We start from the raw sequence: 172,727 nt of genomic DNA on the forward strand, positions 1-172,727 counted from the left end.
GCGCAAAGAACTCGTGGACCGGAGATTGGTTCCGGATTGCTCGTTCACAATCAGAGCACGGCCGTGAGCAGGTGCGGTTTTCAGGTGGGGTTGAGCGCTTTCTCGCGCGTCGATTGTCAGTGTGAGGGTAGGCACGGGCCCAACATTAACTGTCCGAAAGCAGGAGACTGATGGTTGTGTAGACTCTATGGTGCACTCAGCAGACAAAACGCGGTGACTAAGGAGGGAATTGCTGATGGCTGACGAGAGTAGCACGGGACCAAGTGCTGCGGCTGTAGCGACTTCGACGCCTTTACTCCTGCCCATCGAGGAAGAACCGCACCATTTGGGAAGAGGCGTCCGGACCATGCGGGTCCGTATACGAACCAGCGGAATGGCCGCCGGACCAGGCATGGCCGGCACCCTCCACCAGCCAATATTCGACCGCCGGCCGTCCCGCGGCATCCACGACAGTGGTTCTTTGATAGGTCCGCCCGCCGGCGGATCGGCCGGATTCTTTCCGGACGGCCCATCCGGAGCCTGTTGGCGTGGCTGCCGCGACGATCCGATCGGCGTTGGAGGGATGCACGGTCCGATCCGCACTCCCTTGGAAGACAATCGTCCGGAGCCGGTGTCCATTGGCGAGCCGCTTCGGACGGGATGCAAGCCCGCCATTGCCGCGCATCGCGGAGAAAGCTGAGACGACGTCGTTGGCCGACCCGTAGGTTAGGCCGGAATGGATCCCCGCGGCGGAATAGAGATCGGGATAGGTCTCGCCCATAACCGCCGCCATTGCTCCACCTGCCGAAAGGCCTGCCACGAAGATGCGGCTGCGATCGAGGTCGAATTCGGCCATGATCTCCTTGGTGATGCCGGCAATGATCGAGGGTTCGCCCTCGTCGCGCATCTGGTCGGCGGGCCGGAACCAGTTCCAGCAGAACGATGCGTTGTCAGCCCCGCTTTGGCGGGGATAGGCGACCATCAGGCCGTGCGTCTCGGCGACCGCATTCATGCCGGTTCCTGCAGCAAAGTCTTCGGGATCCTGTTTGCAGCCATGAAGCATGATGACAAGGCCGCGCGGCCGATCGGATGCGGATGCGGGAATGTAGAGCCTGTAGCTTCGCGAGCCCGCGGGGCAGGTGAAGGATCGCGCCAGGAACTGTGCCCCGTCCGGCACAATTGCCGGAGGCCCCCGTTTTGCCAATCCCGGCAGGCTCACGTCATGTAGCGATCCGAAAACGCCGGACGCCAACCGCCCCTCGCGCAATATCCGTACCGTTTCTCCCAAGGATTTCCGCAACCTTCGCGACGCGGTGCCATCGCCAGCGCTTTTGGCGGACTCTTCCACCGCAGGCTTTGCCGATGGCTCGATGACCTCCGCATCCGGATCGATCGGAAAGGGGGTGGAACGCCGATTTGGCGGCGGTGGTGTGATGTCCGGTGTCGAGGCGCGAGTATCTAAGGCCGATTGACCGGCCAGCGCATTCTGGATCACGCGTGTCGCCTCGGCGAGCTTCAGGGCGCGCGTGGACCGTACCGCACGGAGCATGGCCGTGGCAAAATCTTCATTCATCGAGGTGTCCTTGTTGGTCACGCCGCTGCTCTATCGGATGCGATCGGCCAGCGCTGATTTGAGCTCGGTGCTGGCCTGCAGTGCGCCGAGCACGGTGATGGATTCAATTGTTGCCAAAGCAAGTTCCGGCGTGACGTCGGGTGCGAAGCGGGCAAGTCCGACGACCTTGATGTGAAGCCTTTCGCCGGCCGCCTTGAGCGCTTCCAGATCGGCTCTGCTGTAGTCGCGCAGCCCCAGCTCGAGCGTGTGCCGAACGATCGACTGCTTGACCGCCTCGGCTTCGGCCGCGAGCTGGTTGCGGATCGCTGTTCGGATGAAGTCGGTGCGATTGGAATAGAATCCTTCCTGCACGAGAAGGTCGATGCGGCCGAGATCGACGTAACCGAGATTGATGGTGATCTTCTCCGATTCGCCGCCCTTGTCGCGCAACTTGTGTACATTGTCTTTCATGGAATCCTCCACCATCCACCTGGATGGTATATGGATGTTTCATTGACGGGTTGCAAGAGCCATGTCTTTGTTAGCGATGTAATTGCACGTCGATCAGCCTCGAAGACTCCTCACGCTCCCATTCGGCCTTCGCCGCTCCAGGACACTTGCGAGCGACTTGCCGCGCGTTGAAATGAACTCGCCGGCTGAACAACCCGGCAAACTACGATCGCCAATCCACGCCGCCTGGAGGTCCCATCAGGCGTGGTGCACGGGGCCTCCAAATCACACCCTGAATCCGGGCAGCTCTGGAGTTTCGTTCGCACGGAACGCCGCAGTCATGGAAGGTACGTCGATGATCAGAGTTGACCCTCTGCTGATCTTGTGGATCACGGCATCGCTGGCGTTTGCCTCCCCCTGCTGACGCGGCGGCGATGAGGTACAGCATCCTGTGCTTTGTTCGGACGGGGGGTGTCGGGCGGGGTTTTCGACGATGCCCTGGCCAGTCGTGCATAAGCGCGCGAGCGGCCGAACCGCGCCTCTTCCGGTCGGCTAAACCTCGTCGCGCGGGATATTCCCGTACATGGAGATCCTCCACCCGAGCGTGATATACCATCCCGGCCGGATGCCGAGGCGTGCCTCTGCTGTCGAAGGGTGCGGTTAAATCTAGCGTGGGGCAGCACGATCATGGCTGCGGTATATGTGGCGAGTATCTGGCGCGATGACGAGCGACGGGCAAGAGCTGTTGTCCGACGAACTCTCCAAGTTCCTGCCGGCGCTTGCCCAACTTCCCGAAGGCTGATGTCGATGGACGTTTGGACCGCCGCCCTGGCGCGCCACCGTGAAGCGGTCGGACGCCGCGATACGAACTGACTATACGGGGAGGAAGTGGGCGCGACGCATATCGTCAGTTTTAATATCCCTATGCTCTCAGGAGCCAGACGCGCCTTGAAGCCCTACGATGTCGTCGTCGAAAGTCATCGATTGCGTGCTCGTCTTCGAGCGTCCTTTGGATCGTCTTGCACCTGGCGCCGAGAGCGCCAGAAACAGGCGACGTTGCTGATCGTCTACTTCGGGCGAGAAGAGTTGCAGATCAAACTGATCTGACATTTTCGGCTTTCGACTTCCCGGTCTTGCGGTCTTGGCCCAGTTCGTAGCTGACCTTCTCTCCGTCTCGAAGTGGTCCGGAGCCCTGCACCGCCGACACATGGACGAATACATCTGCCCCGCCATTGTCGGGCGTGATGAAGCCAAAACCCTTGTCCTGGTTGAAAAACTTAACGGTACCAGTCGCCATCTTTATCCTCGTCAACGAAGCGGCTTACGTGCTGCCGGCGAAGCTTATTCATCGCTGCGCTCGCATGCAACCTTTCCTCCGTGTGATAGCGCACCAGACAGAAGCCTGGGCTTGGCTGCTCGAATGACTCTCCAGTCTTTGTGACAATGGTCGAAGGTGAAGACTAGCTACATGCATGCGAACGTTTGAATGCCCATTTCCAACGGCCTAATCGGCCGCAAACGCCGGCGTCCATCGCGATCGTCCTTGCTCTCTGCAACAACATCCGCATCAACGCGCTGGCGCCTGCGCTCGTTGAAGTCCCCGTCTCCCGCCGCCGTCGCTTCGATCCCTTCAAGGCGAGCACTTGAAACTCGTCTGTTTTGATGCGCTCGAAGACTCCTCAGGCCATCTCGAGGTGCGAGTCTTTCGCCCCTTGCACGATTAACGGCGCGGGAGACTCCTTTTGCAGGTGGGAAGCGTTAAGTCGGCGCGCCACGATATCGTGGTTGAGCCACCGGACAGGACCGGCGGGATCTGAAGATGCACCAAAAATAAGCTGCCCCGTCGCCTCCACCACGAGGGCACTCAGGAGGTCGCTGATCATCGCCTTGCTGTCCCGATGCATCTGTGTGATCTCGTTGGACGTGCCGATGGTCAGATCGGACTGTGCTTGGCTGTTCGCCATTGGCCACGCCGAGAAGTCGTAAAACGGACGCATGACCTCGTTGGCCTGCATATCGGTAATCTTCTGGAAAACATCCTTCATCGTGAAGCCGTCTGCCAGAAGCTGCTGGCATGCCTGCCATTGGTCCTCTGCCCACTGGCCACCGTTCTCTTTCCTCAAGGCGAGCAGCAGCGGTATCAGGGGAAGCTCGATACCCGTAAATACGTCTGACGAATTGGTCCGTATTTCGGGACAGTTATAGACGGTTGCCTTGACGCCCGCTGCCCAGGCATCCTCCGCGATGCATTCGAGCCGCATCTTGGCGTAACCTTGCGTGTAGTTGGTGTAGGTCTGCCAACGGTAGCTGCCGTCTATCAGGATTGCCGTTCCATGATACCCGTAGGCCGTATAGCGGACCTGACCGCCCGATGCCTCTACGCGCTCCCGGATCGCCGTGCTGAAGTCGATAAGATGTCGAAAGGTGATTGCGGAGACTTCGTCGAAATTCTGCAGGATGAGCTTGCCCATGTCGCTGTCGAGGAGGGCTTGCGATGACATGTGGCGGGGACCAACACCCTTGTAGATTCGATTGGCAACGACCAGGAATACCTTCGCTTTCGGGATACCTCCGGCCATTGTATGGGCGAAAAAAACATTGCGGCCGTCGGCAATCATTCCATCGAGAACGGCCATGACCTGTGAAAGCGAATTCGTGAACCGCGAGGTGGCGATGTCTCGACACAGCTCAATGTAGTCCCAGTCGAGCCTGTCATGCTGCCAGCTCTCCAGCGTCATCGTCGCGAGGAGATCCGTCGGAGTGGGGCCGCCTGCCGGAGCGTCGAGATCGAAGCCAGCCATTAGAGGTATGTTGATAATCCTGCCGCCCAATCGGCCTTCGGCGGCAGAAAGTTCCTCGGCGTTTAGAGGCCGCAGTGCGTTGTTCTCGTCGCGCCGCCCAACCGTAATTCCTACGATCTCCATTCCAGCCCGCCGAGCTTCGTTGACCAAGCCAGTCGCGTATCCGCGACCGAAGAGTTCGCCGAAGAGGACGAAAACATCACCTTTACGGAAGACGCTGTTTTCGGCAATGCCATTCAAGGCGATCGGGTTTTCCATGCTGTCAGCTCTTTGGTCCGTTGGTCGTCGAGCGATGGCTCAGACGAGCTTCAACAGTTACATGACCGCGCTGACCCGTAATAGGAAGTCATTTTAAGTGACCGTTCATTTCAAAACGTGAAGTCCAGTAAGGACTACTCGTCATTCGAACTATAAAAAGAAGGTAAATGTCGGGGCTGGTGGCGCGAACTGTCCTTGGCGAAGTCGCTTATCGGCGCAAAGCTGCCTCAATCGAACAGCCGAAATGTGCGGATGAGGGCGCGGGCGATGGCGATGGCCACATGCGACTTGCCCGTTGCCGGGCCGCCGACGAGGACCATGTTGTGCTGTTCGGCCAGGAAGTTGCCGGTGGCGAGTTCGCGGATCAGCTCTTCGTTGACCGGCGCGCCGTCGAAGTCGAAGTCATCGTTCTCTTTGGCGAGCGGCAGCTTGGCGATGGTGAGCTGGTAGCGGATGGAGCGCGCCTGCGAAGGTGTTTGCTTCCGCCAGCCTTCCAATGCCGTCGACGCAACGGCCAGAGCTGGATCGGGAAACTTGGACAGGGGTTATAAGTGGAATTTCTGCCTGAACACGGCATAGAAGTCGGGAACAGGAGTCTTCTAACTGACGCGATTATTCTTCGATCAGACGCTTCTCTCCCGGGGGGAGCCCCTGCTCGATCAACCTGTCGAGGTAGTCGCAGTAAGGACTGCCTTCATAGAATGGGTGGGCCGCCTCTCGGACGTATTCCGCATTCAGGTTTGGAAACTTCTTCAAAGGATCAGAGATCCAGATCCTCACTTCATCGGTATTGCCCGCCCTGAGGCCGAGCAACGCTGCTCCGATGAATGGATAATAGGTTGTGCGTTCGAAGGACGCGCCTTCCCGTAGATGCACCCGGGCCGTTGAGAGGTCATCGGGCTCGCCTCTCAGCATCAAGCCAATCCGAGCAGTGTCTTGAACGCAAATATAGACGGATCGTGAGGACTAATAACGGCTCGAATCGTCGTATCGGCGTTCCTGAGCCGCACGGCCGCCATTCCATGTGCGAAGTGAAGAAATGCGTAGTCGGGATTTAACGCAAGGCCCTGTTCAGCGACAGGCATGGCCTCAGCCGCTCGCCCGTATGTGGCCAAGCCCCCTGCTTAAAGCGATATCTCAGTGTCTCGCGGACACGCCGCATCTCCAATCTCTCCGCTGGCATCCCGTTCCTTCGCTCATGACAGCCGAAGGACGAAACTTCACACCAGCAGGGGACCCACTTCAGAGCCCTCCAATTGGGAGCGCATCATCTCGGAATCAGGGGGCGACTATTATTCGGAATGAGAGGCCGGAATGATTTCGGAATCAGGGGGCGGATTGCCTCGGAATTTGCACAGAAAGAGATGTCGTAGGAAGACATCGTCAGGCCACGTCATGTGTGGTAATGATCTTTCTTATATTTGCTCTGGCCACCTGGCGGACGAATTTTGTGCGCCAAAGTTGCTGACAGTCTGTCGGGAAACGCCAACTTGTCGACCGAGTCCGGCGGTTGAACCCATCCTCTCGGTTCGGCGCTGATGGAGAGCACCTTGAAGGTCCTGTGGGAGGATGGCGAACGCGTGCTGTGCCGCGGACGGCGTCGGGGTGCCGGCGGCCAGTGGGACGCTGTGCTGACCGTATTTCCCGCCAGCGAGCACCCGACGCCCTCAAGTCTCGATCGCCTCGCCCACGAATATGAACTGAAGGAAGAACTGGAAGGTACATGGGCCGTGCGGCCCCTGGAGTTCGTGCGCGAAGGCGGCCGGACCATGCTGGTCCTCGAGGATCCCGGCGGCGAGCCGCTCGCGCGTCTGCTCGACGGCCCGATGAAGGTCGGAGATTTCTTACGAATCGCCATCGCCATCGCCTCGACCCTATGCAAGGTCCACCAGCGCGGTCTCGTCCACAAGGACGTCAACCCGGCCAACATTCTAGTGAGTGGCGGGAGTGAAGAGGTGCGGCTGATCGGCTTTGGCATTGCCTCGCGCCTCTCTTGCGAACGGCAGACACCCGACCCGCCCGAGACCATCACCGGGACGCTCGCCTACATGGCACCGGAACAGACCGGCCGCATGAACCAATCGGTCGACTCTCGTAGCGATCTCTACGCGCTCGGGATCACCTTTTACCAAATGCTCACGGGCGTACTGCCGTTTGCGGCGGCCGATCCGATGGAGTGGGTGCACTGCCACCTCGCCAGGAAGCCTTTGCCACCCACAGAGCGACTGAAGGGCGTGCCCGGCGTCATCTCAGCGATCATCATGAAGCTGCTCGCGAAGACGGCCGAGCAGCGCTACCAGACTGCCGCCGGTCTGGGCCGCGACTTGCGGCGCTGCCTCACTGCGTGGGAGGTTCTGGGCCGCATCGATGCCTTCCCGCTCGGCGAAGACGACACGCCGGACCGGCTCCTGATCCCGGAGAAGCTGTATGGACGCGAGCGCGAAATCAAAGCCCTGGTCGCGGCCTTCGACCGCATCGTCCAGGGTGGCGGCCCGGAGCTGGTGCTGGTGTCCGGCTACTCCGGTATCGGCAAGTCCACCGTCGTCGGCGAGCTGCGGAAGGTGCTAGTGCCGTCGCGCGGGCTGTTCGCCTCGGGCAAGTTCGACCAATACAACCGCGACATCCCATATGCCAGCTTGGCGCAGGCCTTGCAGGGGCTGATCCGCCCGCTGCTTGGCAAGAGTGAGGCCGAGCTGGCGCCCTGGCGCGAAGCCTTTGGCGAGGCGCTTGGCCGAAACGGCCAGCTCATGGTGACACTCATCCCTGAGCTCGAACTCCTCACTGGCCCGCAGCCGCCGCTACCGGAGCTGCCGCCGCAGGACGCGCAGCGCCGCTTCCAGATGGTGTTCCGCCGCCTGCTCGGCGTGTTCGCGCAGCCGGAGCATCCGCTGGCGCTGTTCCTCGATGACCTGCAGTGGCTTGATGCTGCGACGCTCGACCTGCTTGAGCACTTGGTGACCCAGCCGGAGCTGCGCCACTTGCTGCTTATCGGCGCTTACCGGGACAACGAGGTCACGCCAGCGCACCCGCTGATGCGGCGGCTGGCGACGATCCGCAGCTTGGGCGTGCCGGCGCAGGAGATTGTGCTGGCGCCGCTGCGGCTTGAGGATCTCGACCGGCTCATTGCCGATGCGCTGCACTGCGCGCCAGCCTGTGCCGCGCCTCTGGCCCGGCTGGTGTTCGAAAAAACCATCGGCAATCCCTTCTTTGTCATCCAGTTCCTCACAGCACTCGCCGAGGAAGGACTAGTCGCTTTCGACCATGGACAGGCATGCTGGTCCTGGGATCTCGAGCGCATTCACGCCAGGGGTTACACAGACAATGTAGTGGACCTTTTGCTGAGCAAGTTGCGCCGCCTCCCCGAAACGACCCAGGATGCCCTGCAGCAGTTGGCCTGTCTGGGCAACGTTGGCGAGATCGCCACCCTCAGACTGGTCCAGCGGGAGAGCGAGGCTGCGCTGGACGCAGCACTATCGGAGGCGGAGCGAGCCGGGTTGGTATGCCGGAGGGATGGGGCCTATTACTTCCTGCACGACCGCGTCGAGGAGGCAGCTTATACGCTTATCCCTGAAGGCGAGCGGGCCGCTGCACACCTCACCATCGGCCAGCGGCTGGTCGCGCACACGCCGCCGGAGGAGGTCGAGGAGAGTGTCTTCGACATCGTCGGCCAACTCAACCGGGGCATCGCGCTGATCGCCTCGGGCGAGGAGCGGGAGTGGGTTGCCGAACTGAACTTGATCGCTGGCCGGCGCGCCAAAGCCTCGACTGCCTACGCTTCGGCGCTGACCTATCTCACTGCCGGCCGGTCCCTATTGCCGGAGGACTGCTGGGAGCGCCGGTACGAGCTCGCTTTCGCGCTGGAGCTGCACATGGCCGAGTGCGAGTTCCTCACCGGCGCGCTGGGGGAAGCGGAGGCGCGCCTCGCCGAACTGGCAAGCCGCGCCGTCAGCCTGCCCGACTTGGCCACCGTAACCCGGCTGCGGGTGGACCTCTTCATGACTCTCGGCCGAAGCGACCGCGCCATCATTGTCGGCCTCGACTACCTGCGCCGCGTCGGCGTCGCTTGGTCGGCGCATCCGACGAAGCACGACGTCCGGCAGGAATACGCGCGGATGTGGCGGCAGCTCGGCGACCGTCCGATCGACGCACTGCTCGACCTGCCCCGGATGACCGATCCGGTCGCGTGCGCGACAATGGACGTGCTTACCTCGCTCGTGTCCCCGGCCTTGTTCACCGACGAGAACCTGCGGTGCCTCGTCATCGGCCGCATGGGAAATCTCAGCCTTGAGCATGGTAACAGCGACGCTTCGTGTTACGCCTACACCGCGGTGGGCAACGTACTGGGACTGTTTTTCGGCGACTACAAGGCGGGGTTCCGCTTAGGCGAGCTGGGGCTTGATATGGTGGAGCAAAATGGCGCGGACCGCCTCAAGGCCCGCGTTTACCTGGCCTTCGGGAACCTCGCGAAGCCTCCGATGCGGCACTTTCCAAGGGGCCGTCCAATCGCACGGCACGCCTTCGACACGGCGCTCCAGGCCGGTGACCTGACCTACGCGGCCTTTAGCTGCAACAACGTGCTCACCCAACTTCTCGCCAGCGGCAATCCGCTCGCCGAAGTGCAGCGCGAGGCCGAAGCCGGGCTCGACTTTGCGCGGCAAGCGAAGTTCGGTCTCGTCGTCGATCTCATCACCGCGCAGGTCGGGCTTGTCCGGGCTCTCCGCGGCCAAACCGCTATCTTCGGCTCCTTCAACAATACCGGGTTCGATGAGACCCGGTTCGAACAACATCTGGAGGAGGATCCGCGCCTGTCGATCGCAGCCTGCTTGTACTGGATCCGCAAGCTGCAGGCCCGTGTCTTCGCCCACGACCACGCCGCAGCGGTCGCGGCGGCGGCGAAAGCAGAACGCCTTCTTTGGATCTCGCCAGCCATCTTCGAGCGGGCGGAATACCATCTCTACGCTGCGCTGGCACGGGCCGCGTTCTGCGACGCGGCCCCCGCTGCGGAGCGAGCCCGCCACCTCAAGGCCTTGGCAGCCCACCACCGCCGGCTCCAGGAGTGGGCCGAGAACTGCCCGGACAACTTCGCGAGCCGCGCCGCGCTGCTCGGCGCGGAGATCGCCCGCCTCAAAGGGCAGTGGCTCGAGGCCGAGCGTCTCTACGAGCAGGCCATCCGATCTGCCCGCGACAACGGCTTGATCCATAATGAGGCGCTCGCCTCCGAACTGGCAGCGCGCTTCTACGCGGCGCGCGGCTTCGAAACCAATACCCATGCCCATCTGCGAAACGCGCGGCACTGCTACCTGCGTTGGGGAGCTGATGGCAAGGTGCAGCAACTCGATGCATTGTATCCCTACCTGCGAGAGGATGAGCCAGCACCCGGGCCGAAGAGGACGATCGGAGTGCCGATCGAACAACTTGACCTCGCCACGGTGATTAAAGTGTCGCAAGCCATCTCGGGCGAGATAGTCGTTGAAAAGCTGATGGACACGGTCTTGCGCACCGCCATCGAGCAGGCGGGGGCCGAGCGCGGCCTATTGATTGTATCGCGTGGCGGTGAGTCACGGATCACGGCGGAAGCCACGACCGGCGGCGACACGGTCGTGGTACAGCTGCGCGACGAGTTCGTGACCGCGATGATGCTGCCGGAATCGGTCCTTCATTATGTCTTGCGCACAAACGAGAGCGTGGTTCTTGGCGACGCAACAGCTCAAAACCCATTTTCCGCCGACCCCTACATTTGTCAGCACCATGCTCGTTCCATTCTCTGCCTGCCGTTGCTTAATCAGGGTGAGCTGACCGGAGTGCTTTATCTTGAGAATAACCTCGCCCCTCGGGTCTTCGCGCCAGCGCGAATCGCAGTGCTTAAGCTGCTCGCCTCTCAGGCAGCGATCTCATTGCAGAATACCCGGTTGTACCGCGATCTCGCAGAACGCGAAGCCAAGATCCGCCGCCTCGTCAAGGCCAATATCATCGGGATCGTCATCTGGGATATGGAAGCTCGCATTCTGGAGGCAAACGATGCGTTTCTCCGCATGGTCGGATACGACCAAGAGGATCTTGCCTCTGGTCAGCTATGCTTGACGGACCTGACCCCGGGCGAATGGCGCGACCGCGACGCACGGACCGCTGAAGAGCTGAAGGCGACCGGGGCAGTTCACCCGTTCGAGAAGGAGTACTTTCGCAAAGATGGCAGCCGTTTGCCCGTGCTGGTCGGCAGTGCGCTGTTCGAAGACAGCAGGAAAGAAGGTGTCTCTTTTGTCCTCGATTTGACCGAGCGCCGGTGGGCGGCAGAGGCGTTACGCGAAAGCGAGGGGGCCTTGCGAGAGGCACAAGGGCAACTGTCCCACGCAAACCGGGTCGCCACCATGGGGCAGCTCACAGCCTCCATCGCCCATGAAGTCAACCAGCCGATCGCAGCGTCGGTCACCAACGCCCAGGCGGCTTTGCGCTGGCTGGGTACCAATCCGCCAAATTTGGAGGAAGTGCGTGAGGCGCTCGACCGGATCGTCGATAACGCCAAACGAGCGGGCGACGTCATTGGCCGGATCCGGGGTTTGGTTAAAAAGGAACCGCCTCGCAAGGAGCAGTTCGACCTCAATGAAGCCATTCGCCACGTGATTGCCTTGACCCGCAGCGAAGTGCTCCGGCAAGGCGTCTCGCTGCAGACCGAATTTGCGACGAGCCTTCCGTCCGTGGAAGGAGATCGCGTCCAGCTGCAACAGGTGATCCTCAATCTGATCATGAACGCCATCGAGGCGATGAGCGGCATTAGTGAGGGGGAGCGCGAGTTGCTGATCAGCACCGAGACAGAGGCCTCAGGAGGCGTGGATGTCAGGGTACAGGACTCGGGCCCGGGACTGGACCCGCAGAGTATAGACCGCCTCTTCGAGGCCTTCTACACAACCAAACCCAGCGGCATGGGCATGGGCCTGGCGATCTGCCGTTCGATCGTCGAGGCTCACGGCGGCCGGCTGTGGGTCTCCGCGAATGAACCTCGCGGGGCGGTGTTTCAGTTCACTCTGCCTCCCGAACGGGACGAAACCGCTCGCGCAGAGCATACCGACCAAATGGCAGTGTTGGGAAACTGATGGGACGAACGGCTGGCTGAAACTCGCGCAGCCAGTGCAAGTCTTGCGAAAGAGTGAAGGCCGTCGGCCCCTCTCCACCGCGAGACGACCGAGGCGTGGCCGGGTTGAATTCCCCTCCATGACCCGGTCATCGGGGCCAAAGGGGGCTGGATCAAGATAGCCAAGAGGAGGAGACCATGGATATCCGCAAAGTCGCCGTGCTCGGTGCTCTCGCGCTTGCTACCGTCTCGTGTTTCTATGTTCCGGCCAAGGCCGAGGACGTGACGATCTCCGTCTGGTCGCACGATAACGATCGGCCGGCGTCGAACCTGATCTCCGACTACAACAAGCTTAATACGGGCATCAAGATCGAGTACCGGGAGGTCCCGTTTGACGATCTGGTGAGCGAGGCCTTACGCGCCTATGCCACGGGCCAGGCTCCGGATATTATCGCGGTCGATAATCCTGAACATGTCCTGTTCGCGTCGCGCGGCGCCTTTTTGGATCTGACCGACATGATCGCGAAATCGACGGTAATCAAGCCGGAAAACTACTTCCCAGGCCCGCTCGCCTCCACGATGTGGGAAGGCAGGCATTACGGCGTTCCAAAGGCGACGAACACGATCGCGCTATATTACAATAAGGACATGTTCAAGGCGAAGGGCCTTGATCCTGACAAGCCGCCGCAAACCTGGGCTGAATTGGTGGACGCGGCACGAAAGCTGACCGACCTGGCAGCCAACGTGTACGGCATAACTTTTTCGGCCAAGGCGAGCGAGGAGGGCACCTTCCAATTCCTGCCGTGGGCACAGATGGCCGGTGCCAGTTACGAAATCATCAACACCGATGGCGCGGTCAGGGCGCTCGATACCTGGAAAACGATCCTCGACGAGAGGCTTGCTTCTCCGGATACGCTGACGCGCAGCCAGTGGGATTCGACCGGGACGTTCAATTCCGGAAACGCGGCCATGGCGATTTCCGGTCCCTGGGAGCTCGACCGAATGGTTGCCGAAGCGAAGTTCGATTGGGGCGTGACGTTGCTGCCGGTACCGGAAGACGGTGCCGAACGCTCCTCCTCCATGGGGGACTTCAATTGGGCGATCTTCGCCAGCACGAAGCACCCTGAAGAGGCCTTCGGGGTGCTTGAGTATTTGATCTCCCAGGATGACCGCATGTTCAGAGACTTCGGCCTGCTCCCGGCCCGCACCGATATCGCAATTCGCGAGACCGGCCAGCCGCGCAAGGATGCCGCGCTCAAGGTTTTTCTCGAACAGCTCAAGTACGCCAAGCCTCGGGGCCCGCACCCTGAATGGCCGAAGATCTCCAAGGCAATCCAAGATGCGATCCAGGCGGCGCTAACCGGACAGATGTCTTCCAGGGAAGCGCTCGACCAAGCGGCCAAAAAGATAAAGGCCGTGCTCGGCTGAAAGGAGGGGCGCCTATCGGATGTGGAGGCGCTCATGAAGAAAATCCTGTCCAGCATCATCGATGGTAAGGGCTTCGACATTGCGCTCGTTGCACTGCCGCTCACTTTCCTGCTCACCCTTTCCGGCATACCGCTCGTCTACAACGTTCTGATGAGTTTCCAACAGTGGATCTGTTCAGCCTTGGAACCTTCGGACGACCCTTTGTCGGCTTCACACGGAGCTCTTCGCGCAGCTGGAAACCAGCCCAATTCTCCTTAACACGGCACTCTTCGTCAGCGCCTCGATTGCCGGCCAATTCGTCATAGGCTTCGGGCTGGCACTTTTCTTTTGGATGAATTTTCCGGGCGCGTCCTGGCTTCGCGGTCTCTTTCTCGTCTCCTGGGTGATGCCCGGCCTAGTGGTTGGTGCGATCTGCAGCTGGATTCTCTCGGGCGATTTTGGAGTCCTCAACTTCTTCTTGAGGGAAATCGGTGTGACCGACGGCAATATCTTCTGGCGCTCCGATCCGCACGGTTCGCTCTGGGCGGTGATTATCGCCAATATCTGGCTTGGTACCTCGTTCAACATGATCCTGCTTTCGGTCGGGCTTTCGGGCATACCGAAGGATCTCTATGAGGCGGCGGAGCTCGATGGAGCCAACGCGCTGCAACGCTTCTGGACGATTACCTTGCCGATGATGCGCACGACGATCGGCGCTGTCATCGCGCTCGGCCTGATCTTCACGCTGCAGCAGTTCGATCGTTTCGCCGCGATCACCTCCGGTGGACCGAACAATTCGTCCAATGTCACGCAATACTGTGCCTGGGAGTTGTCGTTCCGACAGTACGATTTCGCCAAGGGAGCGACGATCTCTGTGATCATGATCGTCTTCGTGATGTTCGCCTCAATCGTCTACGTCCGCTCCACACGTCACGAGGTGCGGGGGTGACCGATACCTTCCGCGAAAAGTTGATGCTGGCCGTGGCGCTGGTGCTCGCCGCCATCTATCTATTCCCGCTCTACTGGATGTACATTACGGCGCTAAAGTCCGGCTCGGCGATGTTTGCCAACCCTCCGGATTTTTGGCCGACCGACCCACAGTGGCAGATCTACGGCCAAGTCTGGCACAGCCGCAACATGGGGCGTTACATCTGGAACTCGCTGGTCATCGCTTTCGGTGCCGTAGCCGTTATCTTAGTTCTCGGTGTCGGCTGCGCCTATGTGCTGGCACGCTACCGCAATGTCTGGGTGGATGTCGGGCTCTTCCTCATCCTCATGCTGCAGGTCCTGCCGTCATCACTGATGATCACACCAATCTTTGTTGGCTTTTCACAGATCGGGCTGCTCGACTACCCACGCCTGGCGGTCATCCTCGCGATCGCCGCCAAGAGTATGCCCTTCTTCATAGTGCTGGTGCGCGCAACATTCATGAGCGTTCCGCAGGAGTTGGAGGAAGCGGCCCTCGTCGATGGCAGTTCCCGCGTCGGCGCCTTTTTTCGAATCGTCCTGCCGCTCGCTCGCAACGGCATCCTCGTCGGCGCCATCCTGATCTTCATGCAGGCTTTCGGCGAGTTCGTCTATTCGAAGTCGATGATCCAGAGAATTGAGCTGCAACCGGCCAGCGTCGGGCTCAATAGCTTCATGGGGCCGAACACCAACGAATGGAACAGCATTATGGCCTATGCGGCCATCTATGTGACTCCCATGCTCGCTGCCTTCGTTCTCTTGCAGCGTGGCATCGTCTCCGGCCTCACCGCGGGGGCCCTGAAATGATCCACGCCACCTCAGTCCACCGTGGCGAGCTTGACTTGCACTCCGGCAGATCCAAGCCGGACCGACATAGGCGCTGGTGCGTAGGGTGTTGAACACAAGCCCAAGGATGCGATTGCGTCTATGCGTGGGCAGAACTGGTTGCCAGCTAACCCTCCCAAGCGTCACACCAGCGCAGAGCTCAACCCCTCAAGCAGGTCTTCGGCCCTATGCCCGCGACACGGACATACGTCGATTAGCCGTAGTCGAGAAGTGTCCAAATCGGCCAACCAGCGAAAAACCCAACGGAAAACGCCTCTCCGCCGTCGGTGATCCGGATGCCATGGGCATTCCCATGCAGGGCGGCACCGATGCGCGTTTCACATGCGCTCCGCCTCGCCCGTGACGCGCCAGATCACATCGCCGACATCGTCCGCCACCAACAAGGAGCCGTCGGGGCCGATGGTAACTCCAACCGGCCGCCCATAGGACGACCGCTCGTCAGGCGAAAGGAAACCGGTCAGAATGTCGCGCGGCGGCCCGGCTGGACGTCCATTCACGAACGGCACGAAGACAACCTTGTAGCCGCGCAATGTGCTGCGGTTCCAGGAACCATGCTGCCCGATGACCATGCCGTCCGGGAAGCCGGGCAGAGTGCCTGCGGGAAGCCAGCAAAGGCCAAGTGATGCAGTGTGTCCGCCCAAGGCATAGTCCGGTGTTATAGCGGTTGCGACCATCGCCGGGTCCTGCGGCACCCGGTCGTCCAAGTTCTGCCCCCAGTAGCAATAGGGCCATCCATAGAAGCCGCCGTCGCGCACTGATGTCAGATAGTCGGGCGGCGTCTCGTCGCCCAGGCCATCGCGCTCATTAACCACCGTCCAGAGCGCACCCGTCGTTGGTTCCCACGCCATACCCACCGGGTTGCGCAGACCGGAGGCAAAAATGCGGTGCTGACCACTCTCGAGGTCAAGCGCGTGGATAGCGGCCCGTCCTTCTTCTGCCGCCATGCCGCGCTCGCCGATGTTGCTGAGCGAACCGACGCCGATGAAAAGCTTTCGTCCATCGCGACTCGCAAGCAGGCTTCGCGTCCAATGCCCCCCGGCCTTGAAGGACGTAACCTTTTGGCCTGTCGCGCTGATACGTGTGTCGCCCGTTTCATACGGGAACGCAACCACCCCGTCTGTGTTGCCGACATACAACGTATCGCCCAGAAACGCCATGCCGAACGGCTGATTGAGTCCGTCGAGAAATTCGGTGCGGATTTCGGCCACGCCGTCGCCATCCGCATCCCGCAACAGCGTGATGCGGTTCGGACTTGCGCCCACTGCGGCGGCGCGCTTCATTGTGCTCAACATGGCGTAGTCGAAGGCGGATTTAATGCCCCCCGGCTCGCTCAGTGCCTCAGCAACCAGTACGTCGCCATTCGGCAACACGTAAATCCAACGGGGATGTTTGAGCCCGGCCGCGAATGCGTTCACGTTGAGCCCGGCCGCCGCAGTCGGCATTTGCTCCGCGGGCCATCCCTTGGCTGTCGGCATCTTCAGGGTCGGAATGCCCTGCGGCTTGGCTCTCGGGATTGTCGGGGCGCTGCCATAGGCCGGTTCCAGAGAATCGCCGTCCTGGCGCCGCAAAAGGATGGCCACAGCGCCGATCAGTGCGACCAATCGACCGAGAATATCTGACAGGCCCATGTGCCCTCCTAACCTTGATGCGCAGCCTACCCGAAGCTCCTGCGGGTTGGTATCCTCAAACCGCATTGTTTGTGGGCCACTGACGCAAAAGCCGGCCTCGACCCAGTGCATAAATTGCAAGCCATCATCGAGTTCGACATGACCGGCAAAATTCTGGCGGGCAACGCCAAACTTCTGCCGCGACCTTGGACACTATGCATGGGGGATTCTTGGCAAGCATCGCCGAATGTTTTCTCGATCCGGCGGAAGGCTCGTCCTCCGATTTTCGGGAGTTCTGGTGAGATCTGGATAGAAGTCTCCGATGTGCGAACGATGCGGTTGGAATGGAGTCTAGATGCGTGTTGAGCTGGATCGTCCCTGACGCTTCTGACTTCTCAATCCATTCGATGGTGTGCGGCCGAACGCCGATGCGCGCGGTGTGGGAGTTCGAGAAGGGCGGGCGCGAACTCATGTCCGCGTCGACGGCCCGCTCATCATCAACGACGAACGTCTGACGATCAGAGCCGCGATGGCTGGCTCGGCCTAGTGATGGAGGACTTGGTCCAAGGCGCCGTCGCGAATGGCTATGTCGATGGTGGGCGGGTCAGCGGCTTCATCGCCATCCAAGCCCCGTCCCCGCATCCCGCAACGCGCTGGAGAAGGCCGACTGGGCGGTCGACGACGTGGAACTGGTGGAGGCGAACGGAGGCGTTCGCGCCCAGGCCTGCGCCGTCAACAAGGACCTCGGTTGGGATCCCCTATCGTCAACGTCAATGGCGGCGCGATCGCGATCGGCCATCCGATCGGCGCTTCTGGCGCCCGCGTCCTCAACACGTTGCTCTTCGTGATGAAGCGGCGGGGCGTTTTCCGGGCCTCGCGTCGGCGGCGGCATGGGCGTCGCCATGTGCGTCGAGCGCCTTTAGCAGTTCCGCGTTGCTCCCACAGAGGCGAGCGCACAGCGGAGCAGCGATGCACATTGCTCGCTGCTGCGCAAGCGAGCATATCATCGGCATTGCAGTCGACGGGCCAGACGCTTTGTTCGTCGGCAGCGTTTCGGCGGCTCGCCTATCAACTCTCGCCAATGTCCGCCGTCGGACATCCAATCGAGCCATAAGATCAAGCTTGACGCGACGGTCGCTTAGGACTCAATCGCGGCTTCCGTCACGTTCCCCGCCTACGGCCCCTGTGGGCCGGGAGCGAAAGCTGGCTTTGATCGAGCTAGACGCCCCGCGAAAAGGTGAGGACGGTGAGCCCATGCGGGCCGACATCTTCTTCCAGGCGACGCCAGCCGAATGCCTCATAGAATGAGCGCTTTTCCGGCAAAGCGCATAGATAGGCAACATCATGGCCCAGGTCGAACGTCGCTTCTGCTGCGCGGCGGACAAGGGCCCTGCCAATACCCCGACGCCGGTGGTCGGCATCGACCCATACGGCCGCCACCCATGGAGCGTATTGCGGACGCTCCTCCAGGTCGCAGGAGATGATTAGGGCCGATCCGAGATATGTCGCGCCCTCGTGGGCAACAAGCCCGAAAGGCAGTGCTCCTTCGTCCAGCAATTCCTGCATGTGGTCGGCTACATGTTCGAGCGGATGGCCGGCGCCTTGCCACCAAGCCCGCCAGATACGATCTGCAATCGTAGGGCAGAAGCCCGGCTGATCACGCAAGTCCGAGATTGCGTAAGGCTGCGACTGTGATTGGGGCATGCGTCCTCGTGAGCTTCGGTTGCTGGAATGGGTCGAGCGCGGATAAAATTTTGAGTTGCAGCTCACTTCATGGCTGATGTACTTAAACGGGTAGTGATCGTAAGGCGCTGCAATTTCTCGTGGCCCTCCACAGTGCGTTGCTCCTCGGCTGCCGAGATCGAAACGCGGCCAGCGCCCGACCCTTCGGAACCAATCCCATCGGCGATGGTTCGACACCTCTCTGTGCAGCGGAAGGAGGCATGGAAATGGCCCAGCAAGTACCGCTCGATCCACATGGTCGCGCCGAGAACCCGCCGAGCAACACGGCAAATGACGACGGCACTCTGCAGCTGTGCTCCGACGTCGCTTACCGGCGCCTTGGCATTGTCAATGTCGTGTTCTTCGGAAGCCCGGGTGCCGGCGACCGCAAGTGGGTTCTGATCGACGCCGGAGTGATGGGGACGACCGGCCTCATTACCCGGGCCGCCGAGGAACGTTTCGGTGCAAAATCACGGCCGGAATTGTGATGACGCATGGACACTTCGACCACGTCGGCGCTCTCGAAGAGATTTCCGACCTGGAGGGGACGTGGCATTCCGACTGGCCATCCGCTCGACGTGTGCTGGAAAACCTCGGATGGTTCGGTAAGCGTTTCAGGCCGGATATGCGCGAATGCACTGTTGTTTCGCATGGGACGGCGGCGGCTCATCGCCATCGATCCGGCGAGAATACCAGTTCGCCTGGCGCTTCGTTTCCAAAACATCGGCAGCACGGGCGCCGCGAGACACCTGTTTTCGTGCCTTAAGCGCGGACTTCGGGCGAAGGGCCCTGTGGCTTCGCTGACGACCATGCCGTTCTACGGCGTGGTGAGTGCCGCCATGATCTATGACGACCAGCCCATCGTCGACTACTTTCGCCGGATCGATGAGCAAAGGATCATGGGGGCGATGACGGTCAGCGGTGACGACCGGATCTACTTCTTCGAACTCGAGCGGGTGGATGAGCCTTTACAGCGCCACGCATCCAATTAGACGCGCAAAGGTCACGGTAGCACTTTGAATTACTGCCAGCTGAATAGCTGCCCGTGGCAGTAATCACCTATCGCCGAGCATCCGTTTTCGAGGACGGCTTTTTCGTGCGCGGTCGCCCGGCTGCGGCAGGGCGTTCGCCAAGCTCGGCCTCGGCTGCATCCCTCTCCAACCTGAGTTGTCTCAGTCGGGCCGTTTTCTTCTCTCTCGCCAGCGCTTCCTGTTCCATGATTGCCCGACAGGCGAGAGTTGCCTGATCGACAGCGTGGTTCGAGGCGACTTTCTTGCTCGGCTTGAACGGATCACTTCGGCCAACATCTTTCATTGCCTTCTCCTTCGTGAGGTCAGGAACGCTGAAGCCCAGGTCATCACGACGGGCGACATCAAAGTGCGCGAAGGTTGTCCGCAGAACTCTTGCCCGACCTGCGGTCCTGAGTGATTTCGAAACTTACCTTTTGGCCGTCTTTGAGAGTGGAGAGGCCGGCACGCTCTACCGCCGAGATATGCACGAAGACATCCTGACCGCCGTCATCAGGCTGGATGAAGCCAAAGCCCTTGGTGCTGTTGAACCACTTTACCGTTCCAGAAGCCATGTAGCGTCCTTTTCAAGTCAGAGGGTCGCCCTAGGCGATCCGAGAAAGCTAATCTTTTCATGAAGTCGCGATCGAGCGCAACGGCATAAGATGTAGTGTCACTCGTCAATTGCTTAGTACCAGCGTCCCCGGCCGTACCAGCCGCCACCCAATAGGATAAGAACAAGGATGATGATTAAGAGCGTCGTGATATCCATCTCGGTCTCCTGAAGTACCTGGTCGACTTCACCGCGCTTGACGATGGGTACTTCGATTGACGGAAACGTCCAAGCAAGAAGGTTTGTTCCACGCTCGGGAGCGGAGGCTTGGCCGAACGGCTGGAACCATGAGCTCTTGGGCCGGTCCAATATGTCGAGACCGTTCCATTTTCATTTATCGCCGTTTCCGGCGGCAACGGGGTCAAACACGCGCTGGCGCGGCTCCAGGTCTTCTCAATGTGACCGGAAGTGCCCGGCCAGCTGTCTGCGGTCGCAAGGCTTCATTGAATTTACACTCTTGAGCAGGGAAAGGCCCTGCCCCGGGGCAGGGCCTTTCATTTGAAGCACTCAAAATATCCAGTATTAACTAGCGAGGCAAGAAAATATTCTTGCGCGAAAAAGTATACTTCGTAAAATTTCCTAAAAAATGCCCGAAATATCCGCCCTCGCAGACAGGAGATTACACAATAACAGGGGTATATCAATAAAAAATTAGGGGTTTATATTAAGTCATATTAATGGAGGCGAGAGCGCACGCTACCCGAGGAGGGTTGATGGTAGTCCCCGGTCGCGCAATCTGCTGTAGAGCGAGCAAGTGATCTAAGAAGCTTTTTCGCAGAGCGACCGCGCGTTCAGGAGGCCCCAGCCGAAGACTGGATCCTTGCCCGGATCGCCGAGGTCTTCCACGTTGCCGGCGAGCCTCTCGCGGATCAGCGCAGGGCCGAGTTTCGGCTCCGACGCCTTCATCAACGCCACCGCGGCGGTGACGAACGGTGCGGCGAAGGAGGTGCCGGTTTTCGGACGAGCTCCGGTGATCGACGCCGCCGTCCAGACGGCCACACCGGGAGCAGCAAAGTCGATGTGGTCGCCGCGTCCGGCGCGCCTGTAGGGTTGCTTGCTCTTGTCCGTCGCTGTCACGGCGATGACCTCTTCGTAAGCGGCGGGGTAAACCGGCTCCGCTCTCGGGCCGCCATTGCCGGCCGCGGCCACCAGGATGATGCCGCGTTCGCCCGCCTTCTTCACCACCTGTTCGAGCAGCCGATTGGGCGGCCCGGCGAGGCTGAGATTGATGAGCTGCACTTCGCGCGCGGCAAGGAGGTCGAGAGCACGCACCAGATCGAACGCGCCGGAGCGGTCGTCTTGCCTCGTGGCCCGGTGAAAAGCATCCACGGCGATCAGGTCACCGCCCGGAATGAGACCGGGCGTGCGGCTCGTCGTGGACCCGACGAGCAGAGCCGCGATCGCGGTACCGTGCTGCTTCCCCGACTGAGGCAAGCTTTCATCGGCAAGGCGGATGATTTCGATATCGCTTCCTTCGAAGGCGTCGTGCTCGGGGTTGATGGCAGTATCCACGAGGCCGATCGTAACTGTGCCGCTGCAAGCGCTCGGTCGATCGTAAGCCGAGGGCCAGCCGATGACGCTGCGCGCCAGGCAGTCCCCCCGCGCGCAATGCTCTGCGCCCCGTTCCGGGCGGAAGTAATGGTTGAAGTCGATGCTGGCCTCTGGCGCAAGGGTCTGCGCCCGCGCTCTCGCAGCGTCCAGGGTCATCCTCGCGGGGATGCGAAACTTGACGATTTCGCTATCGAGCATCGTCACCGTGCCGCGGTCGACGACCTCGAAGCCCGCTTCGGCCAGTTGCGTGAGTTGAGCCGCGCTGAAACCGAAACCGACGATCTCATCCGGTGCTCGTGCCGGCACGGCGGGTGCGGGAGCAGGCGCGCGCCGGGCGATGTGTCGGCGTGGGAAGAGGCCGCGGAACGGGAGCAGGCTCCTGCCGCCGTTCCACCCTGCACCGGACCGGTAGGATCCGGAGCGCCCAGATCTGCTGCCTCCCTCATCGTCGTCATCGTCATCGTCGGCCAGGGCCGCTTTGGCTCCGAGGATTTCCAACGTCGTTTCGCTGCCGGAAACCATGGCGTCGCCCGCGACGAGGGCGATTGCCGTAAGGGACATGACCAGAATGTTTCTCAGCGGGGTCGCCATCTCAGAACCTCGATCTTGCTTGAAGCACGAGAGTGCATTTCTTGGACAGACGGGCGGGTGCCTGTAGATTGAATGGGAACGGCTGAGTCGTCGATCTATTCCCATTTCTCGTCCAAATTGCGGAGTTTCGGGGTCATGAGCGTTGCGGTGAAGGATGTCGGTGAACGCCTCATAGCGTTTCTGCCCAATCTGCGCCGCTTCGCCGTATCGCTCTGCCGCTCGCGTGATGTCGCCGACGACCTCGTTCAGGCGGCTTGTGAACGGGCGCTGGCAAGCGCCGACCGCTTCGAGCCGGGCACACGCTTCGACGCATGGATGTTTCGCATCCTCCGCAATTTGTGGATCGACCAGGTGCGCAGGCAGAAAACCGCGGGCATTCAGGACGATATCTCCGAACGCCAGGACATTGCCGGCTCGTCCGGGGAGGGCGAAGCCGAGGCGCGCCTGACGCTCAACACCGTGGCGGAAGCGATCGGAGAGTTGCCGGAGGAGCAGCGGGAGGTGCTCATCCTCGTCTGCGTCGAGGAGCTTTCCTATCGCGAGACGGCCGGTGTCCTCGACATCCCAATAGGAACGGTAATGAGCCGGCTGGCGAGGGCCCGCAAGAGTCTCGCCGAGACTGCGGGAATAACGACAAAGAGCGCCCGTTCTCACGTGATGAAGGACGTAGAGGAATGACCAGGACGGATTTCTCCGATGAGACACTGATGCGCTTCGCCGACGGCGAGCTTGATGCCGAGACCTCCGCTGAGGTCGAGCGGGCAATGGAAACCGACGACGAACTTGTCGCGCGGGTGGGCCTATTCATCGAAACGCGTCAGGCGGCGAAGACCGCCATGAAACCGCTACTCGAAGAACCCTTGCCGGCCGAACTCAAGTCCGCCGTCGAGAGGATGGTCGCGGAAAAGGCTTTGGCGCAGAATGCATCGGCCCCCAGGGTGCTGTCTTTCCCGCATCGGGCCGCAAACGATCGGCCGATAAGCAGCTGGGCCGCACCCATCGCCGCCTCGGTTGTGGCCCTCATCGCCGGGTTCGGTGGATATTGGCTGGGCCGCGGTGGCGAAGCGGCGCCATCCAATGTGCTGCCACTCGCGGCCCTGAGCAAACCGGCGCTCGACGAGGCGCTCGTAACGGTCGCCTCCGGTGCCGAAACGCAATTGCCCGGTTCCGACCAGCGCTTTCGTGCCATTGCGACATTCCGCGACAATTCACAGGCGCTCTGCCGCGAATTCGAAGTGGATTCGGCCGACCGCTCGACGGTGGTTTCCGTTGCCTGTCTTGCCGGCACCGAATGGCGCGTGACTTTCGCCGTCGCCGCACAAGGCGGCAGCGATGGCTATGCGCCGGCATCATCCCTCGAAACCCTCGACTCCTATCTGACGGCGGTTGGCGCCGGGCAGCCACTCGAGGCAGCGGAAGAAGCCAAGGTACTTGGCGATCTCCGTCAAAAAAGCGAAGCGAACTAAAAAATGCCGCCGTGGAATAGAGGCAAGCATCGCCCGTTACTCCACCGGACCGAAGAAACCGGTCCGGTCTAAATGAGGAGTAATTGGCATGATCAAGAATTGGGCAAATACCGCGCTCGCCGCCGGATTGGCGGCATTCGTGGGCTCTGCCGCCGAGGCGAGCCAGCACCCGCAGATCCTTCCTGACGGCGCGAGCTCGCAGAGACAGAGCAGTCATGCGACCGGCCGCACGGACGGCGAGATCATCGTTGCCGGCAACAGTTCATCCAACTCGAGTTCCAATTCATCGAGCAATTCCAGTTCCAACTCGTCTTCGAACAGTTCGTCGAATTCGAGCTCGAACTCCTCTTCGAACAGCTCCTCGAACTCGAGCTCGAACTCGTCCTCGAACAGTTCGTCCAACTCGAGCTCGAACAGCTCCGGTCGGGACTATCGTCCCGGCAAGCTGTGGCGGGTGCGCTGAATACGCACGGCAAAGGAAGCGGGGCCGGATGGATGCCGGCCCCGCTCATTATGTGTAACGCTTCAACGACCAGCGCGGGCCGCCTTTCGATACCATCCCTGCCCGGCGATTGTGTTCCGATAGATAGTCTCGCGCTCGACGGCCTCCCGTCGGGTTTCGGCGCGAATTTCCGCCGTCACGGCTGCGTCCACTCGGCGAAACGGTATCACCTGAACGAGCGGCGTTCCCTTCTCGATGACATAGAGGCCGTCCGGCGCCGTGGCAAAGAAGGGGAAATGGATGTTGGCGGCGTAGCTATCGGTGTCGACGATGCCCGCCACGCATTCGAATGGCTGCCCCGGACGGTTGAGCGGCGGCAGGAAAAGGCAGCTCCAGCCAGGCGGCGTTCGTATTGACCAGTAGTTGTGAAACTTGCAAGGGGGAGAGGGCTCACGTGGGTTTCCCGCCACCTGATGGGCCCCGTGATTGCTGACCATGACGCGGTCGAACTCCCATCCTGCTTCGACACTGCGGCCGCCGTCCTTGATCTCCAGCCTGACGGTGGCGGCGATCGGCAGAATCCACCCGGCGGCCATCGCATCAAGAAAAGGCATGCAGCGCTTGGCGGTTAGGCCATTGTTGTTGGTCGACAAGTGGTCTTTATCAATCGCCGGCAGCTTTCGGAACCAATCCGGCAGGGCCGACTTGGCCGGCACAGGCGGCGCGATGACGCCTTGGTCTTCCGGCCGGCAGAGAAAGCGCATGACCCGCGGTTCCTTTTGCAAAATATTCAACATTCCGATTTCTCCAGTTCGAGTGGCTCGGGAGAAACGGTGCGACGCGACTTCTATTCCCTCGGGTAAATTCTACGCATCAGTCGACTTTCCGACCGCGGAGGCCCGAATGGCATGGCGTTCCCTGCCGGTGCCGTCGATCGGCTGCAGCATCCTGCGAAATTCATCCCGTTTCTCGTGGATCGATGCAATCACGAGGCCCATCGGAATGCCGATGTCGACGAGCACGGCTTGCGAGAGCTGCAGGCTTGCCTCGATGTTCTCCGGCACGGCATCCGTGACTTTCAGCTCGTACAATTCCGTCGCGTGCACCGCATCGCGCGCGCGGGCGACAATGGTCAGATCCGGCCGTTCGGATCGCGCAGCACGGACGATCGACTCGACCGCGTCGGGATTGTCAATCGTTACGACGAGTGCGCGGGCGCTTTGAATTCCGCAACGCCGAAGCAGCTCGATGCGGGTGGCATCGCCATAAAAGATCGTATCTCCGCGCGCTCGCTGTCTGGCGACCAGCACGGGATCGGCATCGATCGCCAGGAATTTCAATTCATGCCGTGAGAGCATCTCGGCGACCAATTGCCCGACGCGGCCGTAACCGACGACGATCACGCGCTCGGGGTCGTCGTCATGTTGTGGCGTCAGCCCTGCGAACTGAGCTTCATCCATCCTGGCATAGGCAGCACCTCGGCCCACGATGCGGATCAGCATCGGAATTGCTATCATCGTCAAGATCGCCGCGACCGTTGCCGTGGCGCTGGCTTCAGCAGGGACGGCATTGCCGGCAACGGCGGCACCGATAAGGATCAGCGCGAACTCGCCGCCGGGACCAAGGATGATTGCCAACTCGCCGGCGCCCCGGTTTGACAGGCCCATCAGGCGCGCGATCGGGAACAGGATGGCCGCCTTGATGGCGAAGAAGCCGATCGCGACACCAAGTGTAGGGATCGGGTTCGCAATGATTTCCGATAGGTCGAGACGGGCTCCGACAGAGACGAAGAAAAGGCCGAGCAGAAGCCCCTGGAAGGGCTGGATCGTCACCTCGATCTGCCGGCGATACTCGGTTTCGGCCAACAGCAGCCCGGCGATGAAGGCGCCCAGGGCCATGGACTGGCCGCTAAGCGCCGTGACAAGGCCGGAGCCGATCACGACCAGGAGGCATGCAGCGACGAACAGTTCGCCGCTTTTTGTCGCCGCAACCAGCTTGAACAGGGGGCGAAGAACCAGACGACCCAGCCCGGCCATCGCGATCAGCGCCAGTGCGGCAGGCGTCAGCGCGTACAGCAAGCCGGCGCCGAGCCCACTTCCCCCGCGTGCACCCAGCATCATCACCATGAACAGGAGCGGCGCCACGGCGAGGTCCTGAAAGAGCAGCACGGCGAAGCCGGCGCGTCCAACCGCGGTGTTCAGCAGTTTGCGCTCGACAAGCGACGGCAGAATGATCGCTGTCGAAGACATCGCCAGCGCGCTGCCGAGCACGACCGCTGAAGCTGGCGTTTGACCCAGAAGGCCCGCAACGCCTGCCAGGATCGCTGTCGTGGCGAAAAGCTGCAATCCCCCCAGCCAGAAGACCAGCCTGCGCATCAGCAGCAAGCGGTTCCACGACAGCTCGAGCGCGATCATGAAGAGAAGAAACGCAACACCGAATTCGGCCAGATGGGTGATCTGCCCGACTTCCGTTATGGATATTGCCGAGAGCCACGGTACGTCTCTGGCAAGTGCTCCGAGACCGAAAGGGCCAAGCACGATGCCGGCGGCCAAAAATCCGAAGACCGGGCTCAACTTCAACCGCCCGAACAAAGGCACGATGACGCCGGCCGTCGCTAGAAACAGCAGAAGCTCCTTGTAGTTTTCAGTTTCCGGCGTCATCGACAGCTCTTAAGTTCCGCGCCAGGCCGCACTTACTCCTTGCAAGGATAGTACTCTCATTTCAGGGGATAGTGTCGCCGCAGCCATGCTGAATGCCAACGCCGTAACCATGCTCGTGGCAAACTGGCCTGCCGTTGGTTTTCAGCAATAGGAACAAACTCTGCATGGTGGTTTCGTCGAGCCGTTGCAAGGCTGGTTAGTTGGGCCAGTGAGGTGGAGGAGGACGCTTAAGGGTCAGTGTATCCACGGGCGAAAAGGCGCAGGTCATAGGCCTTGGGATCACGTTGGAAGATCACGGCACCCTTCCGCTCGGACTGCTGTGGAACATAGTCGAGCACGGCGCTGCTCTCCTCGACGACCTCGTCGCCCTTGCGAAGCTCACCTTGAATCTCAACCGCAGCAACGGACCTTCCCGCACGATTTTCGGCGGCGAACTCGACCACGTAACTGCCATTCGCGGACGTGACCTCGACCGGCAGCACGACGAGCTGGGCCGTCCCCTTGGGCTCGCTCAGGCCTTCCGTGACCAGATATGCGAGCACCACAAGCAACGCCAAGCTACTCACTCCGGCCACGATCCACTCGGTAGTGGAAGTTCCCGGTTTTCGCGTGATCGTCTCGTCGTCGCGCTGCGCCTTCTGCTGCCTGTCGCCTTTTGTGGAGTTTTTTGTCACAGGATGAGCCTCGCCACCGCCGCCCCCAATGCGCCTGGAAACGAAAGAACCACGACCGCGCTCAGCGTTTCCGAAAGCCCGGCCCCATCGGTTCTGCCGAAAGTCCATAGGATGTAGGCGTTGACCAGCATCACCAGCGCATAACCGACGATCGCATATCGGAAGAAGATGCTGAAGAAGCCGGCGCCCGGTTCCGGATTGTGCGTGCCCCGGAATTCGAGCTCATAGACGAAGGCGTGCATGAGGCCGAGCGTTCCGACGACCAGCGCGACCTCCTGCCAGGGATTCATCTTGTAGGCAATCAGGACGACCTCTTCGGTCGGTGCGATGTTCACCGACAGGAACAGTGCTCCGACGACCATCAGAAACAGTTCTCCGGCGTAACCGGGCTCCGGAATCTCGTTGTCCTCCAATGGACTTGGACCCAACTGGGCCCGCGCTAGCGATGCACCCAAGCTGCCGGGCACAACCTGAACGGCAATCTTTCCGACCACCTCCCGGAGCGGCATTTCCGCGTTCACGATGCCGAAGATCAAAAGAACCGCTGTCGCCGCGAATGCGGCAACCAGCAGCGCCACCAATGCATCCGCTATACGATCGCGAAGCATCACCGTCTCGCGAAAACCTCCATATTTGTGCAACAGCACCAGCATCGGGACGGTGACCGCCAGCAATAGCGCAAGCCGCAAAGGGTGAAGATGAAAACCCAGAGCCCAGGCCTCCATCGTCATCAGCACTGGTACGGCGAAGATCAATGCTCCGGCGAAGGCGCGACCGAGACCAATCCAGAACTCGCGCAGCGTTGGGCCGACGATGACTTCAGTTGCCGCCAATCCGTTCCCCTTTCACGACGTTGGCCGATTTTGCACGCGTATCGGCTCGTGCAAGCCGGTGGGAAAACAATGCTTGCTGCGCATTCCTGTTCCGGAACACTGCAGAATTCTCTTGGTGTCTCCGGCCCTTCGTTCATGAAGCTGGGACATAGTCGCCGATCGGGTTGTTCGACTGCCGATTTGTCGACGGAACAGACCGGCATGCTGGGGCGTTTAGCCAATCGTTCTTCAGGGCGGCAGTTGTTTGCGCTTTTCGCGCGACGTTCTGAGATGCCGAAGGAGGCGGGAACTTCGCCCCTCGTCGAAAAGCCACCTTCCTGACCGGATTAGAACCTCGAGGTGAGATCGGCTCACCACCGATATGCTGTGCTGGCACCTGATTGGAGGGAGGACCGATATGCTGTCTTGTCCTGCGGGAGCTCTCGCTGCAGCGACCATGCTCGCTGGCTTGCCGGCGTTCGCTGGCGACACCGTCCGGATATCCGGTTGGGGCGGGTCCGAGGTCGCCATCGTCAACGGCCTGTTGACCGACGTTCTTGCCGAAAAGCTCGCGAAAGAGGGCATCACGGTAAAATACGAGCCCGTGGATGGCGAGTTTTCGCAGTTCATTGTCAACGGCCTGTCGGCGGGTACCGCTCCGGACCTTTTCTACGTCGACATTTTCTGGGCGCGCTCCGTGTTCAGCGCCGGTCAGGCCTTGCCGGTAACGCAGGACGTATCCGGCTTCGCAGCCAATCTCGTCGAGGCGTTCACATATGAAGGGAAGCTTTACGCGATCCCGAAGGACTTCAACACGCTGGCGGTCCATTTCAACAAGGACATCTTCGATGATGCCGGCGTTGCTTATCCGAGCGACGGCGATACATGGAAGACGCTGCAGGAGAAACTGGTCGCCGTGCACAAGGCTCTTCCGGAGGTCGATGGCCTCTGTCTCGTTCCGGAATATGCCCGTTTCGGCGCCTTTGCATTGTCAACAGGCTGGACCCCCTTCGACAGCTGGGGAAAAACGATGCTCGATCAGCGCTTCCGTCGGGCTTTCGATTTCTACACCGGCCTCGTGAAGTCCGGGGCTGCCGTCCTGGCCGCCGACGCGGGGCAAAGCTGGGCCGGCGGGTGCCTGGCGTCCGAGCGGGCTGCCATAGCGATCGAGGGCGCCTGGATCATCAGCGCCCTGCGCGACAGTGCCCCGAACATGAACCTCGGGACTGTCCGAATGCCGAAGGACCCCGAAAGCGGCAAACGAGGCAATATCGTCTTTACCGTCGGTTGGACCGTCAACGCGGCCTCCAAGGTCAGCAAGGCTGCTATAAAGGTGGCCGGGCTGCTGACCTCAGAGGAGGCCCAGCAATGGGTTCTGGAGCAAGGACTGGCCCTGCCGAGCCGGACCGGCCTGGCTGACAACCCGTGGCTGCGGGGGGACCGGCCCGAACAGATGACAAGCCGAGTGATTTTCGAAGGACTGTCGGACGATCACGTCACGCCGTATTTCTTCGGAAAGGTCGGAGGGAGTTGGATGCAGCCGATCAATGCGGCGCTCAATTCTGTCATCCTCGGGGAGGCGGACGCCGACACAGCCTTAGCATCGGCACAAAGCGCCCTCGATCGAATGCTCGCGAATTAGGCGTTGCTCTCGAGCAAAGAGGAGACGGCTGGTTCGGCAGGGCACGCTCAGGAGGAGCATGCATGGCGCGAGCAAGGTCGGAAGAGAGGAGCGGCTGGCTCTTCATCTTGCCCTTTACGGTCTCGATGGCGCTGTTCTTCGTCTACGCGATCGTCCGGACAGCCTATTACAGCTTCACCGATTTCGACCTGTTCAAGACTCCGAGCTTCGTCGGGCTGTCCAATTACGCTGCGCTTGTCTCCGATGAGCTTTTCCTGACCGCCCTGCGCAACACGATCGGCTTCTCGCTCATCGTCACAACGGTTCAGACCGCGCTTGCGCTTGCTCTGGCAGTTCTCGTGAACCACGCCGTCCGAGCGAGGGGACTTGTCAGGACCGCGTTTTACCTGCCATCCATCATGTCCAGTGCGGCCATGACGCTTATCTTTCTTTGGCTCTTTCAAAGAGATGGCTTCATGACCGCGATCGTCAGCATCGTGCTTGCCTATCTCCGGCATATCCTTCTGTTCCTCGTGGGCGTCGCTGCGGTGCAGGGTGCGCTCGTTCTCAACGCGCGGCGCCGCTATGAAGGCGTTTCGATTTTCGACCCCTTCTTTCTGCTCGTCGCCGCTGCGAGCGCGCTGGCACTTGTCGTCGCCTGTGCCCTCGCGGGATTGCTGCCTGTCTTCGATAACGATCTGCGTATTTCCTGGCTGAATACCCAGCAGCGTTTCCTCTTCATGCCGGTCACGCTGTGGTCGGTGGCGTTGATGAACGTCTTTACGACGGTCCCGACGCTGATGCTGTTGTTTCTGGCGGGGCTACAATCGATTCCGAACGCCTTGTACGACGCGGCCGAGATCGACGGGGCCAACGCCTTCCAGCGATTTCGCCATATAACCGTGCCGGCGCTTAGGCCGGTGACCTTTGCCGTCGTCACGATGGGCATCATCGGCACCCTGCAGATGTTCGACCAGGTCGCGGTTCTGGGAGATGCGGCGCCGCTGGCAAGTCGCGCGACGCTTGCATATTACGTCTATGAGAACGCGTTTCCGGCGGGCGCCTCTTCGAGGATCGGCATGGCAAGTGCGGCGGCGCTGGTCCTCGGCATTCTGACAATCGCAGTCGTCTACGTTCAAAAGTCGGTCGGCGTGAAGGAACGGGCCGAATGATGGTGAGGAAAGTTGCTTCGGATGCCCCGCCCTCACGCCGCCCTCTGCCGTCTGGGGCGCTTCGCCGGCGGCAGCTTGCGCTCAGCGCCTGGTTGTATCTGACCCTTCTTGCCGTCGCGACGATAATGATGGGGACATTTGTTCTCGCGTTCATGGCGAGCCTGAAGGCCGACCCGCTGGAGAGACCGTTCCGTGTCTATTTCGATCAGCTGAATCCGGCCGCGTGGATTGCCGCCGCCCGTTTGGGGCAAGAGGGTGCGGGTGACGCTTTGTGGGGAGGACTGTCTCCCGGCGCCGAAGTGGACTTCAGTGTCACTTACGCAGCGCCCGCCGGGACCAAGATCGTCGAACCGAAGGCCGAGATTCCGCGCCGCCGCCCGGGGTCGGGCATCGCCGCTGCACTCATGCGGCATTACGCGGCGGACTACGCGTCAATCGCGCTGAAAAATTCCAGTTCGGCAATGATGCAGGTTCGTGATGAGGAGGGAGGATTGCAAGCGCGGCAGACGCGGACATTCGTCTATGAGATCACCTACCGCACCGACCGCGAGGATCGGCCGCGGATCGAACGCACGCCCCTCAATCTGACCGCTCCGCCCTCTCAAACGCTTGTCGAAAGTCCGATTTCGCCATCGCGGTCCGAGCGTCGCGGACGTCTCCTGAGTTGGGACAACATCACGCCAGGCGTTCTCGGGCTGATCTTCAACAACTACCGGCGGGTGATAAACGAGACGGCTGACCTGGAGACGGGGAAAAGCCTGTTCGGGAGCTGGCTGGTCAATAGCTTCGCCATCGCCGCCGGACGCCTGGTCCTGACGCTCGTCGTCGCCAGCCTTGGCGGTTATGCACTTGCGCGGCTCGAATTCAGGGGCAGCCGTTTCATCTTCGCTGCATTGCTCTTCTCGATGACGATTCCGGCGCAGGTGACTTTCGTTTCGAATTATCTGATCTTCAGGGACCTGTCGCTTCTAAACACTCCCTGGAGCGTGATCGTCGTTTTCGTCGCCTCGGCCAATGTCCTGTTGATGAAGCAGTTTTTTGAAGGGTTCCCAAGAGAGATAGAGGAGGCAGCAATCGTGGACGGCGCCAGCCGTTTTCAAGTGTTCTGGAAGATCGTGCTGCCAAACGCAAGGCCGGCTTTGTTGGTCAACGCGATTCTCGCCTTCCAAGGTGCCTGGAACGACTTCTTTTGGCCCCTCGTCCTCATCACCAGCCCGCCCGAAGCGCTGACGGTTCAGGTCGGGCTTCTCAGCCTTCGTCGCTCGTTCGGGGGCGCGCAGGGCGATTGGGGACTCGTTCTGGCCGGCGCGTTCATCTCGATCGTGCCGGTGCTTATCCTTTTCGTCCTCTTCCAGCGGCACATCGTCTCGACTGAGCTCACCAGGGGCACCGCCTAAGGCGCGCCGCGTTCAAACGCATTCACGCGGCGCGCTTTAGGTCTTTGTCTTTGTGCATGTCGTCATCCCACAACCGCTGCACACTTTTGGGCGACATGCATTAGCACTGCCAAGCTATCCTTTGTTGGTGACCTCGAGGCCTCATACTCTCAAGGGGCTTCCAGCACTGAAGCAATCCACCTCTCGCTTATCATTTCACGACGGTTTTTATCTTGGCGATCGATTCGAGCGTGCGATGGACGGGGCACTTGCCGGCAATTTCCTCGATCCTGCTGCGAAGCTCCTCGGAGATCCCGCCGTCGATGGAAATGACGCGCTCGAATTGATCGATCCTGCCGCCGCCGATTTCCTTCTCGGTGCACTCCTCGCAGTCCTCCGCATGAATCTTGGCATGCGAGACGTCAACGCCAATTCGCCCGAGGGAAAGCTTCTTGTGGTCGGAATAGAGACGCAATGTCATCGATGTGCAGGCGCCAAGTGCAATCGACAGGAAGTCATAGGGTGATGGCCCGGAATCGAGCCCGCCCACTCTTTTGGGCTCATCGGCGAACAGCCGATGGCCGCCAGCCTGAACCGCGTTTTGAAACTTGCCTTCGCCCGTTTCCGTCACACGCGCATGTCCAATCGGCTCCTCGCCCTGCGGCACGTCAGCGGAGACATAACGGGTCAGCCATCCCGATATGATCCGGCCGACGAAGGCTGCGTCCTCCGGATCGGTGAGCAGATGATCGGCCTTATCCAGCGACACAAAGCTTTTCGGATGTCTGGCCGCATGGAAGATTTCGGTAGCATTCTCGATTCCGACGGTCTCGTCGAGGGGAGCGTGAAGGATGAGGAGCGGTTTTTTCAGGCTTGCAACAGCATCCTTGATACGCTGCTCACGTGCATCTTCGACAAACTGCTTTCGAACGAGGAATGTACGCCCCGCGAGATCGACTTCGGCCGCACCGCTCTTTTCGATCTCCTCGAGGCTCGTTCCGAAGTTCTTCAGCACGTGACCCACATCGGCCGGTGCACCGATTGTCGCCACGGCGCGCACCTCGGGAATCTCCTTGGCAACGGCCAGGACCGCAGCACCCCCGAGCGAGTGGCCGATCAGCAACGAAGGTGCCTGATAGCGTTGACGGAGATAGTCGGCGGCGGAAACCAGGTCGGCGACATTGGAGGAGAAATTCGTCGAGGCGAATTCGCCTTCGCTCGATCCCAGGCCGGTGAAATCGAAGCGCAGGACAGCGATACCTTCGCGCGCAAGCTCCGCGGCAATGCGGCGCGCGGCCGCCAGATCCTTGGAACAGGTGAAGCAATGCGCAAAGAGTGCGTAAGCGCGCAATTTCCCGTTGGGCAGATCGAGGCGGGCGGCCAGTGTTGCCCCGGAATGGCCGGCAAATTGGTGCCGTTGCGTGTTGAAAGGCATGGTAACGCTCCTTGGCTCCGCGGAAAGGAGCATTCTACACCTGCAACGACGACAGACTACCTACAGCGCCGCGCGTCTTATCAGACGCGCAAAGGTCGCTGCAGCACTTTGAATTGCTGCATGTCTTTGTCCTTAAATCGAGGTCGACTTAAGGAGACATGCAGTAGCTGTTCATTTCGGCCAGAGTTTCGACGCGTCGGGTCGACGCGCCGACGTCGCCTTTGATCTGCTCGGCTATGCGCTTCTGCTCGTCGTTCACAAGATGGATCAGTAACCGAGCGCGGCGCTCAAGGGCCGGAAGCAGCTTCCGGCCAGCCTGGCTTTCAGGTCCTCGCAGTAGGATCGCAGTCAGCCCTGCGTCGGCCGCCAGTCGGGCGACGGAATGACGTTGATCATCCACGGGACGCCGAACCTGTCGATCAGGGAACCGAAACCGGGCGACCAGAAGGTCTCGCCAAAGGGCATGACTGGCTTGCCCCCTTCGGACAGCTGATCGAACCAGCGTTGGGCTTCGGCCTTGTCCTGCGTGTGCAGAGTGACATCGAAGCCGTTCTTGGGCTTGTCGATGTTCCGAGCCCATTCGACGTCCATGTCGGCGCCCATCAGCGCCTGGTCGCCGACCTCCAGCCAGCAGTGCATCAGCCAATCCTTGTATTTGGGATCGTTGATCGGCATGTCCGGTGGGGCTTCACCGTAGGAGTGGGCGGCGGTGATCTTGCCGCCGAGCACCTTGGCGTAGAACTCGAACGCCTCGCGGCATTGCCCTTGGAAACTCAGGCTGGTGACGATCTTCATGATTGCGTCCTTCTCGTCGTTGTGATTTCGGATTTGGAACGGAAACGGCAGGCCTGCAGCGACTTACCAGACGCGCAAAGGTCGCTGCAGCGCTTGAATTGCTGCATGTCTGGGTCCTTAAACCGAGTTTGATTTAAGGAGACATGCAGTGAGCAATCCCGGGCATCTTTCGGCACCTGCGAGTTCATAGCCGTGGTGGCGGCGGATCCGCCCAGTGATCTCACACTAACGTTGATATCAACGTAAATCCGCTCGGCTGTCAACCGGGAGCTACGTTTTCCCTAGACCGAACCGTCGGGACACCGATTCGGTGGACTGCCGGCGACGTCAGTCTCGCGGAAACAAAGTGCGACGATCTCCATTCCGCGTTATAATCGACATGCGGCGGTTTAGATGGAAAGGCGCAGCCGATGAAGAGGCTAGCAATCGTTGCCTTGTCGCTCGCGACGACGTTGACAAGCGTCCCGCCGGCCATGGCATTTCCAATCGTTGTCGCGCCGAAGGTCGAGGCAGCGCAGGCGCAGCCGGTCCAGTACAGGCGCTATCGCGGTGGCTATCGGGGCGGGTACCACGGGCATCACCATAACGGTGGTGGTGGCGATGACTGGGCCTGGGCGCTTGGCGGGCTCGCAGCCGGCGCGCTCATCGGCGGGCTGTTGACGCAGCCGAGGTATTATGGGCCCGGCTACTACGATCAGTATTACGATCAGGGCTATTACGGACCGACCTATTATCGGCCGCGCTACTACGCGCCGCGTTATTACCGTCAGACCTATTATGGCGGCAATGCGCATGCACGCTGGTGCTATGCGCGTTATCGGTCCTACAGGGCTTACGACAACACGTTCCAACCCTATTACGGTCCGCGACAGGCGTGCGTCTCGCCTTACTATTGATAACACGGCGCCACGGAGCCTGATGCCACGCACGTGATACGAGGCAGGCGCCGCCGATGACCGCCTTCGAGAATCCGGCGCCCCCTGGCGTTCACCACTCCAGCTCCGGACAAATTGCAACGGCCCCGCTTCGGGTGAGGCGGGGCCGTTAGCTCGATCAAATCAGGCTTGGACTAGATGGCCTGGTATGCCGCGATGATCGCTTCCACCTGCGAGTCGTCCAGTGCATCCACCTGAGCCGTGGTGACGGCCAGCAACTGGTCGCTGGAGAGGCTCAGGATATCGTCGCTGGACAGGCCGGCGAGTGCGCTCGTGCTGATCGCGGCGATGTCGGCGGTCGAGAAGGTCGCGAGGTCATCCATGGAGAGTGCTGCGATATCGGCCGAGTCCAGCGCTGCGACCTGGGCCGAGGTCAGCGCCTCGACCTGATCGGTGCTCATCGCGTCGATCTGGTCGGAGCTCAGAGCGCCGATGACCTTCGTGCTCAGGGCCGCGACCTGGTCGGTGGTGAGCGCCGCGACGTTATCCGTCGAGAGCGCGGTCAGCTGCGTCGAGGTGAGCGCCGCGATCTGGGCCGAGGTGAGCGCTGCCACCTGGTCCGAGGTGAGCGCCCCGATCTGCGCGGTGGACAGTGCTGCGACCTGGGTGGTCTTCAGCGCCGCAGCCTGGTCGGTCGAAAGGGCCGCCAGATTGTCGGTGGAAAGACCCGTCAGAGCAGTCACCGAGATTGCCGCGATGTCGGCAGTCGAGAAGGTCCCGAGATCCTCCGATGCGAAGGCTGCAAGCTGCGCCGAGCCGAGCGCGGCCACCTGTGCCGTCGTCAGAGCCTCAGCCTGAGCGGAGCTCATGGCGTCGATCTGGGTGGAGCTCAGAGCGGCGACCGTCTTCGAGTTCAGCGCCGCGACCTGGTCGGTGGAGAGCGCCGCGACGTTGTCGGTGGAGAGCACCGCAATCTGCGTGGAGCTCAGGGTGCCGACCTGGGACGTGGTGAGCGCAGCCACCTGATCCGAGGTGAGGGCGGCGATCTGGGCGCTCTTCAGCGCTGCGATCTGGCTGGTCTTCAGCGCTGCCGCCTGGTCCGTCGACAGTGCCGCGACATTGTCGGTCGTCAATCCGGCGAGGGCAGTCGCGGTGATCGCAGCGATCTCGGCGGTCGAGAAGGTTGCGATGTCCTCGGAAGCCAGAGCCGCAATGTCGGCCGAGTCGAGCGCCGCGATCTGGGCGGAGGTCAAGGCTTCAGCCTGATCGGACGTCAGCGCGCCGATCTGTGCCGAGCTCAGCGCTGCGACCGTCTTCGAGTTCAACGCTGCCACCTGATCGGTCGAGAGCGCGGCGACATTGTCGGTGGAGAGCGCCGAAATCTGCGTCGAGGTCAGGGCTGCCACCTGCGACGAGGTGAGGGCAACGACCTGGTCCGATGTCAGGGCGGCGATCTGGCCCGTCTTCAGCGCCACGACCTGGGTGGTCTTCAGTGCTGCGGTCTGATCGGTGGAGAGAGCTGCGACATTGTCGGTGGAAAGACCGCCCAGCGCCGTGACCGTGATCGCTGCAATATCGGCGGTCGAGAAGCCGGCGATATCCTCGGAGGCGAAAGCCGCAAGCTGCGTCGAGGTGAGCGCCGCCACCTGCGCCGTGGTCAGTGCCTCGGCCTGATCGGAGGTCAGTGCTTCGATCTGCGCCGAAGTGAGCGCTGCGACACTCTTCGAGTTGAGCGCTGCGACCTGATCGGTCGAGAGCGCCGCGACATTGTCGGTCGTCAGTGCCTTCACCTGCGTCGAGGTCAGGGCTCCGACCTGCGACGAGGTGAGCGCCACGACCTGATCCGAGGTAAGCGCGCCGACCTGGGCGGTCGAGAGCGCTGCGACCTGGCCGGTCTTCAGTGCCGCAGCCTGATCGGTCGAAAGGGCCGCGAGATTGTCGGTGGAAAGACCCGTCAGCGCGGTGACCGAGATTGCCGCGATATCGGTGGTGGAGAAGGTCGCCAGATCTTCGGAAGCGAAGGCGGCGAGCTGCGTCGAGCCGAGCGCGGCCACCTGCGCCGTCGTCAGAGCCTCAGCCTGATCGGAGCTCAGGGCGTCGATCTGGGTCGAGGTGAGCGCCGCGACCGTCTTCGAGTTCAGCGCCGCGACCTGATCGGTGGAGAGCGCGGCGACATTGTCGGTGGAAAGCACCGAAACCTGCGTCGAGCTCAGGGCTCCGACCTGGGACGTGGTGAGCGCGACGATCTGGTCCGAGGTGAGCGCCGCGATCTGGGCGGTTTTCAGCGCCGCGATCTGGGTGGTCTTCAACGCAGCGGCCTGGTCGGTGGACAGTGCCGCGACATTGTCGGTCGAGAGGCCTGCAAGGGCGGCGACGGTGATGGCCGCAATGTCTGCCGTCGAGAAGGTCGCGATATCTTCCGAGGCCAGGGCGCCAAGCTGGGCCATGGTCAAGGCGGCGACCTGCGCCGAGGTCAGCGCTTCGAGCTGATCGGAGCTCATCGCATCGATCTGCACCGTCGAAAGCGACGCCAGCGTCTTGGTGTTGAGCGCCGCGACCTGATCGGTGGTCAGTGCCGAGAGGCTGTCGGTGGTGATCGCGGAGGCCTGCGTCGAGGTCAGGGCACCGATCTGAGTGGTGCTCAGGGCGGCGATCTGGTCCGAGGTGAGGGCGGCGATCTGGGTGCTCTTCAGCGCTGCGACCTGGGTGGTCTTCAGTGCTGCGGCCTGATCGGTCGACAGGGCCGCGACATTGTCGGTGGAGAGGCCGGCGAGCGCTGCGACCGAGATCGCCGCGATGTCGGCGGTCGAGAAGGCTGCGATATCTTCCGAAGCGAGCGCAGAAAGTTGTGTCGAGCTGAGCGCGCCGACAAGAACCGAGGTCAGCGCCTCCACCTGAGTGGAGCTGAGCGCGCCGATCTGTGCCGTGCTCAAGGCCGCGACAGTCTTCGAGTTCAGCGCTGCCACCTGATCGGTGGAGAGTGCCGCGATATTGTCGGTGCTGATGGCGGACACCTGCGACGAGGTCAGCGCTGCGACCTGGGAGGAACTCAGGGCCACGATCTGGTCCGAAGTCAGGGCGGCGATCTGGGCGGTCTTCAGCGCCGCGACCTGGGTGGTCTTCAGCGCTGCGGCCTGATCGGTGGAGAGTGCCGCGACATTGTCGGTGGAAAGACCGGTCAGGGCAGTGACCGAGATTGCCGCAACGTCGGCGGTCGAGAACCCGCCGATGTCCTCCGAGGCGAAGGCCGCAATCTGGGTCGAGCTGAGCGATGCCACTTGAGCCGTGGTGAGAGCTTCGGCCTGGTCGGAAGTCAGGGCCTCTACCTGTGTGGAGCTCAGCGCTGCGACCGTCTTCGAGTTCAAGGCGGCGACCTGGTCGGTGGAGAGCGCGGCGACATTGTCGGTGGAGAGCGCCTTGACCTGCGTCGAGGTCAGGGCTCCGACCTGCGACGAGGTGAGCGCCACGACCTGATCCGAGGTGAGGGCGGCAATCTGCGTCGACTTCAGCGCCGCGACCTGGGTGGTCTTCAGCGCAGCCGCCTGGTCGGTGGAGAGTGCCGCGACGTTATCGGTGGAAAGACCTGCCAGCGCCGTGACGGTGATCGCCGCAATGTCGGCGGTCGAGAAGGCGGCGATATCCTCCGAGGCGAAGGCCGCGATCTGCGTCGAGGTGAGCGCGGCCACCTGGGCCGTGGTCAGAGCCTCGGCCTGGTCGGAAGTGAGGGCGCCGATCTGTGCGGATGTCAGAGCCGCGACCGCTTTCGAGTTGAGCGCTGCGACCTGGTCGGTGGAGAGTGCGGCAACATTATCTGTGGAGAGCGCCGCCACCTGTGTGGAGCTCAGCGCTCCGACCTGGGACGAGGTCAGCGCCACGACCTGATCCGAGGTGAGGGCGGCGATCTGGGTGGTTTTCAGTGCTGCGAGCTGGCTGGTTTTCAGCGCTGCGGTCTGATCGGTGGACAGAGCGGCGACATTATCCGTAGAGAGACCCGACAGGGCGGTCGCGGTGATTGCCGCAATCTCCGAGGTCGAGAAAGTTCCGATATCCTCGGAAGCCAGCGCGGCAATATCGGCCGAATCGAAGGCGGCAATCTGAACGGCGGACAGAGCGTCGACCTGATCGGAGGTCAGCGCGCCGATCTGGGCCGAGCTCAGAGCTGCGACGGTCTTGGAGTTGAGCGCTGCGACCTGATCGGTGGAGAGCGCTGCGACGTTGTCGGTGGAGAGTGCAGAAATCTGCGTCGAACTCAGGACGCCGACCTGCGACGAGGTGAGCGCCACGACCTGATCGGAGGTGAGGGCGGCGATCTGGGCGGTCTTCAGTGCCGCGACCTGGGTGGTCTTCAGCGCTGCGGCCTGATCGGTGGAGAGAGCTGCGACATTGTCGGTGGAAAGACCGGCCAGCGCCGTGACCGTGATCGCTGCAATATCGCCGGTCGAGAAGCCGGCGATATCCTCGGAGGCGAAAGCCGCAAGCTGAGTCGAGGTGAGCGCCGCCACCTGCGCCGTGGTCAGTGCCTCGGCCTGATCGGAAGTCAGCGCTTCGATCTGTGCCGAAGTCAGCGCCGCGACGGTCTTCGAGTTGAGCGCTGCGACCTGATCGGTGGACAGGGCGGCGATGTTGTCAGTTGAGAGTGCCTTTACCTGTGTCGAGCTCAGGACGGCGACCTGCGAAGTGCTGAGCGCGCCGATCTGGTCCGACGTGAGGGCGGCGATCTGCGTGGTCTTCAGCGCTGCAACCTGGGTGGTCTTCAGGGCAGCGGCCTGGTCGGTCGACAGTGCCGCGAGATTGTCGGTGGAGAGACCTGCGAGCGCGGTGGCGGAAATCGCTGCAACCTCGGCGGTCGAGAAGGTGGTGATATCTTCCGAGGCCAAAGCGGCAATCTGCGTCGAGGTGAGCGCGGCCACTTGCGACGTGGTCAGCGCCTCGGCCTGGTCGGACGTCAGGCCGCCGATCTGTGCCGAGCTAAGCGCCGCCACCTGCGACGTCGCCAGGCTTGCGATCTTCGCCGCATCGATGGCTGCCAGTTGGTCGAGGCTGATGCCGGCGACCGAGGTTGCGGCAATGGCGCTCAGTTGCGAGGTGGAGAAGATCGCGACATCTTCCGTATCGAGCGCCGCGATCTGGGTCGAGGAGAGCGCCTTGACCTGAGCCGTGGTCATAGCCGCGACGTCTTCCGTAGTCAGGGAGGCAACTGCGGAGGTCGAGAGATTTTTGATCTGGGTGACGCTCAGAGAAGAGATGATGGAAGTCATGGACGCGAGCCTTCAAAGTTAATCGCTTGTGGAGTTAACCCGTTGGCGCCGACCGTGCGACAAGCGCTGGGAACCCACGAGGGTCCAAGCGCGTGATGCGTGCGACCACATGCGACGCCCGTCCACCCGGACGCGAAGACCAGCTTCGGCTGTCGAACCGTCCTGATGGGCGAAGTATCGGGTTGAGGGACATGGCTCGCGTGAGCCCTAGCGTTCGGAAAGCTTCATGCAGACAGGACGATCGCGTCCTATTTCCTACGCCAAATGAATGAAACCTTCCCTGCGCGAGATCGGTTTCGTCATCTTCGCCGCAGCCTCATCCGGCGGTTGCTGGCTGCGGTACTCGGTTACTACGACTAGCTACGAAAGTTAAAGTTTTAGTTAACGGGCCAGGTCAAACAAACGCCGCAATGCTCGACCGCACGCCCGCCGCAGACGCGACGATTCGGGAACAGGCGCACGTCCATATGCGACGCTACACATCGAATCGGCCCTTCGCAATATTCAGCGGAACTTAAAATGTCTGGAGGGTCAATCCACTCGGGCGGCGCTCACGTGCCAAGCCGAGGAACCGGGTAGAGGTTGGAGCAAACCCGCCCCCGCGAGTCGCAAGGAGGCGCAAGCCCAAGGCAAGCTAGTCGGGTTAATGGCCTAAAACAGCATTCGAAGATGTTCTCAGAGTCGGCCGCCAACTCGCCTGTCAGTGGGATTTCCATGACCATCTACACTCATCTCGCCTCGGATCCTGCTTCGCCACTTGCTGGCTTCCTGGAAAGGGCGCGGCAGCAGCGGCTCCCGCTCACGGAATTGTTTCAGTTTGCAGAAAGCTTCAATGCCGCCGGGCAGAGAGCACAGGCCGCCGAACTCTATAAATACTGGATCGCCTACAACGATTCCAATCCGCTGCTGCATCTCGTCTACTTCAACTACTCCGTCACGCTCCGGCAGCTGGGCGATCTCGCCGGCTCCATTCATGCGTTGCGCGCTTGCCTGAAGCTCGAACCGCGCTTCGGCCAGGGCCACATCAATCTCGGCCGCGCGCTGGAGGATGCCGGCCTGACGGGACAGGCGATCCAACAATGGCAGGTCTATTCCGAGGCGACCTCCGAGATCACGCCCGAGCGCGCTGCGCATCGGCTGATGGTTCTCCAGCATATGGGCCGTGTGCTCGAGAATGCCGGCCTCATGGAAGAGGCGGAAAACACCCTGTTGAAGGCGATCGAGCTCAGACCCGACAAGACGGAGGCCGGTCAGCATTGGACTTCGCTGCGGCAACGGCAATGCAAATGGCCGACATTGGTCCCCTCCGAGCATGTTTCGCATCGGCAACTGCTCGATGCGCTCTCGCCCTTGACCCTCGCCTGCTATGCCGACGATCCGGTCTTCCAGCTCGCCAAGGCCTATCGCTACTGCAAGTCGCTTGTCGGCCGCCCCGATTTGAGCGGCTTCCCGAAGCCTCAGCCTCGGCACAAATCCGGCACCAGGCAGACATTGCGCGTCGGCTATGTGTCCTCGGACCTGCGCGATCACGCGGTCGGCTTCGCCCTCAGCGAAGTCTTCGAGACGCACGACAAGGATAGCGTCGAGATCTATGCCTATTACTGCGGCGAAGCACGGACGGGCGACGCAACGCAGACGCGGATGATGGACGCCATCGACTGCTGGCGCGACATTTCCGCAGTCAGCGACAGCGACGCTGCAAAGCAGATCGTCGCCGACGAAATCGACATCCTGGTCGACGTCAACGGCTACACGAAGCATGCCCGCACCAGGATCTTCGCGTATCGGCCGGCCCCGGTGATCGTCAGCTTCTGCGGTTACCCAGGCACCATGGGCAGCCCCTTCCACCAATATGTCATTGCCGACGAGCAGATCATCCCGCCCGAAAACGAGATCTACTATTCGGAAAAGGTGCTGAGGATCCCGTGCAACCAGCCCGTCGACCGCAAGCGGCAGATCGCGCCGCGGCCGAGCCGGGCCGAAGCGGGGCTGCCCGAGGATGCGTTCATCTTCGCCTGCTTCAACGGCATGCAGAAGATCACCGCCGCTTGCTTCGACCGCTGGATGGCGATCCTTGCCGCGACCCCCGGCAGCTACCTCTGGCTGCTCGGTGGCGGCGACGATGTCGATCAGCGCCTCATGCAGGCGGCCGAGCAGCGCGGCGTGTCCTCCGAGCGGCTGATCTTCGCTTCGAAGGCTCCCAATCCCAAGCATCTGGCCCGCATCGGATTGGCCGATCTTTTCCTCGACACCTTCCCCTATGGGGCGCATTCCACCGCCGGCGACGCGCTGACCATGGGATTGCCGGTGCTGACATTCCCCGGCAACGGCTTCGCATCGCGGTTCTGCTCGAGCATCGTTGCCGCGGCCGGCGTGCCGGAGCTCATTTGCGACGGACCCGACAACTTCGTCCAGAAGGCGATCGCGTTTGCGCGGGACCGTCAGGGCCTCGCCACGGTCCGGCAGGCGCTGGAGAGCCGGCGCGACGCCAGCGTATTGCGCGACATCCCGGCGCTGGTCCGGCGCCTCGAGGAACTGTTCTGGCAAATGCAGGGCGAGTGCGAGCGCGGCGAAACCCCTGTGCCCGATCTCGGCAATCTCGACATCTACTACGAGGTCGGAGCGGAGATCATGAAGGAGAACGTGGAGTTCGTCGACAGTGCCGCCTATCGGCAGCGTTATGTCGAGAAACTGGCCGAGTGGCACGCCTTTGCGCCGATCCCGTTCGACTCCCGCCTGTGGACAGCGTCGGCGGCCGGCGCGCGCTGAGCGGCACCAATTCCAGACAGTGAGGATGATATGGCTCCGGTTATACTTGTCACATTCGCAGGCCGACAGAAAAGGATGGAAATCCTCACCCGGTACATCCATTCCGCTTTGGATGCCGGGATCATAGACGAGTGGCATGTCTGGGATTTCACCCGCTCGCAGCAGGATCATGAGTGGGTCACGCGCGAATTCGGGCCCGTCCGCTACATGGGCTCTGCCGCCCCCTACCAGTCCAACGGATCGGTAGCGCCCAACCAGCCGCTGCGCCTCAGCGCGACGATCACCAACGACCTTCACATTGCCATCGTTCCGAATCGCGGCGGCGAAGACTATTTCGAACTGGTCGTCGGCGGCTGGAGCAATTCGCACTCGGTCCTGCGGAAACTGCCGCTGGGCCAGCTCAGGAGTTTCGACCGCAACGACGTACCAGCGTTGTGGAGCAGGCCCACGCCGGGCATCCTGTCGCCAGGCACCGCCAACCAGATCGTCCTCAGCGTCGATGCGGACGGCGTTCCGTCGCTCCATGTCAACAACGTCGCGATCGGCCGCTGGACCGAGCTCGATCTGTCGGCCGGCGCGTCCATACTGGTCAGAGGCGGCTGGGGCGCAGATCTGGAGCTCGGCAACGTCCGCTCACGCATCCATCGTTTCGTCGGCAATCCGAACGAGCAGATGCCCTACTGGCAGGCCTATGACTACTACGCCAAGCGGCTGAAGACCTTTTCCGATTCGATATTCCTGAAATGCGATGACGACATCGTCTACATGGATCTCGCAAAGCTCAGCGACTTCATCGAATTCCGGCGAACCAATCCGAAATATCTCGTCGTGTCCGCCAATGTGGTGAACAACGGCGTCTGCGCGCACTGGCAGCAGGTAGCGGGCTCCATTCCGGCAGGGGTTGGCCACTTCGAACGGCCGCCGGGCGGGTTCGGAGGAAGCCTCTGGCAGAGCGCCGAACGGGCCAACGAGCTGCACGACTATTTCCTGCAGACCAACAGCAAGCACCTGCCTTTGCCCAGCAAGGTGGTCGAATGGACCGAACGCCAATCGATCAACTTCATCGCCTGGCTAGGCAAGGACCTCGTGCACATGGCCCTGCCGAAGGGAGACGACGAGCGCGCGCTCACCGTCGACCTGCCGATGCTGCTCGAGCGGCCGACGGCGATCTATTCGGATTTCACCGTCAGCCATTTGAGCTTCGGCCCCCAGGAGCAGGGCCTGGCGCTCGATCGCCTGATCGATGCCTATGACGAGTTGATGCGCAGCGCGCTCGCCGCGTAGCACCTTCGACTAATTCAATACGGGACTGGAGCGTCTTCGAATGCGCGCAAGCGGAACAATCGGCATCGTTGGGGCGGGGTTGTCGGGTGCGGTCATCGGCCGGGAGCTGGCCGAGGCGGGCCATCAGGTCGAGATCTTCGATGCGCGCGACCATATCGCCGGGAACTGCCATACGGAGCGCGACGAAGACACCGGAGTCATGATCCATGTCTACGGTCCGCATATCTTCCACACCGACGACCGGGAGGTGTGGGACTATGTCAACGGCTTCCAGACCTTCATGCCTTACAAGAACCGCGTGAAGACGACCTCGGGGGACCAGGTCTATTCGCTGCCGGTTAATCTCCACACGATCAATCAGTTCTTCGGCAAGACCTTCAGGCCGGACGAGGCCCGCGCCTTCATCGAAGCGCAGGCGGACACCTCGATCAAGGACCCGAAAACCTTTGAAGAGCAAGCGCTTCGCTTCGTCGGCAAGGACCTCTACGAGGCCTTCTTCCAGGGGTATACGCAAAAGCAGTGGGGCTGCTCGCCGACCGAGTTGCCGGCATCCATCCTGAAACGCCTTCCGGTGCGCTTCAATTACGACGACAACTACTTCGCGCACAAATATCAGGGCATGCCGGAGAACGGCTACACGGACATGGTCGGCCGCATTCTCGAACATCCCAACATCAATGTGAGCCTGAAGTCGCGGTTTGTCCGGGGGCAAAAATACGATTTTGCGCATGTGTTCTACTCCGGCTCGCTCGACGGCTATCTGGATCACGAATTCGGCCCGTTGGGCTACCGAACGCTCGACTTCGACCGTTTCGAGTATGACGGCGATTTCCAGGGCTGCGCGGTCATGAACTACGGCGACGTCTCCGTTCCGTATACGCGGATCACCGAGCACAAGCATTTCTCGCCCTGGGAGGAGCATAGCGGCTCTGTCTGCTACCGCGAATTCTCCCGCGCATGCGGCCCTGACGACATCCCCTATTATCCAATCCGCCTCGTCAGGGACAAGGAACAACTGGCCCAATATGTCGAGCGTGCAAGTCGCGAAACAGCGGTCACCTTTGTCGGTCGGCTCGGCACCTATCGCTATCTCGACATGGACGTGACCATTCGTGAGGCCCTCGATACGGCGAGGCTCTACCTTGCCCGCAAGGCGGAAAATCAGCCCATGCCAGTCTTCCTGCATTCGCCGATCTGATCGGCGGTGGTGGGGCGATTGTTGTGCTGGCGGAAGTGCGATTGCAGGCACTCCGATCGGCAGACGGCTGAATCTCACGATGTCCATGCGTCGCCGCCCGATCCATTCCGGTGCAACGAAGGCGTGATCGTGCTGCAGGTCAGACAGACACAAGGTTGCTGACTATGATCGGGGCAACCTGATCCCAATTGCAGCCATGAGATCGCCCATGCCGGCAGCCGGCCCTATCCCTCCCACAGCCAGCGCGGACCGCCGTCGAGCCTCCTGACGATCCGATCTCGATGGTCGCCGGAGAGGCGATGCCGGCCGTTGCTGCAAGGCCAGACTGCGGCAAGGACGGCTCTTTCGGGACGGTCGACGGCACACAGAGACTATTTAGGACCCAAGGGTTTTCACGCATGACCTCCATCGTTTCGTCCCTGAGCCCCAGCCTGATCAAATCCTATTCGACGGCGGCCGTCGCCGCCTGGACGACGGAGGATGTGGCCTCGCTGACGACGAAGCAGATCAGCGCTCTGTCTTCGGCGCAGATCGCGGCGCTGGACACGGAGGATGTCGATGTTCTCAGCTCCCGGCAGCTGAGCGCCATCTCTCCAAGCGCCATCGTGGGTTTGACGCTCGAGCAACTCGCTGTTCTCGATCAATCCGACATCGAAAGCTTCGGCACGAGTCAGGTTGCGGCCCTCACCACGACGCAGCTCACCGGTCTGTCGACGGAGCAGGCGGAGGCCTTGAGCTCGACCCAGGTCGGAGCGCTGAGCGCGCTGCAGCTCTCGGTTCTGAGCGAGGAAGATCTGGCGACCTTCTCGACCGCGGACATGGCGGCCATCGGTGTCAAAGCCATGACCGGCCTTCCGACCGACGTCATCGAATCGCTTTCCACCGATCAGATTGCCGCCTTGAGCACGCGTGCGGTCGCCGCTCTGACGACCGCGCAGATCGCCGCCCTCTCCACAGATCAGATCGCCGCCTTGACCACGGCCCAGGTCGGGGCTCTGAAGGCTTCGCAGATCGACGCTTTGGGCACCGACGATATTGCCGCGCTTTCCACCGATCAGATCGCGGCGCTGAGCGCCTCGGCAATCTCGGGGCTTTCCACTAGCCAGATCGCTGTCCTATCGACCGACCAGGTCGAGGCACTGACCGTCTCACAGGTGAAGGCACTGACAGCCCCGCAGCTCGGATCGCTGGAGACGGACGCCATAGCGACATTCTCGACCGCCGAAATCGCGGCGATCAACAAGGCCGTATGGGGCCTGACCACGGAGGCCATCGCTGCGCTCTCCACCGCCCAGGTTGCCGCCTTGAACGCGACCGCGGTCGCAAGCCTGACGACCGCGCAGGTGGCCGCCCTGTCGACCGACCAGGCCGAGGCGATGTCCGCCCTGCAGGTGAAGGCGCTCAATTCGAGACAGCTTGCGGCGCTCGGCACGGACGGCTTCGCGACATTCTCGACTGCCGAAATCGCCGCGATCTCCAACCTCGCCATCAAGGGCGTGGGCACGGAAGCGATCGCCGCCCTTTCGACCGCTCAGGTCGCGGCGCTGAGCACGAGTGCGATCTCGGGCCTGACGACCGCACAGAGCGACGCCTTGACCTCCGACCAGCTCGCGGTGCTTTCGGCAGCACAGCTGAGGACATTGAGTTCGGCGCAGGTCGCCGCCCTCGGCACGGACAACCTCGAGGCTCTGTCGACGGACCAGGTGGCGGCGCTCAGCACCAAGGGCGTCATGGGCCTGACGACCGATATGATCGCCGCCCTGACGACCGGCCAGCTCGAAGCGCTGTCGGTGACGCAGGTGAAGGCGCTGAACGCCAAGCAGATTGCGGCGCTCGGCGCGGAGGGGATTGCCACATTCTCGACCGGCGACATCGCGGCGATCAGCAACAAAGCCATTTTAGGTTTGGACGCCGATGTCATCGCGTCCCTCTCCACCGATCAGATCGCCGCGCTTAGCACGAGTTCGGTCGCCGCCCTGACGAGCGCGCAGATCGCCGCACTGTCGACCGAGCAGGCGGGGGCTTTTTCCGTATCCCAGGTGAAAGCGCTGAGCTCGGTGCAGCTTGCTGCACTCGGGGAAGACGGCATAGCCATGTTCTCGACCGCCGAAATCGCGGCGATCACCAGCAAAGGCATCCCAGGCGCCAGCGCGGACGCCATTGCAGCGCTTTCCACCGCTCAGATAGCGGCGCTCAGCACGACTGCGGTCGCCAGCCTGACGACCGCACAGATCGCCGCCCTGGCGACCGACCAGGCCGCGGCCTTGTCCACCGCGCAGCTCAAAGCTTTGAGCTCGACCCAGATTGCCGCCTTAAGCACCGACAATGTCGCGGCTTTGACCACGGTGCAGGTTGCCGCGCTCGGCACGAAAGCCGTCGCCGGCCTTTCCGCCGGCCAGATAGAAGCCCTGTCCTCAGATCAGGTTGCGGCTCTCTCCTCTGCGCAGGTTGCCGCCCTCGGCTCCGACCAGCTCGCGGCCATCAGTGCGGAGGACATAGGGGCATTCTCGACCGCCGATATCGCCGCGATCAGCTCGAGCGCCGTTGCGGGGCTGACGGAAGATCTCATCGAAGCCCTCACCACGAACCAGGTCATGGCGCTGAGCACGAAGGGGATCGCTCGCCTCAGCACCGATCAGATCGACGCCCTCTCCAGCGATCAGATCGCCGCCCTTTCCACCACACAGGTAGCCGTTCTGAGCTCCACCCAACTCTCTGCCCTGGAGCCAGAGGATATCGCAAGCTTCTCGACCGCCGATATCGCTTCGATCGGCTCCAAGGCCATATCCGGCCTGTCGGGGGATGTTGTGGCCGCCCTGTCCTCCACGCAGATTGCCGCGCTGAGCACGGCAGCGATTGCGGGCTTGAGCACGGACCAGATGGCGACGCTGAGCTCCGACCAGGTCGCTGCCTTGAGTACCAAACAGGTTGCGGCGCTGAAATCGACGCAGGTCGCCGCCCTGAGCACGGAGACCGTCGCTGCCTTGTCCTCAGACCTGATCGCCGCGCTCAGCACTGCGGGCATCAACGAGCTGACAACCGACCAGGTCGAGGCCCTTTCGACGGACCAGATCGTGGCGCTGAGCACCAAGCAGGTTGCCGCGCTGAGCTCGGCGCAAATCGCCGCGCTGGACACCAGCGATATTGCGACGTTCTCGACCGACCAGATCGCGGCGTTGAGCACGGCCGCGATCACCGGGCTGAGCACCAAGCAGATCGATGCCCTGAGCACCGACCAGATGGAAGCCCTGACCGCGGCACAGGTCGGCGCGCTGAGCTCGTCGCAGCTGGGGGCGCTCGGAACGGAAGACATAGCGGTGTTCTCGACCAAGGACATCGCGGCGATCAGCGCAAGTGCGATGGCCGGACTGTCCACGGCCGTCGTGGCCGCCCTTTCCACCGGCGAGATCGCTCTGCTGAGCACCGCCGGCATTGCCGGCCTCAGCGGCACGCAGCTGAACGTGCTCAGCACCGATCAGCTCGCCGCCTTGAGCACCAAGCAGGTCGCGGCGCTCGGTTCGGCACAGGTCGCCGCCTTGGGCACGAGCGACCTTGCGGCTCTCTCGACCGATCAGATCGCCGCCCTGAGCACGGCGGCGATCACCGGGCTGACCACAAAGCAGCTCATTGCCTTGAGCACCGGTCAAGTGGAAGCCCTGTCGTCGACACAGGTGGGCGCTTTGAGCGCGACGCAGATCGAAGTGCTGGCGGCGGAAGATATTGCGGTCTTTTCGACAAAGGACATCGCGGTAATCAGTTCCGATGCCGTGTCCAGCCTCTCCACGACCGCCGTCGCGGCGCTTTCCACCGCTCAGGTCGCCGCTCTGAGCACGGCTGGCATTGCCGGCCTGAGCAGTGCACAGGTCTACGCGCTCGGCACCGATCAGCTCGCCGCCCTGAGCACCAAGCAGATTGCCGCCTTGAGTTCGGCGCACGTCACCGCTTTGGGCACCAGCGATATCCAGGTGCTTTCGACCGATCAGATCGAAGCCTTGAATACCGCTGCCGTTGCCGGACTGACCACCAAGCAGCTCGCCACCTTGAGCACCGATCAGGTGGAGGCGCTGACCGCGTCCCAGGTCGGCGCCCTCAGCTCGACGCAGCTTGCGGCCCTCGGCACGGAGGACGTGGCGGGCTTCTCGACCAAGGACATGGCGGCCATCGGTTCGAGCGCCATAGCGGGGCTTTCCACGGCTGCCATCGCTTCCCTCTCCACCGAGCAGATCGCGGCCCTGAGCGCCGCTGCCGTTGCGGGACTGACGACCAAGCAGATCGCTGTCCTGAGTTCCGACCAGATCGGCGCCCTGTCGACCGAGCAGCTCAGCGGCTTGACGTCCCAGCAAATCGCCGCCCTTGACGCAGACGACATCAAGGCACTTTCCGTTGACGACGTTGCGGCGATTGGCGCCGATCTCGTTTCCGCTCTGTCGACCGATGTCATCGCTGCCTTCTCCACCGATCAGATTGCCGCCTTGAGTACGGATGCGGTTGCGGCGCTGAGCACAAAGCAGGTCGATGCCCTGAGCACCGATCAGCTTGCCGCCCTGACCACGGCCCAGGTCGGAGCGCTCACCTCCAGGCAGGTCGATGCCTTGAGCACGGATGACGTCGCGACGCTCTCGACCAACCAGATCGCCGCCCTGAGCGCGACCGGTGTCGGCGGCCTCAGCACCGGGGACATCGCCATCCTGAGCTCGGGCCAGGTCGATGCCCTGACGGCGACCCAGATCGCCGCTCTCGGCTCGAAGCAGATCGCCGCCTTGAATGCGGATCACATAGCGGGCTTTTCGACCGCGGAGATCGCGGCGCTGAGTTCGAGTGCCATAGCCGGCTTGTCCACCGACACGATTGCGGCACTTTCGGCGGAGCAGATCACCGCCTTGAGCACGGACGGGGTCGCCGGTCTTACCATCGCCCAGGTCAACGCGTTGAGCACCGAACAGCTCGCGGCGCTCTCGACCGAACAGGTCGCTGCTCTCAGCTCCAAGCAGGTGGCGGTGCTCGGCACCGACGACCTGGCGGCGCTTGCGGCGGACCAGGTTGCCTCGCTAGGCACGGCCGGCATCGCGGTGCTTTCCGCCGCGCAGATCGATGCGCTGAGCGCCGAGCAGCTCGAAGCCCTGACCACCAGCCAGGTGGCGGCGTTGAGTTCGACGCAAATCGCCGCCTTGAGCACCGATGATCTTGCGAACTTCTCGACCGCAGATATCGCGGCGATCAGTTCGGACGCCGTCGCGGGACTGTCCACGGCCATGATCGCGGCGCTCTCGGCGGACCAGATCGCCGCCCTGAGCGCGGCCGGAATTGCCGATCTTTCCACCGCCCAGATCAGCGCGCTGAGCGCCGACCAGCTCGAGGCCCTGTCGACCGACCAGGTCGCGGCGCTCAGCTCCAAGCAGGTGACGGCGCTCGGCACCGACGACATAGCGGCGCTTACGACGGAACAGATTGCCGCGCTGAGCACGGCCGGCGTTGCAGCTCTTTCCACGGCGCAGATCCAAGCACTGAGCGCCGATCAGCTCGAGGCTCTGACCACCGCGCAAGTCGCGGTGATGAGTTCGACGCAGATTGCGGCGCTGAGCACGGACGATCTGGAGAATTTTTCGAGCGCGGATATCGGCGCGATCGGTTCGAGCGCCGTAGCGGGACTATCCACCGACACGCTGGTGGCGCTTTCGGCGGATCAGATCGCCGCCTTGAGCGCAGCCGGCATTTCCGGTCTTTCCACCGCCCAGATCCAGGCTTTGAGCACCGGCCAGCTCGAGGCGCTGTCGACCGACCAGATCGCCGCGCTCAGCTCCAAACAGGTGGCGGTGCTGGGAACGGACGACATTGCCATTCTCTCCACGGACCAGATTGCCGCCCTGGATACAGCTGCAATTGCCGGCCTTTCCACCGCCCATATCGACGTGCTGAATGCCGATCAGCTCGAGGCCATGACCTCCGCCCAGGTCGCGGTGATGAGTTCGACGCAGATCGCCGCACTGAGCACGGACGATCTGGAGACCTTCTCGACGGACGACATCGCGGCGATCAGTTCGCGTGCGGTGGCGGGGCTGTCCACCGACACGATCGCGGCGCTTTCGGAGGATCAGATCGCGGCGCTCGGCACCGGCGGCATCGCCGGCCTTTCCACGGCCCAGATCCACGCCTTGAACACCGACCAGGTCGAGGCTTTCACCTCGATCCAGATTGCCGCACTGAGTTCGAAGCAGATGGCCGTGCTCGGCACGGACGATCTGGAGACCTTCTCGACGGAGGAAATAGCGGCGATCAGTTCAACTGCCGTCTTGGGGCTGTCCACCGACACGATCGCTGCGCTTTCGGTCGATCAGATCGGGGCCCTGAGCTCGGCCGGCATATCGGGCCTTTCCACTGCCCAGATCAATGCATTGAGCACCGACCAGATCGAGGGACTGTCGACGGCGCAGATCGGCGGTCTCGGCTCCAAGCAGGTGGCGGCACTGAGCACCGACGACCTCGCGGTACTCTCCACCGCACAGATTGCCGCGCTGAGCACGGCGGGTATTGCCGGCCTCGGCAGCGATCAGGTGAGTGCCTTGAGCGACGATCAGGTCGAGGCCCTTACCACCGTCCAGATCGCCGCCATGAGCTCGGATGCGCTGTCGGGGCTGAGCACGGATGACCTGGAAGGCTTCTCCGCCGACGAGCTCGCGGCGATCAGCTCAGCCGCCATCAGCGGACTGCCCACGGAATTCATCGCTGGCCTTTCCACCGCCGAGATTGCCGCCCTGGGCACCGCCAGCATCGCCGGCCTGAGCAGCGCCCAGATCGGAGCCATGAGCGCCGAGCAGATCGATGCGCTGTCCACGGATCAGATTGCCGCCTTGAGCGCGGACGGGCTTGCGGGCCTCACCACCGAGGACCTCGCAACCTTCTCGATCGGGGAGCTGCAGGCGATCAGCGCGGCGGCCATAAAGGGATTGTCCACGAGTTTTGTCGCAGCGCTCTCCACGGACGAGATCGCAGCCTTGAGAGCAAGCCAGGTCGGCTCGCTGAGCTACAACCAGATTGCAGCGCTGAGCTCTGCCCAGATCGCCACCTTGTCCACCGCGCAGATCGGCGCCCTCAACGCCATACAGGCGGCGGCCCTGGGCACGGAAGACATAGCTCTCTTCTCCACTGATCATATAGCCGCCTTGAGCACCAGCGCGATATCGGGGCTGAGTACGCGGATCGTCGCCGCCTTGAAGACCGACCAGGCGGAGGCTTTGACGTCGTTGCAGGTCAGCGCGATGACCTCGGCGCAGGTCGCGGCATTGGAGACCGAGGATCTGGCAACTTTCTCGGCGGAAGATGTCTCCTCGTTCAGTTCATCCGGTGTCGCGGGGCTGTCAACGGACGACATCTCGAACCTGTCAAGCACCCAGCTGAACGCGCTGGTGGACTCCCAGATGGACGCCCTGAACTCCGATCAGATAGCGGCAGTGATTGCGGCCTACCTCGCGACCTAAATTAAAGCATTTAGCCTTTTCGGCCTGGCGCGCCGCGGGCGGCAGCGAGTTGCTTGCGTGCCGCCGCCGGCGTGATCGAGAAGGCCTTGCGGAACTTGCGAATGAAGTGAGAGACGTTCTCGAAGCCGGTTTCGAGCGCGATCTCGATCAGCGGTTTGTCGGTGGACGCGACGAGGCGCATCGCCGCGTCAAGGCGGAGCTTCAGATAGACGGATATCGGCGTCGCCCCGAGCTCGTTCTGGAACAGGCGCTCGAGCTGCCGGCGCGATATACCCAGGACATTGGCCACGTCGTCGATGCCGATCAGATCTTCGAGATGCTGCTCCATGACCATCAGCGCGAGGCTGATCCGCTTGTCCTGCACCGGAACGGGGCCGAGCGGATTGCGCGGCTGCATTTCGCTCGCCTCGCGGCGACGGGTGATCTGCATGATTTCGAGCGCATTGCGTTCGGCGTCTTCGCCGACATGTTTCCTGATCAGGTAGATCGCGAGATCGGCGACGCTGCTGCCGCCGGCGCAGGTGATGATGTTGCCGTCCTCGACGAAGATCCGGTTCGAGGTGACCTCGATCGCCGGGAAGCGGCCGCGGAATTCGTTGTGATGAAGCCAGCTCACGCAGGCGGCATGGCCGTCGAGCACACCGGCTTCGGCGAGAACGAAGCTTCCCGTACAAACGCCGATGATCGGCACGCCGGCGCGCGCGGCGCGGTGGAGATAGTCGGTCGTTTCCCGGTCCAGCGGTTCGGCGACGTTGAGCCGTCCGCCAACGACGGCGATATAGCTAAACTCCGTCGGCGGCCGCAGTGGCGCGGTCGGCGCCACCTGGATGCCGCAACTCGACATGACGAAGTTCCTCGTGCTGCCGAGCACTTCCCAGTCGCAGTTGACGCGCCCCGACTTGTCCTCCACGTCGCTTCCCAGGCGAAGCGCATCGACGAAGAGCGAGAAGGCGCTGAGCGTGAAGCTGCGCGCCAGAATGAATCCGACACGCAGCACGCCCTTTTCCTTAAGGGGCTTTCCGGCGGCAGCCGATGTTTCCGTGAGGGCCGTTCGCACCGTCGCGCTGTTCCGTACCGATCCGGTCGGGGAATGCCCACCGGCTTCCCGACCGTCAGGCGCGTCTCGGGACGCGCCTTCGAAGTTTGAATCCGCTTCTATTCGGCAATTATCCCGCAAGCAACGGTCCGGGTAAATGCTTTCCTTCGCATCTGGAACAAGGGGGCTAATCCGCATTGACAGGATGACTTATTAACCAACTTGTCGGAAAATTCTTAATGTCGATGGGAGGGATCGGCACGCCGGTTGTCGGCGACGGGCCGTCAAGTTGCGCCTTCGCTTATTCCCATTGGAAGCGGGGCAAGGGTCAACGCAGATGACAATGCACATGATGAAGGTGCTTTTGAGCCTCATGGCCGCGCTTTCGTTCGGCTCGCTCATGGTCCTAATCGCCGTTTTATAGGATCGCATGCTGGCCGCATCTCGGCCGCCGCGGCCGGAAGGTCAGGTCTCCGACACGTCGATCCATTCCGCGCCGGTCAGCTCCGCCATGCGCTGCGGGCTGATGTGGACGGCCGCGTTGATTGCGCCGGCAGCGGGCACGACGACGTCGAATGCCTTCAAGGATTCATCGCAATAGACCGTATGCGGCTTCACAAGGCCGAAGGGGCAGACGCCGCCGACCGGATGGCCGGTCTCGGCTTCGACCTCGCCGAAGCCGAGCATGCGCGCCTTGGTGCCGAAGCGGGCCTTGTATTTCCTGTTGTCGAGACGGGCGTCGCCGCGGGTGACGATCAGGATCACGTCGTCGCCGACGCGAAGCGCCAGCGTCTTGGCGATCTGTGCCGGCTCGACCCCGTGCCCCTCGGCCGCAAGCGCCACCGTGGCGGTGCTCTGCGGGAGCTCGATGACGTCGATGTCGGGGGCGTGCTCGGAAAAGAACTCTTTGACGGAGGTCAGGGTCATCGAAAGGCCGGTGCTGCGATCTGAAAAAAGGATATCCGCGGCGAATGCGGCCGACGGTCTGCTGAGGAAGGGGAATGTTTCAGTCGTCGTTCGACGCGTCAAGTTCTTCCGGACGCAAACCCTCCTGTTGCGGCGGCAGGTAGCCGTGGCTTGCAAACCAGTTTTCGAGAATCGTGGAGATCGCGTCCTGGCGCGTCAAGGCGGCGGGATGATCGCTCATGTAGGATTGCAGCGCGGTTTCGATCTTTTCCGCATAGAACTCGGTCATCTTTCCCTCCGCAGCTTCATCGAGTGGCGATCCGCGGCTCTTACGCGGATCGCTCCAGCGCCCCGTCAGCCGGACAAGGATCGCCGTGGCACTTGTCATTGCTGAATGATTTTGTCCTCAAACCGGTTCCGATGGTAGGTGAATCCCGCGTCGGAAATCGCCATTTCAGGCCTGTTTGACGATCCGGATCAGCACCAGCAGGATGACCGCGCCGATGGTCGAATGGAGGATTGCAGCGAGGATGCCCGTGCCGAGCGTAATGCCGACGGCCGGAAACAGATAGCCGGCAATCAGCGCGCCGATGACGCCGATCACGATGTTGCCGATCAGGCCGAAGCCGAAGCCGCTGACGATCAGGCCAGCGAGCCAGCCGGCGACGGCGCCGACGATCAGAAATACCAGAATGCTTTCAATGCCCATCAATGCTTCCTTTCGGTTGTGGCTGCAGGAAACATAGCTCATCCCTTGCGGGCAGATAGGGGAGATTGCGATCGGGGATGATTTTCTGCGCAAAAGGGATGCCCGCCGCGGCCGGCTACCCTTGCCGAACCGTGGCCTGCACCTCGGATATTCAGACGATACCGCCGCCACCGCCGGCAACAGCGGGCCGTTCGGCCGCCACCCGGGCCCGATAGCCGCTTGCCCGGTAAGTCGCGACCGGCGCGATCGCACCGCCATTTTCGAGGCGGGCCGCGGCCAGGATCGGTTCGACATCGGTGCGGAAGGCAGCTTTCAGCGTCTCCGAGGCCATCAGCGCGTCGTTCTCCAGCTGGTAGCCGTCGAGCGCCCGGCGGTCGACGAGGAGCGCCTGAGCATAGGCACGGCCGACTTCCGTCGCACTCACCATCAGGCTCTCGATCGGATCGGTCACGTTATGGCTTTGGTCGAGCATATGCGCCGGACTGAAACCTTCCGCGGCGCGCGTCTCGGCATCGACCAATTCGTTGAACACCAGGAAGAGCCGGTAGGGATCGATCGAGCCGGTGTCGAGGTCGTCGTCGCCATATTTCGAGTCGTTGAAATGGAAGCCGCCGAGCTTCTTGAACTGGATCAGCCGGGCGACGATCATCTCGATATTGACGTTCGGGGCGTGATGGCCGAGATCGACGAGGCAGAACGCCTTGGGCCCGAGTTCCTGGGCGATCATGTAGTTGGTGCCCCAGTCCTGCACCACCGTCGAATAGAAGGCCGGCTCGTACATCTTGTGCTCGGTGAAGACGCGCCAGTCATCCGGAAGCGCCCCATAGATCACCTTCATCGAGTCGAGATAGCGCTCGAAGGCCCGGGTGAAGTTGCTCTGACCGGGAAAGTTGGAGCCGTCGCCGATCCAGACCGTCAGCGCCTTCGAGCCGAGCGCCTGGCCGATCTCGATGCATTCGAGATTGTGCTCGACCGCCTGGCGGCGCGTCGCGGCATCGGTGTGGGTGAGCGAACCGAATTTGTAGGAATGCGCCTGGCCCGGGGCGTCGGAGAAGGTGTTCGAGTTCATCGCGTCGAAGCCGAGGCCGAGGGAGGCTCCCTTTTCCTTCAGCGCCGCCAGGTCGGCGACCTTGTCCCACGGAATATGCAGGGACACGGTCGGAGTCGCCCGGGTCAGTTGCTGGATGACGCCGCAGTCCTCGAGCTTGTCGAAGATGTTGCGCGGCTCGCCCTGGCCGGGAAAGCGGGCAAAACGCGTGCCACCGGTGCCGACACCCCAGGAGGGCACCGCGACGCCGTAGGTGGCGACCTTCCGCTTGATGGCGTCGATGTCGATGCCGCGCCGCGAAAGCCGTTCGCCGAGGGTTTCGTAGTCGCGCGTGAGCGCTTCCTGCCGCTTGCCATTCTCGGCCTCGATCACCGACGTGCTGATCATGTTGGTCATGGCTTGCTCCCGATCAGCGCGTGAAGGACTGGGCGTTGCCCGCGTCGACATTGACGATGTTGCCGGTCGATTTCGCCGACATGTCTGAGGCGAGGAAGTAGATCGCCTCGGCAATGTCTTCCGGGAAGACGCTGAGTTTCAGCATCGACCGCTCGCGGTAATGCGCCTCGAGATCGTCGACGTCCATCTTGTAGGCCGCCGCACGCTGCTGCTTCCATTCGCCGGTCCAAATCTTGGAACCGCGCAGCACCGCATCCGGGTTGACGACGTTGACGCGGATCTGCGCCGAGGCGCCCTCCAGCGCCAGGCAGCGGGCAAGATGGATCTCGGCCGCCTTGGCCGTGCAATAGGCCGACGCGCCCGGCGAGGCTGCGAGGCCGTTCTTCGAGGCGACGAAGACGATATTGCCGCCGTCCTTCTGGCTGCGGAAGATGCGGAAGGCTTCGCGCGACACCAGGAAATAGCCGGTCGCGAGAATGTCGATGTTCTTGTTCCAGAGCGCGAGCGTCGTATCCTCGATCGCCGCCGACGAAGCGAGCCCGGCATTGGAAACGAGAATGTCGAGGCCGCCGAATGCAAGGAGCGCAGCGCCGAAGCCGGCCTCGACCGCGGCCTCGCTGGTCACGTTCATGGCGACGGAGCGGACGAAATCCTTGCCGTAGCGGGCGGCAAGCTCGTTCTGGGCGGCCCCGAGCGCCGCCTCGTCGATATCGGCGAGAACGACGCAGGCGCCTTCCTGCATCAGCCGGTTGGCGGTCGCCTTGCCAATGCCGCCGGCGCCGCCGGTGACGAGCGCGACGCGCCCGGCGAGGCTCTTCGGCTTCGGCATGCGTTGGAGCTTGGCTTCCTCGAGCAGCCAATATTCGATGTCGAAGGCTTCCTGCTCGGGCAGGCCGACATAGGTCGACACGCCGGAGGCGCCGCGCATCACGTTGATTGCATTGACATAGAATTCGCCGGAGATCCGCGCCGTCGCCTTGTCCTTGGCAAAGGTGATCATGCCGACCCCGGGTACCAGATAGACGACGGCATTCGGATCGCGCATCGCCGGGCTGTCTGCGCGCTTGCAGCGCTCGTAGTAAGCGGCGTAGTCGGCACGGTAGGCGGCGATCGCCTCCGGAAGGCCGGCAAGCGTCTTTTCGACGTCCGGCTGGGCCGGGTCGAAGTCGACCACCAGCGGCCGGATCTTGGTGCGCAGGAAATGGTCGGGGCAGCTCGTGCCGAGTGCGGCGAGCGGCTCCAGATCGGTCGAGGTCACGAAGTCGAGCACCGACTGGCTGTCGTCGAAGTGGCCGACCTTCTTTTCCTCGGTGCTGATCAGTCCGCGGATCACTGGCATCAGCCTCTTGGCGATCGCCGCGCGCTCGGCAGCGCCGAGCGCCGGCCTCGCCTCTCCGCCGAAGGCGGGGGCGGTGTTTTCCGCCTCGAACCAGGCGATCGCCCGGTTGATGATCTCGATCGTCGTCTCGTAGGCTTCCTTCGCCGTGTCGCCCCAGGTGAACAGGCCGTGGCTTTCGAGCACGACGCCGCGGGCTTTCGGATTGTCGAGGCAGAATTTCTCGAGCCACAGGCCGAGTTCGTAGCCCGGCCGCTTCCACGGCAGCCAGCCGATCTCGTCGCCGAAGATCTTCCTGGTCAGTTCCTTGCTGTTCTTGGAGGCGGCGATGGCGATGATCGCGTCCGGATGCATATGGTCGACATGCGGCTTCGGCACATAGGCGTGCAGCGGCGTGTCGATCGAAGCGGCGCGCGGATTGAGGTTGAAGGTGCAATGCGGCAGGTAGCCGACCATCTCGTCCTCGAATTCGACGCCGCGATAGATGCCCTTCAGCGCCCGCAGCTTGTCCATGTAGAGGGTGGCGAAGCCGTCCATCTTGATCGTGCCGACGTCGCCGCCCGAGCCCTTCACCCAGAGGACCTCCACCGTCTCGCCGGTGAGCGGGTCCTTTTCCATCACCTTGGCGGAGGTGTTGCCGCCGCCGTAATTGGTAATGCGCTTGTCGGAACCGAGGAGATTGGAGCGGTAGAGCAGCCGCTCCGCTTCGCTCATCGCCGCCGCCTTGGCGTCGTCCCAGAGATTGGCCAGGCGTGCGCCCTGTTGCTTGTCGAGCATCTCGAATTCCTCCCGGTAAGCTAGCCGCCGGCACTCGGGCCGCGACGATACGATGGCATCAGATCACACGCTCGATGCGCAAATGTCAATCAAAAACGATCAAAAACGTTCATACTGCAGCGCACAATGAAAAAAGATGATTGAAACTGATTGACAATGCGCGGGACTGATGGAAGCATGCAGAACATCGGAGGAGCGCATGCACGAGAAAGAAAGACATAGGATCATCCTGTCGGCAGTGCAGGAAAAGCCGGTCGTCACCGTGCCCGAGCTCGTCGAATTGACTGGCAGCTCCGAGGCGACGATCCGCCGCGATGTGGCGGCGCTGCATGTGCAGAAACGGCTGCGCCGGGTGCGCGGCGGCGCCGAGGCGATCAACCCACCGCAATTCGTCGGCCTTGCAGGCCGGCCCTTCAGCGTCAACGAGGGCCTGCATGCGCGCGAGAAGCAGGCGATCGCCCGCGAAGCGGTGGCGCTCTGCCAGGACGGCGAGCCGATCATCATCAATGGCGGCACGACCACCTTCCAGATGGTGCATTTCCTCGCCAACCGCCGGATGCAGGTCTTTACCAATTCGTTCCCGATCGCTGAGCACCTGCTCAAGCACTCGAAAAACACGGTGATGCTTTCCGGGGGCACGATCTACCGCGAGCAGAACATCATCCTGAGCCCCTTCGACAACGACGTGACGCGCAATTTCTATGCGCGCCGGATGTTCATGGGGGCGCAGGGGCTCGGGCCGCTCGGCCTGATGGAGGCCGACCCGCTGCTGATCCAGGCCGAGCAGAAGCTGATCGACCAGGCCGACGAGCTCGTCGTACTCGCCGATTCCTCGAAATTTCACAAGCGCTCGAGCCTCATTCTCTGCGGCCTCAAGCGCATCGCCACTGTGATCACCGATTCGGGCATCGAGGACAGGCATGCCTCGATGCTCGAAAGCGCTGGCGTCAACCTTGTCATCGCCAATGCGAGGCCGAAGGTCGACGCGGAAACTGCTTCGACATCCGCCTGAGCGGGTGGTGAGGGGGAAAGGGAGGCGGCCTGACCGGGCAAGCCGGTAGCAAGACCGCCAGATGAAGTTGTCGGGTCGGATTGATGCATCCAGTCCGGATGCAGGCCCAAGGGAGGAGAAAGTGATGAAAGTTCTGAAATCATTGATGGTGACGGCCGCCGTCGCCGCGGCGCTCATGGCAAACGCCGCCCATGCGGAGAACAAGAAGATCGCCCTCGTCGTCAAGGCGCTCGGCATCGGCTTCTTCGAGGCCGCCAACAAGGGCGCCCAGGAAGCGGCCAAGGAACTCGGCGACGTCGAGATCATCTATACCGGTCCGACCTCGACGACCGCCGAGGGGCAGATCGAGGTGATCAACTCGCTGATCGCCCAAAAGGTCGATGCGATCGCGGTTTCGGCCAATGACACCGACGCGCTCGTGCCGGCGCTCAAGAAGGCGATGGACCGCGGTATCAAGGTCATTTCCTGGGATTCGGGTGTCGCCAAGGAAGGCCGGCTGATGCATCTCAACCCGTCGTCGAGCCCGCTGATCGGCAACATGATCATCAAGCTCGCCGCCGATAACCTGCCGGAGGGCGGCGACGTCGCCGTGCTCTCGGCTTCGGCAACGGCCACTAACCAGAACACCTGGATTGCCGAGATGAAGAAGGTCCAGGGCAACTACAAGGGCATCAATGTCGTGGCGACCGTCTATGGCGACGACCTAGCCGACAAGTCCTATCGCGAGACGCAAGGCCTCATCCAGTCCTATCCGAACCTGAAGGCGATCATTGCGCCGACCTCGGTCGGCATCGTCGCCGCCGCTCAGGCCGTCACCGACGCGGGCAAGATCGGCCAGATCAACGTCACGGGTCTTGGATTGCCGTCCGAAATGGCCGGTCACGTCAAGTCCGGCGCCTCGAAGTCCTTCGCCATCTGGAACCCGATCGACCTCGGCTATTCGGCAACGATGATCGCCTATGATCTTATCGGCGGGGCCGAAGCCAAGCCCGGCGCGGAACTGAAGATGGGCCGCATGGGTACCGTCAAGCTCGACGACAACAATGAAGGCGCCATGGCCGACCCGTTCGTCTATGATGCCAAGAACGTCGAGGAATTTGCGAAGATCTTCTGATCGGCGCGACCGGTATATGCCCCTCATCCGGCCTGCCGGCCACCTTCTCCCCGTTTGTCGGGGAGGAGGGACCAAGCGGCCGCGTCTCGCCCTCACCCTCACCAACGCCGGCGCAAACCGCGCACTGCGAAGGGGTCCCCTCTCCCCGTCAAAACGGGGAGAGGGCCAGGGCGAGGGGCAACTGACAATCGAAGGCGCCCCGATGGGCTGGCCGACTGACTTGGTGGACTCTCTCTTGTTGCAGGAACCAACCACATCGCGGATGAAGCCCGCCATCACGCTCGAGGGCATATCGAAGTCCTTCCCGGGCGTGCGTGCGCTCTCCGACGTCTCCCTCGCGCTTTATCCGGGTTCGGTGACGGCGCTGATCGGCGAGAACGGCGCCGGCAAATCGACGCTCGTCAAGATCCTGACCGGCATCTATCAACCCGATGCCGGCGTGATCCGGGTCGCCGATACGGAAACCACATTCCCCACCGCCCTTGCCGCGGCCAGGGCCGGGGTCACGGCGATCCATCAGGAGACGGTTCTCTTCGACGAGCTCTCCGTTGCGGAAAACATCTTCCTCGGCCACGCCCCGCGCAACCGCTTCGGCTTCATCGACTGGCAGAAGCTCAATGCCGATGCCAAGGCCCTGCTGCAGAGGGCCGGCGCGGATTTCGATCCGACGATCCGGCTGCGCGATCTCGGCATCGCCAAGAAGCACCTTGTGGCGATCGCCCGCGCGCTGTCCGTCGATGCGCAGGTCGTGATCATGGATGAGCCGACGGCGGCGCTGTCGCACAAGGAAATCCATGAGCTCTACGCGCTCATCGAGCGGCTCAAGGCCGAAGGCAAGGCGATCCTCTTCATCAGCCACAAGTTCGACGAGATCTTCCGGATCGCCGACCGCTACACGGTCTTCCGCGACGGCACGATGGTCGGCGAGGGGCTGATTGCCGACGTTCACCAGGACGATCTCGTCCGCATGATGGTCGGCCGTGCGGTCGATTCCGTCTATCCCAAGAAGGACGTCAGGATCGGCGATCCGGTGCTGACCGTCTCCGGCTACCGCCACCCGACCGAATTCGAGGACATCAATTTCGAGCTGCGGCGCGGCGAAATCCTCGGCTTCTACGGCCTGGTCGGCGCTGGCCGCTCGGAGTTCATGCAGTCGCTGATCGGCATCACCCGGCCATCGGCGGGTGCCGTCAGGCTCAATGGCGAGGTGCTGGTCATCCGCAGTCCGGCCGAGGCGATCCGCGCCGGCATCGTCTATGTGCCGGAGGAACGCGGCCGCCAGGGCGCGATCATCGGCATGCCGATCTTCCAGAACGTAACCCTGCCGTCGCTTTCCCACACCTCGCGCTCGGGCTTCCTGAAGCTCGCCAACGAGTTCGCGCTGGCGCGCGAGTATACATCCCGCCTCGATCTCCGCGCCGCTTCGCTCGATCAGGACGTCGGCACGCTCTCCGGCGGCAATCAGCAGAAGGTGGTGATCGCCAAGTGGCTGGCGACGAAGCCCAAGGTCATCATTCTCGACGAGCCGACGAAGGGCATCGACATCGGCTCGAAGGCCGCCGTCCACGCCTTCATGAGCGAGCTCGCGGCGCAAGGCTTGAGCGTCATCATGGTGTCTTCGGAAATCCCCGAGATCATGGGCATGTCCGATCGCGTCATCGTCATGCGCGAGGGCCGGATTGCCGGCCGCTTCGAACGCTCCGAACTAACGGCCGAAAAGCTGGTGCGCGCGGCAGCGGGCATTGAAGCGCAACGCAACGGGAGGGCCGGATGATCGCCAAGCTCCTCAAGAACCGCGAGATCCTGCTCGTCGGCGCGATTGCCGTGCTGCTCGCCTTGATCGCCTTGCGCTTTCCGGCATTCGTCGGACCCTCCAACCTCGCTCGGGTCTACAACGACACGTCGATCCTGATCATCCTGGCGCTCGGCCAGATGGCCGTCATCCTCACCCGATGCATCGATCTGTCGATGGCGGCCAATCTGGCGCTTTGCGGCATGGTTGCCGCCATGCTGAACGCCGCCTTTCCCGGCCTGCCGATCCCGCTCATCATTCTTGCCGCCATGGCGCTCGGCGGTCTGCTCGGCATGATCAATGGCACGCTCGTCTGGAAGCTCGACATCCCGCCGATCGTCGTCACGCTCGGAACGCTGACGATCTATCGCGGCCTGATCTTCCTCTTGACCGACGGCAAGTGGATCAATGCCCACGAGATGAGCGACGCCTTCAAGGCGCTGCCGCGGCTCGATCTCGCCGGCGTGCCTGTACTGTCCTGGCTGTCGCTGCTGATGATCGCGGTCATGTTCCTGGTGATGAGCCGGATGCCGCTCGGCCGGGCCTTCTATGCGGTCGGCGGCAATCCGCACGCCGCCGTCTATACGGGCATCGATGTCGGCCGCACCCGCTTCTTCGCTTATTGCCTGTCGGGCGCGCTCGCCGGCCTTTCGGGCTATCTCTGGGTGTCGCGCTATGCGGTCGCCTATGTCGACATCGCCGCCGGCTTCGAGCTCGACATCATCGCGGCCTGCGTCATCGGTGGCATTTCGATCGCCGGCGGCATCGGCTCCGTGGCCGGCGCCGTGCTCGGGTCGCTCTTCCTCGGCGTCATCAAAAACGCGCTTCCCGTCATCAATATCTCGCCCTTCGCGCAGATGGCGATCTCCGGAACGGTCATCATCATTGCCGTTGCCGTCAACGCCCGCGCCGAGCGGCGCAAGGGCCGGGTCATTCTCAAGAAAGCGGAGGCGGTCTGATGGCTGACGCTCAACTCTCTCCCCGCAATATCCCGGATCGCCTCGAGGCAGGCGGCGCCCGCCTGATGAAGAGCTGGGAGGCGCTGCTCATCGTGGTCGCTACCCTCATCTTCCTCGGCAATTCCTTTGCCTCGCCCTATTTCTTGGACCCGTGGAATCTCTCCGACGCCACCTTCAACTTTACCGAAAAGGCGATGATCGCCTTTGCCATGGCGCTGGTGATCATCTCGGGCGAGATCGACCTCTCGGTCGCCTCGATCATCGCGCTCGCCTCGACGGCCATGGGCTATGCGGTGCAACTCGGCGTCGATACCCCGGCGCTTGTCGCGATCGGTCTTTCCGTCGGGCTTGCCTGCGGCGCCATCAACGGATTGCTGATCACCGGCCTCGGTCTGCCGTCGATCGTCGTGACGATCGGCACGATGAGCCTGTTTCGAGGCCTGTCCTTCATCATTCTCGGCGACCAGGCCTTCACCGGCTATCCGGAAAGCTTCGCCTGGTTCGGCCAGGGCTATGTCTGGTGGGTCTTCTCCTTCGAGTTCACGCTCTTCGTGCTGCTCGCCGTCGCCTATGGCGTGCTGCTCCACAAGACGAATTTCGGCCGCGCCGTCTATGCCATCGGCAACAACCAGACAGCGGCGCTCTTTTCCGGCGTGCGGGTGGCGCGGGTGAAGTTCACGCTGTTCCTGCTGACAGGCCTGATGGCTGGCCTCGCCTCGGTCTGCCTCACCTCTCGCCTCGGCTCGACGCGCCCCTCGATCGCGCTCGGCTGGGAGCTTGAGGTCGTCACCATGGTCGTGCTCGGCGGCGTCAACATTCTCGGCGGCTCGGGAACCATACCCGGCGTCGTGCTGGCGGCGCTGATCATGGGCATGGTCACCTTCGGTTTCGGCCTGTTGAACGTACCGGGCATCGTCATGTCGATCTTCATCGGCCTGCTGCTGATTTCGGTGATCGCCCTGCCGATCCTGTGGCGGCGCGCCCGCCGTCTCGCGCATTGAGGTTTCTCCCATGGAAAAATACGCGTTCCGCATGCGGCTCAATCCAGGCATGGCCGAGGAATACAAGGCGCGCCACGACGCGATCTGGCCCGAGCTGGTGGCTCTGCTGAAAGACGCCGGGATATCGGACTACTCGATCCATCTTGACGAGGAGACGAACCTGCTCTTCGGCGTTCTCTGGCGGACGGACAATCACCAGATGGCCGATCTGCCGTCGCACCAGGTGATGCAGAAATGGTGGGCCCATATGGCCGACATCATGGAAACCCGTGCCGACAACGAGCCGGTCGCCGTGCCGCTCAAGACCGTCTTCCATCTCAGCTGACATGAAGACCGTCGCCGTCATCGATATCGGCAAGACAAACGCCAAGGTCGCGTTGGTCGACCTCGCGCGCTTCGAGGAGATCGCCGTCCGCAAGACGCCCAACATCGTCGTGGAGGCGGGGCTCTATCCCCACTTCGACGTCGAGCATCTCTGGCGGTTCATTCTTGGGGGCCTTGCAGAGCTGCACCGTGTACATCCGGTGGATGCGATCTCAGTCACAACACATGGGGCGACAGCGGTCCTGCTGGATCAAGCGGGCGAACTCGCCCTGCCGGTCCTCGACTACGAATTTGCCGGCCCGGACGCGCTCGCCGAGGAATATGGCCGGGCGCGTCCAGCCTTTTCAGAAACCGGGTCGGCCCGCCTGCCGATGGGGCTCAATGTCGGTGCTCAGCTTTTCTGGCAGCAGCGTGCGTTTCCCGAGCAGTTCGCCAAGGTTGCGACCATCCTCACCTATGCGCAATACTGGTCCTACCGCCTGACTGGCGTTGCCACCAACGAGCTGACCTCGCTCGGCTGTCATACCGATCTCTGGAACCCTCTAACCGCGGCGTTTTCGACATTGGTCGAGGCACAGGGTTGGGCGCGGCTGTTCGCGCCTGTGCGCAAGGCGGGCGACGTGATCGGCGGATTGCTGCCTCCTCTGGCCGCGGCCGCGGGGCTGCCATCCGGCTTGCCGGTCTATTGCGGCATTCACGATTCGAACGCCTCGCTGCTGCCGCACCTGTTGACACGCCGGGCACCGTTTTCCGTCGTCTCGACCGGAACCTGGGTGGTGATGCTGGCGATCGGCGGCGAGCAGGCGGAGCTCGATGAAACCCGCGACACGCTGATCAATGTCAACGCGCTTGGCGACCCGGTGCCGTCTGCCCGCTTCATGGGCGGCCGCGCCTTCTCGATGCTCGTCGGCGACAATCCGCCGCCGGCCTCGACCGAAGCCGAAGCGCGCGTGCTTGCGGGAGGCTACATGCTGCTGCCGTCGGTTCTGGGCGGCTCCGGCCCTTTTCCCTCGGCACGGCCGCGTTGGACGGTGAACGAGGCAGACCTCGCCCCGCCCGAACGACTTGCCGCCGTCTCCTTCCATCTCGCCCTGATGACGGCGACCTGCCTCGATCTCATCGGCGCCAGGGGAGAAATCGTCGTGGAAGGGCCTTTCGCCGCGAATGCCGCCTATCTGCGGATGCTGGCCGCTGCGACCGGCCGGCCGGCGCTCGCCAACAGCCTGAGCAGCACCGGAACGAGCCTTGGTGCAGCCTGCCTCGTCGCAGGCGCCCGGATCAGGACGGGTGCCGAAGTCTTCTCGGAAGCGGTTCCGGAAGGCTATGCCGGTTACGCACGGAAATGGCAGCGCTTGACCGCTGAGCATGTGGCTGCAAGCGCATCTTCGCTCGATAGATGAAGTAGAATCCGGCGGATATTCTTGGGCTTGGTCGAAAGACCGCGCGTCAGAAAATGTTGCGGTTTGCCGCCCGTCTATGTTCGAGATTGATGACGATCGAGATCGCGGTCATTGCGAGGATTGCGATGGTGGCGGCACTAATTCCAAGAACAATCATTGCTCATTCCCGTGGACGCATCTTCATGATGTCGCCTGTACCTGTGACGGTGCAGCTTGCGCGGTTCGCGCCTATTTGACCTTCGCTTCGATACTGGACGACAAGTAGAGCGGCAATTCTAAACTCTTGTGATTAAAAACCTGTTGTCTCCAGCACAGTAAAACAGTGCGGAGCAGCGGCGATTAGCGTGTTGGTTGCATTTTAGCGATTCCGACTACGGGCCGGAAACCGTTAACCTTCAAGCAAGGAATTAACCATAAACATGGTCCAACACGTCGGAATAGGAAGTCTCAGCTTCTCTCAAGGCATGATGCCGCACCGCCGTACCGGTTCCGGTCCGGTATGCAATCTCACAGACGTTACTTGCGGGATGGACGATAGAGAACGCTCAGGCGCGCCGATCTTACCGACTGGGCGTGACCGGCCATAGCCCCTCAACGGGCCACATCTTCCCTCAGGCAAGTTTCGACTACGCATCAGGCCGGGGAACAGCGTGCAGCAGGAAGCGTCAGATCAGGCAAGGAAGGGCCAGGCGGGCAGTCTGCTCGAGCGCCTGCGCTTTGCCGGGCTCGACGAGGGAGCCTGTGCGCTTCTGCGGGACCGTCGCCAAGCCCTGTCGCCGCGCATCGAGCTTGCGCTGCGCGACCTTTTTCACCGGTTGCAGACCAAACCGGACGCCGCTCGCCATTTCGACAACGATCGCCAGCTCGACCGACTGCACGATCTTCATTCCTCCCACTGGAACGTGCTGACCGATGCCCGTTTCGACGGGCTCTACGCCGAGCGCGTCAAGGTGCTCGCCGACACGGAAGCGCGCATGGGGCTCGACCCGCGCTGGCAACTCGCGAGCCATTCGGTGGTGCTGGAACATCTCATCGTCGGCGCAATCGAGGATGCCTGGCCCAAGCTTCCTTTCGGCAAGGCACGCAGGAACGAACTTTGCCGTCTCGTCGCCGCTCTCGTGCGTGCTGCCTTCGTCGACAGCGAGATCACCGTGTCGCTGCGCTTCAACGCGCTCCGCCAGCAGCATCAGCGCCAGCGTTCCGAGCAGCGCAAGGGCGACGAGTCCGAAGTAGCGGCGCTGTTTTCGGATTTCCTGCAGGCTCTCGCCGACGGCGACCTCGGCGCCCGGCTGCCGACGGAGACACCTGATGTCTACCGGCCGATCGCCGCCGGGCTGAATGCCGCCTTGGACCAGATCCAGCAGGCTCTGCAGTCCGGAGACAAGCGTGCAGCGGCGGCCGAAGGGATGGTGGAAAGCCTTCGCAGCCGCACCAACGCGTTTTCCGGCACCGCAGGCAGCGAGGCCGAGGCCCTGACCGGCCAGGTCGCAGCGCTTGGGGCGATGACCGAACGCATGCGCTCCGGCTCGTTCAGGATCAGCGAGGCCGAGGCCAAGGCGAGCGAAACGCGCCGTGCTGCGGAGCGCAGCGGCGAGATTGCTGGTCAGGCGATCTCCGCCATGGCGGATATCGAGGCGTCCGCGGAGAAGATTGGCCAGATCATCGGCGTGATCGACGAGATTGCCTTCCAGACGAATCTGCTCGCCCTCAATGCCGGCATCGAAGCGGCACGCGCCGGCGAGAGTGGCCGCGGCTTCGCGGTCGTCGCGCAGGAAGTCCGGGCGCTGGCGCAACGCTCCGGCGAGGCGGCGCGCGAGATCAAGCAGCTCGTCAACGGCACGAAGACGCAGGTCGAAGCCGGAGTCGAGATCGTCGGTCAGACGCAGAATGCGATCAGCAGCATCGTCGAACAGGTCATCTCGATCAATGCCGCCGTCTCCGGCATCGCCCGCGAGGCGGAAGCGCAGGTCAGCGATCTGGCCGCCGCGGCGACCGAGATCGGCGGTATTTCGACGGCGATCGGTCGAAGCGCGACGGTCGCTGGTGAGGCGGCGGCTTCGACCGAGGATCTCCACGGCACCATTCTGGAGCTCGGTAAGACGATCCGCCGCTTCCGTTTCGAGCGCCAGGCGGGATTAAGGGCTCCGACCTTTGTCCAGCCGTCCGCGCTTTTGCCGCAAGTCGACGAGGACGAACGAGCGATGCCGTTCAGCGATGACGCCGCCTCGGGGCGCCAGGTCGCCGCATGGCGGCGCTAAGGTCAGGGAACAGGTCAGTCGAGGGACAGAATGGCCAGCAAGAATACCGCAAAGAAATCGCTGAAGCTCGCTCCGGTGCTGGACCTGAACGAGGCGACCGCGCTGCATGAAAGGCTGCTATCGCTCAAGGGCGCTCCGGTCGTCATCGACGCGTCCGCCGTCGAGCGGATCGGAACGCTCTGCGCACAGGTGCTGATGGCCGGAGCCAGAAGTTGGGAAGAAGACCGGATGTCCTTCACCTTTGCTAAGGTGTCGGACGCTTTCGTTAAAACGACACAGCTCATCGGCGTGGACATCGCGCCCCTGATGGCAAAGGAGATTTGAGAAAATGAAGAAGAGAGTTCTGACTGTGGACGACTCCCGGACGATCCGGAACATGCTTCTTGTTACCCTCAACAATGCCGGCTTCGAAACGATCCAGGCCGAAGATGGCGTCGAAGGGCTCGAAGTGCTGGAGACGGCCAATCCCGACGTGATCGTCACGGACATCAACATGCCCCGCCTCGACGGCTTCGGCTTCATCGAAGGCGTGCGCAGGAACGACCGCTACCGTGCCGTTCCCATCCTGGTGCTCACCACCGAAAGCGACGCCGAGAAGAAGAACCGCGCGCGGCAGGCGGGCGCCACCGGCTGGATTGTCAAGCCGTTCGACCCGACCAAGCTGATCGATGCCATCGAGCGCGTAACGGCCTGAGATCCGAGGGTAGCCTCCAATGGATATGAACGAAATCAAAGAGATCTTCTTCCAGGAATGCGAGGAGCAGCTCGCGGAACTGGAGTCGGGTCTCCTGAAGCTCAATGACGGCGACCGCGATCCCGAGACGGTCAACGCCGTCTTCCGCGCTGTCCACTCAATCAAGGGTGGCGCCGGTGCGTTCGGGCTCGATGACCTCGTCTCGTTTGCGCACGTCTTCGAGACGACGCTCGATTGCGTTCGATCCAACAGGCTTGAGCCCAACCAGGACGTCCTGAAGGTCATGCTGAAATCGGCGGACGTGCTTGCCGATCTCACCAATGCCGCCCGGGACGGCGGCAGCGTCGACGAGGCGCGCAGCCGTCAGCTGATCAAGGAGCTCGAGGCGCTCGCCAATGGTGAATTGCCGCAGGCGGCCGCTGCCGAGCCGGTGGCAAAGCCGGCGCCTGTTGCCGCACCGGCCCCGGCGCCCGCACCCGCTCCGGTGGTCAACGAGGAAGGCTTCCAGCCCGTCGCCTTCTCCTTCGACGAGTTCGAGGCGAGCGAGCCTCCGGCGGTCGAGCCCTCGACCTTCGAAATCCTCTTCAGGCCGAAGTCCGAGCTCTATGCCAAGGGCAATGACGCGACGCTGCTTTTGCGCGATCTCTCGCGCCTCGGCGAGATGAGCATCCATTGCGACATGGACGAACTGCCGGCGCTCGGCAGCATGAATCCGGAGGCCGCCTATTTCGCCTGGAAGATCTCGCTGAAGACCGACAAGGGCGAAGACGCGATCCGTTCGGTTTTCGAATTCGCCGAGTGGGATTGCGAACTCGAGGTGACGCTCGCCGGCGACCCTGCCAATGCGGGCGAGGAATTGCCGATGCAGCCCGTTCCGTTCGACCTGTCGCTGCTCGATGAAGGGGCGCCGGCCACGGCAGGGGCTCCCGAGGACGAGGAGCAAGCCGTTGCCCAGCGCGAGGCTCGCGACGAGGCCGTGTCTGCCGCGGCGACCGCGAGCAACGTCCTGCAGATGGCCCAGACCGCACGCGCTTCGGCCGAAAGCGCGAAGAGCGCAACGCCGGTCTCCGCGGCACAGGCGGCAGCACAGCAGGTCGCGTCGGCTGCCACCCCGACGATCCGCGTCGATCTCGACCGTGTCGACCGCCTGATCAACCTGGTCGGCGAGCTCGTCATCAACCAGGCGATGCTGTCGCAGAGCGTCATCGAGAACGACACCAACGGTACGTCGTCGATCAATATGGGGCTCGAGGAGCTGCAGCAGCTCACCCGCGAGATCCAGGACAGCGTCATGGCGATCCGCGCGCAGCCGGTAAAGCCGGTGTTCCAGCGCATGTCGCGAATCGTCCGCGAAATCGCCGACATGACCGGCAAGTCGGTACGTCTCGTCACCGAAGGCGAGAACACCGAGGTCGACAAGACGGTCATCGACAAGCTGGCCGAGCCGCTGACGCACATGATCCGCAATGCGGTCGACCACGGTCTCGAAACGCCGGAAAAGCGTGTCGCCGCCGGCAAGAACCCGGAAGGCACGGTCCGGCTGACGGCGAAGCACCGGTCCGGCCGCATCGTTATCGAGCTTGCCGATGACGGCGCCGGCATCAACCGCGAGAAGGTCCGGCAGAAGGCCATCGACAACGACCTGATCGCCGCCGATGCCAATCTATCCGACGAGGAAATCGACAACCTGATCTTCCACGCGGGCTTTTCGACCGCAGACAAGATCTCCGACATTTCCGGCCGCGGCGTCGGCATGGATGTCGTCAAGCGGTCGATCCAGGCACTCGGCGGCCGCATCAACATCTCGTCGAAGCCGGGGCAGGGTTCTGTCTTCACGATGAGCCTGCCGCTGACGCTCGCCGTCCTCGACGGCATGGTGGTGACGGTCGCCAACCAGACGCTCGTCGTGCCGCTGACGGCAATCGTCGAAACACTTCAGCCGGAGGCCTCGGCGATCCACAGCTTCGGTGCCTCCCAGCGGCTGATCTCGATCCGCAACTCCTTCTGCCCGCTGGTCGACGTCGGACGCATCCTGAACTTCCGCGCTATCCAGGCCAATCCGGTCGAAGGGGTGGCGCTGCTCGTCGAGTCCGAAGGCGGCGGCCAGCGCGCCCTGATGGTCGATGCGATCCAGGGCCAGCGGCAGGTGGTCATCAAGAGCCTCGAGGCGAACTACACCCATGTGCCGGGCATTGCGGCGGCCACCATTCTCGGCGATGGGCGCGTGGCGCTTATCCTCGATGTCGACGCGATCGTCGCCGCCTCGCGCGGACACTCCCTGAAACCTGAAATGTCTCTTGCTGCAGCCGGATAATACTATGACCTATGTCGCAAAAAATCTGACGACTGGCGGACGGGAGCTGATCGCTTTCCGCGCCGGCGGCCAGGAATTCTGCGTCAACGTAATGTCGGTCCGCGAAATTCGCGGCTGGACGCCTGCGACCGCGATGCCGCACGCGCCGAGCTACATGCTCGGCGTCATCAACCTGCGCGGCGCGGTGCTGCCGATCATCGACTTTTCCGCCCGCCTCGGCATGAAGCCGGCCGAGCCGACGGTCCGTCATGTGATCATCGTCGCCCAGGTGAAGAGCCAGGTGGTGGGGCTTCTGGTCGATGCCGTCTCCGACATCCTGACCGTCTCGGATGGCGACATCCAGCCGACCCCGGATATCGCGTCGGACTTCGAAAGGAGCTTCGCGCGTGGCGTCCTGGCAATCGAGGGGCGGATGATCTGCCTGGTCGAACTCGACCAGGTCTGCCCGCAAGAAGAAAGGGAAGCGGCATGAGGGCCCAGGCCACCTTCGAACAGAAGCTGTCGCCGGACGAATGCCTTGCGGCCGGCGAATATCCGCTGACCCGCCGCGACCTCAGCGAAATTGCCGCGATGATCTATGCGGATGCCGGCATCTACCTGAACGAATCCAAGGCGTCGCTGGTCTATTCGCGGCTGTCGAAACACATCCGCAACCTCGGCCTCAAGGGCTTCCGCGACTATTGCCAGCTCGTCGCCTCGCCGGCCGGTGCTGCGGCGCGCCGCGACATGCTCTCGCATCTGACCACCAACTTCACCCGCTTCTTTCGCGAGAACCATCATTTCGAGCATCTGAAGACCGACGTGCTGCCGGGCCTCATCGCCCGGGCGAAGAACGGCGGCCGGGTCCGCATCTGGTCGGCCGCCTGCTCGGACGGCCAGGAGCCCTATTCGATCGCGCTGACGGTGCTGTCGCTGCTGCCGAATGCCGCCGAATATGACTTCCGAATCCTCGCGACCGATATCGATCCGAAGATCCTGGCGCTCGCCCGCGCCGGCGCCTATGACGCGACGGCGCTCGAAACGGTAAGCCCCGCCATGCGCAAGCAATGGTTCAGGGAGGTCGAGGTCAACGGCCGCGGCAAGTGGCAGATCGATGACCGCGTCAAGCGGCTGATCACCTTCAACGAGCTCAATCTGATGGCGCAATGGCCGCTCAAGGGGCCCTTCGACGTGATCTTCTGCCGCAACGTGGTGATCTACTTCGACGAGCCGACGCAGATGAAGATCTGGTCGCGATTTGCGGGCGTGCTCGACACGGGCGGCCATCTCTATATCGGTCACTCGGAGCGCGTCTCGGGGGATGCCAAGACGATCTTCGACAATATCGGCGTCACCACCTATCGCCACACCGGCAAATTCCATGGAGGTCGGGCATGAACGCTCCCGCCCGTGTTCTCGTCGTCGATGACTCGCCCACCATGCGCGGGCTGATCTCGGCCGTGCTCAATGCCGATCCGGAGGTGAAGGTCGTCGGTCAGGCGGCCGACGCGCTCGAGGCTCGCCAGGCAATCAAGCAGCTGGATCCCGATGTCGTCACCCTCGACATCGAGATGCCGAACATGAACGGCCTCGAGTTCCTCGACAAGATCATGCGGCTGAGGCCCATGCCGGTCATCATGGTCTCGACGCTGACCCACAAGGGTGCCGAGGCGACGATCGCCGCGCTCGAAATCGGCGCCTTTGATTGCGTTGGCAAGCCGCACCCCGGCGATCCGAATCCGTTCGGTGGTCTGGTCGACAAGGTCAAGGCGGCGGCGCGCTCGCAGCGCAAATCGATGATCACCAGCAACCGGGCAGCATCGACGCCGGCCGTAAGCAGCGCGTCCAACTACAAGGCGGGCCGCAAGATCATCGCGATCGGCGCCTCGACCGGCGGCGTGGAGGCCCTGATTGCCGTCCTGCAAAAGTTCCCGGCAAATTGCCCGCCGACGGTGATCACGCAGCACATGCCGCACACCTTCACCAAGAGCTTTTCCGAACGGCTGAACCGGCTCTGCGCGCCGACCGTCCAGGAGGCGACCGACGGCGCCCGTCTCGAGGTCGGCAAGGTCTATCTGGCGCCCGGCGGCGACCGGCACCTTCAGGTCGCCAATGCCTCCGCGCCCTGCTGCCGGCTGGTTGACCGGGAACCCGTCAACGGGCATCGCCCGTCGGTCGACGTGCTGTTCGATTCGGTTGCCGAATTGGCGGGGCGCAATTCGATCGGTGTGATCCTGACCGGCATGGGGCGCGACGGCGCGGCCGGCCTCCTCAAGATGCGGCATGCTGGGGCGCGCACCTTCGGACAAAACGAAAAGACTTGTGTCGTCTATGGAATGCCCAGAGTGGCCCACGAATTGGGCGCTGTCGAAACGCAGCTCCCCCTCGGATCGATCGGGGAGGAGATACTGAAGACGGCAGCAGCCCGGAAGGAAGGAAGCGAATAATGTCCATCGCCGAAAAGATTAAGGTTCTGATCGTCGACGATCAGGTCACGAGCCGACTGCTCCTGGGCGACGCCCTGCAGCAACTGGGCTTCAAGCAGATTACTGCCGCCGGCGACGGCGAGCAGGGCATGAAGATCATGGCGCAAAACCCGCACCACCTGGTCATCTCGGACTTCAACATGCCGAAGATGGACGGTCTCGGCTTGCTGCAGGCGGTTCGCTCGAACCCGAACACCAAGAAGGCGGCCTTCATCATCCTGACCGCTCAGGGCGACAGGGCGCTCGTCCAGAAGGCCGCCGCGCTCGGCGCCAACAACGTTCTCGCCAAGCCGTTCACCATCGAAAAGATGAAGGCAGCGATCGAGGCGGTCTTCGGGGCACTGAAATAATGTTGGAAGCTGCCGGCAGGCGTGTGCATGTCATTCAGGGCGAGTTCAAGGTCGTCAACGATCCGGATGTCGTTCTCTCGACCATTCTCGGCTCCTGCGTGGCCGCCTGCATGCGCGACCCGGTGGCGGGCGTCGGCGGCATGAACCATTTCCTGCTGCCCGGCTCTTCGACGTCGCCGGCCTCGGCCGGTGACGCGACGCGCTACGGCGTGCATCTCATGGAATTGCTGATCAACGGCCTCCTGAAACAGGGCGCGCGCCGCGATCGGCTCGAGGCGAAGATCTTCGGCGGAGCCAGGACGATTGCGCGCTTCTCGAATGTCGGCGAGCAGAACGCCGCCTTTGCACGGCAGTTCCTGCTCGACGAGGGCATCCGCGTCGTCGGCGAGAGCACCGGCGGAGAGCATGGCCGCAAGCTGGAATATTGGCCGGTCACCGGTCGTGCCCGCCAATACGCGCTGACCGGTGTCGAAGCCCAGCGCGCCATCCATCAGGACCAGCGGCCCGCGCCTGCGCCGAAGCCGGTGGAAAGCTCGATCGAGTTCTTCTAATCGCGCCGTCGGGCGAGCTGGCGGCTCGGACGCCAAGATTTCTTTCAACGTGAGAAAAACGATGCACACCGACCACCAGAGCTATATGCCTCACGCGGAAGAATCGCTGCCGGACGTGTTGATGCGCATCGTCACCGAACTGCACGACGTCGCCTATCTCATCGAGCGGATCGAGCCGCAGCTCGCAGGCGGTCACGATGGATCCGCGGCCGATCCGGCCGACAGGATGATGGTCCTTCAGGGTATCGACCTTGCGGTCCAGAAGACCCGGGGCCTCGCCGAATTCATCGACACGATCACCGCATCGATCCCCGACACGTGCCTCGTGGACATCTCGACGGCCGTCAACCTGGTCAAGCTAGCCGACATGAAAAAGGCGCTCGGCAGCGGCCTTTTACGCCACGGCCACTCGCAGCCGCTCACCAAGGCCGCGGGCGATTTCGAGGCGTTTTGACGTTAGATGATAGGGGCGCCTGAGTCGCCCCTCGACCATCATTCTTCTGCTCCGTCAAGTTCGCGCAAGTTTCGCCGCCTAGCTTCGCTTCCGGGGCTGGTAGATTCGCGCATATCGATACCTGCTTACCAGAATGTTTGATCCTCGCATGATGCCGTCGAGTGCCGGCAAGGGTGCCATGCGATACTGGGTGCGGAAACAGAATGAATCTGTTCGATCAATTCTCGACGTTCACGAAAAACCTGAGCAATCTCGGGCAGAGCAAGCTAATCGCGCTCGCGGTGGCCGGCATCGTCGCGATCGGCTTCGTCCTCGGCGCTGCGATCTACGTCAACAAGCCAGCCTATGAAACGCTCTATGTCGGCCTCGAGCGCAGCGATGTCACCCAGATCAGCATTGCGCTTGCCGAGGCGAATCTCGACTTCGAGGTCGGCGCGGATGGCGGCAGCATCCAGGTGCCGGTCGGCATGACCGGCAAGGCTCGGCTGCTTCTGGCCGAGCGCGGCCTGCCGAGCAGCGCCAATGCCGGCTACGAACTCTTCGACAATGTGGGCTCGCTCGGACTCACCTCCTTCATGCAGGAGGTGACCCGCGTTCGTGCATTGGAGGGCGAGATTGCCCGCACCATCCAGCAGATTTCCGGCATCGCGGCGGCCCGCGTCCATATCGTCATGCCGGAGCGGGGCAGCTTCCGAAAGGCCGAGCAGACGCCGACCGCATCGGTGATGATTCGTGCGAGTGCGACCGTCGGCCGGAGCGCCGCCTCGTCGATCCGCCATCTTGTCGCTTCGTCCGTCCCGGGTCTCGATGTCGACGACGTCACCATTCTCGATTCGACCGGCCAGCTCCTTGCCTCGGGCGACGACCCGGCAAACAGCGCCCTCAACCAGTCGCTCGGCGTCGTGCAGAACGTCCAGTCCGATCTCGAGAAGAAGATCGACAACGCGCTTGCGCCCTTCCTTGGCATGGACAATTTCCGCACCAGCGTCACCGCTTCGCTCAACACCGATGCACAGCAGATCCAGGAGACCGTGTTCGACCCCGAATCGCGGGTCGAGCGCTCGACGCGGGTCATCAAGGAAGAGCAGAAATCCAGCCAGCAGCAGCCGGACAACGCCGCGACCGTCCAGCAGAACGTGCCCCAGGCGGCGCCGCGCGGCGGCGCCGGCCAGCAGTCGAGCGACGAGGCGGAGAAGAAGGAAGAGCAGACCAACTACGAGATCAACAGCAAGACGATCGCGACCGTCAAAAACAGCTATGCGATCGAGCGGCTGTCGATCGCCGTCGTGGTCAACCGCGGCCGCCTGGCAGCGATGGTCGGCGAGGGGGCCGATCAGGCGAAGATCGATGCCTATCTCCAGGACATGCAGAAGATTGTCGCGTCCGCTGCCGGTGTCGATCCGAACCGCGGCGACGTCGTCACGCTGAACGCGATGGATTTTGTCGAGACGCAATTGCTCGACCAACCGGTGGCCGGGCCGGGCGTCATGGAAATGCTGACGCGCAATCTCGGCGGCATCATCAACTCGCTGGCCTTCATCGTCGTCGCCTTCCTGGTCGTCTGGCTGGGCATGCGGCCACTCGCCCGCCAGATGGGCTTTGGCGGTCAATCCGGTCAGCTCGAAGGCGAGGGCGCCGGTCTCGAATTGCCGGATTTCTCTCCGGCTGGCGCCGGTGCCGCAAGCGGCGCCCTCATGGAGGGCTTCGGTTCGGACTTCGGCTTCGACAGCACGGACGACCTGCTCAATCTCGGCGACGACAGCAACGGCTTCAATCGCCGCGTCAAGGAGGGCCCGGAGCGCCGGCTCGCGCGCATGGTGGAGATCAGCGAGGAGCGGGCCGCAAAAATCCTCCGCAAATGGTCCCTCGACCGCGCCGCCTAAAATCCTTCGAGGAGGCCGCGGACAATCCCGCCGTACCGGCGGGATTTCGCGTTTCCCTGAGGCAGGAGTGACGTCGGGTCGCATTGCCGCGATGTGACGAGGCGGCGGAAATAGTGTTCGAGTCAATTCCCTGGCATCGGCTGGAGCGCCTAACCTGTCGCAAGAATGCGTGTCGGCGGGGCGAGTCTAGGTGAGGTGCGGATCGAAAAATTTAAAGATAATTTTAACCATACTAGATTCGGACGGGTCGACACCGCCCCTCTATCTGTACCTGTAGACTGCCGCTTGTTTTCCCATGACTCAGCTTAGCTCAGATATAACTATCAAGAATTGAAATAGAGGTTTGTTCTTCTTTGAATCTATACAGGTGCTGTGGCCATCTCTGGCGGTTCGGACTTGGTGCATTTTAGCAACAGCCGCTGTTCGAAAGTAAAGTCCATTCCTCTATATTCGATGCGTGTGAGGCGTTGAAGGCGCTACAAACCACTGGGAAGTGACCGTATCCACCTCTTTGGCGTGTCTCTGGCGTTAGGCAAGAGAGCTGAGATGGGTGCTGGCGTTCCGTGAGATACCAATAAAAATCAAGTGGATACTAAAGCAATCCGGTGGGTGCGCCTGCGCTCTCCACCAGAGGTAAACCGGTAGGTGACTAGCTGCTCTACTTAGGGGTGCGTAAGCAAGTTGTGTCTCAATCACAGTGTTTTTTTAGGGGCGGCGATGTACAGTTTAGATATTGATTCGCGTTCCGGTTTGCGTGTGGGAATGCCGGCTCCGGTGGCTGTCGGCAGGGCAAGAGTAGCTCGCAAGGGGCGTCGAATTCGGCACGGGGGCTGAAAGTCATGGAAATTACACAGACTAGCGCGGCCTGGTCTTTGCAGACCGCCGCGCCGCGCATGAGCAGTCGCGGCATATCGCGTGAACAATTGATCCGCAGGCTCGGGGAAGCTGCCGCGCGCAGCAGCCTCGCCAACGGGCTGGCGATCCTGACGGAATATGTCGGAGCGACCCGCTACCTGCTCGCTCGCCACGGTCTGTCGCAGGACGGCGGACTTGATTTCGTCCTGTGTTCCGATTGGCCCTTCGACGTCGTTCGGCGTCTATCGGGCATCGTCATCGGCCTAAACGCCAGGACGACCGAGTTGGAAAAATGCCTGGCGGCGCTGCAGCCCTGCTTCCAGGTCCTGCCGGACGACATCGATCTGCCGCGCGGGGTCAATCGTTCCTACTGCTCCGTCTCGTTCAATGTCGGCCGCTCCCGTTACTCGTTGATGCTGCTGTTCCCCGAGGACGTCATCCTCTCCCAGGAAGGGCTGCGCGATATCGCCGTGCTCGCAAGCTATCTCGCAAGTTTCAAGGCCGATGGCGGAGTACGGCAGGACCGGGACTTCGAGCTGACCGAGCGCGAGCTCGAATGCCTGTACTGGATTGCCGAAGGCAAGACGAGCGAGGAGATCGCCGTCATCCTCGGCATCTCCCGCAACACGATCAACAACTACATCACCAGCGTCATGCGCAAGACCGCGACGCGCACCAGGTCGGAAGCCATCGCCCACGCCGTCCGGCACAATCTGGTATAGGAGCGCGACGATGATGCACCTGGATTCGGAGAACCGCTCGGACGATGCCCGGCTCGGCCGCAGCGCGCGCGCGGCACGTGCGGCGACTCTGGTCACCCGGCTGCAGGCGATGCAGCGGCAGATCAATGCGAAGAATTTTGCCGTCCTGCGCGTCAATGGAAGAGGGATGCCGGCGACGCGCAAGCTCACCTGCGTCCTGCACAATTGGGGTGCCGCTTCCGAAGCGAATGCGCATGAACTTCTCAAGGTCTACGGCGAGGAACTGCTCCAGCACCTCGATCGATCGCCGCTGGCGCTGCTGTGGGACGGCCAGGGAGAGCATCAGGCAGCCGACGTTCCCGACATGCCGCTTTTCTCGCAGCGGCTGAAGGGGCGGCAGCTCTCCTATTCGGGCATCGCCTTCCCGATACGGCTCGGCGCCCAGGGCAACGGCTATGTGGTCTTCGCCGGCAGCTATATCGACGCGCCGGCGGAACAGATCCTCGACTTGCACGGCCGCTGCGCACAGGTGATGACCGACATGCTGGCGGCCGACGAACGACGCCTGTTCAAGGGCGAGAGCCTCAGCGACCGCGAGATCGCTTGCCTACAGATGGCCGGCGACGGCTATATCAGCGAGGAAATCGCCGAGAAGATGGGCTTGTCCGTTCACACCGTGAACGCCTATCTCGGCGCCGCCACGACGAAGCTCGATTCGGTCAATCGCATCCAGGCGATCGCCAAGGCCATACGGCTCGGCTATATCAGCTAAAATTCGCGAGGCATTTCAGTAAATTGCCCCCTCATCCGGCCTGCCGCCGCAAGCGGGGCGAAGGGGGACTCGCTGCGCCGTCCGGTCTTGCGGGAACAGCAAATATGCCGGCGCGTCCCCTCTCCCCGCCTGCGGGGAGAGGGCTAGCGTGAGGGGCGATTCTGAGGAGACGGCTGCCCGACTAACTCGCTAGCGGCAGAGGATAGGATTTGACGAATTTCGCCTCTTCCAGGCTTTTGGCGAGGAAGGCGGTATTCTCGTCCGGATCGGTCGAGGGATGCTGGAAATTGATGTGGCTGATCTCGATGCCGGCCGCTTCGCCGGCAAGCACGAGGCGCGCATAGACCGTCACGCCGCGGGGCTTCAACTCGAGGTCCAAAATGATTTCGGGGCAGCTGTTCCAGTCGAGATTGTAGTTGCCGCCAAGGCCGAAATTCACCGTCCCCGGCAGGAAGTAGAGTTCCGCCGCCGATTCCACGAGATCGGCGAGGCTCGCATAGGACTCGAACCGCAGGAGCGCGATGAAGTCCGCAGCGTCGATCAGGCGCAGTTCTGTCGCTACCGGACGAATCGCCTCTGCCACTAGTCTTTCGCGTTTTTCGGAGAATTCGCACTTCTTCAAGATCATGTCACCCGTTTTTGTTGCGGCTGAACTGCGTAAACCCGGTGAATGAGTTCGGCGACTGCCTTGTAAAACACCGGTGGAATGACACTATCTACCGAGACTTGTGCAAACATGGAGCGTGCGAGCGGCGGATCCTCGAAGACCGGAATGCCGTTTTTCTCGGCGATCTCGCGGATCTTCAGGGCGACAAGATCCTGCCCCATGGCGACGACGACGGGCGCATCGTTTTCTTCGCGCACGTAGCGCAGCGCGACCGCATAGTGGGTCGGGTTGGCGATCACCAGCGTGGCACGCGGCACGGAGCCGATCATGCGCTTGCGGGCACGATCCCGCTGCATCGACCGCAGTCGCGACTTGACGATCGGATCGCCCTGCGACTGCTTAAGTTCCTCCTTCACCTCCTGCTTCGTCATCCTCAGCTCGCTGTACCAGTGATGCCGGGTCCAAAAGAGATCGACAATCGCCAGCACCGCGGTGGCAAGCAGCACGACGGTGACGATCTGCTTCAGGTCGGAGGTCATGGTGGCGAAGATCGTCACCGGATCCGAGAACATCAGATCGAGCGTGGCGAAATAGTCGTTCCACAGCACCAGGACGACGATGAGCGACACGACGATGATCTTGAACAGCGACTTGGCGAACTCCACCAGCCCTGGAACGCCGAAAATGCGCTTGAAGCCGGCGATCGGCGACACGCGGTTCATGTTGGGCATGATCCGGTCGAGCACCGGCCGCGGCAGGTTCTGGAAGATCGACGAGCCGACGCCGAAGATGATGAGCAGCAGGAAGATCGGAATGACCAGGCCCGCCGACTTCAGGATGACGTGCGAGATCAATCCGACGGCATCCGTTGCCGTTTCGAGCCGCCAGGCTTCCGGCTGCTCGAATATGTCCTTGAGAGCCTCGGCCGTGCTCGCCGCACCATCGGAAAGAAAGAAGACGATGAAGATGTAGACCGCGAGGGTCGAGGCGAAGGCGGTCACTTCGCGGGAAAAGGGGATATTGCCCTTCTCGGCCGCATCGGAGAGTTTTTTCTCCGACGGCGCTTCCGTTTTACTGTCCTTGTCCTGATCTTCCGACATGAAACAGGAAGTTCCCATCCTGGCCAGGAGCCGCGGCCACCCTCAATCGGCCGAGGCCGACGTGCTCCACAACCCTTGTCGTGGACCGCGCGTGCCTCATGCGCAAGAGCCGAAAGCCAAGAAGGCGGCCGGCTCAACAGAAATCAGACAAGTGGAAGGGGTGAGACCCGCCTGGGAAGAATCCGCGATCAGGCGGCTTCCGATTCCTTTTCCTTGAGCTCCAGCTGCCCGCTGGCCGCAAGCCGAATCGCTTCCTGGGTGATCGAGCGCCGGGCGATGGCGATGTCACGCGGGTTAATGCCGGCATCGCCGACCGCAAGGTCCGATTCGATCATGCGCCGCTGGCGTGCGCCGACGGATGCGAGGACCGATTCGCGCAGTTCCGGCGCCGAGCCCCTGAGCGCCATGGTGATGATGTCGGTCGAGACGTCGTTGAAGAGCTGCACTCGGCTTCTCTGCGGCATGTAGAGAATGTCGTCGAACAGGAAGATCTTCGGCCGAACTTTCTTGGCGGAATCGGTGTTGATCGTTTCCAGCGAGGCGAGCAGCGTGTCCACCTGCTTCTTCTCGAGTTCGTTCATCACCTCGGCGATCTTCGCCGGGCCGGGCGAATTGCGCTCGGCCTCCATCGCGTCGATCATCTCGATGACGCGCGTCTCGATGATGAAGGCAGCCTTCGGGCTGACATTCTTCATGTTGACGGCGCGGTTGAGAATGTCCGGGCGCTGTTTGTCCGACAGCTGCAGCAGCACCTTGGCGCCGAAGCTAGAAGGCATCATCGAAAGCACATAGGCGATCGTCTGCGGATGTTCCTTGGCGAGCGAGTCGGCAACGGCGACCGGATCGCATTCCTGCAGCCGGTCCCAGATGCTTGCCTCGTAGGACTGGAAGGTGGCGCGCCGCCCCAGCAGGCCGTCGACCTCGTCCGGCGTCAGGCCCTCTTCGAGAATGCTCTCCATCGCCTTGGCGTTGTCCATCAGGCCGGCGCCTTCGGTGAACAGATCCTCGAACTCGTTGACCAGCGCCTCGAGCTCGTGGGGAGGGATGGCGCGCAGCGACTGGGCCGCGGCGATGATTGCCTGCAATTCGCTCTGCGTGAAGAATTTCAATAGTTTACCGGCCACGGATTTCCCCATGGCGAGCAGCACGGCGGCGGCCTTTTCCGTCTGACTGAGCGGTGTTGCCAGTGCCTGCCCTTCGAAACTTTCGAAATCCATCATGGATTCATCCCTCGCCCGATCATCGGGCTATTTCTTGCTGCCCTTTATCTCGATGAGCTTGACGCCGAACCGGGTCACGTCGCCCTCGAGTACGGTAATCTCGCCACGGCCGATCACCCGGCCGTTGACCATGATCTCGACCGGCTCGCCGATCCTGCGGTCGAGCGCGATCGTTGCGCCCTCGGTCAGGCCCATTAGGCCGGAGACCTGCATTCGACTGGTGCCGAGGACGATCTGGACATCGATCGGAATGTCCATGATCAGGTCCATATTGGACGCCATGCCGCTGCCCGGCGCAGCACCGAAATCGTCGCCGCCGAAATCGCTGCCGGCAAAACCGGCACCCATATCGAGACCGCCGCCGAGGGACGTGTCAGCGAAATCGCCGCCGAAGCCGCCGGCACCGAGATCGCCGCCGAAATCCCCGGCCTGGCCAAAAGGTTCGGCGGCAGCGAAATCGCCGCCGAAATCCGTTGCCGCACCGTCCTGCTTGAGAACGCCGCGCAGGTCGTCGATTGCCTGGTCGAGCTCGGCGTCTCCCGCAAAGGCGGCCTGTTCTTCGATGGATGCTGCTTTCTTGCGTACCATGTGCGGATTATTCCAGTTGAAGCTTGCCTCAGGCATTCTGCGATGCGAGGCCGGTTAACTCATGATGTGGCGAAGGATGTCCTCTTCGGACCCGTGCGTGTCCTTGATGCGGACCGTGTATCGCGCCCCCGACCGGCCGAACTCACAGACATAGAGATCGCGACCGTTGGCGTTGACCTCGACCCGCACGTCCTGGCCGTCATGGAAGGGGATCACGTCTCCGGGCTGCAGCCGGCTGATCGTATCGAGCGTCAGGTTTTCCAGTTGGATGCGCGCCTCGAGCGTCACGGCCGAGCGGCGAATCTGCTCCTCGAGCTGCTCGCTCCAATCCGTCTTCATACTGTCGTTTTGTCCGGCGCTCCGGGACGGGACGATCTGGGTCTTGAGCAGCACGCTTTGCGGAACGATCACCGAAAAGGTGGAAAGCACCGGCCCCAGCCCGCAGGTCATGTCGATCGAGGCGGCGTAGACGTCCTCGATGGCCGGGTCGGGCGGCAGCCGTTCGGCACCGTTATGTGGCCGGTCGACCACCGGCTCGAAGCCGCCCGGCGCATTGACCGCCATGCGCACGACCTCGGCGATGGCCTCGAACACCGGCACCGCCACGTCGATCTCGATCTTTGAGAGTGCCCGCGGCAGCGGCTCCTCGATGTCGGTGGGCTCGGCGCCGAGCAGGGCTTCGACGAGAGTGATGAGAACCGGGCTGTCGCAGCCGATCTGGAAATCGGCGCACCAGTTGCGCAGCGAAACGTCGCTGAGCAGAACCGCTTCTCCGAGTTCGGCGATGAGTTCGTTCCTGAGCCCCATCTTGAAGCCGGCATAGCCGATGGCAATGTCGTGTCCCGTCTCCTGCTTGAGCAAATCGGGAAGCCGGTCGCTGAAGACATGGCCGAGATCGAGAGCGATGCGGCCGATGGTCTTGTCGTCGCCGAGCGCGCCGGTCATGCGCGCCAGCAGTCTCTTGTCGAAAGCGTAGACGTTCGATGCGGTGCTCGGATTCATGATGTTCAAGCCGCCTTGCTTTCGCCGCCGCCCGGGTTCATCATCTCCTGCTCGACCGCATCGATCGACGGTCGCTCATAGGCGGAGATCGTCTTGCGACCATATTCGAGGGCGACCTGGGGAACGGAGCCATTCATGTAGGCAAGCAATGTCTGCTTGACGATGACGTAGAGCCGGTTCTGCTTTTCGCGCACGGCCTTGATGTTGGCGACGAGCGGACCGACGATCGAGTAAGAGAGGAAGACGCCGAGCAGCGTTCCGACGAGTGCGGCGGCGATCTTCGCGCCCAGCACTTCCGGTGCCTCGCTGATGGCGCCCATCGCCTTGATCACCCCGAGAACCGCCGCAACGATGCCGATCGCCGGCAGCGCATCGCCCATGCTCGTCAAGGCGTGATAGCACTTCATCTTGTCATGAGTGATCGTATGGATCTCCTCGTCCATCAGCGCCTCGATCTCGTGCGAGCGGGCATTGCCGATGATGATGAGCCGCACATAGTCGCAGATGAACGCCGTCAGCTCCTTGTTCTGCAGGACGGTCGGCGCGGATTGGAAGATCGGCGATTCCTCCGGGTTGTCGATGTGGGCCTCGATCTCGTTGCGCGACTTGGTTCTCAGGTCGCGCATCAGGCTGTAGAGCACGCCGAGCGTGTCGAGGTAGTGGCGCTCCTTCGGCACCTTGTGCCTGAACGCCTCGCCGAGCGCCTTGCCGGTATCCTTCACCACCTTCATCGAGTTGGCCATGATGAAGCCGCCGATGCCGGCCCCGCCGATGATCATCAGCTCGAAAGGCTGGTTGAGGACTTCCAGGTGACCGCCCATGGCGAGGTAGCCGCCGAGGATACAGCCGAAAGTCACAAGGAGCCCGATGATGATGTTCATTGTCGATACCTGTCGCGATCGTGATTTACCTACGACGGAATAGGATTTCTTCCTTGCGTGAGGCTGGCCGTGAGGCCCGCTCGCGACCGCCGCGCCGAACAGGTTCGCGCAAGCCAATAGAGGCAGGATTCGGCAAGGTCGGGCCATCGCGCCGGGCCGCCATTCCGGACAGGCGAGCGATCGTGACCACGACCTATACGAGCTACAAGCTGATAACCGCCGACCTTACGAGCTCGCTGGAGCGGGTCTCCGAGGAGCCGCAGGTGGCCCGCGAGACGGAATACTACCTTTCCAGGATCGGCAGCATCAAAACGCTCGACGAGTTCTTTGCCGACAGCCGGCTCTATGACTATGCGATGAAAGCGCACGGGCTGGAGGACATGGCCTACGCCAAGGCCTTCATGCGCAAGGTGCTGACGGAGGGTGTCGACAGCGAGGACGCCTTTGCCAACAAGCTGGCGGACAGTCGCTACAAGGCCTTGGTCGAATCGCTCAATTTCGCCCGGCATAGCGAGACGGCCACCTCCTTCGAACGCGCGCAGAAGGGCGTCGTCGACAAATACACGCGCCAGACGCTGGAGCAGAATGCCGGCGAGGAGAATACCGGTGTCAGGCTGGCGCTCTATTTCGAGCGCACGGCGCCATTGCTCACCAGCGGTTACGAGATCATTGCCGACGAGGCGCTGGCACAGGTGGTGCGGACGGCGCTGCAGCTTCCCGAAGAATTTGCCGCGGCCGACGTCGATCGGCAGGCAGAAGCTTATGAGGAAGCAATCGACCTCAAGGATTTCCAGGATCCGGTGAAGCTCGCGGCCTTCATCGATCGCTTCACCGCCCTTTGGGAGATCAGCAATTCTTCCGACGGCTACGATCCCCTTGCGGTTTTCGGTTCTTCGAGCGGCTACGGAATTTCCCCCGACCTGCTCCTCTCCATCAACAATCTGAAACTCGGGGGACACTGACGTGCAGACCGGCCTCTATGTGGCGCTTTCCTCGCAGATGGCGCTTGAGAAGCGCTTGAACACGCTTGCAGACAATATCGCAAATGCCAACACGGTCGGCTTCCGTTCCACGGAAGTGAAGTTCGACCAGGTGCTCGGCGATACGAAGCCGACCCGCGTTTCCTACGTGTCCGAAGGCGAGGAATATCTGAGCACCAGCAACGGCGCCCTGGCGCGGACCGGTTCTGCGCTCGACTTCGCCATAAAGGGGAACGCCTGGTTCAACATCGACACGCCCGGCGGCCCGGCGCTGACCCGCGACGGCCGCTTCACGCTGACGGAAACGGGCGAACTGGTGACCCTCAAGGGATATCCGGTGCTTGATGCGGGCGGTGCGCCGATCCAATTGAACGGCGGAGCGGGCGAGATCACCGTCGGTGCCGACGGGGCTATCCACCAGAACGGCGCCCAGGTCGCGCTGCTTGGCCTCTACGAGGCGGATTTCTCCAGCGGCTTCGTCCGCTATGACAACAGCGCTGTGATGCCGGCCGCTCAAGCGCAACCCGTCGTCGACCGCTTCGATGTCGGCGTGATGCAGGGCTTCCTCGAAGAATCGAACGTCAATGCCGTCCAGGAAATGACGCAGCTCATCATGGTGACCCGCGCCTTCGACAATGTCACGGCCCTGATGCGCGACAGCGAAGGGTCGCTTGAAGAGGCGATCAAGACGCTGGGCGGCGAGCGCTAGGCGAACGAAGGAAAGTGTGAAGCGGCTCCCGGCGAGACAGCCGGGCCGGGCCGATCGCAACGGGAACCTGCATGGAAAGACAAGGCTCTGACATCATTCCGGCTTCGACCTCGTTGGCGGCGCTTGCCGGCCTCGTCGAGCGCTATGCCAAGCCCGATTTTTCGATCGCTCCCGGCGGCCATGTCCAGACGATCTCGCCGGGGCATTATACCGTCAGCGGTCTTTCCCGGCATGTGCGGCTCGGGGATTTCGTGGCGCATAAGAGCGCGACCGGCACCCATCTCGGCGAAGTCGTGCGCGTCGAACCGGAGCGGGTCGTCGTCTGCCCGATCGAGCCCGGCGATCCGATCGGCATCCACGATACCGTCATCCGCAAAGGCGCTTTCCGCATCGCGCCGACCGACAATTGGTGCGGCCGTACGATCAATGCGCTGGCCGAGCCGATCGATGGTCTGGGCCCGCTGATGCAGGGCGATATTCGCCGTTCGATCTCCAATACCGCGCCGCCGTCGATGACCCGCAGGCGGGTCGAACAGGGGTTCAAGACCGGTGTGCGCGCCGTCGACATCTTCTCGCCGCTCTGCCTCGGCCAGCGCCTCGGCATCTTCGCCGGCTCCGGCGTCGGCAAGTCGACGCTGCTTTCGATGCTGGCGCGTGCCGACGCCTTCGACAAGGTGGTGATTGCGCTGGTCGGCGAACGCGGCCGTGAAGTGCGCGAATTCATCGAGGATACGCTCGGCGACAATCTCGCCAAGTCGGTTGCCGTCGTCGCCACCAGCGACGAGAGCCCGATGCTGAGGAAAATGGCGCCGCTGACGGCGGTGACGATCGCCGAGCACTACCGCGACAAGGGCGACAACGTTCTCCTGATCGTCGACAGCGTGACGCGCTTCGCGCATGCGATCCGCGAGGTGGCGACGGCCGCCGGCGAGCCGCCGATCGCCCGCGGCTATCCGGCTTCGGTCTTCACCGAATTGCCGCGCCTGCTCGAGCGTGCCGGCCCCGGTGCAGAAGGCGCCGGCACGATTACCGCGATCATCTCGATCCTGGTCGACGGCGACAATCACAATGATCCGGTTGCCGATTCGGCCCGCGGCATTCTCGACGGTCACATCGTCCTCGACCGCAGCCTCGCCGAGGAAGGGCGCTATCCGCCGATCGATCCGCTGGCCTCGATCTCGCGCCTGGCAAGAAAAGCCTGGACGCCGGATCAGGAAAAGCTCGTCGCGCGGCTGAAGTCGCTCATTCATCGCTTCGAGGAGACCCGCGACCTGCGCCTGATCGGCGGCTACCGCGCCGGCGGCGACCCCGACCTCGACATGGCGATCAAACAGGTTCCCGTCATCTATGACGTCCTCAAGCAGACGCCCGGCGAGCGGTCCGCCGCCGACGCCTTCACCGACCTTGCCAATGCGCTGAAGGCAGCCGCCATGGGCAACCAGCCCGCCTCAGGCATCCGGGCGAAGGGATAGCAATGACCGACAACGAAGCGGACGAAATCGTCCATCAGCGCCGGCGCGACGCCAAGATGCCGTTGACCGACAAGGTTCTCGGCGCGATCGGGTTGGCCATGGCCGCCTTTGCGACCTTCTTCCCCTGGTACGCCTTCCTGCACCAGGATCAGTTCTCGATCCCGCCGCTCTGGCAGGGAACGACGCGGGATCTGCCGGAGCGCCCCGGCCGCGGCGTTGTATCGGTTTCGCCGCTGGCGATGACCGACATGGACAAGGAGACCGCCGCGGCGATCGACCGGCTGACGACGGCGACTGTACCCGGGCTGGAGCATCAACCGGCGGCGGCCGCACATGAGCCGGAAGCCGGCCTGGAACAGCCCTTTCCCGAGCCGTCTGGCTTCAAGCTGATGCACGTCGCCAATGGAAGAGCGCTCATCGAGGACGCCACCGGCATGTATATCGTCCGGGTCGGTTCGGTCCTGCCGGACAACAGCCGGCTTGCCACCTTCGAAGAGCGCAACGGCCGCTGGGTGATGATCACCTCCAAGGGCGAGGTCGTCGAGTCCAGATAGAGCGCTACGCTGCATCTCGCCTCGGAGCTGCCGCGTACGGCAGTATCTGCGAGGCGGCGCTTCGCCGCCAAAAAGCCTCGGCGAGAATTCGTCGCTCTTGGTTCCTTATCCCGGTTTCTCGACAAGTCCCACGCAAGATTACCCGCCTAGGGTCCTCCTCATCTCATGAGGAGTATTCGATGGATCCGATTCAACTTTTCGAACTCGCGTCGCGCCAGGCCCAATGGTTGACGGTCCGCCAGAATGTCGTTGCCGGCAACATCGCCAATGCCAATACGCCGCATTACCAGGCCAAGGACGTCCAGCCCTTCGAAACCGTGCTCCAGAACACCGGCATCCAGATGGCGGCGACCCATCGCGCCCATTTCACCGAAAGCCCCGATGCCGCGCAGGTGACCGAGGTCAGCATGATCGACGATGTCGCGGTGCAGCAGTCCGGCAATACCGTCGCGATCGAGCAGGAAATGATGAAAACGGGCGAAATCAAGCGCGACTACGAACTCAATTCCGGGTTGGTGAAGTCCTTTCACCGGATGATGCTCATGACGGTACGGAAATAACACCCATGGATCCTTTGACCTCGGCACTCAAGGTTTCGGCTTCGGGCCTGCAGGCGGAATCGACGCGGTTGCGCGTCGTTTCCGAAAACATCGCCAACGCCCGCTCCACCGGCGACGTGCCCGGCGCCGACCCCTATCGCCGCAAGACGATTTCCTTCGCCGCGGAAGTCGACCGGGCGAGCGGCGCGTCGCTTGTCGAAATCCAGCGGCTCGGCACCGACGATTCGAATTTCAGCATCGAGTTCGACCCCGGCAACCCGGCGGCCGATGAGAAGGGCATGGTGAAAATGCCGAATGTCAACGTCCTGATCGAGATGGCGGACATGCGCGAAGCCAATCGCGCCTACGAGGCCAACCTGCAGACCATCAAACAGTCCCGCGATCTCATCTCCCAGACAATCGACCTGTTGAGGGCTTCGCAATAATGATCGATGCAATTCAGTCCGTCGGCGCGTTTTCGAACCTGAACGAGGCCGAAGGCACCAGCCCGACCGCCTCGACCGCGCTTTTCCTGCCGGGTGCCGCAGCTGCCGCTCCGCAATCGCAGAGCTTCGCCGAAGTCCTCGGCAACATGACCACGGACGCCATCCGCTCGATGAAATCGGCGGAAGGGGTGTCGCTGCAGGCGATCCGCGGCGAGGCGAACACGCGTGAGGTCGTCGATGCGGTGATGAGCGCGGAACAGTCGCTGCAGACCGCGATCGCCATCCGCGACAAGGTCGTTACCGCCTATCTCGAAATCGCCCGCATGCAGATCTGAAGGAACGTGACATGAAGGCCCTTTCCATCGCCGCCACGGGCATGAACGCCCAGCAGCTGAACCTTGAAGTCATCGCCAACAACATCGCCAACATCAACACGACCGGTTACAAGCGGGCGCGCGCGGAATTTTCGGACCTGCTCTACCAGACGGAGCGCGCCCAGGGCGTGCCGAACCGCTCCAACCAGGCAATCGTGCCGGAAGGTGCGATCGTCGGCCTCGGCGTCCAGACGGCCGCCGTCCGCAACCTCCATGTCCAGGGCAGCCTGGTCAACACCAGCAACGATCTCGACCTTGCGCTTGTCGGCCGCGGCTGGTTCCAGGTCGAAACGCCCAATGGCGAAACGGTCTATACCCGCTCGGGCGCCTTCAACACCAATGCCACCGGCCAGCTCGTCACCATCGACGGCTATACGGTGGTTCCCGGCATTACCGTGCCGCAGGACGCGACCGAGATCACCGTCTCCGCGTCCGGACAGGTCCTCGTCCGGATCGGCGACGCGACCGAGACTCAGGAAATCGGCCAGCTGACGATTGCCAATTTCGTCAACGAAGCCGGACTGGAGCCGCAGGGCGAAAACCTCTTCAAGCAGACCGCGGCATCCGGCGAGCCGATCGTCGGCACGCCGGCCGACCCCGGCTTCGCGCAGGTCAAGCAGGGCTATCTGGAATCGTCCAACGTCGATCCGGTCAAGGAAATCACCGACCTGATCTCGGCCCAGCGCGCCTACGAAATGAACTCCAAGGTCATCCAGGCCGCAGACGAAATGGCCGCCACGGTGAGCAAGAACCTCAGGTAACGGGAAGAGGGGCAAACATGATGTTTCGCCGATCCGCCGCAAGGGTAGCAGTCGAGAGCCGCAAAGCGCGCTTGATGCGATCGCTCGCATCTGCGGCGATCGCCGCCGCGCTGCTGTCGCCGGGGCTCGCTGCCGCACAGCAGCCGACCGCCGTCATCCCGAAGCAGACCATCTATCCCGGCGAAACCATCGAGGCGAGCATGCTGGAAGTTGTCGACGTGACCAATCCGGATATCACCGACGGCTATGTCGGGTCGCTTGAAGAGGTCGAGGGCAAGGTGACGAAGCGCACGCTTCTGCCGGGACGGGTGATCCTCACCTCGGCGCTGCGCGACCGATACGCGGTCGAGCGCGGCTCGACGGTTCGGCTGATCTTCAACAAGGGCGGGCTGACGATCACCGCCGCCGGCTCGCCGCTTGAAGACGCAGCGATCGGCGAACTGATCCGCGCCCGCAACATCGATAGCGGTGTCATTGTGTCGGGGACGGTGATGGCCGACGGCACGATCCATGTGGTGGCGAAATGATGGTGCGCATTTGTAAGTGGTTGCTGACCGTGTCCTTGCTGTTCGCGGCGACATTGACGCCCGCCTATGCCGCGTCGCGCATCAAGGACGTGGCCTCGCTGCAGGCCGGTCGGGACAACCAGCTGATCGGTTATGGCTTGGTGGTCGGGCTGCAGGGATCCGGCGACAGCCTGCGCTCCTCGCCGTTCACCGACCAGTCGATCCGCGCCATGCTGCAAAATCTCGGCATCTCGACCCAGGGCGGCGAGTCTCGGACGCGCAACGTCGCAGCGGTCCTCGTTACCGCGACGCTGCCGCCCTTCGCAAGTCCCGGCAGCCGCGTCGACGTCACCGTCGGTTCGCTTGGCGACGCGACGTCGCTGCGAGGCGGCACGCTGGTCATGACGTCGCTTTCGGGTGCCGACGGGCAGATTTATGCGGTGGCCCAGGGCTCGATCGTCGTCACCGGCTTCAGCGCCCAGGGCGACGCGGCCGCTCTGTCGCAGGGCGTGACCACGGCCGGCCGCGTTCCGAACGGCGCGATCATCGAGCGTGAGCTGCCGTCGAAATTCAAGGACGGCTTCAACCTGGTGCTGCAATTGCGCAATCCGGACTTTTCCACCGCCGTCGGCATGGCGGCGGCGATCAACAAGTTTGCCGCCGCGCAGTTCGGCGGCCGCATCGCCGAAGCCTTGGACTCGCAGTCGGTCCTCGTCCAGAAGCCAAAAATGGCCGACCTCGCCCGGCTGATGGCCGATATCGAGAATCTCGTCGTCGAGACGGACGTGCCCGCGCGCGTCGTTATCAACGAGCGGACGGGCACGATCGTCATCGGCCAGGATGTGCGCGTCAACGAAGTCGCGGTCAGTTACGGCACGCTGACGGTGCAGGTGACCGAAACGCCGACGGTGGTGCAGCCGGCGCCCTTCTCGCGCGGCGAGACGGCGGTCGAGCCGAATACCACGATCGAGGCGCAGGCGGACGGCGGCACCGTCGCGATCCTCAACGGGTCGAGCCTTCGCTCGCTGGTCGCGGGCCTCAACAGCATCGGCGTCAAGCCGGACGGAATCATCGCGATCCTGCAGAGCATAAAGACGGCGGGAGCCCTACAGGCGGAGCTTGTGCTGCAATGACCGGAACTCTCTCCCATCTTCTCGGCACATCTCGCCGCACGCTCGTGGCCGCGGCCGCGGCTACGCTGATGCTGACAATGCCGGGCGCCTTCGCACAGGACGTCACCGCGCCGCCGGTCGAAAACGGTGCAACGAACGAAATCCAGCAGTTCTGCACCAATATCGCCGACGCGGCGCGGGACCAGCGCTATCTGCTGCAGCGCAAGGACCTTGAAACCTTGCAGGCGAGTGTCGACGAACGCATCGCGGCGCTGGAAAAGCGCCGGGCCGAATACGAGGACTGGCTGAAACGCCGCAACGATTTTCTGAAGCAGGCGGAACTCGGGCTCGTCGATATCTACAAGACGATGAAGCCCGATGCGGCCGCCGGCAAGCTCGAGATGGTGCGCCCAGAGATCGCCGCTGCGATCGTCATGAAGCTGCCGGCGCGCCAGTCCTCGCTGATCCTCAGCGAGATGAGCGACGAAAAGGCCGCGGTGCTCACCAACATCATTTCCAGCGCCAGCGACCCGAACACCTCGAAGGAGCCATCATGAGACTGCAACTGACGGCCCTTCTGGCCGCAAGCCTCCTTGCAGGATGTCAGAATCAGGCGTTCAAGGAGATCGGCCAGGCGCCGTCGATGAGCCCGATCGGCAGCGGCCTGCAATACACCCAGACGCCGCAGCTCGCCAGTTATCCGAAACAGCCGCATCAGATGACCGCCGGCTATTCGCTGTGGAACGACCAGCAGGCCGCTCTCTTCAAGGACGCCCGCGCCATCAATGTCGGCGATATTTTGACCGTCGACATCCAGATCGACGACAAGGCGTCCTTCAACAACGAGACAGACCGCAGCCGCACCAATTCCAGCGGCTTCAATCTCGGCGCCGCTGGCGAATCGCAGACCAGCGACTTCGAATGGTCCGGCAATCTCAAATACGGATCGAACACCAAGACCGAAGGGGACGGCAAGACCGAGCGCTCCGAAAAGCTCCGGCTGCTCGTCGCGGCCGTGGTCACCGGGGTGCTTGAAAACGGCAACCTGCTGATCAGCGGTTCGCAGGAAGTGCGCGTCAACCACGAATTGCGCATCCTCAACGTCGCCGGCATCGTCCGGCCGCGGGATGTCGATGCGGACAATATCATCTCCTATGACCGCATTGCCGAGGCCCGCATCTCCTATGGCGGCCGCGGCCGGCTGATGGAAGTGCAGCAGCCGCCATGGGGCCAGCAGGTCGTGGATCTCGTCTCGCCGATCTGATCGGGTGACATCCAGTACCGGAACGGAGCGGCACGATGGAAGAAACCGACACTAAAGAACCGAAATCCCCGTCGCTGGTCATGACCATTGCCGCGGTCGCCGTGCTGACGCTCGTCGCCGGCGGCGGCGGCTGGTTCGTCGGCGCCCTTCTGGCCCCGCCACCGGCGAAGAAGCCGGAGGCTGCCGCCGAACTGCCTGAGCACGCCACCGGCGAGGAGGGGCTTCCGAAGATCGCCACCGAAGCCAACGGTATCGTCCAACTCCAGCCGATCACCACCAACCTTGCCTACCCGGCCGAAAACTGGGTCCGCATCGAGGTCGCGCTGCAGTTCAAGGGCGCGCCCGACGTCGCGCTCGCCGAAGAAATCCACCAGGACATCGCGGCCTATCTGAAGACCCTGTCGCTGCAGCAAATTCAGGGGCCGCGCGGCTTTCAATATCTCCGGGATGACATCCGGGAACGGGTTGACCTGCGCTCCGACGGGCGCGTAACCAATGTGATGTTCCGAACCTTCGTCATCCAATGATTCGCTGATGCTCCGGACTACTGCCTTTATAATCGCCATGATGGCGATGTCGGGAATTGCCGGGGCCCAGAGCTTTCCCGCCGATATTCTGAACACGCAGGTCGACGGTTCGGTCGCCTCCTGGATCATCCGCACCTTCGGGCTCCTGACCGTCCTTTCGGTCGCACCGGGTATCCTGATCATGGTGACGAGCTTTCCACGCTTCGTCATCGCCTTTGCGATCCTGCGCTCCGGCATGGGGCTTGCGACCACGCCGTCGAACATGATCATGGTGTCGCTGGCGCTGTTCATGACCTTCTACGTCATGGCGCCGACCTTCGACCGCGCCTGGCGCGACGGCATCGATCCGCTCCTGAAGAACGAGATCTCCGAGACCGAGGCGCTGACGCGGGTGTCGGAACCGTTCCGCGAGTTCATGCTCGCCAACACCCGCGACAAGGACCTGCAGCTCTTCATCGACATCGCCCGAGAAAAGGGCCAGACGGTCGTCGTCGACGACAAAGTGGATCTGCGCGCCGTCGTGCCAGCCTTCATGATCTCGGAGATCCGCCGCGGCTTCGAGATCGGCTTTCTGATCATGCTGCCTTTCCTGGTCATCGATCTCATCGTCTCCACCATCACCATGGCGATGGGCATGATGATGCTGCCGCCGACCTCGATCTCGCTGCCCTTCAAGATCCTGTTCTTCGTGCTGATCGACGGCTGGAACCTGCTCGTCGGCAGCCTGGTGCGCTCCTTCACCTGAGCCCGCCTCGGCGTCCCTCGTCAAGACATTTCCGGGACCCCGCAACAGTCCGTTAAGTATAGGATTTCACGCGCGATTCACTACGTTCTAGCGTCGCCTTCGGGATGCCTCGCCGATTAAGGTGTTGGCAAGAAATGGCTGCGAATTTCGTCCTCACACGACGGGTTTGGTGTCCTTCACGAGCTGAGCGGAACCGAGTGGCATGATGCCGGATCGTCGTGACCGGTAACCTCTTCAGCCCGGTATGTCCCCCCAAAAGTATTTCGTAAAAGGGACAACGATTATGGCAAGCATTCTCACCAACAGCTCGGCAACCGCCGCTCTCCAGACCCTGCGTTCCATTTCTTCCAGCATGGAAGACACGCAGAACCGCATTTCCACGGGCATGCGCGTCGGCTCTGCTTCTGACAACGCCGCTTACTGGTCGATCGCGACCACCATGCGTTCTGACAACGCAGCTCTTTCGTCGGTCACCGACGCGCTCGGCATGGGCGCCGCCAAGGTCGATACCGCTTACGCCGGTATGGAAGCGGCCATCGATGTCGTCAAGGAAATCAAGGCGAAGATCGTCGCCGCAACGGAAGAAGGTGTCGACGGCGCAAAGGTCCAGGAAGAAATCGACCAGCTTCAGGACCAGCTCCTGAGCATTGCGGAATCGGCCTCGTTCAACGGCGAAAACTGGATTGCCGGCGAGGCAGCGACCAAGACCGTCGTCACCGGCTTTGTCCGCGCTTCGGACGGCACCGTCTCGATCAAGACGTCCAGCTATGCCCTTACTGATGCGGCTGACGGTACGCTCCTCTTCGCCGACGATGGCGCCGGTGGTCTCGACACCGCGACCGGCATCCTCGGCACCGACGGCACCAACGGCAACAATGTCTACGGCCTCGATATCTCTGCAATGGACGCGACCGCGCTCGGAGAAGCGCTCTCCGACGTCGAAGACGCGCTCACCGCGATGACCAGCGCTGCCTCTTCGCTCGGTTCGATGTCGACCCGCATCGATCTGCAGGCTGACTTCGTTTCCGAACTCAGCGACTCGATCGAAAACGGTATCGGCCGCCTTGTCGACGCCGACATGAACGAGGAGTCGACCCGCCTGAAGGCCCTGCAGACGCAGCAGCAGCTTGCGATCCAGGCCCTGTCGATCGCCAACTCCGACTCGCAGAACATCCTGTCGCTCTTCCGCTAATCGGCGAACCGGCACGGGGGCTGACCGTGCCGCAACGCTGGAAAAGAGCCGCGACCGAAGCCGGTCGCGGCTTTTTCGTATTTTTTATTCCACTTCAGCATTCCTTAACCATCTTGCTGTTTCCTAGCACCATCGAAACGGCGGGTTAACCAACAAAATTAACTGGTTAGCAGGCATGATGCTGACCGTCGCTTGCCGGCGTACTCCGGAATGTCCCTTCTTAATCAGCCACTAAGGGGCACTCAGAAATGACAAGCATTCTTACCAACATCGCAGCCATGTCCGCACTTGAAACGCTGCGGAGCATCGGCAACAACATGGAAACGACCCAGGGCCGCGTCTCTTCCGGCCTGCGCGTCGGCGAGGCTTCGGACAACGCTGCCTACTGGTCGATCGCGACCACGATGCGCTCCGACAACATGGCGCTCTCCGCCGTCCAGGACGCCCTCGGCCTCGGCGCCGCCAAGGTCGACACCGCCTATGCCGGTATGGAATCCGCCATCGAAGTCGTGAAGGAAATCAAGGCCAAGGTCGTGACCGCAACTGAAGAAGGCGTCGACAAGGCCAAGGTCCAGGAAGAGATCGATCAGCTTCAGGAACAGCTGCTGTCGATCGCCGAATCCGCTTCGTTCAGCGGTGAGAACTGGATCGGCGGCGTCGCCGGCAACACTGTGACCGTCGTGTCCGGCTTCGTCCGTGCCTCCGACAGCACCGTCTCCGTCAAGACGACGAGCTATGCGCTTGTCGATGGCGTCACCGGCGGCAACCTGCTGTTCAGCGACGACGGCACGGGTGCTCTCGATACGGCAACCGGCATCCTGGGTACCGCCGGCGCTTCCGCCGGCGGCTACGCTGTCTACTCGCTGGATATCAGCGCTCTGGCGACGGCGGACATGAATGACGTGCTGTCGGATGTGGACGATGCACTCTCGGCCATGACCAGCGCTGCTGCTGAGCTCGGCTCGATCTCCATGCGCATCGGCTTGCAGGAAGATTTTGTCGCGAAGCTGTCCGACTCGATCGACTCCGGCGTTGGCCGCCTCGTCGATGCCGACATGAACGAGGAATCGACCCGCCTCAAGGCCCTGCAGACGCAGCAGCAGCTCGCCGTCCAGTCGCTGTCGATCGCCAACAGCAACTCGGAGAACGTTCTCCAGCTCTTCCGTTAATCGACGGAACCGGACCAGGGATCACTCGTTCCCTCATAGGTCGAGCCACTTCAGAAAGCCGCGCCTTGCGAAAGGCGCGGCTTTCGCGCATTTGGGCTCCAGCGCAAGGAAATTGTTAGGTTTTGTTAATTTTGTTAACTCGCCTTTAGATTTTGTTAACCATGTTCCCGTTAGCTGGCCGCACCGAAACAATGAGTTAACCAAGGTGACCAGCGGGTTAACAGGCATGAAGCCGATCATTCGTCCCGGCGGCAATCCGGAATGCTCAATTCATTCTAATGCCATTCGAGGGGCGAGCAGACCATGACCAGCATCCTGACGAACACGGCGGCGATGGCCGCACTTCAGACCCTCCGCGCGATCGACGACAATATGGAGACGACGCAGGGCCGGGTTTCATCAGGGTTGCGCGTCGGCGAGGCAGCCGACAATGCCGCATACTGGTCAATTGCCACCACCATGCGTTCCGATAACATGGCGCTTTCCGCCGTCCAGGACGCGCTCGGACTTGGGGCTGCCAAGGTCGATACCTCCTATGCCGCGATGGAAAGCGCCATCGAAGTCGTCAAGGAAATCAAGTCGAAAATCGTCGCCGCCACCGAAGAAGGTGTCGACAAGACGAAGATCCAGGAAGAAATCGACCAGTTGCAGGAGCAACTGATGTCGATCGCTGAGTCTGCCTCCTTCAGCGGCGAAAACTGGGTTGCCGGCGACGCGGCCGTCAAGAGCGTGGTCTCGGGCTTCGTGCGCGCCTCCGATGGTACCGTTTCGGTGAAGACCACAGCCTATACACTCGACGATACGGCGACGGGCAATCTGCTCTTCGGCGGTGATGGCGCCGGCGCCATCGTGGACACCAACGGCATTCTCGGCACCACCGGTGGTGCGACGATCGGCGTCTCTATTTATGCTCTCGATATCACCGGCTTCGACACCGCCGAAATGGCCGAAGCTCTGACGCTCGTCGAAGATGGCCTCCAGGCGATGACCAGCGCGGCCTCGGAACTCGGCTCGATCTCCATGCGCATCGGCCTTCAGGAGGAGTTCGTCGCGGCGCTGACCGACTCGATCGACTCGGGCATCGGACGCCTCGTCGATGCCGACATGAACGAGGAATCGACTCGCCTGAAGGCCCTGCAGACGCAGCAGCAGCTCGCCGTCCAGTCGCTGTCGATTGCCAACACCAATTCGGAAAACATCCTCCAACTCTTCCGCCAGTAGGACTGGTCCGCAGCCTTCTGAGGCTCCAAGCACACTATCTTCGCAAGGCCGCGCCACTATTGCGCGGCCTTTTGTCGTTGTCGATGTCCCCAGTACTCGAACGGTGAAGTAACCTTTTCTTCACCCGCCTTAACAAGCGGTTAACCGCGTTAACCATTTGTTAACCATTTCCCGTTAACGCTTTGTTAAGCACGATGGTCTGTCACCCAGGGCAAAACGGTGACAGCGCGCATGACGCCGCACCATCCCTGCCGGTTCCCACCCGGAATGTCTTCGATCTCCCATCGACAGGGGCGATAGCCAATGACCAGCATCATGACCAACGCTGCCGCGATGGCGGCATTGCAGACTTTGCGTTCGATCAACAGAAACCTGGACGAGACCCAGAGCCGCGTGTCCTCCGGCTACCGCGTCGAGACTGCCGCCGACAACGCCGCCTATTGGTCCATCGCGACGACGATGCGCTCGGACAATGCGGCGCTTTCGACGGTCCAGGACGCGCTTGGCCTGGGCGCGGCCAAGGTCGACACCGCCTATGCGGCCTTGGATACCGTCATCGAGCTGATGAGCGAGGTGAAGGCGAAGCTGGTCGCGGCACGCGAACCCGGCGTCGACAAGAGCAAGATCGACAAGGAGCTCGCTCAGCTCAAGGACCAGCTCGTTTCGGCCGCCCAGTCGGCATCCTTCTCGGGTGAGAACTGGCTCTACAACGACGCGGCTACGGCGGTTGGCACGAAATCCATCGTCGCCTCCTTCAATCGCAGCGCGGATGGCAGTGTCTCGGTTACGACGCTTGATTACGACACCTCGGGCTCAATTCTCGTCGACGTCCAGGATGCAAGCGCCGGCTTGCTGACGATGGCGGTGGATGCGGATGCGCTTGCCTCTAGCCCGACGGGAACGGCGCGCGAATATTACCTGATCGACGCCGGCAGCCCGCCGACCGGAACGGAAATCGCGCTTTCCGAAACGACTACCGATAACGAGTTGGACGACATGATCAGCGTCGTCGACGAGCTCATCAGCCAGCTGACCGATTCCGCCGCGACGCTCGGCGCGATCACCAGCCGCATCGAGATGCAGGAAAACTTCGTCGCCAACCTCATGGATGTGATCGACAAGGGTGTCGGCCGACTCGTGGACGCCGACATGAACGAGGAGTCGACGCGCCTGAAGGCGCTGCAGACCCAGCAGCAGCTCGGCATCCAGTCGCTGTCGATCGCCAATACCAACTCCGAAAACATCCTCAGATTGTTCCAGGAGTAAGCGAGATCTTCGCTTCCGCCGTGCCGCCGGTCATCGGCATCAGGCGGGACTGGTTGGACCGCGCTGTTGCCCTGGCGCGGTCCAACAACCTTCATTTTCGCACAAGTTTGACCGGCTAGCCTTTCCTCGCAGTCTGCTCGGCCGGCTGCCGGCCAAGATGATCCTGGTCGCCGTTGCACCGGTCCCGCTTCGGGTCCTCCACCGCGAACCGTTGCGCATCGAGAATGCTGGTCCTGTCGCTGTCTCGGGCGGAAGGGCCGAAGGAGACATCATAGACGTGTCAGGCGCTTTGGATTTCTGGACCATGAGCCACCCCCTGCCGGGCGGGGGACGTGCGCCGGCATTGGCTGCGAGCCGCCGGGGGGATCATCGATGAGTGCGTCGCTCTCCCGTTATCTCAAGGATTTCAGCGCGCCGAAGATCGAAATCACGCGCATGCCGCCGAAATATTTTCCGGACCTCGAGGCGGACTTCCCCGCCGAAGATCGGACCGCCCAGAGGCCCGCCATGCCTGAACTCGACGTCGATGCCGAGCGGCGCGAGGCTTTCGCGCAGGGTCGCGCGGAGGCCGCCGCCGAGCTCGCCTTCGAGCATCAGCGGGAAATCGCCGAGCTCAAGGCGCGCCACGCCGAGGACCTCGATGCCGTGAAGCATCGCCTGGCGGAAGACACAGCTTCGAAACTCGCCGCCGGGTTCTCCCAGATCACCGAGCGGCTGGCCCTGGCGCTTGGCGACCAGGCGGCGCGGGTGCTCGCGCCGGTCATGGAGGAGGCACTCATCAAGCGCGCCGTCGAAGACCTGGCGGCGATGGTCAGGCAGGGCATCGGCGCGGGAGAGGGGCTCACCATCACCGTCAAGGGATCGCCGGTGCTCTTCGAAGCGCTGAAACAGCATCTCGACGACGACACTCTGGTTTTCCGGCACGTCGTTGCCGACGACATCGATCTGACGGTTGAGCTGGGCGAAGCGGTTCTGGTGACCAGAATGGCGGCCTGGTCCGAAACCGTGCGGAAGGTTCTGGCATGAGCGAAGAAAGCCATCACAACGGCAAGAACGAAATCATCATCGTCAAGCGCTCCGGCGATGGACACGACGGCCATCACGGCGGCGGCTGGAAGATCGCCTATGCCGACTTCATGACGGCGATGATGGCCTTCTTCCTAGTCATGTGGTTGATCAACGCCGCCAACGAGGAAACGAAGGCGGCAATCGCTTCCTATTTCAATCCGGTGCAGCTCACCGACCAGAAGCCCGCGGAAAAGGGCCTGAAGAATCCGGCCAAGGATGCGCAGGGTGACGAGACGCAGCAGCGGTCGAAGGCGGATGGCGAGCAGGCGAAGTCCGGCGGCTCGGCCAAGACCGGCGACCAGCTGACGGCAACCTCGGGCGAGGAGACCAAATATTCCGACGCCGACTTCTTCGAGAACCCCTATTCGGTTCTCTCCGAAATCGCCAAGGAGGTCGGCCAGCAGGCCAATATCAGTGCCAAGGGCGAGGGCGGTGCCGCCCAGTCGGGCCCGGCGACCGGTGCCGACGGCGGCGAGGCCTATCGCGATCCGTTTGATCCGGATTTCTGGACCAAGCAGGTCGAGGTCAAGGACGCCGGCGATGCGGCCGAAAGCGACGTCGCGGCGGCTGAGAGGCGCGGCCCCGAGAGCGATGCCGGTGAGAAGCCGGAGGCCGGCGAGGCGCTGAAGACCGCGGACGAGACTGCAAAGGGCGAAGTGCCACTCAAGAAGGAAGCGGACGCAGAGGAGCAGAAGAAGCGGGCCGAGGCCCTGAAGGCCGAAATCGAAAAGGCGGTCGGCGGCGAGGCCGGGCGGCTTCTCGAGGGACTGGTGGTGACGCCCTCCGAGGGCGGCCTGCTGGTGACGATCAGCGAGCAGACGGACGCGCCGATGTTTGCGGTGGGTTCCGCCGTTCCCGGCAAGGAGCTCGTCCTTGCCATGGAAAAGATCGGCAAGCTGCTCGCCGAGCGCCAGGGCGCCGTGGCGATCCGCGGCCACACGGATGGCCGTCCGTTCAAAGACGGCACCTATGACAACTGGCGGCTGTCGGCGGCGCGTGCCCAGAGCGCCTATTACATGCTGGTGCGCGGCGGTCTCAAGGAAGAGCGCGTTAATCAGATCAGCGGCTTTGCGGACCGGCGCCTGCAGGTGCCTAACGATCCTTATGCCGCCGGCAACCGGCGGATCGAGATCCTGCTGCAGGCGGGGCAGGGCTGAGAGAGATGCTGAAGCGGCTCTGCGCCATCCTGGCGACAACAGTTCTTGCGGCTCCGCTCGCGTTTGGCGTGGCCCGCGCAAGCGAAACGGAAGAGCTCGCGCCGTTCAAGATGATCCGGTCGCTTCAATACGTCCAGGATTCCGTCGTGCTCGGCGATCACTCGGCGATCGAGATGCAGCGTTTCATGCTAGGCGAGATCGACAAGCGCCTGAGGGCGGCCGACGAAGCGATTTTTCGCGACCCCCGCAACGTCGATGCGGCGCTCGTCTACGTGATGAGCGGCGGCAATCCGGAAACGCTGGAATATCTCACCGACAGGGATATCGAGGGCAATTTCGACGCCCGCGTCACCGACTCCCTCAGGCAATATCTGCGCGGCAAGGGGCCGTTGATCGTCGAAAGCCTCTCCAAGGCGGCACCCGAATACAAGAACTCCCGGGTCGGTCCCTACCTGTTTCTGATCCTCGGCAACGCCTCGTCGCAGCAGGACCCGGTCGCCGCGATGAGATATTACGACTGGGCGCGTCTGACGGCGCCCGGGACGATCATAGAGGAGGCGGCGCTTCGCCGGTCCGTTTCGCTTGCGGTCCAGGCAGGCGATCAGGAAAAGGGCTTCCGCTATGCGCTGAACTATGCCCGCCGCTATTTGACATCGCCCTATGCGAGCCAGTTCGCCGACGTCTTCGTCGACCTGGCGGTCGCGCATTTCGACGAGGCGGTCGAAAAGAGAGTCGCCGAGATACTCGGCTTCATGGATCAGGCGCGGCAACGCGAGGTCTATCTGCGCGTCGCCAGGCGCGCAGCGATCGCCGGCAACGAGACGCTGGCGCGGCTGGCATCCGGCCGGGCCGAAGAGCTCGCACGGGCCGGCGGCGGCCAATCGCTGCTGCTGGCGAGCTTCTACGAGGGGCTCGCGGCCGTACCCTCCGAGGATGTGTTCACGGCGGCACAGACGCTGGCGGCAATTCCGGACGACAAGCTCTCGCCGCGCGACCGGGCCCTCAGGGAGGCCGCCAGGGCGCTTGCGGAAGAGGTTGTGCGACTACCGCAGGATGAAAGCCCCGCGCAAGCGTCCTTGCCTATACCGGAGACACCCCCTGGCCCTGAGACCGAAGGCGGCGAAGCGGGGGAAACGGGAAGCGGCATGAGCCCCTTTGCCGACGCGGCCCATACGTCGCCGTCCGAGAAGGCGCCCGCGCCGGGTGGCGAGCCGCCGACTGGCGCCGAACACGCTGCGGCATCCGATCCGGCTGTCGACGGTTTCGTGGCCAATGGGCGCTCGAAGATCAAGGAGATCGATGCGCTCCTTGCGGAGGAAGGACTATGAGGCCACTTGAAGAGACGTTCCGTGCTCCCGCCGCGGCGCTGGGAACCCGATCCGGGTCCCGGCAGGGCGGCAACGAGCAGGTTGCCGGGGAGCCCGGGGCCTTCGAGAGCGTGGTCGCCGATGCCGGCCGCCAGAAGGCGTCTGCCCAGGGTGCAATTCAGGACGCCGGATCGGATGCAGTTGACGCGCTTCCGGACGGCGCCCAAACGGCGGGTACCGAGTTCACCATCGGCAATCGCAAGCCAAGCATCTTGATCGCAAGCGCCGCCGTCACTGGAACCGGGCGGCTATCGACGCCTTCGGCGCCAGGCCATGCTCAGGGCGATCCGAACGGCGCGCTGCTGGAAGGCCAGGAATCCTCCGAGCTCAAGGTTGTTCGGGACAAAGGAAACCGGCAGTTTTCGGCGGCTTCCATCGCGGGAGAAGAGGCCGGCGATCCCGAAGACAAGACGGCCACGGATAGCCCGAAAGATCACAGCCTCGTGGAGACTGGCGCAGCGGAGAGTTCCGGGGCGTCCGATCAGATGTCGAATAGCAATGCCGCCTCCGGCGCGCCGGCCAACGGCCCTGTCAGCGACCTCCTGACCTTGCTTGGCGGCAATGCGCCAGCGGCAATGCAGATCGACAGCGCCGGTGGTGAGATCACGGACAAGACGATGCGTTCTGCAGTCGACCGCACCGCCGGCCCGGCGGCCGAGATGTCGAATATCCTGTCGGAAGCCACAGCGGAAGACGGTTCACGGACCGAACAGCAAGGTGACGCAGGATCGGACCGCCTCTTCCGCCTGGCTCGCGCCGACGGCAAGGGGCAGGCGGTCTCGATGACCATTTCGGCGGGCGGCGAAGCGACCGCCGTCGAGAACGGCAATTCATCAGCCAGTGCCAGGGCCGAGACGGTGACCGTCCTCGAGGCGCGCCGCTATCTCGGGGTGGCGATGAATACAAACTCCGCCGCCGTGGCCGGCGCGATTGCCGGTGACGGCGAATGGGCACAGGCGCTCCAGTCGAGCCCCCTCCTGGCGCAGCCGGAGGCGTCGAACCAAGCCGGCAAGACGCTGAACACGCTCAAGATCCAGATGCATCCGATCGAACTCGGCACGGTCACGGCCACGCTGCGCCTGAAGGACGACGAACTGCAGGTCGATCTCAAGGTGGAAACAGGCGAGGCCTTCCGTCAGTTGCGCGACGACCAGAGCGAGATAGTGAAGGCCTTGCGCGCCCAAGGCTTCGCTGTCGATCAGGTGAACGTCGTGTTCAATGCCGGCGGCGATGCTTCGAGCGGCAGCGGTTCGCATCCGCAGACGCAGGCCCAGCTTGGCCAGTCGGGCGGCGAGCGCACCGGCGGAGACAGCGGGCAGGGACGTCAGCAGCAAGACGGAGGCGCGGCGGCACAGGCCGAGACATGGTGGGGCAATGATGGAACGGACGATGCGTCTGGCGGCGTTGAGCATTCTCGCACTGGTGACGTCTACATGTAGCGCCCTTGCGAGCACCGGCATCTGCGAGCGCGAGATTGCGTCGGCTGCGGCGAAATACGGTATTCCGACGGGAATCCTCTACTCGGTCGGGCTGACGGAGACCGGCCGCAAGGGGTCGCTCCAGCCCTATGCCATGAACATCGAGGGCAAGGCTTATTTCGGCACGAGCGTTCAGGATGTCCTCAGCCGATTCGGCGCGGCGCGGGCGCAAGGGGCGAAGCTCATCGATCTCGGCTGCATGCAGATCAATTATCACTTCCACGGCGAGCATTTCAGCTCTCCGGAGGAAATGCTTGATCCCAGGCGGAATGTCGACTATGCCGCGCGCTTCCTCTCCAATCTGCGCGCCAGACACGAGAGCTGGACGATGGCGGTCGCCCGCTATCACGCCGGGCCGAACAACGATCCGGCGCAGAAGAAATATGTCTGCAGGGTCATCGCGAACCTCGTCGCCACGGGCTATGGAAAGTGGACGCCGAACGCGGCGCAGTTTTGTCAATAATCAATCGAAGGTTGTGATATTCGGGCCGCTGCCGCATTGTGGCGACAATGCGAACAGATTGTGATCGCAAGCGCTATTTGTTGCCATGCGTTAACTTTTCCACACGAATTTAGTGTCAGCGTTAACAGGGACATACTAGATATAGATCAAATCGGCACGCATTCCTTAATCAACTATTAAAATCTCCCATTAACTTCCTCTAGTTGTTCGTGAATCCCCGGATTCGTACCTCTCAATCAGCAAGACACCCATACTGATTCGGAGGCGGACGAATGATCGTGGTGGTTGATGAAAGAGAGCTTGTGAAGGATGGCTACGCGTCGCTTTTCGGACGCGAGGGCATTCCATCGACCGGGTTTGATCCCAAGGAGTTCGGCGAGTGGGTGAACACCGCCGCCGATTCCGATATCGATGCGGTAGAGGCGTTCCTGATCGGGCAGGGCGACAGCGCGTTCAGCCTGCCGCGGGCGATCCGCGATCGCTCCCAGGCGCCGGTGATCGCCATGAGCGACACGCCGTCGCTCGAAAACACCCTGGCGCTGTTCGACTGCGGCGTCGACGATGTCGTTCGCAAGCCCGTCCATCCGCGGGAAATCCTCGCACGGGTCGCGGCGATCCGTCGGCGCCTGAAGGCCATTGCCAACTACACCGACATCGGCCCGATCCGCGTCTTTGCCGACGGCCGCGACCCGGAGATTAACGGCGAAGTCTTCGCGCTGCCGCGCCGCGAGCGGCGCATTCTCGAATATCTCGTCGCCAATCGCGGCCGGCGGGTATCCAAGTCGCAGATCTTCAATGCGATCTACGGCATCTTTGACGAAGACGTCGAAGAGAACGTCGTCGAAAGCCACATCAGCAAGTTGCGCAAGAAGTTACGCAAGAAGCTCGGCTTCGACCCGATCGATTCCAAGCGTTTCCTTGGCTACTGCATCGACTGGAACTGAGCCGGACCACAACCTGGTCGGGTCAAGACAGGTTCACGCAAGGCCCGACTTCTAGTCTCCCACTGAAGCAGGAAACGAGGATCCTCTATGAGTCTCTACGGTACCATGAGAACGGGCGTCTCTGGCATGAACGCCCAGGCCAACCGCCTCAGCACGGTGGCTGAAAACATCGCGAACTCTAGCACTACCGGCTACAAGAGGGCGTCGACCGAATTCTCCTCGATGATCCTGCCTTCCAGCAACGGCTCCTACAATTCCGGCGGGGTCCAGACATCGGTGCGCTACTCGATTTCCGACCAGGGCTCGACGACCTACACGACATCGGGAAGCGACCTTGCGATCGACGGCGATGGCTTCTTCATCGTTCAAGGCGCCAACGGCCAGGAGTACCTGACGCGCGCCGGGGCCTTCGTCCAGGACGACGCTGGCAATCTCGTCAACGCCGCCGGCTTCACCCTGATGGGCTACGAGTACGAAGCGGGCGTGGATCCGACGGTCGTCGTCAACGGTTTCGATGGCCTGACCGAGGTCAACCTCGCTTCGGAAGGCCTGTCGGCGGCGGGCTCGACCGCCGGCGCGATGGGCGCCAACCTGCCTTCCGGTGCCGCGAACGGCGATGTATCGACGACCTCCCTCATCGTCTACGACAGCCAGGGCAACACCCGCATTCTGGATTTCAACTACACGAAGCTTACCGATAACCAGTGGGAACTGGAGATCATCGACAGGACCTCGGCCCTCTCTCTCGGCACTGCGACGCTGGATTTCGACACCGACGGCGTCCTGACTACCTCGCCGGCAAGCCTGACGCTGGACCCGACCGGGGCCGGTCTCAACCCCATTTCCGGTACGGGCGCTGTGCTCAACGACATCGTCATCGACTTTTCCGAGACGACTCAGCTTGGCACGTCGTTCACGCCGGACGGCGGCGAGATCGACGGCAACGCCCCGAGCAAGGTTTCCGGCTATCAGATCGACACCGACGGCGTCGTCTACATCAAATATGCTAACGGCGAGCTCGAGCCGCGCTATCGCATTGCTCTCGCCAATGTCCAAAGCCCCGACAAGCTGGTGCCGGAATCCGGTAACGTCTATTCGCAGGGCGTCGATTCCGGCGTCATCGTCACCGGCTTCGCCGGGTCCGGCAGCTTTGGCGAGATCCTTTCCGGCGCGCTTGAAAGCTCGAATGTCGACATCGCCGACGAGCTGACGTCGATGATCGAATCGCAGCGCAACTACACGGCCAACTCCAAGGTCTTCCAGACCGGTTCGGAGTTGCTCGAAGTTCTTGTCAACCTGAAGCGGTAATTCCCAGAAAACGGTCCCAGCATGTCGTTGTCCTCGGCAATCGCAATTGCGCAATCAGCATTCAGCACCACGGCCTCGCAAACGGCCACGGTGTCGAAGAACGTCGCCAATGCGAGCAACGCGGATTACTCGCGCCGCATGGCCATGCTGGGAACCACGGCCGACGGCGCCCAGATCGTCTCCGTCTACCGGGCGCAGAACGAGGCTCTGCTCAAGCAGAATCTCACCAGCATCTCGCAATCCTCGGCGCAGAGCAGCCTGCTTTCCGGGCTCGAGCTGTTGAAATCGGCGCTCGGCGGCAACGACTACGAGACGGCGCCATCGACCTACCTTTCCACCTTCCGCAACAGCCTGCAGACCTTCGCCTCGACACCGGGCAACTCGACGATCGCCGCAACCGTCGTCGCGGACGCCTCGGACCTTGCCAATTCGATCACTAAGACGGCGACCGCGGTCCAGGACCTGCGTCTCGATACCGACAAGCAGATCGCCGAAGAGGTCGACAACCTGAATGCACTGCTCGCCAGTTTTGAAACGGCGAACAACGCCGTCAAGGAAGCGACGGCGGCGGGCACCGACGCCTCGGCCGCGCTCGACGACCGCGACAAGCTCCTGAAACAGATCTCCGAGCTCGTCGGCATTTCGACCGTCACCAGGGCGGACAACGATACGGTCATCTATACCTCGGACGGAACGGTCCTCTTCGAGACGCAAGCCCGGCAGGTGACGTTCACGGCAACCTCGGCCTTCGATGCATCGACGACCGGAAACGCCATCTTCGTCGACGGGGTGTCGCTTTCAGCCGGCGCCGGCGCCGACACGACCGCAGAGGGAAAGCTCGCGAGCCTCTTGCAGCTCCGCGACGACATCGCGCCGACCTTCCAGTCGCAACTCGACGAGATGGCCCGCGGCCTGGTCAGCCTCTTCCAGGAGGACGGCGCCCCCGGCCTTTTCACCTGGGCGGACGGAACGGTTCCCGCCGACGGGACGATCGAGCCCGGCATCGCCGCGTCGCTGACTGTCAACGTTGCCGCGCAAACCGATCCGTTCCTGCTTCGCGACGGCGGATTCAACGGCCTCGTCTCCAACCCCGGCGGCGCCACGGATCCGAATTCCGGCTACACCGATCTCCTCGACGGCTTCATCACCGCCATGGACGGCGACATGGATTTCGACGCGGCGGCGGGGCTCGACAGCACCAGTTCGATCATGGAATTCGCCGCCTCGTCGATCGGCTGGTTCGAGCAGATCCGCAGCGCTGCCTCGACGGCCGACGACAACAAGACGGCTCTCCTGGCACGGACGGAGGAAGCGCTGGGCAACGTCACCGGCGTCAGCATCGATGAAGAGCTCTCGCTGCTGCTCGATCTCGAACAGTCCTACAAGGCATCTGCCAAGTTGATCAGTACCGTGGACGCCATGATGGCGTCCCTTCTGGAAGCCGTGAGGTAATCATGAAGACGTCCTTCGTTTCTAATCTGGCGGTGCAGAATGCCATGCGCCTGACCATTCAGCAGGGCCAGGAGGAACTGCTGAAGCTTCAGGAGGAGGTTTCGACCGGCCGGCATGCGGATGTCGGCCTCGAGCTCGGCTCCTCCACGGCGCGCTCCGTCAACCTGCAGCGCGAGCTTGCTCGGTTGGAAACCCTGGTCGATACCAACGCCGTCGTCACGCAGCGGCTGGCGTCCTCTCAGGAAGCCCTTGGAACGATGGCGGAGGCTGCCGAGCAGGTGCGCAATACGCTCGTCACCTTCAAGGGCAACGATTCCGTCGACCAATTGTCGGTCCAGAAGACCGAGATCGAAAGCGCCATGTCGCTTTTCACCGCCTCGGCGAACACGTCCTTCAACGGCGAGTTCCTGTTTGCCGGCATCAACACCGATGTGAAGCCTTTCGAAGACTATGCCGCAACCGGTTCGGCCGCGAAGACGACCTTCGACGATGCGCTCGCGACCTACATGTCGGGCAACGGCATCTCTTCCATGAGCGACTTCACTGAGGCGCAGATGGAAGACTTCATCACCAACACCCTCGAGCCACTCTATACGGACGACACGCAGTGGGCCACCGATTGGTCCGCGGCCTCGAGCCAGAACATGACGAGCCGCATCAGCACGTCCGAAGTCGTGCAGAGCTCGACCAATGCGACGACGACCGGCTTCCGCATGTTCGCTCTTGCGAGTGTCATATCCTCGGAACTGATGGACGAGGATATCGGATCGGACGTCCGGGCCTATGTCGGCGAGGCGGCACTCGGCTATGTCGAGCAGGCGATCACCGGGATCACCGCCGAACGCAGCACGCTAGGCATTTCCGAAGCGCGCGTGGAAAAGGCGAACACCTCGCTCGAAGTTCAGATCAAGCTCATCAACACCCACATCACCGATCTCGAGGGGGTCGACACCTATGATGCGTCGACCCGGATGAACACGCTGCTGACGCAGATGGAGACGTCCTACACCCTCACCGGAAGGATCCAGCAGTTGAGTTTGATAGATTTCCTCTGATGACAAGAGGATAAGGACAAGCATGAAGGATGTCTGAATGTATCAGTTTGCATACGCCGAGATCATGGAGGAAGGCGTAGCCGTTTCCAAGGATCGCGAGTGGCAAGTCCTCAATCGCTCGATCGCGCTCCTGGAAGCGGCAAAGCAGCAGAAGGGATACTCAAAGGAAGCGATCGAGGCGATCTACTACACCCGACGCGTCTGGATACGCTTCATCGAGGACCTGCGCGCTCCGGATAACCAGCTCAACGACGAACTGCGTGCCAATCTGATCTCGATCGGGATCTGGATACTGAACGAGACGGAGAAGATCCGCAAACGCGACTCCTCCAACTTCCAGGGCATAATTGACATTACCACCATCATCAGGGATGGACTGAAATGAAGAGCACACTGCGTATCTCGCTGAAATCGGGCGAACGAATCTTTGTAAACGGCGCGGTGCTTCGCGTTGACCGCAAGGTCGCCGTGGAATTCCTCAACGACGTTACCTTCCTCCTGGAAAACCACGTCCTGCAGCCGGAAGACGCCACGACACCGTTGCGGCAGCTCTACTTCATCGCCCAGATGATCCTGATCAATCCGGAAGGCGCCGAGCAGTCGACCGCCATGTTCCGCAAGTCGATCGTCATGCTGCTCGCCTGCTTCAAGAACGAGGAAGTTCTGGCGGAGCTGAAGCGCATCGACGGCCTGGTCACCCAGGGCCGTGCCTTCGAAGCGCTGAAGGCGATCCGCGGTCTTTACCCGATTGAAGAGCGCATCCTGAACAATCAGGAAATCACGCCGGCCACGATCGACCAGATTCGCAAGGAGATCGCGCCATGGCGGTAAGCGGAGTATCCTCGAGCACCTCGACGACCTCGACGACGAGTTCAACTTCGACGAGCAGCACCGACGCGACTGACGCGACCCTGAACTATCAGAGCTTCCTGAAGCTGCTCATCGCGCAGATGCAGAACCAGGATCCGACCGATCCGATGGATGCGACCGAGCAGATATCGCAGCTGGCGACCTTCTCGCAGGTCGAGCAATCGATCAAGACGAACAGCAATCTCGAAAGCCTGCTGGCGAGCGAAAGTCTTACCCAGGCTTCGACCTACATCGGCAAGACGATCACCAGCAGTGACGGCAAGACGAGCGGGGTCGTCGCCGAGGTCGAGGTGACCTCCGACGGCGTGACCGCGATCACCACCGACGGCAAAGAGATCGCCATCGAGACCGGCATCACCGTATCGACGACCTCGTCCGGCTCGGCGACGTAATTCCTGCTCTTTAGAGCGGCGGCGGCGGACCACGCACACATAGTTGGCCCTGGCTTGACCGGCGCCGGTGATTGTTGAGAATCCTCTGAAGAATCACCCTCGAACCTAAAAGCTTCGCCGCTGCTCGTGCGCGCCGGCAGGATAGGACGAAACGCGAATGAATGAGGCGGACGCTCTCGATATCGTGCAGGCAGCGATCTGGACCGTGATCGTCGCCTCGGGTCCCGCCGTTCTGGCCGCCATGGTGGTCGGCGTTGTCATCGCTTTTATCCAGGCGCTGACCCAGGTTCAGGAAATGACGCTGACCTTCGTGCCGAAGATCCTGGCGGTGATGGTCACGGGGGCGATCTCGGCGCCGTTCGTCGGTGCACAGATCTCCATCTTCACCGACATCATCTTCTCACGAATCCAGTCGGGGTTCTGAGACTTTCGCCGCTTTATTCGGCGGGCGGAAACTGCGCGTACCTTCCTCATCCCATCCCAATACCACCCTCGCGCAAGCTTGGGTCTCTAGATCTTCCGTCATAGTTTGGGGCAGCTACGCGCGGCGCGCTGCCCGCCTCTCATGACGAGACGGAAGAGACATGGCACAACAGGCGACCCTGACCATCCCGAAACTCGCACCGAAGAGCCGGGACATTGGCTTCGCGCTCGGGATCGTGATGATCCTGTCGATCCTGTTTCTGCCCATTCCGCCGGTTCTCATCGACTTCGGGCTGGCCTTCTCCATCGCCTTCTCGGTGCTGATCCTGATGGTGGCGCTGTGGATTCAGCGGCCGCTCGAATTCTCGTCCTTTCCGACGATCCTGCTGATCTCGACGATGACCCGCCTGGCGCTGAACATCGCCACGACACGCGTCATCCTCTCCCATGGCCACGAGGGGCATGGCGCCGCCGGCGGCGTCATCTCGGGCTTTGCCAGCCTCGTCATGTCCGGCGACTTCGTCATCGGTCTGATCGTCTTCCTCATCCTGATCACGGTGAACTTCATCGTCATCACCAAGGGTGCGACGCGTATCGCCGAAGTTGGCGCCCGCTTCACCCTCGATGCGATCCCCGGCAAGCAGATGTCGATCGACGCCGATCTGTCGGCCGGGCTGATCGACGAGAAGGAGGCGCAGCGCCGCCGCCGCGAGCTGGAGGAGGAGAGTTCCTTCTACGGTGCGATGGACGGTGCCTCGAAATTCGTCCGCGGCGATGCGATTGCCGGCCTGATCATCACGGCGATCAATGTCTTCGGCGGCATCATCATCGGCTATCTGCGCCACGACATGCCGATCGGCGAGGCGGCGGATGTCTTCGTCAAGCTTTCGGTCGGCGACGGCCTCGTTTCGCAGATCCCGGCGTTGATCGTCTCGCTCGCCGCCGGCCTTCTCGTGTCGCGCGGCGGCACCGCCGGCTCGACCGACCAGGCCGTCGTCGGTCAGTTGAGCGGCTACCCGCGGGCGCTGATGGTTGCGGCCGGCCTCATCGTCCTCCTCTCCGTGATGCCAGGCCTGCCCTTCGTGCCCTTCGCGGTACTCGGCGGCGGCATGGCCTTCCTGGGATGGGCTATCCCGAGGCAGATCGAAGCGGCCAATGCCGAGAAGCGCGCCCAGGAGGCAGAGAAGGCGCAGCAGACGAAGGACAGCGACAGGGATTCCGTCAAATCGGTGCTGAAAACGGCGGAGATCGAGCTCCTGCTCGGCAAGCAGGTCTCCACCCGACTGCTCGGCGCGCATCAGGAGCTCGCCTTCCGCGTCGGCAAGATGCGCCGCAAGTTCGCCCTGCAATACGGGCTCGTCGTTCCGGAGATCAAGGTTTCCGACGATATCTCCATTCCGGACAAGGCCTATCACATCCGCATCCACGGCACGACCGTCGCCTCCAACACCGTGCGCGTCGGCGAAGTGCTCGTCGTTACCGGCGGCGGCCGCCGCCCCAGCGTCCCCGGCGACGAGATCCGCGAGCCGGCCTTCGGCATGCCGGCGCTTTCCATACTGGAGACCTTCACGGAAGACCTGAAGCGCGAGGGCTTCCACCCGATCGACAACGTCTCGGTCGTGCTGACGCATTTGAGCGAAGTGATCCGCAACAACCTGCCGCAGCTTCTCTCCTACAAGGACGTGAAGGTGCTGATCGAGCGGCTCGATCCGGAATACCGCAAGCTCGCCGACGAGATCTGCACCTCGCACATGTCCTATTCCGGCCTGCAGGCGGTCCTCAAATTGCTGCTCGCCGAACGCGTTTCGATCCGCAACCTGCATCTCATTCTCGAAGCCGTGGCGGAGTTGGCGCCGCATGTCCGCAAGACCGAGCAGATCGTCGAACATGTCCGGGTGCGCATGTCGCAGCAGCTCTGCGGCGATCTTGCCGAAAACGGCGTGCTGCGCGTGCTCCGGCTCGGCAACAAGTGGGACATGGTCTTCCACCAGGCGCTGAAGCGCGACGCCAAGGGCGAGATCGTCGAGTTCGACATCGACCCGCGCCACCTGGAGGAGTTCAGCGAGCAGGCGACGAAGGTTATCCGTGAACATCTCGACCGGGGCGTGCCCTTCGTGCTGGTAAGTTCGCCCGAATCCCGCTCATATGTGCGCATGATCATCGAACGCCTCTTCGCAACGCTGCCCGTGCTCTCCCATGTCGAGCTCGCCAAGGGGCTGGAAATCAAGATCATCGGCGCGCTTTCATGATCACCGATCCCGAGGGCACGGTGCTTGCGCTGTTTGCGGCATTCTGTCGGATCGGCGGCTGCATCATGATCATGCCGGGGTTCTCGACGGCGCGCGTTCCCATGCAGGTGCGGCTGTTCATCGCCGTCGCGCTCTCCATGGCCATCCTGCCGATCATGTGGACCGACATCTATCCTGCGGTCGCCGACAAGGGCCACAGCTACATCTATCTCATTGCGACCGAGAGCGTCATCGGCGCCGTCATAGGCCTCGTGGCACGCTACTACGTGCTCGGCCTGCAATTTGCCGGGACGGCCATCACCATGCTGATCGGCTTCAACCCGCCGCCGGCGACCGACGTGCTCGAAGAAACGGCGGAAAACCAGCTCACCAGCATGATCAGCTTCGCCGGCCTGATGCTTCTCTTCATGCTCGACTTTCACCACGTGATCTTCGAGGCCATCGCGCAGTCCTATCGTGCGATGCCGATCGGCATCGGCTTCGATCCGCAGGGCATGCTGATCACGCTTTCGAATTCGCTCGGGCAGACTTTCATGATCATGCTGCGCCTGGCGAGCCCCTTCGTGATTTACGGCCTGCTGTTCAACGTGGCGATCGGCATGGTCAACAAGCTTGCCCCGCAGGTTCCGGTCTATTTCATTTCCCAGCCCTATCTGATCATGGGCGGCCTGTTCCTGCTCTATCTCGGCGTGGCGGCGATGCTGCGCCTGTTTGCCGACGGCTTCGCGCCGGTGATGCAAGGTGGCTAGAAAACGATGAAATCGCGGTCGGATAAGCTGAAGCGCCTGGTCGCCGTGCAGCGGCACCTTGAGCGAATGGCCGAAAGCGAACTTGCCGAGACGGCCCGCCAGCGCGGCGTGCTGGCCGAAACGATCGATGTCGTCGTCGATGCCATGGGCTCGGCCCATCCCATGCACCGCGTCTTCTCGGGTCATTATGCCTCGCAGCTCGGCCGGCTGATGCAGAAGGACCAGATGCTGCTCGGCATGCAGCAGGTGCACGAGGCGCGCATGCTGAAGGAGCGTGCGAAGGGCGATCGGCTGGAAGAGAGCATGAAGGAGGCGCGCATGGCGGAAGACCGCCAGGCGGACGACAATCAGGTACTCGACCTCATCGATCAGCATGTCGCCGGTTACGCGCCAGCTTCCGGTAAGGTTGAGGGGCGATAGTGGGTTATCCGGGCGGGCCGTCGAAAAGGTCCTCCGGTTCGCACTGATTGCGCTGCCCCGTGTGACAAGACGCAGGGCCGCCGCCTCGAAAGGATCTGACATGGCTATTTCCCCGCCCAGCGATCTGGTGCTGGACGTCGTCCGCGCGGCCGATCCGAAGGAGGTGCAGGAGGCGCAGGCACGGCTCAAGTCCAATCGCGCCGCCTTTCAGGCCACTAGTCTTGCGGAAAACGGCAAGGGCTTCGCCGCTGCGGTTTCGGTGCTGAATTCCTCGGAAGGATCGACCGGCCTCGGCGACATCAGCAACCGCGTCGAACCGAAGAAGGTGCCGGAGTCCTACCGCAAGTTCGAGGCGATGGTGCTGCAGAATTTCGTCAAGTCGATGCTGCCGAGCGAAAGCGAGAACGTCTTCGGCAAGGGCACGTCAGGCGAGGTCTGGAAAGGCATGATGGCGGAGCAGATTGCCAACGTGCTGGCTGACGGCGGCGGCATCGGCATAGCCGACCGGATGGTCGGCAGCGATCCGGCCGAACGCGCCAATGCGCGGCTTGACGACGATACGAGCAACCTCGCCGCCGGCATGGTTCACGAATTCGAGCGCAATGCCGGGCTGCTGACCGCCGACGAGAAGAAGAACCAGGCATGATTTGGTCGGGACGGCTTGCGCCTTTGTAGGCTGCCTTCCCTGAAACGCATAATTCGGGAGTTGATTTATGGAAGCTGTGGCATCCCACGATCTGCGGATACAGAACGTTCTCGGCCGGTTGGAGATGATCATCGACAACGAGAACAGCCGCATCGGCGTGGACCCGAAATTCGACATCAAGACGTCGAACGCGCACAAGAGCCGCTGCCTTTACGAGCTGACAATGTTGCATCGAGCCGCCGGGCCCGGCGAAATCTCGCCCTCCTTCGCTTCGCAGACGCGCCACCTCAGGCAGAAGCTGAAGCTTAACGCCCAGAAGGTCGAGGCGCATCTCGAAGCCGTGCGCTCGGTCGTCGATCTTCTGAAGACCGCCGCTCAGGACGCCGATGCCGATGGCATCTACACCGAAGCGCAATTCCGCTATAGCGATTTCTGATGCTGAAGCTTGTCCTCACCGGGGTTTGGGTCTGCGCCGTGACGCTCGGATCCGTCTATTTCTCGATGCAGTACGCCTCGGCGCCTGTTCTCTCGGACGCCGAGGCCGACAGGCGGGCATCGGAGGAATATGTTCCGGGAGAGATCATCACCGTCCCGGTGATCGAGGACGGCGCGGTCCAGGGCTACTTCCTGGCGAAATTGTCTTTTTCGGCAACGCGGGAGGGGATAAAGAAGCTCCACGCACCGCTCCGACAGATCGTGACCGACGAACTCTATGACATGCTCGTCGGCTCGCGGTTCGTCGATGTCGCCGACACCGGCAGCTTCGACCTGCCGAGCTTCAAGGTCGCCGTCAAGGACGGCCTCAACAAGAAGCTGGGTGGCGAGGTCATCACCGAAGTCCTGGTGGAACAGCTCGAATATCTCGGCAAGGACGACATGAACCGCGCCGCGAATGGCGAGGACAGGCCCTACAAAGAGCCCGTTGCCGTGGTCGACAGGAACGGCAAGGTCGCTGCCGACAAGATCCCCGAAGGAGCCGTGAAGGCGACGAGCGGCCATTGAGGCCCACTCATTTCGCTTCGCGGTATTGTTCGTCCGCAGGGCCGATCCTGGCCCTCAGTCGGCCGACCGCCAAATGGAAGGGATAAAGGCTTGCTATTGCAAGGCCCGTTTCCGACCATAGCTTGAGGCCGCGCGGCAGCGACACGGCGAGCAGTCCGATGGTTTTGCCGAGCGCTCGCAACCGCCCGGCAAGGGTCGCATCGCGCTGATGCTCGAGCAGCGTCGAAATCGCCCCCTGTTCGAGACTGCGGGCGCGGATCCAGGACGCGGTGGTGTGGTCTCGCGGAACTGCTTCCGCCACCCAGGCCTCTGCCGCCCAGGCAAAAGAGAACCCCTTCGCCCTGCATCGATTGAAGAAATCCCCGTCGCCGACGCCGGCGAAATTGAGGGCCGGGTTCAGAAACGGCCGCGGCATGGCATCGAGCACCGCTCGCGTGATGAGGACATTGCCGGCGGAATAAAGCCTCGGCACCGGCCCGGTGGCATCGTAGTGGGGCGAAAAGATGGGATGATGCTTCCATTTCTGCCCATCCGGATCCTCGAAGACCGGTAGCTGCGGGCCGCCGACGATGTCCGCCGCGTGGCCCTCCTGAACGGCGACAAGGCCATCGAGCCATTCGGGAGCAGCAACCGCATCGTCGTAGATCACCGCTATCGCGCGCAGGTTCTGATAGTGGTCGAGGGCTGCCGCCCAACCGGCATTGCATGCATGGCTGTGGCCCTGCCGATGGGCGACGATCACGGTCGAATCCGACCGGTGTTCGAGAAAAAAGCGCTTTGCCGCTTCGGCGCCGGCGAGACCGTCCGGGTCGTTTTCAACCACCACGGTCGCGTAAGGAACGTCGGGCCTTTGGGAGACGATGGTCTTCAACGTCTTGACGAGATGGTCCGGGCGGCGAAATGTCGGGACCACGACGACGAGTTCGATATCCGCCGTATTCTCCCTTTCGCTCTGGAAGTGGATCGAAATATCCTCACCGGTCGGCGACATCGACAAAACCCGCGCAGCTAAAGGCAAGCAATAAAACAAATCTTCGAACGTGAATCGGAATGGGAGTGTATCACGTTAACGGCCGGAGCGTGACTGGCGGGCATGATCCTGACGGAGCCTGACGATCGCTCGCGGTTGGGTCCAATGGGCTGCTGCCATGCGACCGAACTCTCAAGCGCCCGTCGCCTGAACGCCCGGCCTTGCAACTGTGCAAGGAAATGCGCCGAATGGCGTTGCGGTTCCTCCAAGCCCTTGCATTTATGCGTTTGGGACAGCATAGGGCGCTTGCAGGCAATTGCGCAAAGCGACGCCAGCTAGAGTGTGGCGCGTCGAGGACAAACCGGGAGATACGCCGTGACGACTGTGATTGATGGCAAGGCCGTTGCCGCTTCGGTCATCGAAACCGTGAAATCCGCTACCAAGACGCTGGAGACGGAGGCAGGCGTCCGGGCCGGCCTCGCGGTGGTCATCGTCGGCGACGATCCGGCGAGCCATGCCTATGTGTCGGCGAAAAGCCGGATGGCGAAGGAATGCGGTTTCCTCTCCGTCCAGCACACGCTGCCCGAGGAGACCTCGCAGGAGGAGCTGGCGGCGCTCGTCACCGAGCTCAATGCCGATCCGTCGATCCACGGCATCCTCGTCCAACTGCCTCTGCCGAAACATCTTCAATCGGAGCCGATCATCCAGTCGATCCTCCCCGAGAAGGATGTCGACGGTCTGCATGTCGTCAATGCCGGCAAGGTCGCGACGGGCGATCTCGAGGGCGGGCTGGTTTCATGCACTCCGGCCGGCGCCATGGTCTTCGTGCGCCGCACCCATGGTGAAGACCTCTCCGGGCTGAACGCCGTCGTCATCGGCCGCTCCAATCTCTTCGGCAAGCCCATGTCGGCGCTGCTGCTCGCCGCCCATGCGACGGTGACGACCGCACATTCGCGCACCAAGGATCTTCCGGCCGTGTGCCGCAACGCCGATATTCTCGTGGCGGCGGTCGGCCGGCCGGAAATGGTCAAGGCCGATTGGGTGAAGCCCGGCGCGCTGGTCATCGATGTCGGCATCAACCGCGTCCCGGCGCCGGAGCGCGGCGAGGGCAAGACGAAGCTCGTCGGCGACGTCGCCTTCGAGGAATGCGCCAAGGTCGCAAGCGTTATCACGCCGGTTCCGGGTGGCGTCGGGCCGATGACGATCGCCATGCTGATGGCGAACACGATCATCGCCGCCTACCGCAGGGCCGGTCGCAAGCCGCCGAAGTTCTGACGACGAAGTCCGTCTCTACCGGCCCGGGGCGGGTCCGGTCGAAGCGCGCACGATCAGCTCGGCGCGCCAGAGTTCCTGTTCCGGATAGTCGCCGCGGCCGATGATCCCGCCGATCAGCCGAGTCGCGATGCGCGCGCCGGCAGCCCTCAGTGATGAGCGGGTGGTCGTCAGCGGCACGCTGAAGTTCTCCGGCTTCAGCATCGGCAGGACGTCGTCATGGGCGATGACCGAGATGTCGCTGCCGATGGCGAGCCCCGCCCGGTTGATCGCCCGCACTGCGCCGAGCGCCAGCACCGTACTGGAGCAAAGGACCGCCGTCGGCGGGTTGGGCCGTTCAAGAAAGTGCTGCATGCTTCGATAGCCGTATTCGTCGGCCATCACCGAATGATGGACGAGTTCTTCGTCGAGGCCGAGGCCCCATTCGGTAAGCGCCCGCGTCACCCCCTTTTTCCGGCGGATGGAAAAGGCGAGATAGTCCGGCCCGTTGATCAGCGCGATCCGGTGGTGGCCGAGTTGCAGAAGAAGCTTGGTGGCGTCGTAGAAGGCCTGGGTATTGTCGATGTCGAGAAAGGGGTAATCGCGCGGCCCCCCGATCGACCGGCCGTGAACGACGAAGGGAATGGAGAGCGCCTTCAGCATGGGAATGCGCGGATCGTTGGGGCGCATATAGGCGAGGAAGACCGCGTCGACATTGCCGCTTGCCGCCAGCCGCCGGAACGTTGCCTCCTCGTCGTCCGGTGCGCTCGGATTGAGGACGAAATGAAAATCGTGCTTCACCGACTCCTCTGCGAGGCCGGCGAGGAACTCGCCGAAATGGATGTCCGAATCGATGCCCGCCGCGATCGGCATGACGAGCCCGATCGAATAGGCCTTGCCGGTTGCCAGCCGCTGGGCGGCACGATTCGGCCGGTAGCCGGTCTCCCGCACCGCCTGCAGCACCCTTTGCCGCGTTTCCGCATTAACTTCCGGATAGCCGTTGAGTGCGCGACTGACGGTCGTCTGTGAGAGGCCGAGGATCTCCGCCAGCTGCTTCAGATTCACTGCCATGGCCGGTTTCCTCTCAAAGCGCTTTGGATATTCGCTTTATTTTTTGCCCTTTCGGCAAGCGCTAACTTGTCCTGATACCATCCGGCCCGCCTATGAAAAAGCTTGAAACCTTCATTTTGCGCCGCAAAACCGTGCCGCAGGGCAAAATGTTGCAATGCAGCGCGCAGCCGGATGAAAGCTCTTGACTCTTTCCTGGCGGCAATGGAGTGTTGGCAAACTCAAAGCGCTTTGAATAACGTGTCTTTGACGATCCACCCGTGGCGCAGCGCCCGGGTTTCTTTTTGGGGAGGACCGAACGTGAAGAGATCATTGCTGATTGGCGTCGCTGCGCTCGCTTTGCTTGCAGGGGCTGCCAGCGCTGCCGACCTGAAGTTCAAGCCGGGCGAGGATTCGAAGTTCAATTGGGGAAGCTTCGAGGAGTTCAAGAAGGGGCACGACCTGAAAGGCCAGACGCTGACGATCTTCGGTCCCTGGCGCGGCGAGGACGAGGCTCTGTTCAAGAGCGTCTTTGCCTATTTCGTCGAAGCGACGGGCGTCGAGGTCAAGTATTCCTCTTCCGAAAACTACGAACAGCAGATCGTCATCGACACCCAGGCCGGCAGCCCACCCGATGTGGCGATCCTACCCCAGCCAGGCCTGATTGCCGACCTTGCCGCCAAGGGCCTCCTGACGCCGCTCGGCGACGAAACCAAGCAATGGCTGCTCGACAACTACGCCGCCGGTCAGTCCTGGGTGGATCTCTCCACCTATAACGGCAAGGACGGCACCGCGGCGCTCTATGCCTTCCCCTACAAGATCGACGTCAAGTCGCTCGTCTGGTACGTCCCGGAAAACTTCGAGGACGCCGGCTACGAAGTGCCGAAGACCATGGAAGAGCTGAAGGCTCTGACCGAGAAGATCGCGGCCGACGGCGAGAAGCCCTGGTGCATCGGTCTCGGATCGGGCGGCGCCACCGGCTGGCCGGCGACGGACTGGGTCGAGGACCTGATGCTGCGCACGCAGTCGCCCGAAGTCTATGACAAGTGGGTCAAAAACGAAATTCCCTTCACCGACCCGGCAGTGATCAACGCGATCGATGAATTCGGCTGGTTTGCGCGAAACGACAAGTTCGTCGACGGCGGCGCGGCGGCGGTCGCCTCCACTGACTTCCGCGATAGCCCGAAGGGTCTCTTTGCCTCGCCGCCGAAGTGCTATCTGCACCACCAGGCCTCTTTCATTCCATCCTTCTTCCCGGAAGGTACGGTGGTTGGCGAGGATGCCGACTTCTTCTACATGCCGCCCTATGAAAGCAAGAAGGAGCTTGGCAATCCGGTGCTCGGCGCCGGCACGCTTGCGATGATCACCAAGGATACGCCGGCCGCGCGCGCGTTCATCGAGTTCCTGAAGACGCCGATCGCGCATGAGGTCTGGATGGCCCAGACGAGCTTCCTGACGCCCTATAAGAGCGTCAATGTCGACGTCTACGGCAACCCGCCGCTGAAGAAGCAGGGCGAGATCCTGCTCAACGCCACGACCTTCCGCTTCGACGGTTCGGACCTGATGCCCGGCAAGATCGGCGCCGGCGCGCTCTGGACCGGCATGGTCGACTATGTCGGCGGCAAGCCCTCGGCCGACGTCGCGGCTGGTGTCCAGAAGGCCTGGGACGCTATCAAGTAGTCTCCAGGGCGGCGGACCAATGCCTCGTCCGCCGCCTTTCCTCTTCGGATCAGCCTGCCTGCTGCATTTTTAAATCGCAGCCGATTTAAGCATGCAGTAACTCAAAGGTTACGGCGGCCTTTGCGCGTCTGATGAGACGCGCGCCGCTGTAGGCGGGTATCCCAATAAAAAGCGGAAGCCGCCATCGTGCAATGCGCCTGGAGCGACCGGTTCCGGAAGCGTTTGAGGGGAGGGATGTGTCATGCAGCTTGTCGCTGCGATTGTGACGATGATAGCCGGTGTCCTGGCCTGTGCGGTCTATTTCTGGGCCACCAATTTCATTCTCGATTGGATTTTCCCTTCGAAGGGGCTGTCAGGCGCTGCCGCCTCCCGCAATTTGCGGATCACTAACGCGATCCGGCCGTGGCTGTTCCTGGCGCCGGCCCTGTTCGCGCTGACGATCTATCTCATCTATCCGGTGGTCCAATCCGTTTGGTTGAGCTTCCACGACAGGGGCGGCCAGAATTTCGTCGGCGCGCGCAACTACAGCTGGATGATCAATGACGGTGAATTCCGCCAGTCGATCTTCAACAATTTCCTCTGGCTCCTAGTCGTGCCGGCGCTCTCGACCTTCTTCGGCCTGATCATCGCCGCGCTGACCGACCGCATCTGGTGGGGCAACATCGCCAAGACGCTGATCTTCATGCCGATGGCGATCTCCTTCGTCGGCGCCGCCGTCATCTGGAAATTCATCTACGACTACCGGGCTGCCGGCTCCGAGCAGATCGGGCTCCTGAACGCCATCGTCGTCGCTTTCGGCGGTGAGCCGCAGGCCTGGATCACGCTTCCATTCTGGAACAATTTCTTCCTGATGGTCATCCTCATCTGGATACAGACCGGTTTCGCCATGGTCATCCTCTCGGCGGCGCTGCGCGGCATTCCGGAGGAGACGATCGAGGCGGCGGTTATCGACGGCGCCAACGGCTGGCAGATCTTCTTCAAGATCATGGTGCCGCAGATCTGGGGGACGATCGCGGTCGTCTGGACGACCATCACCATCCTTGTCCTGAAGGTCTTCGACATCGTGCTCGCAATGACCAATGGTCAATGGCAGAGCCAGGTGCTTGCCAACCTAATGTTCGACTGGATGTTCCGCGGCGGCGGCGACTTCGGCCGCGGCGCGTCGATCGCGGTGGTCATCATGATCCTCGTCATTCCGATCATGATCTGGAACATCCGCAACGCGACCAAGGAATCGGGAGGTCACTGAGATGAACCCGTCGACGCGTTCTCCGCTCACCTGGGCCGTTCATCTTTCGGTCCTGCTCCTCGTCCTCCTCTGGACCATGCCGACTGCCGGCCTGCTGATCTCCTCTCTACGCGACAAGGACCAACTCGCCGTCTCCGGCTGGTGGACGGCGCTCGCCACCTCGTCGCGCAACGCCGTGGCGCGTGCCCCTTCGGCCGACAACCAGGTCGAGCGGGACGGCAAGTTCGTGATCTCCGGAAATCTGCTTGAAGGTCAGGGTGGCGGCCAGATTTCCGCCTTCGGTTTTTCCAGCCGCGAGCCGGCGAAGTTCAAACCCGGCGAGACGGCAGAGCTCAATGACGGCGAGCGGCTGACCGTGCAGACGGACGGCGGCTTCGAAATCGTCTCGGATACGAAGATGGAAGGATCGCGCGGCCAGCGCATCTTCTATACCGCCTCGACACCGCCTCGCTTCACGATCGACAACTATATCGAGGTGCTGAGTGCGGCCGGCATCGGCACGTCGTTCCTCAACTCGCTGACCGTCGCGATACCGTCGACGGTGATCCCGATCCTGATCGCCGCCTTTGCGGCCTATGCGCTGGCCTGGATGCCTTTCCCGGGCCGCGCCATCCTGCTCGCCGTCGTCGTCGGTCTGCTCGTCGTGCCGCTGCAGATGTCGCTCATTCCGCTTTTGCAGCTCTATAACGGCGTCGGCGCCTTCTTCGGCGTGCCGGCCAAGACCTATATGGGCATCTGGCTCGCCCATACCGGCTTCGGCCTGCCGCTGGCGATCTATCTTCTGCGCAACTACATGGCCGGCCTGCCGCGCGAGATCATGGAATCGGCGCGCGTCGACGGCGCCAGCGATTTCGACATCTTCGTCAAGATCATCCTGCCCTTGTCGTTCCCGGCGCTCGCCTCTTTCGCCATCTTCCAGTTCCTCTGGACCTGGAACGACCTCCTCGTCGCCATCGTCTTTCTCGGCGCCGGCGAGGATTCGCTGGTGCTGACCGGGCGCCTGGTCAATCTCCTCGGTTCCCGCGGCGGCAATTGGGAAATCCTCACCGCTTCCGCCTTCATCACCATCGTCGTACCGCTGATCGTCTTCTTCGCCCTGCAACGCTACCTCGTGCGTGGCCTGCTGGCGGGATCGGTCAAGGGCGGCTGACATTTCAAGACAGGGACTTCAAATTCGCATGGACAAGACCGAAACGACCGGCGCAATCCTGACGGCCGACAAGGACTGGTGGCGCGGCGCGGTGATCTACCAGATCTACCCGCGCTCCTTCCAGGACACCAACGGCGACGGCATCGGCGACCTGAAGGGCATCACCGCCCGCCTACCGCATGTCGCGGCGCTCGGCGCCGATGCCATCTGGATCTCGCCGTTCTTCACCTCGCCGATGCGCGATTTCGGTTACGATGTCTCGAACTACACGGATGTCGATCCGATCTTCGGCACGCTCAAGGATTTCGATGCACTGATTGCGGAAGCCCATAGGCTCGACCTCCGCGTGATGATCGATCTCGTCCTGTCGCACACGTCCGACCAGCACCCCTGGTTCGTCGAGAGCCGCTCCAGCCGCAGCAATGCCAAGGCTGACTGGTATGTCTGGGCTGACTCCAAGCCGGATGGCACGCCGCCGAACAATTGGCTGTCGATCTTCGGCGGCTCCGCCTGGGCCTGGGACCCGACGCGGCTGCAATATTACCTGCACAATTTCCTGACCTCGCAGCCGGACCTCAACCTGCACAATCCGCATGTGCAGGATGCGCTTCTCGCCGTCGAGCGCTTCTGGCTGGAGCGCGGCGTCGACGGCTTCCGCCTCGACACCATCAATTTTTATTTCCACGACCGAGAGCTGCGGGACAACCCGGCGCTGGCGCCGGAGCGCCGCAACGCCTCGACCGCGCCTGCCGTCAATCCCTACAACTATCAGGAACATATCTACGACAAGAACAGACCGGAGAATCTGGACTTTCTGAAGCGCTTCCGTGCGGTGATGGAGGAATTCCCGGCGATCGCCGCCGTCGGCGAGGTCGGCGACAGCCAGCGCGGTCTTGAAATCGCCGGTGAATACACCTCGGGCGGCGACAAGGTGCAGATGTGCTATGCCTTCGAGTTCCTGGCGCCGGATCCGCTGACCCCGGAACGCGTTGCCGAGGTGTTGCGCGATTTCGAGAAGGTCGCGCCGGAGGGCTGGGCCTGCTGGGCCTTCGCCAACCACGATGTCGTCCGCCACGTCAGCCGCTGGGGTTCCGGCGTTGCCGACCACGCCGGTCATGCCAAGCTGCTCGCCAGCCTGCTGATGTCGCTGCGTGGTTCGGTCTGCATCTATCAGGGCGAGGAACTGGCGCTGCCGGAAGCGGAGCTCGCCTATGAGGACCTCCAGGACCCTTACGGCATCCAGTTCTGGCCCGATTTCAAGGGCCGCGACGGCTGCCGGACGCCGATGGTGTGGGAGAGCCTGCCGGACGGCGGCTTCAGCAGCGCGAAGCCCTGGCTGCCGATTCCCGAGGCCCACCTGCCGCAGGCGGTCGCCATCCAGGAGGGCGACCCGGCTTCGGTGCTCGAGCACTATCGCCGTTTTCTCCATTTCAGGAAGGCCCATCCGGCCTTCGCCAAGGGAGATATCGAATTCGTCGAGACGCGGGCACCGCTTCTCGGCTTCATCCGGACCCACGGCAATGAAAAGCTTTTCTGCCTGTTCAATATGGGCGACGAGCCTGCGGCCGCGGAATCGCCAAGCGACGGGATCGAGCCGCTCGACGGTCACGGCTTCATCTCTGATATAAGGGACAACAAGATCAGTCTTCCGGCCTGGGGCGCGTTCTTCGCGCGCCTGGCCTAGAAACCGAGGGGAGGGTGCAATGACGGGCCTGCTGCTTAAAGACATCCGCAAGTCCTATGGGGCGGTCGATGTCATTCACGGCATCAATCTCGACATCAAACAGGGCGAGTTCGTCGTCTTCGTCGGGCCGTCCGGCTGCGGCAAGTCGACGCTGCTCCGGATGATCGCCGGGCTCGAGGAGATCACCGGCGGCGACATGTTTATCGACGGCGAGCGGGTTAACGACGTGCCGCCATCGAAACGCGGCATCGCCATGGTGTTCCAGTCCTATGCGCTCTACCCGCATATGACCGTCTACGACAACATGGCCTTCGGCATGCGGATCGCCAAGGAATCGAAGGAGGAGATCGACCGCCGGGTTCGGTCGGCAGCCGACATCCTCCAGCTCACGAAATTCCTTGATCGTCTTCCGAAGGCGCTTTCCGGCGGCCAGCGCCAGCGCGTCGCGATCGGCCGGGCGATCTGCCGCAATCCCAAGGTCTTCCTGTTCGACGAGCCGCTGTCCAACCTGGATGCTGCCTTGCGCGTGGCGACCCGCATCGAGATTGCCAAGCTCAGCGAGCGGATGGCCGACACGACGATGATCTATGTCACCCACGACCAGGTGGAGGCGATGACCCTCGCCGACCGCATCGTCGTGCTCTCTCTCGGTCACATCGAACAGGTCGGGGCGCCGCTCGAGCTCTACGAGCGGCCGGCGAACCTGTTCGTCGCCCGCTTCATCGGCTCGCCGGCCATGAACGTCATCCCCTCGACGATCACGGCCACCGGCGCGCAGACGACGGTGAACCTTACGGGCGGAAAATCCGTGACGCTCGACATCCCGACGAACGCGTCCGAAAACGGCAAGAAGGCGAGCTTCGGCGTGCGGCCGGAAGACCTTGAGGTGACCGACGGCCAGGATTTCCTGTTCGAGGGAACAATTGCCATCGTCGAAGCGCTTGGCGAGGTGACGCTGCTCTATATCGAAGGTCTCGTCGAGAACGAGCCGATCATCGCAAAGATCCCGGGCATCCTCAAGGTCGGACGTGGCGACCGAGTGCGCTTTACCGCCGACAAGTCGAAGCTTCACCTTTTCGACGCCGACGGGCGCAGCTATCGCGTTTAGTGTAATGTCTGAGAATGCCACTCACCCTAGCCCTCTCCCCGCAAGCGGGGCGAGGGGACTGAGGCAGTGCGGCGAGCTCCCTTCGCCCCGCCTGCGGGGAGAAGGTGGCCGGCAGGCCGGATGAGGGGCATCTGACACACCAACATCAGTACCGCTGATAGATGCTTTCGGACGGAATATGCGCATTCCACCGCGGCGCCAAACCCTCTGTTAAATTTCATTGGGTAGCGTGACCGCAATTCGAATGCGAAAGGTGAATTGATGCGCAGCCCGGCCCCTCAGATGCAACGGCACTTCCTCAACAAGGAAGAGTCGTTCATGTATGATCGAGAGGCTAATTTCCCGATGGAGGACACGCGGAACGACGCGCGAATTGAATTTACCGAGAAGGGGATGCAGAACCTCTCGTCGCGCCGCTGCGAGATCATCAAGCTGTCGAAAAGCTGCGCCGTGATCGGCATCGTGACGAAGTTCCAGCTGCCGCAGAATTTCTATCTCGACATACCGAGCGCCCGCCTTCCGCTGATCGGCTGCCTGTTGAAGCGGGTGCATGCCAACAACCTCATTGAGGCCCGGTTCCTGCGGCTGTTGAGCGATCGCGACCTAAATCGGATCTTCGTCTACAGCACCCATCCGAACCATCGCAACCGCACGCTGGACATCTATCGCTGACGGCGAGAGCCGTCGGCACATTCCGACGGCGCAGGTGCCTCAGTGAAACAGAACGCTGCCGCCGCGATCGGCCGCCCCGGCGATCTGGCGGAACGGCGCGAACAGTTCGCGGCCCATCCCGAACTCGTTGTCGGAGAGGTCGATACGAGCCGGCACCCGCGTTTTCAGGGCAATGTCGTCGACCTTGACCTCGATTGTCCCCTTGACCGCATCGATGCGGATGATGTCGCCCTCTTGGATGCGGGCGATCGGCCCGCCCTCCTTTGCTTCCGGCGTAACATGGATAGCAGCCGGGACTTTGCCGGATGCGCCGGACATGCGCCCGTCGGTGACGATCGCCACCTTCTGGCCCCGGTCCTGCAGGATGCCGAGCACGGTCGTCAGCTTGTGCAACTCCGGCATGCCGTTCGCCTTCGGGCCCTGGAAGCGAACAACGGCGACGAAATCGCCTTCGAGCTTGCCCGCCTTGAAGGCGGCGTTGAGCTCGGCCTGATCGTTGAAGATCTTGGCGGGAGCCTCGATGATATGGCGTTCCGGCTTGACGGCGGAGATCTTGATCACCGCCTTGCCGATATTGCCGGTCAGCATCTTCAACCCGCCGGTATGCTGGAAGGGCTGGTCGATGGTCGAGAGCACTTTCGGATCGGCGCTTTCCTCCGGCGCCGGCTCGCGCTGGACGGTGCCGTTGACGCCGAGCTTCACGTCGATCGCATAGGCATCGAGGCCCTGGCCAAAGACGGTTCGGACGTCGTCATGCAGCAGCCCCTTCTTGAGCAATTGGCTGATCAGGAAGCCCATGCCGCCGGCCGCGTGGAAATGGTTCACGTCGGCAAGGCCGTTTGGATAGACGCGGGCGAGCAGCGGCACGACGTCGGAGAGTTCCGAAATGTCCTGCCAAGTGAGCGCGATCCCGGCGGCGCGCGCCATGGCAACGAGGTGCATGGTGTGGTTGGTCGAGCCGCCGGTCGCATGCAGGCCGACGACGCCGTTGACGATCGACCGCTCGTCGATCATCTCGCCGGCCGGCGTGAATTCGTTGCCCATGGCCGTGATCGCCAGCGCCCGCTTCGCTGCCTCCTTGGTCAGCGCGTCGCGCAGCGGCGTGCCGGGATTGATGAAGGAGGCGCCCGGCAGGTGGAAGCCCATGATCTCCATCAGCATCTGGTTGGAGTTGGCGGTGCCGTAGAAGGTGCAGGTGCCGGGGCCATGATAGGACTTCGATTCCGCCTCGAGCAATTCGTCGCGGCCGACCTTGCCCTCGGCGAAAAGCTGCCGGACCTTGGCCTTCTCGTCGTTCGGCAGGCCCGAGGTCATCGGTCCGGCGGGAACGAAGATGGCGGGCAGGTGACCGAAGGTCAGCGCCGCGATTACCAGGCCCGGCACGATCTTGTCGCAGACGCCGAGATAGACGGCCGCATCGAACATGTTGTGCGACAGGCCGATGCCGGCTGCCATGGCGATCAGGTCGCGCGAGAAGAGCGACAGCTCCATGCCCGGCTGCCCTTGCGTGACGCCGTCGCACATCGCCGGCACGCCGCCCGCAACCTGCGCCACACCGCCAGCCTCGCGGGCCGCCTCGCGTATCAGCGCCGGATAGGTTTCGAAAGGCTGATGCGCCGAGAGCATGTCGTTATAGGAGGTGATGATGCCGAGGTTCGGGACGCGGTCGCCGGCGAGCGCGTCCTTCTCGGCGGGGGAACAGACGGCAAATCCGTGCGCCAGGTTGCCGCAGCCGAGGACACTCCGGTGCGGTCCCGTCGCCGCGGCGCTGCGGATGCGTTCCAGATAAGGTTCGCGATAGGGCTTTGAGCGCTCGACGATACGGGCGGTAATGGCGGCAATGCGGGAATCGGCGGACATGGCACATCCTGTTCCGGAGTCTTCGGACCCCTTGGTCTTCATCCTGTCATCGGCTTACAGCGGCAATGTTTCCAAGGCGGCGCGTCGCTGTAACGCTTCTGAATTGCTGTCTCCTGTCCGGACGCCTTACGGCGCCCAGTAGATCTGCAGCGGCGATGCCGCCCGCCTCAGCATGGCGCGGATCGGCATCTCGGCCTCTTCTCCCGCGGCTTGCGCCCGGGCGAGGACCTCCTTTTTTCCCTCGCCTTCGATATGTAGGACGAGATATCCGGCATCCCGAAGGCTCGAGAAAGTAAAGGTGAGGCGGGGTTCACCGGCGCCGTCAGCCTCCATCGTGACCACGCCACGGGGAGTTGCCGGGTCAAGGGCCTCTTCAAGGCGTGTCCCGCCGGGGAAGAACGAGGCCGTATGCCCGTCCGTTCCCATGCCGAGCACCACCACGTCGAAGGGCGCAGCGATCGCGGCGGTCACCTCGCTTGCGATCGCAGCGGCGGCCTCGGCCGTCGCCGCGGCGTGATAGAGCGGCACGAACTTCGCCGCGGCCGCTTTGTCCTGAAGCAGGTTCGAAGCGACGAGCGCGTGATTGGAGCGATCGCTTTCCGGCGGTACGAACCGCTCGTCGACGAGGGTGATCGTCACTTTCGTCCAATCGAGGTCGCGCCCGGCCAGCGCGCGGAAAAAGGCCTTCGGCGTCGAGCCGCCGGACACCGCAATGCTCGCCTTGCCGTGGGCCGCAATCGCTGCGGCGAGCCTGGCGCTGACGGCATCGGCAAGCGCCTCCGCCAGGGCCGCTCCATTCTCGTATGTGTGCAGGGTCTCGCTCATGGGCCGGTCCTAGATTGTGTCGTTCCAGGTGCGGCCGTCGCGTTCGATGAGCGCGATCGCCTGGCTCGGCCCCCAGGTGCCGGCAGTGTAGCCCTGCACCTGCTGGCCGGCCGTTTCCCAGGCCTTGAGGATCGGGTCGATCCATTGCCAGGCGGCCTCCACCTCGTCGCGGCGCACAAACAGTGTCTGGTTGTTACGGATGACGTCGAGCAGCAGCCGCTCATAGGCATCGGCATTGCGGACGCCGAAGGCTTCGGCGAAGCTCATGTCGAGCGGTACGTTTCTGAGCCGCATTCCACCCGGTCCGGGGTCCTTGATCATCAGCGATTGCTTGACGCCCTCGTTCGGCTGCAGCCGGATCATCAGTTGGTTGGCGGAGATGCGCCCGGCGCTGTGGTCGAAGATCGAATGCGGGATCTGCTTGAAGGTGATGACGATTTCCGACATGCGGCCGGCCATGCGCTTGCCGGTGCGGATGTAGAACGGCACGCCGGCCCAGCGCCAATTGCTGATCTCGGCCTTGATCGCGACGAAGGTCTCGGTGTTGGAGACGCCGCCTTCGAGCTCTTCGAGGTAGCCCTTGACCGGGCCGCCTGCCGATGCGCCGGCGCGATACTGGCCGCGAACCGTGACCTGCTCGACATTGGCGGCGGTGATCGGCTTCAGGGCCCGGAGCACCTTGAGCTTCTCGTCGCGCACGGCTTCCGCATCCATCGAGGTCGGCGCTTCCATCGCGACGAAGCAGACGAGTTGGAGAATATGGTTCTGCACCATATCGCGCAGAGCGCCGGCCTTGTCGTAATAGCCGGCGCGATTTTCCAGGCCGACCGATTCGGCGACGGTGATCTGCACGTGATCGATATGGGCCGAATTCCACAGCGGCTCGTAGAGTGCGTTGGCGAAGCGCAGCGCCATCAGGTTCTGCACCGTCTCCTTGCCGAGATAGTGGTCGATGCGGAAGATCTGCTCTTCGCGGAACACCTTGCCGATCGTGTCGTTCAGCTCCGTCGCCGAAGCGAGATCGCGACCGATCGGCTTTTCGACGACGATGCGGGTGTTCTTGGTGATGAGCTTGTGGTCTCGGATCTTTTCCGAAATATCGCCGAAGATTGCCGGCCCGACGGCGAGATAGAAGGCCCGGGTGCGATCCTTGCCTTCCTCGAGCAATTTCTTGAGATCGTCCCAGCCCTGCTCGGACTTGGCGTCGACAGATATGTAATAGAGACGTGCGGTGAATTTGGCCACCTCGGCCTCGTCGAACTCGCCGGGCTTCAGGTGTTCCTTCAGCGCGTCGGACGCGAAGCTGCGATATTCCTCATGGCTAAGGGCAGCACGCGAAGCGCCGATGATTCGTGTCGGCTCGGTGAACTGGCCTTCGATCTGCCGGTGGTAGAGGGCCGGCAACAGCTTGCGCTCCGCAAGATCGCCGGTGCCGCCGAACACGACATAGTCAAACGGTTCGACAGGAATGATCTGGCTACTCATGGCATGTCTCGATCTGTTTCAGGTCAGGGGCAGATATAATCTAATCGATTTAAAAGCGCTAGGGTGCAACGCAACAAAATCGTATCTGCCCAATTTTTCCAAAGCATGACGCTCTGTGCATGAACCTAGGGAGTCGGCCTGGGCAATACCCGCTCCGGAACCATGCGGCTCTAAAGCCGATCGCGCAAGGCATACCAGCTCAGGGCAAGGAAGAGGAGGGCGGAGCGAAAACGAATCCCGCCTGGAAACGCCGGTATTTTCAAGTCCTTGAGAAAGTCAAGTTCCGTTGCTCTGCCGAGTGCGAGGTCAGCGTACAGCTTGCCGCAATAGTTGGAGAGCATGACGCCGTGGCCCGAATAACCGCCGATGCTCGTCACCCCCGGCATGACCTCGCGGCAGAAGGGCTGGCGCGGCATGGTGATGCCGACCGAACCGCCCCAGGCATGGGTGATGTCGATATCGGCAAGTGAAGGATAAATTTCGCGGATCTGGCGGCGGATGTGGGTGGAAATGTCGCGCGGATTGTCGGCGGTATAGGCCTCGCGCCCGCCGAACAGCAGCCGGCCATCCTTCGTTTTGCGGAAATAGCGCACGACGAACCGCGAATCGTCGACCGACTCGCCGCCCGGAAGAATCTCCGGGTGGTTCGTCAGCACCGGGGTCGCGCCGATGAAGGAGCGGATCGGCATCACGTGGCTGGCGGTCACCGGCTCGAGATCGCCGATATAGGCGTTGCAGGCGATCAGCGCCCGGTCCGCGGTGATCGTGCCTTGGTTCGTCTCGATAACCACCGCACCGCCCTTTTTCTCGACCCTCAGCGCCTTCGTCTGTTCGTAGAGCTTGGCACCGGCAAGGGCCGCCTGCCTTGCGAGCCCGACGAGCAGCTTCATCGGATGAATATGGCCGGTGCCGGTGTCGCGGATGCCGAAGTGGTAGTGGCGCGAGCCGAGCCGGTGCGCGGTTTCCTCCCGGTCCATGAAGGAGAGGTGCGGGTAGCCGAACCGTTCCGCCATCGCCTCGACATGGCGGCGATAGTCGGTCTCGAAGCTCCTCTTATGGCCGACTGAGAGCTGGCCGGGCACGAACTCGATATCGATCCCGTGCGCGCTTGCGAAATCCAGCACGTAGCGCTTGGCGTTCTCCGCCATGTCGAAGAGCAGTTGCGCCCGTTCGTGTCCGAGCACCTCTTCCGTCTCGTCGGCCCAGGCGCGCTGGCCGGTGCCGAACTGGCCGCCGTTGCGCCCCGAGGCGCCGTCGCCGAGGCGGCAGGCGTCGATCAGCGTGACGTCGGCCCCGCCCTTCGCAAGGTTGAAGGCCGCCTGCAGCCCGGTATAGCCGCCGCCGATGATGGCGACATCAGCCCTCTGCGATCCCGGCATTGCCGGATAGCTGGGCCGGTCCGGGACCGTCGCCTCGTACCAGGAGAGTCCGGGCGAGATCGGGCTTTGCCATTCCATCCGCATGCTCCTCAGGTCAGACGTTGAGGAGCAGGAATTCACGTTCCCACGGGCTGATGACCTGCATGAAGGTCTCGAACTCGCCGCGCTTCACCCCGGCATAGATGGCGATGAACTCGGCACTGAAGACCTCGGCCAGCGATGGCGCCGATTCGAGCAGCGAAATGGCTTCGAGCAGGCCGCGCGGCAGATCGATCTCACCGTCATTCGCAGTGTCTTCCGAAGGCGGCGTCGGCTGCAGACCCTCCATGATGCCGAGATAGCCGCAGCCGAGGGAGGCGGCGAGCGCCAGATAAGGGTTCGCATCGGAGCTCGGCAGGCGGTTTTCGATGCGCCGCGCGACCGGGTCCGAAACGGGGATGCGGAAGGCCGTCGTGCGGTTGTCGTAGCCCCAGGCCGTGTTGACCGGCGCCGACATGTCCGGCGTCAGGCGCCGGTAGGAGTTCACGTAGGGCGCCATCATCGACAACGTCTTCGGCACATAGTGCTGCATGCCGCCGATAAAGGAGAAGAACTCCTTGGAGGGCGCGCCATCCGGGTTGGAGAAGATGTTCCGGCCGGTCTCGATGTCGAGGACCGATTGATGGATGTGCATTGCCGAGCCCGGCTGACCCTGCATCGGCTTCGCCATGAAGGTGGCGTAGATGCCATGCTTCAGCGCCGCTTCGCGAATGGTGCGCTTGAACAGGAACACCTGGTCGGCAAGCTCGATCGGATCGCCGTGCCTGAGGTTGATCTCGAGTTGCGCCGGCCCCTCTTCGTGGATCAGCGTGTCGATCTCCAGGCCCTGCTTTTCCGAGAAGTGGTAGATGTCGTCGATCAGTTCGTCGAATTCGTTGATGCCAGCGATCGAATAGCCCTGGCCGCCGAGAATGGAGCGGCCGGAACGGCCCTTCGGCGGACGCAGCGGATAGTCCGGGTCATCGTTCTGGGCGACGAGGTAGAATTCGATCTCGGGCGCGACAACCGGTTTCCAGCCCTTCTGCCGGTAGAGGTCGACGACTCGCTTCAGGACATTGCGCGGCGTATAGCTGATCTGTTCGCCCTGCGAGCCGACGATATCGCAGATCACCTGGGCCGTCGGATCGCTTTCCCAGGGAACGATGGAGATTGTCGAAAGGTCCGGCACCAGCTTGATGTCGCTGTCGCGCGAGTCATAGCGAAACTGGCCGGTCTCTTCCGGATACTCGCCGGAAATCGTGTGGCGGTAGATCGCCGAAGGCAGTGCCAGCGATGTGTTGGACGTGAACTTCGACGTCGGCATCATCTTGCCGCGCGGCACCCCGGCAAGGTCGGGGGTGATGCACTCGATGTCCTCGATGCCGCGGATCTTCAGCCAGTCGACCGCCTCCTTCCACGTCTTGACACCTCGGGGGGAATGCAGGGCGAGGGGAACTCCTGTACTCTTGCTGACCTTTGCTGTCTGTTGGGCAACGCTTCTCTTGGAAGACATAATTCACCGGATTCTGCTTAGGATAGCCCGCATCATAGCCGCCCTTTGCCAATTGGCTACTGCATGTTCCGCAAATCGGATGCGATTTGCGGACAAAGCCCACAGCTCCCAAATTGCCGCAGGATCCTTTGCGCTTTCGAAAGACGCCCGGCGCTGCAGTGCTTCGCGATTGACTTTTCGCCTCTCGCCGGAAAGGAAGGCGAGAAACGCGAAGAGGGCTCTCCGTGATCGAAAAGCAGGATGTGGTGATCATCGGCGCGGGCGCCGCCGGCATGATGTGCGCGATCGAGGCGGGGAAGCGCGGCCGCCGTGTCGTCGTCGTCGATCATGCCAAGGCGCCGGGCGAGAAGATCCGCATTTCGGGCGGCGGCCGCTGCAACTTCACCAATAGTCACACCGGCCCCAAGAATTTCCTTTCCGACAATCCGCATTTCTGCAAGTCGGCGCTTGCCCGCTACCGCCCGCAGGATTTCGTATCGCTCGTCGAGCGGCACGGCATCGCCTGGCATGAGAAGACGCTCGGGCAACTCTTCTGCGACCACTCGGCCAAGGACATCATCCGCATGCTCCTTGCCGAGATGAAGGAAGCAGGCGCGATGCTGCGGCTCGAGACCGCGCTTTCGGCCGTGGAACGGACCGCTTCGGGTTTTCGCGTCACCACCAGCGCCGGGACGATCGATGCCGCCTCGCTGGTGATTGCGAGCGGCGGCAAATCGATCCCGAAGATGGGAGCGACAGGCTTTGCCTATAAAGCTGCCGAGCAGTTCGGCCTGCCGGTCGTCGAGACGCGGCCGGCACTCGTCCCCTTCACGCTCGATCCGGCCCAGCTTGAGAAGCTCGGCGCGCTTGCCGGTGTCGCGGCCGATGCCGAGGTGCGCTTCGGCAAGGTGGCCTTCCGCGAGGCGGTGCTCATCACCCATCGCGGCTTGAGCGGACCGGCGATCCTGCAGATCTCCTCCTATTGGCGCGAGGGCGCGGAGATCGTCCTGCGCCTGATGCCGGACATCGATATCGCCTCGATCCTGAAGGGTATGCGCCGCACCAGCGGACGCCAGGCGGCGCAGACGGCACTGGCCGACATACTGCCGCGGAGGCTCGCGCAGTTCTTTGCCGAGGAGGCAAAGCTCGCCGGGCGCCTGCTTGCCGATCTCTCGGACAAGGCGATCGACGCGCTCGCGGCTTCCATCCAGGCCTGGACATTGAAGCCGGCCGGAACCGAGGGCTACCGGACCGCCGAAGTGACACTCGGCGGCGTCGACACGCGCGCGCTCGACTCGCGGACCATGCAAGCGACGAACATCCCCGGCCTCTATTTCATCGGCGAATGCGTCGACGTCACCGGGTGGCTAGGCGGCTACAATTTCCAATGGGCCTGGGCATCCGGCTTTGCTGCCGGTCAAGACGTGTAACCGGGAGGCAAAAATGGTGATTTGCCTCTTCAGCCATTGTTAAGGGAAATAGTCGAACCTGCTTTGCAATTGGCTTCCACAGCCGGCCGAGGACTGGTGGTACGGTCTCAGAACGCAGACCAGACTGTTTCCAATTCATGGCCTTTCCTCAGCCGCGGGATGGTTGCACCATGAAGCGCATGGCAAGACCCGAACGGTCCTGCCAAACAGGAAGGACAGGATGCCATGAGCCAGCAACGTCGCCGTCCCCGTGCTATTGCCATCGCCCGCGCCGATGAAAGCCGCGCGCAAGGCGAACTGATCGCTTTCGCCGCCACTCTTGCACTTTTCGCGATCGTCGCTTTGGCAATCTTTTCCTCCCTCTGATTTCTCATTCGCCTCGATCGAACGCATTCCGCGGGCGGTTTGCCGCGGACGCGAGCGCAAGTAACCGGCGCCGGTTTCGACCGGGCCTCGGGCGTACGCCGCGCTTATAGGAATCTTAATCGTTCAAAACGACTATGCGGATGACGTGAGTCCGTCAGGTCCTCGCCGCAGAAGCGGTGCGGGTCCCGCAATGATTGCCGACGGACTGGCGGCGTGCGCCGCATGATTTCCGAAAAACATCAGCCTGTTTGCGCATCGGGTGGCGCTTCGGTGTCCTGTTTGGACGCCAGCTGCCATGGGGGAGGCCAAACGCGCGCTGGGAGCCAAGGTGTTTTCCATGTTCATTGACAGGATTCTTGCCCGCTTCAAGATCCAGACGAAGGTTCTGTTCTTCATCCTGCCGTTCGTCGTCAGCATCACGGCGGTCGGTATCACCGGCCTCTATGCCTCGGGCCTGCTGCAGGGCCGCATGGAGATCTCGAACAGCGTCCTGCAGACGCTGAGCGGCTTCAAGGATGTTTATGCCGGAATGAACCAGTTCCTGCACGAGACCACCGAGGTGAGCCGCAAGGCGGTCAAGGACACGATCACCGCGCAGAAGGAGGTCCTGGCCGACACGGCGGCGCAGGTCGCAGGCGCAAGCGGCGAGACGGAACTGACCGCCGCGATCGGCGCCACGACCGATATCGAGGCCCGCATAGACGGACTCTGGACGCTCCACGAGGGGGAACAGAAACTGCGCGCGGCGACGAAGGCCAATCTCCAGAAGTTGGCGACCGAGCAGGTGAAGATCAACGACGAAACAAACCGGCTGCAATATGCGGTGCGCAAGGACGAAAACGCGGCAAAGACGATGCTGCGCAACGCCGAGAAGCTCATGCGTGCCAGCCGGTTCTATACCGAGTTCGCCACCGAGGTCAGCAAGGCGATCACGGTCGAGGAAAAGCTGAAGGTTGCAAAGGATCGCTTCCCGGTGCTCGGCCGCACCCAGCGCGACATTTTCACCCTGCTGCCCAAGGGCGAGAAGTCACTCGCCGAAACGGTCAATTCGGCCGCCGGCGCAATCGGCGCGCTGATCCGGGCGCCCGCCGGCCCCGAAACGCTTGCCAACCTTTCGAAATTCGTCGATCGCTTCCGTAATGCCAGCTTCCGCCTGGAGGCCGCCTCCGTCGGCAAGATGCGAGAGGCGACGCAGATCTTTGCGGAGCTCGACGGCAAGATTGCTGCGACGGAGTCGGTCCTGACTGCCACCCGCCGGTTGTCCGTGTCGATCACCGACATTCAAATCGCGACGGCCGCTTTCCTCGGCAACACCAACGAGGAGAACCGCCAGAAGCTTCTGGACAAGTTTCTGGCCGTTCAGTCGAACCTCACGACCTTGCGCGGCATCGCGAAGGACCTGAGCTTCTTCGATGCGATGGCCGAAACGGTCTTGCCGATCATCAATGCGATGAAGAAGGACGGCGTTTCGCTGGTCGAGATCACCGACAAGCGGACGGCGGAATTCAACGCGGCCGGCGCCTCGATCAACGAGATCTGGAATGATCTCACCGGATTTGCCGAGCAGCAGAAGGTCGCCGCCGGCACCGAGCGCGAGGAAGCCAATCAGATCTCTGTGGCCGCCACGGTGGCTGGCGTCGTGATCGCCCTGCTTGCGGGGGTCGCGCTGACGCTCACACTGAAACGGCCGATCGGACAGATCACTGCCGCCATGCGCCGGCTCGCTGACGGCAGGCTGGATACCGCGATCGACGGCGGTGCACGGCGCGACGAGATCGGCGACATGGCGCGCGCGCTCGGCGTCTTCAAGGAGAACGCCCTCTCGAAGGTGCGAATCGAGGCGGAAAGCGCGGAAGAGCGCGCCCGGGCTGAAGCCGAACGCAGCCGCAACGATGCGGATAAGCGCGAGCTCGACCGGCAGATCGATCTCGCCGTCAGCGAGCTTGCTGCCGGCCTCGGCCGGCTCGCCCAGGGCGACCTCTCCCAGCAGATCGAGGTGCCCTTCCACGGCCGCCTGGAGCAACTGCGACAGGACTTCAACGGATCGCTCATCCGCCTGCAGGACACGCTGGCGCAGATCCGCGGCAATGCCCAGGGGATACAGCAGAGCGGTGCCAACATGCACCATTCCGCCGATGCGCTGTCACGGCGAACCGAGGCACAGGCCGCTTCGCTCGAGCAGACGGCTGCCGCCGTCGACCAGATCACCGCGACGGTGCGCTCCTCTGCGGAACGCGCCCATGAGGCGAACCGAGCGGTTTCCGAAACCAAGCGGAGCGCCGACAATTCGGCGACCGTGGTCGCGAATGCCATTGCCGCCATGGGTCGCATCGAGGATGCATCACGTCAAATCGAGCAGATTATCGAAGTGATCGACGACATCGCCTTCCAGACCAACCTGCTTGCCCTGAATGCCGGTATCGAGGCGGCGCGGGCTGGCGAGGCGGGCAAGGGCTTCGCGGTCGTCGCGCAGGAGGTTCGCGAACTGGCGCAGCGCTCGGCCGAGGCGGCAAGGGAAATCAAGGGACTGATCAACAAGTCGACGGACGAGGTCAGCTCCGGCTCGCTGCTCGTCAAGGAGACGGGGGCGGTGCTCGCCTCGATCAGCGCGCAGATCGTCACCGTCAGCCAGCATGTCGAGATGATCGCCACTGCAAGCCGCGACCAGGCGACGGCGCTGCACGAGGTCAACGGTTCCGTCAACCAGATGGATCAGATGACCCAGCAGAATGCCACCATGGTCGAGGAGGCGACGGCCACCAGCCGCACACTGGCGACCCAGGCCGATACGCTGATGATGCTGGTCGAGCAGTTCCGCCTGGAGCCGGAAAGCGGAGCCGGGCAGATTTATCACGCCGCATAGCGCAGACGGAGCGTTCCCGCCACAATGCTTCAGATGAACGCCGCGCATCGAAGCTGCGCGGCGTTCCTGTTTGTCTTGCGTCAGTTCTTCAAGGCACAAAGCGCGGAAAACCTTCGCAATCGCCGTGCCTCGCTGGAGGCCGCGGCCTGCGGAAAAGCGCGCCGATCAGATGTTCCGCGAGGTTTCCCGTCCGGTCTCGCGACCGCCGCTCGGCCTGTTCGTCAGAGCGGCGGTTCTTCGACGCCATGTCGAACAGCAGGGCCATTGCCATCATGTCCATCGTGATGCTCCTCATTTCGTGGGCATCTCCTCTTTTATGCAGCTGAAACTGTTTTACATACAGCCGATTTCCTCATACGTTTTTCAGACATGAAAAACATGGATTGGGACGTCTATCGCTGTTTCATGACCGTGGCGCGCGGCGGCGGGTTGACCGGTGCCGCGCAGGCGACGGGGCTGAGCCCCGCCACGATCGGGCGGCGGATGCTGGAACTTGAGGAGCGCACAGGCCGCAACCTATTCGTCCGCAGCCAAACCGGCTACGGGTTGACGGCCGACGGCCGTTTCCTGTTCGAGCAGTTGCAGGAGATGGAAGCGGCGGCCCGCAAGGTCGAAAGCTGGCAGAAGGAGGGCGAGGGCGCCACGGTCGTGCGCATTGCGGCGGGTACTTGGGGATCGTGGCTGATCGCCGAAAACTTCCCGGCGATCTGCACGGAACGGGACACCTTTGCCATCTCGCTGTCGATAGGCGAGGCGCGGGCGAGCCTCGCCTACCGGGAGAGCGACATCGGCATTCGCGCCTTCGAACCGGAGGAGACCTATCTCGCCTCGCGGCCGGTGGGCGAGGTCGCCTATGCCGCCTATTGCCGGAAGAACGCCCCCGGCGCATCGGACCGTTGGGTCGCCGTCGCCGAAGAGGACGCCCTCTCGGCCTATCTGCGCTGGCCGCACGAAAATGCATCCGGCCGGATCGTGGCTACCGTCAGTCGCCCCCGCTCCCTCCTGGACCTCGCCCGCGCCGGGGCCGGCAAGGCGGTGCTCCCCTGTTTCGTCGGCGATCTCGACCCGCAACTGGAGCGAGCGGGCGAGGAGGTCGGCCCGCTGCGGCATCGCCAATGGATCGTCATGAACAATGAGGACCGCCACCGGCGGGACATCCGCACCGTCGTGGACCGGCTGACGCGGTTGCTCCGCAGCCATGCGGATCTCTTCGCCGGCAAGCGGCCGAGGCGGAGTGCCGCCTGACCGCAGAATGCGTGGTGGCCAGCATTTCACCGGCCGCCACGCTATCCGTTCAGTCGATCAGTCTACCAGATCTCCTAAGGAGAACTCGAACCTGTAGCGCTTGCCTGCTGCGGCACTCGATCTCCTGCCAGAGTGCGGCGCCGAGCATGAGCGCGGCCGCCGCCAAGGCCAGTGCCACCGTCACGGCCGGCCCTGGGTGACGACGACCGGGATCAGCAGGTCGCCCCAGTTGCCGTCGCCGCCGTGATGGCGTGCCGAGCGCACCAGTTCGACCGAGACGCCGGCCTCTACGGCCTTCATGACCGACTGGTTGAGGCGGTGCAGGTCGTTGGCGACCATGCGGATCGCCGCCTGCTGGTCCGCGGTCATGGCCGACGACTGTTCCTCGGCCCGTTCCTTGACGCGTGTCTGAACTGTCATGGGAGTGCTCCTTCAAAGCTTAGAGCCGGATGCGGCGGAAACCATTTTCCTGTCCGCTTGCGGTTCGAGAATTTTCGGTGTTCCGGGGCGCGCAACGGGCAGGGATGTCGCGCGCCCCGGTCTTCGTTTCACGCCTTCCCTCATTCCGCCGCCGGGCGGAACTGGTCGTGCTCGGTCGATTCCTTCATCGCCGTCGTCGACGACTGGCCGCCGGTGATCGCCAGCGACACGGCGTCGAAATAGCCGGTGCCGACTTCGCGCTGGTGCTTGGTCGCCGTGTAGCCGTTCACCTCGGCCGCGAACTCCGCTTCCTGCAGCTCCGAATAGGCGGCCATCTGCCGGTCCTTGTAGCCGCGCGCCAGTTCGAACATGCCGTAGTTCAGCTGATGGAAGCCGGCGAGCGTGATAAACTGGAACTTGTAGCCCATGGCGCCGAGCTCGCGCTGGAACTTGGCGATCGTCGCGTCGTCGAGGTTCTTCTTCCAGTTGAACGACGGCGAGCAATTATAGGCGAGCAGCTTGCCCGGATGCGCCTTGTGCACGCCTTCGGCGAATTTGCGCGCTTGTTCGAGATCCGGCTTCGAGGTCTCGCACCAGATGAGGTCGCAATGCGGCGCATAGGCGATGGCGCGGGCAATGCAGGGCTCTATCCCGTTCTTCACCTGGTAGAAGCCTTCCACGGTACGGCCGGCATCGTAGTCGACGAAGGGCCCGTCGCGCTCGTCGATGTCCGAGGTGAGCAGCTTGGCCGCTTCCGCGTCGGTGCGGGCGATGACCAGCGTCGGCGTGCCCATGACGTCGGCGGCGAGCCGGGCGGCGTTCAGGTTGCGGATATGCGCCGCGGTCGGTATCAGCACCTTGCCGCCGAGATGGCCGCACTTCTTTTCCGAGGCGAGCTGGTCCTCGTAGTGGACGCCCGCGGCACCCGCTTCGATGAAGGCCTTCATAATCTCGAAGGCGTTGAGCGGCCCGCCGAAACCGGCTTCCGCGTCGGCGACGATCGGCGCGAACCAGGTGTCGACCGAAAGGCCTTTTCCTTCCGCGGTTTCGATTTGGTCGGCCCGCTGCAGGGTGCGGTTGATGCGCTTGGCGAGCTCCGGCGCAGCGTTGGCCGGATAAAGCGACTGGTCCGGATACATTGCCGAGGCGGTGTTGGCGTCGGCCGCAACCTGCCAGCCCGATAGGTAGATCGCCTTCAGGCCCGCGCGGACCATCTGCATGGCCTGGTTGCCGGAGAGCGCGCCCAGCGCATTGACGAAGTCCTCCTCGTGAATGAGCTTCCAGAGGCGGTTCGCGCCCATCTCCGCGAGCGAATAACGGATCTCGACCGAGCCCCGGAGCCGCTGCACGTCCGCGGCGGAGTAGGGCCGCTCGATGCCGTCGAAGCGGCGCTGCGGCGCGCTCGGAACGAGTTTGTAAAAATCAGTCATTCTTTTCTCCTCGTCAACATCATGAGCTCTACAACTATCGTCTTAGCTCGCTGAATACTTGTGAACTGATACGACATTTTTTACATTGCGCTGCAGAAACAAGCCACATCTATCGCCGTTCTGTCGTCGCAAAAGGGGTTACCTTGTCTTGTGTTTGACAGGGTGAAGCGGTAAAGCTGTAAAGCTTGTCAAAGAAGCGTCTGTGGAGCTTCTGTAAAGGGAGTGACAAATGGCCGAGAACAAGATCTTCGCCGGGCCGCGCGTCAGACGAATCCGCAACGGCCTTCAACTGACCCAGACGGCAATGGCGGAGGCGCTCGGCATCTCGCCGTCCTACCTGAACCTCATCGAGCGCAACCAGCGGCCATTGACCGTGCAGCTGCTGCTCAAGCTGGCCTCGGTCTACAAGGTGGATCTCGACGAATTGCAGGGCGAAGCCGGCGGCAGCCTCACGCAATTGCGCGAGGTATTTGCCGATCCGCTGCTCGCCGGCGAACTGCCGGGAGATCAGGAGCTGATCGAGGTCACCGAAGCTGCTCCCAACGTGTCGGGCGGCGTCGTCAAGCTCTATCGGGCCTATCGCGAACAGGCGTTGCGTCTGAAGGACCTGGCGGAGCTCCTCGCCGGCCAGGGGCATATGGCGACGCTTGCCGACACGCGGCTGCCGATCGACGAGGTCCGCGAGACCCTTGAGGCGCGGCCGAACCATTTTGTCCGGATCGAAGAGGCCATGGAGGCCTTCCATGCGAGCCTGTCGCCGGGCGAAGACCTTGCGGGGGTGCTGAGGGCCTGGCTGAAGAGAGAGCACGGTCTCGTCGTGCGGACCTTGCCGGTGCACGTCATGCCAAACCTGCGCCGCCGATTCGATCGCCACTCGATGCGCCTCTTCATTTCCGAGCGGCTGTCGCCCTTCGACCAAACGCTCGAAACCGCCATGGAGGTCGCATCGATCGCCTGTCACGACGCGATCGTGGCGGAGCTCGACCAGATTCAATTCTCGACGGCGGAGGCGCGCCGCATCGGCCGTTTCGAGCTTGCACGCTATGCCGCCCATGCGCTGATGATGCCCTACGCGGCCTTCCATGCCGCAGCCCAGCGGGCGAAATACGACATCGACCTCCTCAGGGCACGCTTCCAGGTGTCGTTCGAGCAGGCGGCCAGCCGCCTGACGACGTTGCAGCGGACCGGCGCCGTCGGCATTCCCTTCTTCCTGATGGAAATCGACAATGCCGGCCATCGGCTGCGCCGCGCAGGCGCACAGGGCTTTCCGCATGCCCGCTTCGGCGGTGCCTGCCCGAAGCTCAACATCCATGCCGCCTTCGCGGTGCCGGGGCAGATCCTCGTCGACCGGGTGGAGATGACGGATGGCGGCGAGTTCCTGACCATCGCCCGGACGGTCGAGGGACCCCAGGCGGCCTTTCAGGAGCGGGTCAGGCGCACCGCGCTCTTGATCGGCTGCGATGCCGGCTTCGCGCAGGAGACGGTCTATGGGGCCGCCCGTCTGCCGGCGATCGCTGTCGGCCCGGTCTGTCGCCTGTGCGAGCGCCAGGGCTGTCTGGCCCGCGCCGAGCCGCCCGTCACCCGGCCACTCGGTCTCGACGAGATGGCGACGGGCTTGAGCGTGTTCGATTTTCAATGAGGAGCTCGCGCTTTGCTGGCGCCTGCGACAGCAGGTCGTTCTGGTCTCGCGGAACGCGACGGCAGACCACGGACGGAGCTGGCGTGGCCCGTGGCCGGGCACGTGCGGACCGGCGTATAAGCCTCGGATTTTGCTTGTGCTTGTGAAAAAGCAATCGACTTGGGGGATGGTCGATTTGGCCGGTGCGAAAGCGCTTGAGCTTACTGAGAAACATGCCTAACTTCGGCATCGCATCGATCAACACAGGACGCAACCGCGGCGGAAAGATGCGGCGTGTCTCGAGCCAATAAAAGGGGGAGTTGTATGCGCAAACTCTTTGTCGCCTCTTTGGCGGCCGCAATGCTAGGCGGAGCGGCCACGCTCGCTTTCGCCCAGGAGCGGGTCGTCAACGTCTATAACTGGTCGGACTATATCGACGACAGCATCCTTGAGGATTTCACCAAGGAGACCGGCATCAAGGTCGTCTATGACGTCTTCGACTCCAATGAAATTCTCGAAACCAAGCTGCTTGCCGGCGGCTCCGGCTATGATGTCGTCGTTCCGACTGCGAGCTTCCTGCAGCGCCAGATCGCCGCGGGCGTGTTCCAGAAGCTCGACAAATCGAAGTTGCCGAATCTTTCGAACATGTGGGACGTGATCATGGAGCGTACGGCAAAGTACGATCCGGGCAACGAATATGCCGTCGACTACATGTGGGGAACCACCGGCATCGGCTACAATGTCGAGAAGATGAAGGAAATTCTCGGCGCCGACGAGAAGCCGAACTGGGACGTCATCTTCAATCCCGAGATCGCGGCGAAGTTCAAGGATTGCGGCATTCACCTGCTCGATTCGCCGACCGATATCATGCCGTCGGCGCTGACCTATCTCGGCCTCGATCCGGACAGCCACGAGGCCGCCGATCTCGAAAAGGCCGCCGATCTGCTCCTGAAGGTCCGGCCCTATATCCGCAAGTTCCACTCGTCGGAATATATCAATGCGCTGGCAAATGGCGACATCTGCCTGGCGGTCGGATTTTCCGGCGATATCTTCCAGGCGCGCGACCGGGCGGCCGAGGCGAAGGCCGGCGTGACGGTCGATTATTCGATCCCGGCGCAAGGGGCGCAGATGTGGTTCGACATGCTGGCAATCCCCGCCGATGCGCCGCATGTCGCCGAAGCGCACGAGTTCATCAACTACATGATGAAGCCGGAAGTCATCGCCAAGGCGTCGAACTACGTCTTCTACGCCAACGGCAACAAGGCCTCGCAACAGTTCCTCGACAAGGAAGTGCTCGAGGACACGGCCATCTATCCCTCGGACGCCGTGATGCAGAAGCTCTTCACCACGACTCCGTTCGAGGCCAAGGAGCAGCGGGTACTGACAAGGCTCTGGACGAAGATCGTAACCGGTCAGTAGGAGCGGAAAAGAATTGCCCGGACCTCAATCCGGGCAATTTCTTCAGGGGGATTTCGGGAGCGGTTCAGCCGGCAACGGGGCGGCGCCGCCTCCATCGATTGCGGCACTTCGGGGTTATATGATGAAGTCTCTCGGTAGTATCCGGCGTTCCTTCGCACCATGGGCGGACCCCGCCTCCAAGCCATTCATTTCCGTCAAGAACGTTACCAAGAAGTTCGGCGAGTTCACCGCCGTCGACGACCTGTCGCTGAACATCTACACGCGCGAATTCTTTGCACTGCTCGGCGCATCCGGTTGCGGCAAGTCGACCCTGTTGCGCATGCTCGCCGGCTTCGAGCAGCCGACGTCCGGCGAGATCGTTCTCGACGGTCAGAACCTCGCCGGCATTCCGCCCTATCGGCGGCCGGTCAACATGATGTTCCAGTCCTACGCGCTGTTCCCGCACATGACGGTCGAGAACAACATCGCCTTCGGTTTGAAGCAGGACGGCATGCCGAAGGCCGATATCGCCGAGCGGGTGGGGCAGATGCTGAAGCTCGTCAAGCTCGAGAAATTCGCCCAGCGCAAGCCGCATCAGCTGTCCGGCGGCCAGCGGCAGCGCGTAGCGCTTGCCCGTTCGCTGGCCAAGCGGCCCAAGGTGCTGCTGCTCGACGAGCCCCTCGGCGCGCTCGACAAGAAGCTGCGCGAGGAAACCCAGTTCGAACTGATGGATCTGCAGCAGGAACTCGGCCTGACCTTCGTCATCGTCACCCATGACCAGGAAGAAGCGATGACCATGGCCGACCGCATCGCCGTCATGAGCCACGGCAAGGTCGTCCAGGTGGCGACGCCGGCCGAGATTTACGAGGCGCCGAATTCGCGCTTCGTCGCCGACTTCATCGGCGACGTGAACCTGTTCGACGGCACGGTGACCGCGGCTGAAGGCGGTTCCGTTCGGATCGAAACGACCGGCGGCATTCCGCTTCGCATCGCCTCGGCCGAAAAACCGGCAAATGGAGCAAAGGCCGCCTTCGCCGTTCGTCCGGAAAAGATCAGGATCAGCCGCCAGCCGCCCGCCCATGCTCCGGTCAATGCGGCCGAGGGCGAGATCTGGGACATCGGCTATCTCGGCGACATGACCGTGTTCCACGTCCGCCTTAGGGACGGCAAGGTCGTCAAGGCGTCGTCGCTGAACGCGGTGCGCGCGGTCGAGGACCCGCTCGGTTACGACCAGCAGGTCTGGATCTCGTTCGGCGAGGATGCCGGCGTCGTCCTGAAGGATTGAAGCCATGGCGAAACTTGCCTCAGCCCTCATGAGCCGCCTGGTGATCATCGTCCCCTATGCCTGGCTGCTGTTCTTCTTCCTCATTCCCTTCTTCATCGTCTTCCGCATCTCGCTGTCGCAGACCACGGTCGCCATGCCGCCCTATACGCCGGTCTTCGATCTGGCCGGCGGGCTGGCGGGCATGCTGGAGAAGGCCCGCGAATTCTCCGTCGACAACTATGTCTGGCTGACCGAGGACGCGCTCTATTTCAATGCCTATGTGTCGAGCGTCGTCATCGCCGCCATCTCGACCTTCCTGACGCTGCTGATCGGCTATCCGATCGCTTACGGCATGGCCCGGGCGCCGCGCGCGATCCGACCGATGCTGTTGATGCTGGTGATCCTGCCCTTCTGGACGAGCTTCCTGATCCGCGTCTATGCCTGGATTGCCATCCTGAAGCCCGAAGGGCTGCTGAACCAGTTCCTGATGGCGATCGGCGTCATCGACCAGCCGCTCATCATCCTCAACACCAATGCCGCGATCTATATCGGCATCGTCTATTCCTATCTTCCCTTCATGGTGCTGCCGATCTATTCGGCGCTGGAGAAGATGGATCACTCGCTGATCGAGGCGGCGCAGGACCTCGGCTGCACCCCGATCAGCGCCTTCTGGCGCGTCACCTTCCTGTTGTCGCTGCCGGGCGTGGTCGCCGGCTGCCTGCTCGTCTTCATTCCGGCCGTCGGCGAGTTCGTCATCCCCGACCTGCTCGGCGGGTCGGAAACGCTGATGATCGGCAAGACGCTCTGGAACGAGTTCAATGCCAATCGCGATTGGCCGGTCTCCTCGGCGGTGGCGATCATCCTGCTGATGATCCTCGTGATCCCGATCGTCTATTTCCAGAACGTCCAGGCCAAGGTCGATAGCGAGGGCAGATAGGACATGGAAAAGTGGTCCCGCTTCAATATCGCCTCCGTCGTGCTCGGCTTCGGCTTTCTCTACCTGCCGATCGTGCTTCTGGTGATCTTCTCCTTCAACGAGTCAAAACTGGTGACGGTGTGGGCCGGTTTTTCGACCAAATGGTACAGCCAGCTCTGGCACAATCAGGGGCTCCTCGATGCCGCCTGGGTGACCATTCGCGTCGGGCTGCTGTCGGCGACGTGTGCGACGGTTCTGGGCACGTTGGCGGCGCTGGCGCTGGTGCGCTATTCGCGCTTCCGCGGACGCGTGCTTTTCTCCGGCATGGTCTATGCGCCGCTGGTCATGCCCGAGGTGATCACCGGCCTGTCGCTGCTGCTGCTATTCGTGGCGATCGGGCTTGATCGCGGCTTCTGGACGATCACGCTCGCCCACATCACCTTCACCATGTGCTTCGTCGCGGTCGTGGTGCAGTCACGCCTATTGAGCTTCGACCAATCGATCGAGGAGGCGGCGCTTGACCTCGGCGCGAGCCCGGTCAGGGCCTTCTTCGCGATCACCCTGCCGGTGATCGCGCCGGCCGTATTTTCGGGCTGGGTCCTGGCCTTCACCCTGTCGCTCGACGATCTCGTCATCTCAAGCTTCACCACCGGACCGGGCGCCACGACGCTGCCAATGAAGATCTACAGCCAGGTGAGACTCGGCGTGACGCCGGAGATCAATGCGATCTGCACCATCCTGATCGGTATCGTCGCCTTTGGCGTGGTCGTCGCATCGATCGTCACCAAGCGGCGGGAGGTTCAGCGCGAAAAGGATGAGCGCGCTGCTATTGCGGCCATCGGCTGAGCCTTATTTCGGAGCGACGAGAACGGAAAGCGGCGAGATCACCGCATTCGGCCAGGAGCCGCCGACGAAGAAGCGAACCGGTTGATTGCCGCTGGGCGCCTCGGCTTGAAGCGTTCCGGCAAGCGCGAGGCTGCCGTTGCGATAGGGGACGACGCCGGCGACGGACAGGTTTCCCGACGTTCCGGTGAAATCGGCCCGGTCGAGCCGCGCCGTGCCGTCGGCAAAGCTGGCCTTCACGTTCGCCACCTGGAAGTCGAAGCTCGCCTCATTCGCCTGAGAAAGCGAAAAGAACTCGCCCTTGCGGACGAGATCGGCGAAGGCGTGGGCATCGAAGCCGGCGATGCTGCCATTCGCCAGCGACAAGGTGAGATCGCCCCATATGTCGCCAAGACCCGTGGCCCAGACGGGGTGATCGGTACCGATGTCGATGCTGAGAATGCCCCGGCCGGCCGGCACCGGACCGTTCAGGCCGAAGCTGCCGAGCACTGCACCGAAATCGGCGTCCTTGAGGCGCGCCTGCAATCGGCCGCCATGGTCCAGCCCTTCATCAGAGAGCACGACGCGGCCGCTCAGGCTGCCGTTGGCGTAGTTGCTGTCGCCGATGTCGAGCGAGGCGCGCTTGCCATCGATCAACACTCCGGCGGCGACGTCGGTCAGGTGCAGGGGACCGGCGAGGACCTCCTGCGAGGAAAGGCGAACGTCCGTTTGCCAGGCAGCGACAAAGCTTTCCACCAGACGCCAAAGGCGGTCGTCCCGACCAAGCGGTGAAAGCGCGGCGACGGGAACACCGTTGAGGTCGATGCGATCGAAGGCGAGCGTCCCTTCTACGCTCGGCGCCTTGCCGTCGTTAAGGGAGATATCGAGTACGCCCGTCGCGCTGGCGCCGCCCATGGTGAATGCCAGTTCGTCGAGCTTCAGCGTCTTCTCGCCGGTGGTCACTCTGGTGTCGATGCTGAGCCCTCCCGGCGGGAGCGTCGCTGTCGAGCCGCCGTGATACCACTCAGTGAGCGTTTGAAGGGAAGCTGCGGACATCTGCAGATGGCCGGACGCGAAGGGAACGGACGAAAGCTTGCCGACGCCCTCGAAGGAGAAGGTCAGCGGCGCCGATGTGATCGACGTCTTCAGCGGCGCGTTTCGTTTCGCCAAGAGCGAGAGCGGATCGTCGCAGACGAACGCCCAGGCGACCTCTTCGCCGCTCAGCCGTGCCGACAGTTGCGTGCTCAATCGTCCCGCAAAGGAGGGCCACTTGATCGTGCCGGAGATTCCCGGAATGTCGATGTCGCTGCCGTCAGCCATTCGGTCGAGCACGATCAGCCGGCCATTCTCGATCGCGATGTCGCCGAAGGGGCTTTCCTGAGCCAATGCGGCGGCTTCGGACGGGGCGAGCCAATGCGGCTTTTGCCAGTTGATCGTGCCGTCGGCCCGGCGCTCGATCGTGACGACGGGATCGACAAGGCTTATGTCCTCCAGCGTCGGATCGCCGAGAAGCGTCGAAAGCGGACTGAACGATGCGGTGATGCGGCCAATTTCGGCAAGCGGACGGGGTTCGGGCCCTCTGGTTTCGATCGTCGCCGACGGCAAGGTCAATAGCGGTTCGGGCCAGAGCCGGACGGTCGGTTCACCGTTGATCCTGCTCTTGCCGCCAGACCAGCTGTCGAGCGTCCGCTCCATCGCTGCGCGCACGCCGGTGGTCGAGACGAGCAGGGGCAGGGCGGCGTTGTAACCGAGGGCGAGAATGACCCCGCCTGCCGCAGACCAGACGAAATGGCGACGCTGCAGGCGCAGCCTCAAGACGCGCGATATTTTCCGGATGGGTCTGGACATTTCGGTCGGTCGGCATCGCCCTTGGTGAAACCGTCTGGATAGGCCTTGAAGAGGGCAAATGCAACTGACATGGAAATGTCGTCTTCAAGGAGGTGGCGCTGCCGTGCACGCTGTTTATTTTGCGTTGCAGCATGGTATAGAACAGGGCAGAGGGAGTGGAGGAACGCATGCAAACAGATCGACCTTTGTGGGTTCCGGACGCCGAGACGCTCGCGCGGAGCCCGATGGCGCAATTTATGACCTGGTGCGAAGCGCGCTTCGGCCGCAGGTTCTCCGACTACGATGCCTTTCACGGCTGGTCCGTGGCGGAGCGCGGCGATTTCTGGACTGCCGTTTGGGAGCATTGCGGCGTCGTCGGTGAGCGCGGCGGTCGAGCGCTGATCAACGGCGAGCGGATGCTCGAAGCCCGCTTCTTCCCCGACGCGAAACTCAACTTTGCCGAAAATCTGTTGCGTGGCAGCGGTGGCGATGACGCCTTGATCTTCCGTGGCGAAGACAAGGTCCGCTATCGGCTTTCATGGGACGAGTTGCGCAGTCTCGTCTCACGCCTGCAGCAGGCGCTGAAGGCGCAGGGGATCGGCGTCGGCGACCGTGTCGCGGCGATGATGCCGAACCTGCCGGAGACGATCGCGCTGATGCTCGCCACCGCCTCGCTCGGCGCCATCTGGTCCTCCTGTTCTCCGGATTTCGGCGAACAGGGCGTTCTCGACCGCTTCGGCCAGATCGGTCCAAAGCTCTTCGTCGCCTGCGATGGCTACTGGTACAACGGCAAGCGCCAAGACGTCGACGCGAAGGTGCGCGCCGTGGCGAAGACGCTTCGTGCGCCGACCCTCGTCGTCCCCTATGCCGGCGACAGCGCCGCACTTGCAGCGGCAATTGACGGCGGCGTGACGCTTGCCGATTTCATCGCCGCTTTCGAAGCCGAGCCGCTTGCCTTCGAGCGCCTGCCCTTCAGCCATCCGCTCTACATCCTGTTTTCCTCCGGCACGACGGGCGTGCCGAAATGCATCGTGCATTCGGCCGGTGGAACGCTTCTCCAGCATCTCAAGGAGCACCGCTTCCACTGCGGGCTGAAGGAAGGCGAGAGGCTCTTCTACTTCACCACCTGCGGCTGGATGATGTGGAACTGGCTGGCCTCCGGCCTCGCCGTCGGCGCAACCCTATGCCTCTATGATGGCTCGCCCTTCTATCCAGATGGCAACGTCCTCTTCGACTTTGCGGACGAGGAGCGCTTCGCTGTGTTCGGGACTTCGGCAAAATACATTGATGCGGTACGCAAAGGCGGGCTGACGCCGGCGACGACGCACTATCTCTCGGCGCTCAGGCTGATGACCTCGACCGGCTCGCCGCTTTCGCCGGAGGGCTTCTCTTTCGTCTATGAGGGGATCAAATCCGACGTCCAGCTCGCCTCGATTTCCGGCGGCACCGACATCGTCTCCTGCTTCGTGCTCGGCAACCCGCTGAAGCCGGTCTGGCGCGGCGAAATCCAGGGCCCGGGATTGGGCCTTGCCGTCGATGTTTGGAACGACGAGGGCAAGCCGGTGCGCGGCGAGAAGGGCGAACTGGTGTGCACCAGGGCGTTTCCGTCGATGCCGGTGATGTTCTGGAACGATCCCGAAGGTGCCAAGTATCGCGCCGCCTATTTCGAGCGCTTTGACAATGTCTGGTGCCATGGCGACTTTGCCGAATGGACGCCACATGGCGGCATCGTCATCCACGGCCGCTCCGACGCGACGCTCAATCCGGGCGGCGTGCGCATCGGTACGGCGGAAATCTACAATCAGGTCGAGCAGATGCCGGAGGTCGCGGAAGCGCTCTGCATCGGCCAGGACTGGCAGGACGACGTTCGGGTGATCCTGTTCGTGCGCCTCGCGCCGGAGGTTGCGTTGACCGAGGAGCTGACGCAGGCGATCAAGGCGCGAATCCGCGTCGGCGCCTCGCCCCGGCACGTGCCGGCGAAGATCATCCCCGTCGCCGACATTCCCCGCACCAAATCCGGCAAGATCGTCGAGCTCGCCGTGCGCGACGTGGTGCATGGCCGGCCGGTCAAGAACAAGGAGGCGCTCGCCAATCCCGAGGCGCTCGATCTCTTTGCCGGACTGGAGGCGCTGAAGACCTGAGGGGGCGGCGCCGGTTAGCCTGGACGCGCCCGCTGAATTAACCAAGCAATCCGACTTGCGGTTCGTTTCCTAAAATTGTCGGGTCTGGCGGTAAGGTCTTGTTAAGGTTTGCCGGGGCATGGTCGAGCCAACTGGAGGCCGGTCCATCAAGGCGCCGGTGCCGCAGCAGCGATGCTGTCACAGACATGACGTCCCGAGTTCTCGAGCATTTGTTGGTTAGCATGACTTCAAAGGCGGCCGCGAGCCGCCTCTTTTTTGCGCCTGTCCTATGAGCGGCGTTCGAGCGACCGCGACACCAGAATGACCGGGATCATGCCGCAGATGACGATGATCATCGCGGCGACCGAAGCATCCTCTACCTTGGCGCGCGACGCGTCCTCGTAGACGAGGGTGGCGAGCGTGTTGAAATTGAACGGCCGCAGCATGATGGTCGCGGAAAGCTCCTTCATCGTTTCGATGAAGACGAGCAGCGCCGATGTCAGCACCGCCGGGCGCATCATCGGCAGAAGCACCGAGCGTAGGGTCTGGCCGCCCGTCCGGCCGAGCGCGCGGGCGGCCATGTCGAGATGCGGCGAGAGCTTGTGGAAGCCGGCTTCCAGCGTTCCCTCGGCCATGGTTAGAAACCGCACCGCGCAGGCATAGACGATCGCAAAGCCGGTGCCGCTGAGGACGAGACCGGTGGAAGTGCCGAAAAGGCTGCGCATCCATGCATCCAGGCCATTGTCGAAGGCGGCGAGCGGAAAGAGCACGCCGATGGCGAGCACCGTTCCCGGCACGCCGTAGCCGAACGAGGCGAGCCGCCCGGCGGCTTCGGTGAGCGGCGAGCGGCCGGTGCGGGCCGCATAGGCCACGACGAAACCCAGGAAAACCGCGACGAGTGCCGTCAGGCCGGAGACCAGGATGCTGTGCAGCAATGCGTCGAGGAGGCGCGGCGCCAAAAATTGGTCGAGCCGCTTCAATGCGTAGTTGCCGAGCACCAGGAAGGGGACGGCAAAACCGGAAAGAACAGGCAGGAGACAGACGAGCGTTGCAGTCCATTTCTTCCAGCCCGACAGCTCGAGGCGCACCGCGTCGTGGACGGCCGCCGTCGTCTTCTGGCTGGCGAAGCGCTGGCTGCGGCGGGCGGCACGTTCGACCATCATCAACGCGACGATGAAAACAAGCATGATGCAGGCGATCTGCGCGGCACCCGCAAGGCTGCCGCGGTTGAGCCAGGTGTCGAAGATAGAAAAGGTCAGGGTCTGAACGCCGAGAAATTCGACCGCGCCGATGTCGTTCATCGTTTCCATGGCGACGAGCGTCAGGCCGATCACGACCGCCGGCCTGGCCATCGGGATCTGGATTTTCAGGAAGACCTTGAGCGGCCCGGCGCCGAGCGTGCGGGCCACGTCGGCGGCCGCACGGCCCTGCATCAGAAACATCGAGCGGCAGGCAAGATAGATATAGGGATAGAGGACCGAGCTGATCACCAGCACCGCGCCGCCGAGCGAACGCACATCCGGAAACCAATAGTCTCGGCTCGTCTGAAAACCGAAGAGCGCCCGGATGAGGCCCTGGACCGGTCCGGTGAAGGTCAAGAGCTCGCCGAAGGCATAGGCCGCGAGATAGGCCGGGATAGCAAGCGGCAGCACCAGCATGGCGGAGAGGAGCCGGCGCAGCGGAAATTCGCAGGTCGCCACCAGCCATGCCGTCACGATGCCGACGGCGGCGGTCACCGCGCCGGTCAGCCCGACGAGCATCAGCGTTCTGACGGTGGCGCGGGGAATGACGTTCTCGATGAGATGCGGCCAGTCCGCGCCGCCGCCGGTCACCGCAAGCCATGCGATGGCGGCGATCGGCATGAGCACGATCGCCGATGCGAGGCCGGACCAGCTTGCGAGCAGCCGATGCGTCAGTCCGGTGCCCGACCTGGCATGGCGTCGCTTGAGGCTTTTGGCGGTGAAGTGCAAACGATCCGTTCCGGGGCAAGGTGCTGCTGGCGGCAGCCAAACTGGCTGTCGCGGGTCAACATTTCCTTACAGCATCGGCCCTCAGTTCGCCAAGACGCGTTGCGACGGGAAGGACACTTCGACCAGCGTGCCCTCGTTGGGCGCGGAGCTGATGGCGAACTGGGCGCGGTTTGCCTCGGCCATCGCCTTCGTCAGCGGCAGGCCGAGGCCGGTGCCTTCGCCGCGCTTGCGCCCGCCGGTCGTCACCTGCCGGAACGGCTTCATCGCCTGGTCGAGCTCGTTGCGCGTCATGCCGATGCCCGTGTCGCGGATCCGGAGAATGACGCTGCCATTCGTCTCATAGGACGTCGACACGACGATCTGCCCGCCGGACGGCGTGAAGCGGATGGCGTTCGCCAGGATGTTGAGCGCGATCTGCTTGATCGAGCGGTCGTCGGCCACGACCTCCGGCACCGAGCCGGACAGCGAGGTGCGGATGATCACCCGCTGGCTGTTGGCCTGCGGCTGCACCAGCGAGACCGCTTCGGAGACCGCCTCGTTGAGGTCGACGGCGCTGAAATCGAGCTCCATCTCCCCGGCTTCGATCTTCGAGATGTCGAGCAGGTCGTTGACGATATCGAGCACGTGCCGGCCCGACCGACCGATGTCGCCGGCATATTCGATATAGCGTGGGTGGCCGACCGGTCCGAAATGCTCGCTCGCCATCATGTCGGAAAAGCCGATGATGGCGTTGAGCGGCGTGCGGATCTCGTGGCTGACCCGTGCGAGGAATTCGGTCTTGTGGGCGTTCGCGGTCTCGGCGGCACGCTTGGCGTTGCGCAGTTCCTCCTCGGTCCGCTTCCATTGGGTTATGTCGCGGATGACGGCGCAATAGCCGTTGGAGGAGGAGAGCCGCCCGATCGTCATGAACAGCGGAATGAAGCCGCCGCCCGCCTCCCGGCCGATCACTTCCCGGCCATCGTTGAGCACGCTTGCGACACCATGGCCGGAAAGGCCGTGCAGATAGTCGATTACCGCCTTCTGGCTCTCATGCGCGAAGAGAGCGGCAAACGGCTTTCCGCGCATCTCCTCTTCGTCATAGTTGAAGAGCGCGCTTGCCGAGCGGTTCATCGTCCGAATATCGCCCTCCTGGCCGAGGACCACGACGCCGTCGGTGGCCGTCTCGAGGATCGAGCGGAGTTCGTCGATTTCCATCCTGAGCCGCGCCTCGGCCCCAGGCGGGGCCTCTGCCACGGGTCTGGCCGTCTCGACGGCCCGGGTGACGGCGGTGCTTAGCGCCAGCATCAGCGCGCTTCTCCCCTCCCACTGGATCGAGTGGAGATGGGCGCTGACCGGAGCGAGCTGACCATTGGCGCGCACCAGGGTCATCGTCCCGTCCGGCTCGCGCTCTCCGGATTCGCTGCCATAGGCGAAGAGGGCTTCCAGGCCTCCCTCCTGCTCGAAGGCGCCGAGCGTCGGGTAGCCGGTCAGCCGCAGAAATTCTGGATTGGCGTGGAGCAGCGCGTCGCCGTGATGAATGAGGAGCGCGACCGGCAGGCGGTCAAGGATTTCGCTGCTCATGCCGACGCCGCCGCGCGGGGCAGGGGGTGCCTCGCCGCCGGTCGTCGGAGCCGTCTCCTCCAGCCGGGTGGCGGTCGCGTCATCCGCCGACGTGCTTTCGGTGGTGGTGTCTTCTGCCGAAGTCAGGTTGCTCGCCGAGCGCGCATCATCGCTGCGCACCGCACTCGGCGGCGGCGTCGGCTCAACGAAATGCGCGCCGAGCTGCCGCGCGATTTCACGGAAGGCCGCCTGCTCGCCGCGTGTCAGCGCCCCGGAGCCCGCCGGCCGATGCTCATCGAGATCGATGACCTTGTCGGAGGGTGCGCGCACCGGAGCATCGACGATGCGAAGGGCGGGCCGTTCGCCGGCAAACGGGTCCTCCGCCGCCGGCTTGTCTCCCGCCGCGCCGTCCTCAGGTTCGCCCGTCGATTCATCGGCCGCATCGGACGCCTGCAACTCCGCTTCCGTCGGATCTCCAGCGGCGTCGGAAACGCCCTCGGCCGGAGCTTCGCCCGTCATTTCCTCTTGGCGGGGGGTAAGGGCGAGCGCCAAGCCGCTCGCCCTTTCGTCCTCGACCGCGTCAGCGAGCCGCACGATGCCGAAGCCGCGGAAACCGTCGAACTCGCGCGAACGGGAATAGGTCGGCAGGGCGGCGAGGTCGACCGGCACCTTGAGGCTCGTCCCCTCGACCGGCCACAGGATGGTCTTGCCGGACCAGGTGTCGCGGCGATGCAGAAGCGCGTTGATCTTGTGGTCGGGATCGAGATCGTAGCGGTCCGCAAGCTCGGCGAAGGTCAGGCCCACCACTCCGGCCGATCTCGGGCCGACGGCGGCTGCGAATTCCTCAGAGATCTCGCTAAAGCGCCCCTCCGCATCGATTTTCCAGACGAAGCGGACGGCGCGGCTGCCCGGCGTGAAGGTGAAGTCCGACTCCGCAGTCGTGCCGCTGGCGGCGTGCGACGTCGCCACTTGCGGCCCGGACTCAGGAGTCTCTGCGCTCGCTATCGGCTCTGAAGTCTCGTCGCCGGACTGAAGCGCCGGTTCGCTCTGTTCTTCCTCGACCGGCGTCGTATCGGCCGGCTGCTCTTCGGTCGCGCCGAGCTCGGTTATCGATACGGTCTCCGAAGCATCTTCCTGCACCGGAGATTCGGCAGGCTCGTCCGGCGCGGCCGGCGAAGCGGCGTCTTGGCCGGTCTCGACCTCTGCCGCAGCCACGGCGATTGCGTCTGGCCCGTCCGTGGCGGTGGTTTCTCCGCTATCCGGCGCCTCCAGCGTGGCCTCGACGGCGAAGAGAAGATGGAGGGCCGGGTGATCGGAAATTCTGCCGATTGCAGCAGGCAATTGCCCCTTCTCGGTCGCGACGAGGCGCTTGATCAGCCGGTCTTTCTCACGCGCCACCGCCGAGACGAGCGTCCGCCGGATGTCGTCCGACAGGCCCAGATGCTCGAATCCGGGCGATTGGGCGATGACGCTGCCGTCGTCGTCTAGCACGGCCATGTGCGTGTCGGGTCCGTCCAACCCGGCGATCATCGCGGCGGCGCGGTCTTCCGGGGAAAGCGCCTTGCCGTTGTGCGGCGCGGTGAAGAGAACGGCGTCCTCGCCGGGCCGGATGCGGATCATCTCGACGGTCGCGTTGAGCGGCAGCCGGCGGAAGCCGGCCGCGATCCGGATCAACAACTGGCGCCGGTCGTCGACGGCGGCAAGCTGCGCCGCGGCGGCGCGCAACTGGCGCAGCGACAGGTCGTTCGGATTGAGCGGACTATCGATGAAGTCGTAGACCGACGCGATGCCGAACAGCTTGGCGCCTTGGTCGTTTGCCCACAGGACGCGCGCCAGATCCTTCGAGAAGAGAACCGACGCATCGCCGCGGGCAAAATGCTCTCGCACCCGTGCATGCACGGCAATGTCGATGAATGGATACTGTCTCGCGGGCATGGGCAGGCCTATTGACGGGGCTCTTGCATGTTAACACTCTATTAATACCTGCCGCATCTGCGAGGGTCCAGCGACGGTCCTGCTCTCCGCGCGCCTTTCGCCGGGCAAGGTTAATAGCGGCGGGTTTTGTGCAGCGCACAATTTTGTTGCAATGCACAACGAGATCGGTTATAAAAGTCGCATCACTCACCAAGGCGCCTCTTGAGAGGGCCACACGAAGGAGCGCATACCAATGGCTACCAAGAAGACCGAAGACGCATTTTCCCTTTCCTTTGACCCGACCAAGTTCGCCGACAGCTTCCGCGAGTTCGCTGAAAAGGGCGCCGCGCAGTCGAAGGATGCCTATGCCAAGATGAAGACCGCCGCCGAAGAGGCAACGAAGACCGTCGAAGCGACGCTCGAAAGCGCCCAGTCCGGCTCCGTCGAGCTCGGCCTAAAGGCGATCAACGCGCTGCGCACCAATGCCGAGAACTCGCTCTCGCACATGGAAGCGCTGCTTGGCGTGAAGTCGCTTTCCGAACTGGTCGAACTGCAGACCGCCTTCATCCGCAAGCAGGCCGAAGTCGCCGTCGAGCAGGCCAAGACGATGCAGGAAGCCACCCGCAAGGTCGCCGAGAACGTTGCCAAGCCCGGCAAGGAAGCCGCCGAAAAGGTCGTTTCCACCTTCAAGAAGGCCTGATCGGTCCCTACTGCATGTCTCCTTAAATCGACCTCGATTTAAGGACAAAGACATGCAGCAATTCAAAGTGCTACAGCGACCTTTTGCGCGTCTGGTAAGACGCGCGGCGCTGTACGACCGTTCAAATTTGCTCAAGGGACCGGGTGCTTGCCATCCGGTCTTTTTGCTTGATAATCTGAAGTTAAGGCTTGCAAATCGGCTGAAGTGACCGTATGTGAGCCGCCAACGCGACGGCCCAAGCGATTTGGATCGCGCGCCCCGAGTGCGGTTGTAGCTCAGTTGGTTAGAGCGCAGGTTTGTGGCACCTGAGGTCGGTGGTTCGAGACCACCCAACCGTACCATTTCCCCTTCGAAAATCAGCGATCGCGAATTCCCAGCAAGCGGGCCGTTCATTCGGCACCTCGGCGGGACCTCAAGCGCTTGCAACAAGCCAGTCCGCGAAAAGCCGCGCCTTCGACGAAGCGCGCGGGTGGATCTTAAGGTAAAAGCCCACGGGAGAGGGGATGCTTTCCGGAACAAGTTTAACCAGCCGTCCTTCCTCGATCAGGCTTCCGACCAGCCCGTCCCAGCCCAGCACCGCCCCGACGTCGTCCTGCGCAGCCTGAAGCGCGATCATGTAGTTGTTGACATAGAAACTGCGGCCCTTGGGCTCGGGGTATCCAAGCGCGGCAAACCAGTCGTCCCAGCTTGTCCAGCCTGTTTCCTTGCTGCTCGAGTGAATCAACGGTGCCTTAACCAGATCCTCAAGCCTGGTAATGCCATGCTCGGCGGCGAAACGGGATGTTCCCATAGCCACGATGTGGTCCTGAAAGAGAGCGCGGTATTCAACTCCGGTCCCCTGCGGATTGCCGTAATGGATGCTCAGATCGCAGCGGCCGGTCATTCCCGGCACGTCGCTGACGAGCTGCGAGACGGTAACGGTGGGATGGATCTTCCAGAAGGCCGAGATCTTCGGTGTGAGCCACAGCGAACTGATAGCCGTGGTGGTCCCGACCGTGACGTCGACCGTTTCCGGGCGCTCGCGCATCTGGGTGACGGCTTCGGAAATCGTCTCGAACCCCCGCTGGATCGCGATGAACAGAAGCGCTCCTTTCTCCGTGAGTTCGACGCCGCGGTGGTGGCGGAGGAACAGGCTGCATCCGAGGTCCATCTCCAGCGCCTTGATCTGGTGGCTGACGGCAGCCGGCGTCACATTCATTTCCTGCGCGGCCTTCTTGAAACTCGCATTTCGCGCCGCCGCTTCGAAGCAGATAAGCGCGGTCATGGAGGAGAAGTCATAGGGGCTTGGCATCCGGACCTCTGATGAATCGTTCCTGTCGGTGTGCAGACGCTTGAGGTTAGCTCACCTAATTCAAGATGAAATTTTATGCCGTTGTCAAACGGGTTCATGGGCAAGAATAATTCAGCTCAGTTTGAAGCTACGCACCTGGAATCAGCCCATGACAGTCAATTCGCCATCCGTCCATGAACTGCTTGCCCGCCGCGTCGCGGGCTTCAGCCTGGAGCAGCCCTTCTATACCTCGCGCGAGATCTATGAACTCGACCTCAAGCACATCTTCTACAAGGAGTGGCTGTATGCCGTTCCGGCCTGCCAACTCGCCAAGGCGGGCAGCTACGTCACATTGCGCGTCGGCGCCTATGAAGTGATCATCGTGCGTGGCCGTGACGGCGAGATCCGCGCCTTCCACAATTCCTGTCGTCATCGCGGGTCGCTGGTCTGCAAGGCGCGCGAAGGCCAGGTGGCGAAGCTCGTCTGTCCCTATCATCAGTGGACCTACGAGCTTGACGGCAAACTGATCTGGGCAAACGACATGGGACCTGGGTTCGACGCGTCGCAATTCGGGCTGAAGCCGGTCAACCTGCGCAATCTCGAAGGCCTGATCTATATCTGCCTGTCCGACACGCCACCGGACTTCGAACCTTTCGCACAACTGGCGCGCCCGTATCTGGAGGTCCACGAACTCAAGGATGCCAAGGTCGCCTTCACCTCGACCATCGTCGAGAAGGGCAACTGGAAGCTGGTTTGGGAGAACAACCGCGAGTGCTATCACTGCAGCAGGAACCATCCGGCGCTCTGCCGCTCTTTCCCGCTCGACCCGGAAGTTGCCGGCGTCCAGGCCGATGGCGGGGTGTCACCGAGGCTGCAGGTGCATTTCGACCGTTGCGCGGCCGCCGGCGCGCCGGCGCAATTCGTCCTTGCTGGTGACGGTCAATACCGTTTGGCACGCATGCCGCTCCAGGAAAAGGCATTGAGCTATACGATGGACGGCAAGGCCGCCGTCGCCAGAAACCTTGGCCGGGTTGCCCCGCCCGACGCCGGCACGCTCCTGATTTTCCATTATCCGTCGACATGGAATCACTTCCTGCCGGATCATTCGCTGACCTTCAGGGTCGTGCCGATCAGCCCGACGGAAACCGAGGTCACGACCACCTGGCTCGTGCACAAGGATGCCGTCGAAGGTGTCGACTACGACCTCAAGCGCCTGACGGAAGTCTGGATCGCCACCAATGACGAAGATCGCGAGATCGTCGAGACCAACCAGCAGGGGATCTTCTCTCCGGCCTATGTTCCCGGTCCCTATTCGCCGGGCCAGGAAAGCGGGGTGACGCAGTTCGTCGACTGGTATGCGGCCTGGCTCGAGCGCGCCGTTGCGCCGCTTCGGGTGGCGGCGGAGTGAGCGGATGAGCCAGTTCAAGACACTCAGCTTCTGGGGCGATGCCGAACCGCTCGAATGCGTCACCCGCACGCCGGAAGCGCCAAACGTGGTGACCTTCAGCTTTCAAAGTCCCTCCGGGGCGCTGTTCAACCATGATCCGGGGCAGTTCGTCACGCTGGAACTGCCCGCTCCCGGCGGGCCGCTCTACCGCACCTATACGATCTCTTCCTCACCATCGCGGCCGACGGCGCTGACGATCACCGTCAAGGCGCAGGATCGGTCCATCGGCACGCGTTGGATGCTCGACAAGCTGCACAAGGGCATGCGCATCAGGGCCATCGGCCCGGCGGGAAAATTCTCGATCGTGCATCACCCGGCCGAGAAATACCTCTTCATCTCCGCCGGTTCCGGCATCACGCCGATGGTGGCAATGACCACCTGGCTTTACGATTCTGGGCGGGAGCCGGATATCGTCTTCATCAACTGCGCGCGCCGTCCCTCCGAGATCATCCTGCGCGACAGGATGGAACTCATGGCCTCGCGCATCGTCGGCATCGACCTGAAATGGGTGGTCGAGGAACCCGATCCCTTCCGGCCCTGGACCGGCTATCGGGGAATGTTCAACCAGATCATGCTGGGCCTGATGGCCCAGGACTATCTCGACCGCGAGGTGTTCTGCTGCGGCCCCGAACCTTTCATGCGAGCCGTGCGCGAGGCGCTTGCCGGTCTCGGCTACGAGATGAGCCGCTACCATCAGGAGAGCTTCACGGCAGAGCCCGAGCACGCCGAAGATGTTCCCGAGGATGTGGTCCCCGATCAGCAGAACCAGGCCGAGATCGCCTTCTCCCTCTCCGGCATCAGCGCCCGGTGCAACGAGACGGACACGATCCTGGTGGCCGCAAAGGCGGCGGGACTGGTGATCCCCTCGGGCTGTTCGATGGGAATCTGCGGCACCTGCAAGGTGCGCAAGACGGAAGGCCGGGTCCACATGGTGCACAATGGCGGCATCACGGAGGAGGATATCGAGGAGGGCTATATCCTCGCCTGTTGCTCCAAACCCCTCGGCCACGTGACCGTGGAAGCGTAGCCAAGGCGTCCGCCGGCGCCGAAAGAGAACAACAAGAAAGGGGCGGCTACCTGTCAGCGGTCTTCTTTGCAGGAAGATGCTTCAGGAGGGATTTGCAGGCGTTCATAATATGGGCATACAGCAGGTCCGCTGCTTTTTCCTCGTCCATGTCCCTGCAGGCTTTGAGAATTTGCCGATGTTCCCGGTCGGCTGTCTGCTGGCCTTTCGACAGCGTCAGTTGAACTCTCAGGTATCGTTCCAGTCGATCGTTCACGGAGCGGATCGTGTTGACGAGGAACGGCCGCTGAGCGTCCTCGTAGAGACAGCTGTGGAACCGCCAATTTAGTTCCGACCATAGAGCGACGTCGGTCTCCTTAGCGAAGGCGTCGCAGTAGGCGAGGGCCTTTTCGAAGGTCTCTTCAGCCCGACCGCTAAACCGGGGGATCATGCGCCCGCGATTTTAACGATGTTTTCATACACACTTCGCGGCATTCGAAGGCCCTCTGACGGCGGCCGCGGATATTCGATGCCGCTGACCCCGGGCACGAACACGCCGTGGCCCTGGAGCCGGGCTGCTTGTTGGCGCACTCGTCCGACACGATCAGCGCCGGCGGGCCCCGGCATCATTGCGACTACCGTCAAGCCCGCCGCTGGAGACGTCGTGCCCGACATGAAATCGGCCGTGTCCAGCGACCACGGCCCGCCGGAGAGCCCCGCCGACAGCATTTCCACCATCAATGCCACATTCGCTCCCTTGCGCCCGCCGAAGGGAAGGAGCGCACCGGCGAGTGCTTTCGTGGCATCCTGGGTGTCCACCCCGTTCTCGTCGACGGCCCAGCCCTCGGGGATGGAGCGGCCTTCGGCAGCGGCCGCCACGATGTTAACATAGGCGGTCGCGCTCGACGCCTGATCGATAATCAACGGCAACGAACCCTCTCCGAGCGGAAAGCCGAATGCCATGGGATTGGTGCTGTAGACCGCGGGTCCGCCCGGCTTTGCGACCACCATTGCATTGGCATTCGTCGCCGCGATCCCGACAATTCGCTCCGCCGCGAGCCTTCGCACGAAGTAGCCCAGTTCACCGGCGGTGTAGCTGTTCGTCTGGGTGAAGACAGCCACCCCGAATTCGCGCACCGTCCCGACAAGATCCTTGAAGGCGCGATCGAAGCCGAGCTGTGCGATACCCCGGTCGGCATCGGAAACAAAGAATGCCGGAAACGGGCGTTGCAGGGTCGGTGCCGGATCGCAGTTGATACGCCCCTCGCGGAAGCTGTTCAGATAATCCACCAGGTGGGGAAATCCAAGCATGGGAGGGCCGTAGAGTGCGGCCGACAAGGTTGCGTCGATGAGCGTGCGGGCGGTGGCTTCCGTGGCGCCTGCCGCCAGGCAAGCGCGTTTCGCAAGTTCCTCTGCTTCCGCCAAGCCGAGTGAAACCTCATCTGACATTCTCAATCTCCAGTTCTGTTTTCGTCCTTCGTAGAAGGCATATGGGGCCGGCCGCCGTGCCGCGCAGTCGCCGATCCGGCGCGTTGGAATTCCCGGTCAAACGGCCCCGGCATCAACCGGTCAGCCGGGGAATTCGTCGTCGAGCGCCGCGCGTGCGCCTTCTTCCGCATCGGATGTTCAGATCCGATGCGTGGAGGGTCGTGCGCCGTGATGATGGTTTCCCGGAGCCGGTCAGTTGCTCGTGACGGCGGCCGAAGCCAATGTCTTGAGGTCAACGCTCCCCAGAGGCATGCCAGCGGCGTTCACAATGGTCAGATCCTTGGCGTCACCATGGGCGAGGACCTTGATCGCGTCTTCGATCGAACTTCCTGCCAAGAGAGTCGCACCGTTGACCGGATGGCCCGGCGCAACCGGAGCCATGACGGCGTCCACATGGATGACGCGGCCGCGGTTCACCTCCTTGACGAAGCTCGCCACGTAGTCGTCGGCCGGCCTGAGGACGATGTCCTGGCTGGTGCCCTGCTGGATCACTTCGCCGTCGCGCAAGATGGCGATCTGGTCGCCCAGCCTCAGCGCCTCGTCGAGGTCGTGGGTGATGAACACGATGGTCTTCCTGATCTCCTTCTGCAGGTCGAGAAGCACCGTCTGCATGTCCATGCGGATCAGCGGATCGAGCGCCGAAAAGGCCTCGTCCATCAACAGCACCGGCGCGTCGTTGGAAAGCGCCCGGGCGAGGCCGACGCGCTGCTGCATGCCGCCGGAGAGCTGGTTTGGGTACTTGCTCTCGAAGCCCTTCAGCCCGACCCGCTCGATCCAGCGCATGGCGATCTCGACCGCCTTAGCGCGTTCGACACCCTGGACCTCGAGCCCGTAGAGGGTGTTGTCGAGAACATTGCGATGCGGAAGAAGCGCGAACTTCTGAAACACCATCGCCGTCTGGTGCCGGCGAAACTCGCGCAGTTCCATCTCGTTCATCTTGACCACATCGACGGCGTTCACCAGCACTTCGCCGGCGGTCGGATCGATCAGACGGTTGATGTGGCGGATCAGGGTGGATTTCCCCGAACCGGACAGCCCCATGATGACCTGGATGCAGCCGGAGGGCATCTCGATGTTGATGTCCTTGAGGCCGAGCACATGGCCGAATTTCGCATTCAACTCGGTTTTCGAGAGACCGTTGCGCACGGCCTCGACATGCCTTGCGGCGTTCGGGCCGAAGATCTTGTAGAGGTTGCGGATCTTGATGCCGTCGAAGCGATGATCAGCCATGGACGACCTCCCTGTGCTTCTGCAGCCGCTTGCCATAGGCCTGGCTGACGCGGTCGAAGATGATGGCGATGCCGACGATGGCGAGGCCGTTGAAAATGCCGAGGGTGAAGTACTGGTTGGCGATCGCCTTCAGCACCGGCTGGCCGAGGCCCTGTACGCCGATCATCGAGGCGATGACGACCATGGCGAGCGCCATCATGATCGTCTGGTTGATGCCGGCCATGATCGTCGGAAGCGCCAACGGCAGCTGCACGTTCTTCAGCTTCTGCCAGCTCGACGAGCCGAAGGCGTCGGCGGCCTCGAGCACGTCCTTGTCGACCAGCCGGATGCCGAGATCGGTGAGCCGGATCATCGGCGGGATGGCGTAGATGACCACCGCGATCAGGCCGGGAACCTTGCCGATGCCGAGCAGCATGACGACCGGGATCAGATAAACGAAACTCGGCATCGTCTGCATCACGTCGAGCACCGGGTTCACGACCCGCTGCATGCGGTCGGAACGGGACATCAGAATGCCCATCGGGATGCCGATGGCGATCGACAGAACGGTGCAGACGAAGATCATCGAGACCGTCCGCATCGTGTCGTCCCACATGTCGAAATAGCCGATGGCGAGCAGCGTAACGAGACAGCCGAGCACCACCTTCCAGCTCCGGCTCGCACCCCAGGCAATCACAAGGATGATCAGCATGATGATCGGCCAGGGCGTCTTGGTCATGAAGCGCTCGGCGGCGATCAGGAAATGCTGCAAGGGCGAGAAGAAGACCTCGATCCCATCACCATAGGCGCGCGTGAACGCCCGGAATCCCTCGTCGATGAGCTTTTTCAGCTCTCGGAGCGAGTCGTCGTTCATGCTCGGAAATTTAAAAAACCAGTCCATTCGGTTCCCCGGTTCAAAGAAGCCGCGCATGCTTTTTTATTTTTTCGGCTGTGGAATGGGGCGCGCCAAGGCGCGCCCACGCGTCAGTGGCTTAGAGCGCCGCCTTGATCTTCTCGGCGGCTTCGGGCGTCACCCACTTCGTCCAGACGTCCTCGTTTTCTTCGAGGAAGTGCTTGGCACCTTCTTCGCCGCTCGCCTGATTGTCCGTCATCCAGGCCATCAGCTTGCTGACGGTGTCGTTGCTCCAGGAGCGTTTGTTCAGGTATTCCATGACCTCGGGGCCGGCCTTCTCGGAGAAGGGCTTGGCCACCAGCGTGACGATGGTGTCGACCGGCCAGGCGCTCGGCTTCGGGTCAGGGCAATCGGCCACGGTGATGCACCGCTTCCACTCGGCTGCGTCTTCCGCAACGCCCGGCTCCAGCTTGACCATCGGATATTTGCCAAGCAGCGCTGTCGGCGCCCAATAGTAACCAACCCAGGCTTGCTTGGACTCGTATGCCTTCGCGATGGAGCCGTCCAAACCGGCGGCGGAGCCGGTGTCGACGAGCTTGAAGCCGGCCTTCTCGGCCTCAAACGCCCTATAGAGCTGCGAGGTGACGACCGTGCCGCCCCAGCCCTGAGGGCCATTGAAGATCGCGCCCTTGCTCGGGTCTTCCGGATCGGGGAAGAGTTCCGGGTGCTTCAACATGTCGGGAATTGTTTTGATGTCCGGATGGGCATCCGCCAGATACTTCGGAATCCACCAGCCCTGTACGCCGCCGTCGGGCAGCGGCGAACCGACCTGCACGATCCGGCCCTCTTCCGTTCCCTTCTTCACGACATCGGGCAACAGGTCGATCCACGCCTCCGGCGCGATATCGGGCTCGCCCTTTTCCGCCATCGAAGTGATCGTCGGGACGGTGTCGCCGATGGTGATTTCAGCGTCGCATCCATAACCCTCGTTCAGGATGAACCTGTCGAGATTGGAGAGCACTTCCGCGCTCTGCCAGTTCATGCTCGCGATGGTCAGAGATCCGCATTCCGCGGCGCTCGCGACGGACGCGCCTCCCAGGACGCCAAGCGCGAGGCAGGTTGATGCAAGGAGCTTTTTCACTGTCGTTCCCTTTGTTTGGCGGCGTTCGTTAACGGAGCTGGCCTGCCGCGGTCGCCAGATCCGATCGGCTCAGGAGTGCTCTCCCATAGTCACCGATTTCTGAAAAGCGGCATCGAGCCCGTTTCGGACGGCAGCGTCGAAGCCGGCGGCGCGCATCGCCTCGATTGCAGCAGCAGTCGTCCCGCGGTAGCCGACAAAGGCTTCCACCGTATCGGCGGGACATTCGCCGCTCTTCTCGAAGAGTCGCCCGGATCCGACCAGAACGGCGGTAACGGCCCGTCGCGCAACATCCGGTTTGATGCCGCGTGCCACGGCATCGCGCATCATGGCGTCGGCCAGAAGAGCCGGGAAGGCTGGCCCGGACCCGGAAAGGCCGGTCAGGTAGTCGATGCCGTTTTCGCTCGCGACCTCGTCCTGCGTGCCGCAAGCATCGAAGATTGCGCACACGATGGCGCGATCTCGATCGTTCACGCCTCCGGAGCCGATCCACGGCGTATAGGACTTGCCGACCTCAGCCGCCGCGTTGGGCAAGCTGCGGACGACCCGGTCCGTATTGTGGTGTTCGGCCAATTGGCTCAAGCGAATACCGGCCATGACGGAGATCACGAGCTTGCCATAGGCATCGACCTTGAGCGGCGGCCAGTCAGCGGGTCGGACCGAAACAATGATAACGTCCGAGCGATCGGCCAGCCGCTGATTGTCGGTGGTCCAGAAGGAACCGGCAAAGCGGTGCGGTTGCTCGCGCCGATAGGAGAGGGAAAGATCGCGCGGCTGCACCAGACCAGCATCGAGGATCGAAGCGGCAATGGCGCCGCCGAGCCAACCGCCGCCTCCGATGATGCCAATTCTTAGTGAGCCACTCATGTCTCCATTAACCTCTTAGTCGGGCTTGTAGCCGTGCCGGGAATAGAAGCGGTCGAGCTCCCGTTGTTCCGGCACCTGACCCGTGTAGATCGCGATATATTCGGGGATGCGCTTCATACGGAGTGCGACATCTTCCTGGGTCTGCATCGAGATGTAACCGATCTGAACCAGGTAGGTCGTGCGGGCGCGGACGTCGGCGGTGATCTCCGAATGACCGAAACGCATGAACATCCGTTTGAGGGCTCCCAGCCGGACCTGGTCGGCCTTCTGGACCTCGGCCAGGATGTCGTCCGACTGGAGTGCCCAGCTGCGTACGGCAAACTCGAACTTGGAGTCGAACAGCTCCTTGTTCAGCCAGCAATCGAAGACGTTGAGCATCGCTTCGGCGAGAGATTCCGCATAAGCCTCCGACTGTTTGACGATATTGCCGGTGTTCCTGTCCCGCCACCGACCGATGAGTGCAGCGAGCAGTTCTTCCCGGTCCTTGAAGAACCAGTAGAAGCTTGTTCTCGAGAGATTGAGCCTCTTTGCCAGCGGCAGGATCTTTACCGAATCCACGCCTGCTTCCAGCAGGGATTCGTAGGCCGCTTCCAGCCAACCCTCCTGCGATCCGCGCCAGCCGCTGTCGTTTGAGACCTGCTCCATGGTTATCTCCTAGCAAATTGTGAGAGGATGTACAAGAAAAATGTACATGCATGTCAAGGTTAATGACTTTATTGTTTTCTATATTGACACCTATGTACATTCTCGCGTAGCGTTCGGGGTGAATTTTCTAGACCGGAGCCCGGCAGATGTCGAACGATCCCCTCCTTCAGCCCTATCAGCTCAAGCACCTGACGCTGCGCAACCGCATCATCGTGACCGCGCACGAGCCGGCCTATCCGGAGGACGGCATGCCGAAGGAGCGCTATCGCGCCTACACCGTGGAACGGGCAAAGGGGGGCGTGGCCATGACGATGACCGCCGGATCAGCGGCCGTCTCGAAAGACAGCCCGCCGGTGTTCAACAATCTGCTCGCCTACAAGGACGAGATTGTCCCTTGGATCAAGGAGATGACCGACGCCGTGCACGAGGAGGGTGCGGCGATCATGATCCAGCTCACCCATCTCGGCCGACGCACGCGTTGGGACAAGGGTGAGTGGCTGCCCGTCGTGGCGCCGTCCCATCACCGCGAGGCGTCGCACCGTGCCTTTCCGAAGAAGATCGAAGACTGGGACATCGAAAGGATCATCAAGGATTTCGCCGATGCGGCCGAGCGGATGAAGGCGGGCGGCATGGACGGGGTCGAGCTCGAAGCCTACGGGCACCTCATCGACCAGTTCGCCTCGCCGTTGACGAACGAACTCGACGGCCCTTACGGCGGCTCGCTCGACAACCGCATGCGCTTCTGTTTCGACGTCCTGAGGGCGATCCGAACGCGCGTCGGAGAGGATTTCATCCTTGGCGTGCGCTACACGGCAGACGAATGTCTTCCCGGCGGAACGGGAAGGGAGGATGGCCTGGAAATATCGAAGCGCCTCAAGGAAAGCGGGCTTATCGATTACCTGAACGTCATCCGCGGCCATATCGATACCGACGCCGGCCTCACCGACGTGATCCCGATCCAGGGCATGGCCAATTCGCCGCATCTTGATTTCGCCGGCGAGATTCGCGCCGCGACCAACTTCCCGACCTTCCATGCCGCCAAAATCCCGGATGTCGCGACCGCCCGCCATGCGATCGCCTCCGGCAAGGTCGACCTGGTCGGGATGACCCGCGCTCACATGACCGATCCGCATATCGTCCGGAAGATCATCGGGAAACGCGAGGAAGACATTCGCCCCTGCGTCGGGGCGAACTACTGTCTCGACCGCATCTATCAGGGCGGCGCCGCCTATTGCATCCACAACGCCGCGACCGGACGCGAGCTGACGATGCCGCACACGATCGCCAAGGCGGACCGTCGCAAGAAGGTTGTGATCGTCGGCGCCGGGCCGGCCGGTCTGGAGGCGGCCCGCGTGGCAGGCGAGCGCGGCCATGAGGTCGTCGTCTTCGAGGCGGCCAACGATCCGGGCGGCCAGATCCGGCTGACGGCGCAGAGCGAACGCCGACGGGAAATGATAAGCATTATCGACTGGCGCATGAGCCAGTGCGAGAAGCACGGCGTGACCTTCCACTTCAACACCTGGGCGGAAGCGGACACGGTTCAGGCGGAAAACCCGGACGTCGTCATCATTGCGACCGGCGGCATGCCCCACACGGACATTCTGTCGAAGGGCAACGAGCTGGTCGTTTCCGCCTGGGACATCATCTCGGGCGACGTCAAGCCCGGCACCAACGCTCTGATCTTCGACGACGCCGGCGACCATGCCGGCCTGCAGGCCGCCGAGTTCATTGCCAAGGCAGGGGGCAAGGTCGAGATCATGACTCCCGATCGCTCCTTTGCGCCGGAAGTCATGGCGATGAACCTCGTCCCCTACATGCGCTCTCTGCAGAAGCTCGACGTGACCTTCACCGTCACCTACCGGCTGGAAGCGGTCGAGAAGAGCGGCAATGAACTCGTCGCCCATGTCGGCAGCGACTATGGCGGCGTCAATAAACAACGGACCTTTGATCAGGTCGTCATCAACCACGGCACCATTCCGCTCGACGAGCTCTATTTCGAGCTGAAGCCCGCCTCGAGCAATCTCGGTGAGATTTCCCACGACCAGCTGATCGCCGGCAGGCCGCAAACCGTTTGGCGCAACGCCGACGGCAAGTTCCAGCTCTTCCGAATCGGCGATGCGGTCTCGGCGCGCAACACCCACGCGGCGATCTATGACGCGCTTCGCCTTCTCAAGGACATCTGACGCCGGGGCTGGGTCGCCGGGAGCGGCCTGCCGGCCGCACGAGGGATACGCAATGACAGCTCGAAGCGAAGCCCTTCAGTCTTTCGTCGACGCCGCCTCCGCGGCTTTCGACCAGTTCGCGCAGGCGACGGAATCGCGCGGGTCGATCGCGCAGATATTCTCCGCGCTTGAAGTGCCGGGCGTGCAAAGACCCGGCCCCGGAAGCCGGCTGCCGGTCTGCGTCCATCTGGACACGGCGCTTGCCGTCGAGACACAACACGACGCGCTCCGCCGCTTGGTCGATCGGTTCAAGACGATCGAACCGCTGCTCGAATGGCGGCGCCGGACAAATTATGACGGCTCGGAGAGCGAGAATTTCTTCGAGGGCCACGCCAATGCGATGATCATCGGCCCCGGCGGTCTCGAGGAGCGGCGGGACCTATGGTTCGGCGTCACTCTCATGGCGCCCGACGTCCGCTATCCCGACCACGATCACCCGCCGGAAGAGGTCTATCTCGTCCTGTCGGAGGGAGAATTCCGACAGGGGCAGGGCGCCTGGTTCTCGCCTGGCGTCGGCGGCTCCTTCTACAACCAGCCGGGAACCAGGCACGCCATGCGCTCGGTCGGCACACCGCTCTTTGCCTTCTGGGTGCTGCTGGCGAACGGGCCGGCTTAGCGAGTCCTCAGCTAGAACATCTCAAGGAACTAGGAAAACCAGCATGAAGATTTTGGTCACTGTTAAGCGGGTCGTCGACTTCAACGTCAAGATCCGGGTGAAGGCGGACGGTTCGGGCGTCGAGCTTGCCAATGTCAAGATGTC

The 172,727-nt window shown here is 62.6% G+C and carries 144 protein-coding genes, 1 tRNA gene and 5 pseudogenes; 98 read left to right on the top strand and 52 right to left on the bottom strand.

Annotated features, from left to right (window positions below):
• Nucleotides 1-292: 292 nt before the first annotated feature.
• The 6 genes and pseudogenes from CO664_RS23130 to CO664_RS31300 all read right to left on the bottom strand — a co-directional run bounded on the left by CO664_RS23130 (nt 293) and on the right by CO664_RS31300 (nt 5,955).
• Nucleotides 293-1,552 (bottom strand): PHB depolymerase family esterase, encoded by a 1,260-nt coding sequence (locus tag CO664_RS23130; protein WP_097540102.1) that lies wholly within the window; start codon nt 1,550-1,552, stop codon nt 293-295.
• A 30-nt stretch (nt 1,553-1,582) separates the two neighbouring features.
• The gene (locus CO664_RS23135; protein ID WP_037423744.1) at nt 1,583-2,002 is read right to left on the bottom strand and encodes a CopG family transcriptional regulator; all 420 of its coding nucleotides are present in this window, start codon (nt 2,000-2,002) and stop codon (nt 1,583-1,585) included.
• A 1,072-nt stretch (nt 2,003-3,074) separates the two neighbouring features.
• Nucleotides 3,075-3,278 (bottom strand): cold-shock protein, encoded by a 204-nt coding sequence (locus CO664_RS23140; RefSeq protein ID WP_037423747.1) that lies wholly within the window; start codon nt 3,276-3,278, stop codon nt 3,075-3,077.
• Between the two features lie 382 nt (nt 3,279-3,660).
• Nucleotides 3,661-5,040, bottom strand: a complete 1,380-nt coding sequence (locus CO664_RS23145; protein WP_097527936.1) for a hypothetical protein — start codon at nt 5,038-5,040, stop codon at nt 3,661-3,663.
• Nucleotides 5,041-5,288: 248 nt separating this feature from the next.
• A pseudogene (locus CO664_RS23150) lies at nt 5,289-5,507 on the bottom strand (ATP-binding protein); the annotation flags it as partial.
• A 145-nt stretch (nt 5,508-5,652) separates the two neighbouring features.
• Nucleotides 5,653-5,955: a hypothetical protein gene (locus tag CO664_RS31300; protein ID WP_234820317.1), complete on the bottom strand. Its 303-nt coding sequence runs from the start codon at nt 5,953-5,955 to the stop codon at nt 5,653-5,655.
• 635 nt (nt 5,956-6,590) lie between these two features.
• On the opposite strand from CO664_RS31300, the gene CO664_RS23160 reads away from it, so the two are divergent.
• From CO664_RS23160 to CO664_RS23175, 4 genes and pseudogenes are all read left to right on the top strand, one after another.
• Nucleotides 6,591-12,128: a trifunctional serine/threonine-protein kinase/ATP-binding protein/sensor histidine kinase gene (locus CO664_RS23160; protein WP_097540103.1), complete on the top strand. Its 5,538-nt coding sequence runs from the start codon at nt 6,591-6,593 to the stop codon at nt 12,126-12,128.
• Between the two features lie 176 nt (nt 12,129-12,304).
• Nucleotides 12,305-13,534, top strand: a complete 1,230-nt coding sequence (locus tag CO664_RS23165; RefSeq protein ID WP_097527935.1) for a sugar ABC transporter substrate-binding protein — start codon at nt 12,305-12,307, stop codon at nt 13,532-13,534.
• A 33-nt stretch (nt 13,535-13,567) separates the two neighbouring features.
• Nucleotides 13,568-14,462, top strand: a pseudogene (locus tag CO664_RS23170) (sugar ABC transporter permease).
• Nucleotides 14,459-15,286, top strand: a complete 828-nt coding sequence (locus CO664_RS23175; RefSeq protein WP_097540035.1) for a carbohydrate ABC transporter permease — start codon at nt 14,459-14,461, stop codon at nt 15,284-15,286. Before CO664_RS23170 ends, CO664_RS23175 begins: the two are co-directional and overlap by 4 nt.
• Nucleotides 15,287-15,642: 356 nt before the next feature.
• On the opposite strand, the gene CO664_RS23180 is transcribed toward CO664_RS23175, so the two are convergent.
• Entirely contained in the window at nt 15,643-16,953 is a 1,311-nt protein-coding gene (locus tag CO664_RS23180) for a sorbosone dehydrogenase family protein (RefSeq protein ID WP_097527934.1), read from the bottom strand.
• 337 nt (nt 16,954-17,290) lie between these two features.
• Nucleotides 17,291-17,368: pseudogene (locus CO664_RS31745) on the bottom strand (transcriptional regulator); the annotation flags it as partial.
• Between the two features lie 193 nt (nt 17,369-17,561).
• Between CO664_RS31745 and CO664_RS23185 the strand changes: the two are divergent.
• Nucleotides 17,562-17,855, top strand: a pseudogene (locus CO664_RS23185) (acetyl-CoA C-acetyltransferase); the annotation flags it as partial.
• 295 nt (nt 17,856-18,150) lie between these two features.
• Here the strand turns inward: CO664_RS23185 and CO664_RS23190 are convergent.
• Nucleotides 18,151-18,636 carry a GNAT family N-acetyltransferase gene (locus CO664_RS23190; protein WP_097540036.1) on the bottom strand — a complete coding sequence of 162 codons (486 nt, stop codon included), beginning with the start codon at nt 18,634-18,636 and terminating at the stop codon, nt 18,151-18,153.
• Nucleotides 18,637-18,881: 245 nt separating this feature from the next.
• Between CO664_RS23190 and CO664_RS23195 the strand changes: the two genes are divergently transcribed.
• Both CO664_RS23195 and CO664_RS23200 read left to right on the top strand, forming a co-directional pair.
• On the top strand, nt 18,882-19,142 hold the full coding sequence (locus tag CO664_RS23195) for a hypothetical protein (RefSeq protein WP_176536652.1): 261 nt from the start codon (nt 18,882-18,884) through the stop codon (nt 19,140-19,142).
• A gap of 6 nt (nt 19,143-19,148) precedes the next feature.
• Nucleotides 19,149-19,646, top strand: a pseudogene (locus CO664_RS23200) (DUF4334 domain-containing protein).
• Nucleotides 19,647-20,026: 380 nt separating this feature from the next.
• Here CO664_RS23200 and CO664_RS23210 read toward each other — a convergent pair.
• A complete protein-coding gene (locus CO664_RS23210; RefSeq protein WP_037378482.1) occupies nt 20,027-20,236 on the bottom strand; it encodes a cold-shock protein in 210 nt (69 codons plus the stop codon).
• A gap of 797 nt (nt 20,237-21,033) precedes the next feature.
• Complete coding sequence (locus CO664_RS23220) at nt 21,034-22,416, bottom strand: S8 family serine peptidase (protein WP_097540037.1); 1,383 nt, start codon at nt 22,414-22,416, stop codon at nt 21,034-21,036.
• A 135-nt stretch (nt 22,417-22,551) separates the two neighbouring features.
• Here CO664_RS23220 and CO664_RS23225 point away from each other — a divergent pair, with 135 nt between their 5' ends.
• Both CO664_RS23225 and CO664_RS23230 read left to right on the top strand, forming a co-directional pair.
• The gene (locus CO664_RS23225) at nt 22,552-23,094 is read left to right on the top strand and encodes an RNA polymerase sigma factor (RefSeq protein WP_097540038.1); all 543 of its coding nucleotides are present in this window, start codon (nt 22,552-22,554) and stop codon (nt 23,092-23,094) included.
• Complete coding sequence (locus CO664_RS23230; RefSeq protein ID WP_097527932.1) at nt 23,091-23,882, top strand: anti-sigma factor; 792 nt, start codon at nt 23,091-23,093, stop codon at nt 23,880-23,882. The genes CO664_RS23225 and CO664_RS23230 overlap by 4 nt, the downstream gene beginning before the upstream one ends.
• Nucleotides 23,883-24,095: 213 nt before the next feature.
• Here the strand turns inward: CO664_RS23230 and CO664_RS31305 are convergent, their stop codons facing one another.
• The 5 genes from CO664_RS31305 to CO664_RS23255 all read right to left on the bottom strand — a co-directional run bounded on the left by CO664_RS31305 (nt 24,096) and on the right by CO664_RS23255 (nt 28,491).
• The gene (locus CO664_RS31305) at nt 24,096-24,284 is read right to left on the bottom strand and encodes a hypothetical protein (protein ID WP_158254932.1); all 189 of its coding nucleotides are present in this window, start codon (nt 24,282-24,284) and stop codon (nt 24,096-24,098) included.
• Between the two features lie 123 nt (nt 24,285-24,407).
• Nucleotides 24,408-25,121 carry a DUF6065 family protein gene (locus CO664_RS23240; protein ID WP_097540039.1) on the bottom strand — a complete coding sequence of 238 codons (714 nt, stop codon included), beginning with the start codon at nt 25,119-25,121 and terminating at the stop codon, nt 24,408-24,410.
• A 69-nt stretch (nt 25,122-25,190) separates the two neighbouring features.
• Nucleotides 25,191-26,984 carry a cation:proton antiporter gene (locus tag CO664_RS23245; RefSeq protein ID WP_097540040.1) on the bottom strand — a complete coding sequence of 598 codons (1,794 nt, stop codon included), beginning with the start codon at nt 26,982-26,984 and terminating at the stop codon, nt 25,191-25,193.
• Nucleotides 26,985-27,211: 227 nt separating this feature from the next.
• Complete coding sequence (locus tag CO664_RS23250; protein WP_097540041.1) at nt 27,212-27,658, bottom strand: TIGR02588 family protein; 447 nt, start codon at nt 27,656-27,658, stop codon at nt 27,212-27,214.
• Complete coding sequence (locus CO664_RS23255) at nt 27,655-28,491, bottom strand: TIGR02587 family membrane protein (protein WP_097540042.1); 837 nt, start codon at nt 28,489-28,491, stop codon at nt 27,655-27,657. Before CO664_RS23255 ends, CO664_RS23250 begins: the two co-directional genes overlap by 4 nt.
• Nucleotides 28,492-28,888: 397 nt before the next feature.
• Here CO664_RS23255 and CO664_RS23260 point away from each other — a divergent pair, with 397 nt between their 5' ends.
• From CO664_RS23260 to CO664_RS23270, 3 genes are all read left to right on the top strand, one after another.
• Nucleotides 28,889-30,112 carry an extracellular solute-binding protein gene (locus CO664_RS23260; protein WP_097540043.1) on the top strand — a complete coding sequence of 408 codons (1,224 nt, stop codon included), beginning with the start codon at nt 28,889-28,891 and terminating at the stop codon, nt 30,110-30,112.
• Between the two features lie 62 nt (nt 30,113-30,174).
• Nucleotides 30,175-31,263, top strand: a complete 1,089-nt coding sequence (locus CO664_RS23265) for a sugar ABC transporter permease (protein WP_097540044.1) — start codon at nt 30,175-30,177, stop codon at nt 31,261-31,263.
• On the top strand, nt 31,260-32,660 hold the full coding sequence (locus CO664_RS23270; RefSeq protein ID WP_245426459.1) for a carbohydrate ABC transporter permease: 1,401 nt from the start codon (nt 31,260-31,262) through the stop codon (nt 32,658-32,660). The genes CO664_RS23265 and CO664_RS23270 overlap by 4 nt, the downstream gene beginning before the upstream one ends.
• Before the next feature lie 190 nt (nt 32,661-32,850).
• Here CO664_RS23270 and CO664_RS23275 read toward each other — a convergent pair whose 3' ends face one another.
• Both CO664_RS23275 and CO664_RS23280 read right to left on the bottom strand, forming a co-directional pair.
• Complete coding sequence (locus CO664_RS23275) at nt 32,851-34,074, bottom strand: bifunctional alpha/beta hydrolase/OsmC family protein (RefSeq protein ID WP_097540045.1); 1,224 nt, start codon at nt 34,072-34,074, stop codon at nt 32,851-32,853.
• A gap of 348 nt (nt 34,075-34,422) precedes the next feature.
• Entirely contained in the window at nt 34,423-34,869 is a 447-nt protein-coding gene (locus CO664_RS23280; RefSeq protein ID WP_037424093.1) for a VOC family protein, read from the bottom strand.
• Nucleotides 34,870-35,279: 410 nt separating this feature from the next.
• Between CO664_RS23280 and CO664_RS23290 the strand changes: the two genes are divergently transcribed.
• On the top strand, nt 35,280-35,765 hold the full coding sequence (locus tag CO664_RS23290; RefSeq protein WP_097540046.1) for a BA14K family protein: 486 nt from the start codon (nt 35,280-35,282) through the stop codon (nt 35,763-35,765).
• Between the two features lie 173 nt (nt 35,766-35,938).
• Here the strand turns inward: CO664_RS23290 and CO664_RS23295 are convergent, their stop codons facing one another.
• Nucleotides 35,939-41,002, bottom strand: a complete 5,064-nt coding sequence (locus CO664_RS23295) for a hypothetical protein (protein WP_097540047.1) — start codon at nt 41,000-41,002, stop codon at nt 35,939-35,941.
• A gap of 714 nt (nt 41,003-41,716) precedes the next feature.
• Between CO664_RS23295 and CO664_RS23300 the strand changes: the two genes are divergently transcribed.
• From CO664_RS23300 to CO664_RS23315, 4 genes are all read left to right on the top strand, one after another.
• Entirely contained in the window at nt 41,717-43,771 is a 2,055-nt protein-coding gene (locus CO664_RS23300) for a hypothetical protein (RefSeq protein ID WP_097540105.1), read from the top strand.
• A gap of 30 nt (nt 43,772-43,801) precedes the next feature.
• On the top strand, nt 43,802-45,055 hold the full coding sequence (locus CO664_RS23305; RefSeq protein WP_097540048.1) for a hypothetical protein: 1,254 nt from the start codon (nt 43,802-43,804) through the stop codon (nt 45,053-45,055).
• Nucleotides 45,056-45,095: 40 nt separating this feature from the next.
• Entirely contained in the window at nt 45,096-46,253 is a 1,158-nt protein-coding gene (gene glf / locus CO664_RS23310; RefSeq protein WP_097540049.1) for a UDP-galactopyranose mutase, read from the top strand.
• 398 nt (nt 46,254-46,651) lie between these two features.
• A complete protein-coding gene (locus CO664_RS23315) occupies nt 46,652-53,728 on the top strand; it encodes a hypothetical protein (protein WP_097540050.1) in 7,077 nt (2,358 codons plus the stop codon).
• Between the two features lie 10 nt (nt 53,729-53,738).
• Here CO664_RS23315 and CO664_RS23320 read toward each other — a convergent pair whose 3' ends face one another.
• From CO664_RS23320 to CO664_RS23350, 6 genes are all read right to left on the bottom strand, one after another.
• On the bottom strand, nt 53,739-54,725 hold the full coding sequence (locus tag CO664_RS23320) for a GlxA family transcriptional regulator (RefSeq protein WP_234820319.1): 987 nt from the start codon (nt 54,723-54,725) through the stop codon (nt 53,739-53,741).
• A 504-nt stretch (nt 54,726-55,229) separates the two neighbouring features.
• Nucleotides 55,230-55,691, bottom strand: a complete 462-nt coding sequence (locus CO664_RS23330; protein ID WP_037424097.1) for a YbaK/EbsC family protein — start codon at nt 55,689-55,691, stop codon at nt 55,230-55,232.
• A 79-nt stretch (nt 55,692-55,770) separates the two neighbouring features.
• A complete protein-coding gene (locus CO664_RS23335; protein WP_037423818.1) occupies nt 55,771-55,959 on the bottom strand; it encodes a hypothetical protein in 189 nt (62 codons plus the stop codon).
• Between the two features lie 165 nt (nt 55,960-56,124).
• On the bottom strand, nt 56,125-56,379 hold the full coding sequence (locus CO664_RS23340) for a GlsB/YeaQ/YmgE family stress response membrane protein (RefSeq protein ID WP_097540052.1): 255 nt from the start codon (nt 56,377-56,379) through the stop codon (nt 56,125-56,127).
• A 151-nt stretch (nt 56,380-56,530) separates the two neighbouring features.
• Complete coding sequence (gene rhaI, locus CO664_RS23345) at nt 56,531-57,823, bottom strand: L-rhamnose catabolism isomerase (RefSeq protein WP_097540053.1); 1,293 nt, start codon at nt 57,821-57,823, stop codon at nt 56,531-56,533.
• 13 nt (nt 57,824-57,836) lie between these two features.
• Nucleotides 57,837-59,936, bottom strand: a complete 2,100-nt coding sequence (locus tag CO664_RS23350) for a bifunctional rhamnulose-1-phosphate aldolase/short-chain dehydrogenase (RefSeq protein ID WP_097540054.1) — start codon at nt 59,934-59,936, stop codon at nt 57,837-57,839.
• Between the two features lie 199 nt (nt 59,937-60,135).
• Between CO664_RS23350 and CO664_RS23355 the strand changes: the two genes are divergently transcribed.
• The 20 genes from CO664_RS23355 (at nt 60,136) to CO664_RS23450 (ending at nt 80,835) form a co-directional block, all read left to right on the top strand.
• A complete protein-coding gene (locus CO664_RS23355) occupies nt 60,136-60,948 on the top strand; it encodes a DeoR/GlpR family DNA-binding transcription regulator (protein WP_037378547.1) in 813 nt (270 codons plus the stop codon).
• Between the two features lie 124 nt (nt 60,949-61,072).
• A complete protein-coding gene (gene rhaS, locus CO664_RS23360) occupies nt 61,073-62,062 on the top strand; it encodes a rhamnose ABC transporter substrate-binding protein (protein ID WP_037423833.1) in 990 nt (329 codons plus the stop codon).
• A 262-nt stretch (nt 62,063-62,324) separates the two neighbouring features.
• A complete protein-coding gene (locus CO664_RS23365; RefSeq protein WP_037423836.1) occupies nt 62,325-63,836 on the top strand; it encodes a sugar ABC transporter ATP-binding protein in 1,512 nt (503 codons plus the stop codon).
• Complete coding sequence (locus tag CO664_RS23370; RefSeq protein WP_097540055.1) at nt 63,833-64,813, top strand: ABC transporter permease; 981 nt, start codon at nt 63,833-63,835, stop codon at nt 64,811-64,813. Before CO664_RS23365 ends, CO664_RS23370 begins: the two co-directional genes overlap by 4 nt.
• Nucleotides 64,813-65,814, top strand: coding sequence for an ABC transporter permease (locus CO664_RS23375; protein WP_097540056.1), 1,002 nt, complete (start codon nt 64,813-64,815; stop codon nt 65,812-65,814). The genes CO664_RS23370 and CO664_RS23375 overlap by 1 nt, the downstream gene beginning before the upstream one ends.
• Before the next feature lie 10 nt (nt 65,815-65,824).
• Entirely contained in the window at nt 65,825-66,139 is a 315-nt protein-coding gene (rhaM, locus tag CO664_RS23380) for an L-rhamnose mutarotase (protein ID WP_037423845.1), read from the top strand.
• 1 nt (nt 66,140) lies between these two features.
• Entirely contained in the window at nt 66,141-67,538 is a 1,398-nt protein-coding gene (locus tag CO664_RS23385) for an FGGY-family carbohydrate kinase (RefSeq protein WP_097540057.1), read from the top strand.
• Between the two features lie 650 nt (nt 67,539-68,188).
• On the top strand, nt 68,189-69,796 hold the full coding sequence (locus CO664_RS23390; RefSeq protein WP_097540058.1) for a globin-coupled sensor protein: 1,608 nt from the start codon (nt 68,189-68,191) through the stop codon (nt 69,794-69,796).
• A 30-nt stretch (nt 69,797-69,826) separates the two neighbouring features.
• Nucleotides 69,827-70,120: an STAS domain-containing protein gene (locus CO664_RS23395; RefSeq protein WP_037423855.1), complete on the top strand. Its 294-nt coding sequence runs from the start codon at nt 69,827-69,829 to the stop codon at nt 70,118-70,120.
• A 4-nt stretch (nt 70,121-70,124) separates the two neighbouring features.
• Entirely contained in the window at nt 70,125-70,490 is a 366-nt protein-coding gene (locus CO664_RS23400) for a response regulator (protein WP_012706836.1), read from the top strand.
• Between the two features lie 19 nt (nt 70,491-70,509).
• Nucleotides 70,510-72,804 (top strand): chemotaxis protein CheA, encoded by a 2,295-nt coding sequence (locus CO664_RS23405; protein ID WP_097540059.1) that lies wholly within the window; start codon nt 70,510-70,512, stop codon nt 72,802-72,804.
• A 4-nt stretch (nt 72,805-72,808) separates the two neighbouring features.
• Nucleotides 72,809-73,276, top strand: a complete 468-nt coding sequence (locus CO664_RS23410) for a chemotaxis protein CheW (RefSeq protein ID WP_097540060.1) — start codon at nt 72,809-72,811, stop codon at nt 73,274-73,276.
• Nucleotides 73,273-74,181, top strand: coding sequence for a protein-glutamate O-methyltransferase (locus tag CO664_RS23415; protein ID WP_037423864.1), 909 nt, complete (start codon nt 73,273-73,275; stop codon nt 74,179-74,181). The genes CO664_RS23410 and CO664_RS23415 overlap by 4 nt, the downstream gene beginning before the upstream one ends.
• Nucleotides 74,178-75,230, top strand: coding sequence for a protein-glutamate O-methylesterase CheB (gene cheB, locus CO664_RS23420; protein ID WP_097540061.1), 1,053 nt, complete (start codon nt 74,178-74,180; stop codon nt 75,228-75,230). Before CO664_RS23415 ends, cheB begins: the two co-directional genes overlap by 4 nt.
• Nucleotides 75,230-75,619 carry a response regulator gene (locus CO664_RS23425; protein WP_012706841.1) on the top strand — a complete coding sequence of 130 codons (390 nt, stop codon included), beginning with the start codon at nt 75,230-75,232 and terminating at the stop codon, nt 75,617-75,619. The genes cheB and CO664_RS23425 overlap by 1 nt, the downstream gene beginning before the upstream one ends.
• A complete protein-coding gene (cheD, locus tag CO664_RS23430; RefSeq protein WP_037423868.1) occupies nt 75,616-76,170 on the top strand; it encodes a chemoreceptor glutamine deamidase CheD in 555 nt (184 codons plus the stop codon). The genes CO664_RS23425 and cheD overlap by 4 nt, the downstream gene beginning before the upstream one ends.
• A 61-nt stretch (nt 76,171-76,231) precedes the next feature.
• On the top strand, nt 76,232-76,624 hold the full coding sequence (locus tag CO664_RS23435) for a hypothetical protein (protein ID WP_037423870.1): 393 nt from the start codon (nt 76,232-76,234) through the stop codon (nt 76,622-76,624).
• A 203-nt stretch (nt 76,625-76,827) separates the two neighbouring features.
• Nucleotides 76,828-78,507: a flagellar basal-body MS-ring/collar protein FliF gene (fliF, locus tag CO664_RS23440; protein WP_097540062.1), complete on the top strand. Its 1,680-nt coding sequence runs from the start codon at nt 76,828-76,830 to the stop codon at nt 78,505-78,507.
• Between the two features lie 839 nt (nt 78,508-79,346).
• A complete protein-coding gene (locus tag CO664_RS23445) occupies nt 79,347-80,084 on the top strand; it encodes a helix-turn-helix transcriptional regulator (protein WP_097540063.1) in 738 nt (245 codons plus the stop codon).
• A 10-nt stretch (nt 80,085-80,094) separates the two neighbouring features.
• A complete protein-coding gene (locus tag CO664_RS23450) occupies nt 80,095-80,835 on the top strand; it encodes a helix-turn-helix transcriptional regulator (protein ID WP_097540064.1) in 741 nt (246 codons plus the stop codon).
• A gap of 181 nt (nt 80,836-81,016) precedes the next feature.
• Here CO664_RS23450 and CO664_RS23455 read toward each other — a convergent pair whose 3' ends face one another.
• The 6 genes from CO664_RS23455 to motA form a co-directional block, all read right to left on the bottom strand.
• On the bottom strand, nt 81,017-81,463 hold the full coding sequence (locus CO664_RS23455; RefSeq protein WP_097540065.1) for a hypothetical protein: 447 nt from the start codon (nt 81,461-81,463) through the stop codon (nt 81,017-81,019).
• Entirely contained in the window at nt 81,460-82,542 is a 1,083-nt protein-coding gene (gene flhB, locus CO664_RS23460) for a flagellar biosynthesis protein FlhB (protein ID WP_037423880.1), read from the bottom strand. Before flhB ends, CO664_RS23455 begins: the two co-directional genes overlap by 4 nt.
• 188 nt (nt 82,543-82,730) lie before the next feature.
• Nucleotides 82,731-83,762, bottom strand: a complete 1,032-nt coding sequence (gene fliG, locus CO664_RS23465) for a flagellar motor switch protein FliG (RefSeq protein ID WP_097540066.1) — start codon at nt 83,760-83,762, stop codon at nt 82,731-82,733.
• A 27-nt stretch (nt 83,763-83,789) separates the two neighbouring features.
• Nucleotides 83,790-84,350 carry a flagellar motor switch protein FliN gene (gene fliN / locus CO664_RS23470; protein WP_176536653.1) on the bottom strand — a complete coding sequence of 187 codons (561 nt, stop codon included), beginning with the start codon at nt 84,348-84,350 and terminating at the stop codon, nt 83,790-83,792.
• Nucleotides 84,351-84,404: 54 nt separating this feature from the next.
• Nucleotides 84,405-85,352: a FliM/FliN family flagellar motor switch protein gene (locus CO664_RS23475; protein ID WP_097540106.1), complete on the bottom strand. Its 948-nt coding sequence runs from the start codon at nt 85,350-85,352 to the stop codon at nt 84,405-84,407.
• A gap of 5 nt (nt 85,353-85,357) precedes the next feature.
• Nucleotides 85,358-86,233, bottom strand: coding sequence for a flagellar motor stator protein MotA (motA, locus tag CO664_RS23480; protein ID WP_097540068.1), 876 nt, complete (start codon nt 86,231-86,233; stop codon nt 85,358-85,360).
• A gap of 182 nt (nt 86,234-86,415) precedes the next feature.
• Here motA and CO664_RS23485 point away from each other — a divergent pair, with 182 nt between their 5' ends.
• From CO664_RS23485 to CO664_RS23665, 37 genes are all read left to right on the top strand, one after another.
• Nucleotides 86,416-87,195: a DUF1217 domain-containing protein gene (locus CO664_RS23485; protein ID WP_097540069.1), complete on the top strand. Its 780-nt coding sequence runs from the start codon at nt 86,416-86,418 to the stop codon at nt 87,193-87,195.
• Nucleotide 87,196: 1 nt separating this feature from the next.
• Nucleotides 87,197-87,922: a flagellar basal-body rod protein FlgF gene (flgF, locus tag CO664_RS23490; RefSeq protein WP_037423892.1), complete on the top strand. Its 726-nt coding sequence runs from the start codon at nt 87,197-87,199 to the stop codon at nt 87,920-87,922.
• Nucleotides 87,923-87,993: 71 nt separating this feature from the next.
• Entirely contained in the window at nt 87,994-89,394 is a 1,401-nt protein-coding gene (gene fliI / locus CO664_RS23495) for a flagellar protein export ATPase FliI (protein WP_097540070.1), read from the top strand.
• Nucleotides 89,395-89,396: 2 nt separating this feature from the next.
• The gene (locus tag CO664_RS23500; RefSeq protein ID WP_097540071.1) at nt 89,397-89,948 is read left to right on the top strand and encodes a flagellar protein; all 552 of its coding nucleotides are present in this window, start codon (nt 89,397-89,399) and stop codon (nt 89,946-89,948) included.
• 179 nt (nt 89,949-90,127) lie between these two features.
• A complete protein-coding gene (gene flgB, locus CO664_RS23505; protein ID WP_037378607.1) occupies nt 90,128-90,508 on the top strand; it encodes a flagellar basal body rod protein FlgB in 381 nt (126 codons plus the stop codon).
• Nucleotides 90,509-90,513: 5 nt separating this feature from the next.
• The gene (flgC, locus tag CO664_RS23510; protein ID WP_064253875.1) at nt 90,514-90,933 is read left to right on the top strand and encodes a flagellar basal body rod protein FlgC; all 420 of its coding nucleotides are present in this window, start codon (nt 90,514-90,516) and stop codon (nt 90,931-90,933) included.
• Nucleotides 90,933-91,268, top strand: coding sequence for a flagellar hook-basal body complex protein FliE (locus CO664_RS23515; protein WP_097540072.1), 336 nt, complete (start codon nt 90,933-90,935; stop codon nt 91,266-91,268). Before flgC ends, CO664_RS23515 begins: the two co-directional genes overlap by 1 nt.
• An 11-nt stretch (nt 91,269-91,279) precedes the next feature.
• On the top strand, nt 91,280-92,068 hold the full coding sequence (gene flgG, locus CO664_RS23520) for a flagellar basal-body rod protein FlgG (RefSeq protein WP_014761102.1): 789 nt from the start codon (nt 91,280-91,282) through the stop codon (nt 92,066-92,068).
• Nucleotides 92,069-92,085: 17 nt separating this feature from the next.
• Nucleotides 92,086-92,595, top strand: coding sequence for a flagellar basal body P-ring formation chaperone FlgA (gene flgA, locus CO664_RS23525; protein WP_082912413.1), 510 nt, complete (start codon nt 92,086-92,088; stop codon nt 92,593-92,595).
• A complete protein-coding gene (locus CO664_RS23530; RefSeq protein WP_097540073.1) occupies nt 92,592-93,707 on the top strand; it encodes a flagellar basal body P-ring protein FlgI in 1,116 nt (371 codons plus the stop codon). The genes flgA and CO664_RS23530 overlap by 4 nt, the downstream gene beginning before the upstream one ends.
• Nucleotides 93,704-94,243 carry a MotE family protein gene (locus tag CO664_RS23535; RefSeq protein WP_037423907.1) on the top strand — a complete coding sequence of 180 codons (540 nt, stop codon included), beginning with the start codon at nt 93,704-93,706 and terminating at the stop codon, nt 94,241-94,243. Before CO664_RS23530 ends, CO664_RS23535 begins: the two co-directional genes overlap by 4 nt.
• Nucleotides 94,240-94,950: a flagellar basal body L-ring protein FlgH gene (gene flgH, locus CO664_RS23540; RefSeq protein WP_037423909.1), complete on the top strand. Its 711-nt coding sequence runs from the start codon at nt 94,240-94,242 to the stop codon at nt 94,948-94,950. Before CO664_RS23535 ends, flgH begins: the two co-directional genes overlap by 4 nt.
• 35 nt (nt 94,951-94,985) lie before the next feature.
• On the top strand, nt 94,986-95,477 hold the full coding sequence (locus CO664_RS23545) for a flagellar basal body-associated FliL family protein (RefSeq protein WP_097540074.1): 492 nt from the start codon (nt 94,986-94,988) through the stop codon (nt 95,475-95,477).
• Nucleotides 95,478-95,484: 7 nt separating this feature from the next.
• Nucleotides 95,485-96,222, top strand: a complete 738-nt coding sequence (gene fliP, locus CO664_RS23550) for a flagellar type III secretion system pore protein FliP (RefSeq protein ID WP_097540075.1) — start codon at nt 95,485-95,487, stop codon at nt 96,220-96,222.
• A gap of 283 nt (nt 96,223-96,505) precedes the next feature.
• Complete coding sequence (locus CO664_RS23555) at nt 96,506-97,414, top strand: flagellin (protein ID WP_014761109.1); 909 nt, start codon at nt 96,506-96,508, stop codon at nt 97,412-97,414.
• Between the two features lie 248 nt (nt 97,415-97,662).
• Entirely contained in the window at nt 97,663-98,583 is a 921-nt protein-coding gene (locus CO664_RS23560) for a flagellin (protein WP_037423917.1), read from the top strand.
• A gap of 303 nt (nt 98,584-98,886) precedes the next feature.
• The gene (locus CO664_RS23565; RefSeq protein WP_037423920.1) at nt 98,887-99,804 is read left to right on the top strand and encodes a flagellin; all 918 of its coding nucleotides are present in this window, start codon (nt 98,887-98,889) and stop codon (nt 99,802-99,804) included.
• Nucleotides 99,805-100,107: 303 nt separating this feature from the next.
• Complete coding sequence (locus tag CO664_RS23570; RefSeq protein WP_097540076.1) at nt 100,108-101,070, top strand: flagellin; 963 nt, start codon at nt 100,108-100,110, stop codon at nt 101,068-101,070.
• Between the two features lie 372 nt (nt 101,071-101,442).
• A complete protein-coding gene (locus CO664_RS23575; RefSeq protein WP_097527273.1) occupies nt 101,443-102,096 on the top strand; it encodes a hypothetical protein in 654 nt (217 codons plus the stop codon).
• Complete coding sequence (locus CO664_RS23580) at nt 102,093-103,295, top strand: MotB family protein (protein WP_097540077.1); 1,203 nt, start codon at nt 102,093-102,095, stop codon at nt 103,293-103,295. Before CO664_RS23575 ends, CO664_RS23580 begins: the two co-directional genes overlap by 4 nt.
• A gap of 5 nt (nt 103,296-103,300) precedes the next feature.
• Nucleotides 103,301-104,623, top strand: a complete 1,323-nt coding sequence (gene motC, locus CO664_RS23585) for a chemotaxis protein MotC (RefSeq protein WP_097540078.1) — start codon at nt 103,301-103,303, stop codon at nt 104,621-104,623.
• Nucleotides 104,620-106,101 (top strand): flagellar hook-length control protein FliK, encoded by a 1,482-nt coding sequence (locus tag CO664_RS23590; RefSeq protein WP_097540079.1) that lies wholly within the window; start codon nt 104,620-104,622, stop codon nt 106,099-106,101. Before motC ends, CO664_RS23590 begins: the two co-directional genes overlap by 4 nt.
• Nucleotides 106,052-106,603: a lytic transglycosylase domain-containing protein gene (locus CO664_RS23595; RefSeq protein WP_037423938.1), complete on the top strand. Its 552-nt coding sequence runs from the start codon at nt 106,052-106,054 to the stop codon at nt 106,601-106,603. The genes CO664_RS23590 and CO664_RS23595 overlap by 50 nt, the downstream gene beginning before the upstream one ends.
• Before the next feature lie 272 nt (nt 106,604-106,875).
• On the top strand, nt 106,876-107,547 hold the full coding sequence (locus CO664_RS23600; RefSeq protein ID WP_037423941.1) for a response regulator transcription factor: 672 nt from the start codon (nt 106,876-106,878) through the stop codon (nt 107,545-107,547).
• A gap of 87 nt (nt 107,548-107,634) precedes the next feature.
• The gene (locus CO664_RS23605; RefSeq protein WP_097540080.1) at nt 107,635-108,855 is read left to right on the top strand and encodes a flagellar hook protein FlgE; all 1,221 of its coding nucleotides are present in this window, start codon (nt 107,635-107,637) and stop codon (nt 108,853-108,855) included.
• A gap of 21 nt (nt 108,856-108,876) precedes the next feature.
• Nucleotides 108,877-110,307 carry a flagellar hook-associated protein FlgK gene (flgK, locus tag CO664_RS23610; RefSeq protein WP_097540081.1) on the top strand — a complete coding sequence of 477 codons (1,431 nt, stop codon included), beginning with the start codon at nt 108,877-108,879 and terminating at the stop codon, nt 110,305-110,307.
• Nucleotides 110,308-110,309: 2 nt separating this feature from the next.
• Entirely contained in the window at nt 110,310-111,362 is a 1,053-nt protein-coding gene (locus CO664_RS23615; protein ID WP_097540082.1) for a flagellar hook-associated family protein, read from the top strand.
• Between the two features lie 37 nt (nt 111,363-111,399).
• Nucleotides 111,400-111,747, top strand: a complete 348-nt coding sequence (gene flaF / locus CO664_RS23620; RefSeq protein ID WP_014327358.1) for a flagellar biosynthesis regulator FlaF — start codon at nt 111,400-111,402, stop codon at nt 111,745-111,747.
• On the top strand, nt 111,744-112,193 hold the full coding sequence (gene flbT, locus CO664_RS23625; protein ID WP_012706881.1) for a flagellar biosynthesis repressor FlbT: 450 nt from the start codon (nt 111,744-111,746) through the stop codon (nt 112,191-112,193). The genes flaF and flbT overlap by 4 nt, the downstream gene beginning before the upstream one ends.
• A complete protein-coding gene (gene flgD, locus CO664_RS23630; RefSeq protein WP_097540083.1) occupies nt 112,184-112,624 on the top strand; it encodes a flagellar hook assembly protein FlgD in 441 nt (146 codons plus the stop codon). Before flbT ends, flgD begins: the two co-directional genes overlap by 10 nt.
• A 157-nt stretch (nt 112,625-112,781) precedes the next feature.
• Entirely contained in the window at nt 112,782-113,048 is a 267-nt protein-coding gene (fliQ, locus tag CO664_RS23635; protein WP_037423956.1) for a flagellar biosynthesis protein FliQ, read from the top strand.
• A 160-nt stretch (nt 113,049-113,208) separates the two neighbouring features.
• Nucleotides 113,209-115,296, top strand: a complete 2,088-nt coding sequence (gene flhA / locus CO664_RS23640) for a flagellar biosynthesis protein FlhA (RefSeq protein ID WP_037423958.1) — start codon at nt 113,209-113,211, stop codon at nt 115,294-115,296.
• Complete coding sequence (gene fliR, locus CO664_RS23645; protein ID WP_037423960.1) at nt 115,293-116,045, top strand: flagellar biosynthetic protein FliR; 753 nt, start codon at nt 115,293-115,295, stop codon at nt 116,043-116,045. The genes flhA and fliR overlap by 4 nt, the downstream gene beginning before the upstream one ends.
• Before the next feature lie 6 nt (nt 116,046-116,051).
• Nucleotides 116,052-116,465, top strand: a complete 414-nt coding sequence (locus CO664_RS23650) for a hypothetical protein (RefSeq protein WP_037423963.1) — start codon at nt 116,052-116,054, stop codon at nt 116,463-116,465.
• Between the two features lie 100 nt (nt 116,466-116,565).
• The gene (locus CO664_RS23655) at nt 116,566-117,111 is read left to right on the top strand and encodes a rod-binding protein (RefSeq protein WP_097540084.1); all 546 of its coding nucleotides are present in this window, start codon (nt 116,566-116,568) and stop codon (nt 117,109-117,111) included.
• A gap of 67 nt (nt 117,112-117,178) precedes the next feature.
• The gene (locus tag CO664_RS23660) at nt 117,179-117,547 is read left to right on the top strand and encodes a hypothetical protein (protein ID WP_037423967.1); all 369 of its coding nucleotides are present in this window, start codon (nt 117,179-117,181) and stop codon (nt 117,545-117,547) included.
• A complete protein-coding gene (locus tag CO664_RS23665; RefSeq protein ID WP_097527263.1) occupies nt 117,547-118,113 on the top strand; it encodes a hypothetical protein in 567 nt (188 codons plus the stop codon). Before CO664_RS23660 ends, CO664_RS23665 begins: the two co-directional genes overlap by 1 nt.
• 7 nt (nt 118,114-118,120) lie before the next feature.
• Here CO664_RS23665 and CO664_RS23670 read toward each other — a convergent pair whose 3' ends face one another.
• Nucleotides 118,121-119,104: a glycosyltransferase gene (locus tag CO664_RS23670; protein ID WP_097540085.1), complete on the bottom strand. Its 984-nt coding sequence runs from the start codon at nt 119,102-119,104 to the stop codon at nt 118,121-118,123.
• Between the two features lie 354 nt (nt 119,105-119,458).
• On the opposite strand from CO664_RS23670, the gene folD reads away from it, so the two are divergent.
• Nucleotides 119,459-120,358 carry a bifunctional methylenetetrahydrofolate dehydrogenase/methenyltetrahydrofolate cyclohydrolase FolD gene (gene folD, locus CO664_RS23675; RefSeq protein WP_097527262.1) on the top strand — a complete coding sequence of 300 codons (900 nt, stop codon included), beginning with the start codon at nt 119,459-119,461 and terminating at the stop codon, nt 120,356-120,358.
• Nucleotides 120,359-120,373: 15 nt separating this feature from the next.
• Here folD and CO664_RS23680 read toward each other — a convergent pair whose 3' ends face one another.
• Nucleotides 120,374-121,405 carry a substrate-binding domain-containing protein gene (locus tag CO664_RS23680; protein WP_097540086.1) on the bottom strand — a complete coding sequence of 344 codons (1,032 nt, stop codon included), beginning with the start codon at nt 121,403-121,405 and terminating at the stop codon, nt 120,374-120,376.
• Between the two features lie 297 nt (nt 121,406-121,702).
• On the opposite strand from CO664_RS23680, the gene CO664_RS23685 reads away from it, so the two are divergent.
• The 6 genes from CO664_RS23685 (at nt 121,703) to CO664_RS23710 (ending at nt 128,924) form a co-directional block, all read left to right on the top strand.
• Nucleotides 121,703-123,061: an ABC transporter substrate-binding protein gene (locus tag CO664_RS23685; RefSeq protein WP_097540087.1), complete on the top strand. Its 1,359-nt coding sequence runs from the start codon at nt 121,703-121,705 to the stop codon at nt 123,059-123,061.
• 241 nt (nt 123,062-123,302) lie between these two features.
• On the top strand, nt 123,303-124,310 hold the full coding sequence (locus CO664_RS23690) for a sugar ABC transporter permease (protein ID WP_097527259.1): 1,008 nt from the start codon (nt 123,303-123,305) through the stop codon (nt 124,308-124,310).
• Between the two features lies 1 nt (nt 124,311).
• Nucleotides 124,312-125,460, top strand: coding sequence for a carbohydrate ABC transporter permease (locus tag CO664_RS23695; RefSeq protein WP_097527258.1), 1,149 nt, complete (start codon nt 124,312-124,314; stop codon nt 125,458-125,460).
• Between the two features lie 28 nt (nt 125,461-125,488).
• Nucleotides 125,489-127,144 (top strand): alpha-amylase family glycosyl hydrolase, encoded by a 1,656-nt coding sequence (locus tag CO664_RS23700; protein WP_037423987.1) that lies wholly within the window; start codon nt 125,489-125,491, stop codon nt 127,142-127,144.
• Between the two features lie 19 nt (nt 127,145-127,163).
• Entirely contained in the window at nt 127,164-128,252 is a 1,089-nt protein-coding gene (gene ugpC / locus CO664_RS23705) for a sn-glycerol-3-phosphate ABC transporter ATP-binding protein UgpC (RefSeq protein WP_037423990.1), read from the top strand.
• 261 nt (nt 128,253-128,513) lie between these two features.
• Nucleotides 128,514-128,924 carry a hypothetical protein gene (locus CO664_RS23710; RefSeq protein ID WP_097540088.1) on the top strand — a complete coding sequence of 137 codons (411 nt, stop codon included), beginning with the start codon at nt 128,514-128,516 and terminating at the stop codon, nt 128,922-128,924.
• 39 nt (nt 128,925-128,963) lie between these two features.
• Here the strand turns inward: CO664_RS23710 and edd are convergent, their stop codons facing one another.
• The 5 genes from edd to CO664_RS23735 form a co-directional block, all read right to left on the bottom strand.
• Nucleotides 128,964-130,784, bottom strand: coding sequence for a phosphogluconate dehydratase (edd, locus tag CO664_RS23715; protein WP_037423993.1), 1,821 nt, complete (start codon nt 130,782-130,784; stop codon nt 128,964-128,966).
• 126 nt (nt 130,785-130,910) lie between these two features.
• A complete protein-coding gene (gene pgl, locus CO664_RS23720) occupies nt 130,911-131,609 on the bottom strand; it encodes a 6-phosphogluconolactonase (protein WP_037423996.1) in 699 nt (232 codons plus the stop codon).
• Nucleotides 131,610-131,618: 9 nt separating this feature from the next.
• Nucleotides 131,619-133,094, bottom strand: coding sequence for a glucose-6-phosphate dehydrogenase (gene zwf, locus CO664_RS23725; protein WP_037423999.1), 1,476 nt, complete (start codon nt 133,092-133,094; stop codon nt 131,619-131,621).
• Between the two features lie 170 nt (nt 133,095-133,264).
• Nucleotides 133,265-134,551: an FAD-binding oxidoreductase gene (locus tag CO664_RS23730; protein WP_097540089.1), complete on the bottom strand. Its 1,287-nt coding sequence runs from the start codon at nt 134,549-134,551 to the stop codon at nt 133,265-133,267.
• Nucleotides 134,552-134,567: 16 nt separating this feature from the next.
• Nucleotides 134,568-136,004: a glutamine synthetase family protein gene (locus CO664_RS23735; RefSeq protein ID WP_037424005.1), complete on the bottom strand. Its 1,437-nt coding sequence runs from the start codon at nt 136,002-136,004 to the stop codon at nt 134,568-134,570.
• A gap of 224 nt (nt 136,005-136,228) precedes the next feature.
• On the opposite strand from CO664_RS23735, the gene CO664_RS23740 reads away from it, so the two are divergent.
• From CO664_RS23740 to CO664_RS23750, 3 genes are all read left to right on the top strand, one after another.
• Nucleotides 136,229-137,413 (top strand): NAD(P)/FAD-dependent oxidoreductase, encoded by a 1,185-nt coding sequence (locus CO664_RS23740; protein WP_037424007.1) that lies wholly within the window; start codon nt 136,229-136,231, stop codon nt 137,411-137,413.
• A 225-nt stretch (nt 137,414-137,638) separates the two neighbouring features.
• Nucleotides 137,639-137,779: a hypothetical protein gene (locus CO664_RS30810; RefSeq protein WP_086022794.1), complete on the top strand. Its 141-nt coding sequence runs from the start codon at nt 137,639-137,641 to the stop codon at nt 137,777-137,779.
• A gap of 337 nt (nt 137,780-138,116) precedes the next feature.
• Nucleotides 138,117-140,642: a HAMP domain-containing methyl-accepting chemotaxis protein gene (locus CO664_RS23750; protein ID WP_097540107.1), complete on the top strand. Its 2,526-nt coding sequence runs from the start codon at nt 138,117-138,119 to the stop codon at nt 140,640-140,642.
• A gap of 88 nt (nt 140,643-140,730) precedes the next feature.
• Here CO664_RS23750 and CO664_RS23755 read toward each other — a convergent pair whose 3' ends face one another.
• The gene (locus CO664_RS23755; RefSeq protein ID WP_095677906.1) at nt 140,731-140,922 is read right to left on the bottom strand and encodes a hypothetical protein; all 192 of its coding nucleotides are present in this window, start codon (nt 140,920-140,922) and stop codon (nt 140,731-140,733) included.
• 89 nt (nt 140,923-141,011) lie between these two features.
• On the opposite strand from CO664_RS23755, the gene CO664_RS23760 reads away from it, so the two are divergent.
• Nucleotides 141,012-141,887, top strand: a complete 876-nt coding sequence (locus CO664_RS23760; protein ID WP_097540090.1) for a LysR family transcriptional regulator — start codon at nt 141,012-141,014, stop codon at nt 141,885-141,887.
• A 180-nt stretch (nt 141,888-142,067) separates the two neighbouring features.
• Here the strand turns inward: CO664_RS23760 and CO664_RS23765 are convergent, their stop codons facing one another.
• Both CO664_RS23765 and aceA read right to left on the bottom strand, forming a co-directional pair.
• Nucleotides 142,068-142,307, bottom strand: coding sequence for a hypothetical protein (locus tag CO664_RS23765; protein ID WP_037424011.1), 240 nt, complete (start codon nt 142,305-142,307; stop codon nt 142,068-142,070).
• 140 nt (nt 142,308-142,447) lie between these two features.
• Nucleotides 142,448-143,737 (bottom strand): isocitrate lyase, encoded by a 1,290-nt coding sequence (gene aceA / locus CO664_RS23770; protein ID WP_097527256.1) that lies wholly within the window; start codon nt 143,735-143,737, stop codon nt 142,448-142,450.
• 229 nt (nt 143,738-143,966) lie between these two features.
• Between aceA and CO664_RS23775 the strand changes: the two genes are divergently transcribed.
• From CO664_RS23775 to CO664_RS23795, 5 genes are all read left to right on the top strand, one after another.
• Entirely contained in the window at nt 143,967-145,376 is a 1,410-nt protein-coding gene (locus CO664_RS23775) for an XRE family transcriptional regulator (RefSeq protein ID WP_097540091.1), read from the top strand.
• 303 nt (nt 145,377-145,679) lie between these two features.
• The gene (locus CO664_RS23780) at nt 145,680-146,774 is read left to right on the top strand and encodes a polyamine ABC transporter substrate-binding protein (RefSeq protein ID WP_097527254.1); all 1,095 of its coding nucleotides are present in this window, start codon (nt 145,680-145,682) and stop codon (nt 146,772-146,774) included.
• Nucleotides 146,775-146,895: 121 nt separating this feature from the next.
• Nucleotides 146,896-148,038, top strand: coding sequence for an ABC transporter ATP-binding protein (locus tag CO664_RS23785; protein WP_037424111.1), 1,143 nt, complete (start codon nt 146,896-146,898; stop codon nt 148,036-148,038).
• Between the two features lie 4 nt (nt 148,039-148,042).
• On the top strand, nt 148,043-148,954 hold the full coding sequence (locus tag CO664_RS23790; protein WP_097527253.1) for an ABC transporter permease subunit: 912 nt from the start codon (nt 148,043-148,045) through the stop codon (nt 148,952-148,954).
• Nucleotides 148,955-148,957: 3 nt separating this feature from the next.
• Nucleotides 148,958-149,779, top strand: a complete 822-nt coding sequence (locus CO664_RS23795) for an ABC transporter permease subunit (RefSeq protein WP_097540092.1) — start codon at nt 148,958-148,960, stop codon at nt 149,777-149,779.
• 3 nt (nt 149,780-149,782) lie between these two features.
• On the opposite strand, the gene CO664_RS23800 is transcribed toward CO664_RS23795, so the two are convergent.
• Complete coding sequence (locus CO664_RS23800; RefSeq protein ID WP_176536654.1) at nt 149,783-151,603, bottom strand: AsmA family protein; 1,821 nt, start codon at nt 151,601-151,603, stop codon at nt 149,783-149,785.
• Nucleotides 151,604-151,770: 167 nt separating this feature from the next.
• Here CO664_RS23800 and CO664_RS23805 point away from each other — a divergent pair, with 167 nt between their 5' ends.
• A complete protein-coding gene (locus tag CO664_RS23805) occupies nt 151,771-153,723 on the top strand; it encodes an acetoacetate--CoA ligase (protein ID WP_097540094.1) in 1,953 nt (650 codons plus the stop codon).
• 266 nt (nt 153,724-153,989) lie between these two features.
• On the opposite strand, the gene CO664_RS23810 is transcribed toward CO664_RS23805, so the two are convergent.
• Together CO664_RS23810 and CO664_RS23815 are read right to left on the bottom strand one after the other, a co-directional pair.
• Nucleotides 153,990-155,672 carry an iron ABC transporter permease gene (locus tag CO664_RS23810; protein WP_097540095.1) on the bottom strand — a complete coding sequence of 561 codons (1,683 nt, stop codon included), beginning with the start codon at nt 155,670-155,672 and terminating at the stop codon, nt 153,990-153,992.
• 81 nt (nt 155,673-155,753) lie between these two features.
• Nucleotides 155,754-159,146, bottom strand: a complete 3,393-nt coding sequence (locus CO664_RS23815) for a PAS domain S-box protein (protein WP_097540096.1) — start codon at nt 159,144-159,146, stop codon at nt 155,754-155,756.
• Between the two features lie 232 nt (nt 159,147-159,378).
• Between CO664_RS23815 and CO664_RS23820 the strand changes: the two genes are divergently transcribed.
• The 3 genes from CO664_RS23820 to CO664_RS23825 all read left to right on the top strand — a co-directional run bounded on the left by CO664_RS23820 (nt 159,379) and on the right by CO664_RS23825 (nt 160,166).
• Entirely contained in the window at nt 159,379-159,825 is a 447-nt protein-coding gene (locus tag CO664_RS23820) for a phasin (RefSeq protein ID WP_037424041.1), read from the top strand.
• Nucleotides 159,826-159,877: 52 nt separating this feature from the next.
• Complete coding sequence (locus CO664_RS30815; RefSeq protein ID WP_176536655.1) at nt 159,878-160,033, top strand: hypothetical protein; 156 nt, start codon at nt 159,878-159,880, stop codon at nt 160,031-160,033.
• 56 nt (nt 160,034-160,089) lie between these two features.
• A tRNA-His gene (locus CO664_RS23825) sits at nt 160,090-160,166 on the top strand.
• A gap of 71 nt (nt 160,167-160,237) precedes the next feature.
• Here the strand turns inward: CO664_RS23825 and CO664_RS23830 are convergent.
• Nucleotides 160,238-161,116 (bottom strand): LysR substrate-binding domain-containing protein, encoded by an 879-nt coding sequence (locus CO664_RS23830; RefSeq protein WP_037424044.1) that lies wholly within the window; start codon nt 161,114-161,116, stop codon nt 160,238-160,240.
• A 148-nt stretch (nt 161,117-161,264) separates the two neighbouring features.
• On the opposite strand from CO664_RS23830, the gene CO664_RS23835 reads away from it, so the two are divergent.
• Nucleotides 161,265-162,503, top strand: coding sequence for an aromatic ring-hydroxylating dioxygenase subunit alpha (locus CO664_RS23835; protein WP_097540097.1), 1,239 nt, complete (start codon nt 161,265-161,267; stop codon nt 162,501-162,503).
• 4 nt (nt 162,504-162,507) lie between these two features.
• Complete coding sequence (locus CO664_RS23840; RefSeq protein WP_097527246.1) at nt 162,508-163,569, top strand: hybrid-cluster NAD(P)-dependent oxidoreductase; 1,062 nt, start codon at nt 162,508-162,510, stop codon at nt 163,567-163,569.
• A 46-nt stretch (nt 163,570-163,615) separates the two neighbouring features.
• On the opposite strand, the gene CO664_RS23845 is transcribed toward CO664_RS23840, so the two are convergent.
• The 7 genes from CO664_RS23845 to CO664_RS23880 form a co-directional block, all read right to left on the bottom strand.
• Nucleotides 163,616-163,996 (bottom strand): FCD domain-containing protein, encoded by a 381-nt coding sequence (locus CO664_RS23845; protein ID WP_272939098.1) that lies wholly within the window; start codon nt 163,994-163,996, stop codon nt 163,616-163,618.
• Entirely contained in the window at nt 163,993-164,994 is a 1,002-nt protein-coding gene (locus CO664_RS23850) for an Ldh family oxidoreductase (RefSeq protein WP_097540098.1), read from the bottom strand. Before CO664_RS23850 ends, CO664_RS23845 begins: the two co-directional genes overlap by 4 nt.
• A 231-nt stretch (nt 164,995-165,225) precedes the next feature.
• A complete protein-coding gene (locus tag CO664_RS23860; protein WP_176536656.1) occupies nt 165,226-166,263 on the bottom strand; it encodes a glycine betaine/L-proline ABC transporter ATP-binding protein in 1,038 nt (345 codons plus the stop codon).
• Nucleotides 166,256-167,143 (bottom strand): proline/glycine betaine ABC transporter permease, encoded by an 888-nt coding sequence (locus tag CO664_RS23865; RefSeq protein WP_097540108.1) that lies wholly within the window; start codon nt 167,141-167,143, stop codon nt 166,256-166,258. Before CO664_RS23865 ends, CO664_RS23860 begins: the two co-directional genes overlap by 8 nt.
• Nucleotides 167,144-167,234: 91 nt before the next feature.
• Nucleotides 167,235-168,236, bottom strand: a complete 1,002-nt coding sequence (locus tag CO664_RS23870) for an ABC transporter substrate-binding protein (protein ID WP_097540099.1) — start codon at nt 168,234-168,236, stop codon at nt 167,235-167,237.
• 69 nt (nt 168,237-168,305) lie between these two features.
• A complete protein-coding gene (locus CO664_RS23875) occupies nt 168,306-169,100 on the bottom strand; it encodes a pyrroline-5-carboxylate reductase dimerization domain-containing protein (protein ID WP_097540100.1) in 795 nt (264 codons plus the stop codon).
• A gap of 15 nt (nt 169,101-169,115) precedes the next feature.
• The gene (locus CO664_RS23880) at nt 169,116-169,745 is read right to left on the bottom strand and encodes a TetR/AcrR family transcriptional regulator (RefSeq protein WP_097540101.1); all 630 of its coding nucleotides are present in this window, start codon (nt 169,743-169,745) and stop codon (nt 169,116-169,118) included.
• A gap of 146 nt (nt 169,746-169,891) precedes the next feature.
• Between CO664_RS23880 and CO664_RS23885 the strand changes: the two genes are divergently transcribed.
• Nucleotides 169,892-171,928: an NADH:flavin oxidoreductase gene (locus CO664_RS23885; protein WP_097527240.1), complete on the top strand. Its 2,037-nt coding sequence runs from the start codon at nt 169,892-169,894 to the stop codon at nt 171,926-171,928.
• A gap of 52 nt (nt 171,929-171,980) precedes the next feature.
• Nucleotides 171,981-172,583, top strand: coding sequence for a dimethylsulfoniopropionate lyase (locus tag CO664_RS23890; protein WP_097527239.1), 603 nt, complete (start codon nt 171,981-171,983; stop codon nt 172,581-172,583).
• Nucleotides 172,584-172,727: the final 144 nt, after the last annotated feature.

The organism is Sinorhizobium sp. NG07B (genome assembly GCF_002532005.1).
Classification (GTDB): domain Bacteria; phylum Pseudomonadota; class Alphaproteobacteria; order Rhizobiales; family Rhizobiaceae; genus Sinorhizobium; species Sinorhizobium fredii_C.

Coding starts and splice junctions, on each gene's coding strand:
- CO664_RS23775 (WP_097540091.1), top strand. CDS start 143,967: ATGGCCGAGAACAAGATCTTCGCCGGGCCGCGCGTCAGACGAATCCGC.
- fliG (WP_097540066.1), bottom strand. CDS start 83,762: ATGATGGATTTCGAAAGTTTCGAAGGGCAGGCACTGGCAACACCGCTC.
- CO664_RS23815 (WP_097540096.1), bottom strand. CDS start 159,146: ATGCCCGCGAGACAGTATCCATTCATCGACATTGCCGTGCATGCACGG.
- CO664_RS23690 (WP_097527259.1), top strand. CDS start 123,303: ATGCAGCTTGTCGCTGCGATTGTGACGATGATAGCCGGTGTCCTGGCC.
- CO664_RS23695 (WP_097527258.1), top strand. CDS start 124,312: ATGAACCCGTCGACGCGTTCTCCGCTCACCTGGGCCGTTCATCTTTCG.
- flgA (WP_082912413.1), top strand. CDS start 92,086: ATGATGTTTCGCCGATCCGCCGCAAGGGTAGCAGTCGAGAGCCGCAAA.
- CO664_RS23865 (WP_097540108.1), bottom strand. CDS start 167,143: ATGGACTGGTTTTTTAAATTTCCGAGCATGAACGACGACTCGCTCCGA.
- CO664_RS23780 (WP_097527254.1), top strand. CDS start 145,680: ATGCGCAAACTCTTTGTCGCCTCTTTGGCGGCCGCAATGCTAGGCGGA.
- CO664_RS23295 (WP_097540047.1), bottom strand. CDS start 41,002: ATGACTTCCATCATCTCTTCTCTGAGCGTCACCCAGATCAAAAATCTC.
- CO664_RS23140 (WP_037423747.1), bottom strand. CDS start 3,278: ATGGCGACTGGTACCGTTAAGTTTTTCAACCAGGACAAGGGTTTTGGC.
- CO664_RS23850 (WP_097540098.1), bottom strand. CDS start 164,994: ATGTCAGATGAGGTTTCACTCGGCTTGGCGGAAGCAGAGGAACTTGCG.
- CO664_RS23335 (WP_037423818.1), bottom strand. CDS start 55,959: ATGACCGAGTTCTATGCGGAAAAGATCGAAACCGCGCTGCAATCCTAC.
- CO664_RS23840 (WP_097527246.1), top strand. CDS start 162,508: ATGAGCCAGTTCAAGACACTCAGCTTCTGGGGCGATGCCGAACCGCTC.
- CO664_RS30815 (WP_176536655.1), top strand. CDS start 159,878: ATGCAGCAATTCAAAGTGCTACAGCGACCTTTTGCGCGTCTGGTAAGA.
- CO664_RS23575 (WP_097527273.1), top strand. CDS start 101,443: ATGAGTGCGTCGCTCTCCCGTTATCTCAAGGATTTCAGCGCGCCGAAG.
- flgK (WP_097540081.1), top strand. CDS start 108,877: ATGTCGTTGTCCTCGGCAATCGCAATTGCGCAATCAGCATTCAGCACC.
- CO664_RS23605 (WP_097540080.1), top strand. CDS start 107,635: ATGAGTCTCTACGGTACCATGAGAACGGGCGTCTCTGGCATGAACGCC.
- CO664_RS23375 (WP_097540056.1), top strand. CDS start 64,813: ATGGCTGACGCTCAACTCTCTCCCCGCAATATCCCGGATCGCCTCGAG.
- CO664_RS23580 (WP_097540077.1), top strand. CDS start 102,093: ATGAGCGAAGAAAGCCATCACAACGGCAAGAACGAAATCATCATCGTC.
- CO664_RS23135 (WP_037423744.1), bottom strand. CDS start 2,002: ATGAAAGACAATGTACACAAGTTGCGCGACAAGGGCGGCGAATCGGAG.
- CO664_RS23795 (WP_097540092.1), top strand. CDS start 148,958: ATGGAAAAGTGGTCCCGCTTCAATATCGCCTCCGTCGTGCTCGGCTTC.
- flbT (WP_012706881.1), top strand. CDS start 111,744: ATGAAGAGCACACTGCGTATCTCGCTGAAATCGGGCGAACGAATCTTT.
- CO664_RS23260 (WP_097540043.1), top strand. CDS start 28,889: ATGCTGTCTTGTCCTGCGGGAGCTCTCGCTGCAGCGACCATGCTCGCT.
- CO664_RS23305 (WP_097540048.1), top strand. CDS start 43,802: ATGGCTCCGGTTATACTTGTCACATTCGCAGGCCGACAGAAAAGGATG.
- CO664_RS23210 (WP_037378482.1), bottom strand. CDS start 20,236: ATGGCTTCTGGAACGGTAAAGTGGTTCAACAGCACCAAGGGCTTTGGC.
- fliR (WP_037423960.1), top strand. CDS start 115,293: ATGATCACCGATCCCGAGGGCACGGTGCTTGCGCTGTTTGCGGCATTC.
- CO664_RS31300 (WP_234820317.1), bottom strand. CDS start 5,955: ATGCTGAGAGGCGAGCCCGATGACCTCTCAACGGCCCGGGTGCATCTA.
- CO664_RS23735 (WP_037424005.1), bottom strand. CDS start 136,004: ATGTCTTCCAAGAGAAGCGTTGCCCAACAGACAGCAAAGGTCAGCAAG.
- CO664_RS23545 (WP_097540074.1), top strand. CDS start 94,986: ATGGAAGAAACCGACACTAAAGAACCGAAATCCCCGTCGCTGGTCATG.
- CO664_RS23680 (WP_097540086.1), bottom strand. CDS start 121,405: ATGGCAGTGAATCTGAAGCAGCTGGCGGAGATCCTCGGCCTCTCACAG.
- rhaS (WP_037423833.1), top strand. CDS start 61,073: ATGAAAGTTCTGAAATCATTGATGGTGACGGCCGCCGTCGCCGCGGCG.
- CO664_RS23410 (WP_097540060.1), top strand. CDS start 72,809: ATGACCTATGTCGCAAAAAATCTGACGACTGGCGGACGGGAGCTGATC.
- CO664_RS23790 (WP_097527253.1), top strand. CDS start 148,043: ATGGCGAAACTTGCCTCAGCCCTCATGAGCCGCCTGGTGATCATCGTC.
- pgl (WP_037423996.1), bottom strand. CDS start 131,609: ATGAGCGAGACCCTGCACACATACGAGAATGGAGCGGCCCTGGCGGAG.
- flgG (WP_014761102.1), top strand. CDS start 91,280: ATGAAGGCCCTTTCCATCGCCGCCACGGGCATGAACGCCCAGCAGCTG.
- CO664_RS23650 (WP_037423963.1), top strand. CDS start 116,052: ATGAAATCGCGGTCGGATAAGCTGAAGCGCCTGGTCGCCGTGCAGCGG.
- CO664_RS23265 (WP_097540044.1), top strand. CDS start 30,175: ATGGCGCGAGCAAGGTCGGAAGAGAGGAGCGGCTGGCTCTTCATCTTG.
- CO664_RS23765 (WP_037424011.1), bottom strand. CDS start 142,307: ATGACAGTTCAGACACGCGTCAAGGAACGGGCCGAGGAACAGTCGTCG.
- CO664_RS23475 (WP_097540106.1), bottom strand. CDS start 85,352: ATGAATCCGAGCACCGCATCGAACGTCTACGCTTTCGACAAGAGACTG.
- fliI (WP_097540070.1), top strand. CDS start 87,994: ATGGAAAGACAAGGCTCTGACATCATTCCGGCTTCGACCTCGTTGGCG.
- CO664_RS23800 (WP_176536654.1), bottom strand. CDS start 151,603: ATGTCCAGACCCATCCGGAAAATATCGCGCGTCTTGAGGCTGCGCCTG.
- motC (WP_097540078.1), top strand. CDS start 103,301: ATGCTGAAGCGGCTCTGCGCCATCCTGGCGACAACAGTTCTTGCGGCT.
- CO664_RS23275 (WP_097540045.1), bottom strand. CDS start 34,074: ATGCCTTTCAACACGCAACGGCACCAATTTGCCGGCCATTCCGGGGCA.
- CO664_RS23755 (WP_095677906.1), bottom strand. CDS start 140,922: ATGGACATGATGGCAATGGCCCTGCTGTTCGACATGGCGTCGAAGAAC.
- CO664_RS23710 (WP_097540088.1), top strand. CDS start 128,514: ATGCGCAGCCCGGCCCCTCAGATGCAACGGCACTTCCTCAACAAGGAA.
- CO664_RS23330 (WP_037424097.1), bottom strand. CDS start 55,691: ATGACCCTGACCTCCGTCAAAGAGTTCTTTTCCGAGCACGCCCCCGAC.
- CO664_RS30810 (WP_086022794.1), top strand. CDS start 137,639: ATGAGCCAGCAACGTCGCCGTCCCCGTGCTATTGCCATCGCCCGCGCC.
- CO664_RS23405 (WP_097540059.1), top strand. CDS start 70,510: ATGGATATGAACGAAATCAAAGAGATCTTCTTCCAGGAATGCGAGGAG.
- CO664_RS23350 (WP_097540054.1), bottom strand. CDS start 59,936: ATGCTCGACAAGCAACAGGGCGCACGCCTGGCCAATCTCTGGGACGAC.
- CO664_RS23570 (WP_097540076.1), top strand. CDS start 100,108: ATGACCAGCATCATGACCAACGCTGCCGCGATGGCGGCATTGCAGACT.
- CO664_RS23565 (WP_037423920.1), top strand. CDS start 98,887: ATGACCAGCATCCTGACGAACACGGCGGCGATGGCCGCACTTCAGACC.
- CO664_RS23885 (WP_097527240.1), top strand. CDS start 169,892: ATGTCGAACGATCCCCTCCTTCAGCCCTATCAGCTCAAGCACCTGACG.
- CO664_RS23365 (WP_037423836.1), top strand. CDS start 62,325: ATGAAGCCCGCCATCACGCTCGAGGGCATATCGAAGTCCTTCCCGGGC.
- CO664_RS23665 (WP_097527263.1), top strand. CDS start 117,547: ATGCTGAAGCTTGTCCTCACCGGGGTTTGGGTCTGCGCCGTGACGCTC.
- rhaM (WP_037423845.1), top strand. CDS start 65,825: ATGGAAAAATACGCGTTCCGCATGCGGCTCAATCCAGGCATGGCCGAG.
- CO664_RS23225 (WP_097540038.1), top strand. CDS start 22,552: ATGAGCGTTGCGGTGAAGGATGTCGGTGAACGCCTCATAGCGTTTCTG.
- CO664_RS23455 (WP_097540065.1), bottom strand. CDS start 81,463: ATGATCTTGAAGAAGTGCGAATTCTCCGAAAAACGCGAAAGACTAGTG.
- CO664_RS23500 (WP_097540071.1), top strand. CDS start 89,397: ATGACCGACAACGAAGCGGACGAAATCGTCCATCAGCGCCGGCGCGAC.
- CO664_RS23395 (WP_037423855.1), top strand. CDS start 69,827: ATGGCCAGCAAGAATACCGCAAAGAAATCGCTGAAGCTCGCTCCGGTG.
- fliQ (WP_037423956.1), top strand. CDS start 112,782: ATGAATGAGGCGGACGCTCTCGATATCGTGCAGGCAGCGATCTGGACC.
- CO664_RS23450 (WP_097540064.1), top strand. CDS start 80,095: ATGATGCACCTGGATTCGGAGAACCGCTCGGACGATGCCCGGCTCGGC.
- CO664_RS23245 (WP_097540040.1), bottom strand. CDS start 26,984: ATGACGCCGGAAACTGAAAACTACAAGGAGCTTCTGCTGTTTCTAGCG.
- fliN (WP_176536653.1), bottom strand. CDS start 84,350: ATGGTACGCAAGAAAGCAGCATCCATCGAAGAACAGGCCGCCTTTGCG.
- CO664_RS23270 (WP_245426459.1), top strand. CDS start 31,260: ATGATGGTGAGGAAAGTTGCTTCGGATGCCCCGCCCTCACGCCGCCCT.
- CO664_RS23530 (WP_097540073.1), top strand. CDS start 92,592: ATGATGGTGCGCATTTGTAAGTGGTTGCTGACCGTGTCCTTGCTGTTC.
- cheB (WP_097540061.1), top strand. CDS start 74,178: ATGAACGCTCCCGCCCGTGTTCTCGTCGTCGATGACTCGCCCACCATG.
- CO664_RS23145 (WP_097527936.1), bottom strand. CDS start 5,040: ATGGAAAACCCGATCGCCTTGAATGGCATTGCCGAAAACAGCGTCTTC.
- CO664_RS23220 (WP_097540037.1), bottom strand. CDS start 22,416: ATGGCGACCCCGCTGAGAAACATTCTGGTCATGTCCCTTACGGCAATC.
- glf (WP_097540049.1), top strand. CDS start 45,096: ATGCGCGCAAGCGGAACAATCGGCATCGTTGGGGCGGGGTTGTCGGGT.
- CO664_RS23370 (WP_097540055.1), top strand. CDS start 63,833: ATGATCGCCAAGCTCCTCAAGAACCGCGAGATCCTGCTCGTCGGCGCG.
- flhB (WP_037423880.1), bottom strand. CDS start 82,542: ATGTCGGAAGATCAGGACAAGGACAGTAAAACGGAAGCGCCGTCGGAG.
- CO664_RS23560 (WP_037423917.1), top strand. CDS start 97,663: ATGACAAGCATTCTTACCAACATCGCAGCCATGTCCGCACTTGAAACG.
- CO664_RS23555 (WP_014761109.1), top strand. CDS start 96,506: ATGGCAAGCATTCTCACCAACAGCTCGGCAACCGCCGCTCTCCAGACC.
- CO664_RS23670 (WP_097540085.1), bottom strand. CDS start 119,104: ATGTCGCCGACCGGTGAGGATATTTCGATCCACTTCCAGAGCGAAAGG.
- CO664_RS23875 (WP_097540100.1), bottom strand. CDS start 169,100: ATGAGTGGCTCACTAAGAATTGGCATCATCGGAGGCGGCGGTTGGCTC.
- CO664_RS23190 (WP_097540036.1), bottom strand. CDS start 18,636: ATGCCCCAATCACAGTCGCAGCCTTACGCAATCTCGGACTTGCGTGAT.
- fliP (WP_097540075.1), top strand. CDS start 95,485: ATGCTCCGGACTACTGCCTTTATAATCGCCATGATGGCGATGTCGGGA.
- zwf (WP_037423999.1), bottom strand. CDS start 133,094: ATGAGTAGCCAGATCATTCCTGTCGAACCGTTTGACTATGTCGTGTTC.
- CO664_RS23400 (WP_012706836.1), top strand. CDS start 70,125: ATGAAGAAGAGAGTTCTGACTGTGGACGACTCCCGGACGATCCGGAAC.
- motA (WP_097540068.1), bottom strand. CDS start 86,233: ATGAACATCATCATCGGGCTCCTTGTGACTTTCGGCTGTATCCTCGGC.
- CO664_RS23600 (WP_037423941.1), top strand. CDS start 106,876: ATGATCGTGGTGGTTGATGAAAGAGAGCTTGTGAAGGATGGCTACGCG.
- CO664_RS23820 (WP_037424041.1), top strand. CDS start 159,379: ATGGCTACCAAGAAGACCGAAGACGCATTTTCCCTTTCCTTTGACCCG.
- CO664_RS23760 (WP_097540090.1), top strand. CDS start 141,012: ATGAAAAACATGGATTGGGACGTCTATCGCTGTTTCATGACCGTGGCG.
- CO664_RS23290 (WP_097540046.1), top strand. CDS start 35,280: ATGAAGAGGCTAGCAATCGTTGCCTTGTCGCTCGCGACGACGTTGACA.
- CO664_RS23340 (WP_097540052.1), bottom strand. CDS start 56,379: ATGGGCATTGAAAGCATTCTGGTATTTCTGATCGTCGGCGCCGTCGCC.
- CO664_RS23700 (WP_037423987.1), top strand. CDS start 125,489: ATGGACAAGACCGAAACGACCGGCGCAATCCTGACGGCCGACAAGGAC.
- CO664_RS23300 (WP_097540105.1), top strand. CDS start 41,717: ATGACCATCTACACTCATCTCGCCTCGGATCCTGCTTCGCCACTTGCT.
- CO664_RS23515 (WP_097540072.1), top strand. CDS start 90,933: ATGATCGATGCAATTCAGTCCGTCGGCGCGTTTTCGAACCTGAACGAG.
- CO664_RS23890 (WP_097527239.1), top strand. CDS start 171,981: ATGACAGCTCGAAGCGAAGCCCTTCAGTCTTTCGTCGACGCCGCCTCC.
- CO664_RS23280 (WP_037424093.1), bottom strand. CDS start 34,869: ATGAAGATCGTCACCAGCCTGAGTTTCCAAGGGCAATGCCGCGAGGCG.
- flhA (WP_037423958.1), top strand. CDS start 113,209: ATGGCACAACAGGCGACCCTGACCATCCCGAAACTCGCACCGAAGAGC.
- CO664_RS23355 (WP_037378547.1), top strand. CDS start 60,136: ATGCACGAGAAAGAAAGACATAGGATCATCCTGTCGGCAGTGCAGGAA.
- CO664_RS23835 (WP_097540097.1), top strand. CDS start 161,265: ATGACAGTCAATTCGCCATCCGTCCATGAACTGCTTGCCCGCCGCGTC.
- CO664_RS23880 (WP_097540101.1), bottom strand. CDS start 169,745: ATGGAGCAGGTCTCAAACGACAGCGGCTGGCGCGGATCGCAGGAGGGT.
- CO664_RS23660 (WP_037423967.1), top strand. CDS start 117,179: ATGGAAGCTGTGGCATCCCACGATCTGCGGATACAGAACGTTCTCGGC.
- aceA (WP_097527256.1), bottom strand. CDS start 143,737: ATGACTGATTTTTACAAACTCGTTCCGAGCGCGCCGCAGCGCCGCTTC.
- CO664_RS23590 (WP_097540079.1), top strand. CDS start 104,620: ATGAGGCCACTTGAAGAGACGTTCCGTGCTCCCGCCGCGGCGCTGGGA.
- CO664_RS23230 (WP_097527932.1), top strand. CDS start 23,091: ATGACCAGGACGGATTTCTCCGATGAGACACTGATGCGCTTCGCCGAC.
- CO664_RS23785 (WP_037424111.1), top strand. CDS start 146,896: ATGAAGTCTCTCGGTAGTATCCGGCGTTCCTTCGCACCATGGGCGGAC.
- CO664_RS23845 (WP_272939098.1), bottom strand. CDS start 163,996: ATGATCCCCCGGTTTAGCGGTCGGGCTGAAGAGACCTTCGAAAAGGCC.
- CO664_RS23595 (WP_037423938.1), top strand. CDS start 106,052: ATGCGTCTGGCGGCGTTGAGCATTCTCGCACTGGTGACGTCTACATGT.
- flgD (WP_097540083.1), top strand. CDS start 112,184: ATGGCGGTAAGCGGAGTATCCTCGAGCACCTCGACGACCTCGACGACG.
- CO664_RS23315 (WP_097540050.1), top strand. CDS start 46,652: ATGACCTCCATCGTTTCGTCCCTGAGCCCCAGCCTGATCAAATCCTAT.
- CO664_RS23655 (WP_097540084.1), top strand. CDS start 116,566: ATGGCTATTTCCCCGCCCAGCGATCTGGTGCTGGACGTCGTCCGCGCG.
- CO664_RS23805 (WP_097540094.1), top strand. CDS start 151,771: ATGCAAACAGATCGACCTTTGTGGGTTCCGGACGCCGAGACGCTCGCG.
- CO664_RS23425 (WP_012706841.1), top strand. CDS start 75,230: ATGTCCATCGCCGAAAAGATTAAGGTTCTGATCGTCGACGATCAGGTC.
- edd (WP_037423993.1), bottom strand. CDS start 130,784: ATGTCCGCCGATTCCCGCATTGCCGCCATTACCGCCCGTATCGTCGAG.
- CO664_RS23165 (WP_097527935.1), top strand. CDS start 12,305: ATGGATATCCGCAAAGTCGCCGTGCTCGGTGCTCTCGCGCTTGCTACC.
- CO664_RS23830 (WP_037424044.1), bottom strand. CDS start 161,116: ATGCCAAGCCCCTATGACTTCTCCTCCATGACCGCGCTTATCTGCTTC.
- CO664_RS23860 (WP_176536656.1), bottom strand. CDS start 166,263: ATGGCTGATCATCGCTTCGACGGCATCAAGATCCGCAACCTCTACAAG.
- flgC (WP_064253875.1), top strand. CDS start 90,514: ATGGATCCTTTGACCTCGGCACTCAAGGTTTCGGCTTCGGGCCTGCAG.
- flaF (WP_014327358.1), top strand. CDS start 111,400: ATGTATCAGTTTGCATACGCCGAGATCATGGAGGAAGGCGTAGCCGTT.
- fliF (WP_097540062.1), top strand. CDS start 76,828: ATGAATCTGTTCGATCAATTCTCGACGTTCACGAAAAACCTGAGCAAT.
- CO664_RS23415 (WP_037423864.1), top strand. CDS start 73,273: ATGAGGGCCCAGGCCACCTTCGAACAGAAGCTGTCGCCGGACGAATGC.
- flgH (WP_037423909.1), top strand. CDS start 94,240: ATGAGACTGCAACTGACGGCCCTTCTGGCCGCAAGCCTCCTTGCAGGA.
- CO664_RS23445 (WP_097540063.1), top strand. CDS start 79,347: ATGGAAATTACACAGACTAGCGCGGCCTGGTCTTTGCAGACCGCCGCG.
- CO664_RS23750 (WP_097540107.1), top strand. CDS start 138,117: ATGTTCATTGACAGGATTCTTGCCCGCTTCAAGATCCAGACGAAGGTT.
- ugpC (WP_037423990.1), top strand. CDS start 127,164: ATGACGGGCCTGCTGCTTAAAGACATCCGCAAGTCCTATGGGGCGGTC.
- CO664_RS23435 (WP_037423870.1), top strand. CDS start 76,232: ATGCACACCGACCACCAGAGCTATATGCCTCACGCGGAAGAATCGCTG.
- CO664_RS23385 (WP_097540057.1), top strand. CDS start 66,141: ATGAAGACCGTCGCCGTCATCGATATCGGCAAGACAAACGCCAAGGTC.
- CO664_RS23240 (WP_097540039.1), bottom strand. CDS start 25,121: ATGTTGAATATTTTGCAAAAGGAACCGCGGGTCATGCGCTTTCTCTGC.
- CO664_RS23535 (WP_037423907.1), top strand. CDS start 93,704: ATGACCGGAACTCTCTCCCATCTTCTCGGCACATCTCGCCGCACGCTC.
- rhaI (WP_097540053.1), bottom strand. CDS start 57,823: ATGACCAACATGATCAGCACGTCGGTGATCGAGGCCGAGAATGGCAAG.
- CO664_RS23615 (WP_097540082.1), top strand. CDS start 110,310: ATGAAGACGTCCTTCGTTTCTAATCTGGCGGTGCAGAATGCCATGCGC.
- CO664_RS23130 (WP_097540102.1), bottom strand. CDS start 1,552: ATGAATGAAGATTTTGCCACGGCCATGCTCCGTGCGGTACGGTCCACG.
- CO664_RS23180 (WP_097527934.1), bottom strand. CDS start 16,953: ATGGGCCTGTCAGATATTCTCGGTCGATTGGTCGCACTGATCGGCGCT.
- flgB (WP_037378607.1), top strand. CDS start 90,128: ATGGATCCGATTCAACTTTTCGAACTCGCGTCGCGCCAGGCCCAATGG.
- CO664_RS23195 (WP_176536652.1), top strand. CDS start 18,882: ATGGCCCAGCAAGTACCGCTCGATCCACATGGTCGCGCCGAGAACCCG.
- CO664_RS23730 (WP_097540089.1), bottom strand. CDS start 134,551: ATGGAATGGCAAAGCCCGATCTCGCCCGGACTCTCCTGGTACGAGGCG.